The 230,686-nt window shown below is 40.1% G+C and carries 222 protein-coding genes (1 of these 222 cut by a window edge); 106 read left to right on the forward strand and 116 right to left on the reverse strand.

Annotation, left to right across the window (positions count from 1 at the left end):
* Positions 1 to 285: 285 nt before the first annotated feature.
* The 3 genes from JIG37_RS13385 to JIG37_RS13395 form a co-directional block, all read right to left on the reverse strand.
* Positions 286 to 858 carry an outer membrane beta-barrel protein gene (locus JIG37_RS13385; RefSeq protein WP_055198360.1) on the reverse strand — a complete coding sequence of 191 codons (573 nt, stop codon included), beginning with the start codon at positions 856 to 858 and terminating at the stop codon, positions 286 to 288.
* 236 nt (positions 859 to 1,094) lie between these two features.
* Positions 1,095 to 1,559 (reverse strand): acyl-CoA thioesterase, encoded by a 465-nt coding sequence (locus JIG37_RS13390; RefSeq protein WP_054561436.1) that lies wholly within the window; start codon positions 1,557 to 1,559, stop codon positions 1,095 to 1,097.
* 103 nt (positions 1,560 to 1,662) lie between these two features.
* A complete protein-coding gene (locus JIG37_RS13395; RefSeq protein WP_199529551.1) occupies positions 1,663 to 3,309 on the reverse strand; it encodes an electron transfer flavoprotein-ubiquinone oxidoreductase in 1,647 nt (548 codons plus the stop codon).
* A gap of 193 nt (positions 3,310 to 3,502) precedes the next feature.
* On the opposite strand from JIG37_RS13395, the gene JIG37_RS13400 reads away from it, so the two are divergent.
* Together JIG37_RS13400 and JIG37_RS13405 are read left to right on the forward strand one after the other, a co-directional pair.
* Positions 3,503 to 4,252 (forward strand): electron transfer flavoprotein subunit beta/FixA family protein, encoded by a 750-nt coding sequence (locus JIG37_RS13400; RefSeq protein ID WP_054553909.1) that lies wholly within the window; start codon positions 3,503 to 3,505, stop codon positions 4,250 to 4,252.
* A complete protein-coding gene (locus JIG37_RS13405) occupies positions 4,253 to 5,179 on the forward strand; it encodes an FAD-binding protein (protein ID WP_054553908.1) in 927 nt (308 codons plus the stop codon).
* Positions 5,180 to 5,249: 70 nt separating this feature from the next.
* Here JIG37_RS13405 and JIG37_RS13410 read toward each other — a convergent pair whose 3' ends face one another.
* The gene (locus JIG37_RS13410; protein ID WP_166340075.1) at positions 5,250 to 6,179 is read right to left on the reverse strand and encodes a substrate-binding domain-containing protein; all 930 of its coding nucleotides are present in this window, start codon (positions 6,177 to 6,179) and stop codon (positions 5,250 to 5,252) included.
* 149 nt (positions 6,180 to 6,328) lie between these two features.
* Positions 6,329 to 7,726, reverse strand: a complete 1,398-nt coding sequence (asnS, locus tag JIG37_RS13415; protein WP_187489573.1) for an asparagine--tRNA ligase — start codon at positions 7,724 to 7,726, stop codon at positions 6,329 to 6,331.
* A gap of 259 nt (positions 7,727 to 7,985) precedes the next feature.
* Between asnS and JIG37_RS13420 the strand changes: the two genes are divergently transcribed.
* A complete protein-coding gene (locus JIG37_RS13420; RefSeq protein WP_054553905.1) occupies positions 7,986 to 8,420 on the forward strand; it encodes an ATP-binding protein in 435 nt (144 codons plus the stop codon).
* Positions 8,421 to 8,727: 307 nt separating this feature from the next.
* Here the strand turns inward: JIG37_RS13420 and bioA are convergent, their stop codons facing one another.
* Positions 8,728 to 10,020, reverse strand: coding sequence for an adenosylmethionine--8-amino-7-oxononanoate transaminase (bioA, locus tag JIG37_RS13425; RefSeq protein ID WP_199529552.1), 1,293 nt, complete (start codon positions 10,018 to 10,020; stop codon positions 8,728 to 8,730).
* Positions 10,021 to 10,118: 98 nt separating this feature from the next.
* Between bioA and bioB the strand changes: the two genes are divergently transcribed.
* The 5 genes from bioB to htpX all read left to right on the forward strand — a co-directional run bounded on the left by bioB (position 10,119) and on the right by htpX (position 14,820).
* Positions 10,119 to 11,159 carry a biotin synthase BioB gene (gene bioB / locus JIG37_RS13430; protein ID WP_054553903.1) on the forward strand — a complete coding sequence of 347 codons (1,041 nt, stop codon included), beginning with the start codon at positions 10,119 to 10,121 and terminating at the stop codon, positions 11,157 to 11,159.
* 7 nt (positions 11,160 to 11,166) lie between these two features.
* A complete protein-coding gene (locus JIG37_RS13435; RefSeq protein ID WP_199529553.1) occupies positions 11,167 to 12,300 on the forward strand; it encodes an 8-amino-7-oxononanoate synthase in 1,134 nt (377 codons plus the stop codon).
* The gene (locus JIG37_RS13440; RefSeq protein ID WP_199529554.1) at positions 12,297 to 13,088 is read left to right on the forward strand and encodes a methyltransferase domain-containing protein; all 792 of its coding nucleotides are present in this window, start codon (positions 12,297 to 12,299) and stop codon (positions 13,086 to 13,088) included. Before JIG37_RS13435 ends, JIG37_RS13440 begins: the two co-directional genes overlap by 4 nt.
* Positions 13,089 to 13,101: 13 nt before the next feature.
* On the forward strand, positions 13,102 to 13,785 hold the full coding sequence (gene bioD / locus JIG37_RS13445) for a dethiobiotin synthase (protein WP_199529555.1): 684 nt from the start codon (positions 13,102 to 13,104) through the stop codon (positions 13,783 to 13,785).
* A gap of 174 nt (positions 13,786 to 13,959) precedes the next feature.
* Complete coding sequence (gene htpX / locus JIG37_RS13450; protein ID WP_054561446.1) at positions 13,960 to 14,820, forward strand: protease HtpX; 861 nt, start codon at positions 13,960 to 13,962, stop codon at positions 14,818 to 14,820.
* Positions 14,821 to 14,857: 37 nt separating this feature from the next.
* Here the strand turns inward: htpX and JIG37_RS13455 are convergent, their stop codons facing one another.
* Positions 14,858 to 15,061 (reverse strand): hypothetical protein, encoded by a 204-nt coding sequence (locus JIG37_RS13455; RefSeq protein WP_054561447.1) that lies wholly within the window; start codon positions 15,059 to 15,061, stop codon positions 14,858 to 14,860.
* Positions 15,062 to 15,141: 80 nt separating this feature from the next.
* Between JIG37_RS13455 and JIG37_RS13460 the strand changes: the two genes are divergently transcribed.
* The 7 genes from JIG37_RS13460 to JIG37_RS13490 all read left to right on the forward strand — a co-directional run bounded on the left by JIG37_RS13460 (position 15,142) and on the right by JIG37_RS13490 (position 19,112).
* Positions 15,142 to 15,621, forward strand: coding sequence for a GNAT family N-acetyltransferase (locus JIG37_RS13460; RefSeq protein WP_199529556.1), 480 nt, complete (start codon positions 15,142 to 15,144; stop codon positions 15,619 to 15,621).
* An 82-nt stretch (positions 15,622 to 15,703) separates the two neighbouring features.
* On the forward strand, positions 15,704 to 16,135 hold the full coding sequence (locus JIG37_RS13465) for a DUF3859 domain-containing protein (protein ID WP_138616765.1): 432 nt from the start codon (positions 15,704 to 15,706) through the stop codon (positions 16,133 to 16,135).
* 21 nt (positions 16,136 to 16,156) lie between these two features.
* Positions 16,157 to 16,567, forward strand: coding sequence for a GFA family protein (locus tag JIG37_RS13470; protein WP_199529557.1), 411 nt, complete (start codon positions 16,157 to 16,159; stop codon positions 16,565 to 16,567).
* A gap of 5 nt (positions 16,568 to 16,572) precedes the next feature.
* Positions 16,573 to 16,884: an antibiotic biosynthesis monooxygenase gene (locus tag JIG37_RS13475; protein ID WP_138616763.1), complete on the forward strand. Its 312-nt coding sequence runs from the start codon at positions 16,573 to 16,575 to the stop codon at positions 16,882 to 16,884.
* A gap of 285 nt (positions 16,885 to 17,169) precedes the next feature.
* Positions 17,170 to 17,529 carry a group 1 truncated hemoglobin gene (locus tag JIG37_RS13480; protein WP_054553893.1) on the forward strand — a complete coding sequence of 120 codons (360 nt, stop codon included), beginning with the start codon at positions 17,170 to 17,172 and terminating at the stop codon, positions 17,527 to 17,529.
* Positions 17,520 to 18,410 carry a GGDEF domain-containing protein gene (locus JIG37_RS13485; RefSeq protein WP_199529558.1) on the forward strand — a complete coding sequence of 297 codons (891 nt, stop codon included), beginning with the start codon at positions 17,520 to 17,522 and terminating at the stop codon, positions 18,408 to 18,410. The genes JIG37_RS13480 and JIG37_RS13485 overlap by 10 nt, the downstream gene beginning before the upstream one ends.
* 318 nt (positions 18,411 to 18,728) lie before the next feature.
* The gene (locus tag JIG37_RS13490; RefSeq protein WP_138616756.1) at positions 18,729 to 19,112 is read left to right on the forward strand and encodes a nuclear transport factor 2 family protein; all 384 of its coding nucleotides are present in this window, start codon (positions 18,729 to 18,731) and stop codon (positions 19,110 to 19,112) included.
* A 63-nt stretch (positions 19,113 to 19,175) separates the two neighbouring features.
* On the opposite strand, the gene JIG37_RS13495 is transcribed toward JIG37_RS13490, so the two are convergent.
* Entirely contained in the window at positions 19,176 to 20,384 is a 1,209-nt protein-coding gene (locus JIG37_RS13495; protein ID WP_199529559.1) for a porin, read from the reverse strand.
* Positions 20,385 to 20,555: 171 nt separating this feature from the next.
* Complete coding sequence (locus JIG37_RS13500) at positions 20,556 to 21,077, reverse strand: TetR/AcrR family transcriptional regulator (protein WP_199529560.1); 522 nt, start codon at positions 21,075 to 21,077, stop codon at positions 20,556 to 20,558.
* A gap of 205 nt (positions 21,078 to 21,282) precedes the next feature.
* On the opposite strand from JIG37_RS13500, the gene JIG37_RS13505 reads away from it, so the two are divergent.
* The 7 genes from JIG37_RS13505 (at position 21,283) to JIG37_RS13535 (ending at position 29,981) form a co-directional block, all read left to right on the forward strand.
* A complete protein-coding gene (locus JIG37_RS13505; protein WP_199529759.1) occupies positions 21,283 to 22,869 on the forward strand; it encodes an ABC-F family ATPase in 1,587 nt (528 codons plus the stop codon).
* Positions 22,870 to 23,270: 401 nt separating this feature from the next.
* Positions 23,271 to 23,753 (forward strand): 5-(carboxyamino)imidazole ribonucleotide mutase, encoded by a 483-nt coding sequence (gene purE / locus JIG37_RS13510; protein WP_054553887.1) that lies wholly within the window; start codon positions 23,271 to 23,273, stop codon positions 23,751 to 23,753.
* Between the two features lies 1 nt (position 23,754).
* Positions 23,755 to 24,903 carry a 5-(carboxyamino)imidazole ribonucleotide synthase gene (locus JIG37_RS13515; protein WP_199529561.1) on the forward strand — a complete coding sequence of 383 codons (1,149 nt, stop codon included), beginning with the start codon at positions 23,755 to 23,757 and terminating at the stop codon, positions 24,901 to 24,903.
* 154 nt (positions 24,904 to 25,057) lie between these two features.
* Complete coding sequence (locus JIG37_RS13520; protein ID WP_199529562.1) at positions 25,058 to 25,294, forward strand: DUF2798 domain-containing protein; 237 nt, start codon at positions 25,058 to 25,060, stop codon at positions 25,292 to 25,294.
* Complete coding sequence (locus tag JIG37_RS13525; protein WP_199529563.1) at positions 25,291 to 26,223, forward strand: putative sulfate exporter family transporter; 933 nt, start codon at positions 25,291 to 25,293, stop codon at positions 26,221 to 26,223. The genes JIG37_RS13520 and JIG37_RS13525 overlap by 4 nt, the downstream gene beginning before the upstream one ends.
* The gene (locus tag JIG37_RS13530) at positions 26,220 to 27,383 is read left to right on the forward strand and encodes an endonuclease/exonuclease/phosphatase family protein (RefSeq protein WP_199529564.1); all 1,164 of its coding nucleotides are present in this window, start codon (positions 26,220 to 26,222) and stop codon (positions 27,381 to 27,383) included. Before JIG37_RS13525 ends, JIG37_RS13530 begins: the two co-directional genes overlap by 4 nt.
* A 105-nt stretch (positions 27,384 to 27,488) precedes the next feature.
* On the forward strand, positions 27,489 to 29,981 hold the full coding sequence (locus tag JIG37_RS13535) for a prolyl oligopeptidase family serine peptidase (protein ID WP_199529565.1): 2,493 nt from the start codon (positions 27,489 to 27,491) through the stop codon (positions 29,979 to 29,981).
* 387 nt (positions 29,982 to 30,368) lie between these two features.
* On the opposite strand, the gene JIG37_RS13540 is transcribed toward JIG37_RS13535, so the two are convergent.
* Both JIG37_RS13540 and rrtA read right to left on the reverse strand, forming a co-directional pair.
* Entirely contained in the window at positions 30,369 to 30,644 is a 276-nt protein-coding gene (locus tag JIG37_RS13540) for a hypothetical protein (protein WP_199529566.1), read from the reverse strand.
* 51 nt (positions 30,645 to 30,695) lie between these two features.
* Positions 30,696 to 31,280, reverse strand: a complete 585-nt coding sequence (gene rrtA / locus JIG37_RS13545; RefSeq protein WP_199529567.1) for a rhombosortase — start codon at positions 31,278 to 31,280, stop codon at positions 30,696 to 30,698.
* A gap of 85 nt (positions 31,281 to 31,365) precedes the next feature.
* On the opposite strand from rrtA, the gene ggt reads away from it, so the two are divergent.
* The 3 genes from ggt (at position 31,366) to JIG37_RS13560 (ending at position 35,842) form a co-directional block, all read left to right on the forward strand.
* Complete coding sequence (gene ggt, locus JIG37_RS13550; RefSeq protein WP_199529568.1) at positions 31,366 to 33,123, forward strand: gamma-glutamyltransferase; 1,758 nt, start codon at positions 31,366 to 31,368, stop codon at positions 33,121 to 33,123.
* A gap of 174 nt (positions 33,124 to 33,297) precedes the next feature.
* Positions 33,298 to 34,992, forward strand: a complete 1,695-nt coding sequence (locus JIG37_RS13555) for an NAD-dependent malic enzyme (protein WP_054553942.1) — start codon at positions 33,298 to 33,300, stop codon at positions 34,990 to 34,992.
* A 133-nt stretch (positions 34,993 to 35,125) separates the two neighbouring features.
* Complete coding sequence (locus JIG37_RS13560) at positions 35,126 to 35,842, forward strand: SIMPL domain-containing protein (RefSeq protein WP_199529569.1); 717 nt, start codon at positions 35,126 to 35,128, stop codon at positions 35,840 to 35,842.
* A gap of 6 nt (positions 35,843 to 35,848) precedes the next feature.
* Here JIG37_RS13560 and JIG37_RS13565 read toward each other — a convergent pair whose 3' ends face one another.
* On the reverse strand, positions 35,849 to 37,201 hold the full coding sequence (locus tag JIG37_RS13565; protein ID WP_199529570.1) for a DUF2254 domain-containing protein: 1,353 nt from the start codon (positions 37,199 to 37,201) through the stop codon (positions 35,849 to 35,851).
* A 119-nt stretch (positions 37,202 to 37,320) separates the two neighbouring features.
* Here JIG37_RS13565 and JIG37_RS13570 point away from each other — a divergent pair, with 119 nt between their 5' ends.
* The 5 genes from JIG37_RS13570 (at position 37,321) to JIG37_RS13590 (ending at position 40,416) form a co-directional block, all read left to right on the forward strand.
* Positions 37,321 to 37,695 (forward strand): MAPEG family protein, encoded by a 375-nt coding sequence (locus JIG37_RS13570; RefSeq protein ID WP_166340113.1) that lies wholly within the window; start codon positions 37,321 to 37,323, stop codon positions 37,693 to 37,695.
* 1 nt (position 37,696) lies between these two features.
* Positions 37,697 to 38,602, forward strand: a complete 906-nt coding sequence (locus JIG37_RS13575) for a transporter substrate-binding domain-containing protein (protein ID WP_166340115.1) — start codon at positions 37,697 to 37,699, stop codon at positions 38,600 to 38,602.
* Complete coding sequence (locus JIG37_RS13580) at positions 38,599 to 39,231, forward strand: sulfotransferase (RefSeq protein WP_199529571.1); 633 nt, start codon at positions 38,599 to 38,601, stop codon at positions 39,229 to 39,231. The genes JIG37_RS13575 and JIG37_RS13580 overlap by 4 nt, the downstream gene beginning before the upstream one ends.
* Before the next feature lie 45 nt (positions 39,232 to 39,276).
* Positions 39,277 to 39,849 (forward strand): tRNA-(ms[2]io[6]A)-hydroxylase, encoded by a 573-nt coding sequence (locus JIG37_RS13585; RefSeq protein WP_130166341.1) that lies wholly within the window; start codon positions 39,277 to 39,279, stop codon positions 39,847 to 39,849.
* 195 nt (positions 39,850 to 40,044) lie between these two features.
* Entirely contained in the window at positions 40,045 to 40,416 is a 372-nt protein-coding gene (locus tag JIG37_RS13590; RefSeq protein ID WP_055197077.1) for a hypothetical protein, read from the forward strand.
* Here JIG37_RS13590 and JIG37_RS13595 read toward each other — a convergent pair.
* A complete protein-coding gene (locus tag JIG37_RS13595; protein WP_199529572.1) occupies positions 40,408 to 41,115 on the reverse strand; it encodes a metallophosphoesterase in 708 nt (235 codons plus the stop codon). The two genes, JIG37_RS13590 and JIG37_RS13595, sit on opposite strands and share 9 nt — an antisense overlap.
* 245 nt (positions 41,116 to 41,360) lie before the next feature.
* On the opposite strand from JIG37_RS13595, the gene JIG37_RS13600 reads away from it, so the two are divergent.
* Both JIG37_RS13600 and JIG37_RS13605 read left to right on the forward strand, forming a co-directional pair.
* Positions 41,361 to 42,938 carry an ATP-binding cassette domain-containing protein gene (locus JIG37_RS13600; RefSeq protein WP_199529573.1) on the forward strand — a complete coding sequence of 526 codons (1,578 nt, stop codon included), beginning with the start codon at positions 41,361 to 41,363 and terminating at the stop codon, positions 42,936 to 42,938.
* A 222-nt stretch (positions 42,939 to 43,160) separates the two neighbouring features.
* Positions 43,161 to 43,541: a hypothetical protein gene (locus JIG37_RS13605; RefSeq protein WP_199529574.1), complete on the forward strand. Its 381-nt coding sequence runs from the start codon at positions 43,161 to 43,163 to the stop codon at positions 43,539 to 43,541.
* Between the two features lie 133 nt (positions 43,542 to 43,674).
* Here JIG37_RS13605 and JIG37_RS13610 read toward each other — a convergent pair whose 3' ends face one another.
* Positions 43,675 to 44,547, reverse strand: a complete 873-nt coding sequence (locus JIG37_RS13610) for a hypothetical protein (protein ID WP_199529575.1) — start codon at positions 44,545 to 44,547, stop codon at positions 43,675 to 43,677.
* 166 nt (positions 44,548 to 44,713) lie between these two features.
* Here JIG37_RS13610 and JIG37_RS13615 point away from each other — a divergent pair, with 166 nt between their 5' ends.
* Positions 44,714 to 45,067: a hypothetical protein gene (locus JIG37_RS13615; RefSeq protein WP_199529576.1), complete on the forward strand. Its 354-nt coding sequence runs from the start codon at positions 44,714 to 44,716 to the stop codon at positions 45,065 to 45,067.
* 505 nt (positions 45,068 to 45,572) lie between these two features.
* Entirely contained in the window at positions 45,573 to 45,728 is a 156-nt protein-coding gene (locus tag JIG37_RS13620; RefSeq protein ID WP_199529577.1) for a hypothetical protein, read from the forward strand.
* Positions 45,729 to 45,786: 58 nt separating this feature from the next.
* On the opposite strand, the gene JIG37_RS13625 is transcribed toward JIG37_RS13620, so the two are convergent.
* The 20 genes from JIG37_RS13625 to JIG37_RS13720 all read right to left on the reverse strand — a co-directional run bounded on the left by JIG37_RS13625 (position 45,787) and on the right by JIG37_RS13720 (position 69,507).
* Entirely contained in the window at positions 45,787 to 46,590 is an 804-nt protein-coding gene (locus JIG37_RS13625; RefSeq protein ID WP_199529578.1) for a hypothetical protein, read from the reverse strand.
* Between the two features lie 990 nt (positions 46,591 to 47,580).
* Positions 47,581 to 48,231 (reverse strand): hypothetical protein, encoded by a 651-nt coding sequence (locus JIG37_RS13630; protein ID WP_199529579.1) that lies wholly within the window; start codon positions 48,229 to 48,231, stop codon positions 47,581 to 47,583.
* Positions 48,221 to 51,052, reverse strand: a complete 2,832-nt coding sequence (locus tag JIG37_RS13635; RefSeq protein WP_199529580.1) for a hypothetical protein — start codon at positions 51,050 to 51,052, stop codon at positions 48,221 to 48,223. Before JIG37_RS13635 ends, JIG37_RS13630 begins: the two co-directional genes overlap by 11 nt.
* A gap of 26 nt (positions 51,053 to 51,078) precedes the next feature.
* Positions 51,079 to 58,149, reverse strand: a complete 7,071-nt coding sequence (locus JIG37_RS13640; protein WP_199529581.1) for a hypothetical protein — start codon at positions 58,147 to 58,149, stop codon at positions 51,079 to 51,081.
* Positions 58,142 to 58,552 (reverse strand): hypothetical protein, encoded by a 411-nt coding sequence (locus JIG37_RS13645; protein ID WP_199529582.1) that lies wholly within the window; start codon positions 58,550 to 58,552, stop codon positions 58,142 to 58,144. The genes JIG37_RS13640 and JIG37_RS13645 overlap by 8 nt, the downstream gene beginning before the upstream one ends.
* Positions 58,536 to 59,126: a hypothetical protein gene (locus JIG37_RS13650; protein ID WP_199529583.1), complete on the reverse strand. Its 591-nt coding sequence runs from the start codon at positions 59,124 to 59,126 to the stop codon at positions 58,536 to 58,538. The genes JIG37_RS13645 and JIG37_RS13650 overlap by 17 nt, the downstream gene beginning before the upstream one ends.
* Positions 59,126 to 59,734: a hypothetical protein gene (locus JIG37_RS13655; RefSeq protein WP_206769747.1), complete on the reverse strand. Its 609-nt coding sequence runs from the start codon at positions 59,732 to 59,734 to the stop codon at positions 59,126 to 59,128. Before JIG37_RS13655 ends, JIG37_RS13650 begins: the two co-directional genes overlap by 1 nt.
* 86 nt (positions 59,735 to 59,820) lie before the next feature.
* Positions 59,821 to 60,606: a hypothetical protein gene (locus tag JIG37_RS13660; RefSeq protein ID WP_199529584.1), complete on the reverse strand. Its 786-nt coding sequence runs from the start codon at positions 60,604 to 60,606 to the stop codon at positions 59,821 to 59,823.
* A gap of 54 nt (positions 60,607 to 60,660) precedes the next feature.
* Complete coding sequence (locus JIG37_RS13665) at positions 60,661 to 63,612, reverse strand: tape measure protein (RefSeq protein ID WP_199529585.1); 2,952 nt, start codon at positions 63,610 to 63,612, stop codon at positions 60,661 to 60,663.
* Complete coding sequence (locus JIG37_RS13670; RefSeq protein ID WP_199529586.1) at positions 63,572 to 63,922, reverse strand: hypothetical protein; 351 nt, start codon at positions 63,920 to 63,922, stop codon at positions 63,572 to 63,574. The genes JIG37_RS13665 and JIG37_RS13670 overlap by 41 nt, the downstream gene beginning before the upstream one ends.
* Positions 63,923 to 63,942: 20 nt before the next feature.
* The gene (locus JIG37_RS13675; RefSeq protein ID WP_199529587.1) at positions 63,943 to 64,269 is read right to left on the reverse strand and encodes a hypothetical protein; all 327 of its coding nucleotides are present in this window, start codon (positions 64,267 to 64,269) and stop codon (positions 63,943 to 63,945) included.
* 8 nt (positions 64,270 to 64,277) lie between these two features.
* Complete coding sequence (locus tag JIG37_RS13680; RefSeq protein WP_199529588.1) at positions 64,278 to 64,463, reverse strand: hypothetical protein; 186 nt, start codon at positions 64,461 to 64,463, stop codon at positions 64,278 to 64,280.
* Positions 64,464 to 64,467: 4 nt separating this feature from the next.
* Positions 64,468 to 65,364, reverse strand: a complete 897-nt coding sequence (locus tag JIG37_RS13685) for a hypothetical protein (protein ID WP_206769748.1) — start codon at positions 65,362 to 65,364, stop codon at positions 64,468 to 64,470.
* Complete coding sequence (locus tag JIG37_RS13690; protein WP_199529589.1) at positions 65,361 to 65,564, reverse strand: hypothetical protein; 204 nt, start codon at positions 65,562 to 65,564, stop codon at positions 65,361 to 65,363. Before JIG37_RS13690 ends, JIG37_RS13685 begins: the two co-directional genes overlap by 4 nt.
* The gene (locus JIG37_RS13695; protein WP_199529590.1) at positions 65,561 to 66,004 is read right to left on the reverse strand and encodes a hypothetical protein; all 444 of its coding nucleotides are present in this window, start codon (positions 66,002 to 66,004) and stop codon (positions 65,561 to 65,563) included. Before JIG37_RS13695 ends, JIG37_RS13690 begins: the two co-directional genes overlap by 4 nt.
* 22 nt (positions 66,005 to 66,026) lie before the next feature.
* Positions 66,027 to 66,449, reverse strand: coding sequence for a phage virion morphogenesis protein (locus JIG37_RS13700; RefSeq protein WP_199529591.1), 423 nt, complete (start codon positions 66,447 to 66,449; stop codon positions 66,027 to 66,029).
* Between the two features lie 2 nt (positions 66,450 to 66,451).
* Positions 66,452 to 66,919, reverse strand: coding sequence for a phage protein Gp36 family protein (locus JIG37_RS13705; RefSeq protein ID WP_063705188.1), 468 nt, complete (start codon positions 66,917 to 66,919; stop codon positions 66,452 to 66,454).
* Positions 66,920 to 66,994: 75 nt separating this feature from the next.
* Positions 66,995 to 67,930: a capsid protein gene (locus JIG37_RS13710; RefSeq protein ID WP_199529592.1), complete on the reverse strand. Its 936-nt coding sequence runs from the start codon at positions 67,928 to 67,930 to the stop codon at positions 66,995 to 66,997.
* Positions 67,931 to 67,970: 40 nt separating this feature from the next.
* The gene (locus JIG37_RS13715; protein ID WP_199529593.1) at positions 67,971 to 68,366 is read right to left on the reverse strand and encodes a hypothetical protein; all 396 of its coding nucleotides are present in this window, start codon (positions 68,364 to 68,366) and stop codon (positions 67,971 to 67,973) included.
* Between the two features lie 4 nt (positions 68,367 to 68,370).
* Positions 68,371 to 69,507, reverse strand: a complete 1,137-nt coding sequence (locus tag JIG37_RS13720; protein WP_199529594.1) for a hypothetical protein — start codon at positions 69,505 to 69,507, stop codon at positions 68,371 to 68,373.
* Positions 69,508 to 69,650: 143 nt separating this feature from the next.
* Here JIG37_RS13720 and JIG37_RS13725 point away from each other — a divergent pair, with 143 nt between their 5' ends.
* Both JIG37_RS13725 and JIG37_RS13730 read left to right on the forward strand, forming a co-directional pair.
* Complete coding sequence (locus JIG37_RS13725) at positions 69,651 to 69,869, forward strand: hypothetical protein (RefSeq protein WP_199529595.1); 219 nt, start codon at positions 69,651 to 69,653, stop codon at positions 69,867 to 69,869.
* Positions 69,870 to 69,927: 58 nt separating this feature from the next.
* The gene (locus JIG37_RS13730; RefSeq protein WP_199529596.1) at positions 69,928 to 70,293 is read left to right on the forward strand and encodes a hypothetical protein; all 366 of its coding nucleotides are present in this window, start codon (positions 69,928 to 69,930) and stop codon (positions 70,291 to 70,293) included.
* Positions 70,294 to 70,523: 230 nt separating this feature from the next.
* On the opposite strand, the gene JIG37_RS13735 is transcribed toward JIG37_RS13730, so the two are convergent.
* Positions 70,524 to 70,985 carry a hypothetical protein gene (locus tag JIG37_RS13735; protein WP_199529597.1) on the reverse strand — a complete coding sequence of 154 codons (462 nt, stop codon included), beginning with the start codon at positions 70,983 to 70,985 and terminating at the stop codon, positions 70,524 to 70,526.
* Between the two features lie 156 nt (positions 70,986 to 71,141).
* Here JIG37_RS13735 and JIG37_RS13740 point away from each other — a divergent pair, with 156 nt between their 5' ends.
* Entirely contained in the window at positions 71,142 to 71,840 is a 699-nt protein-coding gene (locus JIG37_RS13740; RefSeq protein ID WP_199529598.1) for a hypothetical protein, read from the forward strand.
* Here the strand turns inward: JIG37_RS13740 and JIG37_RS13745 are convergent.
* The 3 genes from JIG37_RS13745 to JIG37_RS13755 form a co-directional block, all read right to left on the reverse strand.
* A complete protein-coding gene (locus tag JIG37_RS13745) occupies positions 71,833 to 74,460 on the reverse strand; it encodes an ATP-binding protein (RefSeq protein WP_199529599.1) in 2,628 nt (875 codons plus the stop codon). The genes JIG37_RS13740 and JIG37_RS13745 overlap by 8 nt on opposite strands.
* Before the next feature lie 122 nt (positions 74,461 to 74,582).
* On the reverse strand, positions 74,583 to 75,104 hold the full coding sequence (locus JIG37_RS13750; RefSeq protein ID WP_199529600.1) for a hypothetical protein: 522 nt from the start codon (positions 75,102 to 75,104) through the stop codon (positions 74,583 to 74,585).
* A 13-nt stretch (positions 75,105 to 75,117) separates the two neighbouring features.
* Complete coding sequence (locus JIG37_RS13755) at positions 75,118 to 75,591, reverse strand: helix-turn-helix domain-containing protein (RefSeq protein ID WP_199529601.1); 474 nt, start codon at positions 75,589 to 75,591, stop codon at positions 75,118 to 75,120.
* Between the two features lie 140 nt (positions 75,592 to 75,731).
* On the opposite strand from JIG37_RS13755, the gene JIG37_RS13760 reads away from it, so the two are divergent.
* The 29 genes from JIG37_RS13760 to JIG37_RS13900 all read left to right on the forward strand — a co-directional run bounded on the left by JIG37_RS13760 (position 75,732) and on the right by JIG37_RS13900 (position 96,760).
* The gene (locus tag JIG37_RS13760) at positions 75,732 to 76,052 is read left to right on the forward strand and encodes a hypothetical protein (protein ID WP_199529602.1); all 321 of its coding nucleotides are present in this window, start codon (positions 75,732 to 75,734) and stop codon (positions 76,050 to 76,052) included.
* 35 nt (positions 76,053 to 76,087) lie between these two features.
* Positions 76,088 to 76,552, forward strand: a complete 465-nt coding sequence (locus tag JIG37_RS13765) for a hypothetical protein (protein WP_199529603.1) — start codon at positions 76,088 to 76,090, stop codon at positions 76,550 to 76,552.
* A 13-nt stretch (positions 76,553 to 76,565) separates the two neighbouring features.
* Positions 76,566 to 77,486 carry a hypothetical protein gene (locus JIG37_RS13770; RefSeq protein WP_199529604.1) on the forward strand — a complete coding sequence of 307 codons (921 nt, stop codon included), beginning with the start codon at positions 76,566 to 76,568 and terminating at the stop codon, positions 77,484 to 77,486.
* Positions 77,487 to 77,495: 9 nt separating this feature from the next.
* Positions 77,496 to 79,160 (forward strand): Mu transposase C-terminal domain-containing protein, encoded by a 1,665-nt coding sequence (locus JIG37_RS13775; RefSeq protein WP_182396344.1) that lies wholly within the window; start codon positions 77,496 to 77,498, stop codon positions 79,158 to 79,160.
* Positions 79,150 to 80,406 carry an AAA family ATPase gene (locus tag JIG37_RS13780; RefSeq protein WP_199529605.1) on the forward strand — a complete coding sequence of 419 codons (1,257 nt, stop codon included), beginning with the start codon at positions 79,150 to 79,152 and terminating at the stop codon, positions 80,404 to 80,406. Before JIG37_RS13775 ends, JIG37_RS13780 begins: the two co-directional genes overlap by 11 nt.
* A gap of 36 nt (positions 80,407 to 80,442) precedes the next feature.
* Complete coding sequence (locus JIG37_RS13785; RefSeq protein ID WP_063705220.1) at positions 80,443 to 80,802, forward strand: hypothetical protein; 360 nt, start codon at positions 80,443 to 80,445, stop codon at positions 80,800 to 80,802.
* Positions 80,799 to 81,197 carry a phage protein GemA/Gp16 family protein gene (locus JIG37_RS13790; RefSeq protein ID WP_063705222.1) on the forward strand — a complete coding sequence of 133 codons (399 nt, stop codon included), beginning with the start codon at positions 80,799 to 80,801 and terminating at the stop codon, positions 81,195 to 81,197. Before JIG37_RS13785 ends, JIG37_RS13790 begins: the two co-directional genes overlap by 4 nt.
* Positions 81,198 to 81,395: a hypothetical protein gene (locus JIG37_RS13795; RefSeq protein ID WP_199529606.1), complete on the forward strand. Its 198-nt coding sequence runs from the start codon at positions 81,198 to 81,200 to the stop codon at positions 81,393 to 81,395.
* Positions 81,392 to 81,799: a Mor transcription activator family protein gene (locus JIG37_RS13800; protein ID WP_063705226.1), complete on the forward strand. Its 408-nt coding sequence runs from the start codon at positions 81,392 to 81,394 to the stop codon at positions 81,797 to 81,799. The genes JIG37_RS13795 and JIG37_RS13800 overlap by 4 nt, the downstream gene beginning before the upstream one ends.
* A 9-nt stretch (positions 81,800 to 81,808) precedes the next feature.
* Positions 81,809 to 82,111 (forward strand): hypothetical protein, encoded by a 303-nt coding sequence (locus tag JIG37_RS13805; protein ID WP_199529607.1) that lies wholly within the window; start codon positions 81,809 to 81,811, stop codon positions 82,109 to 82,111.
* 9 nt (positions 82,112 to 82,120) lie between these two features.
* Entirely contained in the window at positions 82,121 to 82,372 is a 252-nt protein-coding gene (locus tag JIG37_RS13810) for a hypothetical protein (protein WP_199529608.1), read from the forward strand.
* Complete coding sequence (locus JIG37_RS13815) at positions 82,359 to 82,550, forward strand: hypothetical protein (RefSeq protein WP_199529609.1); 192 nt, start codon at positions 82,359 to 82,361, stop codon at positions 82,548 to 82,550. Before JIG37_RS13810 ends, JIG37_RS13815 begins: the two co-directional genes overlap by 14 nt.
* The gene (locus JIG37_RS13820) at positions 82,547 to 82,711 is read left to right on the forward strand and encodes a hypothetical protein (protein ID WP_199529610.1); all 165 of its coding nucleotides are present in this window, start codon (positions 82,547 to 82,549) and stop codon (positions 82,709 to 82,711) included. The genes JIG37_RS13815 and JIG37_RS13820 overlap by 4 nt, the downstream gene beginning before the upstream one ends.
* A gap of 11 nt (positions 82,712 to 82,722) precedes the next feature.
* Positions 82,723 to 82,950 carry a hypothetical protein gene (locus JIG37_RS13825; protein ID WP_199529611.1) on the forward strand — a complete coding sequence of 76 codons (228 nt, stop codon included), beginning with the start codon at positions 82,723 to 82,725 and terminating at the stop codon, positions 82,948 to 82,950.
* A gap of 138 nt (positions 82,951 to 83,088) precedes the next feature.
* Positions 83,089 to 83,349 carry a hypothetical protein gene (locus JIG37_RS13830; RefSeq protein ID WP_063530256.1) on the forward strand — a complete coding sequence of 87 codons (261 nt, stop codon included), beginning with the start codon at positions 83,089 to 83,091 and terminating at the stop codon, positions 83,347 to 83,349.
* The gene (locus tag JIG37_RS13835) at positions 83,327 to 83,770 is read left to right on the forward strand and encodes a hypothetical protein (RefSeq protein ID WP_199529612.1); all 444 of its coding nucleotides are present in this window, start codon (positions 83,327 to 83,329) and stop codon (positions 83,768 to 83,770) included. The genes JIG37_RS13830 and JIG37_RS13835 overlap by 23 nt, the downstream gene beginning before the upstream one ends.
* A gap of 9 nt (positions 83,771 to 83,779) precedes the next feature.
* A complete protein-coding gene (locus tag JIG37_RS13840; protein WP_063530258.1) occupies positions 83,780 to 84,118 on the forward strand; it encodes a hypothetical protein in 339 nt (112 codons plus the stop codon).
* Positions 84,118 to 84,624, forward strand: a complete 507-nt coding sequence (locus JIG37_RS13845; protein ID WP_063530259.1) for a DUF1804 family protein — start codon at positions 84,118 to 84,120, stop codon at positions 84,622 to 84,624. The genes JIG37_RS13840 and JIG37_RS13845 overlap by 1 nt, the downstream gene beginning before the upstream one ends.
* Complete coding sequence (locus JIG37_RS13850; protein WP_199529613.1) at positions 84,624 to 86,363, forward strand: hypothetical protein; 1,740 nt, start codon at positions 84,624 to 84,626, stop codon at positions 86,361 to 86,363. The genes JIG37_RS13845 and JIG37_RS13850 overlap by 1 nt, the downstream gene beginning before the upstream one ends.
* Positions 86,356 to 87,861 (forward strand): DUF935 family protein, encoded by a 1,506-nt coding sequence (locus JIG37_RS13855; RefSeq protein ID WP_199529614.1) that lies wholly within the window; start codon positions 86,356 to 86,358, stop codon positions 87,859 to 87,861. The genes JIG37_RS13850 and JIG37_RS13855 overlap by 8 nt, the downstream gene beginning before the upstream one ends.
* Positions 87,854 to 88,468, forward strand: coding sequence for a DUF3164 family protein (locus JIG37_RS13860; RefSeq protein WP_063705252.1), 615 nt, complete (start codon positions 87,854 to 87,856; stop codon positions 88,466 to 88,468). Before JIG37_RS13855 ends, JIG37_RS13860 begins: the two co-directional genes overlap by 8 nt.
* Before the next feature lie 10 nt (positions 88,469 to 88,478).
* On the forward strand, positions 88,479 to 88,919 hold the full coding sequence (locus JIG37_RS13865) for a hypothetical protein (RefSeq protein ID WP_199529615.1): 441 nt from the start codon (positions 88,479 to 88,481) through the stop codon (positions 88,917 to 88,919).
* Entirely contained in the window at positions 88,920 to 89,462 is a 543-nt protein-coding gene (locus JIG37_RS13870) for a hypothetical protein (RefSeq protein ID WP_199529616.1), read from the forward strand.
* Position 89,463: 1 nt separating this feature from the next.
* A complete protein-coding gene (locus tag JIG37_RS13875) occupies positions 89,464 to 90,606 on the forward strand; it encodes a phage minor head protein (RefSeq protein ID WP_199529617.1) in 1,143 nt (380 codons plus the stop codon).
* Positions 90,607 to 91,226: 620 nt separating this feature from the next.
* A complete protein-coding gene (locus JIG37_RS13880) occupies positions 91,227 to 91,622 on the forward strand; it encodes a response regulator (RefSeq protein ID WP_054553848.1) in 396 nt (131 codons plus the stop codon).
* A gap of 7 nt (positions 91,623 to 91,629) precedes the next feature.
* Positions 91,630 to 92,523, forward strand: coding sequence for a MoxR family ATPase (locus JIG37_RS13885; RefSeq protein WP_199529618.1), 894 nt, complete (start codon positions 91,630 to 91,632; stop codon positions 92,521 to 92,523).
* Between the two features lie 3 nt (positions 92,524 to 92,526).
* On the forward strand, positions 92,527 to 93,486 hold the full coding sequence (locus JIG37_RS13890) for a DUF58 domain-containing protein (RefSeq protein WP_199529619.1): 960 nt from the start codon (positions 92,527 to 92,529) through the stop codon (positions 93,484 to 93,486).
* A 2-nt stretch (positions 93,487 to 93,488) separates the two neighbouring features.
* Positions 93,489 to 95,429, forward strand: coding sequence for a DUF3488 and transglutaminase-like domain-containing protein (locus JIG37_RS13895; protein ID WP_199529620.1), 1,941 nt, complete (start codon positions 93,489 to 93,491; stop codon positions 95,427 to 95,429).
* An 8-nt stretch (positions 95,430 to 95,437) separates the two neighbouring features.
* Positions 95,438 to 96,760 (forward strand): Na+/H+ antiporter family protein, encoded by a 1,323-nt coding sequence (locus tag JIG37_RS13900; RefSeq protein WP_187489599.1) that lies wholly within the window; start codon positions 95,438 to 95,440, stop codon positions 96,758 to 96,760.
* Between the two features lie 41 nt (positions 96,761 to 96,801).
* Here the strand turns inward: JIG37_RS13900 and JIG37_RS13905 are convergent, their stop codons facing one another.
* Positions 96,802 to 98,775 (reverse strand): response regulator, encoded by a 1,974-nt coding sequence (locus JIG37_RS13905; protein ID WP_199529621.1) that lies wholly within the window; start codon positions 98,773 to 98,775, stop codon positions 96,802 to 96,804.
* A 166-nt stretch (positions 98,776 to 98,941) separates the two neighbouring features.
* Here JIG37_RS13905 and yvcK point away from each other — a divergent pair, with 166 nt between their 5' ends.
* Complete coding sequence (gene yvcK, locus JIG37_RS13910; RefSeq protein WP_166340137.1) at positions 98,942 to 99,847, forward strand: uridine diphosphate-N-acetylglucosamine-binding protein YvcK; 906 nt, start codon at positions 98,942 to 98,944, stop codon at positions 99,845 to 99,847.
* Here yvcK and JIG37_RS13915 read toward each other — a convergent pair.
* A complete protein-coding gene (locus tag JIG37_RS13915) occupies positions 99,812 to 100,144 on the reverse strand; it encodes an Hpt domain-containing protein (protein WP_054553841.1) in 333 nt (110 codons plus the stop codon). The two genes, yvcK and JIG37_RS13915, sit on opposite strands and share 36 nt — an antisense overlap.
* Before the next feature lie 20 nt (positions 100,145 to 100,164).
* Between JIG37_RS13915 and JIG37_RS13920 the strand changes: the two genes are divergently transcribed.
* A complete protein-coding gene (locus tag JIG37_RS13920) occupies positions 100,165 to 101,199 on the forward strand; it encodes a glycosyltransferase family 4 protein (protein WP_199529622.1) in 1,035 nt (344 codons plus the stop codon).
* Here the strand turns inward: JIG37_RS13920 and JIG37_RS13925 are convergent.
* From JIG37_RS13925 to JIG37_RS13990, 14 genes are all read right to left on the reverse strand, one after another.
* Positions 101,168 to 102,616: a sigma-54 dependent transcriptional regulator gene (locus JIG37_RS13925; protein ID WP_199529623.1), complete on the reverse strand. Its 1,449-nt coding sequence runs from the start codon at positions 102,614 to 102,616 to the stop codon at positions 101,168 to 101,170. The two genes, JIG37_RS13920 and JIG37_RS13925, sit on opposite strands and share 32 nt — an antisense overlap.
* A 100-nt stretch (positions 102,617 to 102,716) precedes the next feature.
* Positions 102,717 to 104,174, reverse strand: a complete 1,458-nt coding sequence (locus JIG37_RS13930; RefSeq protein WP_199529624.1) for a SpoIIE family protein phosphatase — start codon at positions 104,172 to 104,174, stop codon at positions 102,717 to 102,719.
* A 7-nt stretch (positions 104,175 to 104,181) separates the two neighbouring features.
* Positions 104,182 to 104,886 carry an AAA family ATPase gene (locus JIG37_RS13935; RefSeq protein WP_199529625.1) on the reverse strand — a complete coding sequence of 235 codons (705 nt, stop codon included), beginning with the start codon at positions 104,884 to 104,886 and terminating at the stop codon, positions 104,182 to 104,184.
* Positions 104,883 to 106,949, reverse strand: a complete 2,067-nt coding sequence (locus JIG37_RS13940; protein ID WP_199529626.1) for an SLBB domain-containing protein — start codon at positions 106,947 to 106,949, stop codon at positions 104,883 to 104,885. Before JIG37_RS13940 ends, JIG37_RS13935 begins: the two co-directional genes overlap by 4 nt.
* A gap of 1 nt (position 106,950) precedes the next feature.
* A complete protein-coding gene (locus tag JIG37_RS13945) occupies positions 106,951 to 107,808 on the reverse strand; it encodes an OmpA family protein (protein ID WP_138602250.1) in 858 nt (285 codons plus the stop codon).
* Positions 107,809 to 107,816: 8 nt separating this feature from the next.
* Complete coding sequence (locus JIG37_RS13950) at positions 107,817 to 108,137, reverse strand: STAS domain-containing protein (protein WP_199529627.1); 321 nt, start codon at positions 108,135 to 108,137, stop codon at positions 107,817 to 107,819.
* Between the two features lie 158 nt (positions 108,138 to 108,295).
* Positions 108,296 to 110,131, reverse strand: coding sequence for a sugar transferase (locus tag JIG37_RS22860; protein WP_348535083.1), 1,836 nt, complete (start codon positions 110,129 to 110,131; stop codon positions 108,296 to 108,298).
* Positions 110,132 to 110,140: 9 nt separating this feature from the next.
* Entirely contained in the window at positions 110,141 to 111,217 is a 1,077-nt protein-coding gene (locus JIG37_RS13960; protein ID WP_054553832.1) for a glycosyltransferase, read from the reverse strand.
* Positions 111,214 to 112,689 carry a GNVR domain-containing protein gene (locus tag JIG37_RS13965; protein WP_199529628.1) on the reverse strand — a complete coding sequence of 492 codons (1,476 nt, stop codon included), beginning with the start codon at positions 112,687 to 112,689 and terminating at the stop codon, positions 111,214 to 111,216. The genes JIG37_RS13960 and JIG37_RS13965 overlap by 4 nt, the downstream gene beginning before the upstream one ends.
* 153 nt (positions 112,690 to 112,842) lie before the next feature.
* Positions 112,843 to 113,967 (reverse strand): glycosyltransferase, encoded by a 1,125-nt coding sequence (locus JIG37_RS13970; RefSeq protein ID WP_187489607.1) that lies wholly within the window; start codon positions 113,965 to 113,967, stop codon positions 112,843 to 112,845.
* Complete coding sequence (locus tag JIG37_RS13975) at positions 113,964 to 114,674, reverse strand: acyltransferase (protein WP_199529629.1); 711 nt, start codon at positions 114,672 to 114,674, stop codon at positions 113,964 to 113,966. The genes JIG37_RS13970 and JIG37_RS13975 overlap by 4 nt, the downstream gene beginning before the upstream one ends.
* A complete protein-coding gene (locus JIG37_RS13980) occupies positions 114,667 to 116,031 on the reverse strand; it encodes an O-antigen ligase family protein (protein WP_054553828.1) in 1,365 nt (454 codons plus the stop codon). Before JIG37_RS13980 ends, JIG37_RS13975 begins: the two co-directional genes overlap by 8 nt.
* A complete protein-coding gene (locus JIG37_RS13985) occupies positions 116,015 to 117,430 on the reverse strand; it encodes an oligosaccharide flippase family protein (protein WP_199529630.1) in 1,416 nt (471 codons plus the stop codon). The genes JIG37_RS13980 and JIG37_RS13985 overlap by 17 nt, the downstream gene beginning before the upstream one ends.
* Before the next feature lie 9 nt (positions 117,431 to 117,439).
* Positions 117,440 to 118,591 carry a glycosyltransferase gene (locus JIG37_RS13990; protein ID WP_199529631.1) on the reverse strand — a complete coding sequence of 384 codons (1,152 nt, stop codon included), beginning with the start codon at positions 118,589 to 118,591 and terminating at the stop codon, positions 117,440 to 117,442.
* Between the two features lie 220 nt (positions 118,592 to 118,811).
* Between JIG37_RS13990 and JIG37_RS13995 the strand changes: the two genes are divergently transcribed.
* Positions 118,812 to 119,726, forward strand: coding sequence for a glycosyltransferase family A protein (locus JIG37_RS13995; protein WP_138617714.1), 915 nt, complete (start codon positions 118,812 to 118,814; stop codon positions 119,724 to 119,726).
* Positions 119,726 to 120,130, forward strand: a complete 405-nt coding sequence (locus JIG37_RS14000; RefSeq protein ID WP_054553824.1) for a response regulator — start codon at positions 119,726 to 119,728, stop codon at positions 120,128 to 120,130. The genes JIG37_RS13995 and JIG37_RS14000 overlap by 1 nt, the downstream gene beginning before the upstream one ends.
* Here JIG37_RS14000 and JIG37_RS14005 read toward each other — a convergent pair.
* The 4 genes from JIG37_RS14005 to JIG37_RS14020 all read right to left on the reverse strand — a co-directional run bounded on the left by JIG37_RS14005 (position 120,103) and on the right by JIG37_RS14020 (position 123,304).
* Positions 120,103 to 121,014 (reverse strand): endonuclease/exonuclease/phosphatase family protein, encoded by a 912-nt coding sequence (locus JIG37_RS14005; RefSeq protein WP_199529632.1) that lies wholly within the window; start codon positions 121,012 to 121,014, stop codon positions 120,103 to 120,105. The two genes, JIG37_RS14000 and JIG37_RS14005, sit on opposite strands and share 28 nt — an antisense overlap.
* A gap of 181 nt (positions 121,015 to 121,195) precedes the next feature.
* Positions 121,196 to 121,630: an acyl-CoA thioesterase gene (locus tag JIG37_RS14010; protein WP_138602233.1), complete on the reverse strand. Its 435-nt coding sequence runs from the start codon at positions 121,628 to 121,630 to the stop codon at positions 121,196 to 121,198.
* A 5-nt stretch (positions 121,631 to 121,635) separates the two neighbouring features.
* Positions 121,636 to 122,454 carry a M23 family metallopeptidase gene (locus tag JIG37_RS14015; protein ID WP_199529633.1) on the reverse strand — a complete coding sequence of 273 codons (819 nt, stop codon included), beginning with the start codon at positions 122,452 to 122,454 and terminating at the stop codon, positions 121,636 to 121,638.
* Positions 122,447 to 123,304, reverse strand: coding sequence for a 6-carboxytetrahydropterin synthase (locus JIG37_RS14020; RefSeq protein WP_194441473.1), 858 nt, complete (start codon positions 123,302 to 123,304; stop codon positions 122,447 to 122,449). Before JIG37_RS14020 ends, JIG37_RS14015 begins: the two co-directional genes overlap by 8 nt.
* Before the next feature lie 207 nt (positions 123,305 to 123,511).
* Between JIG37_RS14020 and fabA the strand changes: the two genes are divergently transcribed.
* Positions 123,512 to 124,027 (forward strand): bifunctional 3-hydroxydecanoyl-ACP dehydratase/trans-2-decenoyl-ACP isomerase, encoded by a 516-nt coding sequence (fabA, locus tag JIG37_RS14025; RefSeq protein WP_199529634.1) that lies wholly within the window; start codon positions 123,512 to 123,514, stop codon positions 124,025 to 124,027.
* 64 nt (positions 124,028 to 124,091) lie between these two features.
* Here the strand turns inward: fabA and rmf are convergent, their stop codons facing one another.
* The gene (rmf, locus tag JIG37_RS14030) at positions 124,092 to 124,262 is read right to left on the reverse strand and encodes a ribosome modulation factor (protein ID WP_036968408.1); all 171 of its coding nucleotides are present in this window, start codon (positions 124,260 to 124,262) and stop codon (positions 124,092 to 124,094) included.
* 373 nt (positions 124,263 to 124,635) lie between these two features.
* On the opposite strand from rmf, the gene JIG37_RS14035 reads away from it, so the two are divergent.
* The gene (locus JIG37_RS14035; RefSeq protein ID WP_199529635.1) at positions 124,636 to 125,268 is read left to right on the forward strand and encodes a TetR/AcrR family transcriptional regulator; all 633 of its coding nucleotides are present in this window, start codon (positions 124,636 to 124,638) and stop codon (positions 125,266 to 125,268) included.
* 61 nt (positions 125,269 to 125,329) lie between these two features.
* Positions 125,330 to 126,319, forward strand: a complete 990-nt coding sequence (locus JIG37_RS14040) for an MDR family oxidoreductase (RefSeq protein WP_199529636.1) — start codon at positions 125,330 to 125,332, stop codon at positions 126,317 to 126,319.
* A 49-nt stretch (positions 126,320 to 126,368) separates the two neighbouring features.
* On the opposite strand, the gene JIG37_RS14045 is transcribed toward JIG37_RS14040, so the two are convergent.
* Positions 126,369 to 126,935: a hypothetical protein gene (locus JIG37_RS14045; protein WP_054553816.1), complete on the reverse strand. Its 567-nt coding sequence runs from the start codon at positions 126,933 to 126,935 to the stop codon at positions 126,369 to 126,371.
* A gap of 183 nt (positions 126,936 to 127,118) precedes the next feature.
* On the opposite strand from JIG37_RS14045, the gene JIG37_RS14050 reads away from it, so the two are divergent.
* Both JIG37_RS14050 and gloA read left to right on the forward strand, forming a co-directional pair.
* On the forward strand, positions 127,119 to 127,535 hold the full coding sequence (locus JIG37_RS14050) for a VF530 family DNA-binding protein (RefSeq protein WP_063705328.1): 417 nt from the start codon (positions 127,119 to 127,121) through the stop codon (positions 127,533 to 127,535).
* Between the two features lie 182 nt (positions 127,536 to 127,717).
* Positions 127,718 to 128,248 carry a lactoylglutathione lyase gene (gene gloA / locus JIG37_RS14055; protein ID WP_054553814.1) on the forward strand — a complete coding sequence of 177 codons (531 nt, stop codon included), beginning with the start codon at positions 127,718 to 127,720 and terminating at the stop codon, positions 128,246 to 128,248.
* A gap of 169 nt (positions 128,249 to 128,417) precedes the next feature.
* Here the strand turns inward: gloA and JIG37_RS14060 are convergent, their stop codons facing one another.
* The 11 genes from JIG37_RS14060 to JIG37_RS14110 form a co-directional block, all read right to left on the reverse strand.
* Complete coding sequence (locus tag JIG37_RS14060; protein ID WP_054553813.1) at positions 128,418 to 128,816, reverse strand: biotin/lipoyl-containing protein; 399 nt, start codon at positions 128,814 to 128,816, stop codon at positions 128,418 to 128,420.
* Between the two features lie 14 nt (positions 128,817 to 128,830).
* A complete protein-coding gene (locus tag JIG37_RS14065; protein ID WP_194441478.1) occupies positions 128,831 to 129,502 on the reverse strand; it encodes an RDD family protein in 672 nt (223 codons plus the stop codon).
* A gap of 38 nt (positions 129,503 to 129,540) precedes the next feature.
* Complete coding sequence (locus JIG37_RS14070; RefSeq protein WP_199529637.1) at positions 129,541 to 131,361, reverse strand: serine/threonine protein kinase; 1,821 nt, start codon at positions 131,359 to 131,361, stop codon at positions 129,541 to 129,543.
* A gap of 55 nt (positions 131,362 to 131,416) precedes the next feature.
* The gene (locus JIG37_RS14075; protein WP_199529638.1) at positions 131,417 to 131,905 is read right to left on the reverse strand and encodes a hypothetical protein; all 489 of its coding nucleotides are present in this window, start codon (positions 131,903 to 131,905) and stop codon (positions 131,417 to 131,419) included.
* A 108-nt stretch (positions 131,906 to 132,013) separates the two neighbouring features.
* Entirely contained in the window at positions 132,014 to 132,775 is a 762-nt protein-coding gene (locus JIG37_RS14080; protein WP_054553810.1) for an SDR family oxidoreductase, read from the reverse strand.
* A 9-nt stretch (positions 132,776 to 132,784) separates the two neighbouring features.
* Positions 132,785 to 133,675, reverse strand: coding sequence for a 3-hydroxyisobutyrate dehydrogenase (mmsB, locus tag JIG37_RS14085; protein ID WP_199529639.1), 891 nt, complete (start codon positions 133,673 to 133,675; stop codon positions 132,785 to 132,787).
* A gap of 17 nt (positions 133,676 to 133,692) precedes the next feature.
* Positions 133,693 to 134,835, reverse strand: coding sequence for an enoyl-CoA hydratase/isomerase family protein (locus JIG37_RS14090; protein WP_199529640.1), 1,143 nt, complete (start codon positions 134,833 to 134,835; stop codon positions 133,693 to 133,695).
* Positions 134,835 to 135,614 (reverse strand): enoyl-CoA hydratase, encoded by a 780-nt coding sequence (locus JIG37_RS14095; RefSeq protein WP_054553807.1) that lies wholly within the window; start codon positions 135,612 to 135,614, stop codon positions 134,835 to 134,837. The genes JIG37_RS14090 and JIG37_RS14095 overlap by 1 nt, the downstream gene beginning before the upstream one ends.
* A 10-nt stretch (positions 135,615 to 135,624) precedes the next feature.
* On the reverse strand, positions 135,625 to 136,782 hold the full coding sequence (locus tag JIG37_RS14100) for an acyl-CoA dehydrogenase family protein (RefSeq protein ID WP_138602212.1): 1,158 nt from the start codon (positions 136,780 to 136,782) through the stop codon (positions 135,625 to 135,627).
* Between the two features lie 110 nt (positions 136,783 to 136,892).
* Positions 136,893 to 138,383 (reverse strand): CoA-acylating methylmalonate-semialdehyde dehydrogenase, encoded by a 1,491-nt coding sequence (locus JIG37_RS14105; protein WP_199529641.1) that lies wholly within the window; start codon positions 138,381 to 138,383, stop codon positions 136,893 to 136,895.
* Positions 138,384 to 138,474: 91 nt separating this feature from the next.
* Positions 138,475 to 139,656, reverse strand: coding sequence for an acetyl-CoA C-acyltransferase (locus JIG37_RS14110; RefSeq protein WP_199529642.1), 1,182 nt, complete (start codon positions 139,654 to 139,656; stop codon positions 138,475 to 138,477).
* Positions 139,657 to 139,997: 341 nt separating this feature from the next.
* On the opposite strand from JIG37_RS14110, the gene JIG37_RS14115 reads away from it, so the two are divergent.
* From JIG37_RS14115 to JIG37_RS14155, 9 genes are all read left to right on the forward strand, one after another.
* Positions 139,998 to 140,432: a MerR family DNA-binding transcriptional regulator gene (locus JIG37_RS14115; RefSeq protein ID WP_054553803.1), complete on the forward strand. Its 435-nt coding sequence runs from the start codon at positions 139,998 to 140,000 to the stop codon at positions 140,430 to 140,432.
* 44 nt (positions 140,433 to 140,476) lie between these two features.
* The gene (locus JIG37_RS14120) at positions 140,477 to 141,652 is read left to right on the forward strand and encodes an isovaleryl-CoA dehydrogenase (protein ID WP_054561519.1); all 1,176 of its coding nucleotides are present in this window, start codon (positions 140,477 to 140,479) and stop codon (positions 141,650 to 141,652) included.
* Positions 141,653 to 141,661: 9 nt separating this feature from the next.
* A complete protein-coding gene (locus JIG37_RS14125; RefSeq protein ID WP_135924635.1) occupies positions 141,662 to 143,269 on the forward strand; it encodes a carboxyl transferase domain-containing protein in 1,608 nt (535 codons plus the stop codon).
* A gap of 10 nt (positions 143,270 to 143,279) precedes the next feature.
* Entirely contained in the window at positions 143,280 to 144,050 is a 771-nt protein-coding gene (locus JIG37_RS14130) for an enoyl-CoA hydratase/isomerase family protein (RefSeq protein WP_199529643.1), read from the forward strand.
* Between the two features lie 8 nt (positions 144,051 to 144,058).
* Positions 144,059 to 146,023: an acetyl/propionyl/methylcrotonyl-CoA carboxylase subunit alpha gene (locus JIG37_RS14135; RefSeq protein ID WP_199529644.1), complete on the forward strand. Its 1,965-nt coding sequence runs from the start codon at positions 144,059 to 144,061 to the stop codon at positions 146,021 to 146,023.
* Positions 146,023 to 146,928, forward strand: coding sequence for a hydroxymethylglutaryl-CoA lyase (locus JIG37_RS14140; RefSeq protein WP_199529645.1), 906 nt, complete (start codon positions 146,023 to 146,025; stop codon positions 146,926 to 146,928). Before JIG37_RS14135 ends, JIG37_RS14140 begins: the two co-directional genes overlap by 1 nt.
* 11 nt (positions 146,929 to 146,939) lie before the next feature.
* Positions 146,940 to 147,638 (forward strand): CoA transferase subunit A, encoded by a 699-nt coding sequence (locus JIG37_RS14145; RefSeq protein WP_054553797.1) that lies wholly within the window; start codon positions 146,940 to 146,942, stop codon positions 147,636 to 147,638.
* An 11-nt stretch (positions 147,639 to 147,649) separates the two neighbouring features.
* Positions 147,650 to 148,306: a 3-oxoacid CoA-transferase subunit B gene (locus JIG37_RS14150; RefSeq protein ID WP_054553796.1), complete on the forward strand. Its 657-nt coding sequence runs from the start codon at positions 147,650 to 147,652 to the stop codon at positions 148,304 to 148,306.
* A 388-nt stretch (positions 148,307 to 148,694) separates the two neighbouring features.
* Entirely contained in the window at positions 148,695 to 149,573 is an 879-nt protein-coding gene (locus tag JIG37_RS14155; RefSeq protein ID WP_054553795.1) for a LysR family transcriptional regulator, read from the forward strand.
* Between the two features lie 45 nt (positions 149,574 to 149,618).
* Here JIG37_RS14155 and JIG37_RS14160 read toward each other — a convergent pair whose 3' ends face one another.
* Positions 149,619 to 149,966 carry a hypothetical protein gene (locus tag JIG37_RS14160; protein WP_138615840.1) on the reverse strand — a complete coding sequence of 116 codons (348 nt, stop codon included), beginning with the start codon at positions 149,964 to 149,966 and terminating at the stop codon, positions 149,619 to 149,621.
* Between the two features lie 98 nt (positions 149,967 to 150,064).
* The gene (locus JIG37_RS14165) at positions 150,065 to 150,517 is read right to left on the reverse strand and encodes a hypothetical protein (protein ID WP_187489630.1); all 453 of its coding nucleotides are present in this window, start codon (positions 150,515 to 150,517) and stop codon (positions 150,065 to 150,067) included.
* Between the two features lie 372 nt (positions 150,518 to 150,889).
* On the opposite strand from JIG37_RS14165, the gene JIG37_RS14170 reads away from it, so the two are divergent.
* The gene (locus tag JIG37_RS14170; protein WP_166340183.1) at positions 150,890 to 151,312 is read left to right on the forward strand and encodes a hypothetical protein; all 423 of its coding nucleotides are present in this window, start codon (positions 150,890 to 150,892) and stop codon (positions 151,310 to 151,312) included.
* A 69-nt stretch (positions 151,313 to 151,381) separates the two neighbouring features.
* Here JIG37_RS14170 and JIG37_RS14175 read toward each other — a convergent pair whose 3' ends face one another.
* The 3 genes from JIG37_RS14175 to JIG37_RS14185 all read right to left on the reverse strand — a co-directional run bounded on the left by JIG37_RS14175 (position 151,382) and on the right by JIG37_RS14185 (position 153,201).
* On the reverse strand, positions 151,382 to 152,299 hold the full coding sequence (locus tag JIG37_RS14175) for a DUF5700 domain-containing putative Zn-dependent protease (protein WP_199529646.1): 918 nt from the start codon (positions 152,297 to 152,299) through the stop codon (positions 151,382 to 151,384).
* Between the two features lie 26 nt (positions 152,300 to 152,325).
* The gene (locus JIG37_RS14180; protein ID WP_199529647.1) at positions 152,326 to 152,751 is read right to left on the reverse strand and encodes a hypothetical protein; all 426 of its coding nucleotides are present in this window, start codon (positions 152,749 to 152,751) and stop codon (positions 152,326 to 152,328) included.
* Positions 152,752 to 152,865: 114 nt separating this feature from the next.
* Positions 152,866 to 153,201 (reverse strand): hypothetical protein, encoded by a 336-nt coding sequence (locus tag JIG37_RS14185; protein WP_199529648.1) that lies wholly within the window; start codon positions 153,199 to 153,201, stop codon positions 152,866 to 152,868.
* 421 nt (positions 153,202 to 153,622) lie between these two features.
* Here JIG37_RS14185 and JIG37_RS14190 point away from each other — a divergent pair, with 421 nt between their 5' ends.
* Entirely contained in the window at positions 153,623 to 154,042 is a 420-nt protein-coding gene (locus tag JIG37_RS14190; protein WP_054553788.1) for a hypothetical protein, read from the forward strand.
* A 66-nt stretch (positions 154,043 to 154,108) separates the two neighbouring features.
* On the opposite strand, the gene JIG37_RS14195 is transcribed toward JIG37_RS14190, so the two are convergent.
* The 4 genes from JIG37_RS14195 to msrA all read right to left on the reverse strand — a co-directional run bounded on the left by JIG37_RS14195 (position 154,109) and on the right by msrA (position 159,497).
* Entirely contained in the window at positions 154,109 to 155,197 is a 1,089-nt protein-coding gene (locus JIG37_RS14195; RefSeq protein ID WP_054553787.1) for an HlyD family secretion protein, read from the reverse strand.
* 14 nt (positions 155,198 to 155,211) lie between these two features.
* On the reverse strand, positions 155,212 to 156,540 hold the full coding sequence (locus tag JIG37_RS14200; protein ID WP_138601343.1) for a glycosyltransferase: 1,329 nt from the start codon (positions 156,538 to 156,540) through the stop codon (positions 155,212 to 155,214).
* The gene (locus JIG37_RS14205; RefSeq protein ID WP_199529649.1) at positions 156,537 to 157,943 is read right to left on the reverse strand and encodes a hypothetical protein; all 1,407 of its coding nucleotides are present in this window, start codon (positions 157,941 to 157,943) and stop codon (positions 156,537 to 156,539) included. Before JIG37_RS14205 ends, JIG37_RS14200 begins: the two co-directional genes overlap by 4 nt.
* A gap of 276 nt (positions 157,944 to 158,219) precedes the next feature.
* Positions 158,220 to 159,497: a peptide-methionine (S)-S-oxide reductase MsrA gene (gene msrA / locus JIG37_RS14210; RefSeq protein WP_199529650.1), complete on the reverse strand. Its 1,278-nt coding sequence runs from the start codon at positions 159,495 to 159,497 to the stop codon at positions 158,220 to 158,222.
* A gap of 157 nt (positions 159,498 to 159,654) precedes the next feature.
* On the opposite strand from msrA, the gene JIG37_RS14215 reads away from it, so the two are divergent.
* The 5 genes from JIG37_RS14215 (at position 159,655) to JIG37_RS14235 (ending at position 166,873) form a co-directional block, all read left to right on the forward strand.
* A complete protein-coding gene (locus JIG37_RS14215; RefSeq protein ID WP_199529651.1) occupies positions 159,655 to 161,178 on the forward strand; it encodes a leucyl aminopeptidase in 1,524 nt (507 codons plus the stop codon).
* Between the two features lie 149 nt (positions 161,179 to 161,327).
* The gene (gene pxpB, locus JIG37_RS14220) at positions 161,328 to 161,996 is read left to right on the forward strand and encodes a 5-oxoprolinase subunit PxpB (RefSeq protein WP_058585065.1); all 669 of its coding nucleotides are present in this window, start codon (positions 161,328 to 161,330) and stop codon (positions 161,994 to 161,996) included.
* The gene (locus JIG37_RS14225; protein ID WP_199529652.1) at positions 161,993 to 162,928 is read left to right on the forward strand and encodes a biotin-dependent carboxyltransferase family protein; all 936 of its coding nucleotides are present in this window, start codon (positions 161,993 to 161,995) and stop codon (positions 162,926 to 162,928) included. Before pxpB ends, JIG37_RS14225 begins: the two co-directional genes overlap by 4 nt.
* Positions 162,929 to 163,298: 370 nt before the next feature.
* Positions 163,299 to 164,966 (forward strand): asparagine synthase B, encoded by a 1,668-nt coding sequence (asnB, locus tag JIG37_RS14230; RefSeq protein WP_199529653.1) that lies wholly within the window; start codon positions 163,299 to 163,301, stop codon positions 164,964 to 164,966.
* Between the two features lie 332 nt (positions 164,967 to 165,298).
* Positions 165,299 to 166,873, forward strand: a complete 1,575-nt coding sequence (locus JIG37_RS14235) for a BCCT family transporter (protein WP_199529654.1) — start codon at positions 165,299 to 165,301, stop codon at positions 166,871 to 166,873.
* A 107-nt stretch (positions 166,874 to 166,980) separates the two neighbouring features.
* Here the strand turns inward: JIG37_RS14235 and JIG37_RS14240 are convergent, their stop codons facing one another.
* The 5 genes from JIG37_RS14240 to JIG37_RS14260 all read right to left on the reverse strand — a co-directional run bounded on the left by JIG37_RS14240 (position 166,981) and on the right by JIG37_RS14260 (position 175,065).
* Positions 166,981 to 167,688, reverse strand: coding sequence for a 3'-5' exonuclease (locus JIG37_RS14240; protein ID WP_199529655.1), 708 nt, complete (start codon positions 167,686 to 167,688; stop codon positions 166,981 to 166,983).
* Complete coding sequence (locus tag JIG37_RS14245) at positions 167,688 to 169,586, reverse strand: DUF294 nucleotidyltransferase-like domain-containing protein (protein WP_199529656.1); 1,899 nt, start codon at positions 169,584 to 169,586, stop codon at positions 167,688 to 167,690. Before JIG37_RS14245 ends, JIG37_RS14240 begins: the two co-directional genes overlap by 1 nt.
* Before the next feature lie 84 nt (positions 169,587 to 169,670).
* Positions 169,671 to 172,748, reverse strand: coding sequence for an efflux RND transporter permease subunit (locus JIG37_RS14250; RefSeq protein ID WP_199529657.1), 3,078 nt, complete (start codon positions 172,746 to 172,748; stop codon positions 169,671 to 169,673).
* 2 nt (positions 172,749 to 172,750) lie between these two features.
* Positions 172,751 to 173,761, reverse strand: coding sequence for an efflux RND transporter periplasmic adaptor subunit (locus JIG37_RS14255; protein WP_348535084.1), 1,011 nt, complete (start codon positions 173,759 to 173,761; stop codon positions 172,751 to 172,753).
* A gap of 296 nt (positions 173,762 to 174,057) precedes the next feature.
* A complete protein-coding gene (locus JIG37_RS14260; protein ID WP_055197229.1) occupies positions 174,058 to 175,065 on the reverse strand; it encodes a rhodanese-related sulfurtransferase in 1,008 nt (335 codons plus the stop codon).
* Between the two features lie 199 nt (positions 175,066 to 175,264).
* Here JIG37_RS14260 and JIG37_RS14265 point away from each other — a divergent pair, with 199 nt between their 5' ends.
* The 4 genes from JIG37_RS14265 (at position 175,265) to JIG37_RS14280 (ending at position 179,868) form a co-directional block, all read left to right on the forward strand.
* Positions 175,265 to 176,590 (forward strand): DEAD/DEAH box helicase, encoded by a 1,326-nt coding sequence (locus JIG37_RS14265; RefSeq protein WP_199529763.1) that lies wholly within the window; start codon positions 175,265 to 175,267, stop codon positions 176,588 to 176,590.
* 2 nt (positions 176,591 to 176,592) lie between these two features.
* Positions 176,593 to 177,423 carry a S1-like domain-containing RNA-binding protein gene (locus tag JIG37_RS14270; RefSeq protein ID WP_199529659.1) on the forward strand — a complete coding sequence of 277 codons (831 nt, stop codon included), beginning with the start codon at positions 176,593 to 176,595 and terminating at the stop codon, positions 177,421 to 177,423.
* Between the two features lie 581 nt (positions 177,424 to 178,004).
* Positions 178,005 to 179,180, forward strand: a complete 1,176-nt coding sequence (locus JIG37_RS14275; protein ID WP_199529660.1) for a hypothetical protein — start codon at positions 178,005 to 178,007, stop codon at positions 179,178 to 179,180.
* 118 nt (positions 179,181 to 179,298) lie between these two features.
* Entirely contained in the window at positions 179,299 to 179,868 is a 570-nt protein-coding gene (locus tag JIG37_RS14280) for a hypothetical protein (protein WP_199529661.1), read from the forward strand.
* Positions 179,869 to 180,761: 893 nt separating this feature from the next.
* Here JIG37_RS14280 and JIG37_RS14285 read toward each other — a convergent pair.
* The 10 genes from JIG37_RS14285 to gyrA form a co-directional block, all read right to left on the reverse strand.
* Complete coding sequence (locus JIG37_RS14285; protein WP_199529662.1) at positions 180,762 to 181,298, reverse strand: hypothetical protein; 537 nt, start codon at positions 181,296 to 181,298, stop codon at positions 180,762 to 180,764.
* Between the two features lie 613 nt (positions 181,299 to 181,911).
* Positions 181,912 to 182,616: an orotidine-5'-phosphate decarboxylase gene (pyrF, locus tag JIG37_RS14290; RefSeq protein WP_199529663.1), complete on the reverse strand. Its 705-nt coding sequence runs from the start codon at positions 182,614 to 182,616 to the stop codon at positions 181,912 to 181,914.
* 32 nt (positions 182,617 to 182,648) lie between these two features.
* Positions 182,649 to 183,785, reverse strand: coding sequence for a lipopolysaccharide assembly protein LapB (lapB, locus tag JIG37_RS14295; RefSeq protein ID WP_058585078.1), 1,137 nt, complete (start codon positions 183,783 to 183,785; stop codon positions 182,649 to 182,651).
* Positions 183,786 to 183,787: 2 nt separating this feature from the next.
* Entirely contained in the window at positions 183,788 to 184,069 is a 282-nt protein-coding gene (locus JIG37_RS14300; protein ID WP_054551349.1) for a LapA family protein, read from the reverse strand.
* Between the two features lie 20 nt (positions 184,070 to 184,089).
* Positions 184,090 to 184,377, reverse strand: a complete 288-nt coding sequence (gene ihfB, locus JIG37_RS14305) for an integration host factor subunit beta (RefSeq protein ID WP_036968575.1) — start codon at positions 184,375 to 184,377, stop codon at positions 184,090 to 184,092.
* 65 nt (positions 184,378 to 184,442) lie between these two features.
* Positions 184,443 to 186,110, reverse strand: a complete 1,668-nt coding sequence (gene rpsA / locus JIG37_RS14310; RefSeq protein WP_063528811.1) for a 30S ribosomal protein S1 — start codon at positions 186,108 to 186,110, stop codon at positions 184,443 to 184,445.
* Between the two features lie 98 nt (positions 186,111 to 186,208).
* Entirely contained in the window at positions 186,209 to 186,916 is a 708-nt protein-coding gene (gene cmk / locus JIG37_RS14315) for a (d)CMP kinase (protein ID WP_058585079.1), read from the reverse strand.
* Positions 186,917 to 187,020: 104 nt separating this feature from the next.
* Positions 187,021 to 188,301: a 3-phosphoshikimate 1-carboxyvinyltransferase gene (gene aroA, locus JIG37_RS14320; protein ID WP_199529664.1), complete on the reverse strand. Its 1,281-nt coding sequence runs from the start codon at positions 188,299 to 188,301 to the stop codon at positions 187,021 to 187,023.
* Between the two features lie 2 nt (positions 188,302 to 188,303).
* Positions 188,304 to 189,392: a 3-phosphoserine/phosphohydroxythreonine transaminase gene (gene serC, locus JIG37_RS14325; RefSeq protein ID WP_187489244.1), complete on the reverse strand. Its 1,089-nt coding sequence runs from the start codon at positions 189,390 to 189,392 to the stop codon at positions 188,304 to 188,306.
* A 69-nt stretch (positions 189,393 to 189,461) separates the two neighbouring features.
* Positions 189,462 to 192,158 carry a DNA topoisomerase (ATP-hydrolyzing) subunit A gene (gyrA, locus tag JIG37_RS14330; protein WP_138600685.1) on the reverse strand — a complete coding sequence of 899 codons (2,697 nt, stop codon included), beginning with the start codon at positions 192,156 to 192,158 and terminating at the stop codon, positions 189,462 to 189,464.
* Between the two features lie 176 nt (positions 192,159 to 192,334).
* Here gyrA and ubiG point away from each other — a divergent pair, with 176 nt between their 5' ends.
* From ubiG to yfaE, 5 genes are all read left to right on the forward strand, one after another.
* On the forward strand, positions 192,335 to 193,045 hold the full coding sequence (gene ubiG, locus JIG37_RS14335; RefSeq protein WP_054551355.1) for a bifunctional 2-polyprenyl-6-hydroxyphenol methylase/3-demethylubiquinol 3-O-methyltransferase UbiG: 711 nt from the start codon (positions 192,335 to 192,337) through the stop codon (positions 193,043 to 193,045).
* Positions 193,045 to 193,719: an HAD-IA family hydrolase gene (locus JIG37_RS14340; protein WP_199529665.1), complete on the forward strand. Its 675-nt coding sequence runs from the start codon at positions 193,045 to 193,047 to the stop codon at positions 193,717 to 193,719. The genes ubiG and JIG37_RS14340 overlap by 1 nt, the downstream gene beginning before the upstream one ends.
* Positions 193,720 to 194,111: 392 nt before the next feature.
* A complete protein-coding gene (gene nrdA, locus JIG37_RS14345; protein WP_054551357.1) occupies positions 194,112 to 196,397 on the forward strand; it encodes a class 1a ribonucleoside-diphosphate reductase subunit alpha in 2,286 nt (761 codons plus the stop codon).
* Between the two features lie 70 nt (positions 196,398 to 196,467).
* Entirely contained in the window at positions 196,468 to 197,598 is a 1,131-nt protein-coding gene (nrdB, locus tag JIG37_RS14350; RefSeq protein WP_054551358.1) for a class Ia ribonucleoside-diphosphate reductase subunit beta, read from the forward strand.
* The gene (gene yfaE / locus JIG37_RS14355; RefSeq protein WP_175078369.1) at positions 197,598 to 197,870 is read left to right on the forward strand and encodes a class I ribonucleotide reductase maintenance protein YfaE; all 273 of its coding nucleotides are present in this window, start codon (positions 197,598 to 197,600) and stop codon (positions 197,868 to 197,870) included. Before nrdB ends, yfaE begins: the two co-directional genes overlap by 1 nt.
* Here yfaE and JIG37_RS14360 read toward each other — a convergent pair.
* Entirely contained in the window at positions 197,867 to 198,394 is a 528-nt protein-coding gene (locus JIG37_RS14360) for a YaeQ family protein (protein WP_199529666.1), read from the reverse strand. The genes yfaE and JIG37_RS14360 overlap by 4 nt on opposite strands.
* A gap of 165 nt (positions 198,395 to 198,559) precedes the next feature.
* Between JIG37_RS14360 and JIG37_RS14365 the strand changes: the two genes are divergently transcribed.
* A complete protein-coding gene (locus JIG37_RS14365) occupies positions 198,560 to 200,974 on the forward strand; it encodes a TonB-dependent receptor (RefSeq protein WP_199529764.1) in 2,415 nt (804 codons plus the stop codon).
* A gap of 85 nt (positions 200,975 to 201,059) precedes the next feature.
* On the opposite strand, the gene glnS is transcribed toward JIG37_RS14365, so the two are convergent.
* Positions 201,060 to 202,727, reverse strand: a complete 1,668-nt coding sequence (gene glnS / locus JIG37_RS14370; protein WP_199529667.1) for a glutamine--tRNA ligase — start codon at positions 202,725 to 202,727, stop codon at positions 201,060 to 201,062.
* Between the two features lie 228 nt (positions 202,728 to 202,955).
* On the opposite strand from glnS, the gene JIG37_RS14375 reads away from it, so the two are divergent.
* Positions 202,956 to 204,026: a DUF3083 family protein gene (locus JIG37_RS14375; protein WP_199529668.1), complete on the forward strand. Its 1,071-nt coding sequence runs from the start codon at positions 202,956 to 202,958 to the stop codon at positions 204,024 to 204,026.
* Between the two features lie 23 nt (positions 204,027 to 204,049).
* Here JIG37_RS14375 and argA read toward each other — a convergent pair whose 3' ends face one another.
* The 9 genes from argA to sdhC form a co-directional block, all read right to left on the reverse strand.
* A complete protein-coding gene (gene argA, locus JIG37_RS14380; RefSeq protein WP_199529669.1) occupies positions 204,050 to 205,390 on the reverse strand; it encodes an amino-acid N-acetyltransferase in 1,341 nt (446 codons plus the stop codon).
* Between the two features lie 194 nt (positions 205,391 to 205,584).
* Positions 205,585 to 206,457, reverse strand: coding sequence for a succinate--CoA ligase subunit alpha (sucD, locus tag JIG37_RS14385; RefSeq protein ID WP_054551365.1), 873 nt, complete (start codon positions 206,455 to 206,457; stop codon positions 205,585 to 205,587).
* Positions 206,457 to 207,623 carry an ADP-forming succinate--CoA ligase subunit beta gene (sucC, locus tag JIG37_RS14390; protein ID WP_054551366.1) on the reverse strand — a complete coding sequence of 389 codons (1,167 nt, stop codon included), beginning with the start codon at positions 207,621 to 207,623 and terminating at the stop codon, positions 206,457 to 206,459. The genes sucD and sucC overlap by 1 nt, the downstream gene beginning before the upstream one ends.
* Before the next feature lie 177 nt (positions 207,624 to 207,800).
* Entirely contained in the window at positions 207,801 to 209,297 is a 1,497-nt protein-coding gene (odhB, locus tag JIG37_RS14395; protein ID WP_199529670.1) for a 2-oxoglutarate dehydrogenase complex dihydrolipoyllysine-residue succinyltransferase, read from the reverse strand.
* A gap of 3 nt (positions 209,298 to 209,300) precedes the next feature.
* Positions 209,301 to 212,120 (reverse strand): 2-oxoglutarate dehydrogenase E1 component, encoded by a 2,820-nt coding sequence (locus tag JIG37_RS14400; RefSeq protein WP_138600672.1) that lies wholly within the window; start codon positions 212,118 to 212,120, stop codon positions 209,301 to 209,303.
* Between the two features lie 84 nt (positions 212,121 to 212,204).
* Positions 212,205 to 212,921, reverse strand: coding sequence for a succinate dehydrogenase iron-sulfur subunit (locus JIG37_RS14405; protein ID WP_054551369.1), 717 nt, complete (start codon positions 212,919 to 212,921; stop codon positions 212,205 to 212,207).
* Between the two features lie 10 nt (positions 212,922 to 212,931).
* Positions 212,932 to 214,704 carry a succinate dehydrogenase flavoprotein subunit gene (gene sdhA / locus JIG37_RS14410; protein WP_054551370.1) on the reverse strand — a complete coding sequence of 591 codons (1,773 nt, stop codon included), beginning with the start codon at positions 214,702 to 214,704 and terminating at the stop codon, positions 212,932 to 212,934.
* A complete protein-coding gene (gene sdhD, locus JIG37_RS14415) occupies positions 214,705 to 215,052 on the reverse strand; it encodes a succinate dehydrogenase, hydrophobic membrane anchor protein (RefSeq protein ID WP_054551371.1) in 348 nt (115 codons plus the stop codon). It lies immediately after the preceding gene.
* Positions 215,043 to 215,420 (reverse strand): succinate dehydrogenase, cytochrome b556 subunit, encoded by a 378-nt coding sequence (gene sdhC, locus JIG37_RS14420; protein WP_082389167.1) that lies wholly within the window; start codon positions 215,418 to 215,420, stop codon positions 215,043 to 215,045. Before sdhC ends, sdhD begins: the two co-directional genes overlap by 10 nt.
* 408 nt (positions 215,421 to 215,828) lie before the next feature.
* Between sdhC and JIG37_RS14425 the strand changes: the two genes are divergently transcribed.
* From JIG37_RS14425 to JIG37_RS14435, 3 genes are all read left to right on the forward strand, one after another.
* Positions 215,829 to 217,115, forward strand: coding sequence for a citrate synthase (locus JIG37_RS14425; protein ID WP_054551373.1), 1,287 nt, complete (start codon positions 215,829 to 215,831; stop codon positions 217,113 to 217,115).
* Positions 217,116 to 217,226: 111 nt separating this feature from the next.
* Positions 217,227 to 218,441 carry a SufS family cysteine desulfurase gene (locus JIG37_RS14430; RefSeq protein ID WP_199529671.1) on the forward strand — a complete coding sequence of 405 codons (1,215 nt, stop codon included), beginning with the start codon at positions 217,227 to 217,229 and terminating at the stop codon, positions 218,439 to 218,441.
* A gap of 13 nt (positions 218,442 to 218,454) precedes the next feature.
* Positions 218,455 to 218,868 carry a SufE family protein gene (locus tag JIG37_RS14435; RefSeq protein WP_054551375.1) on the forward strand — a complete coding sequence of 138 codons (414 nt, stop codon included), beginning with the start codon at positions 218,455 to 218,457 and terminating at the stop codon, positions 218,866 to 218,868.
* A gap of 3 nt (positions 218,869 to 218,871) precedes the next feature.
* On the opposite strand, the gene tcdA is transcribed toward JIG37_RS14435, so the two are convergent.
* From tcdA to JIG37_RS14470, 7 genes are read right to left on the reverse strand one after another with little or no spacing between them, the layout of a single operon-like run.
* Positions 218,872 to 219,666, reverse strand: a complete 795-nt coding sequence (gene tcdA / locus JIG37_RS14440) for a tRNA cyclic N6-threonylcarbamoyladenosine(37) synthase TcdA (RefSeq protein ID WP_054561573.1) — start codon at positions 219,664 to 219,666, stop codon at positions 218,872 to 218,874.
* Positions 219,667 to 220,341 (reverse strand): TIGR01621 family pseudouridine synthase, encoded by a 675-nt coding sequence (locus JIG37_RS14445; protein ID WP_199529672.1) that lies wholly within the window; start codon positions 220,339 to 220,341, stop codon positions 219,667 to 219,669.
* A 3-nt stretch (positions 220,342 to 220,344) separates the two neighbouring features.
* Positions 220,345 to 221,100, reverse strand: coding sequence for a 3-deoxy-manno-octulosonate cytidylyltransferase (gene kdsB / locus JIG37_RS14450; RefSeq protein ID WP_055021960.1), 756 nt, complete (start codon positions 221,098 to 221,100; stop codon positions 220,345 to 220,347).
* Positions 221,088 to 221,285 (reverse strand): Trm112 family protein, encoded by a 198-nt coding sequence (locus JIG37_RS14455; protein ID WP_036968654.1) that lies wholly within the window; start codon positions 221,283 to 221,285, stop codon positions 221,088 to 221,090. Before JIG37_RS14455 ends, kdsB begins: the two co-directional genes overlap by 13 nt.
* The gene (gene lpxK / locus JIG37_RS14460; RefSeq protein WP_199529673.1) at positions 221,275 to 222,252 is read right to left on the reverse strand and encodes a tetraacyldisaccharide 4'-kinase; all 978 of its coding nucleotides are present in this window, start codon (positions 222,250 to 222,252) and stop codon (positions 221,275 to 221,277) included. Before lpxK ends, JIG37_RS14455 begins: the two co-directional genes overlap by 11 nt.
* Positions 222,252 to 223,994, reverse strand: coding sequence for a lipid A export permease/ATP-binding protein MsbA (gene msbA / locus JIG37_RS14465; RefSeq protein WP_054551380.1), 1,743 nt, complete (start codon positions 223,992 to 223,994; stop codon positions 222,252 to 222,254). The genes lpxK and msbA overlap by 1 nt, the downstream gene beginning before the upstream one ends.
* A 59-nt stretch (positions 223,995 to 224,053) precedes the next feature.
* Positions 224,054 to 226,207 (reverse strand): DNA internalization-related competence protein ComEC/Rec2, encoded by a 2,154-nt coding sequence (locus tag JIG37_RS14470; protein WP_199529674.1) that lies wholly within the window; start codon positions 226,205 to 226,207, stop codon positions 224,054 to 224,056.
* 96 nt (positions 226,208 to 226,303) lie between these two features.
* On the opposite strand from JIG37_RS14470, the gene JIG37_RS14475 reads away from it, so the two are divergent.
* Positions 226,304 to 226,813, forward strand: coding sequence for a DUF2062 domain-containing protein (locus tag JIG37_RS14475; protein ID WP_054551382.1), 510 nt, complete (start codon positions 226,304 to 226,306; stop codon positions 226,811 to 226,813).
* A 78-nt stretch (positions 226,814 to 226,891) separates the two neighbouring features.
* Here JIG37_RS14475 and JIG37_RS14480 read toward each other — a convergent pair whose 3' ends face one another.
* The 3 genes in view from JIG37_RS14480 to JIG37_RS14490 are tightly spaced (at most 14 nt apart) and all read right to left on the reverse strand, a layout consistent with a single transcriptional unit that may run on beyond the window.
* Positions 226,892 to 228,637: a DUF3466 family protein gene (locus tag JIG37_RS14480; RefSeq protein WP_194441518.1), complete on the reverse strand. Its 1,746-nt coding sequence runs from the start codon at positions 228,635 to 228,637 to the stop codon at positions 226,892 to 226,894.
* Positions 228,638 to 228,648: 11 nt separating this feature from the next.
* A complete protein-coding gene (locus tag JIG37_RS14485; RefSeq protein WP_199529675.1) occupies positions 228,649 to 230,559 on the reverse strand; it encodes an ABC transporter ATP-binding protein in 1,911 nt (636 codons plus the stop codon).
* A gap of 14 nt (positions 230,560 to 230,573) precedes the next feature.
* Positions 230,574 to 230,686 carry the end of a glutaredoxin family protein gene (locus JIG37_RS14490; protein ID WP_054551385.1) on the reverse strand. Its footprint extends 121 nt past the window's final position, so only the last 113 of its 234 coding nucleotides appear in the window; the start codon falls outside the window, past its right edge — the gene reads right to left on this strand; the stop codon is at positions 230,574 to 230,576.

Genomic DNA, 230,686 nt, shown 5'->3' on the forward strand with positions numbered 1-230,686 from the left:
CGATTTAGGCAAGGCATTGATTGCAAGTAATAGTGGTTCTATTGTTAAAATCAATAACGCAGTATAAATCGCTTTTAAACCAACCCTTTGGGCGCTTCACAGGCACTTACTCTCATCGTTGTTACTTCTTAAAAGGGACTCCCATTCTTGCAAAGTAACGCCTTGATATTAAGCACCTGTGAAACGCTGAATTCAGCATCTTGAGGTGGATTGGGTATAAGCACATGCAAACACAAAAAAGGCAGTCGAGACTGCCTTTTAAATATTTAGACTGTATAGTCTAAATTAAAACATGTATTGGAATGATACAGACGCAACGTCCATATCTGGGTCAATATCATCTTCTAATTTATAGCGCTCATACTCTAAACGTACTTGCATGTTTGTTGTGAAAGCATATTCTACACCTGCACCATAAAATACATCACCACCGTCTGAGTCAGCACTGATGCTGCCAAGCTCGCCTAGGTCTTGCTCAATTTCAGCATCCCACTCTAGCCAACCACCTTTGGCATAAACAGAAAAGCTATCTGTAATTGGGGCTGCTAAGCGTGCTGCTAGTGAAACACCGTCAATTTCAGCTTTAGAATCGATATCGCTTACTTCATCAAAATTTTGATAAGCAAGTTCAAGGCTTAAGTACTTGTTAAACTGAGTACCAATATAGCCTTTTAGCATTTGTGAATCGTCATCGAAGTCAGTGTCATTTTCACTGTCTTCAAACTCAAAAGAATATTGGCCGTAGCCGATACCGGTATAAATACGCGGAGAATCCATTTCGGTAATATCTGCATGTGCAGCATTATTAAAACCTAGTAGTGCTAAAGAAAGTGCAGAAAGTGAAATTGCTTTAATCATTTAATAGCTCCTTTATAAAATAAATAAACGAATGTTTCGCGTCATTCACAAGGAGTATTGCAATGGCAATGCCAAGCTGAAAATAAAGCCTAAAGTATTGTTTTTAGGCTTCATTAAGTGGTTTTTTAAACAGTTTGTTGAAACTGTAATCAGGCATTCAGTTTGGCAGTCGTAACAATTTCAGGGTGCTCTGTAGAAGTTACTAGGTGCAGTTTATATTTTTGTTGCTTTAAATTTTAGGCTTTTTGTAAAAGGGTTTCTGTTTCTATCGCGATCTCTTTCATTTTTATCGCATAGTTTTCAATTTTCTTTTCTTCGTCTGTCACAGCTGTATATGAAGGTACTTCAATTGGGTAGCCTGCTTCATCCATTGCAATAAAACTTATAACACAATGATTGGTTTCAACTAGATTTTGTGTTTTAGGGTCGCCGCAGCGTACTTGAATAAAGATTTGCATGCTGGTTTTACCTGTGTGGGCAATACTGGCTTTCACTTCGACTATTTGGCCAACCAAAATAGGGCGCTGAAACTTTACACCCGCAACTGAGACAGTTACGCAGTAATGACCGCTCCAACCTGCAGCACAAGCGTAACCAGCTTGGTCAATCCACTTCATTACCACACCACCATGAACTTTACCGCCAAAATTGACATCGGTAGGCTCAGCTAAAAAACGAAAGGTTACACTTGAAGACGGCATACTTTACTCACTTTTATAAAACACGACACTTTCAGCATAGCCTAAAAAAGGGGCCGAAGCCCCTGCAATTTAGGATAAATTTTAATTAAATGAGTAACGTGCGTTACATATTAGGGTAGTTTGGCCCGCCTGCTCCTTCAGGTGTTACCCAAGTAATGTTTTGACTTGGGTCTTTAATGTCGCAGGTTTTACAGTGCACACAGTTTTGTGAGTTGATCACAAACTCTTTCTTACCTTCAACTTCTTGTACTTCGTACACACCTGCAGGGCAGTAGCGTTGTGCTGGCTCATCGAATTGCGGTAAATTCACTGCAATAGGAATCGAGTTATCTTTAAGCTTTAAATGGCATGGCTGCGATTCTTCATGATTGGTATTTGATAAAAACACCGATGAAAGTTTATCGAAGCTAAGTTTGCCATCTGCTTTTGGGTAGTCGATTTTTTCAGCCTGATCAGCTGCAACCAACGTTGCATGATCTGGCATGTTATCTTCAAAGTTAAACGGTAAGCTGCCACCAAATAGATTTTGATCGAGGGTGTTATAAGCACCACCTAAGAATTTACCGAGTTTGTGCATAACAGGGCCAAAGTTACGTGATTGATAAAGCTCTTTGTATGCCCAGCTTTGTTCAAAAGCTGATTTATATTCAGCTAAATCGGCATTTTCTTTACCGTCGCTAAGAGCTGCTACTATCACATCAGCGGCAACCATGCCTGATTTCATCGCTGTATGATTACCTTTGATCTTGGCAAAGTTCAATGTGCCCGCATCACAACCTACAAGTAAACCACCCGGGAAGTGCATTTTCGGTAAAGAACGCAGGCCACCTTTGGCAATAGCTCTTGCGCCATAGGCTATGCGTTCACCGCCTTCTAAAACATCTTTAAAAACAGGGTGATGCTTCATGCGTTGGAATTCATCAAACGGGCTTAAATGTGGGTTTGAATAGTTAAGGTCAACAATTAAGCCAACCACAACCTGATTGTTGTCGCTGTGATACATAAATGCACCACCACTGGTATCACCAGTTAACGGCCAGCCTGTACCATGTACTACAGTGCCTTCTTTGTGTTTACTCGGGTCGATTTGCCAAATTTCTTTGAAACCTAAACCGTAATGCTGTGGTGATGCATCTTTATCAAGAGCAAAGTGTTTGATTAGCTCTTTACCTAAATGACCGCGGCAGCCTTCAGCAAATACGGTGTATTTTGCTCTAAGCTCCATACCAGGCATGTAACCATCTTTTTCGTTGCCGTCTTTATCAAGGCCCATATCGCCAGTGATAATGCCTTTCACTGTTTCGTCTTCAATAATCAAAGAATGAGCACTAAAGCCAGGGAATATTTCTACCCCTAAGTTTTCCGCTTGCTCTGCTAAAAAGCGACATACATTACCCATAGAGACAATGTAATTGCCTTCGTTATGGAATGTTTTAGGGCTAGCAAAGTGGGGGATGCTGGTGGCTTTTTCACTGTTATTGAACCAATAAATATCATCTTGCGTTACTTTAGTGGTAACTGGTGCGCCTAATGACTGCCAATCAGGTAATAATTCATCCAGCGCTTTGGTTTCGAAAACCGCACCCGATAAAATGTGTGCGCCCACCTCAGAGCCTTTTTCTACCACACAGATCATTAATTCTTGTTGTTTTTCTTGTGCTTGTTGAGCCAATCTAATCGCATTTGATAAACCTGCTGGGCCTGCGCCTACGATGACTACATCAAATTCCATGGTTTCGCGTTCGACCATATAAACCTCTTCTCGGTGACGGACCTGCTGTAAAGAACCTTATTTCATACTTGCAAATGAAACGTTACAGGCTGTGAATACTTTAAGGTTATTTTAGGTTGACGTTTACGTCAACAGGAAGTAGTCTGAATTCATAAAATAAATAAGTTGACGCCAAGGTCAACTTTGAGAACACACAATTGATGGAGTCACGATGAAAGTCCTCGTTCCAATTAAAAGAGTAATTGACTACAACGTCAAAGCACGCGTTAAAGCCGATAAAACGGATGTTGATCTAGCTAATGTAAAAATGGCGATGAACCCGTTTTGTGAAATTGCAATTGAAGAAGCTATTCGTTTAAAAGAAGCAGGGACGGCCACTGAGGTTGTTGCTGTGACTATTGGTAATAAATCATCTCAAGAGCAATTACGTACGGCATTAGCACTCGGTGCTGATAAAGCCATTCATATTGAAACAGAAGAAAAGCTTGAGTCTTTACATGTTGCTAAATTACTGAGCAAGATTGTAGAGCAAGAATCACCTGAGCTGGTTATTTTAGGTAAGCAATCGATTGACTCTGACAACAATCAAACCGGTCAAATGCTTGCTGCTTTAACGGGTCGTGGCCAAGGCACCTTTGCATCTAAAGTCGATATTCAAGCGGGTACCGTTAATGTAACACGTGAAGTAGACGGTGGCTTGCAAACAGTTGCTCTTAAACTTCCTGCTATCGTAACCACAGACTTACGTTTAAATGAACCACGCTATGCTTCATTGCCAAACATTATGAAGGCAAAACGCAAGCCTCTTGATGTAATTGCTGCTGACAGCCTAGGTGTAGACCTTGCGCCTCGCGTACAGCTGGTAGAAGTAAATGAGCCAGAAAAACGCAGTGGCGGCATCATCGTAGAAGATGTAGCAACATTGGTAGAAAAGTTAAAAACAGAAGCGAAGGTGATCTAAATGAAAACATTAGTGATAGCCGAACACGATAAAGGTGTTCTAAAGCCTGAAACGAATAAAACGATTACTGCTGCTGTTAAACTAGGCTTTGATGTAGATTTACTACTTGCAGGCGAAAACTTATCAGCAATGAGTGAACAAGCAGCATCAATTGCAGGTGTTAGTAACGTACTTATTGCCGATGATGCAGCTTATGCTAATCAACTTGCAGAAAACCTAGCTGATCTAGTTTTATCTTTAGCTGATAACTATTCACACATTGTCGCAAGCGCAACAACAACGGGTAAAAACTTTATGCCACGTGTTGCTGCACTTTTAGATGTTGCGCAAATCTCTGAAATCATCGATGTGATTGATGCAGATACTTTTAAGCGTCCTATTTATGCAGGTAATGCAATTGCGACAGTTAAATCACTAGATAGCAAAAAAGTGATTACTGTTCGTGCAAGTAGCTTTGATATTGCACAAGAGCAAGCGCCAGTAGCTGTAACGAGTGTTACTGGTAAAGGTTCTGTTGGTCTGAGTGAGTTTGTATCAGAAGAACAAACTGAATCAGAACGTCCTGAGCTTACTGCAGCACCTGTGGTTATTTCAGGTGGTCGTGGTATGCAAAATGGTGAAAACTTTGCGTTATTAAATGGTATTGCTGACAAACTAGGTGCAGCGATTGGTGCTTCACGTGCTGCTGTTGATGCGGGCTTTGTACCAAACGATATGCAAGTCGGTCAAACAGGTAAAATTGTTGCGCCAGATTTATATATTGCTGTGGGTATTAGTGGTGCGATTCAACACTTAGCGGGTATGAAAGACTCAAAGGTGATTGTTGCCATCAACAAAGACCCTGATGCGCCAATTTTCCAAGTTGCTGACTATGGTTTAGTTGCTGATTTATTTGATGTGTTACCAGAGCTTGAAAGCGCTCTGTAATTCATAACGATTCTGGTTGTTAAAAGCTGTTCACCTTTTTAGGTGCGCAGCTTTTTTTATATTTACGAAGCTATTTTACTGGAAGGTAGCCAATATCGAGCATTTTTTGTTGTATCTTTTTTGACTTTATAAATACAGCTAATTTGTCACCTATTTTCTTTGAACGCGGTGATTGTGTATTAACTATCAATACCAATGGGCGAACAAAAGCGTATTCTCCACTTTGAATTGTTTCGATAGACGGGCTAACGCCATCAATTGCTAATAAACTCACTTTATTTATTCTTCTATCGTTTTCAAGCTTGGTTATTGCTCCATATGAATCATAAGCAATAGCATTTTGTATTCGTTGCACAATTCCCAGCGCTTGATTAAATTGATCGTATAATTCAACTTTTTGTTCAGAAAATAGGCCTCTATTTCCAGCATTTTTTAGGCGAATAAAATTACTGTCTGGTTCTTTGATGTAATCAAGCTGTAAATACTCTAAAAACACATCAAAACTGCCGTGCGTTGTGCCTTTGCTGAAAAGCAAAATCTCATCATTTTTACTACTAAGTTTCGGAGTATGCGGAGAAACATCTGACCACTTAGTGAGCTTACCCTGATATATAGCACTGAGTGTACTAGTTGATAACTCATCGATATTGAGGTTTTTATTTACAAAAAAAGTGATCGCATCTTGTGCTAAAACAATTTGCCGTAAAAAGGGCCATCTTTGCTGTTCATCTTTGGTGAGGTATCGGGAGCTTGTGCCAATATCGATGACATTATCTGCAATTGCGATAATTCCTTTATCGCTACCCATAGGTCTTATTTGTATGCTATTACCAAATTCTTGACTTAATTCGCTCTTAAGATCTATTAATAATGCAGAAACAGAAGTGGAACCAGCAATAAAAATAGGCTTTGCGTTTAAGTCTTCTTCTAGTGCCGTGACTTTGCATGCGATTAATGATGAGGTTACTAGTAAAATGGTCTGAATAGCGCGAAAGTGCATAATAAAATGAGCTCTTAATTATTAGACTACTTTCAATATAGGCTATTTATATATGTTTGCTAAATCTCTACCAGATTTTTTATATATTATAGTGTGTTAGCATTAAAAAAGCCGCTCGAAAGCGGCTTTTAAATTTATAGCGTTGCTTATTAGTAAGTCGCGCTGCCTTTTGTACGAGGGAAGGCGATAACGTCACGTACGTTACCCATACCGGTTACATATGCAACTAAACGCTCAAAACCTAGACCAAAACCTGAGTGCGGTACAGTGCCGTATTTACGTAGGTCGCGGTACCAGCTGTAATCTTCTTTGTTTAAGCCCATTTCTTCTAGACGCTTATCTAATACATCTAGACGCTCTTCACGTTGAGAACCACCGATGATTTCACCAATACCTGGTGCAACTACGTCCATTGCAGCGACTGTTTTACCGTCTTCGTTTTGACGCATGTAGAAGGCTTTAATATCACGCGGGTAGTTTTTAATAACTACTGGCGCATTAAAGTGCTCTTCAGCAAGGTAACGTTCGTGCTCAGATTGTAAATCTACACCCCATTCAACAGGGTATTCGAATTTCTTGCCACACGCTTTTAAGATTTCGATAGCATCTGTGTAATCAACTTGTGCGAAATCTTTAGTTACGAACTCTTCTAAGCGTGAGATAGCTGTTTTCTCAACACGTTGTTCAAAGAATTCCATATCGTCACGACGCTCAGTTAATACTGCATTGAAAACATATTTCAGCATGTCTTCAGCAAGTTTTGCGATATCTTCTAAATCTGCGAATGCAACTTCAGGTTCAACCATCCAAAACTCTGCTAAGTGACGAGATGTGTTTGAGTTTTCAGCACGGAAAGTCGGGCCAAAAGTATAGATTTTTGACATTGCAGATGCGTATGTCTCACCATTTAACTGACCAGATACTGTTAAGAATGCTTCTTTACCAAAGAAATCTTCACTGTAATCGATGTCGCCTTTATCTGTGCGTGGCAAGTTTTGCATATCTAAAGTAGATACACGGAACATTTCACCGGCGCCTTCACAGTCACTAGCAGTGATGATAGGTGTGCTGATCCAGTAGTAGCCTTGCTCGTGATAAAAACGGTGAATCGCTTGTGCTAAACAGTTACGTACACGGGTTACCGCACCCATGATGTTAGTACGAGGGCGAAGGTGTGCGTGCTCACGTAAATATTCAATGCTGTGACGTTTAGCAGACATAGGGTAGGTGTCTGGGTTCTCAACCCAACCTAATACTTCTACAGAGTTAGCTTGAATTTCGAAAGACTGACCTTGACCTGCAGATGGCACTAGAACACCGGTTACAGATACAGAACAACCTGCTGTTAAACGTGTTACTTCATCATAATTATTGAGTGAATTAGGTACTACCGCTTGAATAGGATCAAAACACGAACCGTCATGAACGGCTAAAAATGAAATTCCTGCTTTTGAATCGCGGCGTGTACGGATCCAGCCTTTTACTGTTACTTGGCTGTCTACCGCAACCTTGCCTTTTAATAGCTCTGAAATCGCTAAATGGCTCATCTTCACTCCAATGATATAAGTTGCCTAATATAATAATGCTGTGCATTGCACTTGAATCGACTATCTTACCCTCGTAAATCAAATAAAAAAACTATTGTGACGCACTCTTTAGTAGTTTTTCTTCAATTGAGTAAAATAGCAGCAATATTTTGCGTAAAATTTGCGTTTATTTAAATTCTCGCTGCGCTAATTGGTTATTTTGTGGCATTATTAACAATTACTGTCCTTTAGTCTTTAATTAAATTGTATAACAGGTGCTATGAAACAAGTTTTTATTCTTCGCGGCTTACCAGGCTCAGGTAAATCATATTATGCACAAAGCCTAGCTGATGAGTTGGTAGCTGGTAACGAAAGTGATTATGTCGTGTGCGCAACAGATGATTATTTTTACAATAGCGAAGGTGAGTATCAATTTGATAAGTACAAGTTACCTGAGTATCACAATTTAAATCTTGCACGCTTTATTAATGCCTTAGCAGAAGAAATTCCGTTAGTAATTGTTGATAACACTAATATTAAAAAATGGGAATTTATCGCCTACGCACAAGCGGCTACTGCACTGGGTTATCAAGTAAAAGAAGTGATCGTTGGTGAAATTAAAGATAAATCATTACAGCATCTTTACGCTAAGCGCTGCGAACATAAAGTACCGCTTCGCATGATAAGTAAAATGGCTTATATGTTTGAATGGTAAAGTTTAAAGAAAAGGAAGCATCAGCTTCCTTTTTTATGTCTAGAGGGCGTGTTGACCTTTGTGGATTAAAATTTGTTCACTCTAGGGGCGATTTAATCGCGGCGCGAGATTTGTAACCTAGTGGGCTAAGTAAAAATCGAGCAACAAAGAGTTAATCGCCCCTAGGAAGAACCCGAAGGGCAGCGCGTGTTTGGCATTGATGCTGCGTTATCGCCTATTTATGGGGAACAACCACACTACATAGGCTCTGTCTTGCCTAAATACCAAACACACTGCTGCAAAATTAATCACAAAGGGTCAACACGCCCTAATACGCCTGTTGTTCTATGGCTGCATAAATAGCATTGCATAACTTAGTTAAGCTTTGTTCGTCGCTTATGTAAGGCGGCATCAAATAAATTAATTTAGCAAACGGGCGTATCCACACACCTTGCTCGATAAAAAAGCGTTGAATTTTTGCTACATCTACACTTCGCTTAAGCTCAACAACACCAATTGCCCCCAATGTCCGCACATCAACGACTGCATCAAGTTGCTTACACTTTGCAAGCTGGGTTGTTAGAACATCATTTATGTGTTCAATTTGCTCTTGCCACGGTTGCTCTAGCAGTAAATCAATACTTGCACAGGCTGTAGCACAGGCAAGCGGGTTACCCATAAAAGTTGGGCCATGCATTAATACGCCGGCTTCACCTTCACTAATGCCAATAGCGACTTTGCTGGTGGTTAATGTTGCTGATAGGGTCATCATGCCACCCGTTAATGCTTTGCCAATACATAAAATATCAGGCTCTATGTTGGCGTGCTCAATAGCAAACAAGGTGCCGGTGCGGCCAAAGCCTGTGGCGATTTCATCACAAATAAGTAAAACATCATACTTATCACACAGAATGCGTAGGTGCTTTAAGTAATCAGGGTGGTAAAAATTCATGCCCCCAGCATTTTGAACTATGGGTTCAATGATAAATGCCGCAACATCGTGGTGGTGAGCTGCAAAGTAGCTTTCAAGCGTATCAGCTTCAGCAGGGTTAAACTCGCCATTAAATTTAGCACTCGGCGCAGGTACAAAAACATGTTCAGGTAAAAATCCTGAGTACATACTGTGCATTGAATTAACCGGATCGCAAACACTCATCGCCGCAAAGGTATCGCCATGGTAGCCCTTAAGCGGCGTCATTAACTTTTGTTTACTGGTGTAACCTTGGCTAAGCCAGTACTGCAAGGCCATTTTTATGGCAACTTCAACACTCACAGAACCACTGTCGGCTAAGAACACCTTATCGAGTGACTCAGGTGTGATACTGACTAGCTTTTTACATAGCTCAACAGCAGGCTCATGAGTTAAACCACCAAACATGACATGACTCATTTTGCTAACTTGCTGGGTGATTGCTTCATTTAAAACAGGATGGCAGTAACCATGGATGGCACTCCACCAAGAGGCCATACCATCTATTAGGCTTTCGCCTGTTTCTAAGAAAATACGATTTGCATTGGCATGACTGACTGGGTAAACGGGAAGGGGCTGAGTCATAGAAGTATAAGGATGCCAAATATGCTCACGATCAAAATCTAAATCTATTGGTTGTTTATTAATCATATGTAAACTTTATATCACTTCGATTCGTTGACAATGTTACGTCAAGTCGTAGACTAAGCCAATCTAACCGTCCCAATAATTTAAAAAAAGAGACTATTATGGAGCACGCAGTTGTCCGTCACGATTGGACTCACCAAGAAGTAAAAGCATTATTTGAAATGCCGTTCAATGATTTGTTATTTAAAGCTGCCAGCGTACATCGTGAAAACTTCAATCCAAATGAAGTACAAATTTCTACTTTATTATCGATTAAAACCGGTGCTTGCCCAGAAGATTGCAAATATTGTCCTCAGTCAGGTCATTATAAAACAGACTTAGACCGTGAACGCCTTATGGAAGTAGAAAAAGTGGTTGAGCAAGCGCGTGTTGCCAAAGAAAAAGGCGCTACCCGTTTTTGTATGGGCGCTGCGTGGTCTGATCCGAAAGAACGTGACATGCCTTATATTTCAAAAATGGTAAAAGAGGTTAAAGAGCTCGGCCTTGAAACCTGTATGACGCTTGGCATGCTAGATAACGAAAAAGCCCATGCATTAAAAGACGCGGGTCTTGATTACTACAACCATAACCTAGATACATCACCTGAGTATTACCAACAGATCATTACAACACGAACTTACCAAGACCGTTTAAACACCATCGATAACGTGCGTGATGCGGGCATGAAAGTGTGCTCTGGTGGTATTGTTGGTATGGGCGAGCAGGCTGCTGACCGTTTTGGTTTATTAATGCAATTAGCTAATTTGCCGCAGCAGCCAGAGAGTGTGCCAATTAATATGTTGGTTAAGGTTAAAGGCACGCCACTTGAAGATGTCGAAGACTTAGACCATTTTGAGTTTATTCGTACCATTGCTGTTGCACGTATCATGATGCCGAAAAGTTATGTTCGGTTATCTGCTGGCCGTACGGCGATGAATGAACAAATGCAATCTATGTGTTTCTTTGCTGGTGCTAATTCAATTTTCTACGGTGATAAACTACTGACTACAGAAAACCCTGAAGCAGACGCAGACATGATGCTAATTAAAAAATTAGGCATGAACCCAGAAACTCGTGAAGATTATTCTGATGAAGCGGTTGCAGCATCACTTTCATCAAAAGTTGCTGATAAAGCAACATCAGAACTATTTTACGAAGCGTAGCAATTAAATGGCTTTTGATTTTATTGCCGAGCATCTTGTTGAGCGTCAAGCAGAGGCATTACTGAGAAAGCGTCAACTTGTTGAGCAATCAAGCGGGCGCTTTATTCAGGTTGCAGGTAAAGAGTATTTAAATTTTGCCAGTAATGACTACCTTGGCTTTTCGGATGATTTTATTGAGATACAAGCGCAGCAACTAGGTAGCCACAGTTCAGCATTAGTGAATGGTTATAATAAACCACAACAACAGCTTGAGCAGCGTTTATGCGAGTTATTAGGCTACGAAAGCGCCATGTTATTTAATAGCGGATTTAGTGCTAATAGCAGCGTATTAAAAGCGTTGTTTCAAGATAAAAGTGTAGCGAAATCATCGGCAATATTTCAAGATAAGCTCAATCATGCCAGCTTAATTGATGGCGGCCTTCACTCTGCCGCTGCAATGGTGCGCTTTAATCATAACGACCTTAGGCACTTAGAATCTCGGTTACAAAAGTCAAAAGCAAAGAATAAGCTTATAGTGAGCGAAGGGGTGTTTTCGATGGATGGCGATCAAGCCCCCATTGAAGCACTCTGTAAACTCGCTAAACAATACAACGCGTGGCTGATGATTGACGATGCCCATGGCTTTGGTGTGTTAGGCGAGCAAGGCTTAGGCAGTTGTGAGGCAATCAAGCCTGATTTACTGATCATCACCTTTGGCAAGGCACTGGCAAGTAGTAGCGCTTGCCTGCTTGCATCAAAGCAAATGATTGATTACATGTTGCAGTTTAATCGCGAATATATTTATTCAACGGCGATGTCACCACTGATGGCAAGTTGTACTCTTGAGCGACTCGAAAAGTTACTAAAAGCTGATGAAAAACGCTCTCAGCTTACAGAGAATATTGCCTACTTTAGAGCACTTGCCAAAGAGCATAATTTAGCATTAATGGAATCATCAACGGCTATTCAGCCTTTGGTATTGGGCGATGCAGAACACACGCTTGCCGTTGCTAATAAGCTTAAAGAGAAAGGCGTGTGGTTAACTGCTATTAGACCGCCCACGGTGCCTTTTAATACGGCACGACTTAGGATAACTCTAAGTAGCGCGCATCAAGCTGACGATATAAAAAAACTGGTTGATTCGCTAGTGGAGTGTTTATGAGTGTTCAACTGCAAGCGCCTTTAAGCTTTCAACACAGTAATAAGCTAACAACACAAACTAAGTTCTCTAAAGCGGCTGCAAATTACGCGAGCCATGCTAATGTACAAAAACAAGCAGCTGCGCACTTATTTAAAATGATGGCAAGTAAACATCAGCAGGGTACTTGCCTTGATTTAGGAGCTGGGCCTTTAGTTAACACGGCAATGCTTAAAACACATTTTGATACTGTATTGGCAATGGATTTAAGTCATTCCATGCTAAGCACAGAGCAAAACCCGCGTTGTTTAAAAGTGTGTGCTGATATGGATAACCTACCATTACAGCAAAACTCCCTTGATTGTGTGTTTAGTAATTTTGCAATGCAATGGTCTGCTGATTTAGAGGCACTAATTAAAAATCTTTTTTCCGCATTAAAAGCGGGCGGTAAGGTTTATTTAAGCTGCGTGGTAGATGGATCCCTTAAAGAGATCAAACAGGCTTTTGCTTGTTTAGATGAGCAAAACCATATTAATCAGTTTCATAGTGCTAGTCACATTATTGAGTATGCAAAATTGGCGGGGTTTAAACTGAATTTTGCAGCCGAAAGATGTTATATAGATTCCTATAACTCTCCCTTAGATGCGCTGCGGTCGATAAAAGCGATTGGTGCTACCTCATTGCAAACTAAGCAAAAACGCAAAGGGTTATTAACAAGACAGGCACTTAATAGTGTTTGTAAGGCTTACCCTCTGGTTGATGGGCATGCTAGAGTGAGCTATCAAGTTGTCCTTTTAGAACTAGAAAAATAGAATTAACTCAAAAATGAAAGAATTTTTTATCACGGGTACAGACACCGATGCCGGAAAAACCCATGTCACCAGTTTATTATTAAACTTACTAGCACAACATAAACAGCGTGCGGTTGGGTTTAAACCCATTGCAGCAGGTGCCGAAGAAGCATTTGGGCAGCTAGTCAATGATGATGCATTAACCTTAATGGAAAGCTCATCAATTGGGGTTAAATACAACATTGTTAACCCCTTTACCTATGAGCCACCCATTGCACCGCATATTGCAGCTGCCCAAGTAGGTGACAGACTGTCATTTGATAAACTCGATATTGCTTATGCAAATGTAAAAGCACTCAATACCGATTATATTCTTACAGAAGGTGCAGGCGGTTGGTGTTTACCTATCAACGAAACTGATTTACTGTGCGATTGGGTTAAATCACAAAACCTTGATGTTGTTCTAGTCGTAGGCATGAAGCTTGGTTGCCTTAATCACGCACTATTGACAGCTGCTCACTTTAAAGCGCTCGGTGTAAATTGTGTGGGTTGGATTGCAAATCATGTAGACCCAAACATGCGTGAACAAGACGCCAATTTAGAAACACTAAAATCAGCATTGCCTTTCCCGCTTTTAGCGATTAGTCCGTATACAGACGGCACCCCTAAATTAAAAATTTACAAAACCTTACTTGAAATTTTATCTATCAACCCATAATAATTGAGTTGTTACTTTTGACATACTCTGTCACAATTGGTTGCAATTAGTTCCTTGCAACCAATTGCATAAGCCCTAAACTGAGTTGGTAGAACACCCAGATAATTTTATTAACTAACGATTTTTAACCATGTCGTTAGTTAATACAATTGGTATGTTTATTCTGAGGTTTTTATGAAGCGTGTATTTTTGTTTCTACTGACTAACTTAGCGGTAATGCTAGTGTTAGGTATTGTGTTGTCTATTGTGATGAGCGTACTGGGTATTAGCCATCGCAGTCTAGGCGGCATTTTAGTTATTTCGACCGTATTTGGTTTTGGTGGCTCGTTTATTTCGTTATTTATGTCGAAATGGATGGCAAAAAAATCAACTGGTGCACATGTTATTGAACAACCTCGTTCTGAAACAGAACAATGGTTAGTTTCGACGGTAGCAGCGCAAGCTAAAAAAGCAGGTATCGCGATGCCAGAAGTGGCTATTTACGATAGCCCTGAAATGAACGCATTTGCGACCGGCCCAAGTAAGAACAACTCGCTGGTGGCTGTGAGCACAGGTTTATTACACAACATGAATCAAGATCAAGCTGAGGCAGTTTTGGCTCATGAGGTGTCACACATTGCAAATGGTGACATGGTAACGCTGACACTTATCCAAGGTGTAGTGAATACCTTTGTTATCTTTATGGCGAAAGTATTGGCAGGTATTGTTGATAACTTCCTTAATAGTGATGAAGAAGAGGGCGGGAGTAGCTGGACATACTTCTTGTTCGATATGATTTTCCAAATGTTATTTGGTGTTCTAGCAAGTGTGATTGTTGCTTACTATAGCCGTAAACGCGAATTCTCTGCGGATGCCGGTGCAGCAAAACTAGTAGGTGCAGATAAAATGCGCAGCGCCCTTGAGCGTTTAAAACAAAACCACCCATCACAACTTGAAGGTTCAATGATGGCATTTGGTATTGCAAGCGGTAAAGGTGTTGCTGAATTATTCTCATCGCACCCACCACTTGATGAGCGTATTAACGCATTACGTTAATTTAAACACGAAAAAGCCAGCTTGATGCTGGCTTTTTTTATTGTTGGTTTTTCTCTCGCTCAAGTTGTTGTGGCAATAAAACCTCAACAATTTCACGGGCCGGTAAGGTATACCTTACGCCATCAAACATCACAGAAGTATGTTCATCAATACTGGTGATCCCTGTTAAGGTCCAGCCTTCCCCGCGTTCTTTACAGTATACTGTGGTGGTAGGTTGAATTACTTTAAATTCTTCACTCATCGAACTTAATCTAATTGCTTGAAATTGCGTTTATAGTAAGACAATAATGCCAGCTCATAAAGCAAAAAGAAGAAATTAACGTGTCTAGCCACGATGACTTAGCCTTTGACTTACGCCCAATTCGTCATAGAGATTGCCAAGCGATATGGGATATTTTAAAAGATCCGCAAGTACAAACATTTAATGATTACGGCGCTGATATAACGAAAGGTGACGTGTACGACTTTATTCAAGGCGACATAGAACGTTTTTATAATCAACAAGGCATTCGTTTAGTTATTGTTTTACGAAGTAGTGGGCAGGTTATTGGCAGCGTAGGCATATTTAACATAATTGACGGACAGGGCATGTTGGGGTTTGAGTTGTCGTCTCAATACTTTGGCAAAGGAATAATGCAAAAGGTACTAGATATGCTATTTGAAAAACTGACGACCTATGTACCTGCTCCGCTAAACAGTGTGTTAGCTTTAGTTAACCCAAATAATAGCGCAAGTATTAAACTTTTAACTAAATGTGGCTTTCAACAACATGACACTCACTGGGTAAAATACGTTAGCTAATTACTATAATAGTACAATCTTGTTCTGCTAGGGTTGCTACTATAAAATAGCGCCTCATTTTTAAAAAGGAGCGCTTGCAGCTATGGCAAAAGCAAAGCCAATTACCACTATTGAAAGTTACGGCATTTACAGTCATTGGGATGCAAAAGAGAAAGACCTGCCACAAATCACCGAGTTTACAACAGACGTTCCTGCACAGTTAGATATTGAATTTGGCTTTATAGTTAACATTAAAAAGGCCAAAGGACAAAAAATTAAATTTTGCGTTTACCACCCAGATATTCCGGATGAAGATGGCGAGATCATGCCACCGTTTGAGGGCGAACAGTACGTTAAAACAAACGATTGGCAGTTTTATTTAGGTGATACGATATGGGCACCTGTTGACAATAAAGTAGGTATTTGGCGCATGACTATTGAGTTAAATGGCCATATAATTGCTGATAAATCCTTTAACTTATTAAAGGAAGCCGAAGGCACTGCCACTGAATTTTGGAAGCATCGCGGTTATTAATCTTTAAACCTGAGAGGGACTATGTATCAAGGAAGTTGTTTATGCAGCAAAGTAAAAGTAACTATTGCTGGTGGTATAGACTCAATTATTCATTGTCATTGCTCCTTATGTCGTAAAAACTCAGGCACAGCCTACGCAACCAATGGCTTTATTCAACGAGATGGTTTTAACCTCACAGAAGGCAAGCAGCATCTAAGCGCGTTTGAATTTAAACCCGGCAGAATTCGTTATTTTTGTAGCTATTGTGGCTCACCTATTTATAGCGAGAATAAAGATGACCCAAGCCGCTTACGTATTCGCTTAGGTTTATTAGATAGCGATATAAATGAGCGCCCGATCAGCCATAACTTTGTAAGCTCTAGAGCAAATTGGGATACATTTGACGAAAAAATTCCATGTTATGATGGTTTTGAACCAAGTAGGGGGAAGTAACAGCCATGATAGCGAATACACCAAAACCGCCTTATTACGCCGTGATTTTTACGAATACCTTATCTGACGATACCGCCGGTTATGAAGATGTGGCTAATAGAATGGTTGAACTTGCAGAGCAACAACCTGGGTATTTAGGTATAGAGTCTGTTCGTGATGGTTTGGGAATTACAGTGTCGTATTGGCAAAGCTTAGATGCAATAAAAGCCTGGAAACAAAACGTTGAGCACTTAAACGCCCAACAGCTCGGTAGAGACAAATGGTACAGCGCCTTTACAACGCGTATTGCTAAAGTAGAACGTGATTATTCATTGTAATAGCCATCAATCATAAAAAGAACACATCATACTGCTTGAGGTTTATTTCAATCTCGGCAAATATCTTTGAATTTAAGATTTTTAAATCAACAGATATGGTGTGTAAGAGGGGCTATTAATATTCACGTGCAACAAATGAGAATAATCCCATTATTTGCTTATTCAAAAATGCAAAATCTCTTTTCCTTTCTATAATTTAAATATCAATAGCTTGCAGACTTTCTTGTCATCTTTTGTGGTGCCTTATTAGCTACTTAAATATTTATCGATAATACAGGACTCGATGTGGAATCTTCTTTGTTTATCAAATACGGTGGTTTTTCTCGAATTTATAAAGTCATAGAAAAGTTTTATGACAATATTTTGAAGTCAGAAACCCTTAATGCTCATTTTAAACATACCAACATGGAAAGGTTAATTCATCATCAAACAAGTTTTATCTCATCTTTAATGGGTGGACCTGATTACATCAGTGATGAACAACTCGCACAAGCCCATAAAAATTTAGGTATTAATCTTAAAGATTGGCAAGAAATGATAAATATCTTGTCGCTTACATTTTCTGAACAAGGAATATCAGAAGACGACGCGAAGCAAGTCATAGCTAAGCTTGAAACAAAACGAGACTTTATCGTATGTCATTAGGGTCAGAACAAAACGACAAAAATTATTCTGTTTTAAATTATTTGCAGTTACCTGTCGTTGTTTTTTCGGCTAATGAACACAAGGAAGTATTTCAAAACAACTCACTTCAACTTGTTGCACAGCATTATCTAGATGCATCGAACAATCCAACTAACAGAAGCTTAGTACAATTAATTATTTCGAAATTATTAGAAAATGATACTGATAAGCTTGAAGTGGAAATTAATAACGGTTCTTATCGTCATATATTTAGATTTACTGCCAATGTAGTGGGTGAGCACGTCATTGTTGAAGGTGAGGATATCACCGAACTTAAGAGAAACCAGTTTTTGTTTAACAGAACAAACTCATTGTTAGAAGACTACAGTAAGCAAATGTTTGAACTTGCTCATACTGACCAATTAACAAATGTGCCAAATAGGCGAGCCTTGTTTGCAAAATTCAATCAATTACAATCAAATCATGAAGAATTTAGTTGTACTGTTTCACTTATCGATCTTGATCACTTTAAGCATTTTAATGATTCATTTGGCCATGATTTTGGCGACCAAGTATTAGTCACCTTTGCAAAGCATGTAAAAGATAGCATTGATGATACGTGTTACTTTGCAAGACTTGGCGGTGAAGAGTTTTGCCTTATTCAAATAAACAATAAAGACACGTTTTGTTTTGCCAATACAGAAACACTACTTCAAACAACTAAGACCATAAAGCTAATGACACCTGATAACTCAAATATAGGTATGTCGTTTAGCGCAGGTGTTGCTGTGTATGGTAAAGACGGCATTTCACTTGATGAGCTTTTGAATAAAGCTGATAAAGCACTTTATATTGCTAAAGAGAATGGCCGTTCGCGTGTAGTAAAGTTTGAAGGTGCTTAAAACGCTAAATTGATTACTGATACTTAATACATTTTAGATTCGCTAAAAGATTAATAGCTTATTTTTCTGCTAACACGTACCCATTCCAACATACGTAACATATAAGCTATTTACTAAAGTGAAGTGTAACCGTCATTCGTTATTATCGGAAATTTGAACGCTCCATTGCTAACTTTTCTGGCTAGTTATCAGTTAATAGCTCTGGTAGAAATAGAATATTCAGAAAAGGAACTATTATGCTTTAGTAAAATGTGTAATTAGCTTGTCTTACATTTCTTAAATACAAGCATAATCAACAAATTTGTGAAGAGGTGATAAATGTCGGTTGATTTAGAATTAAATAAGAGAAATGCTATTGAGTTTTACAAAACCGCTTATCTAGGAAATCCATCTCTAGCGGTTGAAAAGTATGTAGGCGAAGTATACATACAACATAATCCTTTAGTTGGTGATGGAACAGCCTCATTCATTACCTATTTTGAGAAAATGCATAATGAATATCCAGATAAGAAAATTGATTTTGTTCGTGCTATAGCAGAAGGTAATCTTGTTGCGCTTCATACTCACCAAATATGGCCTGGTAATGATCAATATGTCACCATGGATTTCTTTCGGTTTGATGAAAATGGCAAGATTGTCGAGCACTGGGATTCAATACAACAGATACCACAAGAGACTTTGAATGGTAACTCAATGTATTGAATATGTACGTAAGTGACTTAACGTTGTAAAGCCCACAAAAGTGGGCTTTAGTATTAATGGTAACTACAAAGTATAATTAAATCCAATAGCTATACCGTCATCTTCGGTTTGAGACATCTGTGCTTCTTGCTCTGCGTCATTACTTGAAAAGTCACTAAAATCCTTACGAGCTTCGATATATAAAATGGTATCTTCAGCCATAAAGTAGTGCACACCTAAAACTGCAAATTGGCGTTTAAACACATCTTCAGGGTCGGCATTAAAATTAGGCTGAATAACATAGTCACTACCTGCATCAAATACGTTATAGGCAACAAAAGTACGAATGTCATTATCAAAGCGATAACTTAGAATTGACTCTAAACCAACGGCATCTTTGATTAAGCGTCCTAAGTTGTCGGTGTCGTGGTTTTCGTTTTTATTTATATTTGCTGATGCATACCAGCCTGGTTTATAAAAATCACCATAAGTAACACCAACACCATAGATAAGATCTGTAACGAGTTGATCGCGACCGTTTGCATAAACAATATCAAATTCACCTCGGTTAACCCCTGCAGTAAATTTTAAATTATTTGTTGCATTGTAGGTGATAGCCGCACCATAGGTTGAATTAAACTCTACTCTTTGAGCTGCGGCATTACCTTGATTAAATAACAGTTCACATGAACTTCGTGATATGTCTGCAATGTCGCAGGTATAAAAGTCATCTGATTTCAGTTGCGCTTGTAGGGCAAGATGAAATTTTCCCCACGTATTACGATACTGTAGTACTTTATCACCGCGACCAGTACCATTTACTGCACCGTCATCTTTATTGTAGGTATAAACACCCGCGGCGTTACCATCCCACACTAAACTGTAGTTGGTGTTATAAACAACGTCATACCATGCACCCCATTGTTTGCCTAATGTAATTTGACCATAGTCTTCATGTTTAAGGCCAACATAGCCAAGCCGGTTATATAAAAACTCATCTTGAATCGATTCAAAGCGATTATTATAAATAATGTCACTACTACCAACAGGGTTTACACCCCATTCTAATAATGCTAAGGCTTGCCAACCATTTTCTAATTGACGCTTAAAATCTAAATTGATTCGTGATGCACCATTAACTACCTCTGTTTCACCTTGTGTATTAATAACCCTTGCATCTATAAAGCCACCTATAGTGACACTATTGGTTTGATCGTTGTAGATCTCGATGGCATTCGCTGTAGACATGGTTATCATGCCCGCAACAAAAAAGGCAGCGTGTGTTCTTTTCATAATGTACCTTGATTAAATATTGTCCCTAATAGGTATAATTTAGTTAAGAGTCGGAGATTATCAAAGCTAAAATTGGGTCAAAAGTGAAAAATTATCATGCAACAAACCTTGTTTGAGGAAAAATTATTCACTTTAGGTTCACAATATCGAATTATCAATGAGTTAGTGAGCTTAAAATATAGACACTTTCTGACTCAGCGTTCTCAGCATCAATTTTGTATTCGGAGTTTCAGCGCCCAATCCATACAATAAGGTCATAAAATAGCAGTCGAGTAATATAGCTGCTTTAACTTTATTAAATTGGGGTTGATCGGCAAATACTAATGATTGAATTAGTTCCATGTGTTGTTGTTGAAAGGTTTTGCAGAACAAGCGTTGGCTAAAAAGCACTTTATAAAAGCGGTGATGTAAACAGTAAAATTGATAAAAGTATTGAGCATAATGATTGATTTTAAGACGAGGAGGGCGGTGAATGTCGGTTTCTTTGGCAAGTTCTAATACGTCATGAAACCTTAGATCAAGACATGCTTCTAAAATCGTAATTTTACTATCAAAATGTTTAAACAAAGTACCGATTGCAATACCACAAGTAGAAGATATTTGCCGTGTAGATGTTTCATTGAACCCATGTTTAGAAAAAAGTTGCCAAGCAACATTTAAAATATGCTGATGTGTCTTATCGTAATTACCCATAGCTAATATCTTAATTTTTATAGTTAAATTTAAAAGTGAGCGCGTTCACCAATAAAAGTGAGCGTGTTCACTAAATGTAGACCTAACAATTTTAGTTGTAAATTGAGGAATTGATTTAACTAATCTTTCATGGCGCGCCAAGCGGCTTTAGTTTAAAATTGCCATCAGTTTCGTTTTTACTTTTTACCCGCTGGAGGGTACCGCTATCATTAGTACAGCTAATATCACCATGCAATTTGGTGCTAAACCTTTATTCGAAAATATCTCAGCAAAATTTGGCGATGGTAACCGTTACGGTTTAATCGGTGCGAATGGCTGTGGTAAATCAACCTTCATGAAAATCCTAAGTGGTGAATTAGAGCCATCTTCAGGCAATGTCAGCACAGATCCAAACGAGCGTATTGCTAAACTAAACCAAGACCAGTTTGCTTACGAAGAGTTTTCTGTAATCGACACAGTGATCATGGGTCATAAAGAGCTGTGGGAAGTAAAAAAAGAGCGTGACCGTATTTACAGCTTACCTGAGATGAGCGAAGAAGACGGTATGCGTGTAGCAGACCTAGAAACTGAGTTTGCCGAAATGGATGGTTACTCAGCAGAAGCTAAAGCAGGTGAGTTATTAATTGGTGTAGGTATTGGCACAGACCAACACTACGGCCCTATGTCAGAAATTGCACCGGGTTTTAAACTGCGTGTCTTACTTGCACAAGTGCTGTTTTCTGATCCAGATATCATGCTACTCGATGAGCCTACCAATAACTTGGACATTTACACCATCAAGTGGCTAGAAGACGTACTAAACCAGCGTGACTGCACCATGATCATCATTTCGCACGACCGTCACTTCTTAAACTCAGTTTGTACACACATGGCCGACATCGATTACGGTGAGCTTCGTATTTACCCAGGTAATTACGATGAGTACATGTTTGCTGCAACGCAAGCTCGTGAGCGTCTACTAAGCGAAAATGCCAAGAAGAAAAGCCAAATTGCCGAACTTCAACAGTTCGTATCGCGCTTTTCTGCAAACGCTTCAAAAGCAAAACAAGCCACATCGCGTGCTAAACAAATTGACAAAATTCAGCTTGAAGAAGTTAAAGCATCTTCGCGTCAAAGCCCGTTTATTCGTTTTGAGCAAGAAAAGCAGTTATTCCGTAATGCCTTAGAGCTAACAAATTTAACACAAGGCTTTGAAGAAACCTTATTCAGTGGCCTTGAAGGCCTAGTTGAAGTAGGCGAGCGCATTGCAATTATCGGTGAGAACGGTGTTGGTAAAACCACACTATTAAATACCCTTGCTGGTCGTTTAGCACCAAAACAAGGTGAATTTAAATGGTCTGATAACGCTAATATCGGTTATTACGCTCAAGACCATGCTGACGAGTTCGAACAAGACATGAACTTATTCCAGTGGATGGAACAATGGCAACAAGAAGGTGACGACGAACAAGTTGTTCGTAGTTTCTTAGGTCGTATGCTGTTTTCACAAAACGATATCAAAAAGTCAGTAAAAGTGATTTCAGGCGGTGAGCAAGGCCGTATGCTGTTTGGCAAAATTATGATGCATAAACCAAACATCTTATTAATGGATGAGCCAACCAACCACATGGATATGGAATCTATCGAAGCGCTTAACTTAGCACTTGAAGCATACGAAGGGACATTATTGTTCGTATCTCACGATAGACAATTTGTATCATCACTAGCTAACCGTATTTGGGAAATCAAAGACGGCAAAGTTATCGACTTTAAAGGTACATACACTGAGTACCTAGCAAGCAAAGAAGCTTAATTAGCTGATGAGTGATTAAAAGCCATGCATGTCATGGCTTTTTTGTGCTTCTAGAGTCGCATCTTGATGTGAGTTAGGGGATATACCCAAACCACATCAAGATACAGAATTCAGCGTTTCACAGGTAGGCGTTACTTTGTAGAAATGGCAGTCCCTTTTAAGAAGTAACAACGATGAGAGTGAGTGCCTGTGAAGCGCCCAACGGGTTGGTTTAAAAGCGATTTATACTGCGTTATCGATTTTAACAATAGAACCACTATTATTTGCAATCAATGCCTTGCCTAAATCGCTTTTAATTCCAACTGAAACTCGCATCTTGATGTGAGTTAGGTATATAATACCCGCCACAAAATAAGGACAAAAGTCCGCTTTTTAGAAAACTATTTAACTGAGGTGTATTTATGACTGTTGGCATTATTATGGGTTCCAAATCAGACTGGCCAACGATGGAACATGCGGCGTTAATGCTAGAAAAATTCGGCATTGAATACGAAACTAAAGTTGTTTCTGCTCACCGTACCCCTCAATTACTTGCTGACTATGCAAGTTCAGCTGCAGATCGCGGCATTAAAATTATTATCGCCGGTGCCGGTGGTGCTGCGCACTTACCAGGTATGGCTGCGGCGTTTACATCACTGCCAGTTTTAGGTGTACCAGTTAAGTCTAAAACACTTAATGGTGTTGATTCGTTATTATCTATCTGCCAAATGCCTAAAGGTGTTGCGGTAGGTACCCTTGCTATTGGTGAAGCAGGCGCTGCAAATGCTGGCCTTTTAGCGGCACAAATTTTAGGTTGCCAACAGCCTGAAATCTTCGCAAAAGTAGAAGCTTTCCGTAAAGAACAAACAGACACTATCTTAGCTAACCCTAACCCTGCAGAGTAATATGAATATTCTAATTTTAGGTGCAGGTCAGTTAGCTCGCATGATGAGCTTAGCGGGTGCACCGCTTGATTTAAATGTTGTTGCCTACGATGTGGGTAGTGAAAAAATCATTCACCCATTAACTGGTGAAGTTCATAACAGCACATTACAACAAGCTATTGATAACGCAGACGCGATTACAGCAGAGTTTGAACACATTCCTGATGATGTACTTACATTATGTTGTCAAAGCAATAAGTTTTATCCGGGTAAAGCGGCAATTAAAACAGGTGGCGACCGCGCACTTGAAAAAGCATTACTTGATAAAACAGATGTTGAATGCGCGCCTTACCAGCTAATTACAGAAAAAGCGCACCTTATTGCTGCCGTAGAGCGTTTAGGCAAGCCGCTTGTGATCAAAACTTGCCAAGCAGGTTACGATGGTAAAGGTCAGTGGCGCTTAAAGTCTGATGATCAAATTGACCAAATCTGGTCAGAAATGGCAGATTTCATTGCATCAGGCACTGAAAGTGCGCCACATTCTATTATCGCTGAAAAGATGATCCCATTTGACCGTGAAGTATCTATCATTGGTGCACGCGACAAAGCGGGTAACACCGTTATTTATCCATTGACTGAAAACCAACACACCAATGGTGTACTTACGCTTTCAGTTGCGGGTAAAGAAAAAGCAGCAATTCAAGAACAAGCAGAGCTTGCTTTTAACAAGCTTGCGCAAGAACTTGACTATGTGGGTGTATTAGCAATTGAGTTTTTTGACGTACAAGGTACGTTATTAGTTAACGAAATTGCGCCACGCGTTCATAACTCAGGTCACTGGACACAGCAGGGTACACATTGCTCACAGTTCGAAAACCACATGCGCGCTGTTGCAGGTTTACCATTAGGTAGTACAGCGTGTCTTCGTCCTACTGCTATGATCAACGTACTTGGTCAGCCTTCAATCCCACACTCAGTACTGGCAACGCAAGACGTTACTAGTCACTGGTATGGTAAAACGGCTAAACCGGGTCGTAAGATGGGTCATATCAATGTCTCGGCTGATAACCTTCACCAATTAGGGGAGCGTTTAGCAGCTCTGGCTGAAATTCTACCAGAGCAAGACTACCCAGGAATAGCTGATACCAGCACTCAACTTATTTTAAACTAATCAGTTTAAATTCTTAAAAGCCGAGTTTATCTCGGCTTTTTAATCGCTAAAATTTACCCGCAAACTTCGCTAATTTTGTACCTCTTGTCTCAAAGCACTTGCGTCAGGGTCATCTTGCTATAGACTAATATTTTTATATTAATATTAGTTCGTTATGTTACACCCTCGATTAAGAACAGTCGTATTTGCGTTCTTTATGGCGCTGTTTATGTCTGGATTTATGTCTTTAGTGATCAGCATTTTTAACGTTGGTTTAATCGATAACATTGCAACCATTTGGCTTAAAGCTTGGGCTTTTGCATTTTGTGTGGCGTTTCCTACTGTTATATTTGTTGCACCTGTGGTGCATAAGCTTAAGCTAACCAATAAACTTATCAGAGCACCGTTGTGATAGCCGAACGCCCAAAGCAGTTTCTATTTATTGCACTATTTTTAGTATCAGCATTACCATTTGTTGGCTCTGCTACGGCACTTGTCGTCGGTGCTTTATTTGCCATGATATTAGGCAACCCATTTTCAGTGCAGTCACAAAAAATAAGTAAATGGATGCTAAAGTTGGCGGTGATTGGCTTAGGCTTTGCTGTTGATTTTAATCAAGTTATAGAAGTAGGGCGCAGCTCTATTGTGCTTACTATTGTCAGTATTACCGCTATTATTGGCCTTGGTGAAATTTTATCTCAGTTATTTAAGTTAAATAAAAACACTGGTGTGCTCATTTCATTTGGTACCGCCATTTGTGGTGGTAGCGCCATAGCTGCAATGGCACCGGTTATAAAAGCCAAAGATCACGAAGTAGCTATATCACTTGCTGTGGTGTTTTTATTAAACGCCCTTGGCTTAGTGTTATTCCCAATGATTGGTCATTATTTTGGCCTGACTCAGCAGCAGTTTGGTGTTTGGGCGGCACTTGCTATTCACGACACTAGTAGCGTAGTGGGGGCTTCCGCCGCTTATGGCGCATCAGCACTTGCTATTGCCACAACCATTAAATTAACCAGAGCGATGTGGATAATCCCTTATACAAGCATTGCGGGTGTGTTTTGGAAATCGGATGAAAAAGCCAGTATCCCATTGTTTATATTTGGCTTTTTAGCGGCGGCACTGATTAATTCGAGCTTTCCTGAGTATCAAACACTGTGGCATGCACTCAATGTGGGTGCTAAACAAGTGTTAGTAATGACCTTATTTTTGATTGGTAGTGGTTTATCTATTTCAGTCTTAAAACAAGCGGGCATTAAACCTTTTATCATGGCGATGATCTTATGGATCATTGTCAGCAGTATTATTTTACTACTTATAGTAGACGGATTTATTTCATGAAAAACGCTTTATTAACTTCTTCAATAGCACTGGCTCTAGGCTTATTTGCTAACAATGTATCGGCTGCTGATTTACGTGTTGCTACCTTCAATGTGAGTATGGATGCCACTAACTATGCTAAAAAAGGCGAAGCAATAGATAAAGATGCTCTTAGTAAAGCATTAGCCAGCAACCACCAGCAAATTCGTAACATTGCCGAAATTATTCAGCGCGTAAGACCTGATGTAATTTTACTCAATGAGTTTGATTATATTGATGCCGACAAAGGTATTAACGTATTTCGTAAAAACTACCTGCAAGTATCGCAAAATAAGCAAGTTGCCATCGATTACCCGTATTACTTTATTGCACCTGTTAACACTGGTTTACCTACTGAGTTCGACCTAGATAACGATGGTGTAAAGGGGCATTACAAAGGCGACGCACACGGCTTTGGCTTCTTTGAGGGGCATTATGCAATGGCAGTATTGTCGCGCTACCCAATCGATTTAGATAAAGCGCGTACATTACAAACATTCAAATACAAAGATATGCCAAATGCACAAATGCCTGTCGACCCTAAAACAGGTAAAGAGTGGTATTCTGCTGAGGAATGGCAAGCAATTCACCTAAGTTCTAAGTCTTTTTGGGATTTACCAATAGATGTAAAAGGTAAAACGTTTCACTTACTTGCATCGCACCCAACGCCGCCTGTTTTTGATGGTGACGAAGACCGCAACGGTAAGCGTAACCACGATGAAGTACGCCTAGTTGCAGATTACATCAACAATGCTAACTACATTTACGATGATAAAGGTCAAAAAGGTGGCTTAAAAGCGAAAAGCCGTTTTGTTATTGTTGGTGACTTAAATGCTGCGCCAGAAGGGGGTAAGGCACGCCCGAATACCACAGACCAAATTTTAAAAAATCCATTAGTGAATACCTCTTTTACGCCAACAAGCAAAGGTGCAAAAGAATCGTATAAAGAAGATTACGCTAAAAACTATACTGCTTATTGGCAGGCGCGTGCTGATTACGTTTTGCCATCAAATTATGGTATAGAAATAAACGATGGTGGCGTTTTTTGGCCACAAAAAAACTCTGAACTGTTCCGTTTAATTAAAGATCGTAACGCATCGTCTGATCACCGTATGGTATGGCTTGATATCAGCTTAAAATAAGCTGTTATTAAACGGAAAAGTTTGGCTGTTTATCCTATAAAAATTGCTATTTCATCAGTGCTTCTGCTTAAATAGGGCGAATTATAATAACCCGTAAGAAGCACTATGAAATTCAAAACCACTGCTAATAAAACGTTAGTGGCTCTCGCAGTCGCATCTAGCTTCATGCTAGCAGGTTGTCAATCAACCGCCTCAACGCCTTCTGAAGAACAAGTTACCAATGTAGCACCAGTTGTTGCTACTCCTGCTGATACAGGTTCAGCTGAAATCACGTTAGAGCAAGCAATGGCTCACCCTGATTGGTTAGGCCGTCAGCCTGAGCGTGCTTTCTGGAATGGTGATTCTGACAGCATCGTTTATGCACAAAAGCAACAAGGCAATGAGTTACGCGATTTATACGTTCAAGCGGTAAATAGCCAATCTGCATCACAATTAGCGTTAAATAAACTACACACTGTAGGCGCTAAAAATGCCGTTTATTCTGCAGATAAGAAGCAACAGGCTTATGCATTTGAAGGTAATATCTTCGTTAAAAACCTAAGCACTGGTCAAATCACACAAATCACTCACGATAGCGCACAGCAATCAAAACCACAGTTTTTAACTGATGGTAGCCTTGCATATCGCCAAGGTAATGCATTTTATAAAGTTGATTTAGCAACGGGTGGTCAAGTTGAATTAGTTAACTTACACCTAGACGATGCACCTAAAGGTGTACAAGAGCCAGACACTTACATTGCAAAAGAGCAGCACAAACTAATTGATTACATTGCGCTGACGCACAAAAACAAAAAAGTTCGTGAAGAGCGTAAAGCACAAATCAACGAGCAAAACGACAGCATTGCTAATGCACAATTTTATTTAGGTAAAGGTAAGCGTTTAGCAGATGTACAGCTTTCACCAAATGGCCAAGCACTTGTTGCAGTAACCACAGAAAGCCGTTCATGGCGCGATGAAGGCGATATCATGCCTAATTACATTGCCGATGATGCACGCGTAAAAGCAGAAAAAGTACGCCGTCGTGTTGCTGATGAAAAACCAATCAGCTCAGACGTTGTTTACATCGACCTTAAATCAGGCGAGCAAACAACGCTTGCATTCGATACCTTACCTGGTTTTGATGAAGACGTACTTGCAGCTGTTAAGAAAGAAAACTACGCCCGTGATGGCAAAACTTATAAGTCTGAAAAAGCACCACGTGCCATCAACTTAATGATGGATTGGGGTTGGGACCAAAGTGCAATCCAATGGAACACTGATGGTTCACAAGTGGCACTTATGCTTGAAGCATGGGATAACAAAGACCGTTGGTTAGCGACTGTTGATACACAAAACAATAAACTTGTTTCACAGCACCGTCTGCATGACGATGCATGGGTTAACTATGCATACAATGATTTTGGCTGGTTGAACAACTCAGACACACTTTACTATTTATCTGAAGAGTCTGGTTACAGCCACATTTACAAAAAGCCTTTAAACGGTAAAGCAACGCAGCTAACTAAAGGCAAATTTGTTGTTTCTAACTTAACGTTAACAGCTGATAACTCAGCGATTTACTACAAAGCCAACGTTGAGCACCCTGGTCTTTACGAAATCTATCGTGTAAACCCTGCAAACGGTGAATCTGAGCAAGTAACCAACCTTGATGGTATGACTGATTACCAGTTAAGCCCAGATGAAAGCAAACTATTGCTAACTCACTCAAAAATTATGTCGCCGCCTGAGCTTTATGTTGCTGATGCAAAAGCAAACACCCAAGCAACTCAGTTAACGCATACAGTATCTGACGAGTTTTTAGCGAAGAAGTTAATCGCACCTAAGATTGTTGCTGTGCCTTCAAGCCACACTGATCAGCCAATTTATGCAAAAGTATACTACCCAGCTAATTATAAAGAAGGTGAAACAGGTAAAAACCGTAAAGCGGTTATCTTTAACCACGGTGCTGGTTACCTACAAAACTCACACATGGGTTGGTCTGGTTACTTCCGTGAGTTTATGTTCCACTCTCTACTTGCTTCAGAAGGCTATGTAGTAATGGACATGGACTACCGTGCATCGAAAGGTTACGGCCGTGATTGGCGTACAGCTATTTATCGTCAAATGGGTACACCTGAAATCCAAGATTTAGCAGACGGCGTAAGCTGGATGGCAGACAACGCAAACGTTGATACACAAGCTGTAGGCACTTATGGTGGTTCTTATGGTGGTTTCATGACGTTTATGGCGCTATTCACGCAACCTGATTTATTCAAAGCAGGTGCTGCACTTCGCCCGGTAACTGATTGGGCTCACTACAATGGTCCTTATACGTCTAACATCTTAAACCACCCAGATGTTGACCCAATTGCCTATGAAAAGAGCTCACCAATTTACTTTGCTGAAGGGCTTAAGAACCGTTTATTAATTAATGCACCTATGGTTGATGACAACGTATTCTTCCAAGATTCAGTTCGCTTAGTACAGCGCTTAATTGAACTTGAGAAAGAAAACTTTGAAACAGCGATCTTCCCAGTTGAGCCGCATGGTTTTGTACAACCATCAAGCTGGTTAGATGAATACCGCCGTATTTATAAGCTATTTAAAGAAACGCTTTAATCAATAGCGTAAATTAAAAACAGCCACTTTAAGTGGCTGTTTTTGTTTGCAATAGAATTTATATATAGGGTTATTTGCAGTGAAATTCACTCACATCAAGTACTGTCTTACCTTCTTCTGAGTCGTTTTAAAAAATTAAACTATCACCCTCTAAACTCATTTTATAGTCTTTCATCCATGATAGATTAGCTATTAACTCCAATTCATAGCGATTAAACGAAACAGGGCACTTTAAATACACATAATGGTGAGCAGTTCCAAAAGCTCAAGGGTCTGATGTGTAGACATAAAAGGTGCGATATTCAAATGCTTGTTCTTGGTGAACGTAATCAGTATTTGAGTTAAACATGATGTTGAATAATATAAGTAAACCAATGCCAAAGAACATTAAGCAGAATACAAAATACTAAGAATAAGGGTCAAATGAGCAATAATTTTATTCTTAAACGATTCTTTAACGATACTGTATTTTGCTAACAACAGACAAAACCCAATACAAAGTGAGCAAAATACTATGATGTAATAAATATTATCAAGGCTTGCCATAAACGTTGGTGAAACAAATTTTAAGTTTACCAATTGGCCAAATAGCCCAGCCAATAGAGGCCCGTAAAGGCAAAATAGGATAATGCGAAGGTAAATATCTCCTTTATTTTCATTCATCTAAAATTCCTTTTCTAGTTAACAAAGAGCAGTTGTAAATAGCGAGTAAGGTTACTCGCGATTTCTTATTATTTTAATAAAGACAGGCAAAGCGAGTAGTGTGCCGCCAATTGCGCCGATAAAGTGGGCATCAATGGCAACATTAGACGCGATTAACTGACTCACCGATTCACTCGGGCCTGCTATTTGCTCCCAAATCACTTTAGCCCAAGTACCAGCGAACAATAACCAGCCTGATAGCATGCCTGCTTGTACATCTTTAACTGCACCCCAAATGATCACACCGTGCAACAGGGCACTTAATCCGGTGTAAATTTGGATATCTGGGCAAAATAGCCACACACCTAATCCACACCATAATGCAAGAATGGCAATATTAAACGCATAGCGAGCAGGGCTTGTATGCTCAGCGTGTAGAGCCCAAATTAATAAAATCCCGGCGCAATTTAAGCCTAAATGTGGCCAATTAGCATGCACAAATTGGCTAGTGAAAATGCGCCAAAATTCACCATTTGCAACTAACTCACGGTTAAATTCAAGATATTCATTTAAGTTAAACGTAGCAAATGAGGAACTTAGTATTACTAAACACAGCGGCGGAAGAATATATTCTAGTTTCAGGGGCAGGTTTATCATGTTATTTTTGGTGTATCTGAGATTGTCGCCTATTGTGCACGTTTAATTTTAAGATGCCAAATACACTACGGGATTAAGTTTATTTATGTTATTCAAAACCAAAGCGCTGTTAGCTCTTTCCACCTCATTAATTTATTCAACTGCTATTTTCGCAGCCCCTGCAAAAGTTGAAACTCGCGAACCTGAAGCTGCAACGGGCTTTGCTCATAAGCAGGTTGTTGAAGGCGATAAGTACATGGTCGCTGCAGCAAACCCTTATGCAGTAAAAGCAGGGCAAAAAATGCTTGAGCTAGGCGGCTCAGCAGTTGACGCTGCCATTGCAACGCAATTAGTACTGACACTGGTAGAGCCGCAATCGTCGGGTATCGGTGGGGGTACATTTATGATGTACTTCGACAACAAAACAAAGAGCCTAACTAGCTTTGATGGCCGTGAAACGGCTCCAAGCAATGCTGACGAAACGTTGTTTTTAGATAAGCACGGTAAAGCCGTAAAATGGATTGAAGCCGTTGTAGGTGGTCGTTCTGTTGGTGTACCGGGTATTTTAGATGCCTTTGCCACAGCCCATAAGCGTTACGGTAAGTTAGAGTGGCAAACCTTGTTTGCCCCTGCCATTGAATTGGCTGATAAAGGCTTTAGCGTGTCGCCACGTTTACATCAATTATTGGCTAAAGAGTTAAACCCAGGGGTTACTAAGCTACCTGTTATTCGTGACTACTTCTTCCCTGATGGTAAACCGCTTGCTGTAGGTGCCGTGAAAAAGAATCCTGAACTTGCCGCGCTTTATAAAGATATAGCGAAACAGGGCATTGATGCATTTTACAAAGGTGAAAACGCTAAAGAGCTTGTGCATGCAGTGCAAAACTCAGCAGTCGCACCGGGTACATTGACGGTTGAAGACTTAGCCAATTACAAAAGCAAAGAGCGTGCACCTGTGTGTGTTGATTATCGCCAGTACGAAGTGTGCTCAATGGCACCACCTAGTAGCGGTGGTGTAGCTGTGTTACAGATTTTAGCCTTACTTGAACATAAAGATATGGCTAAACTTAAACCAAACTCTGTACAGGCGCTGCATTACTTTACCCAAGCATCACGTTTGGCGTTTGCTGATCGCAACGTGTATATGGGCGACCCTGATTTTATGGCAATCCCGACACAAGGATTACTCGATAAAAACTACATTGCTGGTCGCGCAAAACTTATTTCTGAAAAAGATACTCACGCAGAAGCAGGCACACCGCCAAACTCAGTTGCATACGCGCAAGATGATGCATACGAGCTGCCATCAACGACCCATGTTTCGATTGTCGATAGCCAAGGTAACGCTGTGTCGATGACAAGTTCAATCGAAATGGCGTTTGGTTCAACAGTAATGGTGAACGGGTATATTTTAAACAATCAACTAACCGACTTTGCTTTATCGCCAACTAAAGATGGTAAGCCATTGGCTAATCGTGTTGAAGCAGGTAAACGTCCGCGTAGTTCCATGTCGCCAGTCATGGTGTTTAACAAAGACGGCAGCTTACGTTTAGTGGTTGGTTCGCCGGGTGGTAGCCGTATTATTGATTATGTAGCTCAAGTGGTTGTAGGTGTGCTTGATTGGAACCTAGATGCGCAAACAGCCATTAACTTACCGCGCATTACTAATCGTAATAATTACACAAGCCTCGAAAAGGGCACTGAGCTTGCCAACGCTGAAGCTGATTTTGTTAACCGCGGACACACAGTTCGTATCCTAGATTTAAACTCTGGTTTACATGCTGTTGAAGTTAAAAACGGTAAACTTTATGGCGCAGCCGATCCGCGCCGCGAAGGCATCGCTTTAAGTGATAAAAGCCACTAAAAACAAGCTCAGCAGCCTTAAAGCTGCTGAGTTTTCATGTATACTATCTGCAATGCCATTTAAGGCATAAAATTCATTTTCTTCAATGGTCTGACAAGGTGAATTGTCATTGCAATTTCGCCTTCAAGAGTAATAATGTCAGGTCATAATTATGACGCATCAAAGCTTGGAAATATGACTACAAATACCGATCCAAATTATCTTTATATTCCTTATTCAGGCCCAGGTCTGATTGAAACGCCACTATTAAATAAAGGCAGTGCTTTTTCACAAAAAGAAAGGGAAAATTTCAACTTAGCCGGATTACTGCCACCGCGTTATGAAACGATCGAAGAACAAGTTGAGCGTTGTTACCAGCAGTATTCAAGCTTTAGCGATAATTTAAATAAGCACATTTACTTACGTGCTATTCAAGATAACAACGAAACACTTTACTACCGTTTAGTGCGTGATCATCTTGAAGAAATGATGCCTATTATCTACACGCCAACGGTTGGTGATGCTTGTGAAAAGTTCTCAGACATTTACCGCAGTGCCCGTGGTCTATTTATTTCTTATGAAGATCGTTTCCAAATTGATGATATTTTACGTAATGCCACTAAAGGCAAAGTAAAAGTAATCGTTGTGACTGACGGCGAGCGTATTCTTGGTCTAGGTGACCAAGGTATTGGTGGTATGGGTATTCCAATTGGTAAGTTATCACTTTATACAGCGTGTGGTGGTATTAGCCCTGCATATACGTTACCAGTGATGCTTGATGTTGGTACGAATAACGAAAAACTACTTAACGACCCTATGTACATGGGTGCTCGCCATAAACGTATTTCGCAAGAAGAATATGACGAATTCTTAGATCTATTTATCAAAGCCGTTAAACGTCGTTGGCCAAGTGTTTTACTTCAGTTTGAAGACTTTGCACAACCAAATGCCATGCCATTACTAAAACGCTACCGTGATGAAATCTGTAGCTTTAACGATGACATTCAAGGTACTGCTGCGGTAACTGTAGGTTCTTTACTTGCTGCATGTCGTGTTAAAGGCGCGAAGCTTTCTGAGCAAAAAGTGGTGTTTGTTGGTGCAGGCTCTGCAGGTTGTGGTATTGCTGAGCAAATTATCAGTACTATGGTTGCTGAAGGCATTAGCGATGAGCAAGCGCGTTCGCAAATTTTCATGGTTGACCGCTTTGGTCTACTTACTGAAGGTATGGAAGGCTTACGTGATTTCCAACAAGCACTTTGCCAATCTAAAGATGGCTTAAGTGAATGGACTTACAGCGGTGAGTACGCATCATTATTAGATGTAATGCACTGTGCGCAACCAGACATCCTGATTGGTGTATCTGGCCAGCCTGGTTTATTCACTGAACAGGTTATTCGTGCAATGCACGCATCTTGCCCACAACCGATTATCTTCCCGCTAAGTAATCCGTCTAAGCAAGTTGAAGCACTTCCTTCTGATGTTATTGAATGGACAAACGGCCAAGCGATTGTTGCTTCTGGTAGTCCATTTGATCCGGTTGAATATAACGGCCAAACTTTCCCAATCCCACAATGTAACAATAGTTATATTTTCCCGGGTATTGGTTTAGGTGTTATCGCTGCTAAAGCAACGCGCATCACTGATGCAATGCTAATTGTATCAAGTGAAACACTGGCTGAGTCTTCACCACGTGCAAACACTGGTAAAGGCAGCTTATTACCTGCACTGACTGAAATCCAAGCGTTAAGTAAACGTATTGCATTTGCGGTTGCGAAAAAAGCGATGGAAGAAGGTGTTGCACTAGAGCTGAGCGATGAAGCGCTATGGGCAGCCATTGAGAAAAACTACTGGCTTCCAGAATACCGTAACTATAAGCGTCGTAGTATCTAAGCTATAACGCTTTTAGTGAATGAAAAAACAGGCTTTTTATGCCTGTTTTTTTATATCTGTAAAATGGCTTGTTCATATTCAATTAACCCTTTAAGGTGATAATGAACGGAGTTTTAAATTAAGGAACAGTATTATGCGTAAGTTAGTTTTTACCGCTATGGCAGCAGCACTTAGTTTTAATGTGTTAGCACAAGCAACACCTGATGCGCCACATATTTATATTCAAGGTAACGCAACGGTTAAAGCAATCCCTGATAACGTTAAACTGACAGTAGGTATTGTTGAAGTAGATAAAGATTTAATTGCCGCGAAAAACAAAGCCGATGCAACCATGGCGAAAGCGATTAAGCTCGCTAAAAACCAAGGCGTAGAAGAAAAGGGCATTTATGCGTCTAATATCTCGATTAATCGCCAAACAGAATATAATCGTGAAACGGGTAAGCAAGAGTTTGTAGGTTATAGAGTAACGCGTAGCCTGTCTGTAACTTTAAGTGATATAAAAAAATACCCAATTATGCTTCAGCAACTAGTGAATTCGGGCATTAATGAAATTAATCAAACGCAATTTGTATCAAGCAAGTACGAAGAGCTACAAAAGCAAGCGCAAAAGCTAGCCATTAAAGATGCCCGTGCTGCGGCGAAAGAATTTGCCAATGACTATGGGGTAGAGCTTAAAGGTCTTTATACAGCTTCAAATAGCCCACTTGATACAGGTAGCCAACCTTATATGCGTGCCAGCAAAATGGTTATGGCAGAAGCTGCACCAGATAACTATGTACCTGATGCATACAATGGTGGTGAGCTTACGATTACCGCAAGCAGCTATGCGGTTTATTTAATAGAAAACTAAGTTAACTTATTGATTGCTGGCAAACCTTGCCAGCAATTTTTCACCTTGTTGCTCTGAAATACGAGCAATCGCTTTTAGCATATTAGTGATTTGCTCACGGTCGTATTCATTACTAATATGCTTATCTATATCTTCAATAATTGCCCCTAAATAAACAAATAGGCTACCAGTTGCTTTATCGTTATCAGATGCTCTAAATAATATGTTTTTAAATGCCTCAAGCACGTTAACCATTACATAAGCGTCATTTTTTGCGTAGTTACGAATTGGTGTGAAGTTATCATGCAGCAGCTCATCGAATGAGGTTTCGTGAATAAACAGGTGCGGTTGATTGTTCTCGCAACGTTTAAGCGAGTAATTCACATCGTAAATGTCTAAGCGCAATATCAGTAATATGCTCAACATATCTATGGCTTTTACCGCAGTACCGGGATCGTTAATACCCGGGCTCATAGCTTTAACAGCGATTTCTGAAATTTGTGTCATACCGTAGCGGTAATGGTCACTAATATATTCTTCGATATAAAAGATAAAACAGTCTAGTAATTGTTCTACCAGTTCAGGTTTGTCAGATAAGTCAGTATCACACTTTAAAAACGGGTATCCCTTTACTGTAAAGAAGCCTTGTTTAACCGAAATATAAATTTTAATACCGTGCTGTTGGCATAACGCACACAACTTATCGCTATGTGCCCCTTTAAAGTAACCTTCTGTTTTACTTTTAACACTATGCCAGTCATCAAACTCAGGAAAATGCTCAACAGGATTTTGTTGTTGCAAGTCAATTATGTATTTAAGCTCGCCTTTGGTATTTTTAAATAAGTCGTTTAGTACATTATCGACTTGAATTGCTTTTGAAATTGAGTGAATAAAAAACACAAAAAAACCAAGCGAAATTAAACCAAACACCAATGAAAAGAAGATACCAAGCGACGGGATACCCATATCTCCATCACCAATGGTGCGTATGTTTATCAGCATTAATATGGTGTAGATAATACTACCCAGATAAAACCCCAGTACTAATTGGTGCGACTTACGGGTAATAAGGCCCGGCAACACACGCGGCGAAAGACTGGCACTGGCACTATTAAGCACCACCATAACCATAGAAAAACTAAAAACCGTTAATGAGATAATGCTGCCGGCAAGTGTGCTGAGGATGGTACGGGCATTCTCTTCGCTATCGACCAATAACACACCAATCAGCTTTTTAAATTCCATTGATAATGACGAGTACTCGACCGCAGTAGTAATTAATCCAAAAACTAAAAACATCACAGAGAGCATTGATGGGTAAAATCCGATACTACTGATCATTTCGCGGTAGTTATCGGCGATTTTTCTTGGCGTAAACATGCACTTCCTTAAGAACTGTTAGACATTAAATATCATACTGAGCTAACCTAACTACTTACTTAACAGCCTAGCAATAAATTATGCTAAGCGTCTAACTTTAAATAAAAATTGGAAAAACTGTGATTGTTTCAACGTTTGCTGCCATCTTGGCCATTTTATACATTCAACTTAGCTTTCGCGTGATCAAACTACGTAGAGCAAAACGCATTTCACTTGGTGACGGGGGAGACAAAAGCCTACAAGCAGCTATACGAACTCATGCAAATTTCATTGAATATGTGCCTTTTTCGTTGATCCTGCTATTTTTATTAGAGTACCAAGGCCTCCCAAGCCATTATTGCTATATTTTAGGTGCAATGCTGGTTGCTGGTCGTTTTTGTCATAGTTACGCACTTGCTGATAATCTGATGAAATTACGTGTATTAGGTATGATGCTTACTTTCATTACTATTTTGATTAGCGCTGTGATGTTATTAGTTACACAGGTTTTCTGATATGCTAAAAATTGTTTTTCCATGTTTGTTGTTCTTATTTTCAACTTGTTTATTTGCCAATGTAAAAACAATTAATGCCAAGAAAAATCGCGTCACACCACCAACCACTTTACATGTTGTTTATCCTAAAACAATGGATAGCTTAGACGAAGAAGTACTTTATCCTTTAATACTTCTTCGTACAGCTTTAAAAAGAAGTGGTTATAAGTTTACCTTATCACCCGCACCTGAATTATTAAGCCAAAATCGTGTTTTAAAAGAAATTGAAACGACTGGATCTATCAATGTTACTTGGAGCATGACAAACCAAGAGCGTGAAGACACTTTGCTCCCTCTACGAGTTCCTATATTTAAAGGCTTATTTGGTTGGCGATTAATGTTTACTACAGAAGATAAGTTACCGAGGCTGAAACAGCTAAAATCTCTTGATGATTTAAAATCGATTAACTTAGTTCAGGGTACAGATTGGCCAGATACACGAATTCTAACAAGTAACGGTTTAACAGTGGCAACGGCAATGGACTTTGAATCATTGTTTGTAATGTTAGATAGAGGAAGGGGGGATTTATTTCCTCGTTCAGTATTAGAGATCCAAGATGAACTTGCGTATTTTAAAGAAGGAATGCCGTTGGTCGTTCTGCCGCATCTAATGCTCAAATACAAAAGCCCAATCTATTTCTTTTTTAATAAACATAATACTAATATTGCTAAAGCCGTTTCTCAGGGGATTAAGGTTATGCAGCAAAGTGGTGAATTTGACGAATTATTTTTTAAGTACAACGGAAACTTTATAAAAAACGCCCACCTACACGACAAAATTGTTATAGAATTGCACAATTATGATTTACCAAGGTTAACCCCAGTCAACGACAAATCGCTGTGGTTAGCATTTGATCAGGTGCCATGAGCTCTAAAATTTTTATAATCGGTTTACCACGAACCGGCACAACTAGTATCTGTAACAGCTTTTTACAACTCGGTTATAAAACCGCCCACACAGCCTATACCCAACAAGCAATTACAAGTGCAGATGTTATTGCTGATACTCCAGTTTTTAGTGAATACGCCTTGCTTGATGAGCACTTTGCAAATAGTCGTTTTATCAACCTCGAGCGCGATTTAACTAAGTGGCTGCCTTCGATTAGGCAGTTACTAGCACGCATGCACACTAATTTAATGCGCCCTGATGGTGGTTTTAATAGCCATTTAAAGCGCTGTTATTTTGATGTGTTTGGTCAGTATAGCTTGGCAGAGTTAGAATCTGATGAATACTTAACAGCGTGTTATCAGCGTCACCAACAGCAAGTAGCAGACTACTTTAAAGGGCGTGAACAGCAATTATTAACGCTTAATGTAGCAGACTCAAACAGTCCGCAATTACTTCAGCAGTTTTTAAACACTCAGCAGCCAATTAGCTTTAAACAGCTGAATATGGGTGGCAAAGTCACAGCGTGGAATGACATAAAACACCCAGATAAAGTATCATCTACCCGAAGTGGTAAAATTGATAAATCTCTTGGTTATAATCACACGTAAAATACGTTAAAATCGCCGCAATTATAAGTTTAGTTGTTCCTTATCATGTTTGAATTGAAATACCACACGCCATTTGAATGGACAGAAGGTGTCTTAGCTGACTTCGATACCTTTTTACAAGATCATGCTGCAGCAGAGAAAAAAGCATCAGGCATGGCTATGTCTATGCTTTCTCATTACCCAGACCGTCGTAAGCTTGTTAAAGCCATGACAGACTTAGCACTGGAAGAAATGATTCACTTTAAGCAAGTTTTAAAGTTATTAATGGAACGTGATGTATCACTTGGCAATGACCAAAAAGATCCTTACATCAAACAAATTCGTGCGGTATTTAGAAATGGTCGTGATGAATTTTTAATGGACCGTTTATTAGTAGCAGGCGTTATTGAAGCACGTGGTCACGAGCGCTTTTCGCTTGTTGCAGAAGCTTTACCAGCAGGCAAAGAAAAAGAGTTTTATGTCGCGATTGCTAAATCAGAAGAAAAACATAAAAACTTATTCGTTGAACTTGCCTACGAGTATTTCGATAAGCAAGATGTTGATACACGCCTCGAAGAAATTCTTATCGCAGAAGCCGAAATCTGTAAAAATATTCCGTTTACAGCAGCGCTTCACTAGTGTGATGCTTGTGTATTAGGCCTTTTAGCCTAATACACAAATTAATGTTTTATCCCAAAGCAGTAAATTAGGGACTAAAAACAATAATTAAGTCTCCAGAAAATAGTTTTGCCAATCCTAATTGATTAAATAAACAGCATACATTCATCTTTCTCTCCTATAGTTAAATTAGTACCTAACTGTGAGGAATAGAGCATGAAATGGATGATGACTCTTACGACGCTGTCGTTAATAGGGATTGTAATTACCGGTAATTCAATTTACACCGAAGTTAAAATCTTTCGTTCCAACGATAAGCCAACCGAAATAACCGCTAGTATGTATCGCTCGCTTATTTGGCATAGCGATATTTATAAAGACGATCAGTTTTTAAATACCGCGCAAAGCTACTTCAGCGATGGCAAAATTGATACGCGTGAATACAGTAAACTTACGAGTTTAGCGAGCAAAATTGCCGGCCCTATCATCTACATTCAAGAAACCGATGAGCAACTGTGGCATGCAAGGTTAACCTACAAAAAATATCTTGAAGAAAAAACGGTCGAACGACTGGCAAGTTTACATTGATGAAAACTGCTTGATCAGCGTGCTAAGCTCAACAATGGTGGGCTTACCGCTGAGATAGTTTGTATCAAGATGGTAACTATTGCCAAGCCAATAGGGCTTTTTGGTCGTGTTATGGCCATGCACAGAAAAATCGATACTTGGATTTATTAGCGCTTTTTTCTCTTTGGTTAAGCTTCTATCCCAAAGCAATGCGCCAATCGCTTGTTGTATATCTTGTGGTGGATTTTGCCAACTCCAATCAGCACAGGTGGTATGCGATAAACCAATGCTTAATGTTCCGTATTCAACATAGTAAGAAAGCGGGCATTTAAGTAGCTGTTTACAGGCAAACGCCAGCTCTTCATCGGTTGCTTCTAGATGCCAGCGGCCGCCATTCTCAACCCATAAACGGTAGTAACCTTTATTCTTTGCAAGTAAAGACTCAAGCAACATATGCTCATGGTTACCAAGACACATATGTACACCAAGCTCTTTAAAACGTGCAAGTAACGCTATGCTGTGCTCACCCCGGTCAATCACATCACCCAATGAAAACAAGATATCTTCGCTTGGGTTAAAATTAACAGAGCAAAGCGCCTGTTCAAATTTAGTTAAATCTGCATCTAAATCGCCAATAACAAATACACGTTTGCTTTGTTCAAGTTGCATCTTAACTTGAATTGGGTTTTGCAAGGCAAGAGGGCTTTTAACTAAATTCAAAATACATTCCTTTAAGAAGCTAATAATTTAAGACTATCATAACTCGTTGCTATTTGAGCACAGGGTGGTTATTATCTAGCCTCACTTTTTAGGAGTTACCGCCAACATGAACAACTAAACCTGTTATCCAATTTCATTTTTATCTTTTTGGACCAACAGGGTTAGTAGGCGTTGCTCACTATCACTTTTAATATGTTACTTCTCGTGTGATCACACGTTTATGCCCCTGTAATACAGGAGGCACTATGCCACAACTTCAAGCTTTTAATTTATGTTACCAGCATGGCAATGGCGATGTTGTATTTAACGGCCTTTCATTTTCACTTACTGCTAAAGTCACCGCATTAGTCGGCAGGAACGGCTGCGGTAAATCTATATTAGCGTCAATACTTGCTAAGCAAATAGAGCCTAGCTCTGGTACGGTTGTTTGTCATTCATCCCTCGGTTTTTATGAGCAAATGAACGATGTAAATCAGGCTGATAACCTAACAATTGTAGAGACTATAGGGCTAGAGCCCGTGTTTAATGCTCTTGATGCGATAAACCAAGGGGAAGTTACAGAACAAAACTTAACTTTGCTTGAAGGCAATTGGGACTTAGCAGAGCGTTTTAATGCAGAACTTGTAAGGCTTGGGATTAAGAATAAAACCCCAAACTCATTAAGCAAATATTTAAGTGGCGGTCAGCTTAGCCAATTAAAACTTTGGGCACTATTTACCTGCATAAAGCCCGATATTTTAATACTGGATGAGCCATCAAACCACCTAGATGCAAAAGGTAAAATCTGGCTTATAAAGCAAATACACAACTTTAAAGGGCAATTATTACTAATAAGTCACGACCAAGAATTATTAGAGCAAGCCCATGAAGTTTGGGACCTAACAACCCTGGGTTTAACACAATATGGTACGTGTTTTTCTGAGTACCAGACTCAAAAGCAGCAGCAAGTTGTTGCCCTTGAAAACAAGTTAAATCACGTTGTTAAGCAGCAAATAAAGCTCAAAACAACAGAGCAATTACAAAAGCAAAAAGCACAACAACGTGCAGGTCATGGCGCAGCACTCAGAAAATCAGGCAGCCAACCTAAAGTGCTGATGGATGCTAAAAAAGATAAAGCCAGCGCTAATTTATCATCACAAAGTAAAAATACCGCTAAGCGAGAAGGTGAACTCACTCGTAATAAACAACAACTTTCTAGCCAGCTTGAACAAACTAAAGCGCAGCAATTTTATTTAGCACAATCAGATGAAGCTAAGCACCAAAAAGTACTTAGCCTGGAGAATGTTGTATTAGCACACGGCACAAAAAAGCCGCTTAATTTTCAGGTGTTCAGTGATGATAAAATTCATTTAGCAGGCGCAAATGGTATTGGTAAATCAACCTTACTTAAAACGCTTATTTTCGACATACCAGTAAAAGCAGGGCAGTTACATTGCAATCAAGCACTCTATTATTTAGACCAACATTTTACATTAATAAACAACGAGCTAACCCTGCTTGAAAACGTGATGACTTACTGTAAAAACCTAGATGAAAGCACCACACGTACTCTACTTGCCAGTATTGGCTTTAGAAAAGACGCTGTTTTTAAACATGCCGCACTTTTAAGTGGCGGTGAAAAAATGAAGCTCGCCATGTGTATCGTCAGTAATATTGAAAGTACTGCATTCTTGTTACTCGATGAGCCCGATAATCATCTCGACCTTGAATCAAAACAGCTCTTGGCTCAGTCATTACAGGGCTTTAAAGGCGGGTTTATACTCGTAAGCCATGATAAATACTTTGTAGAAAGTGTCGGCTGTAATAGGCAAATTGGTTTATAAAATAGTCATTTATAAATAAGCGTGCTAGGGTGGTTGTAGGTACTTTATACCAATCCGCAATAATACTTAATCATTTTGAGGGATTAAACCTGTCGCTAACTGCGTTAAAAATTTCTGATTTAGAACAACTAAATAACGAAATTTTTGCCTTGCTATCAACGAGGTTTTATTGCCTCAAAATTGACTACTTAATTAAGCGAATTGGTATTACAAGGAATGACTATGAATTTTACAGCTGCTTACCGCATTTTTACTGCTTTATTCATGCTGATAGTAACCATTGGTTTAGGCATGACGCTCAATGATTTTACCTCGGTGATCTATGTGTTCGTGCCGTTATTATTAATGCTAGTCAGCTCATTTATCCCGTTTTATAAACAGCGAAAACTGCGTTTAATACTGTTTGCAGCCCCAATCGTTATTCTTTACGGCTTTGGCTTTTACCCTTGGCTTACAAATTACCAAGAAGTCGCCGTTTCATCATCTACCTCAACCCTCGATTTTATCATCATCCCAGTTTGGGCTACCCTCTACGGCGCGGGTTTTGTCGTGTTGCATGAAATCGCACTAGGCGTTGCTAGAGCGTTTAATTTGGGAAAGTGAAAGAGTTTTAGCACTAGTTTCTTATGGTTGTACTACTAAGGCTTTGCTTATAATTTATATTACATAGTTTTTAAAAAAGGGCAGAAAAGCCCTTTTTTCAATGCTTTACAATAACTAGTGATTGACAAAATGACTATTCAAACACAATTGCTTTCATGTTCTTAGAAAGGGCAGTGATCACCGCTTTTTTAGCGTAAGAATAGGATGCACTTGATTTACATATAACATCTAAGAAGAGCCCATTACTTTCTGGTGAGCTATACAAATTATGAGAGAATACAAATGGAAGATTAAAAAGAAGTTCTCCGATCAATTTATCTGTTGATTTAAAATCTAAATCCTCATTAGGAAAAACTTCTATATTTACCAGAAAAAATGGGTCAGTGTTTGAAGGGGTACTTGATGGTTCAGAATTAAGAATCTTAGTATGCAATTTATTGATGGATTCTTTCATACTTTTCATTTCTTCAATAATAAACCTATCACTTGAAACTTCCTTTTGCTCTATATTTGCTACTTTAAATTCACCAAAGTGTTTTAAGAAAGTTGTATAATTCTCATCATCCGTTGAAGCTTCAAGTGTTGCTCGAATTTTAGTTGATAATTTCTTTTTAAAATCGATAATAGATTTAAAGCGAAGGTCTCTTGGGTACTCTAAATGTTCTATTACTGAAGTATCAAAAGAGTAAGCAGTATGTGAATCTTTTATTATGATAGTTGGTTTATCAAAAGCTAAACGCATTCCTAACTCGAACATAACATTAGGGTTCTTACCACTAACATCACAAACGACTATAGGATTATTGTAAAGGTTATTAATAATTCTTTTATGTATAATTCCAGAGTCATCTGATTCACTTACTAAGCAGCCAACAAATCCAGCATCACTTATTGCATCTTTTATAATTAAATATACTTCAGCCCAGTGAGTTTCAGGGCAACCGTCTATTGCAGAAATGGGCATCACAACCCCACAAACTGGCTTCTCATCAGTAACATTTGACATTTTTTTCCTTAAATTAGGCTTCGAGACAAGTATCAAAATTCGAACTATTGAATACTGAATTTTAAAAAATAGATACTTGTTGTTTTTATAGTACCAAAGTGGCATTTTATAAATTGATATCGAAGCATATATATCAACATGCAAATATGCAAGAAGGAGAAACTCAATGGATTTAGATGTACTAAAATTTTTAATAGATAACGAAGAGCAAATTAAAGAAACAGCAGAAAAAAATAACTTAGAACCAGAGGTTAGTTTAGTAATTGCTAGAATTCTTTATGATAACAAGGGGGATTTATCATCCTTGAAAGGGAAACAAAATTATCATTATCAAAAAGTGATTGAACCACTATTCTTTCGAGAGTGTGAGGGTCCTGTAGGTCTTATGCCTGATGATGAAGGAAATTTTGTATCGAGCTGTGTTCATACAAAATATATTGATGAAGAGTCATTACTACTCAGTTACGAGGAAGAAGATTTTAAATGCCAAAATTGTAGATATGATACACAAAAATGGTAAAGGGCAACTCGCCCTTTTTAATTAAAAGTAAGTTTAACTTCCTGTTTTTTAGATATTTTACTAATAATATCAAGTAGCTGATTTTGTATTTAAAATAAATAATTATCTTGATTAAATTTTTCTTTTTAAGGTTTTGGTACATCTGCTCTGATTTCTTAGCTGACCATTTGTAACGTTGAACTAGTTAAACATTAGACGGGCTAACATTTCCTCAAAGAGTGAGTAATAGATTATCCTCCTTTGATATTCTTCATTCTGACCACGGGCCAGTAAGTGGCATGTAGCCGCGATACATAATTTCTACTAGTTTTTCTATCGGTTTAGTTGATTTGTTAACTAGGGGTAGGGCATGACAGTCGATGTAAACTCAATAAACTTGATTTCATTGTTATTGTGCACATTGGTGGTGAGTTCGCACCGTTGCCGCAGTGAAAACAGACATCACTTGGATAAAACAGGTAATTAAAAAACTCGGTGAAGATATAACGAAACTTCAGGATAAATTATGTTAGCGACAATTGGTAAATATTTAGCAGCTAAATTACTGACCGAAGCATTTATAAAACGTGCCTGTTTAGCTACAGCTAAGCACTTAGCAAGCAAGTCAGAAAATAAACTTGATGATGAATTGGTTAGTGCGTTGTCAGAAGCTTTAAAGTAGGTGTAAATTTTTGAGGGTACAAGTCCAAAAAAGCCCGCTATTGCAGTGGGCTTTTTATTTAAAATAAATAATTATTTAAAATATGTAGCTTATCCATAATGTAATCAGACTTAAGGGAGAAAGTTGATAAAGCGATAAGTGATAAATACAAAGGAACTCTATATTCTATAAATACCGTGAGGTTATTTAGCCTAATGTGTTTTAGATATTTCCCTAGAAATACTTCATCATCTTTTGAAGCTTTGTAGTACCAAATTAATTTTATAATTTCAGAGTCTGAATGAGTTTCCACAACTCTTGTCTCTTTATCTTTAAACTTAACGTCATAGCCAAGAGTTTTTAAGTGTTCTATTATTTCTTTCTTCTTTGAATGTTCATTAGGGGAGTGATTACAATAAATTTCGAACTCTTGATTATCGTAAGTAAAGTTGGTGTCCCAAACGGTCACACGAAGCACACCTAAATGTTTTTTTGAATGCAGGTGGCTCGTTACCTTTGTCCTTATCAAGTTTTTTGCAAGGAAAGTATAAAAACCCCTGCGAATATCTTTCTTTAAAATGTCCAGTAGGTAACGTTCATACTTATTTAGGACAAAAAGAATGTATAAAACTTGGTGATAAATTAATGCGACTATTAATGCGAAAACCAATACTGATGGTGTTGAAATTGAACCACTGATCAAACCTACACTTGTTCCTGTAAGTTTTATACCTGCTAAATTATAAATAATCGAAAAAACTGAAAGTAAGAGTAAACCTTTTCTATATTTTGTATGGTTTTCAACTTCACTTTCAAATGAGGTAAGACTCTTTAAGTATCCGCAATGAATACGATCTGTATCTTCAACGTATAAATTACCCATAAATTTCCTTATATTTTTTTATTTATCTTACTCGAAAGAGTGCCGCTGTAGTAGCGGCACTTTCTTATGCTGTTTTTTTTCCGTACTTCAAAACAATATCTTTTAAAGCATGCTGATCACTCATTTTGATTAAGTCATTACCAATGATATTCAGCGTCTAGCTTACTTAAACCAAATCTTACAGCTATCCAATTTGAGCTTGTAGGGTATCTATATGGCTTTCGTTATAACGAACAGTTTGTTGTAGAAACGAGTCATACTTAATGAACTTAAAGCCATAACGGTTACAGGCAGTGAAAAAAATTGCTTTTATATTTTTGTGAAGCCGTACAAGAAAGGCATTTAAAATCTAGGTTTGTAAAAATTCACCATTGTGGACTTATTGGAATGAAGTAAGTTTTGTGAAAACTTACAAAGTAAAAATGTGGATTTCATAAAAAGCTATAAATTAGTGAAAACCCATATTAATGTAAGCCGCCGATTGTTTTTAGAAAAAAAGACGTAAGATTTTAGAATTATTTAATTATGTTAAATAGGCTTGCGTTTATTTGTTTGAGTGTAATGATTGGTATCTTTAAAGCTTCTTTAAACGGCGTTTAAATGAGCTTTAAAGATCTAAGGTTTAAACCGATTTAATAACTTTGCTTTCCCATTTAAATGCTCGTCTACAATGTTCCTTTCCATCAAATGGTTTTGCTAATAAGTCTATAAAACGCATTTGGTAGTAATATCTCTTGTCATTTCTGAGTCTGTAACTTCTTGCTGAGATTGATTCTAGTTTTGTACCGTGGCAAATACTGCATATTGTTATGTCTATGCTGTATAAGCTGTTAAAGGCCCAACTGCTGCCAAGCAACGCGATTAGGGATAACACAACGAATGGCACGATGAAAAGTAAACCACAAAGCACGTAGCAAAGTAGGGTTCTTAAAGTTTTAAGCACGTTAAACATATTTTTCTCCAATAAAAAGGGGCTATAAAGCCCCTTGGTTAGTCAATGTTCCAAACAGTCGCAAAGTGGTCTGTTGCCCTGCTATGTGCTTCGACAATTTCGGCTTTTGTGCAGTCAACCATCACGCCCGTGGGTACGTCCGCTGTTGACCAAGGGATAGTGTCATCATCGGCAAGCTGCCAGTGCTTAATAAGTGCGTTAGCCAAACGTGTAATGCTTTGCTCATCGGCATCAAACTTTTTGCCCGTTGATATTTCAACTACTGCATTGTCAATTTGGCTTTGGCGCTGCAGTTTAAAAATAGTGACTTTGTACGGTTCGAGTACTTCATCTGCCGTTCTTATCGCTGGACGCTCTGGTGCAACGGGTAGTGGCTTAGGCTCTGTCTCTGTAATACTGCCATCGTCATTGGCTACTGGCGCGGGTAAGTTGGCGTTGTATTGCTCGACTTCGTTAAGCTCAACTAAGTAGTTGTAATAGGCTTTTGCCCATTGCCATTGCTCGGTTTTACTTTCAAGCTCTGCAAACTGCGTTAGGTTTTCAACTTTGCCCTTGGCGATAAGCTCTGGAATGTTCTTAGCGCCAACTGGCCCTTGTTGCAAGGTCGGTAAACCTTGCTCATTAGTTACGGGGTTTTGTTCGTCATCGAGGACGATAAAATCTAGAATTGGGTCGAGTTTACTTGTCATTTTTAAGCCATCCTAAAGGTTCAACACAACGAGCGGTGCCAACTAAAACAGTGTGTCCATTTTCGTCTAGCATTGTTGCTTGGTTATCTACTGGGTGTATTTTGCTATCATCGCCCCAATCGCCGGCAACAGCATCATAGGTAAGCTCTGTATATGCGTAATTTATAAAAGCTTGTTGATTTTCAACTACGTTGTAGTCTAGAGCTTTGAATGCTGGCCCTGCATTTGTCGGGATTCCTAAACTTAAAGGTGTATGTTTATTCTCACCTGTACTTTTATTACTAGCCCACAAAATTCCTTGTGAATGTAAAAGGGATGAACTAAGAAGTGTTAAGGTTTCTTGCCCCACATTAGATGTATTAGCAGGGTGTGTTAGAATTTTACTAATTAATGAGAATGCGAGGTATCTTGCATTTTTAATCCCTGCATCCATAGATGCAAAAACACTACCTAGACCAACTATTCCGCCTAATATTTTAGTATTTCCTACGGGTTTTGTGCTTCTAGCTTTAACAGTGTAGTTCCAAACCTCAACCCTGCCACTCGCCATTGCAGAACTTGCTGTCATTGAATTTGTAATTAAAGAGAAATCACTCTCTACATCTGACCAAGTTGCCCCGTTGTCAGTTGTAATGGTGCGCGATAGTGTAGTATCTACAGATGGCTTAGTTGCTGTAAAAGTATTAAAAGCTTTTACACCGTCTGGTATTGTAGGGTTCCAACTCCCAACCCAGCCATCTTTTAAATCATCACAAAGTAAAATATTTGCAGGATCACCTACTACTTCTGTGTGGGTGTATTCCCCTGCAACAGATGAACTTGTTGCAATTGAAAAGATCAAATACGACTCATCAGTCCATGCATCTGATAAAGGGCCATCTAAATAAATCCCAGTTCTGTCGCTCCCTGATGAGTACCCAACTTGAAGTACCTTTCTGATAGTGCGATCTACTTTTGAGATTATATATCCTTCAACATTGTAAGTTTGAGACTCTTGAGTATCAAACAATAGATTTCCTTGATAAAATATAACCCGCTTTTCTCCATTAGACCAAGAACCCGAAGTTAAGAGGTTGCCAAGGTCTTCTGCTCTAGTTATTGTTAAATATTCCCTTCCTCTATAACCACCTGCTTTAATAGCTAAATCTGCATCTGCAAAATCCTCTTGTTTTAATCCCCAAGAAGAGTAACGCATATCACGACAGACACCACCTTGGCCACTTGCGTAGATTGCATCGTAATATCGCCCATCAGGCGCACCACTTTTACTGCTTGCAATAGAGCCTGAATTAGCGAGAACTTTAGCAGGGTCGAAACAATCGGCTTTTGATGTAAATGATTGAGCTGTGTTATGCCATTCTTTATCATCAATTGCTTTCGCTGTGCCTAGCTTATTGAATGAGTCATGATATAACCCCGTGTTTCTGCGATTGACAGTGCCGCAGAGTAACAGGTAGCTATCTTCTACCAAGTCATTTCCTTTAACTTTCTGATAAACACCTATGCACTCTTTGTTATATTTAGCATTGTTATAGCCTGTAAAATAGCTTCCATCGCTATTAGTCACAGGTGTTTTCAAGTCAAATCTTAAAGTGGCAGTGTTTTGGACATCAACAAATTGCCAGCTACCATTGCCGATACCTCTGAATGTAATTGCAAAATTATGCGTTTGATAAAATTTACCCGTCTGGTCATCGAACTTAATTTTATTTTTTGGATTAGACGCGATTGTTCGTCTTTCTTCTTCTGTAGCTGTTAGCCAGTTGACTCCTCTCCCTCGGCTTGATATGTCGCCATCATACTGTGCAAAATATTCGATACCCTGAACATTATTTGATACTGTGGGAACGCCATAAATATCGGATGCCAAACTCTGCGGTAATCCATTTTTATATACAAACGGGTATTCCTCATTTATCTCTCGTACCTCTTGATAAATACCCCACACATCTTCTCTGTCTGTAACAACCTTATTGGTTGCTGTTTCTGCTGCAAATGCTATCGCTGGGGTGGCATGTGAGACTGAAATGCCCGTTCCGCTGTCGTAAGTACGAGTTCCATCCTCCGCAGGTGGTAGTTTTATCTTTGATGATAATTGAGCATTCCTTATGCTTAATTCAAAAATATCCGTTAACACACCAGCTATATGTATATGTGCAGTATCTTTCTTAGATATCCCTGATTTCTTATCACCGTGTGCGCCTAAATATATTGAATTTTCATAGCCTACATAACCGTTCTTATAGATATAAAGACCCTCACCTATAGATTCAATAGCATCAGGAACATCGTAGTTTTTACCTAAATGAAAAAACCCACTTGCAGCAAACTTTTCATTATTCGCAGCGCGCATTGCTTCAAATTCAACTTTACGCATTGCCCACGGGTGGGGGTGATATGCGTCCATCTGAGCTTGGTTATCGGCTTCAATCTGCTTGAGGGTTTTAACTGTTGTCGTTGTGCCGTCTTGATTACTAAACGTGACAGTGCCCATTTTAGTTTGCCAATCTTGCAGTGCTTTAAAATTATCGTTAACTAACACGTTTGCATTTGATAGCGCTTCAACAGCTTTTTTAAATTCGCCCGTTGTTGGAACTACAATACACTCTTGGTTTGATTGATTGCTGTTTGACCAGTTTTTAACAAGCTCAAAATAGCCTTTACTGTCAGAGCCCACATAAGCGCGGTTAATCTCAACGATAAACCCAGCGAGTACGAGAAAGTCACCGCTGCTTACGTTAGCGACACTCTCGCCACTGTTGATTTGAACCACTTTTGAGCCATTGGTCACGCTTGCTTGACTGGCTGTGAATGCTGCCATTGTTTAGTCCTCGTTTATTAAATTATTTAGTTACTGCCCGTTACTACGATAGATACTGACCTAGACCCAAATACTGTCACCCCAGCTTCGTCGTAAGGAAATGCAACGGTACTAGCTACAGCTCTGAGCTGTATTGATTGCCCCGAACTTACTGATAGGCTTGTATTTGCAGATACTCCTGCAGAAACATCCAGTAGCATTTCAGGGCCTTCTTGTGTGCACTTAGCTGTGCCTTGAGCATTATTTCCCGCGATTGATTGCCAAGACCCACCTACCAGCCTTTCTATATCTATTATTGCGTGAGGCTTGTATGGGCTTACAGGGCATGTGCCCCCACCTGAACCGCTACCTTGCGCGGAAACACTTGCAGCAATAGTGATTGATGTTGTGCCACCGGGTATTGTGAAGGGGTCAGTTGAAACCCTGAGAGCGCCGGATGTACTGGTTGATTGTCTAGATATTGATAAGGTACCGGCTTGAAAAGTCCCCCCGAAATAAAAGCCGCCACTGTTGGTTTTATAGCTAACGGCATTACTCTTACTCATACCTGAGTAAATAGGTTCTTGTGTTGATGAGTTCCATGTAACACCATTAATTTTTGGTCCATACCACGATATGAGGTCGCCGCTTGGGCCAAATGGAGTAGATCGACCAACAATGTCCAAATAATCTGAGCTCGGGTCCGTAACTGCAAACTCACCACCTATAATTTTGGGGGATGAAAGTTTAGTTCCAGCTCTAATAACTTTTGCATCTAATGTATCGTCAATCAGCGCACTGCCGTGCACTCGCAGTGTGTAGCTTACCCATGAACTACCATTAAATCGCTTTGTTGTTTGAATAGCTGGGTCAGTTGATTTGTAAATCATGACACGGTCATGCTCAACAGGTGCCCCTGGAACACTTGCATTTGCTGTTGCATCTGACCATGCTCCTGATGACGTTGCTACCTCTACAGTGATAGAGCCGCGATTTCCGTCTGTACCATCAGCCCCTTTAAATAATGACCACGTATAATCAACTGGGTTGTCTGACTCCGTAGGCGTGATCTTATTTACTGCTATACCTATGTACTTAGTGTTACTGTTTGGGGTTTGGTACATCCCTGAACCGCTAGCATTGTCGCTGTATGCAATCCATGTGTAAGTTGTTTGCCCGTCATCTCCTTTTGCACCCGGGACACCGTCAGTACCATTTACGCCATCTTCACCTTTTATTTTTGACCAAATATAATCGGCGGGGTTTGTTGACTCTGTAGCTGTAGTTTTATTATAAGCAAAGCCAATATATTCTTTGTTTGTGGGTGAGTTACTAAGGCCCGAACCGTTGGCACTATCCGCATATTTTAGCCATGTATAGGTAGTTATGCCGTCATCACCGTCTTTACCATCTTGTGCCTTGATATCTTCTAAGCTGTTTACGGTGTGGCCATCACCAAGCTCTAAGCGACCTTTAAATATATGTACGGGCTTCTCGGGATCTGAATTATCGACGTATGAGGTGGGGACAAAGATACCGTTAACCATAACGCCTTGGCGGATCACATCACCTACCAAATCAAGGTTGCCCACTTCGCCATCGTTATAACCCGCAATGCCTACAACACGGCCATTGTTATCGAGCGTCCAACCACCACGCGCAACCAGTTTGCCGTCTACAGTGGTAAACAATTGGCGTAGTTGTTTAATGCTTGCGCTGTTCTCACCGTCACTTATTTGCATGTTGGCAATAAACTCAGCGAGAGGGCCATTCACCCAAGAGCCACCATCGGCAACACATTGCACCGCGTCATTTTCATTGGTTATTTGGCCCTCAGCATTTACACAGTAACCAACTGCTGTACGAGTGTACTCTTGTGCTGTTGATACGGCGGCACTTCTAGCGGCTTCAGTGTCTTCGTCGATTTTTGCTGTTAGCGTTTGTTGTAACTCGGTATAAGCTTGCTCTTGACTTGCAAAGGTTTCGGTTACTTCATCAAATTGCGCTATTGTGTCAGCAACAAAGGATTCAAATTCTTCATCACGTACAGTGTTAGCTTCATCAAGCGTCGCTATCGCCGTTGTAACATCACTAAAACGGGCACTCACATTTTCAAACGTTGCTTGATAACGTTGGTCGCGTATTACACTCGATTGATATTGGCTCGATACAGCTTGATTTAAGCTGGTAATAATTGCTTTGCTATCATTGAAAAGAGACGCAAGCTCAAGTTGCTGCTGAGAAAGACTTTCTAAGTCCGTTGTTTGGGCTTGCAGCTTTTCGTTTGCAAGCGCTGCTTTAACATCAAGCTCTGCAAGTTCGTTGTCACGAATTAAGTCATTATACGCAGCTATCACAGCGTTTAAGTCGCTTGCTTGCTGCGATTGCTCCAAGCCTTGGATTTGCACGATACTAGTTGTTACCGCGCCCTCGGCGGCATCTAATCGCTCGTTTACATCTGAGAATTTAGCATTAACTCCGCCTTCTTGGGCATTGTATGCCGTAATACGCTGTGCAATATAAGACTCGGCACCGTTAATAAATTGCTGAGCGTTGTTTGCTTTTTGGAGTGTGTCATTGTCTGAAAATTGCTGAAGGGTAGCGCTAACTTTGTATGTAGCATCAAAGGTATTCAGTGATTGCTGTACATTACTTTGAGTTTGGAAGCCTTGCAGCGTAACCCAAGCAGCACCAATTTCTACAGCTCTTTGAACCGCTGGCCCATCAATCCAAGTATGACCTGCGGCCTCACAGGCTACGGCATCATCTTCATCAACTCTATTACCCTGAGCATCAACACAATAACCAGTAACCGCGCGAGTAAACTCATTGGCTGTGGCAAGCATGGCTAAATCTTGGGTTTGAAACTCAATACGTAACTGAGAACCCATGCTTGCACGGGCTTGCTGCTCATTAATAATGGCTTCATCTAAAGAAACTAGATCAGCTTCAGCTTCTCCCATCCGCGCACTTAATTGCTGGCGAGCTTGGACTTCAGTCTCTAAATCATCAGCATTGGCTCGAATTTGTTCTTCTGCATAGGCAATAGACTCATTAATCCCATCTGGACTATTCACGAACTGCGTGATCAGATTATTAATCGTGCCCTCAGAAGCGTTAATCCATTGCTGAGCATTCTTCGCAGCGGTAATTATTCCCTCTTCGTTAATCTGCTGGATAGTTGCTGTTATGCTGTATTGGCCGTCAAACGTGCTGATAAATTGCTGTACGTTCGCAGCTGTTTGATAGCCTTTGCTATTAACAAAAGCCGTGGTGTAGTCGTTAATTAACTGCACCAATGGGCCATCAATCCACTCATGGCCCGCTGCAATACAGGCAAGCGCATCCACTTCATCGACGCGGTTGCCGTTTGCATCTACGCAGTAACCGACAACTGCCTCTAAGCGCTCATTCGCTTGGGCAACTGAGCGTTCACCTTCGCGTATAATTTCAGCTCTTAGTTCACGCTCGGTACTACTACGTGCTGAGCGCTCATTAGCAAAAGCTTGGTTTAAGCTTGTTAAATAAGCTTGGTTTTGTGCAAAAGCACTAACAAGCTCTAATTGTTGCGATGAAATAGAGGCTACATCGTTTGTAACAGCAGTCAGCTTTTCATTAGCAACAGCTAAGCTATAGCCTTGCTCAGCTAAATCTTTATCTTGCTGTAATTGGTTATACGCTTGGATGATATCTGCTAAGCCTTGGTTTTTAACATCAAGCTCAAGGCCGCTGATTTGGCTAACACTTTGGCTTATTTCACCTTTAATGGCATCAAGCGTTTGTTCAGCTGCGCCTATACGTTGGTTAACACCATTTTCGCTATTTAATATGCTGGTTACTTGGTCTCGAATTGTGGCGTTAGCGCCATCAATCCACGTTTGGGCGGCATTGGCTTTTAAAATAGTGTTGTTATCATCAAACTCTTGCAGCAACGCACTAATACTGTATTGCGTATTAAACGAGTCTATTAACGCTTGAACGTTACTTTGCGTTTGAAAGCCAAGCGCATTGACCCAAGCCGTTGTTGCGTACTGGGCCATGATACCGGTGCGAGCATTGATATCATTTTCAAGTGTTGTTGTGCGAGCTGTAATATCAGCAAGTGCTAAATCATTCGCGCCACGTTTACCCACTTCTATAAAGTCGATATCACACGGGCCTAAATCAAACTCTAAGCTGGTAATGGTGCCTGTGTAACCACTTGTGCCCGTTGCATCAAGGGTTAAAATTTCCCAATCGTCAGACGTTGGTTCCGGTAAGTGAAGGGTTGAGGTTCCACTATTGAACTTAATATTACCTTTCCATGTTGCTCCGACATGTTTTCTAACACGAAATCGAAACATTGGATTCTCACCAGCATCAAAGCTAATAGCCGGTGAAACAACTTGGTTTGTGGCCACGATATAGCCTTGTGCGTGATGGCTATCCGTGCCAGTAAAGCCTTCAACACCTGTATTAAATTGCCAGCTGTAGGCAGGCTGTAATGCTGCAAGGGCACCGGCTATTTGGCCCTCAACTTGCGCGAAAGTCGCCCGTTGATTGATTTGGGCTGCTTGAATAACTAACGTTGCTTCGGCTTGCGTAATACGGTTTTGTGATTGCGCTATTTGCTTTGCATTGAGCGTAATTTTACTTTCTGCACCCTCGATAAGCAGCTGGGCGCTTTCAAAGCTTTCATCTGTGTAGGCATATGCACGATTAACGATGGTGCCAGTATCTGGATCAACATACACAGCCGCATCGATTAAACGCTCATTATTAAACGCTCTGCGTTCGTATTCGTTACGCCAGTTTGTATAAGCGCTCGATACATCGATGAGCGTTAAGCCTAAGTCCTGCTGCTCAAGGCGCTGGCTTTCAATGGCGATTTGATTAATTTTTATTAGCGCTGGTAGGCTGTTGTTCTTTGTTGCATCCAGTACTTCAGTGACACGCTCTAAATCACTTATTTTGCTATTTGAGTCGGCTAGTTGCTGTTGTAAGTTGTTCGGGTTCTCTGCATCTATAACCTGTACTTTTTCTGCAAGGCCCGTAATAGCATCTATGTTCTTCGCGATTAACGATGGTAAGTTATTCTCTGTTTCAGGGCGTAAACGGTCGACTTGCTGGTTAATGTCATTAATTAAATTTTGTGCTTCTTGGCTTAAACGGGTAAGGGGAAGCTCGTTGATATACTCAGTTAAGTCGACTGTCGTTGTGGTGGCCGATACATCCACCCACGCGGAAGAACCTAGGTGATTTACACTGCGTACTCTAAAGTTGTATTCTGTTTCGCTCTTCAAACCAATGCGGTTATAAATTTGTGCTAAAACACGTTCACCCGATTGCGGCTGTGCAGTTGTCCCTAAGAACTCCCATTCAAACTGGGTACCAATGCCTGCTGCAGCAAGCTCGGCAGTTAGGGTGATTTGATTGTAATCAGCCAGTACGTGCACAACCGGTATCGATGGGGTAAGCACGCTAAACTGCACACCGACTGTGTCAGAGCGTTGGCCAAAAATATTTCTAGCGCTAATACGTGCGGTGTACTCCCCAAGGGCGAGTTTAGGGATAGTGACTTGTGTGTACGTTACCGTTGTTTTAAATACAGGCTCTGTTGATGATGTATTAATAAACTCAACATCGTATTCATGCACAGCAAGCGGTGTAGGGTGGTTCCATTTTACAATGCCGTTTCCATCGCCATCAATTGTTACCCGTACATCAAAAATAGGCTGTGGACGGCCCACCAAATAATCACTGTTTGGGGTTAAATCTTGTGCGCCTGGTATTAAGTTATCACCCCATAAGCCTGGGCCATCTTCAATGCACATTAAAGTAACGCCGCCATCTAAACGAAAACGGCGCTCTGTTACACGATAGATTTTATTGGAAATCGATTCACCAGGTAAGTTTAAGTAAACGGTTCTACCGACTGCAGCAGCCAAACCTTTGTGCTTAAGGGGTAATTCAATTTCACCTAAGCGTGTTTGCTCAAGGTGTATAGTGGCTAAGCGCTGTGCTGTCGTGCTGCTTCTAACAAAAGGCAGGGTAATTGATTTTTCTAATACCTGGTTATCACGCTCTTGGTATGCAGTTGATATCACAGGTGGCGCATCTGTACGCTCGTAGTTTTGTTCGGGGTCGGTAAATGTAGCGCGAACAACGTTGGCACGGTCGCGTAAATCCGCATGCCATTTAATCTTAATGTTGCCGTGAACATCATCTGCATTAATGGTGTATGTCGGGTTGCCATACCAGGCACCGACACGCACATACCATTGGCCCATTTGCCTAAAAATCTTACCCGCAAAACAGGCTTCAAGTTGGTTTAATACATCAAGGGGTTTCGTGGTAAAGGTAAAACTGCCATTGGTTGTATAACGCGGTTCAGTGGTGATATTGCCGTCTTTATCAGTAAACTCGGCCTCTTCATCGCATACGTTAATGGCGGCAATCCACCACTCAAGCGGTAAGCGCTCAAAAGGGACTTCATGCGCACCGTAAAAGCGTACATAGTGCAGGGCACATAACACCGCATTTTGAGACCAAAGCCACGTGGTTTCATCATCAGGTTTTTGATTTGTATCGCGAGGGTCCCACACCCGGGCACCGCGAATTAAAAACTCAGTATCGCTAATACCATCCGGAAAGACTTCACGGTTATTTTCAAACTCAACAAAAATGTGTGCTTGGCCATACCCAATGTGTGCCGCTGTCCAGCCTGCCATTTTAGCCACTGCTTTACTGTTCGCGGTTGTATGGCGGCCATCACTTAACTCATAGTCCCAGCTCTCGCTTGGGTATTCAGTAAGCGGCTTATCAGCAATGTAGATTTCTTCGAGGGCATCAATTGGGGCACCATTTATTAGCACCACCATTTGAACAAATTTCTTTTTATCGCGCTCAACTTCAGCTTGATGAGCAATAACCCCACCGACACGGTCACGGCCAAAGGTAATGCGGCGCGGTTGGTCTATGCCTTTTTGTAAGCCCTTAGCAAGCGTGGCTAAGTCCTCTTCAGGAACATCAGGGGTGAGCGAGTCCCACAGTGCGCCCACGGTCTTATCATAGATACTACGACCAATGCCGAATAAATCGCCCCCTGTGTCTACTACAGTATCGACAACTTTAGACATTGCGCGGCTCCAATGGGTAAACCGCTTTTACGCAGCTCATAGGTTTAGTCACAAGCCCATTTTCGCCAACACATACAACGGCATTAACCGTCACAATTCCGCCAACAAGTTCACCGTTAAATTCAACAAGGGCGCAATCACCACGGCGCGCATACGCGACGGGGATTTCAGGGTTTAAACGGTCTTTAAAGACACTTTGAACATCGTTTAAACCACGTTTAAAGAGTTGTTTAAATGCACCATTCTCAGAGCGATATTTACCTCTAAAATCTGCAGCAACGTCTTGGTCTGTCGCAAAGCAAACCCAATCTGCCACGAGTAGGCAGCAATCATTTTTGCCCCACTGAAACGGCATGCAATTACGTTGGTTTATAAAGGCGGCGAGTTTAGCGGTGACGTTCATTTTTACGTTTCCCTATAAAGTTACCTGGTTGGGTGTCTGGTAAGTTTTGCTTGGTGGCCGTGGCTTGCTCACTGAAAAAGGCATCATCAGGATAAAGAGCGCGTTGTGTGGCATCATTCCAACGCTGGTGTAAGCGTGATTCTTTCCAGCGCTCACTTTCACCTGCCACACTTAATTGCACTTGTGATACAGCGCCGCGCTCTACATCACACGCCACAATGTAGCCACTTTCAAGCAGCTGACTTTGGCTTACGCGGTAATGTTCATCCACGGTAACAAGGTAGATTTCGCAGGTGTGGCCAATAGGGTCGTTTTCAGCGACTTCAGCAAGTACGGCAGTGTCTTGTGTGTGAAGGGTTAAGCGAATACGGGCGCTGTCGTTTTTATCGTTGGCTGGTATTTCACTTACAGTGCCCAGCATGCCTAAGCCATGCCAGGTTAAGTTTTTAAAGCGGCGTTCACCCACACCTGTATGCAGCAATACATCACCACTTTTAAATGCCAGGCGAACAAAGTAACGGGCGCGGCCACTATTGGCTAAATCAGCAAGTAACCCAGCGTTTAACGACTCCATTAAAACGCCTCCCGTCCTTTAATCTTCCAACTGGTGACAATGCCTTTTTTGTATTCAGCGCTATCTATGCCCTGGTTGTTATCCGCAAGGCGAAACAAACCACTCGGCTGTTTAAAGGTGATTAAGGTATTATCAGCAGGGATTTTACGCATGGGTGATTCAAACACGACGGTGGCACGGCCAAGTGAATCACTAACCAAATCGCCAGTTAAAATTTTTAGTTCTGTATTTTGGCCAACGCCCACTTGCATACGTTCGCCAGCAACCAACAAAGTTTGGTTTAGCGGCAAACCATCAATATTTAGAATGTTACCGTCTTGGTTTTCACCACGCACAAACCCAGTAAAGTCTTTATCAAGTTGCTCGCGACGGTAATCAAATAGGGTAAAGGTACCCACTTGGCCGCGCAGGCTTGCAATAAATGCATCAAGGGCCAACGCTTCACGCTCAGGTACATTGGCTAATTCAATTTCAAACTCCCAATAAGCACCCTCAAGGTCATACACCTCAGTGGCGTTATTGGCTTTGTTCAAATGAATTTGGCTATTCGGCACTAACTTAAAGTTAGAGCGTTTAGGGCGTTTGGGTAAGGGAAGTGGGACTGTCATCGTTACCAGGCTTTAAGTAAAACACTGGTAACGAGTATAAAATTTAGGGGATTAGCTTTCGGCTGGAAAGGGGTTTACATCGTAGACTAGTGGTCTTTTATTATTTTAAAAATGGAGTGTCTTCGAATTATTGGGCACTCTGATAAAAGCTTAAGAATCATATCGTCGATAGATAGCAAAAACAAATCAATAAGGGTACTTTTTATTTCAGGTTTTTTATTATATTTTTGTATAAAATCCATAATATCTATGAATCTAATTATTGGCCTAGCCATATCGCTTTTTGGCAGATCCATGAAATACTGATTCATCAATTCGTGCTTGAATAAATCAAAGACTAAATCATTGTCAGTTTTACCCGTTAAAGTAGTTTGAGGTATAAAGTCTGGTTTTCCAAATTTTGTTATGCATTCCATGTGTGTGAAATCATTTAAAATACAAAAAAAGCGATACTTTCCTTTTTTAGGATCTATTCTTTCCTCTTTAAGAATCTCGTACAGAGGCATTTTTTCATTTTTATTTGAGTTCTTTAGTAAACGTTCAAAGGCATCATTCTTTTGCTTAATTGAAATACTTCTATCGAGTGATTTATTTGTAGCATCTAACATTGCTGCAATTATTTTTATAGCTTTTTCTAACTCCAACACTGAATTTGTCGCTTTCAGCTCTTTTTTACTTGTTTCCCAAGTGAGATAAATCAAGACAGACGTAATAGCCAATAGCGGGGGCGTTAGGATTCCATTAAAGTAAGTGGCAGTATTAACCCAGTTTTCTATAGGGGTATCTAGATTAAAACTAAACTGATCAAAGAAATAACATAAAACACTTAAAAGTATGGTCACCAATACAAATATATAAATTAAAATACCCATTACCGTTCCCTCGCTTAAAAATTCCTTTTTACACGAATCTCAATCACTTAACAACTAAGCAGCGCCACGTATTGAGCGAATAATAGCCCCATTACTTTGAATGTTCGCTACTACAACACCTACCACTTCACGCGCAATGTCTTGGCCAATAAGCTGAGCACTTTGTTCATTTGCTGAGCCTTTTACGTTAATTTGGTTTGTTATATTTAACGTAACACCACGACTAACTGAATCATTGGCTGCAGCAGTTCCTGCGTTATAGCGGCGCGCCATTTGGCTAATTTCAATGTTTTGTTTAGGACTTAGTACACGCTCACCACGTTGTAACACATAGGTTGATTCATTAGGTACGTAATCTAAACCACCGTGCGCAATACCTGCAGGCTGTTGATTTTTAATTTGCCTAACTTGCTGTAAACCTAGACCGACTGCAGCAGCTGCAGCGACACCACCTAGCACAGGGCCCACAATAGGAATACCTGCAAGTGAGTTAAATGCAGCGGTGGCACTTTGATAAGTATTGATAATAGCTTGTGCTATAGCAAACGCTTTATATGTTTTAAACGCCGTTTTGCTTTGGCTTGCCATGGTTTTGAATGTTGCAGCACCTAAACCAACAATTGCTTGTGCTTTGTCTGCTTCAGTTTGTTTTTCAAAGTTAGCAAAGGCAACAATGTTACTTTGTAAGGCACCGGCATAGCGGTTCTTAATTTGAAATAAACGCTCTTGGTGTGCAGCCTCATCAGCTTCACGCTGAGAATAATAGCCGGCAGCTGCATTTAATTCAGTTTGACGTTCGAGATCACGAATTTGATTATCAGCGTTGTATTCTAGTTCGCCACTTTCATCGTTAGCAGCCAAACCTAAAGTAGCGCGGCGTTTTGCATCAACTCGTGCTTGTTGCTTTGCTTGCTCAACACGTAGCTCATTATTATAGGCCGCTAGTTGCTCTCTATCAGCGAACCCTTTAATAATCGCTATACGATTCTCTAGATCTCTGCGTAAGTCATTTTTACGTTTTTCTTCCGCTTGGTTTTGAATACGAATTTTTTCAGCTTCACGCTTTTCTACTAAAGCCTTTACATCGTCAGAGTACTTTGTGTCTAACTGTTTAAGAATGGCATCGTATTTTGCTTTATTAGCTACATCGTTTTCACGGGCAGTGATCACCATTTGGCGCTGTTTGTCGTAACTGATCTTTAGCCTTGCTTCCTCACCCGCTAAGCGCTCTTGTAACCGTTTTATATTCTCTGGTAATTCAGATGCAGATTCAGGTTGGTCAGACTTAGGTGCGGTCCACTTAATCTCGCTTAAGTTCTTTTCAAAGTTAGCAATCTCAGTGGCCGTGTCCATTAACTTAGCGCGTAACTCTGTTTGCTTATCAATGTACGATTCTAAACTTCTAATTTGACGGCTATAGGCCGATGCAGCACGCCCAGTAGGTGCTTGGTCTTGTTGCGCTTTTAAATCAGCAATTTTACTATAGGCATCTTCAATATTTTTACTGTATTTACTGATTTCATTTTGATTATTACGCAGCTGTGTAGTTGCTTTTTTATTGGCAAGTGTGTCAAAAGCAGTAGAAAGATCATAAAGGTTTGTTTCAAGCTTTTTAGCGGCTACGCTTGATGTGTCACTTTGACTAGCAAAGTAGGCAAGGGCAAGGCCAGCGGTCATGATCACACCGACAGGGCCACCTAAAAAACCCATGGCAACATTTAACCCTCGTGATGCAATCGTTGCTCTAGTCGCCGCTACAGTATAGGCATTAGTCGCTGCAGTAAGGTTCGCTTCAGAGGCGGCAGCTCTATTGTTCGTTGCTGCTAAACGTGTAATGGCCGCTGCACGTGTACCTGCAGTTGATGCAGCTGCTAGTTGGCGTTTTGCCGCTGCATTTTCATATAACGCACGTTCCCGCTCAGCAATCGCATTTACTTTGGCTTGTTTAGCCAGGGCAGCATCAGCAAGTATTGCTTGGTTTTTTGCGGCTACATTTGCAATGTACCCTTGCGCACTTGCAGCCAAGCTTGACACTAAACGCCCAGCTAGAACTGTTGCTAACGCGCCTGTTGCAAATACTAAGTCGTCTAGAACCTCTTCGTTGTCGCGCAAATAAGCCATCGTGTCAGTTATACTGCTTACAACACTGGTAACAGCAAAGTTAACTGGCTCTTCATATTTACGTATTAAACGCTGGTATTCATTGCCCATTTCAGCAAAGCTTGCGTTTATCTTGCCTTCAGTCGCTTCAGCTGCACCGGAATAATCTTCTAGCGCTTTGATCAAATAGTTTTTGAACATTTGGCTTGTTACTTGGCCATCGTTCACCATTTGTCTAAAACCGCCAGCGGCTTTACCTGCTGCTTTATCGAGTTTTTGTAATAAGCCAGGCATTGGCTCAGTGACTTGATTTAGCTCTTCAGCACGTAACACACCCGCAGTCATACCTTGTGTCATACCAAACAAGCTTTGGCCTAGTTGTACATTACTAGCACCTGTTTTAGCGGCTGCATTCGCCATACCTTCAAGTATTGCAATGCCTTGCTCTTGGGTAACAACACCTGCATCTTGCAGGGTTAATATTTTACTGTATGAATCGGCGAGGGTGGTGTAACTGGTATTCAGTCGGTCAGACGTTTCAAATAAATAGGCTTGCACCTTTTCATATTCACGCACTGAGCTTGTTAAGCCCTTTAGGCGGGTATCGAGAAGTTGTGCAGCACCGGTATCACGTACAAACATCGTCGCGGTACCAATACTAACAAGGGTAGTGAGCGTTGCACCTAATTGGCCGTAAGCCGTATTCATTAAACCGAGCTGGCGTGTCATCGCGCCTTGTTGGCGCATCACCGCTGCTTGGCTTACACCTAATTGTTGGTTAGCTGCACTTTGGCGATGTACAGCCTGGTTAATTCGGTTTAGTTCGTTTACGTTCTGGCGAGCACCTGCAGTAACAGCTTTGCCGTCATAACTTAAGCGTAACGCCAAATTCAAGTTGTTGCTCATCAGGTCGCCTTATTAATCCAATTATGGTGCGCTCAAGGGTTTGTACTTTGTCAAAGTCGGGTGGGGTTAGTGTTATGTTTGCATAGCGCCATGCAATATCAGCCCTGGCATAATCAAGGGCAAACTCAACCCCGTTATTATCTAACTGCCATTGACTCGATGCGGTGGTTATAGCGATTACTGCAACGTGATTAGCCGGCAATACAAATAATGTGTCGTCTTTGTCGTTTTTAGGCGCTTCCTTTATTGGTGCGCCAAAATGGGCTTCGTCGTCATCTAATGTTTGGCTTTGTGTTGCTAGGTCGCCCACAAACCACCTAGCAACATCGTTTAGTTTTTTTCCTGTACACGGTATTGCGCGTTAATACACTCAACACTTAACCGTGCGGTTAAACCTGGATACGCAAGCATTTCTTCAAGTGTGTCGGTTGCAAAGGGTACTTGTTTGCCTTCGTCAACAAACTCATCCCAGCCAATAAGTAAGTCACGAACAATTTCCTTATCATTCGCGCTTTGTTTGCCAGTAAGTTCTTCAAGCGTTTGTTCATCAACAATTTTAATCTTCGCTGTGAATTTGAACTGCACCCCCGCAAAGGTAAAATTTAACGGCGCTTCAGCTGATGTGTTTTTCAATTCTTCTAAAAGCTTTAATTTCATTTTTAAGTTCACTTATATGCATTAGTCAGTCGTTTAGCCTCATCCTTTGCGGCTTTATGACTACTAAATTTAAGAATGCCACTGCTATCTTTGCAGTAACTTGGCGCTTTTCCCTTTGGCTTTGCAATTACGGTGTAAAATTCAACGATCCCTGTTTTAGCGATTTTTTTTACTTTGACGGCTTTAAAACGCATGGTATTACTCAAATACGATGGTTAATTCATCGTAACCAGCACCACTGGGTACCAGCTTCCCATCAAACTCATAACCGGTTAATTCAGAATCTAAACTTGTGTATTTAGGGTGTGGCATTTGATAACGGCCAATAATGGTCACTTTTTTACCCGCAGCTGTACCGTGCGTAAATTCGAACATCTGAACTTTGCCAACATCATCAAAAGGGTTGAAGCTGGCCAGTTCTTCAGCTGTAAGCGTAAAGTTGGCACTGCTTTCATGACTGGTGATCATAATTTCTTCATGGTTAATGGCGCGGTCAAATACAACGTTATTACCTAAATCAACGGTAAGCTTATGTAGGGTCCGCTTTACATCATTTAACTTAAAGTCAGAGCTATTACTTACACCCAATACTTCAGGGCGAACCCATCGGTCCCAATCCACGGCAGGTGCAGCAGCACTTGCAATAGGCGCACTAAATAAGCCTTTAAATTGCCAGTTAAGCATTGGCTTACCTTTTTCAAGCTGTAAGCTCACATTGCCTTTCATTTCACTAATTTCATGCGTGTTCTTACCAAAGCGAACTAAGCATTTAACTGCTACAGCTGCACCTTTGGTAAATGTCACGCTGGTAGCATCAGCCACTTGCACCATGCCACACGCAAGTAATAAAGGTGCGAAGGCAGGTTCATTACCTGCCGTGCCGCTCATAGCAAGAGGCGTTTTAAAGTTAAGGCTGATATGTTCACCGTAAAACGTTTCTAGGCTTGCACCGCTATAGCTTGTTTCTAGCTCGTCTTTTTCGCTTTCGTTCTCGATGGCAAGTTCAACTTCACTTGCGTAAATTGCATGCATGCCTGTGAGTGTGGTCCCTAGGGCATCTGCTAAAATTAATTTATCTTTAAAGCGCCAGCTCATGATTTACTCTCCACTTTAATTAACTCGCCATCTTTCAAGTTAAATGCACCTGCAAGCTCTGTTCGAGATGCCTTATTACTAGAAAGTACCTTGTTTACATTGTTCGCAATGGCCATAGCACGAGACACTTTAGGCTGGGTAATAACAACGCCTTTTTCTGGTGCGGGTTTTGTCGATTGCGATTCGGTTTGTTTGCTCATGGCATCACCTTCACAGTTACGGTATGAATACCAGTTACACTAAACTGGCACTGATAAATTAAGTTATTTGTTTCTTTGTTAAGCTCAACAGTGCGGCCTTTATCAAGCTTAATCGGGTCCCATCCTTGAAACTGGCAACCGGCTATGGCTTCTTTCACTTGGCCTCTTAACTCTTTAATTTCGGCATTACTCGTTGCGTTGCCTGTTAGGCAAGGGATAACAATCATCACAGCAAATGTTTCATGTACCTGGTATTCATCAAGCCCTAGTACTTGGTTTGTGTTCTGGTTATCTTCAGCAAGGGGCAAAACAAATAGATGCGAACTATGCACCGCACGTTTTCTCACTTCGTTAAAGTCACTTGAAAACCCAAGCGTTGCTCTAATTGCAGATTGTTTAAGGACGGTTTCGACCTTGTTTAAATCAAAGTTAAATGACATTTAAACCCTCTTTAAACTCACTTTAAATTAACCAGTCTTCAACGATGTCGTTAATTTCAGCTTCTTGTATTGCTGCAATACCGAGTATTGGCCGTGCAGGTAGCTTTACGTTTTTATTGCGGCCTGTTTCACCACCAAAGTGGTGTATAGCGGCATACTTTTCACCCAGGCCATGCACTAACGTGTTATAGCTTACGTTGTGTGTAACAGAGCCAGCTAAACTGCGTGTATCGGTTAGTGTTAAACCACCACGGTCTTTTGCAGCTTGTGACTGCTCCCACTTACGCCCTTCAGGTGTCATTTCACGTAAAAAGCGGGTGGTGACGTCCATGTCTAAAAATGCGCCGATATCGTCCAATACATCGGTAGCTCTTTCACTGGTAGTTGCAATTTGGCTCAGGCGGGGCAGTGCATTACCCGATATATCGATAAATACCCCAGCCATCGTTAGTACCTGTCCCAGTCAAATTGAGAGCCTGCAGCTTTTGTTCGCATCCCAGTTCTTGAGCCTGCAGGCGCATCTTCCTTAATTTGGATCACACCTTTACTAACTTTGTCTAATAGGGCCATGGCCTTTTTACTCAGTTCTTTAAGGTGTTCGTCGGCAATATTGGTTGCCAATTCGCAGTGCATTAAGTCAATCGCAATGCCTGGCAACACCGACGTGTTAATATCGTCTTGTGTTAACTTGAAACGTGCTACAAAGCCCGTAATAGTGGCGTTAACGTCTTTTTGTGCTTCGCTGTACCAAGCAGCAATCTGCTGTTGCAACTCTGTTTCAGGCTCACCCAGTAACGCCGTTTCCACATCATCACGGGTAGGGTATGCACCTGGCTCTGCAAATTTTGCAGATACAAATTGCAACAGCACATTAATGCCAATTTTGTCGATAACTGTTTGAGTTGTCGTAAACATACATGCCTCAGTTAGTAAAAAAGGCTCTTAGGAAACTAAGGAGACTAAGAGCCTTCACAGGGAACAACGCGTTAATTAATTCGGTTTAAGTACATTGGTTAGTAAGATGCCGCAGTCTTTTGCAATAATTTGCTCTTGAACGGCTTCACCAACCATGATTTCAACGCCGCCATTTAAACCAGCTGATACATCACGATTGCCTGACGTTCGTGCGCCGTAACGTGCAGTCAATGCGAATGTCATTCGGTTATTTTGGAACGACGCAAGCGGGTCGTGATAGGTAAACGATAAGCTGTCTTTCCATGCACTTTGTAGGTTTACTTCTTGGCCTTTTTTAGCTGTATTTAAACGCGCTTGGCCAACTGTCACATGCTCAAGTTCGAGTGTTTCTTTAATGTAGCTCCATGGCACTAAGCCCTGGTCTCCACTCGTACCATTAAATGCTTTAAGCAATTTAGGGTGTGTTCGTAACTTGGTAGCAACCTTTTGTGATAAGGTCATCGCGTTTGGACGCATTAACGGCTCATCAAGCATTTCAAGGAAGAACGGCAAGATATCCAGTGTTGGATCATCTAAAAACTTAAAATCTGCAGCAGCAAGAGAGTGGTTATAGCCAAAGTTAGCGGCTTTGTTATACAGCTCAGCAACACGAACTTCACGTTGAAGAAGTACAAGATCTGTTAAGCTTTCAGCCGCATGAGTGCGCGGGTTATAGTTAGCTGGTGCATTAGCTACATCATCATTTGGAATAATGTCAGACAGACCATAGTCAGTCACTGAGCCTGTTTTTTGTTCAACACCAAATTCAACTTGGTTAGGACTCGATTTACGGCCAATTTTAGAATCGGTCAGCGTAAATTTTTCACCTTTTTTAAATTCAGTCCATTTGTATGTACGTAAATTGACGGGTGAATAAGGCGCTAACTGATCAGCAACTAGCGCTCGATTTCGATAAGCAATGGCAATAGCCGTTTGCTCTGTATCGGGTGTAAATGGCATACCATTACTCATGGCAAAATCCTTAAATAGTTAGTTTTAATTGCCCAAGCGCTTAAGCGCTTGGAATATTTGCTACAAGATGCGGGTTCAGAAACACATCACCAATCGTGCCTGCGGCTCCATCTTCCATAACCCAGCCAGCAACATATAGCTCGGCTTCACCAACAAAGTTTGCTACGTCAAATGCAACGGCTTTGCCTTCTGCATCTGCAATCACAGGTGTGCCAGCTACAAGCTCTTCACCAAATTCAACCGGTGCGCTTTGTGTCATAACAACATCAATGCGTAGGTGGTCATCGGTTCCTTGCTCTGTTACACCTGCAAACATGGCATCAGCACCAGTTGCTAACGCAACTTGAAAGTCAGCGGCTGCAGATACAATGCAGAGGCGATTAGGGGGAATTTCACCCTCTGAGCTAAAGTTTCTAATAAATCCTGGTTGCGCCATGGTTTTATACCTTCTTAATGTGGTCTAACGCAGACGAGATACTAATCATATTGCCTTTGTCAGATTGTGACTTTTGATACTCAAGCGCTTTAGCAGCGAGCGTTTCAGCTGTGTCGTTGCCGTCTTCGCCGTTTGTATCATCTTTACTAAACTCGCTGGTTAAGCCTGTTTGCTCAGGTAAGCCTTTTAAAAAGCCTTTAAACCATTCTGCTGGTTTAAGCGTTTTGCTCTCACCATCCGCTGCAGCGAACTCAAACGTTGTGTCGCCATCGTCTAGGCTTGCCATAAACTCAGCAACGCCATCTGTGTTAGTTAAGCGTGGTGCATCACCACTGTTAACTTCGTCAGTGATAAACGTCTTAGCTGCTGTTACACGCTGGTTGTATTCAAGCTGCTTGTTCTTGGCATTGGCTGCATCAAGTTGGTCTTGAAGTGCCTTCTTTTCTTCTTCATCCATCGCATTGTCCTCATTGGTCTGGGGCGTGGTGTCATCATCACCACCTTTACTAAATTCGGCGTTACCTTTGGCTCGCTCATGCTCAGCAATAATGGTTTCTTCTTTTAACCACTCTGATTCGTATTCAGGCACAACTTTATCTGCCGCTTCACTACCAAAACGGTCAGTAATAAAGTTGCGTAAATTGCCCATAAGGCGAGTGAGGGTGTTTGATGTGCGTAGCGATATACTGTCCATATCACCAGCAGCAAATTCAAAGGTAAGGGTGTCGGCATTTTCATCCTGGTTAAATTGCCAGGCTAAACCGTCAACAGCAGGGGGCTTGCCACCTAAGTAACCAATGTGGGCAAGTTTGTAGCCGTTTTCGACTTTTTCTAATTTAACTGAGCGGTTAGGGTAGCGCTTATCTTCAACAGCTTGTGCAAACTCGCTGCTTACTTCATCTGCTTTAGCGTAAAGTACGCCGCCTTCGGCTTTTAGTTCACTGGCCCAACCCCATGCAGGTGAATCCATTTTAGGGTGGCCGATTACAAGCGGGGCAGTTTTAGGTGTGAAGTTAGTAACAACGCTATTTAAATCAGCGTTACTAAAAGTTTGGGTATTGCCTTTGCTGTCTGTTTGGGTACCAGCTTTAAAAACTTCAAACCAATCGAACTGTGTATTTGTGCTTGCTTTCTTTGCCATGATGTAAGTGCCAAAAATGAATTAACTGGCACCTAGTTTATGAATCAAAGAAAGGGGAGACTGCTGGAAAAGACTTTACAGCTAAGGGTATGGGGTAACTAATATAGGCTAAGCGGGTATCAAAAAAGTCGCAAGGAATTTTTATGGCCCACTGTTCAAGTTGTCAAACAGATCTAACGAAAGACGAGCAAACATATCTAGATGATCAATGCTCTGACTGTGAGTATGAAAGCCATGCTCAAGCATGTTCGTTATGTACATTTTGTAGTTCACCGCTATACACACCCGTAAAACGTAATGGCGATTTATATTGCTCTGATAAATGCTCACATAGCAAGGAGCAAAGGCGAGGCAAAAAGTAACCTAGATTTTAGGAACAAGCTTGCTATATTTAAATAAACTCACTACCAAGGAAAGGTTATGCTTCAACGATTCAACCTAAAGTCATTTAACAAAATGCTGTACATCATAATTGCGGCTCTCGTTTTATACATAATTGGTGTATTTGTATATATGGCTTTAAATAACCCAGCCAAATACCAATCAGCAAACCCAGATGAAGCTTACCCACAGCTATATGCCGGACTTACCAAAAAGTTATTATCAAATCCAAGCACTGAGTTTATAAATGAATTAAAGCTGGCTTACGCAGACAGGGTAATAACAGAAGATGAATTCACACACCTGGCGTTAAAACATAACTTAGATATCTCAGTTGATATGTTTTTAATTTTTGACGAAACCAAGCAAGAATTTCATAAAACATGGCTGCAACATAAATCCTAAGTTTAAATTAGAGTTAAACCAAGTTTAAACCATGTTTAAATTCAACTGAGAGCGTTTAAACGATTTAAACACGAGCCATTACAGCCAATCACTAAAACACACCCCTTAAAATCGCTTACAGGCGTTTTACCCTTTATTTAAAACTGTGCTAAAAAAATAAGCCCCCTTAGTAAAAAAACTAAGAGGGCTTAACCCAACATAAAAAAGGGAAGATAAATAAACCGCTTGATTTATTTGATGCTATTTTTGCTCATCTCGAAAGCAAGATCACAGGCAATTAAGTCATGCTGGCTTAGAGAGCCACCACCCGCAGCATAAGCAGCAATAAGCAATGGGCGGTTACTGTATTGTATGCCCATTTGCTTGCATTCCTTCTTAACCAATTCAACAATACGTTTGCTAATCACCAGCGACTCATCAACCGTCATTCCATGTAAAGTACTCTTTAGTTCAACCGATTGAGTTACAGTTTCTTCTGGCGAGGCTATTGGTCCTGCAAATTCAAAATTAGCGTCAAGATCAGCAACAGAAATAGTTTTAGGATCTGTGATAAAAAGCGCATCGTCCAATATAACAACTTCTCTTACATGCGGCTTCTGCAAATAGACGTTCTGCTCAGGTAAAAAAATTCTAAACCAGTAGTGCCCTGGTAGTGTGGGCTTTGTTTTTTTCCAGGTTAAGTTAGTCATCATCGTTCTCCGCTCAATTAATAGGGTTTAAAACAAATAGAGTTTTTGAGCGTCTAAGATATCGATAGGTGGTAACAACTGCTGCGGGAAAAACCTTTACATACAAAAATGCTGTCGATAATGTAATCAATTGGTTGAACAAATTAATGGGATCATATTATGGAAAGCATTTTTCCTGAGTCAAATAAACCAAAGTTAAATGAACGGAATCCACAAGGAATGATTAAGTATCACCGCCTCCAAAAGTGGTGGTTAAATGAATTAACTGCTTCTGAACGCTCACGTATCCGAGATCAATATACCCCAATAAGTGGTAGTAAAATTGACGATGGTCTATATACAAACTCAAGTAATAGCACAGTAAAGTTCCTCAAAGAATTGGGTAGTTGGTTTTCTTCAAAGGAAGGTGATAGGCCATTAGCTGAGAAAATTTACAAAGAGGCTGAACGTAATATAAATGTTTCAACTTCAGTAGTGGATATGCATTTCTTATACGGTCGAATGCTTGAGTTGTTCTATTTGAACAGAAATAAAGGCAATTATTATGAGTTAGCAAAGGAATATGCTGTAAAGCAGATTGACTTAGCAACCAATGTTTTAAAGCAAATGGAACAAGAACATATAAGAATTATCTCTAAAACTGCACAAAGGGAAGGTTTATCTGTATTGGATTTTCCTTTCAGAGCCCCAAGCCACTCAGGGTACAAGCAACTTGCGATTGTTTATAAAAAGGAAAAACGTTGGGATGATGTGATCTTGTTATGCGAACAAGCAATTACTCAAGGTTGGTGTGGCGATTGGGAAAACCGTGTTGATGAAGCCATAAGAGAGAGGTTAAAAGAAAAAGCCCCTAACTAGGGGCTTTTTCACTTTTAGATTCCTGAGCCTTTGGCTGAAGTATCACAGGGAACTCAATCACAACACTTGTGCCATTTCTACTAGAATACCTTTTAATCTGCGTTTTATAGTCTTTTGCTATTTTATCCATAACATACTTACCAAGACCAAAATTAACTGACCAGGCAAACATTGAAAGGCCAATACCGTTATCTCTAACTTCTAGTCTAAGCCTATTACTTACTTTATTTAGATGTACGGTAATCTTTGATGCACGAGCATGTTGAAATACATTCTCAACAGCATGATACAGTACAGTGTATATGTCGCACTGCAGCTGCTTGGTTAAAACATCTTTGCCAAGAGTAATATTAAATTCAGCTTCTATATCTGGGCGTTGGATACATTTAACGTGCAGCATATCAATTGCACCCGATAGATCGTTATGGCCTAAACTTGCGTGACTATTTGCAATTGGGTTTAAAATATCGTGTGCTTTTCTAAGCTTAACTAAGCCTTCACAAACCATTGTTTCATCACCACCACAAAGAGTAATACCATTCGCTAAGTTAAGAGCTGCAACACTTAATCCTTCTCGCTGTAGCTGCTTTTGATGTGACTTAAATACACGGTGGAAGCTCTGAAGCCAAAATAAGATAAATAATGTAGACATAACTACAATTACAACTAACACAAAAACATACATCAACATTGCTGTATTTGAGCTATACCAAGGGCCCTTAACAAAGAACCTAAATGACTTAGGGGAACTCCAAACAGCGCCATCTAATTTACTACGATACTCTAATTTATAATCATCAGGGTTTAACTTGTTAAGCTGAATTAATGGGGTAGGGATATCGTGCCATTCACTATCATTCAATCGATATTGATAGCTTATGTGATCGTTTAAAGTGTAACTGTAATTAGTAAGTGCAATATCAAGCCAGCTTGAGTTATTAAGTCGTAAACTCACTGGGTTTAAATATGTTTTATCATTTGTTTTTACGTAACTTATAGTGCTGTCTGCAATCTTGCTCTGCTTTTTCCTCTCGACTTTAATAACGCCTTGATTGCTTGCTGCAATAATCTTATCACTAATAGACAAAATACCATTTGGGGTAAATGAATGATCTTCTGTCCCTTCGATAAGAGAAGTAAACTCGTCATCAACTTTAAATCTGTGAATTCCTTGATTAGTTGATAGGTATAGTTCCTGACTTAATGAATGCAGTTCATTAATGTATTGAGGGCTTACAATAGCAGTCCATTGACCATCAACTTTTTTAAACAGGCCGTTACCATAAGTTGCTGCGTAAAGTGTGTTTCCTAGTAATTGTACATCTGCAACAGGTGCATACATTTCTAATTCTATTGCAACTTCACCTTTATCGTTCAGTGATACAAGGCCTTTCTGGTTTGCGATGTAGAGCTTGTCATCAAGACGCCTTACTGACCATACAATTTCATGCGGTAAAAACTTATTAATATAGCCAGAGCTAAGCTCATTTAGCGATAAATCAAAAATCTTAACGCCAACATCATTTGTAGATAAATATAATGATTGCTCAATAAGGTTCAAGTTTATGACATAGCCGTCAAAGAATTTGGTTACTTTAGATGTGTTTAAATCAACAGCATATGCACCGAGATCAGTTGCGATATAAGCTGTGTTATTCTTTTCAATGACTGCAGTAACAGAAAAACCTGTTGTTGCTATCTGCTTGTTTATTGTCTCAAGTTCATTGTATTTACCATCAGCGTATACAAATAACCCTTCATCTGTTCCTACCCAAATATCATTATTTACATGAGCAAGGATATTATAAATTGATGCAGCTTCTAACCTATCAAGTTTTACTTTTGAAGAAACAACTTCAAAACTATTTACATCAAGTGTCCATAGGTTCTGTTCATCGTCGACAAATAGATCTTTGTATGCATGGGGGCGTGGGTTTATACCTTTTCTTAATAAAGACAGTTGAGTTATTTCTACCTGATTAATTGAACCTCTATCTACATAGTAGAGAAAATAAGGTGGCGCGTATCGTAAATGCCGAGCATTTTTAATTTCCGTGTTCTTTATTTTCACATCGTTTAAATACGAATAAGAAACTAAATGATCGTTTAAGAAATAAATTGCGCCATATGGGGTCGCAACTAATTCACCTTTAGTAATTGTTGAGTTATCGATTAACCTTGAAGTGTTTCCATTAACGATATAAACACCATCATTAGCCATTACATATCCATGACTAGATGATGCAGCAACATCGAACAGCTTGTGCTTTTTACTTATTGGTTGACTTGTTTGCATGCTAACTAGATCAAGTAAAGTTAACTGTTCTCTACCTAGCATAAATAATTGAGTTTCATTCGCAGCAAGTTTATTGGCCACAATGTCAGTTAATTTTGTTGCCTTGAGGTTATTGAGATTAAAGCGCCAAACTTCTTTGTCATTATAAGCAATGTAAAGTAAACCAGGCTTTTGGTAAATCACATCACTAGTCCACCTTCTAGGCAAATTAGAAATCGTAGATAAATTTAAGTAGTGGTTACCATCAAAACGATAGACACCATCATGTGAAGAAAAATAAATATTCTTGTTGTCATCTTGCGCCGCTGCATTTAAATGTTGCATGTTAAATGCATTCAAATGAAAACAAACAAATGTAGCAAAAAGAAAAGTTATAAATTTTATCATAATGGTGTCCATCGTATTATTTAGCCAACCTTGTTGGCTTACACTTATCCTGGTGAACTTTATTGTGCTGATGTAGCGATGTGGTCACGAGAACCACAATAAGCTCTTACAACAGGTACTGTAGAGCTTGCTTCAACTTCATCACTAGTTACTGATGTTAATGAATTTGTTGAATAATTTAACGTTTTATTAGTACTTTTTGCTATACCACTTTCATACCAATTTTCGGTAGCGTTTTCAGGTGGAGTCACAACCAAAAACGTTGGCTTTCGTGGATCGCTTTCATCAACTTTATTATTCCAACTGGCAAGAATCTGTTTACCAGCAGATGGACCATATAAGGACGTAAAGGCAGTAGCCAGTAGATGTGCACCTGCATCACTGGTGATAATCATGGCAGTCTCTGAAAAGTCACTACCACAATCAAAACTCATATCTACATTAAGAAGGGAATTATCAGGAAGTAAAATATCAGCGCTCATATACTGAATAATAGCGCGATCTCTTAAAGGTTCTTGGGCGAAAACACTACAAGTTACTAGTGCTAAACCAATTAACATACCAAATGTATTCTTAAACATATAATTTTCCATTTTAGGCCATATACAACGCTCCCTCAGCAATCGTTTTAACAAACACTTCATTCAAATTATGCTCAAACGCCTTTTGAATTAGCATTGGTCTCAACTTTTTACATATAGCAAGTTCACGTTCCGCAGGCAGATTTTTTGTAAATAATAGTTCCTCTAAAATCTTATCTACCAATGCATTAGCAGCTAACAAATCATCAACTCCCAACACTTTTGTAGACTCTTCAGAGGCGTTTTTATTGAAATCAGTCTGATGTTTCACGTTTACATTAAAAACTTTATCAAGTGAGATCCCACGCTTAACACAAGTATTAACGATAGCGTTATAGGGTAGAGTGTTTTTCTTTCTCGCTGTTGAAACACCAGAGTGTGACAACCCTAGCTCAAGAGAAAGCGCTCTATCACTTCTCACATCAAAAATTTCAGTTAAACGATCAAATACGCTGAAATCAATATCATCAATAGTAGTGTCAAACATATCGGTCAGTCAATGCCTTTTTTATATTACAATATATTTTTATAATTTATATTGACGTCCTATTAATTAGTCACTAGAGTAAAAAGTGAAAGTATGACTAATAAATTAGACGAAACAATTTTACATAGGATTAATTTAGCATGACTTTAAAACAAATGACATTTGATGAAATTAAGAAAAGCCTAAAATCACGCGATATAAATTTCACTGATATTGCTAACGCTTTAGAGGTAAGCCTCGGTCACGTTACCAATGTAGCCCGTGGTTCAGCACATTCTAAGAATGTTGCAAACGCTATTTCACTTTCTCTAGGGAAGTCGCTTACTGAAGTATTCGGCAATCAATACGACGGTTCAACTAAGCGAGGCCCTAAAGACCGTACAGAACGTAAGCAGGTTATCTACGAAGCCCTTAGAAACCAACAGCCAGTACCAGCACCACATAGCATGGCGCAGCAATAAGCAACTTTATAGGTTAATTTCAGGGAATTTTTACCATGACTAATCAAACAAACGCTTTTAAAAGTTTATTACACGAAGATGTGCCACCTGAATGTGATGTTTATCACAAGTTTTGCCAATCAGTTAACGTATGTATTCGTCGTAGTGGATACTCACGAGCTCAACTAGCTGATCGTATGAATTATGCGTCAACAAATAATTATCAGGTTGATGAAACTAAGCTAAATAAATGGTTTGCACCAAGCCAGGCAGTGCAAATGCCTGTGCACTTGCTTTCGTCATTATGCTGGGCACTTCAGTCAATAGAACCCGCTACAATTTTATTGTCGCCCTTACTGTTTCTACCTGTAGATAAGAGAGCTCAAATGCTGCAAAAGCATGCTGAGTTGCAAATGGGGATTGAAGCAATGAAAAAAGACCAACAATCCATCCTTTCTGAATTATCTCAGGCTGCACCTGACTCACCTCAATTTGAAGTTTCAGACTTTATAGAAGAATAACCAAGGCTTAATTATGACTATCAAAGACCAAGATCCGTCTGAAATTCAGGTTTTCAGTGCTGAAGAGCAACAGCAACTTACAGCAAAGATCGAAAAAATGGCGGGACAAATTCAATTAGTTATTCCTGACACTATTGAAGAAGCATGGCAAGAAGTTGTTCGAATTGGAGAGAGAATCCTTGTTGATACAGCTAAACATGGGCTCTTATTACTTTCAATTAAAGTTAACACCCCTCATGGCGAATTTATAAATCAGCTTGAAAAACTAGGTATTGGGGAGCGTAACGCACGAAATTCAATAGCTGTCGCTAAGATGTTTTTAGCTCTGCCCGAATCAAAACGGCAGACGTCTGCCGTTTTAAACATGAACAAAAGCAAGCTTATTGAAATGGCGCGCTTACCCGTTGAAACGGTTGAAGCACTCGACGAAGACGACCTAGAAACACTTAACGAGTTATCTGTACGTGAGTTTCGTAAAGAGATTAAAAAACTCAAAGAGAAACAAGATGACTTACAAAATGATAATGCCACGCTTATTAACGCGCTTGAAAACGAGCGATTAACCAAAGCACCTAAACAACGCTACGAGTTACCAATACTTGTTGCACAGGTACGCCAAAACGCATTTGCACATAGCGCCATTGTGAATGAATCCCTTGAAGAGTTCATAACCATGGTTGAGCAATTATGTACAAGCCGCGACCTAGATCAAAACCACCGCATTGGCGGCGCTCAAACTACATGGCACTTATGGCTAGGTATTCAACAGCGAATTAACCACATGCTTAACCGCTTAACTGAAGAGTTTGGTTCAGAGAACCTAGTAGGCGCTGAGCAAATTCCACACTTCGCAGAAGACGAATGGCAAGACGCACAAGCTAACCGTGAATACATGCTTGCCATGTTTAACGACCGTATTAAAACCCGCGAGTAGGAGAGAGTAATGCATCCTGCAGTTCAAAAATTTAATAACTTACCAAGTACGGGCTTAGAACTAACCTGGCAAAACGCCAGTGAACCAGCACGTAAAAAAGCCCAAAGCAGAGCTGTACTGGTTCGTCACTTATTAACCCAAGAGGGTGGTTTACCAAAAGCATTTGCAAATTTAGTGTCAGAGTACCGTGGCAACACAGCAATTAGCTCTGTAACAACAGCAATTAACGCATTGGGTAAATTGCCAGGGCGCGCAACAATTTATAACTGGTGTAATGCTTATAAAGAAAACGGCATTAATGGTTTATTGCCAAACCATAAAGGCAAAGCCCAAACACAATACAGCTGGCTTGCACGTTGTTTAGAACTTTACCACAGCCCAAATAGCCCTAGCTTTGCGCAAGTGTCTGATCAATTAAATAAAGAGGGCTACAAAGCAGAGCACCATCAAGTACGCCGTTTTATTAATGGCTTACCGCACGAACTAGGCCCACAAAGCCCTTACCGTATGGGTGCTAAGTTGTACCGTGAAAAGCATAAAGATCATTTATTGCGCTCAACAGAAAACATTAAGCCTGGTGTTTTATATAACGGCGATGGCCATACGCTTGATGTTTATTTAGCGCACCCTAAAACTGGTAAGCCTTACCGCGCAGAGCTTACTGCATTTCAAGATGTGGGTAGCCGCTGCATTGTTGGCTGGGAACTGGGCTATGCAGAAAGCACGTTAGATACGCTTGCAGCAATAAGCCGTGCTATCAAAGTACACAACAATGTACCTGCCATGTTTTATCTAGATAACGGCTCTGGCTATAAAAACAAATTAATGAACGATGAAACAACCGGCTTTTATGCTCAGTTTGAAATCGACGTTATTTTTGCCATACCAGGTAATGCACGAGTTAAGTGGATAGAACGCTTTTTCTTACACATGGAAGACCGCGTTGGTAAACGTTTTAGTACTTACTGTGGGCGTGATCATGATGACCGCCATAAGCAACTTATCTTAAAAGAAGCAAAGCAGGGTAAACGTAAACTACCGACTGTAGATGAATGGATAGCCGAGTTTAAAGCCTTTTTAAATGATTACCACAACAGTGAACACCCAGAAATAAAGGGTAAAACACGCCAGCAAGTGTGGGACGAAGGCTTAGAACGTGTACCACCAGTAGAAGACGATTTTGTCATGCTACCGCGTGAAAAAGTAAATGTTCGCCGTGGTCGCTTCCGCTTGCACCAACGTGACTACAGCGCTGATTACTTACACCAGTTTAACGGGCAAGAGCTAATTGCTGCATACGACTTACACGATGACAGCTACACCAAGCTTTATAAGTTAAACGGTGAGTTCTTAATGTTTGCAAACCTTAAAACCAAGTCGCATGCCGTACCTACATCGCGTATCGAACAAGCCGAAAGCAAACGCCGTGAAGGCCGCTTAAAACGCTTAGATACCAAACGCCGTGAGGTTGAAGCACAAGAAGCAAATGATCGCATTATTGATATTAAAGCGGTTGAAGAACTTGCAGCCCCTGCGACCCCAGCAATTGCACATAAACAAGAAGTTAACGTGTTTGAGTTCGATGTAACACCGACTAAACCACAACACGAAATTGACTTAGACGAATTACTCGATCAACCAACTACACGCAAGGAACAAAGCTATGAGCTATAAAATCCCATTTACCTATTCAGACGAGCAAAAACTTCGTGTTGAGCTGATCAACCAAGAAATGTCGACGTTAGGTTTAACACCTGAAAAATTAACCTGTGGTTATGCACTGCAGTCAATTAAAGAAACGCTGGCTTTTACATGCACCATCGATCCGCAAAAGATTATTGATGCACTGTGGCAAGAGCTTTTTAACGAAGCCAGCATTAACGATATAAAAAAGCGTAATGACTTTAACAAATCGTACTCAAAGGCAGACCGTGATTTATGCACACGCATTTGTTTACGCCTGCAATCGCCTGAAATCCGCGACCAAAACATTACCAGCGCGAGTATTGCTGCCAGCATGGGTAAAAGCGCTGCAACTATTAGCCAGCTTATTAATGGTAAATACAATGCAAAACCAAGTAAGCATTTGCATGACATTTGGGCCATTTTACAACCTGCAGAACTTGATCAACCTAAGCAAGCTGCAAAACAAGTAGCAGAGCCTGAAGAACGTAAGCAGGTCAGTATTGTTTACGGTAAGGTGCCGTTTATTCCTACTAGCACTTCTAAGCTTATTGCGATGGCTTGCGACCAAGCAAGACAGCGCCGCCGCTTTAGTGTGTTTGCAGGCCAAGCGGGTTTAGGTAAAACAAAAGGTATTAGCGAGTATTGCCGCAATAACAAAGAAGCCATTTTAATTGCCGGCAGTGAACAAACCAGCAGTACACAAGTACTCGATCAATTAATCCTGGCATTAGGCTTGTCACGTTGCCCAAGCGCCTACAAAAACATGCAAAAGATTATCATGGCGCTGCGTGATACAGACCGCCTGATCATCTTAGACGAAGCCGATAAGTGCAAACCTAACGCACTTGACCCGTTACGCACTATCAGTGACCAAGCCATTGTGGGTGTAACCCTGGTAGGCAATATTCAATTAGTCGACAAACTTCAAACACAAGAACGCTACGAACTCATTGCAAGCCGTGTGTGCTTTTGGCCAAAACCAATCGGGCAAGTAACGGTTGAAGATATTCAAACCCTATTCATTGAGCTAACCGAAGGAACAATAAAGCTTGCAAGTGACGATGCAGCTTGGTGGCAATGGCTTCACAAGCGTGTTGAAGGCAATGCCCGGGAGTTAGTAGAAAACCTATTACCGCATGTTTTAAACCATGCCGCCAAAAAACCAGATGTTGCGATCGATAAGTTACTTATCAATGGCATTTTCAGTTCAGTACTAAACAAACCAGCAGTTTAAACGTTAGTTAAACACCATTTAAAGAAGGATTAAATCATGGCATTTTCAATCAAATTAAACACACCGCGTTATTCAGCTGAGCTTGCGTTTAGCTCTTTAGTGACTAATGCAGTAATGCTTGCTCTTTTAGCTAAGAAAGACCCACAAGGTGAGCTAATCGATAAATGCAACGGCAACATTAAAGCGGCCTTCGCCACGCTTGCAGCAGATAAGCTTTTTAGCATTCACCATGTTCATGAGGTGAATGGCCCAGCGCATACCGCGCGCCGCTTTAACACTATTTGTCGCGAGTTCCCGCTTATTTTTACTGAAGGCATGAAAGACTGGGGAATTAAGATTATCTCGTTAGAGGCATCACCTCACTTTGAAATTCAAATGTTGGAGGAAAGCGCGTGAGTAATTTGATCCAACAAATCAAAATTGCGCAAAAGGCGGCGGGTATCGATCAAGATACCCACCAACTTAATGTTGCGTATATTTCTAACCAACGCACTAACACGTGTACTGGTTTAACAAAGCTCGAACAGCAGCAGCTGCTTGCTCGTTACCGCGCAATGAACCCAAACGCAGGCAAAAAGCAATTACCACCACAGCTTAAAATGATTTATAGCCTATGGGGGCAATTACACAGAGCCGGTGCTGTAAATGTTGACTCTAAAAGCGCGTGTGAATCGTTTTGTGAAAACCACTTACAAGGTAAAAAGCTGTATCAAAGCGCCCAGCAATGGCCGCACATCATTGAAGTACTTAAACAATGGTTAGCACGCCATAAAGCAAAGCAGGGGGCTTAAATGCCTAATTACGAAGACTATCAAAACTTCACTATCAACCCGCGTAAACAGCCTTATAGCGAGGTAGATAGAAAGCGCCCAGTTAAACCTGAAGACCAACGTAAGTGCCGTATTCGTCGTGATGTTGAAGCGTACCATCAACAGCGCGCAATCGATCGAGAACACGGCCTTGACTACTTATGGGATGAACAGTCATGAACAAACCTGAGTTAGATTTACGCGCATTGCCTTATGGCTTGCGCAAGCTTGTTGAGATATTAGGGGTAGATAAAACAATAGCACTACTCACTGAACACCAGGGCCAAATGTTTTATATACCGCGTAAGCCAACAGCTAACCATGAGGCCGTAAAAATTTTTGGTATTGAGTTAGTACAAGCCCTGGTTGATGAATACGAAAACAAGCATTACCAAATGCCAATGCTGCATAAAGTACTTCAGCAAATTCGCAACCAAGAGATTTGCTACGCGCTTGATAATAAAACCTGCAGCATTCAGCAGCTGGTAAAGCGTTTTAAGATCACGCGCCAACAAGTAAGCAGTATTTACAGCACGTATCAACAAGAACGTGTAGGCGAAACACAGTTAAATTTAAGTTTATAGGGGATCATCATGAGTACAAATACACAAGAAAAACCATGCAATTGTTTTAAAGAAACCCTAGATAGAGTTAAAAAACTCTATCTAGAAAAAGGCAAAGTGCCTGAAGGCGCTATTGATGTTGACTTTAGATGGCAAGGCCAAGGTTTTATTTTATCTGAAGGCGAGTTTGCACCAGTAAACCCAAAGATAGAAGTTAAGTTTCGATCCTTAAAAAGAGACGGTAGCCATGCTAAAAATATGAGTAAGGCTGAGGTTTCAATGATAGCTACTCATTGTTGCTTTTGCGGTCGCAAGTATCAACGAAATGAGTAAGGTGCATTTATGGAGCTTTTAAAAGACATTAAAGCGGAATGCCTGGCATTTTTTAATGGTGCAATCTTACGTAGTAAACCTGTTATTCACTATAAATGCCCTGAATGTAATAACACATTAAAAACCATGCGTCCCCCAAAAGGTGAGGTTTATAACGATCACACTGTATGTATCCATTGCTGGTTTGAGTTTATTCGAATTACTGATGGTGATGATGTGCGAACTCAAAGCTATCAAAAGCAAAAACATGCAAAACAATAACTTTGTGTTGCTCACTGCTTTGCAACTTAGTGGAGGAAAAAAGCCAAAGCAGTGGCAACTTGAATTTGGTTTAAGCCTATTAAACCGTTACATAAATCAACGCAAGTTATTTGGCCTAACAACAACAGGGTTAATGGCCGAATATCACGAAGCGTATAGAGAAATTAAGGGTAAATGATGGAACACAAGGAGCTTTTTGAACAATGGCTAATTACGCAGTTTGGCCCTGATCACTTAAGAGGTCTTTCGTTTGATGTAAAAAATGGATACTCAAGCCAAACAATCAATGCAATGTGGATTGGCTTTAATGCTGGCATTGAATTAACAAATAAGATTTAAGTGAGAAATGTATGGCGACTGAATACCAAACTTACGTAGTAAAATTTGAAGGTGAAGCACCACCTGTAACTGCTGGTATGAATATCAACGGCGGGAGTCTACGCCGTGTATGTTTTAACAACCAAATGGCGTTAAACGATGATGCTAGGCAACTGATTGAAGATGCTTTAGACAAGCACCATTTGATGAATGACAGAGAAACCGAAGATTTCTTAAACGAACTTTTAACACTACTTTAAACCTAATTTAAATTAATTGGCTTGCCCCTATTGTAATAGCAAGCCTTTTCATTTTAACCTAATAAGACACCCGCAAAATACAACGCTGAAAACAACTTTACAGCGGAATGCCCCCCTCTAAATTGATTTACTTAACGCATGACAAAAACAGTGCATGCGCCATTTATTGAGTTATTAGCTCAGCTTATTGTGTCGGCCAAGTCTAAAGACGAGCAAATCGCTATATCACGCCGTTGCCCGTTAAAAGATTTGCCAGCACTACGCACACGCGTAAAAGAGCTATTAAACCCAGCTAACCAAAAGCCAACGCGGAAAACTCGTTTGCCTGCCTGTTACGTCCTAATTAAACAACGATTAACTAATCTGAGGACTCAACATGGCGGCCAAAATAAGAGTTAAAGTCCCAACTGCACCTAGTTTCTTATTTCAGGAAATAGTGCCTGAAAATGTCTTTGACCTTTTTAAAGACGATCCCCTTTTTCTTTTAAACTTCTTTGATGAAAGAGCCTTACGCATGCTGCAAAAGCTGCGTGATAAGTTCGGTCCTTGCACTGTAAATAACTGGTACTGGGGTGGTGCTAACCACTTACGTGGTTACAGACCTTTAGACTGCCCAATTGGCGCAAAGCGCAGCCAACACAAACTAGGTAAAGCCTTTGATTGTAGCTTTGAAAACTACAGCGCTCAGCAAGTACGTGATTACGTATTAGCTCACCCTGAAGAATTTCCTTACATCACAGCCATCGAGGGCGATGTGAATTGGTTCCATTTCGACGTTCGCACACCTACGTGGACGGGCATTAAAGTTTTTTACCCGTAAGGACACCTCATGACACCAGAACAAGAGAACCAGCTATTTCAAGCAATCGGTGAAATTCAAGGAAGCCAAACGGCTATTCTAGACGACCTAAGAAGTATCAAGGCGGATATTCACCACAGCATAGAAAAGAGTGAAGCCCGTCAAAAGCAGATCACTGATAGCTTAAAAATAGATATCGAAAAAAGTGAGCAGCGCCAAGCTGAGGCGCTTAAGACCCATGCTGAGCGATTAACAAAAGTAGAAGAAAAGCTCACAAACCAACGTGTAAAAGTGGCTGCAATGGGCGGCTCTGCGGGTTTAGCTGTTTCTTTAATTGCTTACGCTGTTAAAAGTGGGATGTTTAACTAATGGCACACCCTGCAGAAAAGAAAAACGCTTTACGTCACAGCTATGTAAACGAACTGCTTGCTTTAAGTGTTGCAGCAGTAAAGCATAGTGTTGCAGATGGCACAGCCCGCCGCTGGAAGATGGAAGCGAAAGACCAGGGCGATGATTGGGATCTTGCTCGTGCGGCAAGCCGTCGTAGTGAGGGTGCTGCAGGTGAGTTTACAACCGACTTTATCGAAGAGTTTACCATTCAAGTAAACGAAACCTTTGAGCTTTTAAAATCTGAAGAAGGTTTAGCACTCCCATTAGAGCAGCGCACTAAAGTACTTAGCTCACTCACTGATATGATGAGCAAAGTAATGAAAGTATCTGGCGGCAATAAGCGCCTAGAAAAACGCACTGTTGCAGCTGAAGTCATCAAGATTTTAGCTAAATTTGTTTCAAAACATCACCCTGACTATGCACCGCAATTAGTCGAGATCCTTACTGCATTTGGTCCTCAGCTCGATAAGGAGTTAAGTGACTAATGGCCGATTTAAATACACGTGAATTTTTAGCAGAGATAGAGCAAGTAACCAGTGCGTTACGCCGTGATATTGAAGCTAAAGAACGTCATATTGATCCAAGTCCTGAAGCCATTAGAGAGCGTCGTAAACGTGTTTTAAGCGGTGATTTTGAGTTCTTTGTATATACCTATTTCCCGCACCATATGTGGCTAGATGATGGTCAGAAACCATCTGATTTTCAGGCTTATTTTAATAGTTGGCTACCAGAAGCATTAAAACTTAAAAACGGTTGGAAGAACTGGTTTGTTGCTCCACGTGGCGAGGGTAAAAGTACACTTAGCGTAAAAATAGCCCCTGTGTATGTGTCAGTATTGGCATTGCTTCAAGATGCAGAGATACGCCAAGAACTTGGCTTAGAAAAGCCACCACTCTTTATTGATTTTGTGATCTTGTTTGGTGCTGAAACCAAAATGCCAACCAAGACCCTTGAAGTCGTTAAAACGGAGTTGTTGAACAATAACAACTTAGCCTTAGACTTTCCTGAAATATGCGAAAAATCGCCAGTATGGAAGTTAGGCGAGTTTGTTACAGCGCAAGGTGTACGCTTTGAGAGCCGTGGTGCAGAGCAGTCTGTACGTGGTACGTTCCACGGTGCAAGCCGTCCTAAGCTGTTACTGTCTGACGATATCATTACCGATGCCGAGGCTAAATCACCCACAGAGCGTGAGAACCGCTGGCGATTCCTTGAAGCTGCTGTGCAGTACTTAGGCCCACCCGATGGTACCGTAAAATTCTTAGGTGTGAACACCGTTCTTAATAATGATGACCCCATTAGCCGTGCTGAAGAAGCACCAGGGCACATAGTTCACCGCTTTAAAGCAATTAAACAAATGCCTGAGCGTATGGATCTTTGGGAGCAATGTCGCGACCTCATGGTTCATGATGATAAACGCTTTGAAAAACGCGAAGCGGCTAAAGGTATTGCTGTTGCCACTGAAGATAAGCCTTCGTTTAAGTTTTGGATCAAGAATAAACGCCAAATGCTTAAGGGAGCTAAAACCAGTTGGCCAAGTGTACGTACACTTTACGATTTAATGTGTATGTGGGCTGCGAACAAGCGCGAGTTTAACCGCGAAATGCAAGGTATTGCTAAAAGCGATGAAGAAGCGATTTTTTACCAGTTTGATTTTTGGGTTGACCGTTTACACGACTGGGTACCATACGGTGCATGCGACCCAAGTATGGGTAAAACAGAAAAATCTGACCCAAGTGCGATACTTGTTGGCTTTTATTCAAAAGACTTACAAAAGCTTCACGTGGAATACGAAAGCCGTAAAGTACGCGGTACCAGCCGCTTACTTAACGACATAATTCGCGCTCAAAAAGAATATAACTGCTTAGTGTGGGGCTTTGAGAATAACAACGCCTTTGACTTTATGCGCAGCGAGTTTATCACCAAAGGATTAGAGCAGGGCATTGCACTGCCTTTACGGGGCGTTACGGCCACATTACCAGCTGAAGAACGTATAGGATCACTCGAAACCTATGTGACCAATACACCTGCACAAATAGCCTTTCATTCACGCTGCCGATTATTGCTCGACGAACTCGAAAACTGGCCAGAAAAACAAACAACACACCACTACGACTTGAGTTGTGCCTTAGCTATTTTATGGATGATAGCCAGCACTGGCGCAGGCGGTATGCCTAGAGTTCGAAGCCGCAAAGTAACCAAACAAATAGGGGGCTATCATGTTTAAGTCTAAGCCACGCATTAATTCACGGGCTTATGGTGCCCTAGTTCGTATGTTTGACCAAAACCAATTGGACCCTGGCTTATCGTCATTGATCACAGAGCTACCAAACCCTGATCCAATTTTACGTAAAGCAGGTAAAAACACGGCTATTTATGAAGAAATAGCCCGTGACGCGCACATTATTGGTGAGCTTCGTTCATTGCGTAGCGGTTTATATAGCTTTAATACCGAGTTAGTGCCTGGTGGTACAGATGCGGCCAGTATGAAAAGTTACGAGTTAGCAAAACAGTTTTTTAAGCGTAAACCATGCAAGCATACAGAGTGGGCCGATATGGATTGGCACAACTACAGTGCGATTTTACATGGTTTCAGTGTGACGCATTTGGGCAAGTTTATTAAACGTGATGGTTCGTGGCAGCCTGAATATGTTGAAACATGGCGTAATAGCCGCTTTGCATTTAATAGCGATCACGAGCTGCTTGTAAAAACAAAAGAAAACCCGCAAGGCGAAGAAGTAGACCCGCGTCGTTGGTCGTGCGTTCGTCATATGCCCAGTGCAACAAACCCATATGGCATTGCACTACTAAGTAGCTGCTTTTGGCCATGGATGTTTAAGCACGGTGGCTTTAAGTTCTTTGTTCAATTTTGTGAGCGTTTTGGTGTGCCGTTCCCTGTTGGTAAATACCCCATTGGTGCAAAAGATGCTGATATAGACAGCCTTTTAAATGGACTTGCTAAGTTAGTACAAGACGGTATAGCCGCAATACCTGACGATACCAGTATTGAAGTACTTGAAAGTAAGTTATCGGGTGAACCAATTCCTGAGCGTTTAATTAATTTCTGTAATGCTGAAATGAGCAAGGCGCTCACTAGCCAAACACTAGCCACAGAGCAAAAGAACGGTGGCGCACGTGCTGCAAGTGAAACACATGCAAAACGCGCTGGCGATAATCAACGCGCAGATAGGGCGCTTGTAGCCTCTTACCGCAATCAGCTCATCAATACCCTTCACACTGTTAACTTTGAGGGTGGCGAGCCACCTCAATTCATATTTAAAGATAAGCGCGAAATTAATACCGATACGGTAAGCCGTGTTCGCGAATCTGCCCGCATCGTGCCTGTAAGCACTGAGTGGGCATACAAGGAATTGGGTATTCCTAAACCTAAACCAGGTGAAGACATTCTAGAAGTACCAGACGATGGTCAAGGCATTGCCTCAGCTGCTAAAAGCACAGAATTTGCTAAATCCGATGCTGCTAGTACTGAAATTAGCGATGAGTTTGATGTATTCGATCACGCTTCAAACGACACCATTGAAACGATTTGGCATTTTGCCCAGGCATCAAAAGACCTGGACGAACTTAAGCAAAAAATAACCTCACAATTCCCAACTATCTCTGAGTCTGCTTTAGCACAAGTGGCTGAGCAAGCTATGCAATATGAGTTTATGGCGGGTATGAACGAGGCTAATTCTAAAACTGTGGAGATAGACGATGAATAACATTCCTGAAGGTTACTTAAAAGACGGTAAAGGCAATTTAGTGGCAATTGCTAACGTTAAACAAACGGATTTGATCAAAGATGAGTTTGTACAAAAAGCCTGTGCGAAAGCACTCGAAATGCAGGAAAAACTAGCTGAGTTCAAACGTTCATTGATGGCTGAAGCTGACGACTTTATAGAGCTTTTAGCGCAAGAACATGGTGTTAGTTTAGGTGGTAAGAAAGGCAATACGCAGTTACGTTCATTCGATAACACTTTGCGCGTGAACATTCAAACACAAGAACGTATCGAGCTTGGCCCTGAGCTATCTCTTGCTAAAAAGCTGATTGATGAGTGCCTAGATGAATGGACCGAAGGCGGCAATCAAAACATACGAGCCATTGTCAGTAAAACCTTTAATACCGATAAGCAAGGATCATTAAACCCGCAGCGTATCTTGGCGTTACGCAAGCTTGAAATCACTGATGAAAGCGGTAAATGGCAAAAGGCGATGAATATCATTGCAGAGTCTGTAGGTGTTATCGATTCATGCCGTTTTATCCGCTTTTACAAGCAGGACGAGAAAGGCATTGAACAAGCTATTTCACTTGATATAGCAAAGCTGTAGCGGGGCGCTTATGTCTATTTCTAAAGAGCAATGGGATAAGGTTGAAAGTGAACTTGCAGGGACTTTTGGTAGTGCTTTATTTAAATTGGGCGAACATGAAATTTCAATCCAGCGTGTTAGAAAATCAGAGTCTACCACTGTCTTAGCTGTTTATATCGATGGCTATATAAAAGGTGAATGGCACACAAAAGAAGAAACCCGTCCTGACTGTTTAGGACAGGTATGGCGGAAGCGCTATCTCTCCATTTTTAAACAGGCAGATATCAAACAGATTATTAAAATCTTTGGGAAACGCGAAGCTAAAAAACGCTACCCCAACTTATATGAGAAAAAGGAATTTCTTGATTGTTATTTTACGACAGCTAAATCATTAGTTCGCCAATTCAAAAGGATCAAGGGTATCGAATTAATACTTATTGGTGGCGTACCTTACGAGTCAATGGAGGCTTAAATGGAACCGATCACAATTGCACTTGGTCTTGCAAAACTAACTGGCCTAGATAAAAAAATAGGTAACTGGATAGGGGGCACAAATGGTGAAGCGGTTGCTTCAAAAGTCGTTGATATGGCCCAAACCTTAACGGGTTCAGCTTCACCAGAAGAAGCATTAAACCGTATTAAAGACTCTGAAAAATTCGCGCATGAGTTAAGAACAACATTACTCAACCGAGAGAAAGAACTTGACGAACTTGCATTTAAAAACACCCAGAGTGCCCGCAATATGCAGATCCAAGCACTTAATCAGGATGATAAGTTTCCTAAACGCTTCATCTATTATTATGCGTGGTTTTGGTCAATTATGACGTCTCTATATATAGGCTTTATCACGTTTATGCCTATTCCTGAGAGCTCTACACGCTTTGCGGATACTATTTTAGGCTTTGTTTTAGGCACTGTTATAGCGTCAATATTGAATTTCTTCTTTGGTAATAGCCGTGATAACTCGCGTCGAAATGAAATTCAAGACATTCAACAGTCATTAAAAGAGCACTAAAATGGCTCTATCAGCTCCACAATATGGCGACCTTGTTAAATTCAAGGAAGCCATTTCACACTTTCAAGACAAAATTAAGCTGACAAGTGAGTCATATAAAGACTTACAGGGTTTAATTCACGCCAAAGCATTCACCGTTGCAGGTGCAACAGAAATCGAGATCCTGAACGAGCTATATATTGCTGTAGATAAAGCAATAAGTGATGGCGAGACCATATCGGACTTTAGAAAGCGCTTTGATAAAATCGTTGATGATCACGGCTGGTCTTATAAAGGTAAGCGTGGCTGGCGAACCCAAGTAATTTACCAGAACAACAAAAACACAGCACGAGCAGCAGGGCGCTGGGAACAACAGAACCGATTAAAAGAACGTAGACCTTATTTACTTTACCTGACCGCTGGTGATAGCCGAGTTAGGCCTGACCACAATCGATGGAACTATATATTACTGCCTGTAGATCATCCATTTTGGGACACACATTATCCGCCAAATGGCTATAACTGCAGATGTAAGGTGGTTTCACTGAATAAACGTGATATTGCACGTATGGGCTTATCAATCACAAAACCAGAGTCTGTTAATAAGTTTATGCAGTCATTCAAGGTGGTCGATGCTTCAACAGGTGAAGAACTTGATAAGTTACCTGGCATAGATCTAGGTTGGGACTATAATCCTGGTAAAGCATGGTTAGGTGCAGACATAGCAGCTGGTAAGTCAGTGGTGAAGTTATCGAAAGAACTTCAACAACTAGCGGTACCGCAATTTAATGAAGCTGTTTTGAAGTCGCAGCAGTATTATAAAAAGCAGGTAAATTTAAAAGCAGCTCAGATTGCACTTAAAAAGCCGGTAGTTGATGGCCAAGAATTTACGTTAGGGCACTTGCCTGCATTTTTCTTAAATGAGCTATCACGTAAAAATGCACCTATATATAGTAGCGCTGTTACGATTAGCAGCTCACAAATTGAAAAGCTATTAGCTGGCCAACTAACAGTTGAACAAATCCACCAGCTAATGAACGCAATTCAAAAGCCAAATGCGTACACATATATAGATAACAAAATTAGAATGACGTACCAGGGCTTTATGATCACAATCGAACTGGGACCAAACTTTAATACAGTTGTTGCAGCAGAAAAGATTTAAAGATTGCTCGCTGAGAATATTTAAAGAGCGTTTAAATGGCGTTTAAAGTGCGTTTAAAGAAAAGTTAAACGATCAGGAATGATCTAATTCTAAACGTAAAATGAGCAGGAATGATCGCATAATGAGTCAGTTTGAACGGTTAGAGTCTAAAAACAAGCGTAATTCAAAAATCATGAATTTTCGGCTTGGGATTAGCAGAGGTCAGTATTTACGGGCTTTTCCAAAACACGAGGGCGAAAATCTCCATACCTCCATAATTCTAGAAATGAACAACCCCTTACAACAAAGTAAAAATGTGGATTTCATAAAAAGCTATAAATTAGTGAAAACCCATATTAAGCAAAAAAAGGGCTAAAAAACCTTAAAATCTAACGACTAATGAACCTGCTTATAAAGATAAATATGTTATTTAACATAATATAAATTATAGGAAGTAAAGTACCTATATATAGCGATACCTATTCTCATTGCATGTTAAGTCCAATACTAGACGGTATCGGACATTAAGGTGGTGTTTTATCATATTATTCATTTTATTAGTGCTTGTTTCTTGAGCTTAGTTATCTCATGACTTATATTAAAACTATCAACTTGAGATGTAACGATAAGATGTAAACGATATGGAATTTGTGAAGCCGTTAGAACCTATTCTGATAATCGATGATATGCAAGATATCCGCGACTATCTAAATCAAATTTTAACTGGTCTTGGTTTTGACGATATTTTAGAAAGTCGAGATTTTGAATCAGCTAAAACCGTAATTGAAGAAAAGTCGCCTAACGTAATCTTTCTTGATATTGAACTACCTAACACTGACGGTACGGAAATTCTTGAATACTTAAATGACCGCCATCCACATACTCATGTTGTTATGTGTTCTGGTCATAATAGTCTTGAGAATGTGCAAAACACCTGGGAATTAGGTGCTAAGGGTTTTATCGCCAAACCATTCAACGCAAAAAAAGTCGACTCTGTTATGAAACGTCTAGAATTGATGGAAACCATAACAAATTAAGTAGTTTATGAATTCGACAATCCAACTCATTATAGATGACCTATCAACGGTTATTTTTGGTAAGCAACAACAAATCAAACTCGCCCTTACGTGTTTATTTAGTGAAGGCCACCTGTTAATTGAAGATTTACCAGGCATGGGAAAAACCACGTTATCTCATGCACTTGCCGCAGTTCTTGGCTTGTCGTATCAACGTATTCAATTTACTAGCGATTTATTGCCTTCTGATATTCTTGGTACAAACATCTTTGATGCAAAAGAACATAGTTTTTCTTTTCATCAAGGTCCTGTATTCAGCCAAGTTGTTTTAGGTGATGAAATTAATCGTGCAGGTCCTAAAACACAAAGTGCACTGTTAGAAGCAATGGAAGAAAAACAAGTTACGGTAGATTCGGTTAAACACGCCCTACCGTCACCATTTTTTGTGATTGCTACGCAAAATCCAGTGCATCAATCTGGTACTTATCCATTACCTGAGTCACAATTAGACCGTTTTTTCATGCGTATTAGTTTAGGTTTTCCTGATAAACAAGCTGAGAAAAACCTCATTTTAGGTTTAAACAATCGTAATTATGACAACTTGCCTGTTCGTATTAATCCTGAGCAACTTACTGTAATTCAAAAAGAAATTAACACAGTAACGATCAGCAACTCGGTGGTTGATTATATCCTTGAGCTCGTTGCGTTTACTCGCCAAGATAACCATTTTGTAAACCCATTATCACCAAGAGCGAGCATTGCGCTTGCCCGAGCTGCAAAGTCATGGGCGTATATTGAAGGTCGTGATTTTGTAATGCCTGAAGATGTACAAGCGGTTTTCCCTAGTGTGACTGATCACAGGCTTGGCTTAAACGCTGGTGACAGCGGCTATGCACTTAAACATGTGCCCGTAAGCTTATAAAACATGTTTAAGCGCCCTGCTTTTGTTAATCAATTTCGTCAGTCAGTTTTTAATAAGTTATTAAAAAACAAGCATAAAACTAACGAAATTGAGCTTCAGCATAAAACAATTTATGTATTACCCTCAAAACTTGGTGGGCAGTTTTTACTAATTGCCTTACTGAACTTTGTGATGGGCATTAACTATCAAAACAACTTGATTTTAGCCATGGCGTATTTAATGGTGGTTGTTTTAGTATTTGCGATACTCACCGGCTATAAAAATGTGCGAGGTTTGTCGGTTAAATACCAATCAGTTAATGAAAGTTATGCGCCAAAAGCCCCTTTTGCGCGTTTTCAAATTCACGCACGATCATACTGTGAGCTTATAAAACTGGTTAATGACAACCTTGAATCTGAAACTGTATCACTGCAAAACAAAGAGAAAAAGACCGTTGAAATAGCGCTTAAATGTAGTGAACGTGGTGCATATGGCTTTGATAGAATAAAAATCATTAGCCACTTTCCATTTGGTTTGGTGTCTGTGTGGAGTTATATAGAGCCAACCGAAACCGTGTATGTTTACCCACAGCCTATCGCCACTGAAAAGCTTGATACTCAGCTCCATGACAATGAAGAACACGACGGTGATAACGCTCAAGTTAATGCCGGTAATGATGACTTTTATCAGCTTACCCCTTTCGTACAAGGTACAGCACTTAATAAGGTATCGTGGAAACACTTCGCTAAAACTCAGCAACTATTAACGAAAGAATTTACCAGTGATACATCACAGGAATTAGCGCTTAATTTCAATATGTTAAGTGGCAATAATGAGCATAGATTAAGCCAGTTATGTTTTTTGGTGAACCAATTAACCGACCAACACATGGCGTTTTCGTTAACCTTACCCAATAAACACATAGCGAAAGGCCAAGGGATCAATCATCAAACAACCTGCTTGCAAGCATTAGCGGAGTTTTAAGTATGAATACGCCGCTTATAAATACTGTTTTATCACTGCTGTTTATTGTTACCAGTGGCTTTTTGTTTACTGAAGTACCTACTCCATTCTTAGCCATATTGGCAGGCCTGAGTTTTTTAAACCTGTTTTTAGGTAAGTTTTATAAAAAACTAAATGGATTGGTGGCGAATATTTTGGCTGCGGTTTGCTTAGTAGCCTTATTTGTTCTGGTTGGCGTGAGCGATACAGTCAAGTTATTTGTATCCATGATGCTACTTGCTAGCAGTTTTAAATTGCTACAAGCGAAAACCGTTAAACAGTATCAAACTGTGTGTTTACTGGTGTTTTTTAACCTTTCAACGGTGTATTTGTTTCATCAAGGATTATTTGAAACCTTGATAGTCAGTGTACTTTATATTGTTAACTTCGCGGTACTAGGCTATTTAACTAGCCCTCAAAGCTTTAAGGCCGCTAACAAACAAAGTTTTAAAACCATACTACTAGCCTTACCCATAGCGGCGTTTTTGATTTTATTTTTACCTAAAATTCCAGCGTTTTGGCAGCTACCGGGGCCAAAGCTTGCTAAAACGGGGTTATCAGAGCAGGTTAACCCCTTTTCGATTGCGAAATTAGCAGAGTCAGATGACTTAGTTTTTCGGGTAGAACAACAGCCAGAGCAAGCTTTACAAACCCCCTATTACTGGCGCAGCCTTATTCATGATGAGTTTAATGGCAGTGAATGGTTAATATCGGACATTTTGAAATCGCAACAATTTAACCCAATTCGCCGTACAATTACTCAAAGTAATGGTGTTAATTATCAGGTTATTGCAGAGCCTTCATCTTCTAATTGGCTTTTTGCAGTTGGCTTTGCGCAAAGTGATAATTCTGATGTGCACTCAACCTACAATGGTTTGTTAAAACGAAAAGGTAACTTAAACAAAAACATTAAATACGCGGCAACCAGTAGTGAGGCTATGCTGAGTCTAAATGACTTTGAGAAACGCTTATATACCCGCTTACCGAAAACAACTAATCCACAAACAACGGCACTGGCAAACCAGTTGGCTGCTGAGCATGAAAATGCGCAAGCTTACTTTAACGCACTACTTGATTACTTTAATCAGCAGCAGTTTGCTTACACATTAACACCTACACCCATGTATGGTGATAATACGCTAGACCAGTTTGTGTTTGATACCAAACGTGGCTTTTGTGGCCACTATGCCAGCACCGCTGCATTTATGTTTCGTGTTGCCGGTTACCCTGCCCGTGTTGTGTCGGGTTATTTAGGCGGAGAACAAACTAAAGCCGCTACGCTTAACATTTACCAATATGATGCCCATGCTTGGGTCGAAGTGTTCTTTGATGAAAAGTGGCATATTTTTGATGCTACCTCTGTTGTTGCCCCGGAGCGTTTAAACGGTTCGTTATCACAACTGGGGGATTTAAACGATAGCTTTAACGACAATCTTAACTTTGGCCTAAAGCGCTGGAGTCATTTTAAAGCAATAAACTGGCTGCGAATTCACCTTGAAGAGCTCGACTATAAATGGACTAACTGGGTGCTTACGTTTGACCAAGAATCACAACAAAGTTTATTTGATTCTCTGTTTGGCAATAAGTCAGCATGGCTAACACCTTTAATTGTGTTAGGTACATTATTACTAAGCTTTACTGGCTATTTCTTATATAGCAAACGCCCTATTCGAAGTAGAGAGCCGCTGGTTGATGACATCACTAAGCTATACCTGTGGGCAAAAAAGCAAGGCATTGAGCCAGTTGATACCAACACGCCACTGCAAAATATTGCTTTAATTAAACAGCAAAAGCCTAGAACAGAGGCATATTTAAGTGAGTTTGAGCAAATAATCATCGAAGTACGTTATCAACAGCAATCATATAACCAAAATCGCAAAAACCGCGTACGAGTTCTGTTAAACTCTCTCAAAACAGCCAAATAGAGAACAATATGAATGCAGTAATTGTCGGCGTTATGTTGATGCTGATCCTGACACTTTGTCGAATTAATGTCATTGTGGCGATGACGGTAAGCGCAATTGTTGCGGGTTTGACCGCAGGCCTTGGTTTATCACAAACCGTTAATGCATTTAATGATGGCTTATCGGGCGGCGCTGAAATAGCACTGAGCTATGCGATGTTAGGTGCATTTGCGGTGGCTATTTCTAAGTCGGGTTTAACCCGTATTTTAGCGTCTAAGTTACTAAAGCAAGTAAACGACAATAGCCATAAAGGCGAAACGACGCTTAGTTATCTTATATTAAGTATTATTTTACTGTGTGCGATCTCGTCGCAAAATTTGATACCCGTACATATTGCTTTTATCCCAATTCTAATTCCGCCTCTGCTTGTTGTATTCAACAAGTTACGCCTTGATAGACGTGCTATTGCGTGTATCTTAACCTTCGGCTTAGCCACCTCTTACATGGTGCTACCTTATGGTTTTGGTGGCATTTATTTATACTCGATACTACACAAAAACCTCACTGAAAATGGCTTAGAGATTGTTAATACTCAAGTGCCGATGGCAATGATCATTCCAGCCATTGGGATGTTATTTGGTTTATTGGTTGCGGTGTTTATATCTTATCGAAAACGCCGTAGTTACGAGTCTCACAGCCTAACAGAGCAACAGCAAGAGGTTGTCATTGAACAGCCTAAAAAGGTTTTAGCAGTGGGAATTACCGCCGTACTTTGTTCATTAGTGGCACAAAATATTAGTGGCTCTATGATCCTGGGTGGTCTTGTTGGGGTAGCTATATTTACCTTATTCGGTGTTGTAAAACTTGAACAAAACGGCGATGTATTTAGTAAAGGCATTGCTATGATGGCGATGATTGGCTTTATTATGATTTCGGCGCAAGGTTTTGCTTCAGTGATGAAAGCAACCGGTGATGTAGCTTCATTAGTTAGCTCTGCCGCAGGGTTGATTGAGGGTAACAAACCCCTTGCCGCTGCGTTAATTTTACTGGTTGGCTTATTAATCACCATGGGCATTGGTAGCTCGTTTTCGACGGTGCCAATTATAGCCACCCTGTTTGTACCACTTTGTATGGAACTAAACTTTTCTGTTATGGCTACTGCGGCACTGGTTGGTACTGCTGGTGCGCTAGGTGATGCGGGCTCCCCTGCCTCTGATTCAACACTTGGCCCAACATCTGGCTTAAATGCAGATGGTCAACACGACCATATTTGGGACTCTGTCGTGCCTACTTTTATCCATTTTAATATTCCACTACTGATTGCTGGCTGGGTTGCGGCAATGGTGTTGTAAAATTAGTATTGTTTATTTTAAAGCCCCAATTTGGGGCTTTCTTATTGGCTGAATAAAATACGTAAAGCACGATTTAAATCATGAAATCTGATTGGTTTAGTAAGCACTTTGTCCATTCCGGCTTCTAAGCAAGCGCTCTTATCTTGTTTAGAAGCATTTGCAGTTAATGCCACAATAGGTATGGTGAGGTTTAGTTTCTCGCGCATGTACTTAGTTGCACTTATTCCATCCATAACCGGCATCATCATATCCATAAGAACCAAATCAAAAGTACTTGCTTGCACTTTTTCAATTGCCTGCTGGCCGTTATCTGCAAGTGTTACATGATGGTTAAGTTTTTCTAGGAATGTCTTAATTAACACCTGATTCGTTTTATTATCTTCTGTTACTAAAATAGAAATCGGCTCAAGTGACTGTTCTTGTTCCTGTGTGTGAGTGGTCTCTTTTACCAAGGTAAAGGGTATCACTATCGTAAATTTAGTGCCTACGTTAGGCTCACTAACAACAGTGATAGTTCCTTTCATAAGATCGACCAGACTTTTTGTAATACTCAGCCCAAGACCTATCCCTTCAGCTTGCCTGTTGACGCCATCATCATGTTGTTTGAAAGCGTCATAGATTGTCTCAAGTTGAGACTGAGACATACCTTGCCCTGTATCCGAGATCTCAAAAATAAGTTCTTTTTCGGTACTATCAACTTTAAAATTAACAGTACCAACTTTAGTAAATTTAATCGCATTATCTAAAATATTAAATAGGATCTGTCCAACGCGAGCACTATCTATATCGATAGTTTTAGGTAATCCCGTTTTTATTTCAGATGAAAAAATAACGCTCGTGCTTTGGCTTGTTTCTAAGAATTGAGAAGCGATATTTTTAACCAATGTATAAATGTCTGTCGCTTTGACATCAAGTTGCAGTGAGCCACTTTCGATTTTTGAAAAATCTAAAACATCGCTTATCAGATCTAGAAGAAGGTCTGCACTAGTATTAGCGTAATTTAACCACCTACTCTGTTTTTCATTTAACTCAGAGTCAGCGAGTAGTTCTAACATGCCAACAATGGCGTTCATTGGGGTTCTTATTTCATGCGACATAACAGTTAAAAATTGCGATTTTGCAAGACTGGCTTCTTCAGCCTTGTTCTTCGCTAGATTAAGTGCATACTCTCTATCTTTATTTACTGTTATATCTTTTGCAATACCCATATAGCCTTTGAAATGGCCATTTGCATCATATTGCGGTTTACCACTAAAAGACACCCAAGCTTGAGGTGATGAATTTATCTCAAATTCAAAATCTATAAATTCATTTTGTTCTGACAATAAGTGTTTAAATTGAGACCACTTTTTTAACTGCGTTTGTTCATGTTCAGTTATTACATCGTCAAATGTTTTATTCAGGAAATGCCTTTTGTATAGATTGTTTGCTACGTTTGAGGTTAATACGTTTGTAAACAGATTATTTTCTGTGGTTTTCCAAAACCATTCACTGGCAAAGTCATTAAATAGATTTGAAAGCTCAGCTAAACGGCTTAATAGTGAAGTCGAATGAAATTTTTGCCTGTTAAGCCTCGTTTGATGTTCTAATTGATGTGCAACTTGTTGAAGTAAAATTTGTAATGGCATTGATTCAAGTTCGTTAAAACAAGCTCCTGGTTCAATAGATAAAAATACCAGGCATTGAGCTTTACCAAATCCTGTTTTTACTTGAAAGACTAAAGCACTCTCTACATTGCTTGGGGTTCTAAACATGCTGCTATTGTTAATCTCAACCCATAACATTGAGTCATCAATCAAAGCATCAATAAACAATGTTTCATCAAAATCGAAATACTTCATAGTACGCATTTCGACTGATGCTTTATTGTTTTCAATATTAATTAAGCAAAGCTCATTAAAACTAAAATAAGGATTAAGTAAAACTTGAAGTTCTTTTTTAACAGTTTGATTTTCTGTTATTCCATTAAACTGTCTTAGCACAATTGGTAATTGCTCTAAGTTAATACCCGCCATGGCTTTTCCTATCAAAAATTGCATCGCATAATGCAAATATAGAAAAAAGAATTAGATTCATCCATATATTTTTTAAAAAATTATCGATATTTCATCATATTAGCTAAATCTTAAAAATGGTATGCCTTATGCTTTTAATTGGTATGAACTAATTAGGGTGAATCAAATGAAAATTGTATGTATTGGTGGTGGCCACGGCTTATCTCATATGCTTAGTGCAATTAGACCACATTGCGCAGAACTCACTGCAATTGTCGCAACAACTGATAATGGTGGTAGTACAGGAAAACTAAGAAATAGTCAGGGGGGCGTTGCTTTAGGTGATATAAGACGTTGTTGCCTACAACTTGCCGATGATGACTCATTAGTACATAAAGTATTTCACCATCGCTTTGAAGGCGGTGAGTTAGATGGTCATAGTTTAGGTAATTTAACACTGCTAGGGTTATCACAACAAACTAACTCTGCGACTCAGGCAATTGCTTGGTTCAATGCGATGTTGGGCAATTCTGAAACCATTTTACCAATGTCTGATGAGCCAACCGATTTATTAGCTGTTTTACCAAACGGTGAAAAAATTATTGGTGAATGCCAGATAGACTCGCTAACTCAGTTACCTGAATATGTCACTCTATCTCAAAATGTAAATGCGGCTCCAGGTGCTGTTGAAGCAATACATAATGCTGACTTAATTTTAATTGGTCCTGGTAGCCTGATAACCAGTGTTATGCCAGCTATGCTTGTAGAAGATATCGCTCAAGCAATTAACATGACTTCAGCGTGTCGAGTGTTTATAGAAAATATTGCAAAAGAAACAAGTGTAATTAAATCATTAGATTTAAAACCCGTTGATTGGCTTGAAAGTATGCTGGGATATTCATTTTGTGATTTAAGTATTTCACACGACGCACTTAGCGAAATTGTTTCACATTTTGATGATGTGATTAAAACACCAAATCAGCAACATGATATTGAACAACTTAGTACAGTTTTTGGTGAGATACTTAAAATGCCATTAATTTTGGAGGCTGATAAATCAAGCCGAACTGATCAAGCTGTTTCCATGCTTTAGTGTTAGTGAAAATTGGTCTTGCAGTGTCTCGATTAAATCATGCAATTCATGATCGAATTGTTCAGCTTTGGCTTTGTGCTCAATTTGTTCAGCAATAGAACCTACAGAAAGCGCGCCATAGCTTCGGCTACTACTTTTCAGACTATGAGCATTTAAAGAAATAGTTGCTTGTTTTGTTGTATCAGCAATATCGTTAACAATTTGTGTGGATTCAGTGAGGTACACTTGTAGTAGCTGTTTTGCTAGGTCTTCACCAACATCCTGTTGCAATTGTGCAAATGTAGCAGTATCTATCATGTTTTTTCCTTGGAGTAGATATGAAGTACAGTGTTATTTTATTTGTAGATTCAAGCATCATTGGCGGCATCGAAAGCCATATCATCGCCCTATGCAATTTGCTTGAACAATATAATATTAAAAGCTCAGTTTTGTTTTATCAAGATCATAATAACATCGCATTTTACAATCGTTTAGATAATGCAAATATTGACTACCAATTTGCGGGCGGATGTTTTTTAGATTTATACAAAATTATCAAAGAGTTACCATCTAGCTCGTTACTTCATACTCATGGTTATAAAGCAAGTATATTAGGCAAGCTCGCTTGCTTAATGCAAAGTCGCCGTTGTATATCTACTTATCATGCCGGTGAGCAAGGTCAGGGACTCGTTTATTTATATAACAGGCTTGATAAGCTTTTAAGCTACTTTTCATTTAATTTTGCCGTTTCAGATATTCTTTCAAAACAGATTTACAAAGCAGAACTACTGGAAAACTTTATCAGTTTGAATAATAAATCTAAGCACTCAATAAACATTGAGATAGATCCAGTTAACGTTGGCTTTGTTGGCCGCTTATCTTACGAGAAAGCCCCTGATATATTTATTGAGACTGCTAAACAGTTTTCATCTGAATATCTTAATTTTCATATGTTTGGTGATGGACCAATGGCAAGTGAATTAGATTTAACAGCAATAACTTATCATGGACAATGTGAGCCAGAACAAATATGGCCACATTTAGATGTATTGGTTGTTTGTTCAAGGGCCGAAGGTTTACCTATGGTTGTCCTTGAAGCAATGTCTAATGGTGTACTAGTGATTTCTGCACCTGTTGGCCAACTTGCGAAAATCATTGAACATTTAAAAAATGGCTTACTAATGACTGATTCAAGCACTGATGCATTAGTAAACCAATTAAATTACTTACGATCACTCAGTGCTGAACAAAAGCGCAACATGCTCAAAAATGCTAAGCAATTAGTTGAGCAACGTTTTTCAGGTAAACAGCAATTTGAACAATTAAATAAGGTTTATACCGCTAGCTTACCTGCATTTCCTCCCAACTCTTGATTTTTCTGTAAAGTGTTGAAGGACTCACATCTAACAAGGCCGCTGCTTTTGGAATATTGTTATCACAAGCATCGATAGACTGTTCTATATAGCGTTTTTCAACTAACCAAAGGGGTTCTATATCTGACTGAGAAAACTCTGCTGGTTTTTCATCAATTGAAATTATTTCTGAAGATATAGGCGTACTATCCTCAAATTGTGTTTTAACCCTATGACTTGGTTCAGAAGCTGCCGTTTCGACTGACTGGTTTTGGCTATGAGGTAAAGCAGGGATCATATTTGTTTCTATATAATCCTCATTGTGAAGTACGAGAATATTTCTAATTGTATTTTCTAGTTGTCGAACATTACCCGGCCAACTGTATTTTAAAAACATGTTTTTAACAGCATCAGACATGCCCCTGTAACTACGCCCTTCCTCTTTACTAATTTTTTTGAATAAGGCATCTGCTATCTCAATAACGTCTCTGCCACGTTGATTAAGAGGTGGTAAAGTGACAGGAATAACATGTAAACGATAATATAGATCCTCGCGGAAACGCCCTTCTTTAACCTCAAGCAAAGGATCACGATTTGTTGCACAAACAAAACGTACATCAACTTTAACCTCTTTTTCACTCCCTACTTGCTGATAACAACCAGTTTGAATAAAGCGCAAGAGTTTACTCTGAAGATTAATATCCATTTCGCAGAGCTCATCTAAAAATAAAGTTCCTCCATCAGCTTGGCCGGCAGCCCCTTCACGGTTTGCAATGGCCCCTGTAAATGCGCCTTTTAAATGTCCAAAAATCTCACTTTCAATTAAATCTTTAGGAATTGCGGCACAATTCAAAGCAACAAAGGGTTTATTTGCACGCGGAGATGCCAGGTGCACTGCACGGGCACATAATTCTTTTCCTGTACCACTTTCACCAGTAATAAAAACGGTTGCTTTGCTTGCTGAGGCAGATTTAATAATTTGGTAAACAGATTGCATTTCAGCAGAGCTGCCAATCAAATCAAAGTACTGTCCATTCTCATAGGTACTTTTGTATGTTTTTACGGTTTGCTTTAAGTCTTTTAGTTTTAATCCGTTATTTACAGTGATCCGAAAACGATCCGCTTCAATGGGTTTTTCTAAAAAGTCACTTGCACCTAATTTAATTGCTTTAATGGCCATTTCTTTTGTTGCATGGCCTGTTAAGACAATTACCTGCGGAGAGTTATCAGCATTTAATGATGATAAAATATCAAGGCCATTCATATCCGGCAGCATGACATCTAATATGATCAGGTCTGGTTGAAATTCTTCTAAAGCAGCTATCGCCTGCTCGCCGGTGTAAGCGATGCGCGTATTTACACCCGTGGGTATTAAGTATGACTGGTACATTAAAGCCAGTGACTCAGTATCTTCAACAATGAGAATTTTAGGTGGCATTGGTATGTCCTTATTTTAATAGCTGTTGAGATAAAGTGATTATGATACAAAACCTTACTAATAGCTTAGTGTGAAATCGCTCAGTTTGTAAACTCAAACTTTAGTGTTTGTTGATCACAATGAGTGATGCATCATCAACTTCTTCAGATAACTTCACTTGACTGGCTTGCCATAAACCATATGCAAAATCTTCATTGTAGAGTTTGTTTGCGTTTAATTTCGATACTATTTGATCCACTTCATCTAAGTGCTGGTTATCTAACCAACCATCTGTAAAGATTAATATGTGCTCAACCTCAGCTAGTTCATATTGGTAATGCTTAAATTGATGTTGATCATAAAGGCCAAGCAAAGGATCTGTCCCAACTAGCTGCTCTAAACGGCCTTGTTTATTAATAACACAAGGCGCAGGATGACCCGCATTGAACCAATGTAAACGGTTATCTTCGATATAAATTATCAACAAGGTTACTAAGCTTGATTTACATAAGCGCTGCTCAGAAAGGGCTCTATTCAACATAGGTAGTACGGTCTCTAAAGGGATCTCTGTTGCTAAACAACCACTTAAAAAACCTTTAATAGCAAAGCTCTCTTTTAAAGCGACTAGACCATGTCCCATCATATCGCCAATTACCACGGCGTTGCTATGCTGGTGGGGATACAAACAAAAATCTCCCCCCATTTGGCTTATAATTGAGCCAAAATTATAAGCGTTATACGTTTCTAGCTCACGTTTGGTTGGCGCTCTTTCCTCATTAACAAAGTACTTTAAAGCAGAGAACCGATGAACAATTCTTTCAATACTTTGCAGTAATCTAGTTTTGGTAACAGGTTTAACTAGGTAATCATCAACGCCGAGCATATTAATTCTTTTTATCAACTCTTCACTGTCATCCCCCGTGAGCATAACAACTGATAAATTAATTTTTAGATTTGACTGGTTTAGTCGTTTTAATAGCGGCTCACTCGTACCATTTTTAAGCTTGTGGTCTAACAGTAAAATCGTCGCACCTGAGGTAAGGATCTCTTGCCAACCTGATTCAATGTCTTCGCAACAAATTACTTGAAAATGTTCAGATAAATAGGCTTTAAGCAGAGCCAATTGTGACTTATCATCATCAATGTATATCAATGTTGGCCGCTTATCGATATTGTTTAAACAGAAAGAAAATGTATTAAATTGATGATGAGTATTATAGCTAGCATTAGGAAAATAATGCTTGATAAGCGCAACCCCCATCCCCCCTTCAACAAGCTCACCGCTGTCTATTTCCCAATTTGATGAGTGATTATTAAAAATATCATAACTTTTAAATGAATCTTTAAATTCAATTCGTAACTGCTGGTTTGATACTTTAAATATACTAAATAACAAAGGCTTATCATTTTTCTTTGTGTGGCGTAGTAAATTAGTTAAATACTCGGTTGCTACAAGGCCTGCAGCATCAATGTCTTGGTGCTTGACACTAATTGCAGTAAGGATATGTTTTAAAACAAGCCGTATCTCACTCACTATCGGCCAATCTAGCGTATAACTCTTTTGATAAAGGCAGTCCATTTGTCTCTCAATATGCAGTAAACAACCAACGTTGTTTAATTATTTTATTTATTAGGTAATTAGAAAGTTTAGGCCATTTATGTTGGCGCGTTTTAAGTGACTCAATCAAACGTGTACCCAGTGGAGCAAAGTTATGCTGTGCGACTACAATTTTAATCTCAGTCAATCCTGCTTGCTCTAGATTTGTAATGCCATGGCACAGTGCTTCTTCATCATTTAAACCTAATGAAACAGTCAAAAATGTCATGTCAGTACATAAGCTTAGCGCATGTAATGGTACATTGCCTCGATTACACTTAAGTGCTGGGCTCATATCAATAAACACATAGTCATATTCTTGTTTTATTCTTTCAATTGCATCGTTTAGGATTGATTTGTTTTTAACTGATTCCAGCTCATTTAGATGCTGCATAGTTAAAATATCAACGTGATCTGTGCTAATAATATTCAATTGACAACTTATATCACTAAAGCACCATGGCCCAACGTCAGTACTTTGGTTCTGATCAAGTTTAAAAGGCGAAATTGGGTTCAAATCAATGATCAAAACTTTTTTTGATTGATTGCATAGTCTTGTTGCAACGCTAGTACATAAGGAAGTTGAACCCTCACTTCCTGTTAAAGATATAAAACAAATACAGCGAGCTTTAAGGTTATCAATTTCATTACAAACTGCTTCAAGCTCTTGGTACTGAGAAGGTATTAATTTCATAGGCCCACCACTAAAGCGATTACTGTTATGAAGTCGAGAAAGTTAGATTTAAATTGACTAATTAAATCCTGACCTTTATCTGGCACATAAAGCGTATCGCCGGCACGTAACACAGGGATATACGCTGAATTCGGATTCTTAACAAACTCTTCTAAATCAAATACACGAGACTGCTCTTTACAGCATGAATGATTAACCACCACAATTTTGTCTATGAGTGCAGAGCTTGATGGACCGCCTGCTTCTGCTAGTACGTCAAGTACCGTCATAGTGTCATCAAAGCTGTAACGACCAGGCTTTTCAACAGCCCCCATAATACGCACTACTTGCTCTTTAGGGGTACGTAACCAATCTTTATCTTTTTCAGGAATGTAGATGGTATCGCCTGGTAAAACGTGTGGAAAGAGTGTTTCATCGCCTGTTTCAAAATAAAGTGCGAGGTTTAACTTACTAACCTTTGCAGTGTTTCCATTACGATGGGTAATACGAATATTACGTAAATCTGCATTATCTGTAGGACCATCAGCCGCGGCTAAAATATCAATAAAATGCATATTGGTATTAAATGCATAGCGGCCCGGTGAACCAACTTGACCCATTATATAAATAGATTTACTTGATTCTTGGCGGATCCATTGCGATTTATTATCAGCAGGATCAACTGGCAGTTCCTCAACAATGATAGTGTCGCCAGCAATCAAGTTGGGTAGTTCATAGTTTCCTGCATCATTAATTGTATACTGCTCTAAATCGAAACGTTTAGTGACTTCACCGTTACGAACGATCTTTATATCATTGATATTTGCGCCTTTAGTTGGCCCGCCTGCATGCGCAAGTAAATCTGTGAAATCCATTTCGGGACTCCATTCATAACGGCCCGGTGATTGGATTGCGCCTATAATTTTAATTGCGCGTTTTGGTGGCACTTTCAACCAACTTTTTTCATTTTGGTCAGTCTTTTCTGGAACAAAAATCACATCTCCCGGGTTTAAGTTAGGCACTTTTACAGTCACAATTCCTTCACTGTAGCCTTGCAGATCGAATAATATACTTTCGCCCGATGGCGTTAAAATCTTAATCTGGCGAGTTTCTGCAAAGCGAGTCGGCCCGCCGGCATTCGCAAGAATATCTAAAAAGCTGGTACTATCGCCGGCCTCATAAGCACCCGGCTTTTGTACTTCACCCATGATGTAGACGGTACGTGATGTAGTGTTTACATCATCAACCATGATAGGCACGTAAATCGTAGAACCAGCTTTTAGTGCAGGCATTGTATCGTTGTTAGGTTTATCCAAATACGCTTTTAGGTCAAAAACAACAGGTGTTTTGTCTACGATAACGCGAATTTTGGTTACATCTGCGTAGCGAGTTACGCCTTCAGCTCGCATCAATGCATCTAATACACTCATATTTTCTTTGAATGAAAAACTACCTGGATTGTGGACTTCACCAAGTAAGGTGATTGCACTATTATCGCTGGCATCACCGGATGCACTTAATGTTTGCGCATCAAAATCGATTTGTACATTGCCTAATAGTGGTGATACAGGTACGAATACTGTGTCGGCACTTTGTAATTGGGGTAATAAGTCAATGTTGCCTGAATCTAAATAGGCTTTGTAATTGAATTCTATTACATCGTTACCGCGACGAATTTGTAGTCTGTCTAGCTGTGCCCCTGGTTTCAAGCCACCTGCACGTGCAATGACCATTTGGATATTACCATCACGGGGAATACTGACTTGAGATGGGTCGTTCACATAACCCATAACATTAATAAAAATATCTCTAGAACGAATTTCGACATAAAAATCGTCCATCGCAACATAGACTTCGCTTAATGCAGCACGTAGTTGCTGTTCAATTTCAGCAAGTTCAGCGCCAGTTATTTTAATCTTACCAAGCTCAGGTAAAGTGATGGTGCCATCTTTGGCAACTTCAAATGGTTCATCAAACTCTACTTCACCCGGTAAGTATAAATATATTTTGTTTCCGACTTGAACTTGCTCTGCAACAGCGAGTGTTGAGAACATAAGTAAGCATATTAAAATTAATTGTTTCATATTATTGCCCCTTAGGACCATTTAAAACTTTGGTCCAACTGGATAATGCATGTACTTTTTTGTTCGTATCTTTGTCAGTAATATCAATAACTATCGCTTCTACACGTCTATCTGAGTGGCGTTTAGCATTTGAGTCGGGCTCATTGCTATAAGGTGATAAACTACCTTGTGTGAGCGTTGTAATCGTAGCTGGATTAACCCCGTAAATTCCTAACCAATGTTTAACCGTCTCTGCACGTTTCAATGCTAATTCATAGTTATTGGTTTGTTGCCCGCTAATATCTGTATGCCCTACTAGTAATAAATTGATTTTATCTACTTGTTTTATTAAGTCAGCCGCTTGTGATAATCGAGAGATGTATTTAGGTGTTACTTGAAAGTCATTAAAAGAGAATTGATTGTCACTATTTAGCAGCTCAGTGATCTGCTCTTTCAATGATGCAGTCATCACCTGCTCATTTTCCGTTGGGCCAGCACATTGCGTCATCGCATTAACTGTTTCAAAGTGTTTTGATAACTGGTTTAGGCCGTGGTAATGGATCAAAAGATCATGCTCTGCGTCTTCCCACATTTGGGCTGCGATTAAACGACGTATACGATTTTCATAAATTTGAGCTTTAAGCAATTGAGCGGGCATACATTGTTTGATGCCTTGAGCTTTCAACAAATCTAATTTCAAAACGTGATGTTCAAACTCACTCAAAACCACTGTTTCTTGTGTATCGTAAATAAGCTCATTTTGTTCATCGGTTAATGGGTAATTTTGGTATTTTTCGGCCCAGCCTCCTTGTCCTTCATCAGGCCAAGAAGCACATCCGCCAATTATAATCAGTAAAACTGTTATTAGTATGTGCTTCATAACTCACCTCACGCGATGTCAGCTTGCTCAATGAATGGGATGGTTTTATCTACTCTTAGTAAACTCATTAATTTATGTGGTTGACCTGAAACGTTCAGTAAAGAAAGCTTTTGGCCTTTTCTCTCAATTCGTTTATATAAAAATACCATGGCACCAATACCTGAGGAGTCGATGAAGGTGGTGTCACTAAAATCCAGAACCACATTTAATTGTTCACTCGTGGCTACCGTTTCGAACTGATCTTTGAAGCTATCGACTGCTAAGCCAGAGAAATCATTTGGTAAAGTGATGAATGTGGTATTTGCATCAGATTTAGTTGTATTAGTCATGATTTTCTACCTTTAAGATGGTTTGGTTAATCTTACTGTTACAACTTAAATGCCAGAATATAAGATATTGATAATTTTATGTTTTTATTTACTTTGTGCATAATGCAATTAATTTATAGGAATTAATTTGCATTATGCAACTGATTTTGACCATAAAACTATTGGCCTTTTCCTGTAAAAACAACCATTAGCGTTTTGACAATTATTGAGCATTCTAATTTTAGCCATGCTAATGGCGTAGACATACTAAGTGAATAGGCATAATCCCAACCAATTTTACTACGAGCATCTTCTATTGATTCGTCGTAGCCATTCATTACTTGGGCTAGACCCGAAATACCAGGTTTTACGCCATAAGTTCGTTGACAAAAATAGGGGATATTTTTTTCTAACTTTGCATAGAAAACTGGACGCTCTGGTCTTGGACCAATTAATGACATATCCCCTTTAAGAACGTTTATTAATTGCGGTAACTCATCAATACGCGTTTTTCTCATAAATCTGCCAATAGGAGTAATTCGTGGATCATCCTTACTCGCCCATACGGCACCTGATTTTAATTCAGCATCAACAACCATAGAGCGAAACTTATATACATTAAATAATTTGACAAAGTCATCTGAGCTTTCACCGACACGAAGTTGGCTAAAAATAATCGGGCCTTTAGAAGTTAATTTAATTGCGATAGCGGCAAATAAACAAATGGGCCAAACGAGAGCGATTGCAACTAATGCACCGATAACATCACAGCCACGCTTTATAACCTTCACAAGCGACTTACCAGATATCTCACAAGAAGAACGATTCACATTGTTAACCCTCACACGTCGCCAAGGGGCATTAAAGTACCCTAGCTCGTAGCGTATAATTCCATATAAAGACAGAAAATAACTGTTTAAAATATAGTTTACTTTATCCAAAATGGGTACGCGCATTTTAATATTAAAAACACTCTTTAACAGCTCAACACCGTGTAAGCTTAAAATGCCTATGGCTAAAAACACTGCCCATGTGGTTTTCATGAATGCAGCTTCGAATAAAATACACAAGTAGATACACGCTAAGATAATCGGCATCACGCCGCGCAGTACTTTATGCGAAAAAAAGTTTAAACTCGTCCAACCAAGTTGAGGCTTTAGAAGCTGTTTTAGGGACTTAATTTGTTGCCAATTCCCTGCTCCAAGGCGGATACGACGTTTGTAGTCTTCTTGTTGTAAATCGCATTCACGCTCATAAATAACAACGTCTTCATCTAATACTGCCTTACCACCTTGTGCAAGCGCATTCATAGATAAAATAAAGTCATCATTAATAGTGTTATCATCAAGCTCTATTGCCGATGTTGAACGCATCGCAAACATGGCACCAGGCACACCAATTACTGCACCTAGCTCGGACTCAGATAGTTTTACTTGATTTTGATACTTCCAATATGCTTTTTGTGCATCTGGAGCCCTATCATCAAGTGTGTACACTCCCGTAGAAATTGCAACTTTTGGATTACTAAATTTATCGGCGACCTTATTTAAAGCATCAATGCTCAATAGCGCGCTCACGTCAGTGAACAATAAAATATCATTTTGAAATTTTGCTAACCCCATTAATGTATTTAATCCATGCACTTTACCTTTGTTCTCTTCCCTGACATGGAAAAAACATTGCACACCATGGCTCAGTAAAACACGTTGAGCCTCATAAGCTCTGTTTACCGTCGCATCTGTGCAACCATCAAAATAGACATGTATGCTGTAATGATCATTGTTATATAACAATGAGGCTAAGTTATGTAACTTTTCTGCTATGTGGTCTTGTTCGTTATACGCGCACATTAAAATACCAATATTTGGCTGATAGGTTTTAGGGGCAGCCTTACTATTTTTGTGTTTAGATTTGTGACTTTTTGCAGCCCAATTAACCATGATTGGATATCCAACATGGTGGTAAATTGCAACGAATACTAATACTAAAAATACGATACTGAAAATTGTCATCATAGCCTCCCATCACGCTAACGCTGTGTATAAATTGTCATATTGACTACTCATGGTCCGTGCATCAGCAACAGCAATAGCATGATGACGAATAGGATTTCCGTTTGGTAATTGCAAAGTACGTAATATTGCAGGGGCAATTAGCTTGTAGTTATTTGCTGCAATCAATTCCCCCTCTTTATCAGTTACAACTTCGTGAATACCACCTACATCAGATGCGACAATAGGTACTCCACATGACATCGCTTCAATGATAGACAGGGGCAGACCTTCTCGTTTCGAATATAGACACATAACATCGATGCTAGAGTAAAAAACTCTCATGTCGTGTATGTTTCCTAAGAAATGTACTCGCGATTTTAAATCATAGCTTTCAACAGCTTTGTGGAGTAAATCTCTCTGGTCACCATCGCCTGCAAATACAAGGTGATAATTCTCAGGCAAATAAATGAGAGCATGTATTAAGTCTTTATGCCCTTTACCTTCAATTAGTCGGGCTGCACACCCGATCAACTGAACATTTTCTGGTAAGTTTAACTGCTGGCGTGCACATGATTTATCTATTGCTTTAAATTGCTCGCAATCAATACCATTTAAAATTGTCTGTTGAGGTATGATTGACGTTTTTGATTGAAACTCATTGGCTACGATGTTTGCATCTGCTACCCAATGAATATGTGTTAATAAGTTAAGAGCTCTGGTGAAAAAACGTTGCTTAATATTGTTTAAATACCAAGCATCATGAATAGTCGAAACATGGCGAATACGCTTAGTTGTTAATGAACACACAATACCAGCGTACAGTAATGGACCTATATGATGACTATGAATAATATCTATTTGCTGCTCTTTTATAAGCGCCTTTAATTTTTTTATAACCGAACCTTTAAAGCCAGGTGCTTTATTTAAACAAAAAACACTGCTTTTATAATTGCTAAGTTCCGGCCATTGTTTGATTGCTGACTCCTTATCACCTTCTAACGAGACGATGATGGTTGTTTGGCTATACTGACTATTCTTTAATAGCGTAATTGCCATTTTTTCTAGGCCGCCAACTTCTAAATGCTGTACTAAGTGCATTACCTTCATAAAGGTTCTCCTTCAATATGCTTGTTAGATGCACTGCTGTTTATAATTGGCAGGACAGTTACTACGTGTGCATTACTAAGCTTTTCAATAGTTTGAATATCTTTTAGATGGCTGTCGCAAAGTGAGGCAACAAATACACTTGCTCCACCTGTAAACATTCCAAGCACAACTCCAATCACGATTGTCATGACTAAAGAGGTATTTATTGGTTGCGTTGGGCTATAGGCGCGTTCAATTGTTTTTACTTTGTCTGGGCCTTCATATTTAACAAGTTTTCCTGTTACTTTTGCCATTTCGTATCGGCTTAACATATCTTTGTACAACGATTGTTTAACTTCGTAATCTCGTTCTAATTTTCTTAGCCGTTTTTCTACATCGCTGGTAATTAATAATCTCTCGCTTACCTCTTTTACCTGTTCTTCTAGCATTGCAAATTCTTGTTCCTGTTGAAGCAGGTTATTTTTAGCCTCTTCTAAGGCAAGCAGCTGAGAAACCAATACACTGGATTCTTTATTTTCACCCGAAGGCAAGGTATTAACCATTTGCCAAAGTTGATCTAAATTCGAGGTATCTAAATCTTCGCTTGATTCAAGTAATGACTGCTGACGCGCTTTTAAGTTTTTTAAAGTACGTGTTTTTTCAATAACTTTACTGTGCTTATCTGTATAACGAGTGCGCAGAAGGCTTAATTCAGATTCTGTACGAATAATTTTTTCTTCTAACTTCCCTAGGATTGGATTAGCTTGCCCTACTTTATTTTTTAGTGCATTTAGCTTTGCTTTAGCACCAGAAAGAGCAATTAATTTCTGCTGTTTTTCCGATAATAATTTATCGAATGTTTCGCGGTTGCTATGTAAAACCGTTGGTAATGTATTGCTATTTTGGCTTTTAAATTTAGCAAGAGATTCTTCAGATACTTCTAACTCTTGGCGTAACCCTTCAAGTTGTTGAAAGAAAAATTGTTCTGACGTATCTAAAGAGGCTTTAGTTGGCGCAAGTAAGCGTTCAATAAATTTCTCTACCACTTTTTCAAGTACAGGTTTCATTTGACTTTGGTCGTGCCATATAAAGTTTATACGCACTAATTCATCGCCGATTAATGACAAAGAGAGAGCTTTAGAGAGCTTTTGATGAATTTCTTCAACTTGTTTTGGCGTTGCATCTTCTGCGATTAAATTAGTTTCCTTAGCGACAGCAATAAGTACTTTTCTGCTTATAACTAAAGTTCTAAGTGCTGCCATACGATCTGATAACTGAAATGAAAAAGACAGATCATCTAAGTACGGATTTAAAAGTGCAGATTCTTCAATCAAAATGGTTGCGTGGTTGGTATATTGTTTTTGAGCAGTCAGCCCCATGAAAATAACAACAAGAGGCACAATGCAAAACGGAATAATAAAAAGCTTAATACGCGTGTAAAGCGCATAAAGCCCTAAATATATTAATCGTTTGATCTGCTCTTTAACTAACATGGAGTTACCTATTGCTTTGCAATTTGCAAAAAAATACAGTTATATTTGCATTTTGAAAAAAATAAATTGCGATAATTTCAATTAGTTATTCTGTTGCAGATCTTGTTCCAAAAATAAAAAAAGCTGCGTTAATGCAGCTTTTAATAGATGAAGTTAACCAAGCCCTAGTTCATCACTTATTTGTAGCGCCTTAACTTGCCAACTGTGATTTTTTGCGTAATCAGCTTGAGTTTGTCGCCAATTAAGCTTTTGCTCATCGCTTATGCTAATGGCATAGTCCACACGCTCAATGAAGGCATTCATAGAGTCTGCGATCAGCACAGCCTCTTGATAGGGTCTCACTGCAGCAAAATTAGTTGAAACAATGGGGGTTCCTGTCGCTAGATACTCCTTAAGTTTAAGCGGATCGCATGCTCTAATTTGCGCGTTATCAACAAATGGGAGAATCGAGACATGCCAATGTTGAGAAAAAGTAGCAAGTTTATGGTGCTCTACTGCGGGTACATGGGACACATTGTTAAGGGATAATAATGAATCAAAGTTTTCAATAATGTTACCAATTAACATTATTTGGTATTGAGGCCGTTCAAGTGCCAGTTTTTGCAAAAGCTCTTTGTCGAGCCACGCATTTAAAGAACCATAAAAGCCAATAACCGGTTTATTTATATTACTAAGTTCAACTGCCTTCTGCTTTTTATTATTAAATAAATCAAAGTCAACACCATGAGATAACAGCTTAACTTTATGCTTTGGCATTTTGCTAGAAAGAAATTCACTTACTACATAAATGAGGTCGGCTTTAAGAATAAGCTCTCTCTCTAGTGGTTCAACCATTAAATGATCAACACCCGCTAAAGCCGAAAAGTCATCGCCACAATAATAAACAATCTTGTCTATGGGACGTAAATTAATAAGGTATATGGCAGTAGGAACACTAACCCAATAGATAATTGGTTCATTATCAACAAAAGGCTTTTTATTAAAAATCCATTTATTAAATGCTTTTACAAGCTTATTGTCATGCCAAGGTAAAATCGGCAAAGTATGATCTTTAAGTTTGCTGTGCTTGTCTGCAGATTCTTCAGTATGCCTCTTTTTCAACACTAACGATTTTAGTTTGTAAAAAACTCTTTTTACATCAAGCAACTTTATTGTTGGCTTTCGCATACCGATTGAATTTATCCATACAATATCATGGCTTTTCGCTAATTCTTTAAAGATATGTTGAGTACTGCTTGGATGGCTTTGCCAATCTTCACCAAAAACGATAAATTTCATGACTCTGACTCCAGCTTCTTAACAACTTTTGCAGGGTTTCCAGCCACGATCGTATTTGCAGGTACATCTTTTGTAACAACACTACTTGCAGCAACTATTGCGCCCTTTCCTACTGTTACGCCAGCAAGGATTGTCACCCCCGTTCCAACCCAAGCCCCTTGCTCTATAATGATGTCTCCGACTTGCGAATCATCATCAGGCTCACCTAAAGCGCGCCTTTGCGAGTTTAAAGGATGGCCTGGAAAACCAGCTAGAAAAACCCGTCCAGCAAGCCTAACATCATCTTGCAGAACAATTTTACCAGCCACAGAGAATGAGTTTTGCCAACCAATATCGACATTGTTACCAATGATAAGTTGCGATTTGTTTAACCCATGACTACGACCACAAAAAGTGCTAATACCACTAATACGAGAATTATCTTGGCACGTTATATCTAGCTGCCCTAAAATTTGTGGCATACCAGAATAAAGATATAAATTACGTTTTGAACCTTTAATTTGGCTTTTAAAAATTGGCGTAAAATAGAAGATACGTAATAGTTCACTGAAAATTGTTTTAACAAGTAAATGCAGTTTGTATAGGCATGCATGGAAACCTGGTATTACAAACATTTGCGGATTGCGAATGAGTTTTGCAATTTGAAAAAGTGACTTTGCAAAAGGACTGTCACTTGATTTTAACCACTGTTTTAAATTCTCAGTCATAATGCCTTTCCTTTTGTTTATCTATAACAAGCTTTTCAAGAGCAATAGTTAACGCCAAGATGATGTATATAGGCCAAGTAAAAGCTTGAGTTAAAAAGGTTCCTGACACCATAAAGCCTATCAGCCCGCCTTTAAGTGCTTTCGCATTCACTGCTATTTTTTCATCGTTAAGCTGTTTATTTATCAAGAAAACACGGTTTAAACTTCGGTAAATACATGTGATCAGGGCAATGAATATGAACATCCCAACAATGCCTGTTTCGCCAAGTACTTGAAACCATGTACTGTGTACTGCATGATTCTTGCCATCCCAATGTGGACTATAGAAAAAATAATTCGCGACAAAATTATTTACACCTACCCCAGTCAATGGATTAGACAGCGCCATGTTAATTGCCGCATGCCAAGCATAGATACGGCCCATTGCAGACTCATCGACACCATCTTCATGAGCACCACCACTTTGTCTATCTGATATCCCTGCAAAAACAATCATCGCGAGCATTCCGACAGCACCTATACAACCAACAATGATTGGATTTTTAATTTTTTGATAGATAAAAAAGCTTAATACTGCCGCAATTCCCAGTAATCCCCCACGACTTTGAGTAGCAATAACGCCACTAATCGCAACTATTAGACAGATGAGTGCTATAAAACGTCTTATTTTATGGGCGCTACTATCAAAAACTTCAGCTGCAAGAAAAGACACTGGGAACATCATGACAAGTGATAAATCATTCGGGTCACCGAGTTGTGAGCGAAGTTCTCGCGAAATAGTCACACGAGTTCCTTCAACAAGACCGATCCCATTCATTTTATTACTTAAGGCTACAAGCGCGATGGCTGAGCCTGAAATCATAATGCCAATGCGGATAACATTAAAATGTTGTAGAGAAGTCATCCACCATGAAATTGCAAACACCATTATGAGCACTTTAATCAACACACCTGACCAATACTCAAGCGCTAAACCACGGTTAGCCGCACTGAATACGCAAATAGTTAACCAAATAAACCAAGCAAAAAATATAAGGTGATTTGTATGCCAATGAGGCTTTAATTTCTGCGAAATAAATAGATGCCATGCAATCCCTAAAAGAGATGCTAATGCCAAGAGCTTAGGAATTTTTAATGGCATCAAAACAGGAAATGCTTCGTGTAGCCTAAAATAACTAAAAAGAATAAATAAGATAATAAATGCAACACTGACTTTCACTGCTGTAAACGCTGCAAAAGGAAGTAGTAATAAAGCAAAAACGGCGATAGGACCTAGTAGCGAGTAAGTCGAAATAACCAGTACGGTGACAACAATACCATTTATTACAAGTTGATTTTGCTTATAGTAATTGAGCATATTTACGCTCCTCTACCGTTTTTTTGATAACTCGTAAAATGATGCTCTTGTACTGATTAATAAATACAAAAATGTACGTTAACAGGACACCTAATTGTAGAATTAAATTGCCAGGCATAAACGAAATACCCGCTATGATCAATAAAGCAAGCCAACTAGGAGCAAGTGAAGATAGTTTAAAAGTTAGCGGAACAAATTTTTGGCTAGTTAAGTAAAAACATAACAGTTTAAAGCTCTGCATAATAATTAAAGATAAAATCGCTCCTTCTACAGCAAACATTGGCACCAGAAGATATAAAAGGCTCAGACCGACTAATGCAGTTAAAAAATTAACAATGGGTACCGAGATCCCATTCTTATGCGTATAACAACCAATATTCAAAATATCGCTATGGTGCCTAATAGCAACCACAACAATTAACAATACTAACCAGTGCTCGTTGCCGTGGTAATTATCAGGTAACACTAAATTTAAAGTGATTGGAGCAAGAACAGACATCACTACGCAAAGCGCTAAACCAACATTCAAACAGAGAATGGCTTTACTTTCGTATTCAGATTTATTGTTTTTAACTAGGCTAAAACGTTTAGCAAACCACCAAAGGCGTATAGGCTCAAACGTAAACGAAGTTAATACTGCAAACTGCGCCGCCACGTAGTAATTCGCTAACAATGTCTCATCAAAGTTTGCAACTATAAACCAATTTTCAGCGCCGTTTCCGGCATAAATAAATAAACTAGAGATAACAATAGAAATGATAAAAACAGTCTGTTTCCCTTGTATTCGCCAAGAAAACTCTGAATAACTTACATTAATAACCTTTAAAATATCAAAATAGCTAATACATACAATAAGTAAACTACTCACTACCCCCGACACCATAACTCCAGTAATACTGAAACCTAAAAATAGTAAGGTAATCGTTAATGTTGTTTGGACTAAAGCATGAGAAATGCATAAATAACAATATGTTCTCGCATTATTAGTCAAGCGGTAATAAATGTACGGAATACCAATTAGCGCCGATAGTACAAGGTTAACAATTAATAGCCTTAAATCTAGAGGATCAACTTTGGCCGGTAACTGATGTGCTATTTGCTCAGAAAAAATCAAAGAACAACCTGCAAAGAGTAAACTAAATATAAAGGTTGTTATTACCGCGTCACGAAACAGAGCAAGTTTTTCAGTATGAGTATTGTACTGTTGTTTAAGTAAAAGCTCTGGTAAGCCTATTGATAAAATAAGCGAACACAGCGCAGAAACAGTTACTAGAAAATTTAACTGACCAAACTCTACTTGACTTAAGAATCGTGTGCTAATTGGTAGCAATAAAAAGCCTAGTCCTTTTACTGATAATACTGCGACGGCAAAATAACCTATTTGTTTTAGATTACTCATAACTGTTCCTTACAAAGCTTCAACCCACTTTGATAGTTGTTTAGCCTGGTTAAATGCATTGTAGTGCTGATTAACATGTTGTTTTGCATTTTGGCCGAGTAAATAGCGTTTATGAGGTGACAACTGATGAAATTTATAAAGCATCTTGCTAATACCAGAGATACTGCTAGGCATACATTTCATGCCAACATTAGGCGTAACAATTTCATTCGCACCCATTAAAGTGGTTGTTAGAACAGGTAAACCACATGCCATTGCCTCTTTTAAAACCAGTGGCCCTGTATCTCGGTCACCATTTTTAGCGACACAAAATGGGGCAATCAAAGCTGAATAATTCACTAGGTTTTCACTTACCCAAGCATGAGGTTTTTCACCTAGAAACCTGACTGACTTTCTTACGCCAAGCTCTTCAGCCATATACATTAGGTCGTTGATCATTGGACCGTCGCCAACGATATCTAAAGTAATACCAAATTCTTTAGGCATATGTTTAAGAGCTGGTAATAAGAATTGAAGCCCTTTCTTTTCGACTAGCCTACCTATAAAAATTAACCTTACAGATTCACTTAATGATGAAGGTGTTTGGTTAAATTTTGTAGTATCGATACCGCAGTGAAGTAATTTCACGTTACTTTTTTCGCATTTTTTAAACTGCATAGCCATTTCTTCACACACAGCGACAGAGAAATCACATAAAGCTAATTTCGAGTTTAAATCGGCACTATTTACATAAACATCATGGCCATGCCCTATCGAAGAGACAGTGATATTTGCCATTTTCGCAGCAACAATGCCATACGCTAAAGGGCCATGCATAAAATGGCAGTGCAAATGATCTATTTTGGCAACTTTAAGGTACTGAGCAATTTTGTAGCCATAGCCAATAAGAGATTGTGTAGATATCGAGCGAAACTGGATTGCAGTATTTATTGCTTTACTGAGTTTCACAACATTAAACATTGCGGGAAGTATTTTTTTAAAATCAGGCTTTTCAATCTCTTTGACCTCTATTGCACTTGATAAATTAATCAACACAGAGGTTTTTTCAAAAGTGAATACCGTCACTTTATGTCCAGCATTCAGAAGTGCATTAATTTCTGTGACAACAAATGTTTCTGATGCAACTGGGAAACTCGGAACTAAGATAGCGATGTGTTTCATAAAATGCTCCTACTAAAATATATGTAGAAACAAGGGCAATAACCATACCTGCTTTTTATGGGGTACTTTTCTCAATTTGAGACGTCAAATCTATAAATAATTGCAAAATGCAACGCACAAAAAGAAAAATCAGAGAATTATAGCCAATATCGAGCTAATAAAAGTGGCTTCTAAATTGCGTACTACAAGAATAATATGTTTAAGTTTTTGGAGTAATCTTATGTCTACTCAAGTTAGTGTAATCATCCCTAATTACAATTGTCTCAAGTATTTAGAGACATGCATAAACAGTATTTACCAACAAAATGATGTTAATTTTGAAATTATTATTGTTGATGATGGGTCTACTGACGGAAGCATAGACTACTTACAACAACTCGCTAAAACAAATAAAGAAGTACGTTTATTTACGCAAAATAGGAAAGGTGTCGTGGCAGCAAGAAACTTGGCCATCACACAAGCAAATTCAGAGTATGTTGCATTTTTAGATGCAGACGATTACTGGTCAAAAGATAAACTAGCTAAACAGTTAGCCTTTCATAACGAGCATCCAGAGTGCGTACTAAGTTTTACAGACTACATGCACTTTAATGAAAAAAATGAAGACATAATCAGCTGTTTTGACTACTGGCCTGAATTCGACAGCAATAGAACGAACACAGAATTTCATTTGCTGAAAAACCCAATAAGTCAAATGATAACAACTAACATTGTTGGCACTTCATCTGTAATGGTTAAACGTGCCGCTTTGATTGACGTAGGCGGATTTGATCACAAATTAACAAGCGCAACAGATCTGGATTGTTGGTTAAAAATAGCTAAGCAAGGTGATGTAGCTTACAGCTCTTTGTGCGCAATGCACTACTTGATGCGAGCAAACTCAATAACTGCTAATAGAGAAAATCGATTAGCCGCAATGGTTGAAATTATACGCAGGAATCAATACGGGGTTACAAAAGGAGAATTAAAGAAAATAAAAGCACGTTTAAGTGAGTGTTATGGTGAGTTTTATAGAGAATTAGGTAATTACTCGAAAGCACTATCCTATTCAAATAAGGCATTTTGGCTATTTCCTCATAAGCGAAATTTTAAACATGTTCTTTATGATCTAAAACACTTATTGGGTGCAAGCTAATGAAAGAAACTGTATTAATAATTGATGATGATGAGGCAATTTTGCGCTCATTAAAACGGCTGCTAATTAGTAACTATTCTGTAGTTTGTTACAGTGATCCCTATGCAGCTATTGAATATGCGAAACAAAATGCGCTTGACCTGGTAATTTGTGATCTATTAATGCCTTCTTTGAGTGGTTTAGCTGTACTTGAGAAAATTAAGGCAGTAAAACCTTACAGTTCGCGTATGTTATTAACTGGCTATGCAGAGATGGAAGCATCTAAGCATGCAGTCAAAGATAAAGTCGCAACAATGATTACGGCAAAGCCTTGGGATAATTTTGAATTAAGTATGTTAGTAGAGATATTGATAGAAAATAGTAAATTAAGACAACTTCACTGTTTAGATAGTTTAACTTCATAGGTAAGCGACCTGTGGTCGCTACCTTTAACGAAACTAGTATTAATATTAGTTAGCCTAATTTTCTCACTTGCAATGCAATGGTCAATAGGAAGACCTAAAACTGGTAAGCCATTAAATTGAATTTTAGAAGGCCAAGTTACATAAAATCCACTACGATCAAAGCAATTATTATCAGCTTCAATAAAATAGCGCGACCATGGAACCGTGTTAAAATCCCCTGCAATTAACCAATTCCCTCCTAAAGTTTTAATTTCGTTTTGCACTTTACTTAAAACAGAGTTGCGTTGCGTCCATAGAGTTCTATCTCTTGGTGATGGAGGATGAAAAACAAGGCTATTTAACATAATGTTATTATGCAAAAAACTAAGTTTTACATAGCCTAGTTTTGGATTATCAAAACGTTTAATTTGTTTTTGGATAATCGGAAGTTTTGAGATAACGATTATACCAAAAGGCGCGCCTTCAACTTCAGCATAACCAAACAAATGATATTCTGTGTTGAGATTATCAAGAACATGACGCTGTGTATCATTAAACTCTAATAACACCAGGATATCATTTTTCTCTTCTATCATTTGGTTATAGATAATCTGTTGTAAGTTAGGGTTACTATATTGTAGGTTTATTTGTGTAACCTTAATATCACCGACCTCCCTCTGATTAGATGAGTATGGTTTAAAGTGCACTAAAGTCAAAATTGTACTTAAAACTAATAAGCTTGATGCCATCTTTTTACTGTAAAAATAGCATAACCCTACAAGTAAAAAGCTAACTAAAATTAACTGACCTCTTAGCGCTGCGATTAAATCCAGCATATAAGAATCTAATTGATTAAAAGCTAAAAATAAAAGAACGCCATAAAGAACCAGAATTAGTAAACGCATAGCCACCCTCCCTCTGATTACTTATAGTCCTATTTCTTAATCTTTGCTGAGATAATATTTACATAAATTTAGTATGATGTGTTCTTTAATGTGTAAAAATAAATACCCGCAGGTACTTATTTTTTAAGTTTAACACCAATTCGCTTAATTAAGTTTTATTGCGAATTGGTATAGCCGTGCTTTATTCGAAACCGTTGATCATTTTATCGCAAACAACCGGTGTTGGCCTGTGATTATCATCAACAGCTACAAACGTGAAACTACCAGAAATAGCTAAATGCTTATCGTCTTTGTGCATTGTTTCTAAAAAGATTTCAACGTCTACTTTAAGGCTGGTGTTTCCTACATGCACCACTTTAGAAATTAGCTCTGCAAATGTACCAGCTGGAATGGCTTCTTTAAAATCTACACGGTCAGACGAAATAGTTACAAGTGGCTTACGACAAAAACGTGTAGCAGCGATAAACGCGACTTCATCCATCCAAGCCAACGCATCACCGCCAAATAAAGTATTGTGGTGATTAGTGCGGCCAGGAAAAACAGTTTTTGTTACCGACGTTGTTGAGTCAGCAATACGCTTTGCAATAATAGCGTCACGATCGATTGGTTGTGTCATAGTCTCTACTTTTTATTAGCTAATGTGTCTTGCATCATTAGCGCAGGGTCAAGGCGTTCATTTTTCCAATTAAAACGCCAGTCTAAATGAGGGCCAGTTACGCGACCGGTTGCACCGATCTCGGCAATTTTATCGCCACGCTTAATTTCATCCCCTACTTTTACATCTAATTTGCTTAAATGAATATAAGTAGAGGTAACACCATGGCCGTGGTCAAGAATCAAGGTTCCACCAGAGTAATATAAGTCAGCATCAGCAAAAACAACTGTGCCGCTTACTGGTGCATACACTGGACTACCCGTTTTATTGGCAATGTCTAAACCAAAGTGCGGGCGGCGAGGCTCACCATTAAAGTAACGCTGGCTACCATAAACACCTGAAATACGGCCCGTTGCAGGCTTATAAACAGGATCTAAAAAGTACCGTAGGTCAGAATTGACTTGCCTCGCTTTGCGTACGGCAACAGCTTCACGGCTAATACGCTCAGACACTTCTTTAGGTGGCGAGACATATTTTTTTGCAACACCGGTGATTTTGTCAATTTTGTAATCACGCTTAGTGATCACAATTGCTTGTTCGTGGCTTACACCCGCACTATCAACCCAAGTAAGGCTATGATTTGTCTTGGCATCACGACCAAAGCCGAACACAAACTCACCATTTGTTGAAAGCTTAAGAGACTCACCATTGAAGCTAACACTTTTAGCGCCTTCAATTTGGCCTGTTACTAAACCGCCTTGAGTTAAATGTCCTTTTAATTCAACAGCACTTGCAGTAAAAGAAAACAATCCTGCAAATGCAGCTATTAGTAATCCTTTACGCATAACTGATTGACCCCTTACCAACCCCTTCGTAAGCTGTAATTTTAACTTCTGAATCAGGGTATTGGTTTTTAACTTGTGAACTTAAATAGTCTGCAATGCACTCAACCGTAGTATCGCAAGGTAAAATGTCGCAGCGTGATTTGTCTATCGCCATTTCAAAATAACCTTGCTGTGATGTATATGCAAAGCACACATCGTTTTCTTGTGCAGTTACATGCTTGAGGTCTGATTTATTGATTTCATCTTCAGCTGTTGCTAGATAAATGTCTTCCCATTTATCTGCCCACTCTTTTTGTAAGCGAGGCATAGCCATACCATCAAGGCTAATACCAATCTGTGAGCGATGGCCATGAATAATACGCTGACAATTACCATCGTGCTTTTTAAGACCATGGCTGTAATGATAGTAAAAACTTTGGCTATGCTCTGGGTATAAAGTAATTTCAATCTTTTCAATGTTGCTAGGTAGCTCAGGCATAATTGTTTTAATTAAAAACTCGGTTACCGACTTTTCATCAATAACATCAGCATCGATTAAACAATATGCTTGGTTAGGAGCACTCATAGCTAAGTGATAATTATCACCAAAATGACAATCTAGCACGCTGTGCTCAGCATGCTGTGTTAGTGAACCGTTTAGTGTGGCAGGCACAGCAAGTTTATGGTCGATACAGTTATCAATAATGCCCTTGATTTGCTTTTTAACTAAGCCAAAATCAAGCACCATCGACTCATCATTTAATTGACCGTGCAGAGTTAAATCCACAATCCAGCTCTCGCCAACTGCGCCGCGTTTATTACACAAGTAAGAAAAATCAATCACTGTCAGTGAGTTTACAAAAAGGATCATAAATTTCCTTTAGACTGGTTAAAGAATCACAGCAATTATAATGATTTTTACTTCACAATGCGCGGTTTTATCTCCCTTTATCAGCGACAGTTTAATTAAATGGTCATAAAACAAGCGAAAAATAGCAAATAATTAACTGCTCCGAGTTGTTTAGCGTACAAGTGTACGCTAAAGTACGGGGCAATTTCTAAGCGATGAATGAGAGTTATGGAACCTAAAAACAGCTATACAAAAGAAGAATTGGTCCTTTGCGGTCAAGGTGAAATGTTCGGTGAAGGCAACTGTCGTTTACCAAGTGACAACATGTTAATGATGGACCGCATTATCTCTATCACTGCTGATGGTGGTGAGCACGATAAAGGCCAAATCGTTGCAGAACTAGATATCAACCCTGATCTTTGGTTCTTCGACTGTCACTTTAAAGGTGACCCAGTAATGCCTGGTTGTCTTGGTCTTGATGCTATGTGGCAATTAGTAGGTTTCTTCCTTGGTTGGTCTGGTGGTCCAGGTCTTGGTCGTGCACTTGGTGTAGGTGAAGTTAAATTCACAGGTCAAATCTTACCGACAGCTAAAAAAGTAACTTATCGTTTAGACATGAAGCGTGTAATTAAACGTAAATTATTCATGGGTATGGCTGATGGTACTGTAGAAGTAGATGGCCGCGTAATCTATGAAGCAAAAGATCTTAAAGTAGGTCTTTTCCAAGATACATCTGCATTCTAATATGAATGTGTAGATACAAAAAAGCCCCGAAGTGGGGCTTTTTTGCGTAAATAAGGTGCCTATTTTAAGTTTTAAACATATTTCGGTTTTCAATGGCTTCTCGCCAGCCGCCTAACCATTCTGATTTAGGGTCTATTTGTTGATAAGGGCATTGTTCTTTGGAACGGCCTGCCAAGCCTGCTTTATAACCTTGAGAATGAGCTCTTTCTAAACGATCTCTTTTCTGTCTCTTCATAGGTAATATCCTCACCTTTTATATTTATAGATATGTAGCGAAATTGACATCTACATTTAATGAATAGTTAATAAAACTGTTAAATTCAAATAGCAAAAAGCAATTAAATAAATTGACAATAACTAACGTGCTGATGCTCAAATGAATTAACATTTTAAATGACTAGGTGGTCGTACCTCTTTAACTAAAACCATCTATTAATACACTTAAATTCAGCTAAAAACGATACAGCTCTTTTAGCTTCAATATTTGTGACCTAGCCTATTTCTACAAAGTTCCCAATTAAATTGTAATCATGACAAATTTGTGATGATTACAATTTAGTCTATTTATTACTTGCATATTAAAAACCGATCGGTCTAATATGGTGATCATGGAAACAAATAACTCTGTGCCGAGCCGTCGTGGCAGGCCACCAAAAATAGCGCGTTCAAATGCAGATACGCGTGCCCTACTAATTAATACAGGGTTAGCCGTATTAACTGAAAAAGGCTTTAGCGCAACCGGCATTGATTTAATCTTAAAATCAGCGCAAGTACCTAAGGGCTCTTTTTATCATTACTTTAAAAGTAAGAATGATTTCGGCTTGGCACTCATTGATGCTTACGACAGCTATTTTCAGGCAAAGTTAAAACGCCACCTAGCAAACGATGCAACAACCCCTCTTGAAAGGATTGTGCTGTTTGCTAATGACGCTAAACAAGGCATGGCAAAGTTTGAGTTTAATCGCGGCTGCTTAATTGGTAATTTAAACCAAGAGCTCAGCTACCTTAATGAAGCAATGATTGTACGTATTAAGCAGGCTTACACCAGCTGGCAAGCTCTAATTGAACACTGCTTGATAGACGCAAAGCAGCAAAAACAAATACCTCAATCATCAGATTGTAAAATGCTTGCTGAGTTCTTCTGGATTGGCTGGGAAGGCGCAGTGATGCGCTCTAAACTTGATAAATCAAGTGAACCGCTTACCCTTTATACAGCACAATTTTTACGCTTAATTTTATAAAGCCGTTTTAATACGGTTTTATTTTAACCATTAAAAGACGATCGGTCTAAAAGGAGTCAACATGACAACATCAGTAAAATCGGTAGTTATCAACAAAGATGATCAAGGCTATCGTGCCGAATACACAGACTTTCCTGTAGAGAGCATCCACCAGCACGATGTAAATATTGATGTTGACTACAGCACTTTGAATTACAAAGATGCTTTAGCGATTACGGGTAAAGGCCCTGTGGTAAGAACATTTCCAATGATCCCAGGTATTGACCTTGCAGGCACAGTGACTGAGTCTAAAAGTGATGAATTTAAAGTAGGTGATAAAGTCTTGTTAAATGGCTTTGGTGTTGGTGAGAAATACCTCGGTGGTTTAAGTGCAAAAGCATCTATGAGTGCAGATTGGCTTATCCCCCTTCCCGCTAATTTAACACCAAAACAAGCAATGCAAATTGGTACTGCGGGGTATACCGCAATGCTTAGTATTATCGCTTTAGAAAAACAAGGGATCACGCCTCAAAGCGGTGAAATTCTGGTCACTGGAGCCAATGGCGGCGTGGGCAGTTTTGCTATCTATTTACTTAATAAGCTTGGCTTTGATGTTGTTGCCACAACAGGCCGCATGAACGAAGCAGATCATCTTGAAAAATTAGGCGCAAAACGTGTTTTATCTCGCGATGAATTCTCAGCACCTGGTAAACCACTGGCTAAAGAGCAATTCGCTGGTGCAATTGATTCTGTGGGTAGCCACACCCTTGCAAATGTGTGTGCATCGATTAAATACGGTGGTGTTGTAACAGCCTGTGGTTTAGCACAAGGTATGGACTTTCCGGCAACGGTAGCGCCGTTTATCCTTCGTGGCATTAGCCTAATGGGTATTGATAGTGTAATGCGCCCTAAAGCTGACCGAATTGAAGCATGGCAACGTTTAAGTGAGTTAGTTGAGGCGCAGTACCTAGATACTATTTCACAAGAAGTCCCGCTTTCTGACGCCGTTGCAAATGCAGAAGCCCTATTAAAAGGTGAAATACGCGGCCGTGTAGTAGTTAATTGTAAGTAATAGATTTAAAGGCTCTAAACACCTTAGAGCCTTTTTTAAAAAAAAGAATTTAAACACCAAACGCCGCAAGCTTTTCGTTTAGTTCTTCCTTTGAAATTAATTGCATATCGTACTGTTTTTTAACTTTACGAATATTATCAAAATTATCCAATTTAAGCTGAGCTCTAGCTAATTTATCCTGCATCTCTTTTTCTGTTAATACATCCAGTTTCACAGCTTTCTCTAGCTTTTCTTTTTCTTCATCAAACTCACGTTGAAAAATTGCTTTTTCTTGTAGAATTATCTGATCTTTTAATTTTTTCTCAATTTCTACTGCTTCTTTCTCAAGCTCTATTTTTTTCTCTAAAAGAGGCTCTATTCTGTCAAGTGTATCTTTTAGAACAGCTTCAACATTTTCACCCTTATTATCGACTAAATTAGATACATACTTTTTACCAATGTCTTGGTAAGCAATATTTAGTTGCCCGTTAATTGAAGTAATTTCAGAATTAATCGCTGAAAGCTTTGATTTTTCTTTCGACGCAGTAGAGATATCACTGGTTAGTTTAGAGGTTGATTCACTAATATTTGTTCCAATTGTATTAGCTTGTGTTTTGATCTTATCAAAAAGTCCCATTTATAGATTCCTTAATCAATTTAATAAATTAGCCTCATGCCAATTCAAGCGCATAGATTACCCATATAAGGTAAACATGTAAACTTTTAAAATGGTTCGTATATCAAATTGATAAGCGGTATCTAAATTAGATCTTTCAAATTATAATTAACTAATTACGTAAACAATAAACAAGAGCATGATATGAGTAATAAAGAAATTTTCAGCAATAACCCGCTACAAGGTGTTGGTATCGAGCAAGTCGTCACAGAACTTGTCGAACAATATGGCTGGGAATTACTCCACGCCTATATGCGTTTGAACTGCTTTAAGAATAATCCAGATGTTAAATCTGCGGTTAAGTTTTTACGTAAAACCCAATGGGCTCAAGAAAAAGTCGAGAACTTTTATTTGTATCGTCTTAAAAACTTACCACGCCCAGACAATGTCAACTACGAATTACCGCCACGCGATCGCGTGATCCCTGCTGATCAAAAACCAGGTGAACCGTGTGAGTTAAGTTTTACCGACGCCAAACGCATTCACGCTAAAAAAGAAGCTAAACAACTTGCTCGAGCTAGAAAACAACGTTCAAGTGCGAGTAATCCTTGGGGTAATTGATTTTTAAGCTTTGAGCTGTAAGATGAAATAAGCCGCCTGTTTGGGCGGTTTTTATTTGGGTTAGCAAATTAAGAACTGAAGATTTGTCTTAGCACATCAAAAATATTTGTTATTAATTTAAGGGTAACGTGAATATGTTAGACTAATTACATTACCAGAAATATCAGCTAAAAAGGATGTGTATGTCTAACTACAACGAATCACCTGAACAAATCGCAACCGCTACGCAAGGTTATGTAATGCAACAGACAATGTTGCGCATTAAAGATCCAAAGCCTTCTTTAGATTTCTATCAAAATGTTTTAGGTATGAAGTTACTTGGTAAATATGACTTCCCTAAAATGGAGTTTACGCTGTACTTTTTAGGTTATGAGCAAGACATGCCAACAGGCAGCGATAAAGAAAAAGCACAGTGGGTATTTCGCCGCCCTGCTCTTATCGAGCTTACACATAATTGGGGCACAGAAAATGACGACAGTTTTACAGGTTACCATAGTGGTAATGATGAACCAAAAGGCTTTGGTCATATCGGTATTAGCGTGCCAGATGTGTACGCAGCATGCGAGCGTTTTGCAAAATATGATGTTGAGTTTGTCAAAAAACCAGACGATGGCTCAATGAAAGGCTTAGCCTTTATTAAAGACCCAGATGGTTATTGGATAGAAATACTTTCTGCTGAAGGGATCACTGAGATCATTGAAGAGCATAAGTAAGGCTGCCCCTTTAATAACCTGCTATTTAGCAGGTTATTGAATTTTTCATTTTAAGGTTTTACTTATTAACTCAGAGTTCTCTTTAAAATAAAGATTCCATTAATTATCATTTGGTCATTGTTTAGCTTTAAATACACCTGTTAAAAGCCAAATAACATCATCTTCTCAGTTACAAACTTGTATAAATAATACCTACAATAGCCACAAAAAAAAGAACTAGCAGCCAATAATGTTGAACTTGATGGTTCTTACTCTTTTTATCTGAGGTGTTTACTTTAGAAGTAGCATTTTCCTTCGGTGTAGAGTGAACAAATCTAATTTCAGCGTTTTCATCAGGTAACATCATCCCAACTACTTGGTTAGCAGTAACATAATCCCCAGCTTTAACCTTAAATTCACTAATTTCACCTGCTTCAGACGCTTGAATTTCTAATATTGTTTTATCTGTTTCTATATCAAAGAGGGGGGAATTAACTAAAACAATATCGCCAACATCTACATGAACATTTGCTACCTTAACATCGCCAATATCATTTGGTAATTCAGGTATTTTTATTGGGATTGACATAGTCGCGCTCCTTATTACAACCTAACAACAACCGTTTTACCTATGAAGTCATGTATTGCACGACGCTTTTCATTAAACAGCATAGTTATAAATTCTGACAATGCCCATACTGTAGCTAAAGAACTCAAACCCATAATTAAATAAGTTAAAAACTCATGTATGCTACCTAGTTGTTGTAACGATATTGAAATAGATAAAAGTAGTAGTATCCAAGATGAGTTAATAGCAATATTTACAGATTCTCGGCGAACCGATTGTTTAAGATTAATATCTGTTTCAGTGTCATGATCGAGGACTTTAACATCCATCACCATCTTACCAAGAGTTTGGCCATAAAACCCATGCATAAAAACAACGTAGCCAATATACTGAACGCCATTAACGGCTTGTAAAACCATGTTTTGGTTAGAGTATTCAACGCCAAAGAGTAAGCATTCAATATAAAGTAATGCTGTAAATATTAAACCATCAATAATCGCGGCCCAAAAACGAGGCCAAAAAGTAGCATACCTTTTACTCGTTTCTAGCTCTTCAAACTCTGCTTTTATTTCTGGGTCTTTTATTTTATTTGCTATCTCTAATTCTAACTCTTGTGCTCTTTGTGGGAAGCTATCTTTATCAATATATTTTTGAGCATCTAGAAGCTCATTCAATGAATAATTTTTATAATTTGGGGTGTAGTCCATGTTTGTTATTCTCCTTACTGCTTTAATTTAGTCAGCTTTTAGCATTTAGCTCTTTTTGGGTCTCGCGGATAAAACTCATCGGGCTGTTTAGTACACAAATCAAATTCACGAGTATTCTTGTAAGGTAGCTTCATAAATCCTGCTACACCCACATCTGTGATATTAACCGCGTATTGCATGAGCTTACTTAATAAACGTTTAAATTCTGGTTCTTTACTGGCATCTAGCAGACGATAGTAATGGTGTATTTTCATCCTATCAGGTAAGGCTTCGAAAATGATACAACCTGTGTGGTGAATTTGGTTAAGTTCAAATACGCACTTTATGACCTTTTTCGGGAGCTGTAATTGCTCATCAGGGTCTTTACCATCTTCAAAGTACGAATGCGGTCTGGTTACGTCTGAGGCTTGTACATCCATTACTTCATAATCAAGCTCAGGCAATTGTTCAAATTTAAAAGCACCTGTTCCATCGCGCTCGAGCTGAATGGTTTTACGCGCATCAAACAAGCAACATTTAAAGAGACCTTTTTGTTCAATCCCCTGTGCTAACATTACCGTGTTGTTAATCGCATCGGTAAACGCAGTGCCAAGCGTTTCATCATGCAAAATAAGGGAAGATTCAACAAACAGTGAGTTTTCTTTCCAGTGAAAACTAAGGCCCCCTACTACTGGGTATTTTGCTAATCTGCTTATTGAGGCCAAAAATGCTTTTTCGGTGTCGCCGGTATCAAATAAAAACTCTTTGTAGTATCTGTCGAGCTGGGCATCGTTTACATCAAGTAATTGTTGATTATGGTCGGCTTGTCTTAAAAATTGCTTACGTGAGCTATAAACAACCGTGTCTGGGTGTTCATCAAACTCACTAAACCAATAAGGGATATAAGGGCGAATGACTTTACGGGGCAGCTCAGGGAGGTAAGCTTTAGCCATTGTAGGCATGTTTCGCATAAAATAATCACCAGCGCCATCTCTGGTTGCCTTATCTTTTGAAAGCATACCGTCAATAACCCGGGCAAGCTCCATAGGTAAATTCAGGCTTGTAGCCGGAATAACCGCCGCACCAAATCGGCAAGATTGTGCAGATGCCAGTGCATAAAGAGTTGAAGCAACACCTTGCTCATCAAAACGTGGCGATGACTGCCCGCCCGACATTTGCTCATCACCAATAAAATACACATCACCCATACGTGCATTAGTGGTGCTGATATCAGCAGACATAAGATCCATAAAATTGCTAGCAACCGGATTACCTTCAGCATCTATTTGTGCATAAACAGAGCTGCCCCAGTCTACCAACGACAACTTATTAGTTTGTTCATCATAAACAATGTTAGAGGGTTTAATATCGCCATGTACAATAGGCTGTGGGCTTAAGCCATTTTTGTGTTCGCGTAAATCTACCAGCACATTACGTAACCTAAGAGCCAGCGCCATGACTTTTGCTGCGCTAAAACGCCCTTGTTTGATGGAGATTTTTTCTAAATCTTCACCTAGAGCGCGCTCCATCATTAAAATGCCTTGCTTTTTAATACGCTCAAAGGCATAAAATTTTGGCACCAATGGATTATTAACTTGCGAGAGCATGTACGCTTCGTCTTCTAGACGGTCACGTACACTTTGCGCTAGGGTTATCCGAGAAAACTTAAATACCCAAGGTAGGTCTTCATCATCAACACCGGCAAAAACAAATCCAAACGCACCAGAACCAATTAATTCAACGTCACTGTAACCAAGCAAAGTAAGCTGTTTAATACAAATGTTAAGCCATTGACGGTGCTTTTTAGCATCATGGTGAGACAGCAAATAAACAGACTGCTCTTCATTGATATAAAAATTGCGGATTTGTTTGGGATTCACTGCATCTCTCAAAGTTAAGCGGCTTTTAACCGCTTAATTATTGAATGCTAGGCAGTTAATTACAAGGCTTTTGCTCTTCTATGATCCAGCCTTGATCTTTCATAACCAGTTCTGATACTGCGAAGGTTAAGCAACAAAAGATAACCAACTCTAATAAGGTAAGAATATCAGCGGCAAAACACCAGCCTAAAACCCCTGCAAATAAAAATGGGATTGCTTTTAAATACCAAGCAATTTGTCGGGTTTTACCATATGTGAGTTGATAACTGTGAACTAGCTCCCCCTCACACTCTAATGTGATGGTAGAAGAAAACTTCCTGAATAAAGTCACTGAAACTGTTAATTGGCAGGTTTTACCATCAATATTAAATTTATGAACAGATTTTGTTTTAAAGTTACGTGATTCTGCTATTAATTCACCGTCAACTTTCAGAACTTCTTTACCTGAGTAAGCAGAACCCCAGTATTCAATTAAATGTTCACCCAGTTTGAAGTTGGCTTTAATTCCCTTGCTCATTGATACTGTAATGCCATCAGTGTTCATAACAAATCTCCTTATTATTATGAATTTAAAATACTTTAAAAATAAAAAAACGGCAAGCTAGGCTTACCGTTTTGGTACTTTCAATGGGTAAAGGGTTACCATTTAAAACTAAAGGCGGATACCGCCATCAATTTCAACAACACGACCTGTAAAAAAGTCGTTCTCTACAATGTATTGTGCTGTTTGAGCAATTTCATCTGCTTCACCAAAACGACCCACTGGCGTTACCGCCATCATGCGTTGTTTTGCTTCTGGTTTCATTGCATCTGTCATTGCTGTGCGAATAACACCTGGTGCGATTGCACCAACACGGATACCAAAGCGACCTAGTTCTTTCGCCCAACCCGTTGTCATCGCAACAACACCGGCTTTAGACGCAGCATAGTTTGTTTGGCCAATATTACCTGCACGAGCAACACTCGACATATTAACGATAACGCCGCCTTTGCCAGACTCAATCATGTGACTCGCAGCTTCACGTCCTGCTAAGAATACACCAGTTAGGTTCACATCAATCACAGATTGAAATTGAGCCAGCGACATTTTATCTACCACTTTGCCTTCTTTTGCTTTGATAAACATACCATCGCGTAAGATACCTGCGTTATTAATTAACACGCCGATATGGCCAAAGTCTTTGTTAATCGTGTTAAACGTTGCTACTACAGCGTCTTCATCTGTAACATTAGCAGCATACGCCATGACTTTTGTGCCATGCTTGGCAAGCGCTGATACTGCAGTATCTAGTACATCTTGTTGCATATCGATAAGGGCGATGTTCGCGCCAAGGGATGCAAATTTCTCGGCCATAGCAAAGCCTAAACCTTGCGCACCACCGGTAATTACGATGTTGTTGTTTTTAATTTCCACAACAATCTCCTACTTCGAGAATAATTTAAAAATAGCACTAAAATCATCACTACCCGCACCTTGATGCTGAAGCATAGTGTATAGATTCTTCGCCATTGACCCCATTGGGGTAGATGAATTACTTTGCTGAGCCGCTTCCATAGCAAGACCTAAGTCTTTCGCCATTAAATCAACCATAAAGCCCGGTTTATAATCATTACTTGCTGGTGCTGTTTCCATTACACCAGGGCATGGGTTGTAAAGCTCAAGTGTCCAGTTACGACCAGAGCTTGCGCTCATAATGTCACTTAACACTTTTGGATCAAGCCCGTTGTTAATTCCCATTTGTAGTGCTTCGCTAGTACCTGCCATTAAAATGCTGAGCAGCATGTTGTTACAGATTTTTGCGACTTGGCCTGCACCAATATCACCAGCATGGAAGATATTTTTACCCATATCTACTAAAGCCAGCTTGGCTTTTTCAAAGTGGCTTTGCTCACCACCGACGATAAAGGTTAAAGTACCCGCTGTTGCACCTGCTACACCACCTGATACCGGTGCATCAACAAAATCAATGCCTTTTTGAGCAAGTTCACTACCCACTTGACGCGCTGATTCTGCATCAATGGTTGAGCAGTCAATCACTAAAGTTTTGCTATCAAGTAAGTTGATAAGACCGGTTTCGCCTAAGTAAAGCGACTTAACGTGTTTGCTTGCTGGTAGCATACTGATAAAAATATCAGCGCCAATAGCACACTCAGCTGCATCGGTAGCAGCAATTGCACCTTTATCGGCAAGCTCACTGACCGCCGCTTTATTTAAGTCAAAGACACGAACTGTATGACCTGCATTGACAAGGTTTGCCGCCATTGGGCCACCCATGTTGCCTAAACCAATAAATCCTATTGTTAATTTAGCCATTTGCTTACCCCTTGGACTTAAGATGACGTTAATGAGTTAAGTGGGTGAGATTGCTCATCCCAGCGTGCTGTAAAGAAGCTATCCACAACTGTTTCGTCGATATCGCTAATCGATTTAAACTGCCAGTTTGGTGCAACGTCTTTGTCGATTAGTAGCGCACGAACGCCTTCTTGGAACTCGCCTACTTCGCCACAGCGAACCGACATGCCTAACTCCATTTTGAAGCAATCTGCTAACGTCATCTCTTTTGAATTAGCTAATTGACGTTCAACAAGCGCACAACTAAGCGGACAACCATGCGCTAATGACTTTTGCGCACGAGTAAGCCATTTGTCTTCAGTTTGTAAAGCTTGAATGTAGTCAATTTTCCCCTGCAATGAATCAAACTCAGCCAGCTTTTGAATAACCGCTAAGTTATCTTTTACATTGCCTTTAGGAACACGGCCTGAAATATTATCAATAGAGATTAGAATATTTGTCAGCTTTTCGTGGTTTAATGAGGCTGTTTTGCCCCACTTTTCAGCGGTGATAGCCGTTAAAATAGCGTCATATTTATCTGCTGTTGCATAGTGATCAGCAAGATTAACAAACAAGGCATCTTCAGCATTGATAGACGCCGCAGTTAACCCTAAGAATAGACCCACTTGCTCAGGCATTTTATGTAAGAAATAACTGCCGCCAACATCTGGGTATAAACCAATGGTTAGCTCAGGCATTGCAATACGCGATGTTTCTGTTACCACTCGGTGACTTGCCCCAGCCATTAAGCCAAGGCCGCCCCCCATAACAATGCCATTACCCCAAAGTAATATTGGCTTTTCATAGCAGTGAATTAGGTAGTCTAATTTGTACTCAAGGGTAAAAAAGTCTTCAATGTAGTTAGCTGGCTCACCTGTGCTCATTGCTTTATGCAGGCTTACTACATCGCCACCGGCACAAAATGCTTTTTCGCCAGCCCCTTTTAGAATGACCATGGCAACGGCGTCATCGTCAGCCCATTTTCTAAGCTGAGGCTCAAGCAGTTGGATCATGTCGTAATTTAAAGCGTTTAACGACTTAGGTGCATTGAGTGTCGCAATTGCAATAAGGCCACTCTCGGCCTCTGCAGTTTCAAACACCACAGGCGCATCTTGATGATTTAGTAGTGTTACGTTAGTCATTAGCCATTTACCCAATTTGCTTTACGCTTTTCTAAGAACGCATTCACGCCTTCTTTTTGGTCTTTCGTATCAAACAATTGTACAAATAACTCACGCTCTAATGGCAACGCATGAGCCATAGGTTGTGTGCGACCTTTTTGAATAAGCTCTTTACATGCCGTCACAGCAACTGGGCTTTGCTCGCCAACTTGGTTAGCAAGTTTCATTGCTGCAGCTAAACTCTCACCAGTGCCAACCACTTCTTCAACAAGGCCAATTTCGCGAGCTTTGTCTGCTTTTAGGCGCTCGCCACATAAGATCATGCGTTTTGCCCAGCCCTCACCAACAAGCCATGCAAGGTTTTGCGTACCGCCAGCACAAGGCAGTAAGCCAACTTTCGCTTCAGGCAGTGCCATTTGAGCTTGCTCTTCAGCTATACGAATATCACAAGCAAGGGCCACTTCAAGACCACCACCCATGGCATAACCATTAATTGCCGCAATTGATACACCACGGAAATTGGTTAGTGCTTCAAATGCATCACCAAACACTTTTGACATAGTGGCAGCAACGCCTTTATCACCGCTGGCAAACACGTTTAAATCAGCACCTGCGCTAAAGAACTTTTCACCTTGGCCTGTAATCACTAATGCATAGACATTTTTGTTAGCATTTAGCTCAGTTACAGTGTCTTTAAGCGCGGTTAATGTATCTTGTGTCCAGGTATTCGCTGGCGGGTTATTCATAGTTAAAACCGCTACGTTACCTTCAATATTTAAATCAATCGATGGATTAGACATAGGTTGCTCCTTATAGAATGTCGCCAGCTGACTCAGCTAAGATACGACGTGCGATAATCACGCGCATGATTTCGTTTGTGCCTTCAAGAATTTGATGCACACGGACGTCTCTGAAATGACGCTCTAATGGGTATTCTTTGATGTAACCATAACCACCGTGAATTTGTAGTGCGTCGTCACAGACTTTAAAACCAACATCTGTAGCAAAACGTTTAGCCATCGCACAGTAAGTGGTTTTTTCACTGTCACCGGTATCTAGTTTAAATGCGGCTAAGCGCACCATTTGACGAGCAGCAACAAGCTCAGTGTTCATATCGGCAATCTTAAATTGCAGTGCTTGGAAAGCAGCTAATGGTTTACCAAATTGCTCACGTTCTTTTAAGTATTCGCGAGCAGTATTAAGAGCTGCTTGTGCTGTACCTAATGAACAGGTAGCAATATTAATTCGGCCACCATCTAAGCCTTGCATTGCAAACTTAAAGCCTTCGCCTTCTTGACCTAATAAGTTAGCCGCAGGAATTCTCACACCTTCGAAGCTAATTAAACGTGTAGGCTGTGCATTCCAGCCCATTTTTTCTTCAGCTTTACCGTATTCGATACCTGCTGCGTCTGCAGGTACAACAAATGCCGAAATACCGGCAGCGCCTTCACCACCAGTGCGTGCCATAACTACAAGTAAATCAGTTTCACCAGCACCTGAGATAAACATCTTAGAGCCTGAGATCACATACTCATCGCCCTCTTTAACCGCTTTGGTTTTTAGCGATGCAGCATCAGAGCCAGAGCCTGGCTCTGTTAAACAGTAAGACGCAAGTAACTCACCCATTACTAATTGTTCACAGTATTGAGCTTTTACTTCCTCAGTACCAAAGCTTGCAATCATCCAGGTTGCCATATTATGAATGGTCAACATAGCGGTTGTTGCGGTACAACCCATGGCAAGCTGCTCAAAGATAATGCTTGAATCTAGGCGAGATAAACCTAAGCCGCCCGCTTCTTCAGGGGTATATAAACCACAAAAGCCTAGCTCACCGGCTGCTTTAATGGTGTCTTTAGGAAAAATGTGTTCTTGGTCCCACTTAGCAGCATGTGGAGCAAGTTCAGACTCTGCAAACTGACGGGCTGTTTCAGCAAATGCTTGCTGATCTTCGGTTAAATTAAAGTCCATAGTAGACCTCTATTTTGTTGTCTTATTCTTGTGTGAATAACGATTGTTGTCGTTTAAATGTGTGTTCTTTGAGCGAGCGTGTGCTCGCTCAGCAGTAAATTAATTACGGCTTATTTAAGGTTGATACTCATGTTCGGACCAGAGGCGATATCATCCTCGAACCAACGTGAAGTAATTGTTTTCGTTTCTGTGTAAAAACGAATACCTTGCTTACCATAGGTGTGTTGATCACCGTAGAATGAGCCTTTCCAACCTGTGAATGAGAAAAACGGGAGTGGCACAGGAATTGGCACGTTGATACCAACTTGACCTACTTCAATTTCATGTTGGAATTTACGTGCAGCAGCGCCGCTTGATGTGAATAACGAAGTACCGTTACCGTAAGGCGAGTTATTGATAAGCTCAATCGCCTCTTCAAGAGTATCTACGAACATACAAGCCAATACAGGACCAAAGATCTCTTCTTTGTATAAATCCATCTCGGTGGTTACATCAGTAAATAGCGTTGGACCAACCCAGTTACCTTGCTCGTAACCTTCAACAGTATAGTCAGAGCCATCAATTAAGCACGTTGCACCTTGTTCTTTACCACTTGCGATAAGTGATAAAATACGGTCTTTAGCAGCTTTTGATGTTTGTGGGCCGTAAGCCGCGTTGGCATCATCCCATACACCTGGGCGTACGTTTTCAAAGCCTGCTTTAATTTCGTCAACCCAGTCTTTTGCTTGACCAACAAACACAGCAACCGAAATACCCATACAGCGCTGACCCGCAGCACCTACAGACGCACCGACTAGGTTGTTTACAACATGCGATTTACTTGCATCAGGCATAATAACCATGTGGTTTTTTGCACCTACACAAGCTTGTACGCGTTTAAGGTTTGCTGTGCCTTTTGAATAGATGTATTCACCTACACCACACGAACCAACAAATGAAATCGCACGTACTGCTGGGTCTTCTAATAAACGGTCAACTTGTGGTTTTGTACCGTGAACAACTTGTAACACCCCTTTTGGCGCGCCCGCTTCAACAAATAGTTCAGCTAAACGCATCGGTGTTAGTGGATCTTGCTCTGATGGTTTCAGAATAAAGGTGTTACCACACACAATAGCTAGTGGGAACATCCATAAAGGGATCATCGCAGGGAAATTAAATGGCGTAATACCCGCACATACACCTAGTGGTTGCATGTAAGAGTAAGTATCGATTTTACGCGCTACGTTTTCCATTGTTTCGCCCATCATCAGAGATGGTGCATTGGCTGCTTGCTCAACCACTTCAATACCACGCCAAACATCGCCTTTGGCATCTTCAAATGTTTTACCCAGCTCATGACAAATAATCGTAGCAAGTTCGTCATGGTTTTCTTTTAGTAGTGCTGCGTATTTCATCATAATGCGCGCACGCTCAGAAATTGGCACTTCTTTCCATGTTTTAAATGTTTCTTTTGCAGAGGCAATGGCTGCATCCATTTCAGTATCCGTTGCACACGGGACTTGAGCTAACACTTCTTGGTTCGCAGGATTGATAACATCAATCAACTGCGATGAACTTGATTGGGTAAATTCGCCGTTGATAAATAAAGGTACTTGGTGCATGAGGCACTCCTCCCCAGTGGGTATAAAGAGGCCGCAACATGATAGTTTTTAAAATACGTTGCGGCTGTGAGAGATTAAAATTCTAAAGCGATTAAATAGCTTCAACAGCCATAGCAACAGCTTCACCACCACCGATACACAGTGAGGCAACACCTTTGCTAAGACCACGATTTTTTAATGCATGAATTAAGGTAACTAAGATACGCGCGCCGCTTGCACCAATAGGGTGACCAAGTGCACAGGCACCGCCGTTTACGTTTACTTTGCTTTCATCAAGTTTTAACTCGTTAATTGCAAGCATAGTCACCATGGCAAACGCTTCGTTGATTTCCCATAAATCAACATCATTCACAGACCAACCGGCTTTTTCTAAAAGCGATTGCATTGCGCCAACAGGTGCTAAAGTAAATTCACTTGGTGCTTGAGAATGTGTGCTGTGAGCAACAATACGACACAGTGGTGTTAAACCTTGTGCTTTAGCATCTGATTCACGCATTAACACAAGCGCTGCTGCACCATCAGAAATTGATGACGAGTTTGCAGCTGTTATCGTGCCATCTTTTTTGAATGCAGGACGTAAACCTGGGATTTTATCAGGGCGTGCATTGCCTGGTTGCTCATCAATCGCAACGGTCACATCACCTTTGCGTGTAGAAATAGTGTGCGCGGCAATCTCGTTCGCAAATGCACCTGTCTCAATCGCACTATTTGCTTTAGTTAGTGAGCTAAGTGCAAAGTTATCCATTTGTTCACGACCAATTGAATACTGATCGGCAGTGTCTTGTGCAAAACAACCCATTGCTTTATTGTCGTAAGCATCTTCAAGGCCATCACACATCATGTGATCTTTTACTTCACCATGACCCATACGCATACCTGAACGTGCATTTGGTAACATATAAGGCGCATTACTCATGCTTTCCATGCCACCAGCAACCGCTGAGTTGATAGAGCCTGATTTTATTAAGTCATGGGCAAACATGGCAGCCTTTAAGCCAGAGCCACAAACTTTGTTGATTGTTGTTGCGCCAGTACCTTGATTAAGGCCTGCTTTTAACATTGCTTGGCGAGCAGGTGCTTGACCAAGACCAGCTGGTAATACACAGCCCATGATCACTTCGTCAATCTTATCGGCAGATAAATCGGCTTGCTCTAAGCTACTTTTAATAGCTGTAGCACCTAAATCAGTTGCGTGTGCACCACTTAGTGCGCCCATAAAACCACCCATAGGGGTGCGTTTTGCGGCAACAATAACAACGGCTTCAGTAGTCATAATTGGCTCCATGTAAGTGGTTATCATCATGTGTTCAAATCATGTGTAACCAAACAGTTAATTTGTTATAGTTTAATTTCGATTTAATTCAGCATACATAATATTTACGTTTACGCCAACGTAAATCTAAAATCAACATTTTTGCGGCTGGTAAAACTGTAAACTTATCTGTATTTTGTTGTATGAAAAATCGAACATCTGCTTACAAGGCTAGATAAATAAAGCTTTTCAACAAATCCAACCAGTTATCTTTATAAGTCTAAAGTATAACTCCCAAATCACCCTTTACCTTTACGTAAACTTCACTTATATTGGTGTTATTCGAATGAGGTAAATAAATCATGAAACAAGACAATCAAACAAACTTTGAAAGCGCAGCAGTTGAACCTGCTAGCAATGAGCAAACGTTTAGTATCAGCGAACTAGCAAAAGAATTTGATATTACCACCCGCTCTATCCGCTTTTATGAAGACCAAGGCCTGATCTCACCTGATCGCAATGGTCAAACCCGTATTTATTCAAAACGCGACAAAGTAAGACTAAAACTTATTCTACGCGGTAAACGCTTAGGTTTTACCTTGGCTGAAACGGGCCGTTTGTTTGAACTGTACGATGCAGATAAATCGAGCGCTAAACAGCTAGTGACTATGCTTGACCTTATCGCAGAGAAAAAAGCGGACCTGAGCCAACAAATGGATGACATTAAAGTTGTACTAATGGAATTGGTTACAGCAGAACGCCGCTGTCGTGAAACCCTTAATAATTTAGACGAATAACCTGACAACAATCTCGTCAACAGACTCTCACAGGAACACACATTATGAGCACTATTTCACTATACAAAGAAATGAACTTCGGACTTGGCGAAACAGCAGACATGATCCGCGATCACGTTAATAGCTTTGCGAGCCAAGAAATTGCCCCACTTGCAGAACAAACAGACGTAGACAATGCCTTCCCTAATCAACTTTGGCCACAGCTTGGCGAAATGGGATTATTAGGTATGACAGTACCTGAAGAATTTGGCGGTGCGGGCCTTGGTTACCTTGAGCATGTTATTGCAATGGAAGAAATTAGCCGTGCAAGCGCATCGATTGGTTTAAGTTATGGTGCTCATTCAAACCTATGTGTTAACCAAATTAACCGTAATGGGTCACAGGCTCAAAAAGAAAAATACCTGCCTAAGCTTATCAGCGGTGAGCACATTGGTGCCCTTGCGATGAGTGAGCCAAATGCGGGTTCTGATGTTGTATCAATGAAATTAAAAGCTGAGAAAAAAGGCGATGTGTTTGTACTTAACGGTAACAAGATGTGGATCACTAATGGTCCAGATGCCGATACCTTTGTTATCTATGCAAAAACAGATTTAAATGCCGGCCCTAAAGGAATCACAGCGTTCATCGTTGAACGTAACACACCAGGATTCTCTACTGCGCAGAAGCTAGACAAACTTGGTATGCGTGGCTCTAACACCTGTGAATTAGTGTTCGAGAACTGCGAAGTACCAGCAGAAAACATTCTAGGTAACTTAAACGAAGGCGTAAAAGTACTTATGAGTGGCCTTGATTATGAGCGTGTTGTTTTAGCTGCAGGCCCGCTTGGCATTATGCAAGCATGTATGGACATTGTGGTTCCTTATATTCATGAGCGTAAACAATTTGATAGCCCTATTGGTCAGTTCCAACTTATTCAAGGCAAAATCGCTGATATGTACACGCAAATGAATGCTGCTCGTTCATACGTTTACACGGTAGCTCGTGCATGTGATCGCGGCGAAACAACGCGTAAAGATGCCGCTGGCGCTATTTTATATGCCGCAGAGCTTGCTACTAAAATGGCCCTTGATGCTATCCAAATCTTAGGTGGTAATGGTTATATCAACGAATACGCGACAGGTCGTTTATTACGTGATGCAAAACTATATGAAATTGGCGCAGGTACCTCTGAAATCCGCCGCATGCTAATTGGTCGCGAATTATTCACTGAAAGCCGATAGGACCTTGTTATGACGATTTTAAAATCGAGTGTAAATCCACACGATCCGCAATTTTTGCAAAATCACGACAACATGGCAGCACTCGTAACTGACTTACGTGAAAAAGTAGCTGATATCCGTTTAGGTGGTGGCCCTGCACTAATTGAGCGCCACCAAGGCCGCGGTAAGTTGTTTGTTCGTGACCGTATTGAAACGCTACTTGATGAAGGCTCGCCATTTTTAGAGATTTCTCAATTTGCTGCCTTTGGCGTGTATGAACAAGCGATTCCTTGTGCCGGTGTTGTTGCTGGTATTGGTCGTGTGAAAGGCGTTGAATGTATGATCATCGCCAATGATGCAACCGTAAAAGGCGGTACATACTTTCCACTAACAGTGAAAAAACACCTACGTGCTCAAGATATCGCAGAGCGTTGTCATTTACCCTGTATTTATTTAGTTGATTCAGGCGGTGCAAACCTGCCTGAACAAGATGATGTATTCCCAGATAAATTACACTTTGGCCGTATTTTCTATAATCAGGCGCGTATGTCTGGTAAAGGCATTCCACAAATTGCGGTTGTTATGGGTTTATGTACTGCAGGTGGTGCTTATGTACCAGCGATGGCTGATGAAAGTATTATCGTAAAAGAGCAAGGCACAATTTTCTTAGCAGGCCCGCCACTGGTTAAAGCGGCTACCGGTGAAGAAGTAAGTGCTGAAGAGCTCGGTGGTGCCGATGTTCACTGTAAAACATCAGGTGTTGCCGATCACTATGCTGAAAACGATGCCCATGCACTTTCGATTGCTCGCCAATGTATTGAACGAATAAACTATCAGCGCCCTACTGCACCGTTACTTGATGATGTTAAACCTCCGCGTTACGACATTAACGAAATTTACGGCATTGTGGGTACCGACCTTAAAAAGCCATTTGATGTACGCGAAGTAATTGCCCGTGTTGTTGATGATTCATCATTTGATGAATTTAAACGCTACTTTGGCGAAACACTAGTAACCGGCTTTGCAAAAATCTTTGGTCACCCTGTCGGTATTGTTGCCAACAACGGCATTTTATTTAGTGAATCAGCGCAAAAAGGCGCGCACTTTATACAGCTATGTGCACAGCGCAAAATTCCTTTGGTGTTTTTACAAAACATTACTGGCTTTATGGTTGGTAAAAAATACGAAGCCGAAGGCATCGCCAAACATGGTGCGAAAATGGTAACCGCAGTGTCATGTGCTGATGTACCTAAATTCACCGTGTTAATTGGTGGCTCGTATGGTGCAGGTAACTACGGTATGTGTGGCCGTGCGTTTGAACCTACCATGATGTGGATGTGGCCAAACGCCCGTATCTCTGTAATGGGTGGTGAACAAGCAGCAGGCGTTCTTGCACAAGTTAAACAAGACGGTTTAGCCCGTAAAGGCGAAAGCATGACTGATGAGCAAGTCAGTGAGTTTAAAAAGCCAATTATCGAGCAATACGAAAAACAAGGTCATCCATATTACGCCAGTGCCCGCCTTTGGGATGATGGCATTATCGATCCTGCTGATACTCGCAATGTATTAGGGCTTGCCTTAAGTGCAGCTAAAAATGCACCAGAGCGCGATTCGCAGTTCGGCGTATTTAGAATGTAATGGAGGCCTTATGTCAGTAACACTCGAAATAACAAAATCAAATGTGGCTGTACTGGTACTAAGTCGCCCAGAAAAACACAATGCATTTAACGAAGAAGTCATCAGTGAGCTGATCCGTTTAATTGAACACGCAAATAGCTGTGATGTGCGCGCACTGGTTTTAAAAACCGACGGTAAGCACTTCTCTGCTGGCGCTGATTTAAACTGGATGAAGTCGATGGCTGGCAATGACTTTGCAGAAAACTTAGCGGACTCTATGCAGCTAGCAAAGCTTATGAAAGTCCTTGCTACAAGCCCACATCCAACAATTTGTGCCGTACAAGGTGCTGCATTTGGCGGTGCGTTAGGCTTGATTGCGTGTTGTGATATCGCGATTTGCCAAGACGATGCGCAATTTTGCTTAAGTGAAGTAAAGCTTGGTCTTATTCCTGCAGTTATCAGCCCTTATGTCATTAAAGCTATTGGTGAACGCGCTGCACGTCGTTACTTTTTAACGGCTGAGATTTTTGACGCACATACAGCCAAGCAACTGGGTTTAATTCACCAGATCACTGGCGATTTACAAACAGCACTCGACAAACACTTACAAAACCTTATCAACAATGGTCCTGTTGCTGTTAAAGCAGCAAAACAGCTAATCAATGATGTCGCTGGCAACGTAATAGATGATGCACTGATTGAGTTAACCGCAGAACGCATTGCACGCATTCGTGTATCTGAAGAAGGCCAAGAAGGCCTGACTGCATTTTTTGAAAAACGTGCCCCTAACTGGCAGAAATAGGAACCATTATGACAACAAAATCATTGAAAAAAATTCTCGTTGCCAACCGTGGTGAAATTGCCTGCCGAGTTATGCGTACAGCAAAGCAAATGGGCTTAACTACGGTTGCAGTGTACTCAGATGCCGATAAACATGCTCAGCACGTAAAGCTTGCTGATGAGGCGTATCACATTGGCCCTGCGCCAAGTAAAGATTCGTACTTAGTAGCAGACAAAATCATCGATGTAGCTAAACAAGCAGGTGTTGATTGTATTCACCCGGGTTATGGTTTTTTATCTGAGAACTGTGACTTTGCACTCGCGTGTGAGAAAAATGATATCGCCTTTATTGGCCCGCCAGCATCAAGTATTGAAGCCATGGGTTCAAAAACCCGCGCTAAAGAAATTATGCACCAAGCAAATGTACCATTAGTGCCAGGCTACTATGGTGACAATCAAGATACAGATTTCCTACAAGCTGAAGCTGAAAAAATTGGTTATCCGGTACTGATTAAAGCGGCCTTTGGTGGCGGTGGTAAAGGCATGCGAGTTGTTGAACACGCAAAAGACTTTATCGGTGCACTTGAAGGCGCAAAACGTGAAGCAAAAGCCGGCTTTGGTAACGATTTAGTACTGTTAGAGCGCTATGTCACCAAACCGCGCCATGTTGAAGTACAAGTTTTTGCCGATAGCCATGGTAACTGTGTGTACTTAGGTGACCGTGACTGCTCTTTACAGCGTCGTCACCAAAAAGTAATTGAAGAAGCCCCTGCTCCGGGTTTATCTGATGCACTTCGTAAAGAAATGGGTGAAGCTGCGGTACGTTGTGCCCAAGCGATTAACTATCGCGGTGCTGGTACGGTTGAGTTTTTATTATGCGGTGATGAATTCTTCTTCATGGAAATGAACACCCGTTTACAAGTAGAGCACCCAGTAACAGAAATGGTAACCGGTGTTGATTTGGTGAATTGGCAAATCAATATTGCAGCAGGTGAAGCATTACCACTTAGCCAAGCAGATATTCAGCTACAAGGTCACAGCTTTGAAGCGCGTATTTATGCAGAAGATCCAAGTAATGAATTTATTCCGTGTTCTGGCCACATTGATGCCCTATTCACACCGAACGAATCTGAATTTGTACGTATAGATACAGGGATTGCAGCGGGTGATGAAATTAGCCCGTTCTACGATCCTATGATTGCTAAGTTAATTGTGCATGACGATAACCGTGAGGCAGCGCTTGGGCGTTTAGCAAAAGCACTAGAGCAATTCCACCTAGCAGGTTTTAGCTGTAACGTTAATTTCTTACATAACCTTGCTAAACACCCTACTTTTCAAGCAGGTGCACCCGATACGCACTTTATTGAAGACCAAGGTGAGCGCCTTGTTGCTAAAAACGAGCAACAGTCTGTTATTGCAACCGTGGTGGCAGCCTATACGTATGCACATCAACTAAAAGGTGAAAGCAGCAGCCCATGGCAACAATTAACAGGCTTTATGCTAAACAGTGACGCTAAGACAACGATTCCGTTTGTTGATTTAAACGTTCATGCGGTTAAAACATCTGAAGGCTTTAAAATCAACTTAGATGGGGTTGACTATACAACCTCTGGAAATGTTGAAAATGGCCTTGCAAACTTAGTTGTTAATGGCGAAAAAGTCGTGGCTCATATCAATCAAACAGACTCTCACATCACAGTGATGTACAAAGCACAGCAAACGGTGCTAGAGCTGATTGATAAACACTATATTAGTGAACACGAAAGTGATGCACTACCACTTGCTGCACCACTCAATGGTACTGTTGTTAAACATTTAGTTGAAGTGGGTAGTACGGTTACTAAAGGTGATGCGGTTGTCATCATCGAAGCGATGAAAATGGAATACACGCTTAATGCCCCACATGATGGTGTATTAACCAGCTACTGCTTTGCTGAAGGTGAACTGGTTAGTCATGGTGATATGCTCGCGATTGTTGAAGAGCCGGAGGCGTAATGGCACAGTTTCCTGATTTTGTTCGCATTGTAGAAGTTGGCGCCAGAGACGGTTTGCAAAATGAAGCCGCCGTTAGCACTCAAGATAAAGTCTCTCTTATCAACGCACTAGCAGATGCAGGCCTTAAAGATATTGAAGCAGGCGCATTTGTGTCACCTAAGTGGGTGCCACAAATGGCTGACTCTAGCGATGTAATAAGCGCGTTAAATTTGCCAGACGTTAACTTAAGTGCCCTCACCCCGAATTTACGGGGTGCAGAGGCGGCAAAACAAGTCGGCATACAAGAATTTGCTATCTTTACAGCGGCAAGTGAAGCGTTTTGTCAAAAGAACATTAACTGCTCTATTGATGAAAGTATTGACCGCTTTAAGGATGTTATGGATTTTGCCAAAGCGAATAACATTCGTGTTAGAGGTTATGTTAGCTGTGTCATGGGTTGTCCATATCAAGGTGATGTCGACTACAATGATGTATTAAAAGTATCAGAGCGATTACTCGAGCTTGGTTGTTACGAAATTAGCCTTGGCGACACCATAGGTGTAGGTACGGCGAAAAAAGTCGATGAGTTATTAGATTTACTCTTGCAACATATTGATAAATCAAAACTCGCTGTACATTTTCACGACACCTACGGACAAGCGCTCACAAATATTTACACCGCCCTAAGCCGCGGTATAGCAACGGTTGACAGTGCTGTTGCAGGCCTTGGTGGCTGCCCTTATGCCAAAGGCGCGTCAGGAAATGTTGCCACTGAAGATGTAGTTTACTTACTGCAAGGACTTGGCATAGAGCATGGAATTGATTTAGAAAGACTGGCGAAAGCTGGTTGGGCTATTTGCAGTGCACTAAATAAACAACCTGTCAGCAAGGTATCACTTGCTCTAAAGAACACTCAGAATAATTAAGGAGTAGGCTCATGGCCGGTTTCGATAAAGTGGTTTCAAGTTATGAAGCTGCAATGGAAGGTTTAAAAGATGGCGATACAATTATCGCTGGTGGCTTTGGCTTGTGTGGTATTCCTGAGGGACTTATCAGTGAAATTAAGCGTAAACAGACTAAAAATCTAACTGTTGTTTCGAATAACTGCGGTGTCGACGATTTTGGTTTAGGTGTTTTACTTCACGATAAGCAAATTAAAAAAATCATCGCTTCTTATGTGGGTGAAAATGCGCTTTTCGAAAAACAACTACTCGATGGCGAAATTGATGTTGTTTTAACACCACAAGGTACACTCGCTGAGAAGATGCGCGCCGGTGGTGCTGGTATTCCTGCGTTTTATACTGCTACAGGTTACGGCACTCCGGTTGCCGAAGGCAAAGAAGTTAAAGAATTTGATGGTCGCCCATATATCTTAGAAGAGTCAATTACAGGTGAGTTTGCCATTGTTAAAGCATGGAAAGCCGACCGCTACGGTAATCTTGTATTTCGCCACACAGCTATGAACTTCAACCCGATGGCCGCGACAGCAGGTAAAATTACCGTTGCTGAAGTTGAAGAGATTGTTGAACCAGGTGAACTTGAGCCAAGCCAAATTCATACCCCAGGTATTTATGTTAATCGCGTGATCAAAGGCGACTTTGAAAAACGCATTGAACGTGTAACAACTCGCGATTAAGGAGCAATAAAATGGCATTATCACGTGAACAAGTTGCAATGCGTGTTGCACAAGAACTACAAGATGGCTATTACGTAAACCTAGGTATTGGTATCCCTACTCTGGTTGCTAACTATGTACCTGACGGTATCGAAGTTATGTTGCAGTCTGAAAATGGCTTATTAGGCATGGGTGCGTACCCAACCAAAGACCAAGTTGATGCAGATATGATCAACGCGGGTAAAGAAACCGTGACAGCAGCCACAGGTGCAGCAATATTTAATAGTGCAGATAGTTTTGCCATGATACGGGGTGGTCATGTAGACTTAACAGTATTAGGTGCATTTGAAGTTGACCAGAACGGTAACATCGCATCGTGGATGATCCCAAAAAAGCTAATTAAAGGCATGGGTGGCGCGATGGACCTCGTTGCTGGCGCGAAGAATATTATTGTTACGATGACTCATGCAAGCAAGCATGGCGACTCTAAGTTATTAGAAAGTTGCACTTTACCGCTAACTGGGGTTAACTGTGTAAAGAAAATCGTAACTGATTTAGCCGTACTAGAAGTTAAAGACGGCGCATTTCATCTAATCGAACGCGCTCCAGGCGTGTCGGTAGATGAAATTATTAGCAAAACGGCAGGCAAATTGCTTGTTGAAGGTGATGTTCCAGAGATGGTTTTTTAAACCACTCACATCCCATGTACCGACCTCATTCCCAGTGCCAATGGCGCTGAGTTACCCAAAATCCCTCTCAAGAGGGATTTTTTTTATCTAAAGTCAGCCTTTCGCCGCACCATTTTGTCACATAAATAGTATAAAATGCCCTGCTTTAGTGAATTGGCAGTATCTAATACTGAGACTATGACGAAATAGCTAAAACTGCTAAGATCACTTTTTTACTAAACATTTGCCTAAACATAGATTAAACGAGCGATTAAAGGCTGCTTTTTATACAATATGGCAAGAGTTAGCTATATTCATTCTTTACTCTCTATTTTTTTACATTTTGGGATAATAATTGCTTAGCAGTTAATTAACTAACAAGCGCTATTGAGACTTACTGAAATTAACTATGCAAACACCTATTCGTGGCCTACGCTCATTTTGTTTTGCTGCTCGCACCCTTAGCTTTAAAGATGCAGCAAACCAGCTTTACCTTACACCGTCTGCCGTAAGCCATCAGATCAAACAATTAGAAGAACAATTGGGTATTGAACTATTTGAACGTCAAACCCGTTCAATTCGCCTAACAGCGGCTGGTAAGAATTTTTATGACTCTGTATCACCGCTTATTAAAGCGCTAGAAAAAACCATTAATGAGTTTAGTCAGTTACAAGAAAACGTAACGATCAGTATTACACTACCTGAGTTTTTCGCCAGTGAGCTTTTAATGCCAAAACTGAGCGAATGGACCAGTGAGCACCCAAATACAAACTTACAGCTTAATACCTTAAAAACGCGTAAAGAGCTGACTAAGCAAAGCGATTTGTCGATTGTATTGTCTTCATCTAAACCGCACGAAGGCGTTGTACATGAGCTATTTTCGCTATCGTATACACCAGCTTGCAATAAAGAAAACTGGCAAGCATGGCAAGAAAACCCGTTTCAGGCTTTAAATGAAGTTCCTCTTATACTTCATAAAGCACGTCCTTGGGCTTGGCACCAATGGGCAGAGCATGCTGGTATTGATGACTTTGCACCAAAACAAATTATTCAGGTTGATAGTATGTTTGGTGTGGCACGTGCGGCACAACAGGGTATGGGTATTGCCCTAATCCCCTTGCCTATCAGTCAGACTTGGTTTGATGAACAATGGTTATTTAATTTCACCGATATGCCATTAAAAACGAAAGATAAATATTACTTAGTGCAACACGATCCTAGTGAAACTAATGCACAATTAGAGCTATTTATAAAATGGATGCTTGATACTTTCAAACATCTAAAATAAAAGATTAAAGACCCTCAATTTTGTTGAGGGTCATTTATCTTTAAATTAGCTTTTAGACTTGCTGACTAAGATACTCACTTTGTTTTCACCTATTTCAAAAGACGCTTGTTTACCATATTCCACAACAAAAGAAGGTGTAAAATAGCTGCCAGCGAGTGTGATTGATGTTTCTACAGCTGCCGTATTATTTTGTTGTGGTATCACTGTAACTTCATAGCTAAACCCCTCACCTATAGAGATGGTCGCAGGTTGTTTCTCTTCCACCAGCATTACTGGCGATGCTAGTAGCTCATTCGCTTTATAAACAGATGTTTCAACTTGAAAGCTATCAGCTGCGAAACAACTTGTTGATGCTAAAAATACTCCAGCTACTAAACCTAACTGTTTTTTCATATTTATTTCCTTATCTCATTTATAGGGTTTGTCCGTAATTAATATCAGTTAGTACGTTTATTTGATACACGGAAATTTCTGAATGTTAATTATCTCTATCAAAGCTCTCGATAATACACATCAATGGTATGTGATATAGCTTCATAGCTGTTATTTTCGTGTTTAAAACACGCTTTTCTTAGTTCCTTCTCTTCGTAGTTTTTACCTGCTACTACGACTTGATCGAGAGTTTGTGAACGTGCACAGAATTGCTGTTTTGAAATTGTTTCTACTTTGACTGATTCAGCTTTTGAACGCGGTAATGAACTAGGCTTAGGATTTTGCTTCATGCCTTCAAGTAACTGTGCTTTAGTAACAGGCACAGTATCTGACCCTAGCCCAGGAATATGCAATGTTTGTTTAATCGTATAGTTTTTACTTAATAATGGCGCAAACAAAGATACATCGTTGCTCAAATAAGCTTGCTCAAAATTAAGATAAACAGCCACTTTATCTTCAGCTGCATTGGCAATAACAGGCCCTAAAAGTAACAACGCAAATATCAGTTTCATGGTTATACGCTTATTCTGAATAAATTAAGTCATCAACTATACATACCATCATAAAGTACCGATTTTATTTTTAATTAACAACAATTTGTTTGTTTTGCGTACTCTACTCCTTTATTGTTTTTTATCGTAAACATTACCTATTTAAACCCCGTATCTGCTTTATCGGGGTCAGATCATACGGCTGACAGCTGACAGCTGATAGCTGATAGCTGATAGCTGATAGCTATAAGACTAACTCATTACATTAGACTAAAGTCTATAGGTTAAATTTCTTCATCTATTAGGTCATTTTTTATCGTTTGTTGAATTTGTAGTGTTCAATTAAAGTTCATTTGTCGGCGATTGATACCGACTCAAATAGAGGAAATGATTATGTTTAGTACACTTATGAAACGCGTTGCAGTTAGCTCATTATTAACTTGTTCAGCTATGGCAGTGGCTGATCAAAGTGACTACAAATTAATGGTTATTGATCAATCTACACAAGCAACAGTAGAAACAAACCGCCAATACGAACTAGCATTTAACCAATGCGCATTAAGTGTTCAAGCAAAGAATTTTACAGAAGCTGAAACACTTTGCTCTAAAGCAATAAGCTTACTAAGCAAGAGCAAGGTACCTGCTTATAAACGTCGTGAATTAACCTCATTTGCATTAAGCAACCGCGGTGTAGCTCGAATCATGTCTGAAAACGACACTGCTGCATTGTCTGACTTTTACGAAGCAGTACAAATTTCAGGTAACGAGTTAGTAGAGCACAACTTAACGCGTGCGAAAAAGAACTTAGCATTATAAGTTCTCACAAAATTGTGTTGTCTCAAAACCCAGCTTAGGCTGGGTTTTGTCGTTTAGGTGTTTCGTTTTTTAGTCTTCCGCTTTTATCAATAAATCAAGTTCTTTTAGCAATAGGCTCTCTACTGTCTTTTTATCCATATTAGCCAATTGCTCTAAGCTGTAATTTTTGCCAATTTCTTTCGCTAAAATATAACCTAGGTAATAACCTCTTCGGTATGGCAGCTTTGTCTCGTCCTTTACGAAGTTGAAAAATGAAGAATATATTTCAGTTTTTTTTGAGTAAAACTTTTTCTTAAGGTCAACGAAAGAATCGAGCTGCCTTGCGCGAATCTTTTTCACCAAATTGCTAGGTATGTTTAGCATCAATTCATCATCACTGGCTGACGGAGTTAATTTATGTGAAACGTAAGTAGCTAATCCCTCAGTCCAAATAGAGCACCATAGCTCATCCTTACATTGAAATAACTTTTCATGATAAACGTGAAATAACTCGTGATGAAAGAATGGCGTATCGTTTTTCCAGGTATGATATTTGGCCATAAGGTCTACACCAAACATTAAGTAAGTCTTACCATTTAACTCTCGCGTTGCCCCATTGAACCTTCCTAATGAGTGAAGTATGTAAATGGGGGTTTCAGATTTGAAATCAGGGAAAGTAGCAATAAATGATTCCATACTGCTGTTTAACTCTTTAGATAAACGTCTATTTTTTGAAAAATATACTTCTTCTATTCCACTGAAACCCTCAATAGCTTTAACAAAGCTTTTATCACTATAAAAAGGCGCAAATTGAGATGTGAAATGTTGAGAAAACTGCTCGGCTCTATTTTCTGCAGTCAACGTCTTGCTTGACTGATATAAAGTATAAAAATCATCAGCGAGATTAATGACTTCAAAATCAGCTGACTGCTTGTTAGCAAGCGCATTAAATGAAAGCACACCAAATATGAAGATAGAGAGTAGAAGAAATTTAGAGAATATTTGCATAATTATAGTCAGAATTATTTGTTAGGTTAAAATCTATTGTGTACGTACCCATAACTCGAGGAAATATAACCGTTAATAATCTCGACTTGAGAAGGCAGGCCATACATAGGCTCTGAAACAGCCTGAATTGGAAAGTTTAGTTTTGGTAATTCAATTGTATTGGGGGTTGAGATGCCAAACCAAAAGCTAACGGGTTCATCATCAACAAACATACATGGTTGCGTATACTCAATTCCAGCTAAGCCAATATTAATGTAACCCAAGAATTTATTGCCAATAGCATCAGTAAACAGGGACTTTACAAGTAGCTGATTATTAGGGTTTAATGTATCAGCTTCAGATGCTGGTGTTACAATCGTTTCATCAACAGAATCATCCTTACAATACTTAAAAAGCCAAACAGCATGTTCATTAAGATCTTGAACAGTAATTTCCCAACAAAACTTATCCATGTCTATCCTTGAGTTGTTTCGCCAACTTAATTAGCTTTAACGTTAGGTTAAAATTAGTGCAAAGTGAACAGAGTTCAAATTTTGTAATCTTGTCGCTCTTTAGAAAAGAGCTTTTTATTTAACTTCAATCCAAGTCGGTTTATCTCTGGGTATTAAACCAAATTTTTTAGCTATGAAAACAATATCATCGGCTTTGCCTGATATTTCACCTTCAAACCAACAATCCCACTCAAAATTAAGTACACGATTTTCTTTTACTAGCTTAACCTTACCGTAATCAATCCATGCATCAAAATCACCGTATTCATAAGTTTTGACCCAGCCATTTTTCTGACAAAACAATAAAATATTAATAAAATCATCAGTTTTTATATCCTGTATGATTTTTAAGCCTAATACTTTAAATTTGGAATCTATAGCTTTCCTAACAAGGGATATGATTAGCTTCATGAACCACCAAAAGTTTTTAACACACGTTTTGAGCATTTATAACCATTAGTCAGAGCAATGCTTAAAAGATTATTTTTAACAAAGTTACTTACCGATTGCTACTGTTCTAACTGGACAGCCGCGTCCCTTAAACCTAAATAAATCTGAAGCCCACAATCAGCAGGCCAAAATAACTTTCCTACAAAAAATAACGATATCAAATTTATCAGCACTCAACTCAGCTAATTTGTTACTTTCAATACAGGAATAAAACAACTTCACCTCCTCTACATCACAGTAAAATTTCGAATCCTGAGTAATTACTCTATAGATTAAATTTCTTCATCTATCAGTTTTAATTTAATCGTTTGTTTAGCTTATGGGAATATTTTAAAGTTCACTCGTTGGTAAGAAACACCAACTTATTCAGAGGAAAACTATCATGTTAAAAACACTTGTAACCACTATTGCACTTAGCTCTTTATTAACTTGCTCAGCGATGGCAGTAGCCAAACAAGCTGATTATAAACTGATGGTTATTGAGCAAGCTCAAACGAACGATAATGCAACTAGCCAATACGAAACTGCCTTCAACCGCTGTGCATTAAGCGTTAAAGAAAAGAATTTTTCAGAAGCGGAAAGCCTGTGTACACAAGCAATTTCTCTTCTAAGTACAAGTAAGGTACCAGGTTACAAACGCCGCGAATTAACTTCGTTTGCACTTAGTAACCGTGGTGTTGCCCGCATCATGTCTGAAAAAGATACTGCTGCACTTTCTGACTTTTATGAAGCGGTGCAAATTTCAAAAAATGAACTTGTTAATCACAACTTAAGTCGCGCAAAACAAAACCTAGCGCTGTAACAGTTCCCCCAACCAAATTGTTGTCGAAAGCCCGGTTCTTGTGTGTTCTGACCGGGCTTTTTTTATTTAATGTTTGGCAAATAAATCTGACATCCCCTTCATTGTGATGCGATCAAATTGAATTTCTACAGGTAATCCTTCTATATGGTATTCTGCTGGAATATCTACTTGCAAAATAAGTTTTAAAGCGGCTTTTTCGCCTTCGAATGGACCTGAAAGCTGCGGGGGTATCTTACTTGTAAGCTCTGTATATTCATTAATTACAGCATCAAATTTTTTACCATTTGGAAGTTTTACAGTCGCTTTTTGACCTATTTTTGAATACTCCAAAAATTTTGGTGCAAGATAAGCATGAACTCTTAGTTCTCTGCCGGTATCTACTGAAAATAATGGTGAGTTTTGATCTACAAACTGACCATCTTGCACAAAGATATCGTTAATATTTCCCGAAAACGGAGTTTTAACAACAAGGTTTTGTTGCAGTGCAGACAACTTTGCAAATTCAATTGAAAGATCTTGATAGCGTTGCCCCTTTAATCCATACAAGCGTTCCATTTCTTGCCGCTCTTTCTCACGCAAGATATCAACTTTTGTCTGTTCGTAACTTAATTGAGCACTGTTAAAAGCAGCTATTGCGCTTGCTAAATCAGAAACGGGGACTATTCCGCGGCTTTTATAATCTTTATACGTATTAAGTAATTCTTGCTGCCTTTCAACGCCTTCTTTTGCGACTCGCTTTCTTTGTTCTAGCTGCGTCATAATTGTTTTGCTAAATGGTATCTGTTGTTGAGTTAGATTTAATATTTGTCGGTCAACTTCTTGATACTGCCCTGTCAATTCAGGGTTATATAATGTGAGCAATATTTCATCTTTCATCACAGAATCACCAAGGTTAACGTCAACAAATTCAATAGTTCCTTTACTTGGAGCTTTAATCAGAAGCGGTTCAGTCGTAATGATACCAACAGCTTCAACCTTAAGTTGTGGCACTAAATAAATCCATGCGACAATACAAATAGGGCTCAATGCAATCAGAATTAAAAAATACCAGCGTAATTTATGTGATGTTCTTTTTGCTCCAGCATATGGAACTTTAATTCCTTTTTCTTCGTTCGGATTGTTGACCTTTGCAGTGCTATTAAAATGCAATTTCATATTATTCCCTTAATCTAAAATTTTTGACCACGTTTAAGCACCCACCAAGGTGCCATACTAGACTCTTCATGCGACCGCCGGAATACTTCATTAACCAGCGCAAAGCAACATACTAGGCGCATTATAAATGCATAGATGGGATAGAGAGGTAACCAGAGGAATAGTGTAAAATCTTGCTTAGGCCTTTCTGAAACACTAACTAAAACTAACAAATAAAAATAGCCGATAGTTAGAAGGTATAAGGCATAAATGACGAATATTAATGCTAGTGAGAATTGCCAAGGATAAATAATAGCAACCCCAACAAAATACACAAAAATGACAAATGGCAACATAACGTTTTGCAAGTAACCATAAAAAAGTGTAAACAAAAAATTCTTCCAGCCTAAAAGCTTAGGTGAAAAAGCTGGCCAATGTTTACGCAAATATAAAAACAGCAAGTCCCCGTCCCAACGTAATCTTTGCAAGACAAGCTCTTTAAATGATTGAGGTGCGTCTGTATGTGCAATCGACGCAGTCGCGTAAGGTATTTTTAAATTAGGGTAGCGTTTAAAATACTGTTTGATACGAACTGTTAGATCTAAATCTTCTGCAGTATGAGTATCCCAACCTCCTATTTGTTTTAAGAAATCACGTCTAAATGCACCAAATGCACCTGAAATGTTGTTAATTAAATTACATTGAGCTAAGCCAGTTTTACCACCCTGCATCGATATTAAGTATTCGATTGCTTGCATTCTAGTCCATAAAGTTTTATTCACATTACGAACTCTTAAAGCACCTCCCACAGCAGGTACATTAGGGTCTTCAAATAACCTGACTAAATTTGCCATCATATCATTGTCAAATGAAGTATCCGCATCAACATTGACGATAATTTCACCTTTAGCATAGGATAAGCCTGCGTTTAAAGTTGAAACTCGCCCTCCCCGCTGCCATTTTGGCAATAAAACAATCTCACGATTTTTGCGTTTAAATAACTGCTTACATTCTTTAGCTACATGGTAAGTGTGGTTATTTTGAACAGCACCATCTATTACAGCAATAATTTCAATTTTACCTGGGTAAGTTTGTTCAACGAGTGACTGAATGGTTTCTTTAACTGCATCCCCTTCTGCATAACAAGTAATAACACAGCTAACTTTTGGTAAATAAAATAATTTAGTATTGTTTATACGTGTCTTTTCTTTAGTCCATTTAATTATGCCAAACGTGATTATTAAAAATAGCGGCAACTCATAGATAAGGTATAAAGGAATAAATTTTACTAGAACTAATACATTACTTTGTACATAAAACATAATTTGTTCAGTAATATGTATTAAAGTGCTTAGCGTACTCATAAAACACTCTCCTGCTGAGCTGCAAATTGTTGCTCAAGCCAAACACCTATTTCATCTGGCATTTCTTTTGATGGAAGTGGAATGCCTTTAATCGAAAGTGAGAAATCGCTATTTTTATTGAGTAAAGAAATCCCTTTTAATTTTTGATAAACAAAGGATAAATGTTCAATTGTTGTATTAGGTAACATTAAAAGTAATGTATGCTCTCCTGCTAAACAGCAAATATCCGTGGTCCTGATACTCTCGTTAATTCTGCTCTCAAATTCGTCTATTAATTGAATAGCACGTGCTTCACCATTTTCTGCAATAAATTGCGCGAGGTTTTTTAACTCTATCTTAACTATTGAGTGTGTTTGCTGGTGCCTTACGGCAAGTTGGTTTTGCCACTTAACCACCCATTCGAAATGTGAATAGTTAATAGAGTCAGTGCTGGTTAAATTAAAATTGTCAAAACGCTCACCAAGTCTAATTAAACTTTTACCTTCCATTGATATGTTGTAACTATGAATGTTCTGTACTATTAACTCATCAACTTGATTACTGGTCTGACAGTGGAAGCATTTAGCAATAACGTCAGCATCTACAAAGCTAGTATGGCATTGGTTACATTTCTGATTTTCTATTGGGCGATCATAGTCAACGCCAATGTGTCTCAATTTTGTATGGCAATTAGGGCAGCTTAGCCCGATACCCTCTTTAAATTTAGATTCGCCATTTACATGACCACAGTTAAAACAGTGCAAACTAGATACGTTAGCAATATCAATACTTTGACAACTTGGGCATGAATCAACATAATTTAAGTGCCCTGATTGGCAGTGTCTACAGTAGCGAACACGGTCGATTAATTTATCTGTCTGTAAGAGTTTTCTTCTATGGATACTCGACAACCATGACATCGCATCTTTAGTGTTAACCCCAAAACACTCTAAAAGCGGATAATAATAAACACTATTAATGCTTAAATCATGAACAGGTAACAAGCTATTACCTTTATAAATCCACATAAAAGACAAAAGCTTAGTTAAAGCTGAGTCGACTAAATTAAGACTTAGATTTAAACTAGTTGCGCGCGTTATTACGGAGTTATAAAAATCATCACTTTGTTTATTAAAAAGACCATTTGCAAGAGCTTCTGATAAATAACAAGGCGTATTTACCAAAATACAGCTTTGCCATAACAGTTCGTGCTTACGGATTTTCTTGAGCGCTTCGCCTTGGTTTACAATGTTGTCAGCAAAAACAATAAGTGGAAAATGAGATTGAGCTTCAAAAGCGGAAAAAAAGTGCTCTACGTCGTTAAATACTGTGAATTCGTGTCCGTAAACTAAAAAATCAATATCCTTAAGCTCACCAATCCAAATTTTTTGTAACGAAATATCATTTAATTGCTGTTTATTCATTTACCCTCCATGAAATGAACTATTGTATTCATACCGCATTCTAAACTGTTTTTATATAAGGTACGATCAGACTTTTCATATAACTGGTAATTTATGGTTTAAATTAACTAGTCAATAGCTTATAAAAATAAGAAGGTATGATTGAAATCTATATTTAAAATAATATTTTATTGTTATTAATTGAAATATAAACTTTATGTTAATAAAGAATTGTATGAGGTAGCTTTTAATATAAAAGCCAGCTCTGAAAGCTGGCTATAAATAAGTTCTAACTTCTTAAGTTTCATCTCTTGGCACAAAATCAAGCACTGTTGCATTAATGCAGTACCTGTCTTTACCTCTTGGCCCTTCACCAGGGAACAAATGACCTAAATGAATACCAGAGCTTTTTGATTTAAGCTCAATACGCTGCATGCCATAACTGTTGTCTTCATGCATAGTTACACTGTCTTTAACTGGATGTGTAAATGAAAGCCAGCCAGTGCCTGAGTTAAATCTATCTCGGGTATCAAAAAGCGGCGCTCCACTTAGCTTATCAATAAAAATACCGTCGGGTGTATTTTTAAAGATATCGTATTGCTTACAAAATGGGCTGTCTGTTCTGGCATGAAACGCCACTCTAAAGGCTTCACTGTCACCTAGTTTAAATGCGCCTAAGGCTTTGTAAAACTCACCTTTGCTAACATAGCCTTGGCGACCATAAACCTCTTCGCCATTTTCTATAAATAATAACGTGGGTGTTGCCCAAGTCGGCGTTTTAATCGTTAAGCCATCAAGTTGATCAGCATGACGGAATGTCATTGGTATCGAACCCATGTACTCATTAGCGACCTCTTTTTTAAACTTTTCACAGTATGGGCAATAACCTTTAGCATCTATCACTACAATTTGCTTACCGGCCAATAAGGCTGTGTTATCAACCTGTTGTTTTTCTACTGGTGTGAATACAACGCCCGTTGAATGATCAGGGCAATAGCCATTGGGGTTTTTCTTTAAATAATCTTGGTGATAATCCTCAGCAGCATAAAACGCATCAAGCGGCTTTATCACAGTCACAATCTTGCCGTAGCCTGCTGCGGTTAATTTGCTTTGGTATTCATCTTTAAGTTTATTCGCAACTTCAAGTTGTTCATTATTACTTACCAAAATCGTTGAGCGGTATTGAGTACCAATATCATTACCTTGACGATTTAGCTGGGTTGGATCATGATTTTCAAAATAATGCTTTAAAAGCGATTGAGTTGTTAACTCGTTACTGTTGTATTTGACTTTAACAACTTCTGCATAATTGTTTTTATCAAAGCGTCGAGAGCTACGTGTTATGTTCTTGTAGGTCGCTTTAAATCCATGCCCATCGGCATAACCTGATACAGCATCTAACACGCCATCCAGTGCTTCGTATCGTTTTTCTGCTCCCCAAAAGCAACCTGAACCAAGCACAATGGTTTCAATATGCCCTGTCGCGTTATCTGGCATTGTTTCAGCTTCAATTGGGCTGGTGGTAAAAATGGCACTGCAAGTGAATAGTGTCAGTAACATCGACTTAATTGTCATACTAATTTCCTCTTAAAAGCCTGTATTTAAGACAGACCGAGCATAAGTATTAATAATTTCAACTTAAACGCATGCAAACAGCGATTCACCGCTAACAATTTAACTCTTAACCTTATTTACGGTAAAACACAGCTTTTTAACATTGGGATATTAAAAAATGAAAATTGCACACAGCTTATCTGCAATTGCATTAGGATTAACACTTGCTACGCAAGTGAATGCCGCAGAGTTCACTTTTGCAAAATCAATTAAACCGAACGACAACACCCTAGTTTTATTTTTAGATACAGATAGCCAAGTTGCTAACTTTAATTATTTAAAGCCAGAAACCCAAACTCACCTAAATAAAGTAATTGAATTTAGTGACTTTAAAGCAGGCTATGGCAAAACGTTAGAAGTTATCGCACCAAACGGTAGCGACCATCAACGCATCTTACTTGTTGGCTTAGGAGAGCAGCCAAAACTAGATGCAGCAAAAATGGCAAAACTAGGTGGTAACGTTCACGCTAAATTGCAGTCGGCTAAACAAGAAAATGTTAGCCTTGATTTTTCAGAGCTAAAAGACAGCGCAATCAATGCTAAATATGCAGCAGAATTTGCACATGGCGCAAATTTACGTGACCACCGTTTTGAGCAATACAAAAAAGAACAAGACAGCCATGTTGTTAACTACACATTAGATGTTGAGAATTTAGACCAAGCGGTCAAAACCCATAAACTACTACAAAGCATTGAACAAGGTGTATTTTTAGCACGTGACTTAACCTCTGAAGTTGCAACAGAAATGACGCCGGTTGATTTTGCTAAAGCGGCAAAAGAGCTTAAAAAGTTAGGTGTTAAAATTACTGTTTTAGAGCCTAAGCAACTTAAAAAGCTGGGCATGGGTGCACTTGAGGCTGTTGGCCGTGGTAGCGAAGAAGGTGCACGTTTAGTGGTTGCACATTATCAAGGTAATAAAAACACCCCTATCGCATTAGTGGGTAAAGGTATTACTTTTGATTCTGGTGGTTACAGCCTTAAAACAGGCGCTTCAATCGCCCGCATGAAATCAGACATGGCAGGTGCAGCAGCTGTACTAGGTACTGTTAAAGCGATGGCACTGGCTAAAGCCGACACAAACGTAGTTGCTGTAATGGGCATGGCAGCTAATATGGTATCGCAATTTGCCGTAGCGCCAGGTGATGTTGTAAGAACCGCTGAAGGTTTAAGCGTTGAGATTGTAAATACAGATGCTGAAGGCCGTTTAGTATTAAGTGATGCAATGTGGTATGCCCGCGACAAGTACAAGCCAAGTATTATGGTTGATGTTGCGACACTAACCGGGTCTAAAATTCGTGCTGTAGGTAATGACTATGCGGCTGTGTTTTCTGATGACGACACCCTTGTAGAGCAACTAACTGTTGCTGGTAAGCAAGTAAACGAGAACCTATGGCGTTTACCTCTAGGTTATGAAGATGCGTTAAAGTCAGACATAGCTGATCTTAAAAACATCGGTTCACATGGCCCAGGTGCTACAACAGCAGCGAGTTTCTTACAAAACTTTGCCGGTGACACACGTTGGGTTCACATTGATATTGCTGGAAACGCGCTAAATTCTAAAGCAAAAGATGAACTAGCTGAAGGCGGTACAGGCTATGGCGTACGATTACTGTCTAATTGGTTATTAAATAACGCACAGTAATTAGGCATTGCACTTTATCAAGTGGTTATAAGCTATTATAGCCACTTGATTGTCTTGAGTTTTTCTAATTAACACTAAAGACACATTTACATCATCAACAAACAGCCTATATGCTAATAAGCATTAAGGGATAATAAGATTGATACGCAATGACGACGACCAATAGTACACCTAAGATTATGGCGCTCACTACGCATAGCATCTTTTTTGATGCCTATGAAACAGCAAGCGACACACTCACTACGCAAAAGAAAATATGGGCATTAGCCCAATATTGCCAAAGCAGTGATGACTTTGTTGATGTAGTCCCTGCCAATAATAATTTAACGCTTTACCTAAAAGAGCCCGCTCAACTTGCTGGTTGGCTGCCACGATTACTAGAACAATGGCACGAACTTAAAGCCACTGACTTTAACTCACGTCATCATAAACTTGCTACTCGTTATGGTGGTGAATATGGGCCTGATATAGCGCATGTTGCTAAACATCATAATCTGTCTGTTGATGATGTTGCTCAAATGCACAGTAGTGCCAAATACCACGTACTTTTTTTAGGCTTTAAGCCCGGTTTTGCTTATTTAGATGGTTTAAATCCACAACTTTACACACCTCGTCATGCTGAACCAAGGCTCTCTGTTCCAAAAGGTTCAGTTGCTATCGGCGGCGATCAAACCGGTATTTACCCTGAAAGCTCCCCTGGTGGCTGGCAAATTATAGGTCATACAGATTTTCGGCTATTTGATATTAATGCAGCCTCGCCCTGTGCTATTGAACCCGGTGATACTTTAGAGTTTGTTATTCAGGAGGTGTTAAAATGATCACTATCATCAAACCTGGCATGCAAATGTCTATACAAGATCAAGGCCGCACAGGCTCTCGCCATTTAGGCATTGGTCAATCAGGGTGTATAGACCCTTACGCTCAAGTTATTACAAACCGTTTAGTTGGCAACGACGACAACAACCCCGTTATTGAGACCACTTTGGGTCTTGCCGAAATTCAGTTCGATAACGATTACTACATTGCTCTGCACGGCACTGATATGAAAGCCACAGTGAATGGCAACCCTGTTGATCCTGGCTGGAGCTTTTACATAAAAAAAGGCGATGTTTTAAAGTTTAATGCTGCACGTCATGGTTTTAGAAGCTACCTTGCTATTGGTGGCGAGTGGCATTTACCTGAGCCCATTTTAGATTCTTACTCAACAGATATATTAGCGGGTTTTGGTGGCTTAACCGGTCAAGCACTACAGGCTGGCGATAGTTTTGATATAACGCCAAGGTACAATACCAAAGTTGGCTTAGGCGCCATGCTACCACCTAAAAGTACACAAATTCGTATTCATGCCGCACCACATGCAGCACTGTTACCAAAAGACACCATCGTTAACTTTATAAATCATTCTTGGCATGTATCGCCTAATAGTAACCGCATGGGCACAAGACTATTAAGTGATGAGTGTGATATCAGCCATGATGTTTCATTACCCTCTATGGCTGTCGCTCCTGGCTGTATTCAGCTTCCACCAAATGGTGAACCCATAGTGCTATTAAACGATGCGCAAACAACTGGGGGTTATCCATTGCTCGGCACCGTGATCGAAGCGGATCTTCGTCACTTTGCACAATTAAAACCCGGCGACTTCCTTCACTTTAAGTTTGTTACACTTAAAGAAGCCCATGCAGCACAAGAAAAACTCACTGCGCACTTAAATCAACTTGCGATAGCACTAAACTATATTAATAAATAGCGTTAATTTATTGATGTTTAAAATGCGAGCAAAGAAAGTCTTTGCTCGCGTTACCTTCATGGCTTGTCTATACATTTAAAAAGGTAAAAACCCTACGCATTCCTTTGCACCAATGCTGTGCAGATAATTTAGTAACAAAAGCCTTTATTCCAGACTCATTATCATCCAATTTGCACAAATCAAGCATTTAAACTGCTCACCCTTTAACCATCTACCCCATACTGGTGCAAAGAGGTAACCGCAGGTGCATATTTTATTCTCAATTAATTAAAAAAACCTGTGTGACTTAGGTAATTATTTCTGTTAAAACAAACATTCGCAGTTATATAAATTCTGTTAACTGCGCACATATTTGGAATGAGGAGTCACTATGTGTTCAATTTTTGGGGTATTAGATATTAAATCTGATCCCGCTCAATTGCGTAGCCAAGCAATTGAGATGTCAAAACTATTAAGGCACCGCGGGCCAGATTGGTCTGGCGTGTATTCATCAGATAAAGCTATTTTAGTGCACGAACGTCTAGCGATTGTTGGCGTATCGAGTGGTGCACAGCCTTTGTACAACCCTGAGCGTACAAATATCCTTGCTGTTAACGGTGAAATTTATAACCACAAAGAGCTAGCTGCTAGCTTAGAAACTGATTTTACTTTTCAAACTCAGTCTGACTGTGAAGTTATTTTGGCTTTATATAAGCAAAAAGGCCCTGAGTTTTTAGACGATTTAAATGGTATTTTTGCGTTTTGTTTATACGACGAAGAGCAAGATGCCTACTTAATTGGTCGTGACCATATCGGTATTATTCCACTTTATACAGGTCATGATGAACATGGTAACTTTTATGTTGCCTCTGAATTAAAAGCATTATCGCCAATTTGTAAACATATTGAAGAGTTCCCTCCTGGTCATTTCTTGTGGAGCAAAGATGGTCAACTTCGTAAGTATTACAGCCGCGATTGGCAAAGCTATGACGCAGTAAAAGACAACGAAGCTAAATCAAGCGATGTTAAAGAAGGCCTAGAGGCTGCTGTTAAACGTCAATTAATGTGTGATGTACCATATGGCGTTCTATTATCTGGCGGTTTAGATTCATCTGTAATTTCAGCTATCACACAACGCTTTGCTGCAAAACGTATCGAAGATAATGACGAGTCTGATGCATGGTGGCCAAAACTGCACTCTTTCTCTGTGGGTCTTGAAGGGTCGCCAGATTTAGCAGCTGCACAAAAAGTAGCTGATATGATTGGTACGGTTCACCACCCTATTCACTTTACTATTCAAGAAGGTATTGATGCCCTTCGTGAAGTGATTTATCACATCGAAACCTACGATGTAACAACTATTCGTGCCTCAACACCGATGTACTTAATGGCGCGCCAAATTAAAGCCATGGGTATTAAAATGGTGTTATCGGGCGAAGGTGCTGATGAGCTATTTGGTGGTTACCTTTATTTCCACAAAGCACCAAATGCGCAAGAGTTCCACGAAGAGCTTAACCGTAAAGTCTCTAAACTGCATATGTTCGATTGCTTGCGTGCGAATAAATCAATGGCAGCATGGGGCGTTGAAGCGCGTGTGCCATTCTTAGATAAAGAATTTGTAGACGTAGCAATGCGTATCAACCCAGAAGCGAAGATGTGTAAAGACGGTAAAATCGAAAAGCACATTATTCGTGAAGCGTTCGACGGCTACCTGCCAGACGAAGTACTTTGGCGTCAAAAAGAGCAGTTCTCTGATGGCGTAGGCTATAACTGGATTGATACTTTAAAAGAGTATGTGAACGAACAAGTTAGCGATCAAGACCTTGCTAATGCTAAATACAAATACCCGATCAATACGCCTGATTCTAAAGAAGCGTATTTCTATCGTAGTATTTTCGAAGAGCACTTCCCTGGTGATGCCGCCGCGAAATGTGTTCCGCATGGCAAATCAGTTGCTTGTTCAACTCCTGAAGCACTAGCTTGGGATGCATCATTCCAAAACAATGCTGACCCTTCAGGTCGTGCTGCTGGCGTTCATAACGACGCTTACAAAAAGTAGTAACTTTGTGCTGCAAGCCCTGTGTTTGCAGCACTTTCATCTCAATTGAAATAATTTGCTTTGAAATAATACTGTCATCAAATTATTCCATTCCCGGCCCAATTTGTTCACAATTCCAACAAAAAACGTAAAAAACTGCATTTATTCGGCTGTTTAGGGACAAAACCATTTACATTTTTTTTCGAACTCCTACACTAAAGACTAAACTTTGGTACAAATTTAATTAGTCTACAAACTATTTTTGGGTTTGATACGTAAAAATAGTAATAGCCAAGCTTGTGCCATCCGGCCGTTTAGCTTTCTGCTAAATATAATCACAACAAGAGGTATTCATGAGCGAACATCATGATAAGTACAGTATCGACAATACCGACTACACCGTCGGTCAGGACAATGTACAAAAATGGGGTTTTGATGTGCATAACCCTGTATTTGGCATTAGTGCTGGTTTAATTGCCCTATTCTTAGTGGCAACACTTATTTCAGATGCTGAAACAGCGAAAACAACCCTGAATGGTATTAAGAACGACATTATTAATAACTTTGATGGCTTTTTTATGTGGTCAGCAAACTTATTCGTATTGTTTTGCTTAGCGTTAATTGTTTCACCATACGGTAATATCCGCCTTGGTGGTAAAGAAGCACGTCCAACTCATTCACGTATTTCTTGGCTTGCAATGTTATTTGCTGCAGGTATGGGTATAGGCCTAATGTTCTGGGGCGTAGCAGAACCTGTTGCCTATTTTACAGGCTGGTATGAAACACCACTTGGTGTTGAAGCAAACACCCCAGAAGCTGCCAAACTGGCAATGGGTGCAACTATGTTCCATTGGGGTTTACACCCTTGGGCAATTTACGCCGTTGTTTCGCTTTCACTCGCGTTTTTTTGCTATAACAAAGGTTTGCCGTTATCAATTCGTTCAATTTTTTACCCTATTTTAGGTGACAAAGCATGGGGCTGGCCTGGCCACCTTATTGATATTCTCGCTGTACTTGCCACTCTATTTGGCCTTGCAACGTCTCTTGGTTTAGGCGCGCAACAAGCTGCAGCAGGTATTAACCATGTATTTGGTACTGATAGCGGAATTGGCTTAGAAATAGGCGTTATTATTGGTGTGACTTTACTAGCTGTTATTTCTGTTGTTCGCGGTATTGACGGCGGTGTAAAACTGCTTAGTAACGTAAACATGCTTATCGCTTTTGTATTACTCGTATTTGTTGCACTTGTTGGGTTTTCTGCAGCATTTGGCAACCTTCCTAATACAGTAATGGGTTATGTTGAAAATATTATTCCACTGAGTAATCCTCATAGTCGTGAAGATGAAACATGGATGCATGGCTGGACTGTATTCTATTGGGCTTGGTGGATTTCATGGTCACCGTTTGTAGGTATGTTCATTGCGCGCGTATCTGAAGGCCGTACAATTCGTGAGTTCTTAATTGCTGTATTACTAGTTCCTACTGTTGTGACTATCTTCTGGATGTCAATTTATGGTGGTATTGCTATTGAACAAGTGATTGATAAAGTGGGTGTACTAGGTGAAAAAGGCTTAACTGATGTACCACTAGCTATGTTCCAAATGTTTGAAGCCCTGCCAATGTCACAAGTGCTTTCATTCATTGCAATTGTGCTGGTACTGGTGTTCTTTATTACGTCATCTGACTCAGGTTCATTAGTAATCGACTCAATCACTGCTGGTGGTAAAGTTGACGCGCCAGTACCACAACGTATCTTTTGGGCAACAATCGAGGGTGCTATTGCAGCTGCACTTGTTTGGATTGGTGGCACACAAGCTATCGAAGCATTACAAGCCGGCGCCGTATCTACGGGCTTACCGTTTACCTTTGTATTGTTATTAATGTGCGTGAGTTTAATTCTTGGTTTGAGAACAGAGCCAAGAAGCTAAGCACTAAAGTTTAAATAATAAAAAAACGCCGCATTTTTGCGGCTTTTTTATTTATAAGCTTTGCTCAATTAATTTAAATTACCCAGCAAAATTCGTTGCTACGGACGCTATATGAGTAATTCACTGAGCGGAGTATCTGGGCGATAATGATAAGCTATTTGAGCTTGTAGAAGCTCTGCGGTGGCTGTAGCATCATTGAGCGCATTGTGGTTTTGATACGCTGGTAACGAATAACGAATGCGAGAGTCTGCTAAGCGCACAGAATCAATCTTAGAATTAAACAATCGCCCGAGTAACCCCTGCTTTGCTTTAAGTGCTCGCGTTTCCAGATCAAGCGTGTCTATAACGGCAAATTCAAGCCCTTCACCTAAACGGGCTTGCAAAGCTTGATATAAAAAGTGCCGTTCAATAGGCGCAAAATGAACCACAATAATTTTGCCTTTTAATGCTGCTAACAAAGGCTCCATAATCGTTGAAAAATCAGGTGCATCGCTCACTTCTGAGTGAGTTATACCATGAATAACAATCGATTCTTCAGCAAGCTTGCGCCTTGGTTGAACAATCCAATGTTGGCTATCTTTACAAAAAATACGCTTAGTATTGAATGGGATTAAACCAACACTGACTATATCATCACTTTGATAATTTAGACCGGTTGTTTCAAAATCAAGTGCTACTAAGGGAATATCACTAATTGGGGTGTTTAAATCACAAATAGCTGATTCATAAAACGCTTTGATTAGTGGCTGTTTGCTCTGTGCTAATAACTGTTGATACCGAGTCGGCCAATCAAGTTTTGCGCCTTGTTTTGCCATTACTTCATCCCTGAGTTAGCAGAGTATCTGAATTTTAGGAAATTCTGCGCTTTATCTAAAATGGCAAACGCCTCTTTAAGATTGCGCTGCTCAAAAGGAGAAAGTAAATGAGGCTCTAAGTCATTATCTGGCGCTTCATCAAGCTTTTCTATTTGCCACGCTTGGTGTCTTATTCTGATCATGGCAATGTATTCTAAGGCGTCTCGTAAATCTTGTGCTTTGCCTTCAGGGAGTAGTTTAGCTTCGATAATATCTTCTAAACGCTCGAATGAATTTTGTTTACGACTGCCTATCGCTAATGCATGCACGCGTATTACGTCAGATAAAGGTGCAGTACCGCGGCGTTTTAAGTTCATAGAGCGCTTGTGTTGGCCATTATGCTCTAACACAAAATCTTTAAAGAAACCTAAAGGCGGCGTTCTGTTACGCGCATTCGCAGCAAGGTTTGCCAAGAAACGTTTATTCTTACGCCCTTCTGTTGCGATAAAGCGTTTGAGCTCATCGGCCCATTTGTTTTTACCGTAAACACCGTCTAAATCAAAAAAGATCGAGCTATGTAATAAAGCCTGCGGTTTAGGTTCGGCCATCCAACCTGCAAATTGCTCTTTCCACTGCTCGCGTGTTAAGCGCCACTTTTTAAATGACGCCATAATTTCACCTTCACAGTACTTATAGCCACATTCAGCTAAACCATCACAAACAAAATCAGCCAAATTCTGAAAATACTCGTCATGTAATTCCTCGTTAAAACTATTATCAAGGATAATAGCGTTATCTTGGTCGGTCACAATTAATTGCTCATCACGCGCCATTGAACCTAAAGCGATGAAGCAATAAGGAACCGGTGGCGGGCCAAACTTTTCTTCAGCTAAATCAAGTAAGCGCTGTTTGAAGGTACGCCCTATTACAGCCATTGCGGTACCAATCATGTGAGAGTTAGCATCTTCGTTCACCATGCGTACAAAGACATTAGGTAATTGCCTTGCATAGTGAGCTAAATCTTCAACCGATTGCTGCGCTAAAATGCCGCGTACTAACAATAAACTACTTTGTGACTCGTAGCGTAAAATATCCGATAACGAAATAACGCCAATCGGCTTTTTCTTAACAACCACTGGCAGGTGGTGAATGTTATCTCTGAGCATGGCCAGTACAGCTTCAAACACATAGGCGTTACTATCAAGCAATACTAAGTCTTTTTGCATTATTTGCGCGGCTGGCGCTTCGTAACTTAACCCTTCAGCAATTACACTGGTACGTAAGTCACGGTCGGTAATTATGCCAACAACTTGGCCGTCGTCATCATCAGGATCATCACTGATTGGTTTATCGGCATCAGTAACCAGCACAGACGATACCGACTCTTGCGTCATTAATTGCGCAACCATTTGCACAGAGGCATCTTTTGCCACAGTGACAACATCACGATGAAGAAGCGACTTGACCTTGGCGGTTGTTAAATCGTTGCTGTCTGCCTGTTCAACAATTGCCTGATGAAGGCGCACATTACCATCGGCTTCAAAAAAGTCAGCAAATGTTTCGTATTCGTCGCAGTATCGATTAAACAACTCATCATTAATGCAATAAACTAAGGTGTCTTCGAGTGCCTTTGCCGGAAAGCGTACTTTGCGGTTCATCAGAAGGCCCATTTGCCCAAAAATGCCGCCGATAGTTAAACGGTTGTATAAATCACCATCACGACGATATATCTCTACAGCACCTGTTCGAATAACAAATAAATCAGCGATATCCTCGCCATAATTTAGTATTTCAGTGCCTGCGCGAAAATAAGCGATTTCGACTTGTGATGCGAGTTTATTTACCGCCTCTTCAGGAAGATCATCAAAGGGAGCGTGATCAGAAAGAAATTGGGCGATATCGACGTGTTCGGCTTGCATACGCGTACCTAGTTTTAAACATTTGATTTAATTGTGAGGGTAATTGGCTATTTTTTCAAAGAAAAAATAGCCAATTAAGTTGGATTAAGCCTTTTCTAACTCTTCAGCCAGAAGTTTCGACTCATCACCTCTTGGTTTAGTAAAGCGAGCTAAACCAAGGTAAATAACAGGCGTTAAATAGAGGGTAAATAACACCGCCAGTGCTAAACCGCCAAATACTACCCAACCAATGGCGTTACGAGCTTCAGCCCCTGCGCCGGTAGATAAAATAAGAGGTAATGCACCCAATAAAGTTGAAACCAGTGTCATCGCGATTGGGCGAAGACGAACCAATGCGGCCTCTTCTACCGCAACTCTAACCGAGCGGCCTTGGTCACGTAATTGGTCGGCAAACTCCACCAGCAAGATGGCATTTTTAGCAATTAGACCAATCAGCATCACTAAACCAATTTGCGAGTAAATGTTTAATGATGTACCTGTTAGATATAACGCTAAAATTGCTGATGTAATACCAAATGGTACAGTGATCATAACAACGATTGCACTATTCACACTTTCAAATTGCGCTGCCAATACCAGAAGAACAATTAAAAAGGCCAGAACATAGGTCACCAATACTTCATTGGCGGTTTCTTCAAAGGTTAATGCCTCACCTTTAAACGCCAAGCTGATACCCGCAGGCAAAGATTGCTCTGAAATATCACGGATTTTTGTTACCAGCTCAGCAATAGTTACGCCCTCTGGCATTTCCATACTCAGTTCAATAGCACGGCGCTGCGCGTGGCGCTCAAGCTCAGCGGCAACACCTTCTTCAGTAATCGTTGCCACACTACTCAATGGCACTAATTGACCATTACGGCCACCAACATACAAGTTAGCTAAATCGCTCGGGTTTGTGATGGTTTGGTTTTGTGCTTGCAACATAATCGGGATTGATTGGTCACCAATGTTTAAATCGGCAATATCATCACCATTGATTGCAGCACGTAACGTTACTGATATATCACTGAGCGATACGCCTAGCTCTTCAGCACGACGTCTATCAATATTAACCCGTAATTGTGGCTGTGACGGCTGATATGAAATACGTACAGGGGCCACTTCTGGCACTGCTTTTTCTATTTCAGCAGAGAAGTCTTGCGCAGCTTTAAATATCTCGAGGTAGTCTTGGCCCAATAAGGCAAGCTCAATACCACCGCCTTGACCACGCAAGTTCAAGCTATTTGAACCACCAGGGTAACCAGCCGCACCAGGAATATTCCCTAAGGGCTCACGTATTTTATTGATAATTTCTTGCTGACTAAAATGACGTTCGTCCCAATGTTTTAGCGGCACAGTAATAAATACAATATTTGGATCCCATTGCCCAACCACAGTGTAAATAGACTCAATATCACCACTTTCAACATACGGCAGTAAGATATCTTCCATTTGCACCGCTTGCCTGTCCATAAAGTTCAAGCCAACACCATCAGGGCCACGGGCAAAAATACGAATTTTACCGCGATCTTCTGTTGGTAATAGCTCGTTATCTAAATTGAAATACAGTGCCCCAGAGCCTGTAGCGACCAACAAACACGCAAAAAAGGTAAGCCATGCATGTTCAAGTACACCATGTATTGTACGCTTATAAACAGCAGCTAAAACATGGCCAACTTTCGCAAATGGATGAAAACCGCCCTGCTTTAATTTCAATTTTGATGTCAGCGCAGGTACCAAAGACAGCGCTACAAAACTTGAAATGATCACAGCGCCAGCTAATACACCACCAAACTCTCTAAATAGTCGCCCAGCTGTTGATGGTAAAAAGGCAATAGGCACAAACACCGTAGCTAATACGGCGGTTGTTGCCACAACAGCAAAGAAAACTTCACGGGTACCAACCACTGCAGCTGCACGACGACCAAGACCTAAGCCCCGTTGACGTTGAATGTTTTCACTTACCACAATGGCATCATCTACTATTAGGCCAGTAGCTAATACTAGTGCAAGCAAGGTAAGAATATTAATCGAGAAACCAAGCGCCCAAATAAGTGCTAAAGAGCCAATTAATGCAACAGGTATCGCAAATGCAGGAACCAGCGTTGCGCGCCATGAGCCAATAAACACCCACAGTGTGATCACCACTAGTAGCACGGTTAGTAACAGAGAGTTAATAACTTCATCAACTGAGCTTCTGATAAACTGCGCATCGTCAGAGGTTAAAGTAAATTCCATTTCAGGAAAACGCACTCGCATACGCTCGATTAAAGTTAGCACTTCATCCGAAATTTCAATGGTATTAGATTGCGCCTGACGAATAATTTCCATGCCAATCACAGGTGTGCCATTAAGCCTTACGAATGAACGCGGATCAGCTGGCCCAAAGTAAACAGCCGCAACATCGCCAATACGGGTATCGTCTCGTACAATGATATCGGATACTTGTTCTGCAGAGATTGACGTTGCATCAGCACGAACGATTACCTGTTGGTCGCTTGATTTTAAACTACCCGCCGGCACATCAAAGGGAGCCTGACGAAGTACGTTGGCAATATCTGGTACGGTAAGGTTAAAGCTGCTTAGCTTAAGTGGGTCGATGCGCACTCTAAGAACCCGTTCACGGTCGCCATTTAAACGAACATCGGCAACCCCTGGAATGGTTAAAAACTGCGGGGCTAAGTCAACATCAACACGCTCTGTCAACGCCTCAAGGGATAAGCTATCACTTGATACCGTTAACGATACAACCGCTTCGGCATCATTATCGGCTTTAATAATTGATACCCGTTCAACTTCTTCGGGTAATTCTCGCTGCACACGGGCTACCGATTCGCGTGTTTCGTTTGCAGCATCATCTAGATTAACACCGGGGCGAAACTCAACCACGATACGAGCATTGTTTTCTTCACTTTGCGCACGAATCGACTTTACACCACTTACCCTCGCAACCGCCCCTTCGAGCTTACTAGTTACTTCGGTATCTACAGTCTCCGGTGAACCACCCGGAAAAGACGCTGATACAGTAATACGTGGTCTATCAACATCAGGAAGCTCACGTACTTCAACCCCTGCTATTGCAGCGATACCGGCAATAATAATGAGTAAGTTAAGTACCACAATTAAAACAGGGCGACGTATCGCCATTGATGGCAAGTCTTCCATCATAGGTTGCTGTTTCATCATTACTCCTTGGCTAGCTGCACTTCATTGATGAAATTAAGCTCTTGATTAGGTCTTAGGCGCTGAACGCCTTCTGTCACCAATAAGTCACCTTCGTTTAAGCCACCAGAGACTAGTAAACGCCCTGCTAAGCGCTGCTCAATTTTAACATCAACGCGTGTGGCTTTTTTATCGACACTCTTCCATACGTAAGGGCCTGCTGCCCCCCACATCATGGCTGCTTCGGGTACTACAGCAAGCTCTTCACCTAGAATATTTATGTGCACACGAAAGCTCATACCCGGCATAAATTGCTGAGCATTATTGTCAAGTTTGGCTTTTGTTCTGAGTGTGCGGGTTTGCGCATTGATACGCGAATCAAGCTCTGCCACCTTAGCCGTGTAAGCTTTATCGCCTAACCAAGGCACTACTTCGACCGAAGATTTTTGTTTAAGCACTGAGATAGCGGCTTCTGGGGCATTAAAATTGATATAAAGCTCAGAAATATCATCGATAGTGGCAATGACTGTTTGGGTTGTGATCCTATCGCCTACTTCGACGTCAGTTAAACCCATAATACCACTAAAAGGAGCACGAACTTCGCGGTCTTCACGCTCTGTTTTGGCTTGCATTAACTGGACTTTTGCAAGCTCATAAAGCGTTTTCGCATCATCTAAATCACTTTGCGGTACCGCACCACGAGCGTGGCTTTCTTCAAGCCTTTTCATGGTGCGCTCAGCATCTTTCAAGGTAATTTCTGCTTCGATCAACGCTGCTTTTTGTCTACGTGAATCAAGCTCTAATAATAAGTCACCTTTGGCAACGTTATCGCCTGGTTTAAAGTAAACAGCAGTGACTCTGTCCCCAACGGCTGGGTAAAGAGTGACTGAGTGAATTGCTTCAGCATTACCTACTGCTTTTATCTGTTGTTTAGACTTTTCAACAGACACTGATTCTACAACTACATTAGCCGCCTCAGCGACGGAAACACAACTAATACAGGCAATTAAAGTCCATGTATGTAATTTGCCAATTGTCAAAATTTCACCTAAATAAGAATCGTTTTAATTGTTACGAAGTGTAACAGCTTTGTGATCAATAAAAAGCTGACTTCGTTTAATAAACAATTAGCCAAGGTGAAATAAACCCATACATCGCCTTTGTTTTCTAATTAGAAACGACAATGTGATGAATCGACCTCTTTTAAGTGTGCTTCGCTTGCTATGGACACCTCTACACAATCAGATTGATTAGTTATTTGTTCCTTTTGAATAGGCATAAAAAAACCCCAGACTATGCTGGGGTTTCTATCAATTCATAAAGCTAACAATTACTGTTGGCGCTGTGCTTCTTTTTGCGCTTTTTTGGCTTCTTTACGCTTACGAAGAACTTCTTGCGCTTCGTTACCAATGTGACCTTCACCACGCGCTTGTGCTAATTCGATTTGCTTTTGACGCTCAGCAAAACGGGCACGTTGCTCTTCTGTTAGGCTGTCGTGACAGTGATGACACGATACACCTTCCATGTATTCAGGCTTTTGCTTTTCTTCTTCAGTGATAGGCATACGACACGCATGACATTGGTCGTAAGAGCCTTTTTGTAAATCGTGATTTACCGCTACACGGTTATCAAATACAAAACACTCACCTTCCCACATGGTTTCTTCTTTTGGTACTTCTTCTAAGTACTTAAGAATACCGCCTTCAAGGTGGAATACTTCGTCAAAGCCTTGCTCTTTCATGTACGCAGTTGATTTTTCACAGCGAATACCACCGGTACAGAACATAGCAACTTTCTTGTGCTTTTCTGGGTCTAGGTTTTCTTTCGCCCACGCTGGGAATTCACGGAATGTCTTCGTGTTTGGATCAACCGCATTTTGGAAAGTACCGATCTCAATTTCGTAATCGTTACGTGTATCGATAAGAATCACTTCAGGGTCTGAAATTAATGCATTCCAATCAGCTGGTTTTACGTATGTACCCACTACTTCACGTGGGTCGATACCTTCAACACCCATAGTTACGATTTCTTTTTTCAGTTTTACCTTAGTACGGTAGAACGGGCATTCATCATCATATGACTCTTTAGTCACAATGTTGTCTAGGTTTGGTTGTGAATCTAACCATGCAAGTAGGTTATCGATACCTTCACGTTTAGCAGAAACAGTACCGTTGATACCTTCAGCCGCAAGTAACAAAGTACCGCGTACTTCATTGTCTTCCATTACTTTTAGTAGTGGTTGGCGAATCGCTTCAAAATCAGGAAGGGCTACAAATTTGTAAAGTGCGCAAACAACAAAGTGCTCGCTAGTTACATTGTCTTTATGAACAGCAGTCATGGTTTTACCTTTTGCTTTAAATGCCCATGTGGGGCGTTAACCGAATCGCAAATCCGGCGCATTGAGGGCGCGTATTTTACGCGAATTAGTGATAATTGCAAAAACTGATGCGAAATAGCTGTGTTTTTACTGTCTCCAAGTGAGGCAAGTGCGTTATAATGAACAGGATTTACAAATTTTGCTCATCGGAGATTACGCATTGCATTTTACTGAACTTGGGATTGATACACGCCTCGAAAAACAACTTGCGCATCAAGGCATCACCCAGCCCACTGACATTCAAGCTCACGCGGTACCAACAGCTATCGCAGGCCATGATATTTTTGCACAGTCAAAAACAGGATCGGGCAAAACGCTGGCGTTTTTATTACCTGCTGTACAGCGCGTAATGAAACAAAAAGCACTCAGTAAACGCGACCCTCGCGTTTTAATCGTTGCGCCTACCCGCGAATTAGCAACCCAAGTGTACAGCCAATTAAGGCTATTAATTGCCGGTACAAATATTAGTGCTGTAAAAGTACTGGGTGGTGAAAACTTTAATGACCAAATAAAGGCTCTTCGTAAAGACCCACATTTTGTGGTGGGCACACCAGGGCGTTTAGCTGACCATTTGAGTCAACGCTCATTACAGCTTTCAGGCTTAGAGCTTTTAATTTTTGATGAAGCTGACCGTATTTTAGATTTAGGCTTTACCGATCAAGTTAAAATGATTAACGAGCTTGCTGATCACCGTTTACGCCAAACGTTATTGTTTTCAGCAACCCTTGACCATGCACAAGTTGATGCTTTGTCACGTAACCTTTTACGATCACCAAAACAAATTCTGTTAAGTGCATCAAACGAGCAACATAGTGACATTACTCAGCAACTTTATTTAGCTGATCACTTAGATCACAAAGAAGCCCTACTTGAGCACTTTGTAAAACAAGACAATGTTGGCCAATGCATTATTTTCACCGCAACACGTGCAGATACTCAACGTTTAAGCCAGCTATTAAATGATAAAGGCTTTAAAGCGCAAGCGCTTGCGGGTGACTTAACACAGGCTAAGCGCCTTGAAATCATGGATGCCTACAGCCGTGAAAACTTTAAAATTTTGATCACCACCGATGTTGCATCGCGTGGTCTTGATTTATTAAGCGTCACCCACGTAATTAATTTTGACCTACCAAAACATGCTGAAGAATATGTGCACCGTATTGGTCGTACTGGTCGCGCAGGCTTTAAAGGAACTGCTATTTCGTTAGTAGGCCCGAAAGATTGGCCAAGCTACAAAGCAATTAAAGCATTTTTAAATGATGAATTAAGCTTTTTCACCGTTGACGGCCTTGTTGGTAAATTTAAAGGTTTGCGTGAGAAAAAACCAAACACAGTTTGGAAAAAAGCAGAGAAAAAAGTGGCAGCTAAACCTGCAAAACCAAAACGCAAAGCAGCCCCTAAAAAGCCTAAAGCCCCTATTCAAGCACCAATTGATGTAGATGGTTTTGCTCCAATGCGCCGTAAGAAAAAGCCAGAACAGGAATAACAATGAGTATTTTAGGAACCACACAAACCCTTTTCGTTAACGAAATGTCTAACGAAGGTGCTTATTTAGATGGCCGTGATTTAGGCGAAGTATTCTTGCCAAGCAAAGAAATTGATTACGAACTAGAAGCTGGCGACAGCGTTCAAGTATTCATTTACTTAGATCACGCAGGTCACCCAACCGGTACCACAAAAAAACCTTTAGCTGAAGTGGGCGAATATGCCCTACTACGTGTTAAAGCCATCAACAGCACTGGTGCGTTTTTGGATTGGGGCCTCGAAAAAGACGTACTAGCGCCATACAACGAACAAAAGCCAAAAATGAAAGACGGCTTTTCGTATCTTGTACGTTTATACCTAGATAACGCCAGCCAACGTATTTGTGCATCGAGTAACTTTAATAAGTTTTTATCGAAAGAAGCACCAACTTACTCAGTAATGGAAGAAGTTGACTTAATCGTTGCCGGTAAAACAGACCTTGGTTACAAAGTACTCGTGAACGAAGCCCACATTGGCGTGGTTTACTACAACACCGTATTTAAAAAGCTATTTGTTGGCCAGCGCTTAAAAGGCTTTATTCAAAAAGTACGTGAAGACGGCAAAATCGACGTACTTCTTGAAAAGCCAGGCATGGGTAAAGTAAACGACTTAGGCGAAAAAATCTTAGCTAAATTAAAAGCCGAAGGCGGCGTACTTCACTTAGGTGATAAGTCAGACCCAGAAGCAATTAAAAAGACTTTCTCGACCAGTAAAGCAAACTACAAAAAAGCTATTGGTGGTTTGTTTAAGCAAGGTTTAATTGAGATTGAAGCAACGTCGATTAGATTGAAATAAGTTGCGAGTTGCGAGTTGCGAGTTGCGAGTTGCGAGTTGCGAGTTGCGAGTTGCGAGTTGCGAGTTGCGAGTTGCGAGTTGCGAGTTGCGAGTTGCGAGTTGCGAGTTGCGAGTTGCGAGTCAACAAGATATTGAATTATCTGAAAGAGTAAAGTGAACGCTTTACTCTTTTTTTATTTTTATTGGTTTATAGCTTTAACGTACGGGTGCTATAAGTTTTCTAACGTTATTTTGAGTACTATTCATTTAAAAGTGGAAGTCGGTATTGTTCCAAAACCAACATTTCCGGATTAACTCATTACTGCCCCAAAACGTGTTTATGCAAATGCCTCGAAAGAGAGATGTACGGACGGTCACAATTGCTTTTCTATTTCGTCAAAGTTTATTACTTGCATCGTCAGTAAACGACCCAATCGCTCGTTTTTATCCTGAGGTAAAAGCGAGAACTCCTAAATTTTAATAACACTGGCAATTAGTTAACAAGTTTGTTAAAAATAATCTAATAAGAAAAACGAGCTACGCTGTGGTAGAAAAACGCGCGATTAGCTCGCTATAAGATGTTAGAATTTTAGGAGAGTCTCGTGGCATACGACAGCCGAGTGTATAGGATATTAATTGCTTCCCCATCAGATGTGGAAGAAGAACGAGAAATTGCAGTTAGAGTGATCCAAGAATGGAATGATCTCTACTCTTTTTCAAGGAAAGTTACTTTACTCCCTTTAAGGTGGGAAACTCATACTGCTCCCGAATATGGGACTCGTCCTCAAGAGGTTATTAATCGAACTATAGTAGACCAGTGTGATTTGTTAGTCGGTGTTTTTTGGACTCGCTTAGGGTCGCCAACAGGAGAAGCTGATAGTGGAACACTTGAAGAAATAGCTAGAGTTGGGGATGCAGGAAAACCTGTTATGCTATATTTCTCAAAAGCTGGAATTGACCCTGATCTTTTGGATTTGTCCCAAGTGGAGAAACTTAAGGATTTTAAAACTAAAACATACCCTAAAGGTTTAATTGAAAACTATAAGTCAGTCATTGAGTTTAGAGATAAGTTTTCTAAACAATTGGAGCTTAGAGTTAGAGATTTACAGAAAAATGAGGGGAGCACCAAAACACCATTATCGTTTGAATTTCTTTCCTTAGATACCAATGAGTTGCTTGGAAAAAAAGCAAAAATGGTTGTAGAAAAACAAGTAGTAAAAGATTTGACAGCGGTTCCAACTGATAAAAAGAAAGAAATAAAATTACTTCTAGATAAAAAGGTTAAACAACAATCTATCGTTCCAATTAATTTAGCTATTGATAACTCAGGATCATCGGGTATACGAAATCTTTATATAGAGCTAAATCTCGAATCTTCATCGAAAGATGCAACCCTAACAGATTCTACAACTAAAGGTTTTCTTGGTTCAGCGTGGACTAATTTATTCATCTCTTACGAACACAAATCAAAATCTAAATTAGCAAAGCTTGATTCAGATATATTAACTAAAACTGACAAAGGGTGGCAAATTAGTTTTGATTGGGACGCAATACAGCCTCAGCGTACCAGAGCAATTAAAACAAACCTTTATTATTCAAGCCCGAAAACATCAACTTTATCAGCAGTTGCAAAGATATTTGCAGATTCATTTCCTGAACCTTTGATTGTTGAAATAGAAATGAAAGTTGAAATAAAAGAAAAAGTAGTCGATCTTGCAGAGTTTATTCCTGACTGGGAAGAAAGGCTTTTGGCTAATGAAGAAAACCCAGAGACATAAAATTCTAACAAGCAATTCAACAGGACTAAAAACAGCTGGTTTTGCTCCTGCGTCGCTAAGTATAACCAGCAATTTTTAGCCTGTTAATATGGGCGTTATATTTTTTGAGAGATCGAGCATGGAAGATATTGATAGCTACACAATTGAAGCAACAAGAATAAGAAGGTCGGTAGTGTTGTATTCGGAGCTCTTCGAGAAAGAATCATCCGTCTCTGTCTTATCCGAACAAGCTGGTAAAGCTTTTTCAGTAATCCAGCGTTCAATGCATGATGAAATCCTAATTTCATTATCGAGGTTGTTCGACACTGATTGCTATAAAACTAAAAATCAAAAATACGAGTACTTGTCTCAAAGAAATATCGTCGAAAAGTATAAGGCGTCTTTAACTGATAAGGCAAACATTCATCGAGACGAAACCACCAAACTAAAACAAGAAATCAATATTCAAGATTACCGAGACCTAAAGGTTGCTCACAACGACAAGCCTACCTTAGTGTCAAGCAGTAGCTCGGTAAAGCATGGTATTTCATCTAACAAAGTACTTGATCTATTAGATCACTCGATTCAGTTAATGTTATGTTTAAAGTCATCGCTTTCCAATCAAACAGAAGTCAGTATTCCAGTAGATCTAAATAACAAGTTAGAGGGGGTCGGCAATGAGTTGGTCGCTAAACTCCGGAAAATATAACAAGGCCACCCAGCATCGCTCCCTGCGGTCGCTGGACCTGGCTTCACTCGGCCACTGCTGGCGGCGTTACTGATTAAATACTCTAACGTGTTTTTGTCCAAAAACGAGTTGGCTCGATCATCTGATTCTCGCTTGTAGATAACCTAGAGTATTTTTCAAATTGCCAACAAACAAAAAGAGCATTGTATAACGCGCGATATAAATCACGCATACAATGCTCTTTAAAGACTATTTTCGTGTAGCAACTGGGTCTGCCGGTTGGGTGATTGGGCGGCCTACAGCTGCCATCTTCAACGATTTCTCCTAAAACCTTAATTAGAAGATTACCATTTTTCAATAGCAAAATAAGTTTATAAGTGGCATCACATGGGCAATACACTAATTCAAACTTGCCTCAAATAGTTCCTTACTCAAGTCCACCGCTATACATTAGCTTCTTATACATATTGGAATTGATGGGCAACATACAAAATAACAGCTGAGTTAGCCAGCACAATAAAGCCAGTCCTAGGTTTTTAAAAGCCTCTTTTTTATGTGAAATCGCAATTGAATTGAAGAAGTTATTAGTTAGAAATAAAAATGGGAAACATCTAACAAGCAATGGATGAGAACAATTTTCTAATGATTTACTAAACTCAGAGACTGAATTAACAGAAAAAATTACAAACCCAATAAGGAGTGGAATTACTAAAATTGCGAGAAGAAATTTTTCCATGTACTAATATTTTCCTTACGAATAACCTTGAAGCATATTCACTGCCACGGCCGAGCTTAATATTTGTGATACAACCCGTGCTATAACGCCCCAATAAGGGGAAATTTATAGTTTGCTAAATAAAATAGTTGAGCGGGGCGAAAACAGTACACTGTAAATTTCCATCTTGATTGGCTTGCTATGTGCTTGCTATATCCCTAGTTAACATTTGATAAATACTAATTAAATAAGTCACAACGATAACACAAGAGATAGCTAAAATACTGCTGTTAGGAAATAAATACCAAGCTGCTACAATTAAAATGCTTCTTAACACAGCATGTATTAAGCCAACAGGATGGTTAACGATCCAAGAATAAACTACCCAATGAAGTCCTAAGCCAACGCCTAAACTCAAAGGAACAAATTCAGGTGCATTTAAAAGTAATGGTATATGGACAGCCCAAAGAAGATTAACCATAATTATGCATAAGCCCATTAGTTTTGCTAAAGGGTTAGATGAGGAAACTAAGTTCTCTTTTCTAAATTTAGCAATTAATAAAGCTATAGGAAAAATACCGCCTGTTGCAAAAAGTAGAATATATATAGAAATATTTGCGCTAAATTGTGTACTTAAAAGCCCAACTAAACCCCAAATAATGGCTCCAGCAACCGGCATTGAAATAGATCTGTTTGAAGATTGTTCAAATTCTTTTCTATATCCATCTAATGTCAAATTACTTTCTCCTCGCTTGAGTTATGCTCAGACTTATTAAAGCACATAACAACATTTTACCAAAAATACCGATAAACACTCGCAAGTGATTACCCTAATCTAAGTAAATATATATTTAAATTTATAATAACATTATCAACTTACTAACTTCTGAGATGGGTGGCAATAAAAATTCGTCACCCCAATACCGAGAATTTACTTAATCGAGAATCAATATTTTTCATTAAACGAGAATAGCAGAGCAAAATAGATTAAAAGTCAGTTACTTAATTCTAAAAAAAGGTAAAGCGAAAATTCAAGAATTTTACATACCGAGAATAAGGCATGTAATTTAACTACCATGAATTATGACAGTTAAAAAACAGTGTTTAACTAATTTATAAACACTCATTATTTGCAAATGATCAAAATGGAATACGTATTGACCATAACTATGTTTTCCTACTTGCACAAAAACATCTTACATCGGGCTAAAGCTGAGACCTTAACATTAACACGCTTAATATGTTTTCTTTCGCTGACTTAAGCTAGCCATACAAAAAGAGCACTGTATTTAACGCGATATAAATCACACATACAATGCTCTTTAGAAACTATTTTAAAATAATGAAGGTTATTTTAGTGAGTCGTTAATTTCTTTTAGTGTCGCAACTGGGTCTGCCGATTGAGTGATTGGGCGGCCTACAACTAAATAGTCGCTGCCATCTTCTACAGCTTGTTTTGGTGTCATGATGCGCTTTTGGTCACCTGCATCGCTGCCTGCTGGGCGAATACCCGGAGTAACCAGTTTAAAGTCTGCGCCGAGTTCTGCTTTTAGCTTTTTCGCTTCTTGTGCTGAGCACACTACCCCGTCAAGGCCTGACTCTTTGGCAAGTTTTGCTAGATAAATTACTTGCTCTTCTGGTGTTTTATCTACACCTAAACGAGTAAGCTCAGCGGCATCCATACTAGTTAGTACAGTTACTGCAATCAGTAATGGAGCATCATCACCAAACTGCACTAAAGCTTGTTTTGCTTTAGTCATCATTTCAACGCCACCAGAGGCGTGTACGTTAACCATCCAAACACCCATTTTGGCAGCTGCTGTTACAGCTTTAGCCACTGTGTTTGGAATATCGTGAAATTTTAGGTCTAAGAATACATCAAAACCTAAGTCGATTAGTTCCTTAACAAAGCTAGGGCCAAAATACGTGAACATTTCTTTGCCTACTTTAAGGCGACACGTATCAGGCGATAATTGCTTTACAAACGCAAGAGCTGTTTGTTGATCATCATAATCAAGGGCAATTAATACTTTTTTTGAATCTTCGACAGACATAACTTTCCTAAAAACTAATGGACTAATATGAATTAAAAACCGTCTATGCCACGGCTTGGAACAATTGTTTCCCAGTGCTTACAAGATGGACATACCCAATAAATGGTATGACTGGTAAAGCCACAGTGTTGGCACTGAAAATCAGGTTTGGTTGCGATATAAGACGTAACTAGCTTATCAATTTGATCGAGTACATCTTTAATATCGTTGTTTTGTTTGGCAAGTAGCTGTAATAAAAAGCTAAAGCCACGAATAGTCGGATGACGCTTTAAACTATCCGTTAAAAATTTAATTGCTTGCTCGATGTGGCCTTGCTCAAGTAAAGCTTGGCAGTGTTTTATTTTTATTAATACGCCACCTTTATCGAGCAGTTCATTGAGTAATTCGTAAAACTGATGCGTTAAGTTAAGTTTTTGATAGCTCAGCGCTAATTCTTCAATAAATACCGGCGCAAAAAACGTGAACTGGCTAATAAGCTCGCGCCAATAGTAAATTGCTTTTACATAATCTTCTTTAGTGAAAGCACTGTGGCCAAGCTCATACAATGGGCGAATAGCTTTGTGGTTTAAGCTAATGGCTTTACGCATAATCTGCGTATCATTATCTTGTAAGGCTGCTTCACAATAAAAATTGGCAATCGCTTTTACATGCTGAGGTTTAGTGAACAACTCACTATGGGCCTCGTACATGTTAATGCCCTTTTCCCATTCACGGGTTTGTGAATAAAGATTAATAATTGGCTCTAACGCTTCTTTATAGCCTGCCTTAACAAGCCATACTAAATGCTCTTCTGCACCATCTAACAAGCCTGCCATTATGTAATCTTCAGCAAGTTCTAAGCGGCTGGTTGCAGCTTGTTGCTCATCAAGACTTGGATGTTTTAATAGCAGCTCATGAATTTTAATGGCGCGGTCAAGTTCGCCACGGCGGCGGAACATAGTTGCAAGCGTTGAATAATGCTCAACTGAATCAGCGGCAACTTCAAGTAGATTGATCAGGTGTTCTAAGCCTTGGTCTTCTTCTCTGTCTAAGAGAAATTTAAGGCCTTTAGAATATTCAGAGGTGATTTGGCGATTAAGCTGATGAGCTTGGTTTTTAGCGCTGTTTTTACCCATTATCCAACCGTAACCGGCTGCAACGGGTAAAAGTAAAAACAGAAGCTCAATCATGATTAGGTGTCTTTATTAGCAACAAGCTTTTTATTGTTTTTTTCAGGCGCTAATTTTTTCTTTAAGCGATAATTTTGCCACTTTAACTGAGAAAACAGTGTAAAGCTTATAAAACAACCAATTGCGACACCTAAAATAAAGCAGATACTTATTACAACAGCTAGGGGCAAAGTATTACTCGCGATTAAATAATTGATTTGCACCAATTGTGGATTCTGTGAACCAAGTACAAACGCAATAAATAAACACAGCGCAATTAATACAATTTTTAATACCCTAAACAAGTAACTACTCCTGTATAAAACTAGGCAATACTCGCATTTACGCGGTCACGTAATTCTTTACCTGGTTTAAAATGTGGTACGTGCTTACCGTCTAACTCAACTGTTTCGCCAGTCTTTGGATTACGACCTGTGCGAGGAGAACGATAATGCAATGAGAAACTTCCAAAGCCACGGATCTCAATGCGATCTGAGCTAGATAATGAGCCGGCCATTTGTTCAAGAATTTCTTTAACGGCATTTTCAACATCTTTCACAGGGATGTGTGCGTGTTGCTCGGCAAGTTGTTCTATCAATTCTGACTTAGTCATAGCGTTTCCTTAAAGAGTGGTAAAGGAAGGGCAAAACTGCCCTTCCAATTTTAAAAGACTAGATATTAGTCTTTTTGAGCATTTTTGAATGCTGCAGCCATAGCGTTTTCGAACGCTGGCTCTTCTTTCTTAAGCTTCTCTAGTACTTCTTTCTCTTCTGCTTCGAAAAGAGCTTTAACAGATAAGCTTAAAGTGCGGTTCTTACGATCAACACCAACGTATTTCGCTTCGATTTCGTCGCCTACAGAAACTACAGTAGTAGCATCTTCAACACGCTCTTGAGCGATATCAGCTACACGGATGTAACCTTCAACGCCTTCGATTAGCTCAACAGTTGCGCCTTTCGCATCAACTTCAGTCACTTTACCTTTAACAATAGCACCTTTTTTGTTTGCGTCCAGGTAGTTATTGAATGGGTCAGCTTCGATTTGTTTAACACCTAGAGAGATACGCTCACGCTCTGGGTCAACTTGTAATACGATAGCAGTGATTTCGTCGCCTTTCTTGAATTCACGTACAGCTTCTTCGCCTGGCGTGTTCCAAGAAATGTCTGAAAGGTGAACAAGACCGTCAATACCGCCTTCAAGACCGATGAAGATACCGAAGTCAGTGATTGATTTGATCTTACCAGTAACTTGGTCGCCTTTGTTTTGTAGACGAGCAAATTCTTGCCATGGGTTAGCAATACATTGCTTAAGACCAAGAGAAATACGACGACGCTCTTCGTCGATTTCAAGAACCATAACTTCAACAGTGTCACCTAGTGAAACAACTTTTGAAGGGTGGATGTTCTTGTTAGTCCAATCCATTTCAGAAACGTGTACTAGACCTTCTACGCCTTCTTCGATTTCAACGAAACAACCGTAGTCAGTAAGGTTAGTTACACGACCAGAAAGTTTAGAACCTTCTGGGTAACGACCAGCGATAGCTGCCCATGGATCTTCGCCAAGCTGTTTAAGGCCTAGAGATACACGAGTCTTTTCTTTGTCGAATTTAAGAACTTTAACTGCGATTTCGTCGCCAACATTAACGATTTCTGAAGGGTGCTTAACACGCTTCCACGCCATGTCTGTGATGTGTAGTAGACCGTCAACACCACCAAGGTCAACGAACGCACCGTAGTCAGTAAGGTTCTTAACGATACCTTTAACTTCTTGACCTTCAACAAGGTTAGCAAGAAGTTCTTCACGCTCTTGTGAGTTCTCTGATTCGATAACTGCACGGCGAGAAACAACAACGTTGTTACGTTTTTGGTCAAGCTTGATTACTTTGAACTCAAGCTCTTTACCTTCAAGGTGAGTTGTGTCACGTACTGGACGAACATCAACAAGTGAACCAGGTAGGAAGGCACGGATTGAATCAACTTCAACAGTGAAACCGCCTTTAACTTTACCGTTGATAACACCAGTAACAGTCTCTTGCTCTTCACATGCTTTTTCTAAGCGGATCCACGCTTCGTGACGCTTCGCTTTCTCACGAGAAAGGATAGTTTCACCGAAACCGTCTTCGATTGCGTCTAAAGCAACATCTACTTCGTCGCCAACAGCAACTTCTAGTTCACCAGCAGCATTTTTGAATTGCTCAGCAGGGATTGCACTTTCAGATTTAAGACCAGCATCAACAAGTACGATGTTGTTCTCGATTGAGATAACAGTACCTTTAACGATAGAGCCTTGCTCTGCTTCAAAACCCTTAAGGCTTTCTTCAAATAACTGCGCAAAATTTTCTGACATTATACGTCTCTAAATAATTAAATAACCAATTAGCAACCATGCTGCATGGGGTTGTTAAAATAGCACTGGCTTCCTGCCGGCACCTTAATAAATTACTTTTAAGCTTTTGGAAGCTTTCCTGCAAGTACGGCTTCGTCGAGTAAAGTTACAACTTTATCAAACACTTGCATTGCATTAAGCTCGCTAGTATCGAGCTCAATGGCGTCTTCTGCAGGAACAAGCGGCGCAACTTCACGCGTCATATCACGGTGATCGCGAGCTTTTATGTCCTCAAGTAGACCACTTAGTGTAACATCAAGACCGCGTTCGTTCAACTCAGCAAAGCGACGACGAGCGCGCTCTTCAGCTGATGCGGTTAAATAAATCTTCAATGGTGCATCTGGGAACACAACTGTGCCCATGTCACGACCATCGGCAATTAAGCCGCTCTCAGTACGAAACGCACGTTGACGACGTAATAATGCTTCTCTCACCCGTGGTAATGCAGCAATTTTTGATGCCGCAGCACCCACTTCTTCGTTACGAATTGTGGTTGTGACGTCTTCGCCTTCCAAGACAATTTTAGAAGTATGCGTTTGGCTATCGACCAAAAACTGTACATCTAAGTTTGCAGCTAGCGGAACTAGCGCATCTTCATTATCTAGTTCAATTTGATGATGAAGCGCTGCAAGTGACAGCACACGGTAAATCGCTCCACTGTCTAATACATCCCAACCTAATTTCTCGGCTAACAAGCGACAAACAGTTCCTTTACCTGAACCACTTGGGCCATCGATGGTGATTACGGGCATTGATAACGCCTGCATTTATAACCTCCTGCAATGCACACCAAAATAAAACCGCGATATTATACGCCAGTTCTAGAAATAGATCCGCATTTAGAATGTAACTTTTTATATTTTCTTCTGTTTTATTGACTTGAGACAGACTCTAGTACTTTGAAAAACGTTGGAAAAGTTTTGTATGTACACTTAGGATCGTTAATGGTTATCGGCTTTCCGCCAACGGCAACCATTGCAAAACACATGGCAATACGATGATCGTTATAGGTATCAATCGCTACATCGTTAAAAGTGTCTGGTGGTGTAATTTCGATGAAATCTTCACCTTCAACCACTTCTGCACCAACTTTACGAAGCTCAGTCGCCATGGCATATAAGCGATCTGTTTCTTTTACACGCCAGTTATAGATATTACGAATTGCTGTTTTACCTTTAGCGAAAAGCGCAACAGTGGCGAGTGTCATTGCCGCATCAGGGATTGCATTGGCATCAATATCAACCGCTTTTAGCTCGCCTTTACGAACCACCAGCTTTTCATCGTACCAATCAATTTTAGCGCCTACTTGCTCCATAACTTTGGCAAAACCAATATCACCTTGAACAGATGCCGCACCTACCCCGTTAATTTCAATTTCGCCGCCTGCTATTGCAGCCGCCGCAACAAAATAAGAGGCGCTTGATGCATCACCTTCTACCATAATACGCTCAAGTGCTTGATACTGCTGACAGCCTTTAACGTAAAATGTTTCGTAATTGTCATGGCTTACAGTAACGCCAAAGCGCTTCATTACATCTAGAGTAATATCAATGTAAGGCTTTGATACCAGCGTGCCTTTAATGGTGATTTCTGTATCGCCATTAAATAATGGCGCTGCCATTAGTAACGCTGTTAAGAACTGGCTAGAAATGCTGCCATCAATTTCAACTTTACCACCGTTGATTTTGCCGCCTTTTATGGCCAGTGGTGGATAATCTTTATGCTTAAGGTATTCAACATCACCACCGAGTGCTTGTAGTGCATCTACCAAATGGCCGATTGGGCGCTCTTCCATACGAGGCTCCCCCACCAACTGGTACTCGCCTTCTACAGCAGCTAAAACCGCTGTTAGTGGACGATAAGCAGTACCGGCATTACCTAAAAATAAAGGCTCACTTGGGGTTTTAAATTTACCTGCAACACCCTCTACGGTAGCCACTGTTTTATCTTCGTTAAGCGATACATTTACACCTAGAAGATTTAACGCACCTAGCATGTGACGAATGTCATCACTATCTAGTAGGTTTTCAACAACCGTTGTGCCCTCAGCAAGAGCAGCTAGTAACAAAATACGGTTTGATAAACTTTTTGAGCCTGGCAGTGTCACACTACCATTTACCTTTGCAATCGGTTCAAGACGAAGCTGTTCCATAATTAGCTGTTCTCCTTGGCGAATTTTTCCATAAAATTAACCAAGGCTTGAACACCTTCAAGTGGCATCGCATTATAAATGCTTGCGCGCATACCACCGACAATACGGTGACCCTCAAGGGCTAATAAGCCTGCTTCTTTTGATTCACTAATAAATTTATCATTCAGTGATTCGTCGTTTAACCAAAACGGAACGTTCATGCGCGAACGGCAATGCTTAGCAACTTTGTTGCTGTAAAAACCTGAGCTATCAATGTAGCTGTAAAGAAGTTCTGCTTTTGCGATGTTTTGTTCTTCCATCGCTTTAACGCCGCCGTTTGCTTCAAGCCATTCAAATACTTCAGCAGCTAAGTACCACGCAAATGTCGGTGGTGTGTTATACATGCTGCCTTGTTTTGCTTCTAATGCGTAATCAAGAATACCTGGCTTTGCAAGACCTTCTCGCTCAAGAAGCGTTTTACGAACAATAACAATCGATAAACCAGACGGACCAATATTCTTTTGTGCACCAGCGTAAATAAGATCAAACTGATTTACGTCAAACTCGCGCGATAAAATAGTCGATGACATATCAGCCACAATCGGTGCTGATGGGTGTGATGGTACGTCAAAAATTTCAATGCCATCTACGGTTTCATTCGGACAATAGTGAATGTATGACGCATCAGCAGGTAATTCCCAGCTGCTTGCTGGTTTTATAGAGAACTGGCCATTTTGCTGCTCATCATCACGTACATTGATGCTTTCAACTGCAGTGAATTTTGCCGCTTCTGAAGTAGCCCCTTTAGACCACACACCGTTTTCACAGTACACGGCTGGCTTATCATCAAGGTGAAGATTCAGTGGCACAGCACTGAATTGACCACGGCCACCCCCGTGCATAAATAATACTTCAAACTCATCGCTAATATTCATTAATCGACGCAGGCTTGCTTCACATTTCGTGGTAAGCGCTAAAAAGTCGCTGCTGCGATGGCTAATTTCCATCACAGAGACACCTAAACCTTGCCAATCTATAAATTCTTTTTGTGCTTTTTGCATAACTGCCGGCGGTAGCATTGCCGGTCCTGCACAAAAATTATACTTAGTCATTACTTTGCCTCATTCCAGTAATTATAGTGCGGATAAAAAAAGCGGCCGAAGCCGCTTTTTAAATCAATGTTATTCTGAAGGTGGGTTATCACCCGTTTCTTCAGTATTGGTATCGACTACTTCAACGGCCTCGCCTTCGATGGCTTCTAGCTCATCAACTTCGATTTCTTCGATACGTTGTAAACCAACTACTTGCTCTTCGTCAATAGTTCGTATCAAAATAACGCCTTGAGTATTACGACCAACCGTAGAAACCTCGTTTACACGGGTACGTACTAAGGTACCGCGATTCGAGATAATCATGATTTCGTCGTTATCGTCAACTTGTACTGCACCAACCACAGCGCCATTACGCTCGCTTACTTTGATTGATACAACACCTTGTGTTGCACGGCTCTTCGATGGGTAGTCTTCAAGTGCTGTACGCTTACCGTAACCGTTTTCTGTCACAGTTAGGATTGCACCATCTGACTTAGGTACGATTAACGACACAACGCGTTGGTCGTCAGCCATCTTAATACCACGAACACCTGTTGCTGTACGACCCATTGGACGTACACCTTTGAAGCGGATTTCTGGGTTACCATTTTCGTCTAGAACTGGGTTACCGTTTTCATCAACAACTGCTGACTCTTCTGCTTCTTTAAAGCGAACAACTTTACCAGCATCAGTGAATAGCATGATTTCATTCGTGCCATCAGTGATATCAACACCAATTAGGCTATCGCCTTCATTTAGGTTAACTGCGATGATACCGCTCGCACGTTGACGGCTGTATGCTGTAAGTGGTGTTTTCTTAACTGTACCAAATGCAGTTGCCATGAAGATGTATTTATCTTCTTCGTACTCACGTACTGGTAAGATAGCAGTAATACGCTCATCTGCTTCAAGTGGTAATAAGTTAACTATTGGCTTACCACGCGCTGCACGGCTTGCTAATGGTAACTGATATACTTTCAACCAGTATAAGCGACCCGCTGTTGAGAAGCACAGGATTGTATCGTGCGTGTTAGCAACTAATAGACGTTCGATGAAGTCTTCATCTTTCATCTTCGTTGCTGACTTACCTTTACCACCACGACGCTGTGCTTCGTAATCTGATAGTGGTTGATACTTAACGTAACCTTCGTGAGAAAGCGTTACAACAACGTCTTCTTCATTGATTAGGTCTTCAAGGCTAATATCGTGAGCAGCTGCACTGATTTCAGTACGACGTTCGTCACCATATTGCTCTTTAATTTCTACTAGCTCATCGCGGATAACTTCCATTAAACGCTCTGGGCTTGAAAGAATGTGTAAAAGCTCAGCAATTAGATCAAGAAGTGTTTGATACTCGTCTAAGATCTTCTCGTGCTCAAGACCCGTTAATTTGTGTAAACGTAAGTCTAGAATTGCTTGTGCTTGTTGCTCAGATAAATAGTACTGACCGTCACGGATACCTAAATCAGCCGCTAACCAATCAGGACGTGCTACGTTATCTTCACCTGCTTTTTCAAGCATTGCTTTAACAGTGCCTAATTCCCAAGAACGCGCTGTTAGTGCCGCTTTTGCTTCTGCTGGTGTTGGTGACTTACGAATAAGCTCGATAATTGGGTCGATATTCGCAAGTGCAATCGCTAAGCCTTCAAGCGTGTGAGCACGGTCACGGGCTTTACGTAAATCAAATACAGTACGACGTGTAACAACTTCACGACGGTGTACAATAAACGCTTCAAGCATTTCTTTTAAGTTGAAACACTTAGGTTGGTTGTTATCAAGTGCAACCATGTTCATACCAAACACAGTTTGTAACTGAGTTTGTGCATATAGGTTGTTTAAGATTACTTCACCAACATCACCACGTTTGATTTCGATAACGATACGCATACCGTCTTTATCTGATTCGTCACGTAGTGCGCTAATACCTTCGATCTTCTTGTCTTTAACAAGCTCTGCGATCTTTTCGATAAGGCGTGCTTTGTTAACTTGATAAGGGATTTCGTGAACGATGATTGTTTCACGACCGGTTTTTTCGTCAACTTCGATTTCAGCGCGAGCACGGATATATACTTTACCACGACCGGTTAAGTACGCTTGCTCAATGCCTTTTTTACCATTGATAATCGCCGCAGTCGGGAAATCTGGACCTGGGATATATTCAATAAGGTCAGCAATTGACATATCAGGGTTTTGAATAAGCGCTAAACAACCATTGATAACTTCTGTTAAGTTATGAGGTGGAATGTTCGTCGCCATACCAACCGCGATACCCGAAGAACCATTTACTAATAAGTTAGGTACTTTTGTAGGTAATACGTCAGGAATTTGCTCAGTACCGTCGTAGTTCGGTACGTAATCAACCGTTTCTTTTTCTAAATCAGCTAATAATTCATGTGACATTTTCGCCATACGGACTTCCGTATAACGCATTGCTGCCGCAGAGTCACCGTCAACAGAACCAAAGTTACCTTGGCCGTCAACAAGCATATAGCGTAATGAGAAAGGCTGCGCCATACGAACGATGGTGTCATATACCGCGCTGTCGCCATGTGGGTGGTACTTACCGATTACATCACCAACAACACGTGCTGATTTCTTGTAAGGTTTATTCCAATCATTATTGAGTTCGTTCATTGCGAATAAAACGCGGCGGTGAACTGGCTTTAAGCCGTCGCGTACGTCTGGCAATGCACGTCCTACGATTACACTCATCGCGTAATCAAGGTAGGAATTTTTTAATTCATCTTCAATATTGACTGGCAGAATTTCATTGGCGAGATCAGTCATTTGATTTCACATTCCTTCAGTATTGACTCATTAAGAGGCAAACCGCCGTCTTAAGAGCTTTAGTTATTATTTCCAGACCATGCTATCACAATTTATTTAGATTTACAGGCGCTAAATCTTTGCGATTTATTAATTTCCCCCTATATAATGGCCTCAGATTAACGAGGAAGTTTTTTATGACCGAGCATCAAAATGTAGATAATGCAGAAATTGCAAAGTTTGAAGCCATCGCAGAACGTTGGTGGGACCGCGACGGAGAATTCAAACCCCTTCATGAAATAAATCCTCTACGTTTGGATTTTGTCGCTGATAAAGTAGGCGGCTTATTTGATAAGGAAACCTTAGATGTTGGCTGTGGTGGCGGCATCTTAAGTGAAAGTATGGCGCGTATGGGCGCTAAAGTAACCGGTATCGATATGGGCCAAGAGCCACTTACCGTTGCTAAGTTACATAGTTTAGAAACAGGCGTACCTGTTGATTATATAAAAGTACCTGCAGAGCAATTCGCTGCTGAGCACCCTGCTCGCTTTGATGTAGTGACTTGTATGGAAATGCTTGAGCATGTTCCAGACCCTGCTTCTATTATTCGTGCTGTAGCAGACCTTGCTAAACCGGGCGCTGATGTGTTCTTTTCAACATTAAATAAAACACCAAAAGCCTACTTGTTTGCTATTGTCGGTGCTGAAAAGCTTTTAAAAATGGTGCCTGAAGGTACGCATGACCATAAAAAGTTTATCAAACCTGCGCAGCTTATTGCATGGGCAGAAGAAGCAGGATTAAAAGTACGCGCCAGTACCGGTCTTCACTATAACCCGTTTTCTAAGCAGTACAGCTTAAATGATGATGTAAGTGTTAATTACATCCTGCACTTTGAGAAACTAGCCTAATGAGTGGTGTGCAAACACCCTCTATCGATTTTGATGCGTTTATCTTTGATTTAGATGGCACACTACTCGATACCGCGGATGACTTAGGTGGTGCATTAAACCGCGTGTTAGCAGACGCCAATGTGGCGCCTGTTGCTGAGCATGTTTATCGCCCTGCTGCGTCTAACGGTGCAAAAGCATTATTAGAAGTAGGGTTTGGGGATAAATGGCCCGAACTTGAACAACTCGCCTTGCGCCAGCAGCTTCTTGACTATTACGCCGAAGATATTGCTGTGCACAGTAAATGCTTCAACGGCATCGAACAGCTTTTAATTGCACTTGAGCAAAACAATATTAAGTGGGGCATTATGACTAATAAGCCCGGCTTTTTAACTGAGCCCTTAGTGCAGGCTATTCCCTCCTTGCGTGATGCGAAGGCAGTTGTGAGTGGCGATACATTAGCTGTGTCAAAACCATCACCGGATCCACTATTACACACTGCTGAGATCTTAGATGTTGATCCGAGCCGTTGTTTATACATCGGTGATGCTGAACGTGATATTCAAGCTGCAAAAGCGGCCAATATGTACAGCGCAACAGCGTTATGGGGTTATATACCCAGTATAGACGCTGCACTTGGCTGGCAAGCGGATTTCAATTGGCAAACGCCGATTGATGGTTTAAACCATATATAGTGTTATTTGATAATTGAAACACCATATATTGTGATTTGATTTACTTTTGAGCATTCATTGATGATAAAAAAATCAGTCAAAATTTATTTTTCAAAACGGTAAATTTTCTGGATCTTTTGTTGATTTCTACAAATTTCGTCGTCTATGAATGTTCAAAGGTTAATGGTTACTAACACAATGCGCTTATCCAATAGTTATCCACAAATTGGGGCAATTCTATCCCTTGCAAAACAACTCAGACCACACTATCTTGTGATCTGCAATTTAAACAACACCAGATATTGTGGCTAAATGTTATTCAATTAGTTTATCTTGGTGTTGAATAATAATAATTACATTAAAGAATACCTTTGTCTTACAACTAAAATTTCCCAAGGAATACAGGCAAAACTATGAACCAACAGCTATCTGTAAGCAAACGTGACGGCCGTAAAGAGTCACTTGATCTAGATAAGATCCATCGCGTGATCGCTTGGGCCGCAGAAGGTCTAGAGAATGTGTCTGTCTCACAAGTTGAATTAAAATCACACATTCAATTTTATGACGGCATTCGTACCGATGACATTCATGAAACAATCATCAAAGCTGCAGCTGATCAGATCTCTAAAGATACGCCTGATTACCAATACCTCGCTGCTCGCTTAGCTGTATTCCATTTACGTAAAAAAGCATATGGTCAATTTGAGCCGCCGCGCTTATACGATCACATCACCAAATTAGTTGAAGACAAGCGTTATGATCAACACCTACTTGTTGATTATACCGAGCAAGAAATTGACGAGTTAGATGCTTACATCGATCACAACCGTGACTTAAACTTCAGCTACGCTGCTGTAAAGCAACTTGAAGGTAAGTATTTAGTTCAAAACCGTGTTACTGGTGAAATCTACGAAAGTGCACAGTTTTTATATATCTTAGTGGCTGCAAGCTTATTCTCTGATTATCCAAAAGAGACACGCCTTGATTACATCAAGCGTTTTTATGATGCAGTATCTACATTCAAAATTTCATTACCGACACCTATCATGGCAGGTGTACGTACCCCTACACGTCAGTTCAGCTCATGTGTACTTATTGAATGTGGTGATAGCCTAGATTCTATTAATGCAACATCGTCTGCGATTGTTAAATATGTTTCGCAACGTGCAGGTATTGGTATTAATGCCGGTCGCATCCGTGCCCTTGGTAGCCCTATTCGTAACGGCGAAGCGTACCATACAGGTTGTATTCCGTTTTATAAGCACTTCCAAACAGCAGTTAAGAGCTGTTCACAAGGTGGTGTTCGTGGCGGCGCAGCAACGCTGTTCTACCCACTTTGGCACTTAGAAGTTGAAAACCTACTTGTTCTTAAGAACAACCGTGGTGTTGATGATAACCGTGTACGTCACCTTGACTACGGTGTGCAGTTCAACAAATTAATGTATAGCCGTTTAATCAAAGACGATTACATCACATTATTTAGCCCATCAGATGTACCGGGTCTATACGATGCGTTCTTTGAAGATCAAGCAAAGTTTGATGAGCTATACATCAAATACGAGCAAGACGAGTCAATTCGTAAAAAACGTATTAAGGCGATTGAGTTATTCTCAATGTTTGCACAAGAGCGTGCCAGCACAGGTCGTATCTACTTACAAAACGTTGACCACTGTAATACGCACAGCCCATTCATCTCGACTGTGGCACCAATTCGTCAATCTAACTTATGTTTAGAAATTGCATTACCAACTAAGCCACTTAGCAATGTAATGGATGAAGAAGGTGAAATTGCACTTTGTACGCTGTCGGCGTTTAACTTAGGTGCAATTGAGTCACTTGACGAATTAGAAGAGCTTGCTGAACTTGCAGTACGTGCTCTTGATAACTTACTTGATTTCCAAGACTACCCTGTTCCTGCGGCGAAAAACGCGACTATGGGTCGTCGTACGCTAGGTATTGGTGTTATTAACTACGCGTACTACTTAGCGAAAAATGGTAAGCGTTACTCAGATGGCAGCGCAAATGCCCTAACTCACAAGACATTTGAAGCAATTCAATATTACCTAATGAAAGCATCAAATGAGTTAGCGAAAGAACGTGGTGCGTGTCCTAAATTTAACGAGACAACGTATTCTCAAGGCATTATGCCGACAGATACTTACAAACGTGACCTAGATCAGTTCTGTGATGAGCCTCTTCACTTAGATTGGGATTCACTACGCGAAAGCATTAAAGAGCACGGTATGCGTAACTCAACGCTATCTGCCCTTATGCCTTCAGAGACATCATCGCAAATCTCTAACGCGACAAATGGTATCGAGCCACCACGTGGTCATATCAGCGTTAAAGCAAGTAAAGATGGTATCTTAAAGCAAGTAGTGCCAGATTATGAAAATCTGAAAGATAACTACGAGCTACTGTGGGATATTCCTTCAAACGATGGTTACCTACAGCTGGTTGGTATTATGCAAAAATTCGTTGACCAAACGATCTCTGCAAACACTAACTATGATCCATCTAAGTACGAAGGCGGTAAAGTACCTATGAAGGTGCTATTAAAAGACCTACTGACTGCGTATAAACTTGGTGTTAAAACCCTGTACTATCACAACACACGTGATGGTGCATCAGACTCTCAAGATGAGTTAACACCAGAGGTAGAAGATGACGGTTGTGCAGGCGGCGCTTGTAAAATCTAATTAAATTAATAACATAACAAAAGCGGGCTCATTAGCCCGCTTTGTCCTGACTGTTTTTTGAGAAATCACTATGTCATATACAACTTTTAGCCGAAATCATAATAACCAATTACAAGAACCGATGTTTTTCGGCCAAACGGTAAACGTGTCACGTTACGACCAACAAAAGTACCCTATCTTCGAAAAGCTAATCGAAAAGCAACTTTCGTTCTTTTGGCGTCCTGAAGAAGTTGATGTAAGTAAAGACCGTCTTGACTTCCAAGCGTTACCAGAACACGAAAAGCACATCTTTTTAAGTAACTTAAAATATCAAACGCTTCTTGATAGTGTACAAGGCCGTTCACCTAACGTTGCGTTATTACCAATTGTGTCTATTCCTGAGTTAGAAACTTGGATTGAAACATGGGCGTTTAGTGAAACCATTCACAGCCGTTCATACACGCACATTATTCGTAACGTTACGCAATCTCCTGAACTTATCTTTGATGATATCGTAAGCAACGAAAAAATCAGTGAGCGTGCTGATGCGGTAACTAAGTACTACGATGATTTAATTAACATGATTTCTGTTTACAACCTATATGGTGAAGGTAAACATGTGATCAACGGTGAAGAAGTTAAAGTCAGCTTGTTTGACCTTAAAAAGCAACTTTACCTTGCAATGATGTCGGTTAACATCTTAGAAGCGATTCGTTTCTATGTAAGTTTTGCTTGTTCATTTGCTTTCGCTGAGCGTGAATTAATGGAAGGTAACGCAAAAATCATCAAGCTAATCGCCCGTGATGAAGCGCTACACTTATCTGGCACACAGCACATCTTGAACATTATGCAAGAAGGTAAAGACGACCCAGAAATGGCAATCGTTGCAGCACAATGTCGTGAAGAAGCAATTCAGATGTTTGTTGAAGCAGCAGAACAAGAAAAAGATTGGGCAGAATACCTGTTCAAAGATGGTTCTATGATTGGTCTTAACAAAGATATCTTATGCCAATACGTTGAATACATCACTAATGCACGTATGACTGCGGTAGGCCTACCTGCACAGTTCGAAAGTAAGAGTAACCCTATTCCGTGGATCAACTCTTGGTTAGTATCTGACAACGTTCAAGTTGCTCCACAAGAAGCTGAAATCAGCTCTTACCTTGTTGGTCAAATTGACTCTCAAGTTGATGCATCTGACTTTGGTGACTTCGACCTGTAATGAGCTCAAACACCACTGCAGAGGTTATCCTTGCAGGAACAGACAGCCAGAATCTTGAATTTGATTCTGGCTGTTCATCTCTCCTTGAATGCCTAGAACAAAACAAAATAGATGTCCCCTACCAATGCCGTGAAGGTTATTGTGGCGCATGCCGTGCAAAATTAGTCGAAGGTGATGTGAGCTACAATCAAGAGCCACTTGCTTTTGTTAGAGATGGCGAAGTGTTACTGTGTTGTAGTAAACCCAATGGGAAAGTAAAAATTGAGCTTTAATGCCAAATAAGCTCACTGGTTTGGTAGAAATTTTCTTTATCTGACACACTTACCATTTGCTGATCTATCGTAACATCCCACTGTAAGTTTTTAGTTAGATGACTCGCTAATTCCTCAATGAAGCTGTCATCAAACGCAATTAAATGGCCATTATTGATCAGATCCAACTGGTGCTCATTTTCTTTAAGCCAGTCGTTGTTTAAGGTTGTCACGACCCACAGTTCATCAACCCGCTTCGCGATTTTATTAAGCTGCACAATATCCGGTTGGTCAACAGCAAGCCATGTTTGATAGTGGTCATCAAGCGCTTTTATTGACACATCCGGTTCAGCATGACTGAACCTTGCATTCAATATGGCTGTTTCGTTGTGTGAAAATAAGCAATAACTTAAAAGCTTGAGTACAAAGTGTTGATAGCTTTCACGACGGTCACAAGCAGTGGTAAACACCTCTTTGTGATTACGATGCTCTCTTAAATCAGCAATAGTAAAATTTGCTTTGAATACCCTATTTTTATCAGACATAAGATTCAGCCATCTCAGTGTAACAGTCTAAGTATAGTGTATGGTGATAAAATCGCGACTTAGGGTTAAGGTATAGGTAAAGTTATAGTATAACGTTATTGCGATTAATATTTTCAGCGTTATAATATAACGCAACACTCAACAACAAACTTAGAAGTAGTAATGATGAAACAAGTTTCAATTCTTTCTAGTGCTGTTGCCGCTGCGCTGTTTTCTCAATCAACAATGGCTGCTGTGATCACAGGTCAAGTATTAGATAAAAACCAACAACCTATCAGCAATGCTGAAATACATGTACACGGCAAATCACAAAGCGTTGTGACTGACAAACAAGGTCAGTTTAAAATTGATGTAGACAATAAAGGTCAGCTTCACATCAGTAAAAACAATTTCATCGATAAGCGTATTGCTATTAATGGCGAAGACCAAAATGTTGTGGTTACGCTTACACCAACCTCAGTTGAAACGGTTGTTGTTTATGCATCAGCGCTTCATAAAAATAGTCTTGAAATGATTTCGCCTGTGAATGTTTTAGCCGGTGATGAGTTAAAAGACAAAGCAAAACCGACATTAGGCGAAACACTAAAAGGTTTACCGGGCGTTAATGCTAGCTACTTTGGCCCAGTTTCATCAAGCCCAATTATTCGTGGTTTAGATGGTCCGCGTGTGAAGATCACCCAAAATGGCCTTGATAGCAGTGATGCATCTCGTATAGGCCCTGACCACGCAACATCAAATGACAGCCTAGCAGCAGAGCAAATCGAAGTACTTCGCGGCCCTGCTACTCTACTTTATGGCTCTGGCGCTATCGGTGGTGTGGTGAACGTTGTTGATAACCGTATTCCTACCGATAACATCGAGTCTTTAACCGGTGCTGCTCAATATACACACGATACAGTATCTAATACCAACACCTATGCTGCAAAACTTGAAACCGGTAACGATGGTTTCAACTTCCATTTTGACGGTACTAAGCGCAAAGGTCACGATTACGACACACCGAACTTTGAGCTTCCTGAGGAACATGAAGAGCACGAGGAGCATGAAGGTGAAGAGCATGAAGAACACGAAACAGCTAACAGCGTAGAAAACACCTTTATTGATAGCCAAACAGTTAATTTTGGTACTAGTTACGTGGGCGATCATCTAACGCTAGGTGTGTCATACGGCCGCATCGAAACAGATTATGGTATTCCTGCTCATGAGCATCATCACCATGAAGAAGAGGAAGATCATGACGAACATGAAGGTGAAGAAGAGCACGAAGAATCAGTATTTGCACAGCTAGAGCAAGATCGCTGGCAAGGCTACATGAGCTATGCACTTCATGATAACTGGATTGAAAATATCTCACTACGCGTTGGCTACACAGACTACAAACACGCTGAAATTGAAGATGGTGCAGTGGGCACCGTGTTTACAAACAAAACAACCGAAGCACGTGCAACCGTTGAGCACAAGTTAGGCCTTTGGCACGGTATGGCTGGTTATCACTACACTGAGTCTGACTACGATGCAGATGGTGAAGAAGCCTTTACGCCAGCAAGTGTCACTAAAACAAACGCGTTATTCGTTCTTGAAGAGCGCCAGTTTGATGATGTCACCGTTGAGCTAGGTGCACGCCTTGAAGATTATCAAATCGATTCTGCTGTAAGCATGGCTGAGCATCATCATGATCACGATCATGAAGAGGAAGAAGAGCACCATGACGAAGAAGAAGCTGAAATCATTAACTACAGTGAAGATTTCACAAACCTAAGCTTATCTGCAGGTGCAATTTGGCAATATCAAGAAGGCCAAAGTGTTGCTTTAAGTGTATCTCGTTCAGAACGTACGCCGCTAAGTGCTGAATTACTTTCAAACGGTATTCATATCGCAACAGGTACTTACGAGCTAGGCCTTGGTTATCATATTGAAGATGGCGAAATTCATTTTGAGCCAGAAGATATCGAGCAAGAAACTGCAACGAACTTTGATCTAAGTTTCCGTCGTTTTATTGGTGACTTTGGTTACACAGTTAACTTCTTCTATAACGACATTGAAAACTACTACTTCCAGCAAAATACCGGTTTAGTTTTCGACGAAGAGCATGGCTTAGAATCAGCAGCTGATGCAGATGAAGATGCAATGGCGGTTTACCAATTCACAAGTAAAGATGCGAAATTATACGGTATTGAATTTGACGTACACTATCAAGTGACGCCAAATGCGCTAGTTAAAGTGTTTGGTGATTCAACAACGGCTAAGCTAAAAGATGATGAAGGTTATTTACCGCGTATCCCTGCTAATAAACTGGGTTCTGAATTACAGTACACAGTGTCTGATTGGAAGTTTAGCCTAACCGGTACTCATTATTTTGAGCAGTCTGACATTACTGCTTACGAGACAAAAACTGACGGTTATACCCTATTTGATGCATCAGCTAACTACCAACTTGACTTAGGTCCTGTTGATACACAGCTTTATATTAATGTTGACAACTTAACCGATGAACTTGGTTTCGTACACAGTTCATTCATTAAAGAAAAAGCACCACTACCTGGTCGTAACTTCAGCTTAGGTATTCGCGGTTATTTCTAATCGCTTTTAATAGTTATAAAAAAACCCTTTCATTTTTAAAGTGAAAGGGTTTTTTATTAAGCATAGAAACTAAATAGGTTAGCTATTAGCCTTTTTGTTCAATCTTTGCCCATGAATCACGAAGACCCACAGTTTGATTGAATACTAATGTTTCTGCTTTGCTATCACGACAGAAGTAACCTGTACGCTCAAACTGGAAGCCCTGCTCTGCTTGTGCATTTGCAAGTGACGGCTCAACTTTCGCATTTTCAAGAACCACAAGTGATTCAGGGTTTAGTGTTGCGTTAAAGTCTTCTGCTGCCGCTGGGTTTGGCACGTTAAATAAACGGTCGTATAAACGAACTTCAGCTGTGATAGATTCACTCGCTGATACCCAGTGAATTACACCTTTAACTTTACGGCCATCACTTGGGTTTTTACCCAGAGTTTCAGGATCGTAAGAGCAGAAGATAGTTGTAATTTCGCCGTTTTCGTCTTTTTCAACGCGCTCAGCTTTAATTACATAAGCACCACGTAAACGTACTTCTTTATCAAGAACTAAACGCTTAAACTTGTTGTTTGCTTCTTCACGGAAGTCTTCACGCTCGATATAAAGTTCGCGAGTGAAAGGTACGTCACGGCGGCCCATCTCTTCTTTATTCGGGTGATTTGCTACAGACAATGTTTCTACTTTATCTGCGTCATAGTTTTCGATAACAACCTTCACCGGATCAAGAACAGCCATTGCACGAGGTGCATGTTCATTTAGGTCTTCACGGATACAAGCTTCTAGCATGCCCATTTCAACCATGTTTTCTTGTTTAGTGATACCGATACGAGAACAGAACTCACGCACTGATGCAGGTGTATAACCACGACGACGTAGACCAGCAATCGTTGGCATACGTGGGTCGTCCCAGCCTTCAACATGACCATTTACTACTAAGTCGTTTAATTTACGCTTAGACATAATGGTGTACTCAAGATTTAATCGTGAGAACTCGATTTGTTGCGGATGACACTCAAGGCTGATGTTATCTAATACCCAATCGTATAAACGACGGTTATCTTGGAACTCAAGCGTACATAATGAATGTGTAATACCTTCTAGCGCATCTGAAATACAGTGCGTGAAGTCGTACATTGGGTAAATGCACCACTTGTCACCTGTTTGGTGGTGATGAGCAAAACGTACACGGTATAAAATTGGATCACGCAATACCATGAATGAGCTTGCCATATCGATTTTAGCACGCAGTACACATTCACCTTCTTTGAATTCGCCATTACGCATTTTTTCGAATAACGCTAGGTTTTCTTCAACTGGTGTATCACGGTATGGGCTGTTTTTACCTGGCTCTTTTAAAGTACCACGGTATTCACGGGCTTGATCTGGCGATAAGAAACACACATATGCTAGGCCTTTTTCGATAAGCTCAACAGCATAGCCGTATAACGCATCGAAATAGTTAGATGAATACTTAATTTCACCATCCCACTGAAAACCTAACCACTGCACATCTTCTTTAATCGAGTTTACGTAGTTGATGTCTTCTTTTTCTGGATTCGTATCATCAAAACGTAAGTTACAAAGACCTTGATAATCTTGGGCGATACCAAAATTTAAACAAATAGACTTTGCATGACCAATGTGTAAAAAACCGTTTGGTTCTGGTGGAAAACGCGTGTGTGTAGTCGCATGCTTACCGCTTGCTAGATCTTCGTCGATACGCGTTCTAATAAAGTTACTTGGGCGATTCTCAATTTCCGCCATAGGAGCATAATCCTCTGAATATTGCATGGTGACAAAACTAATGCATTATTACAAAAACAAACCCTAACATACAGTGGTTGCATCATGTTTATTGAAGATATTACGTCGATTGTTGAATACATAGTTCACAGACTCGACAAAATCGGTAAAAAAATTGTTCTAACGCAATAAAATGATCATTGACTAGCGATATAGTGCCGTCAGTTTCACTACCAATAAGGAAAAAAGATGGCTTCGCTCAATCAACATCGAGTCTATATTCCAAGCTCAGCACGTGCAAACCAGTATGTGTTAGTTGAATTTAAACCTACTGATGAGTTTTTTGCCCAGTTCACCAATGTGAGCTGTGCTTATAAGCGTCTTGCAAGGGAGTTATTTGCACTATGTGATGAGTATGAATTACATAATGTACACCTAATCGCCAACGATAAATTACCCGTGGTTCGTTACCATGATGAGGCATATAGCTTAGAAACCGCTAAGCAGATTTTGTTTTTCTATAACCCACAATACCATGAAGCACATAATGTATTTGCTGATGGTGAGCAAAAATGCAAAAAAATTCGTTTATTATTCTTAGCGACTGGTAAAGATATTCGCGCTCATGCGGCTAGTTTTCATCATAATGTGCAAAGAGTGATCAACTCATTACAAGAAAAGCTACTAAGCGGCCAACCACCTCTTAAAATTCGTGACCACCAACATCTAACTTATGATTTATTTGCTAAAGCAAAAGGTCACAAAGAAAGCTATGGCTATAAATTACGTAGCTTATACCCACGTTACCAGTCTCGCCAATGTCATGTGCCAAATGAACACAGTGAGATGACATACGCTGGGTTTTCGATTCCAGTAACTCGCACCATTAAAACGCAATTTCAGCATATGTTGAATGAAGAGAATTATACGCAGTTTTATCAATACATCTTTGATGCATTCAAACGAGCATGTGATAAACGCGGATTAACACTCGGCGCTTTCATCGCTAACGGTACCCGCCCTATTGTTCGTAATAGTAATATTGATAACGCACAAAGTAACAGCGAACTGCAAAAGCTGACCTTTGATTGCAGCTCTGAGCAGGTGCAATTACAACAGTATTGGGATGCAGCTCAACTTGTAGATTCACTACATTTTGTGATTGCCGCAGCCGATAAAGACAAGCATGACATTGGTTATGGTAAGTTTATGAATCAAGTGCAAAGTGCGATAAATGAAGTTACTGACGAGCTGGCATTTAATCCGACTCGCCAAGATTTACGTGTGCGTTTTTATCAGCACATTAACTATCAATATTAAGAGTATAAGAGGTGACGCATGCGTCACCTCTTATTACCTAGCTTAGTTAAATCTAGACGCAATACTTTAGAGCGGCGTTCATGATTATATAGCGCTTTTTTCTTCGCAGGTAACTCATCAACTGTCACTATTTCAAAACTTTGCTCTAAAAACCAGTGAATGCTGCGTGTGGTGAGAGCAAATAAATGCGAATAACCTGCACGTTTAGCCTTATTAATAATAAACCTCAGTAGATAACTGCCGCGGTCGGCATCTCGGTACTGAGGGTGAACAGCCAAACTTGCAAACTCCCCTACTTGTTCATCAGCAAACGGATACAAAGCCGCACAGGCAATGATTAGCCCATCACGCTCAATAACTGTAAATTGTTCAATTTCGATTTCTAGCTGTTCACGAGAACGGCGCACTAAATAGCCTTGTTGTTCAAGGGGTCTAATAAGGTTAATGATACCGGTAATATCAGCAATACTTGCACTTCGTAATTGCTCAGAGCTTTGTGGTGCGATTTGTGTACCAATACCATCTAAAGAGAACAACTCTTGTAATAATGCGCCATCCTCTTTGTAACTAACAAGATGGCAACGATGTACGCCACCTCGACAAGCATCAATTGCAGCTTGTAAGAATACAGTAGCACTTAAACATGAATCTGGTTGCTTGCGATAGTTTACTAGTAGCTGCTCAGCTTCATTTGGCATTAGCTCTGCAATCGCTTCACCATTTTCATCCAAAATACCGGCTTCTTGACAAAAGCCAAGCATTTTATCGGCGCGTAGTTTGAGCGCTACTTGCGTAGCAATCTCTTCAGCAGTTAAGTTAAAGCTTTCACCTGTTACAGACGCCGCTATTGGCCCAAGCAGAACAATTCCGTTGTTATCTAACTGGTGGCGAATACCCGCAACATCGATACGTCTCACTCTACCTGAATGATGATAGTCAACACCTTCATCAACACCTAAAGGCTGAGCAATAACAAAATTACCACTCACCACATTTAAAAATGAGCCAGACATAGGTGTACTACTTAAAGACGTAGATAAACGCGCGGTTATATCGAACTGCATTGCACCCGCAACTTTTTTAATTACATCAAATGTTGCGTTATCAGTTACCCGTATCTCATTATGAAACTGACTAGTTATGCCAACTTGTTCAAGCGCTGCGTTAAACTGTGGACGAGCACCAAACACTAAAACAATCTTGATACCAAGACTAGTTAATAACGCGACATCGTTGATGATGCTGCGACAACCAGACTGATCGATCGCCTCTCCGCCAAGCATAACAACGAATGTTTTACCGCGGTGAGCATTAACGTATGGAGTTGACTGGCGAAATCCATCTACCAATTCTGTGGTACGCACGTAATATTTACCTTATTAAAGTCGAATGTTTTAATAAAAACAGATATACAAGCCACAAGTGTAGAGAATTTATATTCACAAATAAAGCATTATTATTCTTAATTTGTAGGTGGAATTTTCGTGCGAGTTATAAGAAAGGGATAAATACAAAAAAGGCCCGCATTAGCGAGCCTTTTTTAAGAGATTAGAACTGATTACCAGCCTGTTTTCTCTTTAAGTGCATTACCGATATCAGCTAATGAACGTACAGTTTTTACGCCAGCAGCTTCTAATGCAGCAAATTTCTCATCAGCAGTACCTTTACCGCCTGCGATGATTGCACCAGCGTGACCCATACGCTTACCTGCAGGTGCAGTAACACCAGCAATGTAAGAAACAACAGGTTTAGTCACGTTGTGCTTGATGTATTCTGCGGCTTCTTCTTCTGCAGTACCACCGATTTCACCGATCATAACGATAGCTTCAGTTTGCTCGTCTTTTTCGAACATTTCTAAAACGTCGATGAAGTTAGTGCCAGGGATTGGGTCACCACCGATACCAACACATGTTGATTGGCCGAAACCAGCGTCAGTAGTTTGCTTAACCGCTTCATAAGTAAGAGTACCAGAACGTGATACGATACCTACTTTACCAGGCTTGTGGATGTGACCAGGCATGATACCGATCTTAGTTTCACCCGGAGTGATAACACCTGGGCAGTTAGGACCGATCATACGAACACCAGTTTCATCAAGCTTAACTTTAACGTCAACCATGTCTAGTGTTGGGATACCTTCAGTGATACAAACGATTAGCTCGATGCCAGCATCGATAGCTTCTAAGATTGCATCTTTACAGAAAGGTGCTGGTACGTAGATAACTGATGCAGTTGCGCCAGTTGCTTCAACAGCGTCACGTACTGTGTTGAATACAGGAAGACCAAGATGCGTTTGACCGCCTTTACCTGGGCTTACACCACCAACCATTTGTGTACCGTACTCAAGCGCTTGCTCAGAGTGGAAAGTACCTTGGCCACCTGTGAAACCTTGACAGATAACTTTTGTATCTTTATTGATTAATACAGACATTATTTGCCCTCCGCAGCAGCAACAACTTTTTCAGCTGCGTCTGTTAGTGATTCAGCAGCGATGATGTTAAGGTCAGAACTAGCTAGTACTTCACGACCAAGTTCAGCGTTAGTACCTTCTAAACGTACTACTACAGGAACGTTAACACCTACTTCTTTAACTGCGCCGATGATACCTTCTGCGATCATGTCACAACGTACGATACCACCAAAGATGTTAACTAAAACAGCTTTAACGTTGTCGTCAGATAAGATGATCTTGAATGCTTCAGATACACGCTCTTTAGTTGCACCGCCACCAACATCTAGGAAGTTGGCTGGCTTGCCACCGTGTAGGTTTACGATGTCCATAGTACCCATTGCTAGGCCTGCACCGTTAACCATACAACCAACGTTACCGTCTAGTGCAACGTAGTTAAGCTCGAAGCTTGCAGCGTGAGCTTCACGCGCGTCTTCTTGTGAAGGATCGTGCATTTCACGGATTTTAGGTTGACGGTAAAGCGCGTTACCATCTACACCGATTTTACCGTCTAGACAGTGAAGGTTACCTTCGTCTGTGATTACTAGCGGGTTGATTTCTAATAATGCGAAATCGAAATCGTTGAACATGTTTGCAAGACCCATGAAGATCTTAACGAACTGTTTCATTTGAGTAGGGTTTAAACCTAGTTTGAAACCTAATTCACGAGCTTGGTAAGCTTGAGGACCAACTAATGGATCGATCTCAGCTTTGTGAATTAATTCTGGAGTTTCTTCTGCAACTTGCTCGATTTCAACACCACCTTCAGTAGATGCCATGAAAACAACTTTACGAGAAGCACGATCTACTACAGCGCCAAGGTATAATTCGTTAGCGATGTCAGTGCAGCTTTCAACAAGGATTTTAGCTACTGGCTGACCATTTTCGTCTGTTTGGTAAGTAACTAAGTTTTTACCTAACCAGTTCGCAGCGAACTCTTTAACTTCGTCGATTGTTTTAACTAGCTTAACACCGCCAGCTTTACCACGGCCACCTGCGTGAACCTGTGTTTTAACAACCCACATATCACCGCCGATTTTCTCAGCAGCTGCTGCAGCTTCTTCAGGTGTATCGCAAGCGAAACCTTGAGAAACTGGTAAACCATATTCGGCAAAAAGTTGTTTTGCCTGATACTCATGCAAATTCATGATGCTTTATCCAATTTTTTATACTAAAAGAGCTGAATATTTATGCAAAATAAACAGCTATCCCAAATTGCGCACTTAGTATAAATCCCAAGGCTCCACATGAAAACCCCAGTTAGACCAAAGGCGCAAAAAAAAAGCTGTGAACGAGGTTCACAGCTTAGTTTTCATACAACCAGATTAAACATCTAGTAGTAAACGAGTCGGATCTTCAAGTAACTCTTTAATTGTTACTAAGAAACCTACTGATTCTTTACCATCGATTTGGCGGTGATCATAAGATAACGCTAAGTACATCATTGGTAAGATTTCAACTTTACCATTTACAGCCATAGGACGCTCTTGGATTTTGTGCATACCTAAGATTGAAGACTGTGGTAAGTTGATGATTGGTGTAGATAGTAATGAACCAAATACACCACCGTTAGTGATAGTGAAGTTACCACCTGTCATATCATCAATTGATAATTTACCGTCACGACCTTTAAGCGCTAGCTCACGGATACCTTTTTCGATTTCAGCAACTGATAGCTTGTCACAGTCTTTAAGAACTGGAGTAACAAGACCACGTGGTGTAGAAACCGCGATGCTGATGTCGAAGTAGTTGTGATAAACAATATCATCACCGTCGATAGACGCATTTACTTCAGGGAAACGCTTAAGTGCTTCAGTTACTGCTTTCACGTAGAAAGACATGAAACCTAAACGGATACCGTGACGCTTTTCGAATACTTCTTGGTACTGCTTACGAAGATCCATGATTGGCTTCATGTTAACTTCGTTGAAAGTCGTTAACATTGCAGTTGAGTTTTTCGCTTCAAGAAGACGATTAGCGATTGTTTTACGTAAACGAGTCATAGGAACACGTTTTTGCGTACGGTCACCCATAGGTGCTGCTGGCGCTGCTGCTTCTGCTTTAGGCGCTGCTGCCGGTGCTTTTAAGAATGTATCAACATCTTCTTTAGTTACACGGCCATTTTTGCCAGTACCTTTGATTTTTGATGCATCAAGACCTTTCTCAGCGATTAAACGACGAACTGACGGTGTTAATACGTCAGAGCTGTCATTTGATTCGCTTGCTGGTGCTGCTTCAGCTTTAGGAGCTGCTGCCGGTGCTGCACCCGCTTTAACTGTACCAATTACTTGCTCACCAAGTACTGTTTCGCCTTCAGCGTGAATGTGCTCACCCATGATACCGTCTTCTTGAGCAACAACTTCAAGAACAACTTTATCAGTTTCGATGTCAACAAGGTTTTGGTCGCGTGTTACCGCTTCACCTGGTTGAACGTGCCAAGTAGCAATTGTCGCGTCTGCGACTGATTCTGGAAGTACAGGTACTTTAATGTCCACTTCTTTACCTTCTGATGCTGGTGCTGATTGCGCCGCTGGCGCGTCTTCTGATTTAGCTGGTGCAGAGTCGTCACTTGCTGGTGCAGCATCTGCATCACCAAGTAATGCAATTACTTGTTCGCCAAGTACCGTTGCACCTTCTTCTTGTGAAATTTCAGTGATTACACCGTCATTTGGTGCAACAACTTCTAAAACAACTTTATCTGTTTCGATATCTACTAAGTTTTGGTCGCGGCTTACTTTGTCGCCAACACTTACGTGCCATGTTGCAACAGTAGCATCAGCAACCGACTCAGGAAGTACAGGAACTTTAATTTCTGTGCTCATTGCTTATCCTTTCTTTTCAATAGTAAGCGCATCTGCAACGAGCGCTTGTTGTTCTTTATTATGCACTGACATGTAACCACACGCTGGTGATGCTGATGCTTTACGACCTGCGTAAGTTAATTTAGCACCGGCTGGGATTGCATCAACAAAGTGGTGTTGAGAACAATACCATGCACCTTGGTTTTGTGGCTCTTCTTGACACCAAACAAAATCTTTAACGTGTTGGTAACGCTGCATGATTGTATCCATCTCAGCGTGTGGGAATGGATATAATTGTTCTACACGAACAATAGCAATGTTATTTAATTCTTGCTTACGACGCTCTTGTAGTAGCTCGTAATAAACTTTACCGCTACAGAATACAACGCGTTCTACTTTATCTGCTGCAATATCATCAATTTCATCGATCATATTGTGGAACACACCTTCAGATAACTCTTCAAGTGAAGATGTTGCCAACGGGTGACGAAGTAGCGACTTAGGCGTCATAACAATCAATGGACGACGAAGTGGACGTACTGATTGACGACGAAGCATTGCATAAACTTGCGCTGGAGTTGAAGGAACACATACTTGCATATTGTGATCAGCACACAACTGTAAGAAACGCTCTAAACGTGCCGAGCTATGCTCAGGACCTTGACCTTCGTAGCCGTGTGGAAGTAAACATGTAAGACCACATAAACGACCCCACTTCTGCTCACCTGAACTTAAGAATTGGTCAAATACAACTTGTGCACCATTCGCGAAGTCACCAAACTGTGCTTCCCACATTACAAGTGACGTAGGTTCAGCTGTTGCGTAACCATATTCAAACGCAAGTACCGCTTCTTCAGAAAGAACTGAGTCATACACTTCAAATGCACCTTGCTTTTCGCTGATATTTTGCAGCGGCAAGTATGTTGATGCATCTTTTTGGTTATGAACAACAGCATGACGGTGGAAGAATGTACCACGACCTGAATCTTGACCTGTTAAACGGATATCTGTACCAGCATCAACAAGCGTTGCATAAGCAAGTGTTTCAGCCATACCCCAATCAAGTGGTTTTTCACCTGTTGCCATTAACTTACGGTCGTCGTAGATTTTCTTAACGCGCGACTGTGCTTTGTGGCTTTCTGGGAAGCTTGCTACTTTTTCGCCAAGCTCTTTTAACTTTTCAACCGATACTGTTGCATCGTACTCAACATCCCAATCGTGACCAACAAACTTAGCCCAATCAGAAGAGTGTGATGTTTCTAGTTGAATTTCTTCAACAACACAGTTGCCTTTGTCTAAACCGTTACGGTAATCATCAGCAAGTGCTTTTACTTCATTTTCTGAGAATGAACCTTCAGCAACTAATTGGTCTGCGTAAATTAGACGAGGTACTGGATGCTTTTTGATTTTTTGGTACATAAGTGGTTGAGTCGCGTTCGGCTCATCCGCTTCGTTATGACCATGACGGCGATAACATACTAAATCAATCACTACATCACGTTTAAACTGGTTTCTGAAATCAAGTGCGATTTGAGTAACAAATGCAACCGCTTCAGGATCGTCAGAGTTAACGTGGAAAATTGGTGCCTGAACCATTTTCGCAATATCAGTACAGTATGGTGTAGAACGTACATCAGACTGTTTAGACGTTGTGAAACCAACTTGGTTATTTACAACGATACGGATACTACCACCACAACTAAATGCATTAGTTTGCGATAAGTTAAATGTTTCTTGTACAACACCTTGACCTGCGATTGCAGAGTCACCGTGAATAGTAATTGGTAATGCTTTAATACCTGACTTATCACCTAGACGGTCTAAACGAGCACGTACCGACCCCATAACCACTGGGTTAACGATTTCTAAGTGAGACGGGTTAAATGCAAGTGCCATGTGCACGTTGCCACCCTTAGTTGCAAAGTCAGATGAATAACCCATGTGATATTTAACATCACCTGAGCCTAATGTGTCTTTGTGTTTACCAGCGAACTCATCGAATAATTCTGATGGGTTTTTACCTAAAACGTTCACTAGTACGTTCAAGCGACCGCGGTGAGCCATACCAATAACAGCTTCTTTTTGTCCGCTTTCACCTGCACGATGAATTAGTTCTTTAAGCATTGGTACTAACGCATCACCACCTTCAAGTGAGAAACGTTTTGCACCAGGGAACTTAGCCCCTAAATATTTTTCAAGACCATCTGCAGCTGTTAATCCTTTAAGGATACGTAGCTTTTCTTCTTTAGAGAACGTTGGACGTGATTGCACTGATTCTAAACGTTGTTGTAACCAACGCTTTTCTTCAGTTGAAGTGATGTGCATATACTCAGCACCAACCGACCCACAATAAGTCGTTTTGAGTGCTTGATATAGCTCACCTAATGGCATGGTTTCGCGACCGACAGCAAACGAACCCACATTGAATTCACGGTCAAAATCAGCTTCAGATAAATCGTGGTACTCTAATTCTAGATCACGAACACGTTCGCGTTGCCAAATACCTAATGGATCTAGGTTGGCATTTTGGTGACCACGGAAACGGAAAGCATTAATAAGTTGTAGCACCTTGACCTGTTTAGGATCACCAGAGCCACCCTCTGCTACCACTACTTCTCTATGCTTGTTTTTAGCAAGCTGTGCAAATTGTGAACGAACTTCTGAATGTTTAACGTCAACATCCACACCATCAACTTTTGGTAATTGTTCGAACACTTCTCGCCATTCTTCTGGCACAGAAGTCGCATCATCTAAGTACGCTTCATAAAGCTCTTCTACGTAAGCAACGTTACCGCCGTTTAAGTGAGAAGATTCTAGCCATGCCTTCATCACACCTTCGTGCATTTATAAGCCCTTTTCTTTAGCGCAGAAATTAATTGTTGTAAAAACAAGGTGGTTAATCACTTAACCACCTTACATATTCAAGCTTTAAACAGCGCGGTTTAAAAGCATTGATTTGATTTGTCCAATTGCTTTGGTCGGGTTAAGACCTTTTGGACACACGCTAACACAGTTCATGATACTGTGACAACGGAACACGCTGAACGCATCGTCAAGGTCAGCAAGACGCTCTTCAGTCGCTGTATCGCGGCTATCAGCCAAGAAACGATACGCATGAAGAAGGCCCGCAGGACCGATGAACTTGTCTGGATTCCACCAGAACGAAGGACACGATGTTGAACAACATGCACATAAGATACACTCATATAAGCCATCTAACTTATCACGTTCTTCGATTGACTGAAGACGCTCACCCGCCGCTGGCGTGTCGTTAATTAGGTAAGGCTTAACTTTTTCGTATTGAGTGTAGAACTGACTCATGTCAATAACAAGGTCACGTACCACAGGTAAACCTGGTAATGGGCGAATTACGATTTTACCTTTGCCACCTTTAAGTAGCGTTGATAAAGGCGTGATACACGCTAAACCATTTTTACCATTCATGTTGATACCGTCTGAACCACACACACCTTCACGGCATGAACGACGGAATGATAATGTTGGATCTTGCTCCTTCAATTGCATAAGGGCATCCAATACCATCATATCTTGGCCTTCTTGCGTTTCTAGCGAGAAGTCCTGCATACGTGGTGCATTATCAACATCTGGATTGTAACGATAAACCGAAAATTGTACTTGTGCCATCGTCTCGCTCCTAGTATGTACGTGCTTTAGGTGGGAAAGCTTCACGCAGTTTCGGCGCGTAGTTTACATCACGTTTGCTCATTTCTTCGCTCTTAGGATCGTAGATTGAGTGACATAACCAGTTTTCGTCATCACGATCTGGGAAGTCAAAACGAGAGTGTGCACCACGGCTTTCTGTACGGAAGTTTGCAGCTACTGCTGTTGAGTAAGCTGTTTCCATCAAGTTATCAAGCTCTAGACATTCGATACGTGCAGTGTTGAACTCAGTCGACTTGTCGTCAAGACGAGCGTACTGAAGACGTTCACGAATTTCTTTAAGCTCTTTAAGACCTGTTGCCATTGCATCACCTTCACGGAATACCGAGAAGTTAAGTTGCATACACATTTGTAGGTCTTTCTTGATTTGTACTGGGTCTTCACCTTGGCCAGCTTTAGAGCTTTCCCAACGGTTAAAGCGTGCAAGTGATGCTTCAAGGTCTGAATCAGACGCATCTTTACCTGCTTCAACACCGTTAAGGTACTTACCTAAGAAGTTACCAGCTGCGCGGCCGAATACAACTAAGTCAAGTAGTGAGTTACCACCTAGGCGGTTAGCACCGTGTACAGATACACATGCAATCTCACCAACAGCGAATAAACCTTCAACTACTTTCTCTTGGCCGTTCGCATCAATTTGTAATGCTTGACCATTTACGTTAGTTGGAACACCACCCATCATGTAGTGACATGTTGGGATAACTGGAATTGGCTCTTTAGCTGGATCAACGTGTGCGAATGTTTTCGCAAGGTCACATACGCCTGGAAGACGTAAGTTAAGTGTTTCTTCACCTAAGTGGTCAAGCTTAAGCTTGATGTGTGGACCATAAGGACCATCGCAACCACGACCTTCACGGATCTCAGTCATCATTGAACGAGCAACAACGTCACGAGATGCTAAGTCTTTTGCATTTGGGGCGTAACGTTCCATGAAGCGTTCGCCATCTTTATTTAGAAGGTAACCACCTTCACCACGACAACCTTCAGTTACAAGTACACCGGCACCGGCGATACCTGTTGGGTGGAACTGCCACATTTCCATATCTTGCATTGCAACGCCAGCACGTGTAGCCATACCAACACCGTCACCAGTGTTGATGTGTGCATTCGTTGTCGATGCATAGATACGGCCTGCACCACCTGTTGCTAAAACAACAGCTTTTGATTTGAAGTAAACAACTTCACCAGACTCGATGTCGATTGCTGTACAACCAACAACGTGACCGTCGCTGTTTTTAACTAAATCTAGTGCGTACCACTCAGAGAATACGTTAGTTTTGTTTTTAACGTTCTGTTGGTATAAACAGTGTAATAGCGCGTGACCTGTACGGTCAGCTGCTGCTGCAGTACGTGCAGCCTGTTCACCACCAAAGTTTTTCGACTGGCCGCCGAAAGGACGTTGATAAACACGGCCATTTTCAAAACGAGAAAATGGTAAACCCATGTTTTCTAATTCAGTAATAGCTTCTGGGCCTGTTTTACACATATATTCGATAGCGTCTTGGTCACCGATAAAATCGGAACCTTTAACAGTATCGTACATGTGCCATTCCCAGTTATCTTCATGTGAGTTACCCAGCGCAACCGTAATACCACCCTGTGCAGACACAGTGTGAGAACGTGTAGGGAAAACTTTTGAGATAAGTGCACAGGTTTTGCCTGATTCAGTGATAGCTAGTGCTGCGCGCATACCCGCACCACCGGCACCAATCACTACAGCGTCAAATTCACGAACAGAATAATTCACTTAAACACCCCATAAAACGATTAGACCAATTGCTACGTAAGCAACAGCCATAAGGTTTAATACAAAGCCTAAAACAGCACGTAATTTAGCGCATTTAACATAGTCAGTAAGAACTTGCCAAAGGCCGATACGGGTGTGAACCATGATGCAAACTAGGGTAATTAAGGTAAACCCTTTCATTGCTAGGTTAGAGAATAGGCCTTGCCAGGCTTCGAAAGTGACTTCTGGCGTACATAAAAAATAGCCGATAATAAAAATCGCGTAAGCGCTGATTATTAATGCTGTTGCACGTAGTGATACGAAATCTTGTACACCATCACGTTTAAGAGTTGCTTGATTTAAAACCATATCCACACTCCTGCTAGAATTGCAGCTACAACACCTAAAGCTAATGCAACTTTAGCGCTGAAGTTACCTGATTCAAGTTCTTCCCAGTGACCCATGTCCATAATGATATGACGGATACCACCAATTAAGTGATACGCCAATACAGAAATGGTGCCCCATGCTATGAATTTGGCAATGAATCCGCTGAACAGACCCTTGACGAATTCAAAACCTTCTGCAGAAGAAAGAGACTCAGACCAAGCCCAAATGACAAACGTTAAAGCAAAAAATAATGCAACACCGGTGACGCGGTGTAAAATTGATGCTTTAGCCGTTGCCGGCATAGATATAGTTGTTAGATCTAGATTTACAGGTCTTTGCTTTTTCACAGTTACTTGCCCATCTTGCCCTTATCGGGCTCATCTACTTGTTTTTCTAAAACCCATCAAAATGAATTTCGATGGAACTATCTAAGTAAACCGTGTTGATACACAAAAAGTTCACACTTATGCAAAACTCAAATGTAAAAATAAAGTTTACCTACAGACAATACGGTATAAAACCTTGGATAGTATATATAGCCAAAGGTCTTTTTACAATTCTTGTTTAGTAAGAGACGTTTGCGAATTAGCCAATAGTATAATATTTAATCCTGACAGAATATTTATTATCCATTTGTGCATAATGTTTATAAAAATTGACTTTATACCCCTCTTTCACGTTAAAATGAAAAGAATGTGCTTAAACAGATTCAGAACATAACAATCAGAGTTGTTATCTTAATAGGAGATAAATAGATGGCGGATAAGAAAGCCACGGTCCATATTGATGGTCTTGATCCAATCGAACTTCCAATTTACCAAGGCACTGCTGGCCAAGACGTAATCGACGTACGTACGTTAGGTTCACACGGTCACTTCACTTACGACCCAGGTTTCATGTCGACCGGTTCTTGTGAATCTTCAATCACTTACATTGATGGCGGCAAAGGTGTTCTATTACACCGTGGTTACCCAATCGAGCAATTAGCTGATGAATCAAACTACATCGAGCTTTGCTACTTACTATTAAACGGCGAATTACCGACTAAAGAACAATACGAAGCGTTTGCTCAAGAAATCACGCACAATACAATGCTTGATACTAAAATCGCAAACTTCTTCCAAGGTTTCCGCTTTGACGCTCACCCAATGGCAATGCTGTGTGGTGTTGTAGGTGCTCTTTCTTCTTTCTACCACGAAGATTTAGACATCACTGACGCAACACAACGTAAAACAAGCGCAATCAAGCTAGTTGCTAAACTACCAACTATCGCTGCGATGGCTTACAAATACAATGTAGGTCAACCGTTTGTTTACCCACGTAACGACTTAAGCTTCGCTGAAAACTTCTTACACATGATGTTCTCAGTACCTGCTGAAGAATACAAAGTAAGCCCTGTTCTTGCTAAAGCAATGGACAAAATCTTCATGCTTCACGCTGACCATGAGCAAAACGCATCAACGTCAACTGTTCGTCTAGCTGGTTCTTCAGGTGCTAACCCTTACGCGTGTATCGCGGCTGGTATCGCATCTCTATGGGGCCCTGCGCACGGTGGTGCTAACGAAGCATGTCTTAACATGTTAGAAGAAATTGGCTCTGTTGACCGTATCGACGAGTACGTTGCTAAAGCGAAAGATAAGTCTGATCCTTTCCGTCTTATGGGCTTTGGTCACCGTGTATACAAAAACTTCGACCCACGTGCGACAGTAATGCGTCAAACATGTCACGAAGTACTTGCAGAGCTAAACATTCAAGATCCACTTCTTGATATCGCTATGAAGCTTGAGCAAATTGCACTTGAAGACCCATACTTCGTTGAGAAGAAACTTTACCCTAACGTAGATTTCTACTCAGGTATCATCTTAAAAGCAATCGGTATTCCAACAAGCATGTTCACTGTAATCTTTGCAATGTCACGTACTGTTGGTTGGATCTCTCACTGGGATGAGATGCTTTCTCAACCTGGTCACAAGATCAGCCGTCCTCGTCAGTTATACACTGGTGAAACTTCACGCGATTACGTACCAACAGACAAACGTTAATACGAATTTGCGTTTAAAAAAGGCCGCTATGCGGCCTTTTTTGTTGCCCTGCACTTGTCTATTTGTGCAAAGTAATTAAAATCGTCGCATTCTTGCTGTTAAGGGCCTTCCATGTTCGACATTGCTAAAATACGTGCTGACTTTCCAATACTGAATGAAACAGTCAATGAGCAGCCTTTGGTGTATTTAGACTCAGCGGCTACCTCGCAAAAGCCACAGGCAGTTATTAATGCTCTTAGCCGATTTTATAGCCATGAGAACGCCAATGTGCACCGCGGCCGTCATACCCTCAGTGAAAACGCGACACGCAACTATGAACAAACCCGAACGCTACTTGCAGATTATTTTTCTGTAAAAAGTAATGAGATAGTGTGGACCAAAGGCGCAACCGAATCGATTAATTTAATCGCAAATGGTCTGGCTTCGAGGCTTAACCCTGGCGATAAAATTGCCCTATCAGCCATTGAACACCACGCCAACATAGTCCCTTGGCAACAATTATCACAACGCACCGGTGCAGAAGTCATTATTTTGCCGATAGAAAATGATTTAACTATTAATAGCGTGCACTGTAGTGAATTTATCAAACAACAAGAGCCTAAAATTGTCGCTATTACCCATGCATCAAATACCCTTGGTAATATTACTGATTTAGCGCCGATCATTAACGCATGTAAGGCCATTAATGCTATATCTATTGTTGACGGTGCGCAGGCTGCGATGCATTTACGCCCTAATTTACAAGAAATTTCCTGTGATTTTTACGTGTTTTCTGCCCATAAAATGCTCGGGCCGACAGGTTTAGGAGGCCTATATGGCCGATTTGAGCTGTTAAATTCGCTCGATGTATATCAAACCGGTGGCGAAATGATCGAAACAGTGAACCTAACACACAGCACTTTTCGTGATGCGCCGGGTAAATTTGAAGCAGGAACACCCAATATTGCAGGTGTCATTGCCTTTACTGAGGCAATAAATTATTTAACATCGTTAGATTTTCAGCAAATGCGTCAACATGAGCATACAGTTTTTGACTATGCGATAAAACAATTATCAGCTATCGATGGTATTAATATCTATTCAAACCAAATACATAACATTGGTAACATTAGTTTTAATTATCGCGATGAACATCCGTTTGATTTAGCCACCCTACTGGATGGATTTGGTGTTGCGGTACGTAGTGGCCATCATTGTACGCAACCTATTATGAGCCATTTAGGCATACCAGGTACTGTAAGAGCAAGTTTTGCGTTATATAACAATAAAGCTGATGTCGATGCCTTTATCAGTGCCGTTAAAAGTAGTATCGAATTATTAGATTAATTTTGGATAAGTTATGAATTCAGCGTTTGAAGCCGTTAGTAAAAACATTGAAACAGCTGCTGGCTGGCAGCAAAAATATCGTCAAATAATGCTTTTAGGTAAGCAATTACCTGTTATGCCTGAAGTGCTCAAAGTAGATGATGCCCTAGTTAAAGGCTGTGAAAGTAAAGTGTGGCTATATATCGACTTTGATCATACAGAAAATAGCCTGGTTTTAGCGGGCGATTCAGATACTCGCATCGTTAAAGGGCTATTGGCTTTAATTTTAGCCTTATACAATGGTCTAACACCGGAGCAAGCGGCGCAAATTAATGCCTATGATGAATTTGAACGACTCGGTCTAATTAGCCATTTGAGCCCTTCTCGTGGGAATGGTATTAAAGCCATGGTTGATAAAATTCAAACCATGGCTGAACAAAAACAATAAGTTTTATAAACTACGCTGTTTTTTATCTAGGTATTTTCTAATCGCTTTGGCTGCAACAAAAAAGCCAAAGCTGCCTGTTACCATGGTTGCAGAGCCAAAACCATTATTACAGTCCATATTCATTGAACCATCTGCACCTTGTTTTGCTTGGCAAACCTCACCTTCGGAGGTTGGATATACAAGCTGCTCTGTAGAATAAACACAATCGACGTTAAATTTTCGCTTTGGATTGCTACTAAAGTTGTACTGTTTTCGCAAAATATAACGTACTTTTGCAAGCAATGGATCATGAGTTGTCTTTGCAACGTCACCAAAACTGATTTGACTAGGGTCGGTTTGCCCGCCTGCTCCTCCGGTGGTAATAACCGGTAGTTTTATGCGTTTACAGTGAGCAATAAGCGCTGCTTTTTCTTTTACAGCATCAATACAATCAATTACATAGTCAAAACCTTGAATATGCTCACGAATGTTATCTAGCGTAATGAAATCGTCAATAACATTAATTTTGATATCTGGGTTTATCAACTCACAACGTGTTTTCATCGCTTCTACTTTTGCTTCGCCTACGGTGCCAGTTAAAGCATGAATTTGACGATTAACATTGGTTGCACAAATATCATCTAAATCAATGAGGGTTAATTGCCCTACACCCGTTCGAGCCAATGCTTCAGCAGCCCAACTACCTACGCCACCAATACCAATGACACAAAAATGTGCTTGTTGTAACCAATCAAATTGTTGATGACCATATAAACGTTTAATGCCACCAAAACGGATGTCTTGTGTTGTTTCTTTCATTTACCAATCCAACGTCCAAGGAGCTGTCCACTCTTTGAATTCGTCTGAGTTAAAAACTTCATTAAGAAGAGTACCTAAAGTGTAATCACATCGATACTCTTTAAGCTGCTCTTTATAGCTAAATTGTAGTGCATAGGCATGCAAGTTTGTGCGCTCGTCTTTACTACCAGCATACGTACTATCACCTAGAATTGGAGCGCCTAAGCTTTTCATCGCGACTCTAAGCTGATGTGTCTTACCAGAGAATGGCTTTAACAAGTATGCACGAAGCCCTGGTCGAATACTTTTTGAGTAAAAGCGTGTGATAGCAGGATTTGTTTGGCTCTTTAACAGCTTAAATGCACCACGACGACTTTTTTGCATATCCCCTTTTATCCAACCTTGCTTTTTCTTAGGCTTAGCATCACTCACTGCGAGATAAAACTTATTTATTTTATGATCAGAAAATAGTGAAGTGAATTCGGCTGCAGCTTCTTTGTTACGGGCTAATATAATTAAACCTGATGTCACTTTATCTAGCCGATGAACCGGATAGAGCTTCTCATTAACAAGCTCTTCAGCAAGTACGACAAAACCAGCACATTGTTCACTATGAAAGCTCACTCCTGCTGGTTTATAAAAAACAAAGAAGTCATCTTCAATGGCATGAAGATGAACATTGTTTACATCATGCATTTTTTAGTTGCCAAGCACTGCAATAACTCGCGCTAAATCTTCAGGAGTATCTACGCCTGCTTGCGGTGCACACAGAGCTTTTGCGATTTTAATTTTGTGACCATGATAAAGTACACGAAGCTGCTCTAATGACTCTAAAAGCTCTAATCGAGATTCTGGTAATTCGATGTAGTCTTTAATGAAGCCAGCACGATAAGCATAAATACCAATATGGCGCGCAAAATCAGCAAGATTTAGCTTATCTCGGTCATCATTCATCATCGCATCACGATGATAAGGGATTGGCGAGCGCGAAAAATACAGTGCGTTGTTGTCTGCATCGTTAATGACTTTCACGCAATTGGGATTAAATATATCGTCAATCTCATCAATGCTGGTGCTCAAAGTCGCCATTGGCGCATCAGAATCAGCAAGTAGCATGGCAACTTGAGATACATTTTCGCTTGCCAATAAAGGCTCATCACCTTGCACGTTGACAACAATAGTGTCACTTTCAAGTTTTAACTGTTCAACAACCTCAGCTAAACGTTCTGTGCCTGATTGGTGATCTTCTCGTGTCATCAATACATTATCAGTAAACTTCTTTACTGCATCAAACACTGTTTGATGATCAGTCGCTACATAAACTTGTGATGCACCTGACGCAACTGCTTTTTCATACACATGTTGGATCATTGGTTTACCACAAATATCAGCAAGTGGTTTACCTGGTAAACGCGTCGATGCGTAGCGAGCTGGGATAACGACTACGAATTCCACTTATCAACCTCTTCTTGGCTTAATTCACGGGCTTCATTTTCTAAAAGCACCGGGATATCGTCTTTGATTGGGTACGCTAATTTCGCAGCAGTACTGATAAGCTCTTGATTCTCTTTATCAAGACGTAATTTACCTTTACACACTGGGCAAGCGATAATTTCAAGTAATTTTGTATCAAAGGCCATTGAGGATCCCTTTTTGTTTTAATAATAAATTAAGTTTTTCGATAACTGCTGCTGTTGGCTTTGCATCAACAGGTAAATAATACCAATTTGGTTTAGCAAAACTAAAGCATTTAACGGCATCTTTTTCTGTCATAAATACAGCGTCATCTGCAAAATCGCTAAAGTCATTTGCTTGGTAGGCATAATGATCACGAAAATGATGAGTCGATAGTAAGTTAATGCCTTGCTGCTCAAGACTTATTTCAAAGCGTTTGGGGTTACCAATAGCACTGACCGCATGGCCTTTATCTTGAACTGAATTGGCAAGTTCTGAATTACTTACGGTCCGAAATGGGCTTGATGCTAAATCATAGCGGCTTTGAGCGTTGCCACCATTTTCTATGACTAAATCAACCGATTTTAAGCGCGCTTTGGTTTCACGAAGTGGACCAGCAGGCATTAATAAACCGTTACCAAATTGGCGTTCACTATCAACAATACAGCATTCGATATCACGCGCCATTTTATAATGCTGCATGCCATCATCAGAAATAATGACATCGATATCATGTTGCTCTAACTTTTTTATACTAGCTTGTCGGTCAGGGCCAACCATTACAACACAACCTAGGCGGCGTTTAATAAGTACAGGTTCGTCACCTGCTTGCGTTGTCGTCGTTTGTTCTGTCACTAACAGTGGATACGAATCAGACTGACCACCGTAGCCACGACTGATCACAGCCACTTTTAAACCTTGCTGCTGTAAGTACTCAGCAAGCCAAATAACAAAGGGCGTTTTGCCGTTTCCACCCACACTAATGTTACCAACAACAATGACAGGAACATGCGCTTTAAAAGCCTTAAGTATATTTAGCTTATAAAACAAAGCACGAAGCGTTGAGATAAGCCAAAAAAGCACACTCAAAGGCAAGAGTAAAATGCTTAATAAACCTGGTTTTTTATACCAGCTTTTTTCAATAACACTCACTACTGCTCACCAAACTGCATCTTACATAACGCACTATAGGTACCGTCTTTTTCAAGTAGCTCGCCATGCGTGCCCTTTTCGATAACTTGACCATGGTCGATGACATAAATGCAATCACTGTTTTCTATTGTTGATAAACGGTGTGCTATCACAATCGATGTTTTTTCTTTCATTAAGCTATCAAGTGCTTGCTGGATCAGTTTTTCAGATTCAGTATCAAGCGCAGATGTCGCCTCATCGAGAATCAAAATAGGGGCATCTTTTAATATTGCACGAGCAATGGCTATTCGCTGACGTTGGCCGCCTGACAACATAACGCCATTTTCACCCACCATGGTATCTAAACCTTCTGGTAAGTCTTTAACAAACTCCCAAACATGGGCTTGCTTGGCAACGGCCATTAACTCCTCGTTTGTTAATTCGCGGTCGAGGCCATAGCAAATGTTATTCGTTATGGTGTCGTTAAATAAAACCACTTGCTGTGAAACGAGTGCAAATTGTTTACGTAAGTCTGTCAGTTTGTAATCAGCAATGTTGACACCATCAAGCAAAATTTCACTGTCACCTTCAAGCTCATAATAACGCGGCAATAAATTTGAGATGGTCGATTTACCTGAGCCAGAACGGCCAACCAATGCGATGCTTTCGCCGGCATTAATCGAAAGTGATAAATTCTTTAATACAGGCTCATCTTTCGTTGGGTATTTAAAGGTCACATTGTTTACTTCAATTTTCCCAGTTACTTTAGCAACGCTATAGGTGCCTGTGTCTTTTTCTACCTCTTCATCAAGTACCAAAAAGATACTTTGCGCTGCAGAGATACCACGTTGTAAATCGCTATTAACGTTTGAAAGTTGCTTAAGTGGACGCAGTAACATCATCATTGATGAAATTAGTAATACGAAGTCACCTGAACTGATGGTATCAATCATCGACGGCATAGAAACAACCCATAAAATCACGGCCATCGCGCTTGCTGCCAAAATTTGGATAACAGAAACGCTTAACGCTTTAGTTGCATCCATTTTAATGCGCTGCTGACGATTATGATTATTAATAGCCGAAAACTGCGTTATCTCTTGCTGTTGACCACCAAAGCCATGAATCACCTTGTGACCAGATAACATTTGCTCTGAGCTGCGAGTTACTTGGCCCATAGCAGATTGGATTTTTTTCGAAATCATACGAAAACGTTTCGATACAAAGGCAACAATCACAGCCACCAGCGGAATAATGACTAAAAATATCAGTGATAGCTTCCAACTGGTATAAAACATATTGAAAAGTAAGAAAACAACAAAGGCCCCTTCTCTTACAACAATTAACAGGGCTTTGGTAATGGCTTGTTGAACCTGCTCAGTATCAAAGGTGATTTTAGAGATTAAATCGCCATTTGAATTTTTATCATGAAAAGACACCGGCAGATGTAAAATATGTTCGAATAATTGTTGGCGCAACGTTCTTACAACTTGAGAGCCAACATAACTTAAACAGTACGACGACATATAGTTAAACATGCCACGACCTAATACCAATGCAATCACAACAAATGGTGCATAAGTTAAAACATCAGTGTTACGATCATTTAAACCTTCATCAATGAAGGGCTTCATTAAATTGATAAACAATGCATCCATGGCTGAATAGCCAATCATGCCTACAATGGCGAAAAACGCGATTAACTTATAATCACCCACATAACTGATTAATCGCTTATAGATTTGGGATGTAGTTTGATCCATAACACTCTCTTATTCATAGACTTCGACTATTGTAGCCTTTAGGGGGTAAAAACAAAACGTCAATCTTGTTCGAACCAATAACTTTCCTGCTCTCGCGCAAATTCTAAGCGATACGTATCTGAATAAAATTTTATGCGTATATGGCCATACTTTGCCGTCGATAACTGCTGTATATGGTGTTGGTTATAACGATTTACAACCTCTGGGTGAGGAAAGTGCCATTGCCCTTGGTAAGCAGATGAATGGATAACTACTTCAGGATTTACTGCATCAATAAATTCATAACTTGACGAGGTATTACTGCCATGATGGGGGCTTATTAAAATAGTCGCTCGTAATTCCACCTCCTCTTCAACAAGTTTAGCTTCTGCCGCTGCTGATATATCTCCAGTTAGTAAAAGTGAATAATTAAAACCTGTTACTTTTAATAAGCAAGATTGGTCATTGCGACTCGCTTTTTCTACCTTTGCTGTAAAACTTCTGATATTAAGCTCAGCAAGTTTGATGGTGGTTGTTTTGCACTTATTTAACAGCCCCTGAGGATGAAAAGTAGCTAAAGTGTGTTGATAGCCAGCCTCTTTCCAACTGGCTAAACCACCAGAGTGGTCGTTATCTAAGTGGCTTACTATGGTGGCAATCACAGATAGCTGCTGTTTATTGATGTTGTTAAGTAAAACGCGGTGTACATAATCATAACGGCCAAAATACTGTGGGCCTAAATCATAAATTATCGCTTTATTTTTACTGCTTACCATCACCATTAAGCCATGCCCGACATCAAACACATCCAACTGAAACTTTGCTTCTGGCTGTAATTTACTATCAACGGCATATATACAAACAGGAATTAAACACACATATTTATTAGGGCTAAAGTACAACAGCAGAAGTGTTATGTAACTGATGATCAATAATGAGAAATTAAACTCATTGAACGACAACCAACGCCAGTCATTAGGGATAGAAAGCAATAGTTGATAACTAAAATACAGGGCAATGTCGATAAGTGATAACAGACCTGAAATATCCAGTAGGCTAGAAATCAGACTATAAAAAATCAACAAAGGCAATAACAGCACACCGACCAAGGGCACAGCAATAAGGTTAATCAATAAACCTATCACGCTAGTACCTGAGAAGTAATATAAGGATAGCGGTAGTAAACCAACAAATAAAGCGCATTGAACTTGCAGTAGCTGTACAAATCGCTTTAAAAAACTAAGTGACAAATTAATTGTTTTTTTAGTCAGTAGAAAGATGACCGTAACGGCCAAAAAACTGAAATAGAGCCCAGGATTCAACAGCGTAAATGGGTCTATAAACAACACCACACTCAAGGCGTACAAAATTGAACGCCAACGCACTGGGTTTTTTCCTAAGTTATAGATTACAAGGTAGCAGCCTAACATTAGCAGCGCCCGGCTTGCAGAAACTATAAAATCACTTAAGTAAACATAAACGAGCGAGCAACTGAACCCTATTACAACAAATAGCTTATTTAATTGAATTGATTGGCTTACACGAAAGTGACTCACTCTTAACAGCCACTTACTACTATAAAAACCGACTGCGAAGATAAGTCCGATATGAAGACCCGAAATAGCAAGTAGATGAGACAATCCTAATTCACGCAAATGCTTTCTATCTTCATAACCTATTTTACTTTTGTCACCGGTTAAAAGCGCATAATAAAGCCATTGTAATCGTGTGTTTGCCGTAATTTTATCAATATAAGTGCGGTAACTAACACGCAGGGAGTCATATTGATGATGATTTAAATAGCTTATCTCTCCTACGCTTCGGCCTTTATAAAATACTCGCTCAAGTAATGCTTGCCGTTCTCTACTAAAACTGTAGAAATTTATTACTGATCGATAAGGTTTAAGTTTGAGTACTGCGCTTAATTCATCTCCACTAGTAACCGGTTTATCTGAAGTAATGCTGAGCATTGCATTAGGAGCAGGTCGGATGCTTGTAGGGCAAGATTCAATATGTTTCAGACTTGCTTTAATGTAGTAAGGGCTTTGTTCACTGTATGTTTCAACTACCTCAAATCGAACTAATCGGCTTTGTTGATAATCGATTTGACAGTCAGAGATTGAGTAAAAGACGAAGTAATGAAAAATCACTACCAAAATAGCGCAAATAAACCCTGACAATAGAGTTAAAAAAGGCTTAAAATAGGCACCTGCTAGCAATACAGCAAAACTCATTATATAAAACGCCGCAGTGTCAAATGTATATAGGGTGAAAAAACAGCCTATGACAAAGCCGCTGCATAACCAAATAGATGTAAATGGTTGCTTTAAATGGCTAAGAAAACGATCCAACGCTTTTTACCAGATCATAACAAGGTAAAAGAACACAAGTATTTAAGAATTTTTGGTCGTTTATTGCATGATGCCAATTTATGGCACTTAAATAGACGCTCAGCACGTGGTGCATTTGCGGTTGGTTTATTTTTTGCGTTCATCCCTGTTCCTTTTCAAATGGTTCTTGCAGCCGCCCTGGCTATTCCATTTCGAGTAAATTTACCGATTTCTGTTGCAACCGTGTGGATCACGAACCCACTAACCATGCCTCCTATTTTCTATTGTTCATATATTGTAGGCACGATTGCCCTTGCTCAGCCACAACAGCACTTCCAATTTGAACCAAGCTGGCAATGGTTTATAGATAGCCTTACAACAATTGGCCCAGCCTTTTTAGTTGGCTCACTTATTTGTGCTACTGCTGCTGCTATCATCGGTTATTTTGCTACCGACATGCTTTGGAAACGCTCAGTCCGAAAAGCATGGATACATCGCCATAAAAAATAACTGATTTCAGTATAGACAAAAAACCCAGCTTAAAGCTGGGTTTTTAATATTGATTAGTAAGTCTCGATTACGAAACGATTACTTTTTAAAGAAGCGACGTGCAGCTGCAAATGGTAATAGCAATAAAGCATACCATGGGAAGCTTGCTGATTGACGCTCGTATTGTTCAATCTCTTCTGCAGGACATTCTTCAACACTGCCATCAATTGGTGTTAACTTAACAGCAACAGCAATACTTTCATATTCGATATTGCCATCAACATCAACTACAACATTACCGAATGAATCTGTCTTTTCAACAGTTTTAGTCGCAACACCAAAGATTTCATTATTGTTGTTAATTGATTTCGCTTCAGCAACCGTATATTTAAAGCGAGTCTCACCATCTTCTTCATAACAAGGTAACAAGTCATTGAGATTAACTATAGAATCATCACCCACCGTATAAATAAAGCCTTCTCTACGACGAGTAGTGGTGTTATAGATATCTGTTTCACCTTCACCAACAATAATACCGTTATCATTAATATCGTTTGCAACTGAGCTAGAACTAGAGAAATAATCGGATGGGAAAACTACACTATCGCTTTTTTTATCATAATAAAAAAACTTAGTGCGTGTTGCTGTGTCAATTCTTTTAGCAGCATAACCAACAATAATATCATTATTATTTACAGCTAAAGCTTGTCCCGAAGTCCAATCATCGTCTTGGTCTATAAACTGTTTTACTTCACCATTTTCAAAGATAACTGGCATTGTAATTCTAGTATCGGTGTCTTTGTAACGAACATCTGATGTACCCACAATTAAACCTGAGTCGTTCAGAGTTATTGCGTTGCTACGAAAAGCGAAATCTTCATCATCTTCTGGTGTTAAACCTAAACCATACAATTCTGTATTAGTGATGTTTAAAGAGCTATCTAACGTCCACTTAACAGCACGCTTGTTAAAAATACCCGCCGTATAGCTTCGATTGTATGTTTCGACACAGTCTGAGACTGGTTCATCTTCACCATCACAGTTATCAGTAATATCATCGAGAGGATCAACTGCGATATCAATTGAAACACTACCTACAACCTCATAGCCGTTAGTTGTTTTGATAATATCATTTGCTGTACTAATACCGCCGTACTCGTCGAACTCTGGTGCAAGTTCAACTTTTACACCGTCTTCTGTAATTACAATAGCACGACTAATAAAATCTCTTAAGAAATGTGTTTCCTCTTCATCTTCATCAGTTTGTGTAAACGATGTTTTTTCATATGGGGCACTCCCCCAACCAACCATAACACCATCATCACTAACTGCATTTAGGATGTTCGTAGTTGAACGCGTTAAGCCATCATAATCTAGTGATTGCTCATCGAATAATACCTGTTCCGAAACACCCTCGGAGCCGTATATCGTCGCAGCTACACTTGATAGTTTCTGATACTCTGAATTAGTTAAACGGTTAGATTGAGTGTCTGTAATAAAATCAATCATAAACTGATGGGCATCAGCATTGGTATTCACTGCATCATTATTTTCAATATCATCTAATGTAAAAGTAATCTCTTTGTCTATTGATTCAAAATATGATTCACGAGCATCATAGGCATTTTTGATAGCAGAGTCTGTAAAATCAATATATGAGATATCAATTGGTAACCTATAAAGAGAATTGGCTATACCTATAATATGACCATTCTCACTGACATCTGTTACGTAATTATGTTTTGCTCCGTCTAGCCCACCTAATTCTTCTAATTTATAGGTTGCGCTCATCGCTGAGGTACTTAGGGTGGCTAAAATACTGGCAGCGAGTAATTTGTATTTCATTTTAATCCTTACTACTGATTCTTTAAATCTTCGAGTTCTTCCCAGCGCTCAAAAGCGACTTCAAGCTCAGACTCTAACTCGGCTAAATGGTTCAATGCTTCTGTTGTAATTGCAGCATCTTGCTTAAAAAAGTCAGGGTCATTAACCACAACTTGCTGAGCGTCTAACGCTTTTTCAAGTTGTTCCACTTTACTGGGTAATTCTTCTAATTCAAGTTTTAATTTGTAAGAGAGTTTATTACTTTTCTTTGGTGTTTTATCTTGGCTAACAACGGCCGGCTTTTCTTGCTTAATTTGTTGCTGTTGTTGTTTTTCTTGCTCAGCTAAATGAGCGGCATACGCTTCATAGTCGCTATAACCACCAACAATGTCGGTTATCTTGCCGTTACCTTCAAATGCCCATACAGAATTACAGGTATTATCAATAAATTCACGGTCATGGCTTACAATCAGCACGGTGCCCTGATATTGGTTGATGATCTCTTCTAAGAGCTCTAAAGTTTCAATATCGAGGTCATTGGTTGGCTCATCGAGAACAATAATGTTAGATGGCTTTAAAAATAACTTTGCTAATAATAAGCGGTTTTTCTCACCACCTGATAGCGCTTTTACTGGCGTACGCGCTCTTGCCGGTGGAAATAAGAAGTCTTGTAAGTAACCAAGCACATGACGTGAGCGCCCGCCCATCATCACTTCTTGCTTACCTTCAGCTACGTTATCTTGTACTGTGGCTTCTTCATCAAGCTTTTGACGATACTGATCAAAATAAGCAAACTCTAAATTAACACCTTGCTTAACACTGCCGCTATCTGGTGTTAAGTCACCAAATAAAATTTTAAGCAGTGTTGTTTTGCCAATACCATTGGGCCCGACAAGGCCAACACGATCGCCACGCATAACAAGGGTCGAGAAATCCTTCGCGATCACTTTATCTTTAAATGCATGACAGATGTTTTTCGCTTCGAATACTAATTTACCTGAACGCTCCGCTGTTTCAATATTGAAATCGGTTTTACCGACCTGATCAACACGCTGCTTACGCTCTTTACGTAACTCTTTTAAAGCGCGCACACGGCCTTCATTACGCGTTCTACGTGCTTTAATACCTTGGCGGATCCAGGCTTCTTCTTCTGCTAAGCGTTTATCAAATAGTGCGTTTTGTGTTTCTTCTACTTTTAAATCATGCGCTTTTTGCTCAAGGTACGTCGCGTAATCGCCAGGGTACGAAACCAGCTTACCACGGTCTAAATCAAGAATACGGGTTGCAACTGCTCGAATGAATGCACGGTCGTGAGAAATAAAAACGATACCGCCTTTAAACTCTTTTAAAAACTGCTCAAGCCAAATAACACTACTCATATCTAAGTGGTTGGTAGGCTCATCAAGTAGCAGTAAATCGGGTTCACTAACCAAGGCTCGTGCAAGGGCAACTTTACGTAGCCAACCACCCGATAATGATTCAAGCTTGGCTTCTGGATCTAGCTCTAAGCGAGATAAAACGAGCTGTATACGGGTATCAAAACGCCAGCCATCAACAGTTTCTAATTGATTAGATAAACGCTCTAATTTGTTAAGCAATTTATCGTTATAATCTGTTTGCATTTGATTACTAACTTGGTGATATTCTATCAGTAAGTTAGCGATGTCAGGCATACCCTGCGCTACATAATCAAATACTGAGCCTGCCGCCCCTTTTGGTGGATCTTGCTCTAAACGAGAAATGCGAATACCGCCTAATTGGTTGATTTCGCCATCATCCAATGTCACTTGGCCATCAAGCACTTTTAGTAGTGTTGATTTGCCAGCACCGTTTCGACCAACGATACAAACACGCTCTCCTGACTCAATAACGGCATCGGCATCATCTAGTAGCGGATGCGTACCATAAGCGAGTTGAGCTTTGGCTATTCTGATTAAATCCATCGTGATTACTACTCTTATTCTTTATTATCAGCAATAAATTGCGCTAATTGCTCAGCATCAAAAGGCCAAAATAATTTCTCGCCTTGATGAGATTCCACAACCGGAATACTGGTTTGGTAAAGTTCAA

Origin of the sequence: Pseudoalteromonas sp. bablab_jr010 (genome assembly GCF_016464105.1) — a bacterium.
Classification (GTDB): Bacteria; Pseudomonadota; Gammaproteobacteria; order Enterobacterales; family Alteromonadaceae; genus Pseudoalteromonas; species Pseudoalteromonas simplex.

Bases quoted from the DNA above. Each gene is read 5' to 3' on its own strand.
- JIG37_RS13870 (WP_199529616.1), top strand. From the start codon at position 88,920: ATGGAACCGATCACAATTGCACTTGGTCTTGCAAAACTAACTGGCCTA.
- JIG37_RS13610 (WP_199529575.1), bottom strand. From the start codon at position 44,547: ATGTCAAATGTTACTGATGAGAAGCCAGTTTGTGGGGTTGTGATGCCC.
- asnB (WP_199529653.1), top strand. From the start codon at position 163,299: ATGTGTTCAATTTTTGGGGTATTAGATATTAAATCTGATCCCGCTCAA.
- JIG37_RS13405 (WP_054553908.1), top strand. From the start codon at position 4,253: ATGAAAACATTAGTGATAGCCGAACACGATAAAGGTGTTCTAAAGCCT.
- JIG37_RS13495 (WP_199529559.1), bottom strand. From the start codon at position 20,384: ATGAAAAGAACACACGCTGCCTTTTTTGTTGCGGGCATGATAACCATG.
- JIG37_RS14050 (WP_063705328.1), top strand. From the start codon at position 127,119: ATGAGTAATAAAGAAATTTTCAGCAATAACCCGCTACAAGGTGTTGGT.
- JIG37_RS14120 (WP_054561519.1), top strand. From the start codon at position 140,477: ATGAGCACTATTTCACTATACAAAGAAATGAACTTCGGACTTGGCGAA.
- JIG37_RS13470 (WP_199529557.1), top strand. From the start codon at position 16,157: ATGTATCAAGGAAGTTGTTTATGCAGCAAAGTAAAAGTAACTATTGCT.
- JIG37_RS14225 (WP_199529652.1), top strand. From the start codon at position 161,993: ATGATCACTATCATCAAACCTGGCATGCAAATGTCTATACAAGATCAA.
- JIG37_RS13530 (WP_199529564.1), top strand. From the start codon at position 26,220: ATGAAAAACGCTTTATTAACTTCTTCAATAGCACTGGCTCTAGGCTTA.
- JIG37_RS13975 (WP_199529629.1), bottom strand. From the start codon at position 114,674: ATGACTGAGAATTTAAAACAGTGGTTAAAATCAAGTGACAGTCCTTTT.
- bioD (WP_199529555.1), top strand. From the start codon at position 13,102: ATGAAAGAATTTTTTATCACGGGTACAGACACCGATGCCGGAAAAACC.
- JIG37_RS13940 (WP_199529626.1), bottom strand. From the start codon at position 106,949: ATGAAACAATTAATTTTAATATGCTTACTTATGTTCTCAACACTCGCT.
- JIG37_RS13645 (WP_199529582.1), bottom strand. From the start codon at position 58,552: ATGAACGTCACCGCTAAACTCGCCGCCTTTATAAACCAACGTAATTGC.
- JIG37_RS14010 (WP_138602233.1), bottom strand. From the start codon at position 121,630: ATGACACAACCAATCGATCGTGACGCTATTATTGCAAAGCGTATTGCT.
- cmk (WP_058585079.1), bottom strand. From the start codon at position 186,916: ATGCAGGCGTTATCAATGCCCGTAATCACCATCGATGGCCCAAGTGGT.
- JIG37_RS14175 (WP_199529646.1), bottom strand. From the start codon at position 152,299: ATGCAAATATTCTCTAAATTTCTTCTACTCTCTATCTTCATATTTGGT.
- JIG37_RS13490 (WP_138616756.1), top strand. From the start codon at position 18,729: ATGTCGGTTGATTTAGAATTAAATAAGAGAAATGCTATTGAGTTTTAC.
- JIG37_RS13395 (WP_199529551.1), bottom strand. From the start codon at position 3,309: ATGGTCGAACGCGAAACCATGGAATTTGATGTAGTCATCGTAGGCGCA.
- JIG37_RS13560 (WP_199529569.1), top strand. From the start codon at position 35,126: ATGCGTAAGTTAGTTTTTACCGCTATGGCAGCAGCACTTAGTTTTAAT.
- JIG37_RS13715 (WP_199529593.1), bottom strand. From the start codon at position 68,366: ATGGCGCAACCAGGATTTATTAGAAACTTTAGCTCAGAGGGTGAAATT.
- JIG37_RS13720 (WP_199529594.1), bottom strand. From the start codon at position 69,507: ATGGCAAAGAAAGCAAGCACAAATACACAGTTCGATTGGTTTGAAGTT.
- JIG37_RS14105 (WP_199529641.1), bottom strand. From the start codon at position 138,383: ATGCACCAAGTACCTTTATTTATCAACGGCGAATTTACCCAATCAAGT.
- JIG37_RS13825 (WP_199529611.1), top strand. From the start codon at position 82,723: ATGGCGACTGAATACCAAACTTACGTAGTAAAATTTGAAGGTGAAGCA.
- JIG37_RS13785 (WP_063705220.1), top strand. From the start codon at position 80,443: ATGGCATTTTCAATCAAATTAAACACACCGCGTTATTCAGCTGAGCTT.
- JIG37_RS14145 (WP_054553797.1), top strand. From the start codon at position 146,940: ATGGCCGGTTTCGATAAAGTGGTTTCAAGTTATGAAGCTGCAATGGAA.
- JIG37_RS14435 (WP_054551375.1), top strand. From the start codon at position 218,455: ATGAATTCAGCGTTTGAAGCCGTTAGTAAAAACATTGAAACAGCTGCT.
- JIG37_RS14000 (WP_054553824.1), top strand. From the start codon at position 119,726: ATGAAAGAAACTGTATTAATAATTGATGATGATGAGGCAATTTTGCGC.
- JIG37_RS13835 (WP_199529612.1), top strand. From the start codon at position 83,327: ATGGCGGCCAAAATAAGAGTTAAAGTCCCAACTGCACCTAGTTTCTTA.
- JIG37_RS13680 (WP_199529588.1), bottom strand. From the start codon at position 64,463: ATGCGTTTTAAAGCCGTCAAAGTAAAAAAAATCGCTAAAACAGGGATC.
- JIG37_RS13675 (WP_199529587.1), bottom strand. From the start codon at position 64,269: ATGAAATTAAAGCTTTTAGAAGAATTGAAAAACACATCAGCTGAAGCG.
- JIG37_RS14150 (WP_054553796.1), top strand. From the start codon at position 147,650: ATGGCATTATCACGTGAACAAGTTGCAATGCGTGTTGCACAAGAACTA.
- JIG37_RS14425 (WP_054551373.1), top strand. From the start codon at position 215,829: ATGGCGGATAAGAAAGCCACGGTCCATATTGATGGTCTTGATCCAATC.
- JIG37_RS14110 (WP_199529642.1), bottom strand. From the start codon at position 139,656: ATGACTACTGAAGCCGTTGTTATTGTTGCCGCAAAACGCACCCCTATG.
- JIG37_RS13725 (WP_199529595.1), top strand. From the start codon at position 69,651: ATGGCCCACTGTTCAAGTTGTCAAACAGATCTAACGAAAGACGAGCAA.
- JIG37_RS14075 (WP_199529638.1), bottom strand. From the start codon at position 131,905: ATGAACACTGATGGCATTACAGTATCAATGAGCAAGGGAATTAAAGCC.
- JIG37_RS13995 (WP_138617714.1), top strand. From the start codon at position 118,812: ATGTCTACTCAAGTTAGTGTAATCATCCCTAATTACAATTGTCTCAAG.
- JIG37_RS13965 (WP_199529628.1), bottom strand. From the start codon at position 112,689: ATGTTAGTTAAAGAGCAGATCAAACGATTAATATATTTAGGGCTTTAT.
- JIG37_RS14170 (WP_166340183.1), top strand. From the start codon at position 150,890: ATGTTTAGTACACTTATGAAACGCGTTGCAGTTAGCTCATTATTAACT.
- JIG37_RS13640 (WP_199529581.1), bottom strand. From the start codon at position 58,149: ATGTCTAAAGTTGTCGATACTGTAGTAGACACAGGGGGCGATTTATTC.
- JIG37_RS13385 (WP_055198360.1), bottom strand. From the start codon at position 858: ATGATTAAAGCAATTTCACTTTCTGCACTTTCTTTAGCACTACTAGGT.
- JIG37_RS13655 (WP_206769747.1), bottom strand. From the start codon at position 59,734: ATGACAGTCCCACTTCCCTTACCCAAACGCCCTAAACGCTCTAACTTT.
- JIG37_RS13420 (WP_054553905.1), top strand. From the start codon at position 7,986: ATGAAACAAGTTTTTATTCTTCGCGGCTTACCAGGCTCAGGTAAATCA.
- JIG37_RS13605 (WP_199529574.1), top strand. From the start codon at position 43,161: ATGAATTTTACAGCTGCTTACCGCATTTTTACTGCTTTATTCATGCTG.
- rmf (WP_036968408.1), bottom strand. From the start codon at position 124,262: ATGAAGAGACAGAAAAGAGATCGTTTAGAAAGAGCTCATTCTCAAGGT.
- JIG37_RS13960 (WP_054553832.1), bottom strand. From the start codon at position 111,217: ATGAAGGTAATGCACTTAGTACAGCATTTAGAAGTTGGCGGCCTAGAA.
- JIG37_RS13635 (WP_199529580.1), bottom strand. From the start codon at position 51,052: ATGGCAGCATTCACAGCCAGTCAAGCAAGCGTGACCAATGGCTCAAAA.
- JIG37_RS13515 (WP_199529561.1), top strand. From the start codon at position 23,755: ATGAATATTCTAATTTTAGGTGCAGGTCAGTTAGCTCGCATGATGAGC.
- JIG37_RS13625 (WP_199529578.1), bottom strand. From the start codon at position 46,590: ATGGGTAATTTATACGTTGAAGATACAGATCGTATTCATTGCGGATAC.
- JIG37_RS14020 (WP_194441473.1), bottom strand. From the start codon at position 123,304: ATGATCCTTTTTGTAAACTCACTGACAGTGATTGATTTTTCTTACTTG.
- JIG37_RS14095 (WP_054553807.1), bottom strand. From the start codon at position 135,614: ATGTCTAATCCATCGATTGATTTAAATATTGAAGGTAACGTAGCGGTT.
- JIG37_RS14115 (WP_054553803.1), top strand. From the start codon at position 139,998: ATGAAACAAGACAATCAAACAAACTTTGAAAGCGCAGCAGTTGAACCT.
- JIG37_RS13840 (WP_063530258.1), top strand. From the start codon at position 83,780: ATGACACCAGAACAAGAGAACCAGCTATTTCAAGCAATCGGTGAAATT.
- JIG37_RS13690 (WP_199529589.1), bottom strand. From the start codon at position 65,564: ATGAGCAAACAAACCGAATCGCAATCGACAAAACCCGCACCAGAAAAA.
- JIG37_RS14100 (WP_138602212.1), bottom strand. From the start codon at position 136,782: ATGGACTTTAATTTAACCGAAGATCAGCAAGCATTTGCTGAAACAGCC.
- aroA (WP_199529664.1), bottom strand. From the start codon at position 188,301: ATGGAACAGCTTCGTCTTGAACCGATTGCAAAGGTAAATGGTAGTGTG.
- JIG37_RS13905 (WP_199529621.1), bottom strand. From the start codon at position 98,775: ATGGCGGGTATTAACTTAGAGCAATTACCAATTGTGCTAAGACAGTTT.
- JIG37_RS13990 (WP_199529631.1), bottom strand. From the start codon at position 118,591: ATGAAACACATCGCTATCTTAGTTCCGAGTTTCCCAGTTGCATCAGAA.
- JIG37_RS13980 (WP_054553828.1), bottom strand. From the start codon at position 116,031: ATGCTCAATTACTATAAGCAAAATCAACTTGTAATAAATGGTATTGTT.
- JIG37_RS13465 (WP_138616765.1), top strand. From the start codon at position 15,704: ATGGCAAAAGCAAAGCCAATTACCACTATTGAAAGTTACGGCATTTAC.
- JIG37_RS14485 (WP_199529675.1), bottom strand. From the start codon at position 230,559: ATGGATTTAATCAGAATAGCCAAAGCTCAACTCGCTTATGGTACGCAT.
- tcdA (WP_054561573.1), bottom strand. From the start codon at position 219,666: ATGAAAGAAACAACACAAGACATCCGTTTTGGTGGCATTAAACGTTTA.
- JIG37_RS14480 (WP_194441518.1), bottom strand. From the start codon at position 228,637: ATGAAATACAAATTACTCGCTGCCAGTATTTTAGCCACCCTAAGTACC.
- JIG37_RS13400 (WP_054553909.1), top strand. From the start codon at position 3,503: ATGAAAGTCCTCGTTCCAATTAAAAGAGTAATTGACTACAACGTCAAA.
- JIG37_RS13730 (WP_199529596.1), top strand. From the start codon at position 69,928: ATGCTTCAACGATTCAACCTAAAGTCATTTAACAAAATGCTGTACATC.
- mmsB (WP_199529639.1), bottom strand. From the start codon at position 133,675: ATGGCTAAATTAACAATAGGATTTATTGGTTTAGGCAACATGGGTGGC.
- JIG37_RS13900 (WP_187489599.1), top strand. From the start codon at position 95,438: ATGAATGCAGTAATTGTCGGCGTTATGTTGATGCTGATCCTGACACTT.
- JIG37_RS13745 (WP_199529599.1), bottom strand. From the start codon at position 74,460: ATGCAACATTTAAATGCAGCGGCGCAAGATGACAACAAGAATATTTAT.
- JIG37_RS13665 (WP_199529585.1), bottom strand. From the start codon at position 63,612: ATGAGCAACAACTTGAATTTGGCGTTACGCTTAAGTTATGACGGCAAA.
- JIG37_RS13590 (WP_055197077.1), top strand. From the start codon at position 40,045: ATGAAATGGATGATGACTCTTACGACGCTGTCGTTAATAGGGATTGTA.
- purE (WP_054553887.1), top strand. From the start codon at position 23,271: ATGACTGTTGGCATTATTATGGGTTCCAAATCAGACTGGCCAACGATG.
- JIG37_RS14165 (WP_187489630.1), bottom strand. From the start codon at position 150,517: ATGAAACTGATATTTGCGTTGTTACTTTTAGGGCCTGTTATTGCCAAT.
- JIG37_RS13535 (WP_199529565.1), top strand. From the start codon at position 27,489: ATGAAATTCAAAACCACTGCTAATAAAACGTTAGTGGCTCTCGCAGTC.
- JIG37_RS13755 (WP_199529601.1), bottom strand. From the start codon at position 75,591: ATGTTTGACACTACTATTGATGATATTGATTTCAGCGTATTTGATCGT.
- JIG37_RS14280 (WP_199529661.1), top strand. From the start codon at position 179,299: ATGGAAGATATTGATAGCTACACAATTGAAGCAACAAGAATAAGAAGG.
- JIG37_RS13780 (WP_199529605.1), top strand. From the start codon at position 79,150: ATGAGCTATAAAATCCCATTTACCTATTCAGACGAGCAAAAACTTCGT.
- JIG37_RS14245 (WP_199529656.1), bottom strand. From the start codon at position 169,586: ATGCAAGCCGAACACGTCGATATCGCCCAATTTCTTTCTGATCACGCT.
- JIG37_RS14155 (WP_054553795.1), top strand. From the start codon at position 148,695: ATGCAAACACCTATTCGTGGCCTACGCTCATTTTGTTTTGCTGCTCGC.
- pxpB (WP_058585065.1), top strand. From the start codon at position 161,328: ATGACGACGACCAATAGTACACCTAAGATTATGGCGCTCACTACGCAT.
- JIG37_RS13885 (WP_199529618.1), top strand. From the start codon at position 91,630: ATGAATTCGACAATCCAACTCATTATAGATGACCTATCAACGGTTATT.
- sucC (WP_054551366.1), bottom strand. From the start codon at position 207,623: ATGAATTTGCATGAGTATCAGGCAAAACAACTTTTTGCCGAATATGGT.
- JIG37_RS14405 (WP_054551369.1), bottom strand. From the start codon at position 212,921: ATGGCACAAGTACAATTTTCGGTTTATCGTTACAATCCAGATGTTGAT.
- JIG37_RS13845 (WP_063530259.1), top strand. From the start codon at position 84,118: ATGGCACACCCTGCAGAAAAGAAAAACGCTTTACGTCACAGCTATGTA.
- JIG37_RS14040 (WP_199529636.1), top strand. From the start codon at position 125,330: ATGACAACATCAGTAAAATCGGTAGTTATCAACAAAGATGATCAAGGC.
- JIG37_RS13815 (WP_199529609.1), top strand. From the start codon at position 82,359: ATGCAAAACAATAACTTTGTGTTGCTCACTGCTTTGCAACTTAGTGGA.
- nrdB (WP_054551358.1), top strand. From the start codon at position 196,468: ATGTCATATACAACTTTTAGCCGAAATCATAATAACCAATTACAAGAA.
- JIG37_RS14090 (WP_199529640.1), bottom strand. From the start codon at position 134,835: ATGACTAACGTAACACTACTAAATCATCAAGATGCGCCTGTGGTGTTT.
- JIG37_RS13750 (WP_199529600.1), bottom strand. From the start codon at position 75,104: ATGTTTAAGAATACATTTGGTATGTTAATTGGTTTAGCACTAGTAACT.
- JIG37_RS13475 (WP_138616763.1), top strand. From the start codon at position 16,573: ATGATAGCGAATACACCAAAACCGCCTTATTACGCCGTGATTTTTACG.
- JIG37_RS14035 (WP_199529635.1), top strand. From the start codon at position 124,636: ATGGAAACAAATAACTCTGTGCCGAGCCGTCGTGGCAGGCCACCAAAA.
- JIG37_RS14360 (WP_199529666.1), bottom strand. From the start codon at position 198,394: ATGTCTGATAAAAATAGGGTATTCAAAGCAAATTTTACTATTGCTGAT.
- JIG37_RS14195 (WP_054553787.1), bottom strand. From the start codon at position 155,197: ATGAAATTGCATTTTAATAGCACTGCAAAGGTCAACAATCCGAACGAA.
- JIG37_RS14270 (WP_199529659.1), top strand. From the start codon at position 176,593: ATGAGTATTTTAGGAACCACACAAACCCTTTTCGTTAACGAAATGTCT.
- gloA (WP_054553814.1), top strand. From the start codon at position 127,718: ATGTCTAACTACAACGAATCACCTGAACAAATCGCAACCGCTACGCAA.
- JIG37_RS13830 (WP_063530256.1), top strand. From the start codon at position 83,089: ATGACAAAAACAGTGCATGCGCCATTTATTGAGTTATTAGCTCAGCTT.
- JIG37_RS13615 (WP_199529576.1), top strand. From the start codon at position 44,714: ATGGATTTAGATGTACTAAAATTTTTAATAGATAACGAAGAGCAAATT.
- JIG37_RS14365 (WP_199529764.1), top strand. From the start codon at position 198,560: ATGAAACAAGTTTCAATTCTTTCTAGTGCTGTTGCCGCTGCGCTGTTT.
- JIG37_RS14045 (WP_054553816.1), bottom strand. From the start codon at position 126,935: ATGGGACTTTTTGATAAGATCAAAACACAAGCTAATACAATTGGAACA.
- JIG37_RS13435 (WP_199529553.1), top strand. From the start codon at position 11,167: ATGGCTTTTGATTTTATTGCCGAGCATCTTGTTGAGCGTCAAGCAGAG.
- JIG37_RS13695 (WP_199529590.1), bottom strand. From the start codon at position 66,004: ATGTCATTTAACTTTGATTTAAACAAGGTCGAAACCGTCCTTAAACAA.
- JIG37_RS13770 (WP_199529604.1), top strand. From the start codon at position 76,566: ATGACTATCAAAGACCAAGATCCGTCTGAAATTCAGGTTTTCAGTGCT.
- JIG37_RS13740 (WP_199529598.1), top strand. From the start codon at position 71,142: ATGGAAAGCATTTTTCCTGAGTCAAATAAACCAAAGTTAAATGAACGG.
- JIG37_RS13620 (WP_199529577.1), top strand. From the start codon at position 45,573: ATGTTAGCGACAATTGGTAAATATTTAGCAGCTAAATTACTGACCGAA.
- nrdA (WP_054551357.1), top strand. From the start codon at position 194,112: ATGAACCAACAGCTATCTGTAAGCAAACGTGACGGCCGTAAAGAGTCA.
- yfaE (WP_175078369.1), top strand. From the start codon at position 197,598: ATGAGCTCAAACACCACTGCAGAGGTTATCCTTGCAGGAACAGACAGC.
- asnS (WP_187489573.1), bottom strand. From the start codon at position 7,726: ATGAGCCATTTAGCGATTTCAGAGCTATTAAAAGGCAAGGTTGCGGTA.
- JIG37_RS13800 (WP_063705226.1), top strand. From the start codon at position 81,392: ATGAACAAACCTGAGTTAGATTTACGCGCATTGCCTTATGGCTTGCGC.
- JIG37_RS13705 (WP_063705188.1), bottom strand. From the start codon at position 66,919: ATGTTTACGACAACTCAAACAGTTATCGACAAAATTGGCATTAATGTG.
- JIG37_RS13945 (WP_138602250.1), bottom strand. From the start codon at position 107,808: ATGAAGCACATACTAATAACAGTTTTACTGATTATAATTGGCGGATGT.
- JIG37_RS13865 (WP_199529615.1), top strand. From the start codon at position 88,479: ATGTCTATTTCTAAAGAGCAATGGGATAAGGTTGAAAGTGAACTTGCA.
- JIG37_RS14140 (WP_199529645.1), top strand. From the start codon at position 146,023: ATGGCACAGTTTCCTGATTTTGTTCGCATTGTAGAAGTTGGCGCCAGA.
- JIG37_RS13765 (WP_199529603.1), top strand. From the start codon at position 76,088: ATGACTAATCAAACAAACGCTTTTAAAAGTTTATTACACGAAGATGTG.
- JIG37_RS13540 (WP_199529566.1), bottom strand. From the start codon at position 30,644: ATGAATGAAAATAAAGGAGATATTTACCTTCGCATTATCCTATTTTGC.
- JIG37_RS13775 (WP_182396344.1), top strand. From the start codon at position 77,496: ATGCATCCTGCAGTTCAAAAATTTAATAACTTACCAAGTACGGGCTTA.
- ubiG (WP_054551355.1), top strand. From the start codon at position 192,335: ATGACCGAGCATCAAAATGTAGATAATGCAGAAATTGCAAAGTTTGAA.
- JIG37_RS13410 (WP_166340075.1), bottom strand. From the start codon at position 6,179: ATGCACTTTCGCGCTATTCAGACCATTTTACTAGTAACCTCATCATTA.
- JIG37_RS14160 (WP_138615840.1), bottom strand. From the start codon at position 149,966: ATGAAAAAACAGTTAGGTTTAGTAGCTGGAGTATTTTTAGCATCAACA.
- JIG37_RS13970 (WP_187489607.1), bottom strand. From the start codon at position 113,967: ATGAAATTTATCGTTTTTGGTGAAGATTGGCAAAGCCATCCAAGCAGT.
- JIG37_RS13700 (WP_199529591.1), bottom strand. From the start codon at position 66,449: ATGGCTGGGGTATTTATCGATATATCGGGTAATGCACTGCCCCGCCTG.
- JIG37_RS14005 (WP_199529632.1), bottom strand. From the start codon at position 121,014: ATGCGTTTACTAATTCTGGTTCTTTATGGCGTTCTTTTATTTTTAGCT.
- JIG37_RS13860 (WP_063705252.1), top strand. From the start codon at position 87,854: ATGAATAACATTCCTGAAGGTTACTTAAAAGACGGTAAAGGCAATTTA.
- JIG37_RS13585 (WP_130166341.1), top strand. From the start codon at position 39,277: ATGTTTGAATTGAAATACCACACGCCATTTGAATGGACAGAAGGTGTC.
- fabA (WP_199529634.1), top strand. From the start codon at position 123,512: ATGGAACCTAAAAACAGCTATACAAAAGAAGAATTGGTCCTTTGCGGT.
- JIG37_RS14015 (WP_199529633.1), bottom strand. From the start codon at position 122,454: ATGCGTAAAGGATTACTAATAGCTGCATTTGCAGGATTGTTTTCTTTT.
- yvcK (WP_166340137.1), top strand. From the start codon at position 98,942: ATGAAAATTGTATGTATTGGTGGTGGCCACGGCTTATCTCATATGCTT.
- JIG37_RS13390 (WP_054561436.1), bottom strand. From the start codon at position 1,559: ATGCCGTCTTCAAGTGTAACCTTTCGTTTTTTAGCTGAGCCTACCGAT.
- JIG37_RS13660 (WP_199529584.1), bottom strand. From the start codon at position 60,606: ATGGGTATTTTAATTTATATATTTGTATTGGTGACCATACTTTTAAGT.
- JIG37_RS13500 (WP_199529560.1), bottom strand. From the start codon at position 21,077: ATGGGTAATTACGATAAGACACATCAGCATATTTTAAATGTTGCTTGG.
- sucD (WP_054551365.1), bottom strand. From the start codon at position 206,457: ATGTCTGTATTAATCAATAAAGATACAAAAGTTATCTGTCAAGGTTTC.
- JIG37_RS14215 (WP_199529651.1), top strand. From the start codon at position 159,655: ATGAAAATTGCACACAGCTTATCTGCAATTGCATTAGGATTAACACTT.
- JIG37_RS14340 (WP_199529665.1), top strand. From the start codon at position 193,045: ATGAGTGGTGTGCAAACACCCTCTATCGATTTTGATGCGTTTATCTTT.
- msrA (WP_199529650.1), bottom strand. From the start codon at position 159,497: ATGACAATTAAGTCGATGTTACTGACACTATTCACTTGCAGTGCCATT.
- JIG37_RS13760 (WP_199529602.1), top strand. From the start codon at position 75,732: ATGACTTTAAAACAAATGACATTTGATGAAATTAAGAAAAGCCTAAAA.
- JIG37_RS13915 (WP_054553841.1), bottom strand. From the start codon at position 100,144: ATGATAGATACTGCTACATTTGCACAATTGCAACAGGATGTTGGTGAA.
- JIG37_RS14065 (WP_194441478.1), bottom strand. From the start codon at position 129,502: ATGGACTACACCCCAAATTATAAAAATTATTCATTGAATGAGCTTCTA.
- JIG37_RS14470 (WP_199529674.1), bottom strand. From the start codon at position 226,207: ATGAGTTTTGCTGTATTGCTAGCAGGTGCCTATTTTAAGCCTTTTTTA.
- JIG37_RS13880 (WP_054553848.1), top strand. From the start codon at position 91,227: ATGGAATTTGTGAAGCCGTTAGAACCTATTCTGATAATCGATGATATG.
- JIG37_RS13795 (WP_199529606.1), top strand. From the start codon at position 81,198: ATGCCTAATTACGAAGACTATCAAAACTTCACTATCAACCCGCGTAAA.
- JIG37_RS13935 (WP_199529625.1), bottom strand. From the start codon at position 104,886: ATGAAATTAATACCTTCTCAGTACCAAGAGCTTGAAGCAGTTTGTAAT.
- gyrA (WP_138600685.1), bottom strand. From the start codon at position 192,158: ATGACTGATCTCGCCAATGAAATTCTGCCAGTCAATATTGAAGATGAA.
- pyrF (WP_199529663.1), bottom strand. From the start codon at position 182,616: ATGTCTGTCGAAGATTCAAAAAAAGTATTAATTGCCCTTGATTATGAT.
- JIG37_RS13925 (WP_199529623.1), bottom strand. From the start codon at position 102,616: ATGCCACCTAAAATTCTCATTGTTGAAGATACTGAGTCACTGGCTTTA.
- JIG37_RS14135 (WP_199529644.1), top strand. From the start codon at position 144,059: ATGACAACAAAATCATTGAAAAAAATTCTCGTTGCCAACCGTGGTGAA.
- JIG37_RS13710 (WP_199529592.1), bottom strand. From the start codon at position 67,930: ATGAGTAATGGTATGCCATTTACACCCGATACAGAGCAAACGGCTATT.
- JIG37_RS13520 (WP_199529562.1), top strand. From the start codon at position 25,058: ATGTTACACCCTCGATTAAGAACAGTCGTATTTGCGTTCTTTATGGCG.
- JIG37_RS13600 (WP_199529573.1), top strand. From the start codon at position 41,361: ATGCCACAACTTCAAGCTTTTAATTTATGTTACCAGCATGGCAATGGC.
- JIG37_RS13810 (WP_199529608.1), top strand. From the start codon at position 82,121: ATGGAGCTTTTAAAAGACATTAAAGCGGAATGCCTGGCATTTTTTAAT.
- ihfB (WP_036968575.1), bottom strand. From the start codon at position 184,377: ATGACTAAGTCAGAATTGATAGAACAACTTGCCGAGCAACACGCACAC.
- JIG37_RS14185 (WP_199529648.1), bottom strand. From the start codon at position 153,201: ATGAAGCTAATCATATCCCTTGTTAGGAAAGCTATAGATTCCAAATTT.
- JIG37_RS13555 (WP_054553942.1), top strand. From the start codon at position 33,298: ATGACTACAAATACCGATCCAAATTATCTTTATATTCCTTATTCAGGC.
- JIG37_RS13685 (WP_206769748.1), bottom strand. From the start codon at position 65,364: ATGAGCTGGCGCTTTAAAGATAAATTAATTTTAGCAGATGCCCTAGGG.
- JIG37_RS13580 (WP_199529571.1), top strand. From the start codon at position 38,599: ATGAGCTCTAAAATTTTTATAATCGGTTTACCACGAACCGGCACAACT.
- JIG37_RS14205 (WP_199529649.1), bottom strand. From the start codon at position 157,943: ATGAATAAACAGCAATTAAATGATATTTCGTTACAAAAAATTTGGATT.
- JIG37_RS14180 (WP_199529647.1), bottom strand. From the start codon at position 152,751: ATGGATAAGTTTTGTTGGGAAATTACTGTTCAAGATCTTAATGAACAT.
- htpX (WP_054561446.1), top strand. From the start codon at position 13,960: ATGAAGCGTGTATTTTTGTTTCTACTGACTAACTTAGCGGTAATGCTA.
- JIG37_RS13440 (WP_199529554.1), top strand. From the start codon at position 12,297: ATGAGTGTTCAACTGCAAGCGCCTTTAAGCTTTCAACACAGTAATAAG.
- rrtA (WP_199529567.1), bottom strand. From the start codon at position 31,280: ATGATAAACCTGCCCCTGAAACTAGAATATATTCTTCCGCCGCTGTGT.
- JIG37_RS13485 (WP_199529558.1), top strand. From the start codon at position 17,520: ATGTCATTAGGGTCAGAACAAAACGACAAAAATTATTCTGTTTTAAAT.
- JIG37_RS14060 (WP_054553813.1), bottom strand. From the start codon at position 128,816: ATGTCAATCCCAATAAAAATACCTGAATTACCAAATGATATTGGCGAT.
- JIG37_RS13575 (WP_166340115.1), top strand. From the start codon at position 37,697: ATGCTAAAAATTGTTTTTCCATGTTTGTTGTTCTTATTTTCAACTTGT.
- JIG37_RS14475 (WP_054551382.1), top strand. From the start codon at position 226,304: ATGGCTAAGAAAACGATCCAACGCTTTTTACCAGATCATAACAAGGTA.
- JIG37_RS14200 (WP_138601343.1), bottom strand. From the start codon at position 156,540: ATGAGTACGCTAAGCACTTTAATACATATTACTGAACAAATTATGTTT.
- JIG37_RS13455 (WP_054561447.1), bottom strand. From the start codon at position 15,061: ATGAGTGAAGAATTTAAAGTAATTCAACCTACCACCACAGTATACTGT.
- JIG37_RS13950 (WP_199529627.1), bottom strand. From the start codon at position 108,137: ATGACTAATACAACTAAATCTGATGCAAATACCACATTCATCACTTTA.
- ggt (WP_199529568.1), top strand. From the start codon at position 31,366: ATGTTATTCAAAACCAAAGCGCTGTTAGCTCTTTCCACCTCATTAATT.
- JIG37_RS13805 (WP_199529607.1), top strand. From the start codon at position 81,809: ATGAGTACAAATACACAAGAAAAACCATGCAATTGTTTTAAAGAAACC.
- serC (WP_187489244.1), bottom strand. From the start codon at position 189,392: ATGACTAAGTATAATTTTTGTGCAGGACCGGCAATGCTACCGCCGGCA.
- JIG37_RS22860 (WP_348535083.1), bottom strand. From the start codon at position 110,131: ATGATGACAATTTTCAGTATCGTATTTTTAGTATTAGTATTCGTTGCA.
- JIG37_RS14260 (WP_055197229.1), bottom strand. From the start codon at position 175,065: ATGACTGCTGTTCATAAAGACAATGTAACTAGCGAGCACTTTGTTGTT.
- sdhD (WP_054551371.1), bottom strand. From the start codon at position 215,052: ATGGTTTTAAATCAAGCAACTCTTAAACGTGATGGTGTACAAGATTTC.
- JIG37_RS13890 (WP_199529619.1), top strand. From the start codon at position 92,527: ATGTTTAAGCGCCCTGCTTTTGTTAATCAATTTCGTCAGTCAGTTTTT.
- JIG37_RS13630 (WP_199529579.1), bottom strand. From the start codon at position 48,231: ATGACAAGTAAACTCGACCCAATTCTAGATTTTATCGTCCTCGATGAC.
- JIG37_RS14190 (WP_054553788.1), top strand. From the start codon at position 153,623: ATGTTAAAAACACTTGTAACCACTATTGCACTTAGCTCTTTATTAACT.
- JIG37_RS13735 (WP_199529597.1), bottom strand. From the start codon at position 70,985: ATGATGACTAACTTAACCTGGAAAAAAACAAAGCCCACACTACCAGGG.
- JIG37_RS13930 (WP_199529624.1), bottom strand. From the start codon at position 104,174: ATGGACTGCCTTTATCAAAAGAGTTATACGCTAGATTGGCCGATAGTG.
- glnS (WP_199529667.1), bottom strand. From the start codon at position 202,727: ATGGCGGAAATTGAGAATCGCCCAAGTAACTTTATTAGAACGCGTATC.
- JIG37_RS13650 (WP_199529583.1), bottom strand. From the start codon at position 59,126: ATGGAGTCGTTAAACGCTGGGTTACTTGCTGATTTAGCCAATAGTGGC.
- JIG37_RS14445 (WP_199529672.1), bottom strand. From the start codon at position 220,341: ATGCATGATGTAAACAATGTTCATCTTCATGCCATTGAAGATGACTTC.
- JIG37_RS14130 (WP_199529643.1), top strand. From the start codon at position 143,280: ATGTCAGTAACACTCGAAATAACAAAATCAAATGTGGCTGTACTGGTA.
- lapB (WP_058585078.1), bottom strand. From the start codon at position 183,785: ATGATTGAGCTTCTGTTTTTACTTTTACCCGTTGCAGCCGGTTACGGT.
- JIG37_RS13875 (WP_199529617.1), top strand. From the start codon at position 89,464: ATGGCTCTATCAGCTCCACAATATGGCGACCTTGTTAAATTCAAGGAA.
- bioA (WP_199529552.1), bottom strand. From the start codon at position 10,020: ATGATTAATAAACAACCAATAGATTTAGATTTTGATCGTGAGCATATT.
- msbA (WP_054551380.1), bottom strand. From the start codon at position 223,994: ATGGATCAAACTACATCCCAAATCTATAAGCGATTAATCAGTTATGTG.
- JIG37_RS14250 (WP_199529657.1), bottom strand. From the start codon at position 172,748: ATGAAACAGCAACCTATGATGGAAGACTTGCCATCAATGGCGATACGT.
- JIG37_RS13985 (WP_199529630.1), bottom strand. From the start codon at position 117,430: ATGAGTAATCTAAAACAAATAGGTTATTTTGCCGTCGCAGTATTATCA.
- JIG37_RS13895 (WP_199529620.1), top strand. From the start codon at position 93,489: ATGAATACGCCGCTTATAAATACTGTTTTATCACTGCTGTTTATTGTT.
- rpsA (WP_063528811.1), bottom strand. From the start codon at position 186,110: ATGTCAGAAAATTTTGCGCAGTTATTTGAAGAAAGCCTTAAGGGTTTT.
- JIG37_RS14240 (WP_199529655.1), bottom strand. From the start codon at position 167,688: ATGGCAAAACAAGGCGCAAAACTTGATTGGCCGACTCGGTATCAACAG.
- bioB (WP_054553903.1), top strand. From the start codon at position 10,119: ATGGAGCACGCAGTTGTCCGTCACGATTGGACTCACCAAGAAGTAAAA.
- JIG37_RS14400 (WP_138600672.1), bottom strand. From the start codon at position 212,120: ATGCACGAAGGTGTGATGAAGGCATGGCTAGAATCTTCTCACTTAAAC.
- JIG37_RS14455 (WP_036968654.1), bottom strand. From the start codon at position 221,285: ATGGCCTTTGATACAAAATTACTTGAAATTATCGCTTGCCCAGTGTGT.
- JIG37_RS14430 (WP_199529671.1), top strand. From the start codon at position 217,227: ATGTTCGACATTGCTAAAATACGTGCTGACTTTCCAATACTGAATGAA.
- odhB (WP_199529670.1), bottom strand. From the start codon at position 209,297: ATGAGCACAGAAATTAAAGTTCCTGTACTTCCTGAGTCGGTTGCTGAT.
- JIG37_RS13850 (WP_199529613.1), top strand. From the start codon at position 84,624: ATGGCCGATTTAAATACACGTGAATTTTTAGCAGAGATAGAGCAAGTA.
- JIG37_RS13855 (WP_199529614.1), top strand. From the start codon at position 86,356: ATGTTTAAGTCTAAGCCACGCATTAATTCACGGGCTTATGGTGCCCTA.
- JIG37_RS14235 (WP_199529654.1), top strand. From the start codon at position 165,299: ATGAGCGAACATCATGATAAGTACAGTATCGACAATACCGACTACACC.
- JIG37_RS13820 (WP_199529610.1), top strand. From the start codon at position 82,547: ATGATGGAACACAAGGAGCTTTTTGAACAATGGCTAATTACGCAGTTT.
- JIG37_RS13920 (WP_199529622.1), top strand. From the start codon at position 100,165: ATGAAGTACAGTGTTATTTTATTTGTAGATTCAAGCATCATTGGCGGC.
- JIG37_RS14125 (WP_135924635.1), top strand. From the start codon at position 141,662: ATGACGATTTTAAAATCGAGTGTAAATCCACACGATCCGCAATTTTTG.
- JIG37_RS14375 (WP_199529668.1), top strand. From the start codon at position 202,956: ATGGCTTCGCTCAATCAACATCGAGTCTATATTCCAAGCTCAGCACGT.
- JIG37_RS13565 (WP_199529570.1), bottom strand. From the start codon at position 37,201: ATGTTTACGCCAAGAAAAATCGCCGATAACTACCGCGAAATGATCAGT.